The organism is Paenibacillus castaneae, from assembly GCF_002884445.1.
GTDB classification, from domain to species: domain Bacteria; phylum Bacillota; class Bacilli; order Paenibacillales; family Paenibacillaceae; genus Pristimantibacillus; species Pristimantibacillus castaneae.
In genome coordinates this window covers 3,787,137-4,017,822 of sequence record NZ_KZ614144.1, presented here as the reverse complement: position 1 = coordinate 4,017,822, position 230,686 = coordinate 3,787,137, and the positions used below count along the sequence as shown (strand labels likewise).

The 230,686-nt window shown below is 45.0% G+C and carries 207 protein-coding genes, 7 tRNA genes, 2 pseudogenes, 1 riboswitch and 1 other annotated feature (2 of these 218 only partly in view); of the genes and pseudogenes, 170 read left to right on the top strand and 46 right to left on the bottom strand.

Annotation, left to right across the window (positions count from 1 at the left end):
- The 15 genes and pseudogenes from mgtE to CEF13_RS18250 form a co-directional block, all read left to right on the top strand.
- Window positions 1-934 carry the 3' portion of a magnesium transporter gene (gene mgtE, locus CEF13_RS18315; protein ID WP_102712732.1) on the top strand. Its footprint begins 404 nt before the window's first position, so only the last 934 of its 1,338 coding nucleotides appear in the window; its start codon lies off the left edge, out of view; it ends in the stop codon at window positions 932-934.
- 97 nt (window positions 935-1,031) lie between these two features.
- Window positions 1,032-2,159, top strand: a complete 1,128-nt coding sequence (locus CEF13_RS18310) for an FtsW/RodA/SpoVE family cell cycle protein (protein ID WP_102712729.1) — start codon at window positions 1,032-1,034, stop codon at window positions 2,157-2,159.
- A gap of 270 nt (window positions 2,160-2,429) precedes the next feature.
- A complete protein-coding gene (locus CEF13_RS18305) occupies window positions 2,430-4,658 on the top strand; it encodes a DUF5060 domain-containing protein (RefSeq protein WP_166742701.1) in 2,229 nt (742 codons plus the stop codon).
- Between the two features lie 19 nt (window positions 4,659-4,677).
- Window positions 4,678-4,842, top strand: a pseudogene (locus tag CEF13_RS28855) (hypothetical protein); the annotation flags it as partial.
- A gap of 286 nt (window positions 4,843-5,128) precedes the next feature.
- Entirely contained in the window at window positions 5,129-6,163 is a 1,035-nt protein-coding gene (locus CEF13_RS18300) for an S-layer homology domain-containing protein (RefSeq protein WP_102712725.1), read from the top strand.
- Between the two features lie 25 nt (window positions 6,164-6,188).
- Entirely contained in the window at window positions 6,189-6,785 is a 597-nt protein-coding gene (locus CEF13_RS18295; RefSeq protein ID WP_166742703.1) for a TlpA family protein disulfide reductase, read from the top strand.
- A 90-nt stretch (window positions 6,786-6,875) separates the two neighbouring features.
- A complete protein-coding gene (locus CEF13_RS18290) occupies window positions 6,876-11,258 on the top strand; it encodes a beta-L-arabinofuranosidase domain-containing protein (protein ID WP_102712721.1) in 4,383 nt (1,460 codons plus the stop codon).
- Window positions 11,259-11,334: 76 nt separating this feature from the next.
- A complete protein-coding gene (locus CEF13_RS18285; RefSeq protein WP_102712719.1) occupies window positions 11,335-15,840 on the top strand; it encodes a PA14 domain-containing protein in 4,506 nt (1,501 codons plus the stop codon).
- A 192-nt stretch (window positions 15,841-16,032) separates the two neighbouring features.
- Window positions 16,033-17,568, top strand: coding sequence for a sugar ABC transporter ATP-binding protein (locus tag CEF13_RS18280; RefSeq protein WP_102712717.1), 1,536 nt, complete (start codon window positions 16,033-16,035; stop codon window positions 17,566-17,568).
- Window positions 17,540-18,550 carry an ABC transporter permease gene (locus CEF13_RS18275; RefSeq protein ID WP_102712715.1) on the top strand — a complete coding sequence of 337 codons (1,011 nt, stop codon included), beginning with the start codon at window positions 17,540-17,542 and terminating at the stop codon, window positions 18,548-18,550. Before CEF13_RS18280 ends, CEF13_RS18275 begins: the two co-directional genes overlap by 29 nt.
- Window positions 18,547-19,575 carry a galactofuranose ABC transporter, permease protein YjfF gene (gene yjfF / locus CEF13_RS18270; RefSeq protein ID WP_102712713.1) on the top strand — a complete coding sequence of 343 codons (1,029 nt, stop codon included), beginning with the start codon at window positions 18,547-18,549 and terminating at the stop codon, window positions 19,573-19,575. The genes CEF13_RS18275 and yjfF overlap by 4 nt, the downstream gene beginning before the upstream one ends.
- A gap of 70 nt (window positions 19,576-19,645) precedes the next feature.
- Window positions 19,646-20,695, top strand: a complete 1,050-nt coding sequence (locus CEF13_RS18265) for an ABC transporter substrate-binding protein (RefSeq protein ID WP_102712711.1) — start codon at window positions 19,646-19,648, stop codon at window positions 20,693-20,695.
- Between the two features lie 114 nt (window positions 20,696-20,809).
- Window positions 20,810-22,600 carry a cache domain-containing sensor histidine kinase gene (locus tag CEF13_RS18260; RefSeq protein WP_102712709.1) on the top strand — a complete coding sequence of 597 codons (1,791 nt, stop codon included), beginning with the start codon at window positions 20,810-20,812 and terminating at the stop codon, window positions 22,598-22,600.
- 7 nt (window positions 22,601-22,607) lie between these two features.
- Window positions 22,608-23,819, top strand: coding sequence for a response regulator (locus CEF13_RS18255; protein WP_102712707.1), 1,212 nt, complete (start codon window positions 22,608-22,610; stop codon window positions 23,817-23,819).
- On the top strand, window positions 23,816-25,693 hold the full coding sequence (locus CEF13_RS18250) for a substrate-binding domain-containing protein (RefSeq protein ID WP_102712705.1): 1,878 nt from the start codon (window positions 23,816-23,818) through the stop codon (window positions 25,691-25,693). The genes CEF13_RS18255 and CEF13_RS18250 overlap by 4 nt, the downstream gene beginning before the upstream one ends.
- A gap of 29 nt (window positions 25,694-25,722) precedes the next feature.
- Here the strand turns inward: CEF13_RS18250 and CEF13_RS18245 are convergent, their stop codons facing one another.
- Complete coding sequence (locus tag CEF13_RS18245) at window positions 25,723-26,577, bottom strand: helix-turn-helix transcriptional regulator (protein ID WP_102712703.1); 855 nt, start codon at window positions 26,575-26,577, stop codon at window positions 25,723-25,725.
- A 203-nt stretch (window positions 26,578-26,780) separates the two neighbouring features.
- On the opposite strand from CEF13_RS18245, the gene CEF13_RS18240 reads away from it, so the two are divergent.
- Window positions 26,781-28,673, top strand: a complete 1,893-nt coding sequence (locus tag CEF13_RS18240) for a beta-L-arabinofuranosidase domain-containing protein (RefSeq protein WP_102712701.1) — start codon at window positions 26,781-26,783, stop codon at window positions 28,671-28,673.
- 93 nt (window positions 28,674-28,766) lie between these two features.
- Here the strand turns inward: CEF13_RS18240 and CEF13_RS18235 are convergent, their stop codons facing one another.
- The 6 genes from CEF13_RS18235 to CEF13_RS18210 all read right to left on the bottom strand — a co-directional run bounded on the left by CEF13_RS18235 (window position 28,767) and on the right by CEF13_RS18210 (window position 36,259).
- The gene (locus tag CEF13_RS18235; protein WP_102712698.1) at window positions 28,767-29,906 is read right to left on the bottom strand and encodes an acyltransferase family protein; all 1,140 of its coding nucleotides are present in this window, start codon (window positions 29,904-29,906) and stop codon (window positions 28,767-28,769) included.
- Between the two features lie 201 nt (window positions 29,907-30,107).
- Complete coding sequence (locus CEF13_RS18230) at window positions 30,108-30,962, bottom strand: SDR family oxidoreductase (protein WP_102712696.1); 855 nt, start codon at window positions 30,960-30,962, stop codon at window positions 30,108-30,110.
- 70 nt (window positions 30,963-31,032) lie between these two features.
- Window positions 31,033-31,986, bottom strand: coding sequence for an alpha/beta hydrolase (locus tag CEF13_RS18225; RefSeq protein ID WP_102712694.1), 954 nt, complete (start codon window positions 31,984-31,986; stop codon window positions 31,033-31,035).
- Window positions 31,987-32,172: 186 nt separating this feature from the next.
- Entirely contained in the window at window positions 32,173-34,446 is a 2,274-nt protein-coding gene (locus tag CEF13_RS18220) for an outer membrane protein assembly factor BamB family protein (protein ID WP_102712692.1), read from the bottom strand.
- A 4-nt stretch (window positions 34,447-34,450) separates the two neighbouring features.
- The gene (locus CEF13_RS18215) at window positions 34,451-35,878 is read right to left on the bottom strand and encodes a stalk domain-containing protein (RefSeq protein ID WP_102712690.1); all 1,428 of its coding nucleotides are present in this window, start codon (window positions 35,876-35,878) and stop codon (window positions 34,451-34,453) included.
- A gap of 171 nt (window positions 35,879-36,049) precedes the next feature.
- Window positions 36,050-36,259 (bottom strand): YrzA family protein, encoded by a 210-nt coding sequence (locus CEF13_RS18210; protein ID WP_102712688.1) that lies wholly within the window; start codon window positions 36,257-36,259, stop codon window positions 36,050-36,052.
- Between the two features lie 175 nt (window positions 36,260-36,434).
- Between CEF13_RS18210 and CEF13_RS18205 the strand changes: the two genes are divergently transcribed.
- The 3 genes from CEF13_RS18205 to CEF13_RS18195 all read left to right on the top strand — a co-directional run bounded on the left by CEF13_RS18205 (window position 36,435) and on the right by CEF13_RS18195 (window position 39,467).
- Window positions 36,435-38,144 carry a hypothetical protein gene (locus tag CEF13_RS18205; protein ID WP_102712686.1) on the top strand — a complete coding sequence of 570 codons (1,710 nt, stop codon included), beginning with the start codon at window positions 36,435-36,437 and terminating at the stop codon, window positions 38,142-38,144.
- An 83-nt stretch (window positions 38,145-38,227) separates the two neighbouring features.
- Complete coding sequence (locus tag CEF13_RS18200) at window positions 38,228-38,566, top strand: transposase (RefSeq protein WP_102712684.1); 339 nt, start codon at window positions 38,228-38,230, stop codon at window positions 38,564-38,566.
- Window positions 38,553-39,467, top strand: coding sequence for an IS3 family transposase (locus tag CEF13_RS18195; protein ID WP_102712682.1), 915 nt, complete (start codon window positions 38,553-38,555; stop codon window positions 39,465-39,467). Before CEF13_RS18200 ends, CEF13_RS18195 begins: the two co-directional genes overlap by 14 nt.
- 342 nt (window positions 39,468-39,809) lie before the next feature.
- Here CEF13_RS18195 and CEF13_RS18190 read toward each other — a convergent pair whose 3' ends face one another.
- Window positions 39,810-40,229 carry a GNAT family N-acetyltransferase gene (locus CEF13_RS18190; RefSeq protein ID WP_102712680.1) on the bottom strand — a complete coding sequence of 140 codons (420 nt, stop codon included), beginning with the start codon at window positions 40,227-40,229 and terminating at the stop codon, window positions 39,810-39,812.
- Between the two features lie 232 nt (window positions 40,230-40,461).
- Between CEF13_RS18190 and CEF13_RS18185 the strand changes: the two genes are divergently transcribed.
- The gene (locus tag CEF13_RS18185; RefSeq protein WP_102712678.1) at window positions 40,462-41,859 is read left to right on the top strand and encodes a M48 family metallopeptidase; all 1,398 of its coding nucleotides are present in this window, start codon (window positions 40,462-40,464) and stop codon (window positions 41,857-41,859) included.
- A gap of 48 nt (window positions 41,860-41,907) precedes the next feature.
- On the opposite strand, the gene CEF13_RS18180 is transcribed toward CEF13_RS18185, so the two are convergent.
- The 3 genes from CEF13_RS18180 to pdxR all read right to left on the bottom strand — a co-directional run bounded on the left by CEF13_RS18180 (window position 41,908) and on the right by pdxR (window position 43,625).
- Window positions 41,908-41,984 (bottom strand) — tRNA-Pro (locus CEF13_RS18180).
- Between the two features lie 10 nt (window positions 41,985-41,994).
- Window positions 41,995-42,070 (bottom strand) — tRNA-Thr (locus CEF13_RS18175).
- A gap of 94 nt (window positions 42,071-42,164) precedes the next feature.
- The gene (gene pdxR, locus CEF13_RS18170) at window positions 42,165-43,625 is read right to left on the bottom strand and encodes a MocR-like pyridoxine biosynthesis transcription factor PdxR (RefSeq protein WP_102712676.1); all 1,461 of its coding nucleotides are present in this window, start codon (window positions 43,623-43,625) and stop codon (window positions 42,165-42,167) included.
- Between the two features lie 118 nt (window positions 43,626-43,743).
- Here pdxR and CEF13_RS18165 point away from each other — a divergent pair, with 118 nt between their 5' ends.
- Both CEF13_RS18165 and CEF13_RS18160 read left to right on the top strand, forming a co-directional pair.
- Entirely contained in the window at window positions 43,744-44,274 is a 531-nt protein-coding gene (locus CEF13_RS18165; protein WP_102712674.1) for a pyridoxamine 5'-phosphate oxidase family protein, read from the top strand.
- A gap of 22 nt (window positions 44,275-44,296) precedes the next feature.
- The gene (locus CEF13_RS18160; RefSeq protein ID WP_244917093.1) at window positions 44,297-44,722 is read left to right on the top strand and encodes a GNAT family N-acetyltransferase; all 426 of its coding nucleotides are present in this window, start codon (window positions 44,297-44,299) and stop codon (window positions 44,720-44,722) included.
- A 67-nt stretch (window positions 44,723-44,789) separates the two neighbouring features.
- Here CEF13_RS18160 and CEF13_RS18155 read toward each other — a convergent pair whose 3' ends face one another.
- Entirely contained in the window at window positions 44,790-46,109 is a 1,320-nt protein-coding gene (locus CEF13_RS18155; RefSeq protein WP_102712672.1) for a hemolysin family protein, read from the bottom strand.
- A gap of 262 nt (window positions 46,110-46,371) precedes the next feature.
- Here CEF13_RS18155 and CEF13_RS18150 point away from each other — a divergent pair, with 262 nt between their 5' ends.
- The 22 genes from CEF13_RS18150 to CEF13_RS18045 all read left to right on the top strand — a co-directional run bounded on the left by CEF13_RS18150 (window position 46,372) and on the right by CEF13_RS18045 (window position 70,007).
- A complete protein-coding gene (locus tag CEF13_RS18150) occupies window positions 46,372-47,142 on the top strand; it encodes a DUF1836 domain-containing protein (RefSeq protein ID WP_102712670.1) in 771 nt (256 codons plus the stop codon).
- Between the two features lie 74 nt (window positions 47,143-47,216).
- A riboswitch (cyclic di-GMP riboswitch) is annotated at window positions 47,217-47,297 on the top strand.
- 82 nt (window positions 47,298-47,379) lie between these two features.
- Complete coding sequence (locus CEF13_RS18145) at window positions 47,380-49,131, top strand: methyl-accepting chemotaxis protein (protein ID WP_146022733.1); 1,752 nt, start codon at window positions 47,380-47,382, stop codon at window positions 49,129-49,131.
- Between the two features lie 131 nt (window positions 49,132-49,262).
- Window positions 49,263-49,925 carry an SGNH/GDSL hydrolase family protein gene (locus CEF13_RS18140; protein ID WP_102716434.1) on the top strand — a complete coding sequence of 221 codons (663 nt, stop codon included), beginning with the start codon at window positions 49,263-49,265 and terminating at the stop codon, window positions 49,923-49,925.
- A gap of 62 nt (window positions 49,926-49,987) precedes the next feature.
- Window positions 49,988-50,134, top strand: coding sequence for a family 1 glycosylhydrolase (locus tag CEF13_RS18135; protein ID WP_146022775.1), 147 nt, complete (start codon window positions 49,988-49,990; stop codon window positions 50,132-50,134).
- A gap of 157 nt (window positions 50,135-50,291) precedes the next feature.
- Window positions 50,292-51,203 (top strand): prenyltransferase, encoded by a 912-nt coding sequence (locus CEF13_RS18130; protein ID WP_102716433.1) that lies wholly within the window; start codon window positions 50,292-50,294, stop codon window positions 51,201-51,203.
- A 30-nt stretch (window positions 51,204-51,233) separates the two neighbouring features.
- Window positions 51,234-51,962 (top strand): DUF6081 family protein, encoded by a 729-nt coding sequence (locus CEF13_RS18125; protein WP_102712666.1) that lies wholly within the window; start codon window positions 51,234-51,236, stop codon window positions 51,960-51,962.
- 22 nt (window positions 51,963-51,984) lie between these two features.
- A complete protein-coding gene (locus CEF13_RS18120) occupies window positions 51,985-53,388 on the top strand; it encodes a sensor histidine kinase (protein WP_102712664.1) in 1,404 nt (467 codons plus the stop codon).
- Window positions 53,381-54,073, top strand: a complete 693-nt coding sequence (locus CEF13_RS18115; RefSeq protein ID WP_102712662.1) for a response regulator transcription factor — start codon at window positions 53,381-53,383, stop codon at window positions 54,071-54,073. The genes CEF13_RS18120 and CEF13_RS18115 overlap by 8 nt, the downstream gene beginning before the upstream one ends.
- A 59-nt stretch (window positions 54,074-54,132) precedes the next feature.
- Window positions 54,133-54,840, top strand: coding sequence for a YwaF family protein (locus CEF13_RS18110; protein ID WP_146022732.1), 708 nt, complete (start codon window positions 54,133-54,135; stop codon window positions 54,838-54,840).
- Between the two features lie 175 nt (window positions 54,841-55,015).
- Complete coding sequence (locus tag CEF13_RS18105) at window positions 55,016-55,618, top strand: nitroreductase family protein (protein ID WP_102712658.1); 603 nt, start codon at window positions 55,016-55,018, stop codon at window positions 55,616-55,618.
- Between the two features lie 254 nt (window positions 55,619-55,872).
- Complete coding sequence (locus CEF13_RS18100) at window positions 55,873-56,547, top strand: lytic transglycosylase domain-containing protein (RefSeq protein ID WP_102712656.1); 675 nt, start codon at window positions 55,873-55,875, stop codon at window positions 56,545-56,547.
- 89 nt (window positions 56,548-56,636) lie between these two features.
- The gene (locus tag CEF13_RS18095; RefSeq protein ID WP_102712654.1) at window positions 56,637-57,785 is read left to right on the top strand and encodes a cysteine desulfurase family protein; all 1,149 of its coding nucleotides are present in this window, start codon (window positions 56,637-56,639) and stop codon (window positions 57,783-57,785) included.
- A gap of 2 nt (window positions 57,786-57,787) precedes the next feature.
- A complete protein-coding gene (thiI, locus tag CEF13_RS18090) occupies window positions 57,788-59,008 on the top strand; it encodes a tRNA uracil 4-sulfurtransferase ThiI (RefSeq protein ID WP_102712652.1) in 1,221 nt (406 codons plus the stop codon).
- Window positions 59,009-59,333: 325 nt separating this feature from the next.
- Complete coding sequence (locus CEF13_RS18085) at window positions 59,334-60,257, top strand: ABC transporter permease (protein ID WP_102712650.1); 924 nt, start codon at window positions 59,334-59,336, stop codon at window positions 60,255-60,257.
- Window positions 60,258-60,274: 17 nt separating this feature from the next.
- Window positions 60,275-61,165, top strand: coding sequence for a carbohydrate ABC transporter permease (locus CEF13_RS18080; protein ID WP_102712648.1), 891 nt, complete (start codon window positions 60,275-60,277; stop codon window positions 61,163-61,165).
- A gap of 18 nt (window positions 61,166-61,183) precedes the next feature.
- Window positions 61,184-62,845, top strand: coding sequence for an extracellular solute-binding protein (locus CEF13_RS18075; RefSeq protein ID WP_102712646.1), 1,662 nt, complete (start codon window positions 61,184-61,186; stop codon window positions 62,843-62,845).
- 113 nt (window positions 62,846-62,958) lie between these two features.
- Window positions 62,959-64,662: a sensor histidine kinase gene (locus tag CEF13_RS18070; RefSeq protein WP_102712644.1), complete on the top strand. Its 1,704-nt coding sequence runs from the start codon at window positions 62,959-62,961 to the stop codon at window positions 64,660-64,662.
- Window positions 64,663-64,679: 17 nt separating this feature from the next.
- Window positions 64,680-66,278, top strand: coding sequence for a response regulator transcription factor (locus CEF13_RS18065; RefSeq protein ID WP_166742731.1), 1,599 nt, complete (start codon window positions 64,680-64,682; stop codon window positions 66,276-66,278).
- Window positions 66,279-66,290: 12 nt separating this feature from the next.
- Entirely contained in the window at window positions 66,291-67,349 is a 1,059-nt protein-coding gene (locus CEF13_RS18060; protein WP_102712640.1) for a sialidase family protein, read from the top strand.
- 48 nt (window positions 67,350-67,397) lie between these two features.
- Window positions 67,398-68,315, top strand: a complete 918-nt coding sequence (locus CEF13_RS18055) for a dihydrodipicolinate synthase family protein (RefSeq protein WP_102712638.1) — start codon at window positions 67,398-67,400, stop codon at window positions 68,313-68,315.
- A gap of 26 nt (window positions 68,316-68,341) precedes the next feature.
- Window positions 68,342-69,040, top strand: a complete 699-nt coding sequence (locus CEF13_RS18050; RefSeq protein WP_102712636.1) for an N-acetylmannosamine-6-phosphate 2-epimerase — start codon at window positions 68,342-68,344, stop codon at window positions 69,038-69,040.
- A complete protein-coding gene (locus CEF13_RS18045) occupies window positions 69,033-70,007 on the top strand; it encodes an ROK family protein (RefSeq protein ID WP_102712634.1) in 975 nt (324 codons plus the stop codon). The genes CEF13_RS18050 and CEF13_RS18045 overlap by 8 nt, the downstream gene beginning before the upstream one ends.
- Window positions 70,008-70,166: 159 nt before the next feature.
- On the opposite strand, the gene CEF13_RS18035 is transcribed toward CEF13_RS18045, so the two are convergent.
- The gene (locus CEF13_RS18035) at window positions 70,167-70,862 is read right to left on the bottom strand and encodes a TerC family protein (RefSeq protein ID WP_102712632.1); all 696 of its coding nucleotides are present in this window, start codon (window positions 70,860-70,862) and stop codon (window positions 70,167-70,169) included.
- A 139-nt stretch (window positions 70,863-71,001) separates the two neighbouring features.
- Between CEF13_RS18035 and CEF13_RS18030 the strand changes: the two genes are divergently transcribed.
- The 7 genes from CEF13_RS18030 (at window position 71,002) to CEF13_RS18000 (ending at window position 76,384) form a co-directional block, all read left to right on the top strand.
- Complete coding sequence (locus CEF13_RS18030) at window positions 71,002-71,661, top strand: TerC family protein (RefSeq protein ID WP_102712630.1); 660 nt, start codon at window positions 71,002-71,004, stop codon at window positions 71,659-71,661.
- Between the two features lie 171 nt (window positions 71,662-71,832).
- Window positions 71,833-72,315, top strand: a complete 483-nt coding sequence (locus CEF13_RS18025; protein WP_102712628.1) for a hypothetical protein — start codon at window positions 71,833-71,835, stop codon at window positions 72,313-72,315.
- Window positions 72,316-72,382: 67 nt separating this feature from the next.
- Entirely contained in the window at window positions 72,383-74,230 is a 1,848-nt protein-coding gene (typA, locus tag CEF13_RS18020; RefSeq protein WP_102712626.1) for a translational GTPase TypA, read from the top strand.
- A 180-nt stretch (window positions 74,231-74,410) separates the two neighbouring features.
- The gene (locus CEF13_RS18015; protein ID WP_102712624.1) at window positions 74,411-74,722 is read left to right on the top strand and encodes a YlaH-like family protein; all 312 of its coding nucleotides are present in this window, start codon (window positions 74,411-74,413) and stop codon (window positions 74,720-74,722) included.
- Window positions 74,719-74,991 (top strand): hypothetical protein, encoded by a 273-nt coding sequence (locus CEF13_RS18010; protein WP_102712622.1) that lies wholly within the window; start codon window positions 74,719-74,721, stop codon window positions 74,989-74,991. The genes CEF13_RS18015 and CEF13_RS18010 overlap by 4 nt, the downstream gene beginning before the upstream one ends.
- A 17-nt stretch (window positions 74,992-75,008) precedes the next feature.
- A complete protein-coding gene (locus CEF13_RS18005) occupies window positions 75,009-76,061 on the top strand; it encodes an LCP family protein (RefSeq protein WP_102712620.1) in 1,053 nt (350 codons plus the stop codon).
- Window positions 76,062-76,141: 80 nt separating this feature from the next.
- Window positions 76,142-76,384 (top strand): hypothetical protein, encoded by a 243-nt coding sequence (locus CEF13_RS18000; protein ID WP_102712618.1) that lies wholly within the window; start codon window positions 76,142-76,144, stop codon window positions 76,382-76,384.
- A gap of 55 nt (window positions 76,385-76,439) precedes the next feature.
- Here the strand turns inward: CEF13_RS18000 and CEF13_RS17995 are convergent, their stop codons facing one another.
- The gene (locus CEF13_RS17995; protein ID WP_102712616.1) at window positions 76,440-76,967 is read right to left on the bottom strand and encodes a YhcN/YlaJ family sporulation lipoprotein; all 528 of its coding nucleotides are present in this window, start codon (window positions 76,965-76,967) and stop codon (window positions 76,440-76,442) included.
- Between the two features lie 119 nt (window positions 76,968-77,086).
- On the opposite strand from CEF13_RS17995, the gene CEF13_RS17990 reads away from it, so the two are divergent.
- Together CEF13_RS17990 and CEF13_RS17985 are read left to right on the top strand one after the other, a co-directional pair.
- Window positions 77,087-78,418, top strand: coding sequence for a PhoH family protein (locus tag CEF13_RS17990; RefSeq protein WP_102712614.1), 1,332 nt, complete (start codon window positions 77,087-77,089; stop codon window positions 78,416-78,418).
- Between the two features lie 165 nt (window positions 78,419-78,583).
- Entirely contained in the window at window positions 78,584-79,873 is a 1,290-nt protein-coding gene (locus CEF13_RS17985) for an ABC transporter substrate-binding protein (protein ID WP_166742730.1), read from the top strand.
- Window positions 79,874-79,928: 55 nt separating this feature from the next.
- Here the strand turns inward: CEF13_RS17985 and CEF13_RS17980 are convergent, their stop codons facing one another.
- Entirely contained in the window at window positions 79,929-81,035 is a 1,107-nt protein-coding gene (locus tag CEF13_RS17980) for a coiled-coil domain-containing protein (RefSeq protein WP_102712610.1), read from the bottom strand.
- Between the two features lie 80 nt (window positions 81,036-81,115).
- Here CEF13_RS17980 and CEF13_RS17975 point away from each other — a divergent pair, with 80 nt between their 5' ends.
- Window positions 81,116-82,297, top strand: a complete 1,182-nt coding sequence (locus CEF13_RS17975) for a class I SAM-dependent methyltransferase (RefSeq protein ID WP_166742729.1) — start codon at window positions 81,116-81,118, stop codon at window positions 82,295-82,297.
- 41 nt (window positions 82,298-82,338) lie between these two features.
- Here the strand turns inward: CEF13_RS17975 and CEF13_RS17970 are convergent, their stop codons facing one another.
- Window positions 82,339-82,575, bottom strand: coding sequence for a DUF2626 domain-containing protein (locus CEF13_RS17970; RefSeq protein ID WP_053375484.1), 237 nt, complete (start codon window positions 82,573-82,575; stop codon window positions 82,339-82,341).
- A gap of 276 nt (window positions 82,576-82,851) precedes the next feature.
- Between CEF13_RS17970 and CEF13_RS17965 the strand changes: the two genes are divergently transcribed.
- The 24 genes from CEF13_RS17965 to sigG all read left to right on the top strand — a co-directional run bounded on the left by CEF13_RS17965 (window position 82,852) and on the right by sigG (window position 111,587).
- Window positions 82,852-83,502, top strand: a complete 651-nt coding sequence (locus CEF13_RS17965) for an RsfA family transcriptional regulator (RefSeq protein WP_102712606.1) — start codon at window positions 82,852-82,854, stop codon at window positions 83,500-83,502.
- Between the two features lie 168 nt (window positions 83,503-83,670).
- Window positions 83,671-84,663 (top strand): ketopantoate reductase family protein, encoded by a 993-nt coding sequence (locus CEF13_RS17960; RefSeq protein WP_166742728.1) that lies wholly within the window; start codon window positions 83,671-83,673, stop codon window positions 84,661-84,663.
- A 15-nt stretch (window positions 84,664-84,678) separates the two neighbouring features.
- On the top strand, window positions 84,679-85,074 hold the full coding sequence (locus CEF13_RS17955; RefSeq protein WP_102712602.1) for a DUF3397 domain-containing protein: 396 nt from the start codon (window positions 84,679-84,681) through the stop codon (window positions 85,072-85,074).
- A gap of 148 nt (window positions 85,075-85,222) precedes the next feature.
- The gene (gene bshC, locus CEF13_RS17950; RefSeq protein WP_102712600.1) at window positions 85,223-86,863 is read left to right on the top strand and encodes a bacillithiol biosynthesis cysteine-adding enzyme BshC; all 1,641 of its coding nucleotides are present in this window, start codon (window positions 85,223-85,225) and stop codon (window positions 86,861-86,863) included.
- Between the two features lie 23 nt (window positions 86,864-86,886).
- Window positions 86,887-88,152: an adenosylhomocysteinase gene (locus CEF13_RS17945; protein WP_102712598.1), complete on the top strand. Its 1,266-nt coding sequence runs from the start codon at window positions 86,887-86,889 to the stop codon at window positions 88,150-88,152.
- Window positions 88,153-88,324: 172 nt separating this feature from the next.
- Window positions 88,325-89,329: a DUF4349 domain-containing protein gene (locus tag CEF13_RS17940; protein ID WP_102712596.1), complete on the top strand. Its 1,005-nt coding sequence runs from the start codon at window positions 88,325-88,327 to the stop codon at window positions 89,327-89,329.
- Between the two features lie 135 nt (window positions 89,330-89,464).
- Window positions 89,465-89,902: a division/cell wall cluster transcriptional repressor MraZ gene (gene mraZ / locus CEF13_RS17935; protein ID WP_102712594.1), complete on the top strand. Its 438-nt coding sequence runs from the start codon at window positions 89,465-89,467 to the stop codon at window positions 89,900-89,902.
- A 29-nt stretch (window positions 89,903-89,931) separates the two neighbouring features.
- Window positions 89,932-90,882, top strand: coding sequence for a 16S rRNA (cytosine(1402)-N(4))-methyltransferase RsmH (rsmH, locus tag CEF13_RS17930; RefSeq protein ID WP_102712593.1), 951 nt, complete (start codon window positions 89,932-89,934; stop codon window positions 90,880-90,882).
- A gap of 40 nt (window positions 90,883-90,922) precedes the next feature.
- Window positions 90,923-91,324, top strand: coding sequence for a cell division protein FtsL (gene ftsL, locus CEF13_RS17925; RefSeq protein ID WP_102712591.1), 402 nt, complete (start codon window positions 90,923-90,925; stop codon window positions 91,322-91,324).
- A gap of 11 nt (window positions 91,325-91,335) precedes the next feature.
- Window positions 91,336-93,603, top strand: coding sequence for a penicillin-binding transpeptidase domain-containing protein (locus CEF13_RS17920; protein WP_102712589.1), 2,268 nt, complete (start codon window positions 91,336-91,338; stop codon window positions 93,601-93,603).
- Between the two features lie 144 nt (window positions 93,604-93,747).
- Window positions 93,748-95,688 (top strand): stage V sporulation protein D, encoded by a 1,941-nt coding sequence (locus tag CEF13_RS17915; protein WP_102712587.1) that lies wholly within the window; start codon window positions 93,748-93,750, stop codon window positions 95,686-95,688.
- 77 nt (window positions 95,689-95,765) lie between these two features.
- Window positions 95,766-97,253, top strand: coding sequence for a UDP-N-acetylmuramoyl-L-alanyl-D-glutamate--2,6-diaminopimelate ligase (locus CEF13_RS17910; RefSeq protein ID WP_102712585.1), 1,488 nt, complete (start codon window positions 95,766-95,768; stop codon window positions 97,251-97,253).
- Window positions 97,250-98,665 (top strand): UDP-N-acetylmuramoyl-tripeptide--D-alanyl-D-alanine ligase, encoded by a 1,416-nt coding sequence (locus tag CEF13_RS17905; RefSeq protein ID WP_102712583.1) that lies wholly within the window; start codon window positions 97,250-97,252, stop codon window positions 98,663-98,665. The genes CEF13_RS17910 and CEF13_RS17905 overlap by 4 nt, the downstream gene beginning before the upstream one ends.
- Window positions 98,666-98,669: 4 nt before the next feature.
- Entirely contained in the window at window positions 98,670-99,626 is a 957-nt protein-coding gene (mraY, locus tag CEF13_RS17900; RefSeq protein ID WP_102712581.1) for a phospho-N-acetylmuramoyl-pentapeptide-transferase, read from the top strand.
- A 65-nt stretch (window positions 99,627-99,691) separates the two neighbouring features.
- On the top strand, window positions 99,692-101,140 hold the full coding sequence (gene murD / locus CEF13_RS17895; RefSeq protein ID WP_102712579.1) for a UDP-N-acetylmuramoyl-L-alanine--D-glutamate ligase: 1,449 nt from the start codon (window positions 99,692-99,694) through the stop codon (window positions 101,138-101,140).
- A 46-nt stretch (window positions 101,141-101,186) separates the two neighbouring features.
- The gene (gene spoVE / locus CEF13_RS17890) at window positions 101,187-102,284 is read left to right on the top strand and encodes a stage V sporulation protein E (RefSeq protein WP_102712577.1); all 1,098 of its coding nucleotides are present in this window, start codon (window positions 101,187-101,189) and stop codon (window positions 102,282-102,284) included.
- A gap of 543 nt (window positions 102,285-102,827) precedes the next feature.
- The gene (murB, locus tag CEF13_RS17885; protein WP_102712575.1) at window positions 102,828-103,733 is read left to right on the top strand and encodes a UDP-N-acetylmuramate dehydrogenase; all 906 of its coding nucleotides are present in this window, start codon (window positions 102,828-102,830) and stop codon (window positions 103,731-103,733) included.
- A 15-nt stretch (window positions 103,734-103,748) separates the two neighbouring features.
- On the top strand, window positions 103,749-105,017 hold the full coding sequence (gene murA, locus CEF13_RS17880; protein ID WP_102712573.1) for a UDP-N-acetylglucosamine 1-carboxyvinyltransferase: 1,269 nt from the start codon (window positions 103,749-103,751) through the stop codon (window positions 105,015-105,017).
- 111 nt (window positions 105,018-105,128) lie between these two features.
- Window positions 105,129-105,899, top strand: coding sequence for a cell division protein FtsQ/DivIB (locus tag CEF13_RS17875; protein WP_102712571.1), 771 nt, complete (start codon window positions 105,129-105,131; stop codon window positions 105,897-105,899).
- A gap of 221 nt (window positions 105,900-106,120) precedes the next feature.
- Complete coding sequence (ftsA, locus tag CEF13_RS17870) at window positions 106,121-107,362, top strand: cell division protein FtsA (protein ID WP_102712569.1); 1,242 nt, start codon at window positions 106,121-106,123, stop codon at window positions 107,360-107,362.
- A 119-nt stretch (window positions 107,363-107,481) separates the two neighbouring features.
- Window positions 107,482-108,597, top strand: coding sequence for a cell division protein FtsZ (gene ftsZ / locus CEF13_RS17865; protein WP_102712567.1), 1,116 nt, complete (start codon window positions 107,482-107,484; stop codon window positions 108,595-108,597).
- 425 nt (window positions 108,598-109,022) lie between these two features.
- The gene (spoIIGA, locus tag CEF13_RS17860) at window positions 109,023-109,940 is read left to right on the top strand and encodes a sigma-E processing peptidase SpoIIGA (RefSeq protein ID WP_102712565.1); all 918 of its coding nucleotides are present in this window, start codon (window positions 109,023-109,025) and stop codon (window positions 109,938-109,940) included.
- Window positions 109,941-109,978: 38 nt separating this feature from the next.
- A complete protein-coding gene (sigE, locus tag CEF13_RS17855; protein WP_053375506.1) occupies window positions 109,979-110,701 on the top strand; it encodes an RNA polymerase sporulation sigma factor SigE in 723 nt (240 codons plus the stop codon).
- Between the two features lie 103 nt (window positions 110,702-110,804).
- Window positions 110,805-111,587, top strand: a complete 783-nt coding sequence (sigG, locus tag CEF13_RS17850) for an RNA polymerase sporulation sigma factor SigG (protein WP_102712563.1) — start codon at window positions 110,805-110,807, stop codon at window positions 111,585-111,587.
- Window positions 111,588-111,709: 122 nt separating this feature from the next.
- Here the strand turns inward: sigG and CEF13_RS17845 are convergent, their stop codons facing one another.
- The gene (locus CEF13_RS17845) at window positions 111,710-112,564 is read right to left on the bottom strand and encodes a pentapeptide repeat-containing protein (protein WP_102712561.1); all 855 of its coding nucleotides are present in this window, start codon (window positions 112,562-112,564) and stop codon (window positions 111,710-111,712) included.
- Between the two features lie 223 nt (window positions 112,565-112,787).
- Here CEF13_RS17845 and CEF13_RS17840 point away from each other — a divergent pair, with 223 nt between their 5' ends.
- The 9 genes from CEF13_RS17840 (at window position 112,788) to CEF13_RS17800 (ending at window position 120,945) form a co-directional block, all read left to right on the top strand.
- Window positions 112,788-113,069, top strand: a complete 282-nt coding sequence (locus tag CEF13_RS17840; protein WP_102712559.1) for a PRC-barrel domain-containing protein — start codon at window positions 112,788-112,790, stop codon at window positions 113,067-113,069.
- A 145-nt stretch (window positions 113,070-113,214) separates the two neighbouring features.
- Complete coding sequence (pgeF, locus tag CEF13_RS17835) at window positions 113,215-114,066, top strand: peptidoglycan editing factor PgeF (protein ID WP_102712557.1); 852 nt, start codon at window positions 113,215-113,217, stop codon at window positions 114,064-114,066.
- 3 nt (window positions 114,067-114,069) lie between these two features.
- Window positions 114,070-114,792: a YggS family pyridoxal phosphate-dependent enzyme gene (locus CEF13_RS17830; protein ID WP_102712555.1), complete on the top strand. Its 723-nt coding sequence runs from the start codon at window positions 114,070-114,072 to the stop codon at window positions 114,790-114,792.
- Between the two features lie 3 nt (window positions 114,793-114,795).
- Window positions 114,796-115,245 carry a cell division protein SepF gene (locus tag CEF13_RS17825; RefSeq protein ID WP_102712553.1) on the top strand — a complete coding sequence of 150 codons (450 nt, stop codon included), beginning with the start codon at window positions 114,796-114,798 and terminating at the stop codon, window positions 115,243-115,245.
- 8 nt (window positions 115,246-115,253) lie between these two features.
- A complete protein-coding gene (locus CEF13_RS17820; RefSeq protein ID WP_102712551.1) occupies window positions 115,254-115,520 on the top strand; it encodes a YggT family protein in 267 nt (88 codons plus the stop codon).
- A 14-nt stretch (window positions 115,521-115,534) separates the two neighbouring features.
- A complete protein-coding gene (locus CEF13_RS17815; RefSeq protein ID WP_102712549.1) occupies window positions 115,535-116,317 on the top strand; it encodes a YlmH family RNA-binding protein in 783 nt (260 codons plus the stop codon).
- A gap of 96 nt (window positions 116,318-116,413) precedes the next feature.
- Window positions 116,414-116,938, top strand: a complete 525-nt coding sequence (locus CEF13_RS17810; RefSeq protein ID WP_243864348.1) for a DivIVA domain-containing protein — start codon at window positions 116,414-116,416, stop codon at window positions 116,936-116,938.
- Window positions 116,939-117,016: 78 nt separating this feature from the next.
- Window positions 117,017-117,320 (top strand) — a binding site (T-box leader).
- 46 nt (window positions 117,321-117,366) lie between these two features.
- Window positions 117,367-120,465, top strand: coding sequence for an isoleucine--tRNA ligase (gene ileS, locus CEF13_RS17805; protein WP_102712547.1), 3,099 nt, complete (start codon window positions 117,367-117,369; stop codon window positions 120,463-120,465).
- Window positions 120,466-120,606: 141 nt separating this feature from the next.
- Entirely contained in the window at window positions 120,607-120,945 is a 339-nt protein-coding gene (locus CEF13_RS17800) for a DUF5665 domain-containing protein (RefSeq protein ID WP_243864347.1), read from the top strand.
- Here CEF13_RS17800 and CEF13_RS17795 read toward each other — a convergent pair.
- The gene (locus CEF13_RS17795) at window positions 120,942-121,673 is read right to left on the bottom strand and encodes a TraR/DksA C4-type zinc finger protein (RefSeq protein WP_102712543.1); all 732 of its coding nucleotides are present in this window, start codon (window positions 121,671-121,673) and stop codon (window positions 120,942-120,944) included. The genes CEF13_RS17800 and CEF13_RS17795 overlap by 4 nt on opposite strands.
- A gap of 197 nt (window positions 121,674-121,870) precedes the next feature.
- Between CEF13_RS17795 and lspA the strand changes: the two genes are divergently transcribed.
- The 10 genes from lspA to pyrE all read left to right on the top strand — a co-directional run bounded on the left by lspA (window position 121,871) and on the right by pyrE (window position 133,741).
- The gene (gene lspA / locus CEF13_RS17790; protein ID WP_102712541.1) at window positions 121,871-122,392 is read left to right on the top strand and encodes a signal peptidase II; all 522 of its coding nucleotides are present in this window, start codon (window positions 121,871-121,873) and stop codon (window positions 122,390-122,392) included.
- A complete protein-coding gene (locus CEF13_RS17785; protein WP_102712539.1) occupies window positions 122,373-123,311 on the top strand; it encodes an RluA family pseudouridine synthase in 939 nt (312 codons plus the stop codon). Before lspA ends, CEF13_RS17785 begins: the two co-directional genes overlap by 20 nt.
- A 121-nt stretch (window positions 123,312-123,432) precedes the next feature.
- Window positions 123,433-124,668, top strand: coding sequence for an LL-diaminopimelate aminotransferase (locus CEF13_RS17780; RefSeq protein ID WP_102712537.1), 1,236 nt, complete (start codon window positions 123,433-123,435; stop codon window positions 124,666-124,668).
- 337 nt (window positions 124,669-125,005) lie between these two features.
- A complete protein-coding gene (gene pyrR / locus CEF13_RS17775; RefSeq protein WP_102712535.1) occupies window positions 125,006-125,581 on the top strand; it encodes a bifunctional pyr operon transcriptional regulator/uracil phosphoribosyltransferase PyrR in 576 nt (191 codons plus the stop codon).
- Window positions 125,578-126,477, top strand: coding sequence for an aspartate carbamoyltransferase catalytic subunit (locus CEF13_RS17770; RefSeq protein WP_102712533.1), 900 nt, complete (start codon window positions 125,578-125,580; stop codon window positions 126,475-126,477). The genes pyrR and CEF13_RS17770 overlap by 4 nt, the downstream gene beginning before the upstream one ends.
- 44 nt (window positions 126,478-126,521) lie before the next feature.
- The gene (locus tag CEF13_RS17765; RefSeq protein ID WP_102712531.1) at window positions 126,522-127,808 is read left to right on the top strand and encodes a dihydroorotase; all 1,287 of its coding nucleotides are present in this window, start codon (window positions 126,522-126,524) and stop codon (window positions 127,806-127,808) included.
- A 62-nt stretch (window positions 127,809-127,870) separates the two neighbouring features.
- Window positions 127,871-129,016 (top strand): carbamoyl phosphate synthase small subunit, encoded by a 1,146-nt coding sequence (locus tag CEF13_RS17760; protein WP_102712529.1) that lies wholly within the window; start codon window positions 127,871-127,873, stop codon window positions 129,014-129,016.
- Window positions 129,003-132,224: a carbamoyl-phosphate synthase large subunit gene (gene carB / locus CEF13_RS17755; RefSeq protein ID WP_102712526.1), complete on the top strand. Its 3,222-nt coding sequence runs from the start codon at window positions 129,003-129,005 to the stop codon at window positions 132,222-132,224. Before CEF13_RS17760 ends, carB begins: the two co-directional genes overlap by 14 nt.
- 139 nt (window positions 132,225-132,363) lie before the next feature.
- A complete protein-coding gene (gene pyrF, locus CEF13_RS17750; protein ID WP_102712524.1) occupies window positions 132,364-133,101 on the top strand; it encodes an orotidine-5'-phosphate decarboxylase in 738 nt (245 codons plus the stop codon).
- Window positions 133,094-133,741, top strand: a complete 648-nt coding sequence (gene pyrE / locus CEF13_RS17745; RefSeq protein WP_102712522.1) for an orotate phosphoribosyltransferase — start codon at window positions 133,094-133,096, stop codon at window positions 133,739-133,741. The genes pyrF and pyrE overlap by 8 nt, the downstream gene beginning before the upstream one ends.
- Before the next feature lie 690 nt (window positions 133,742-134,431).
- Here pyrE and CEF13_RS17740 read toward each other — a convergent pair.
- Window positions 134,432-135,010 (bottom strand): GNAT family N-acetyltransferase, encoded by a 579-nt coding sequence (locus CEF13_RS17740; RefSeq protein ID WP_102712520.1) that lies wholly within the window; start codon window positions 135,008-135,010, stop codon window positions 134,432-134,434.
- 210 nt (window positions 135,011-135,220) lie between these two features.
- Here CEF13_RS17740 and CEF13_RS17735 point away from each other — a divergent pair, with 210 nt between their 5' ends.
- The 13 genes from CEF13_RS17735 (at window position 135,221) to CEF13_RS17680 (ending at window position 145,387) form a co-directional block, all read left to right on the top strand.
- Window positions 135,221-135,952, top strand: a complete 732-nt coding sequence (locus CEF13_RS17735) for an ABC transporter ATP-binding protein (protein ID WP_102712518.1) — start codon at window positions 135,221-135,223, stop codon at window positions 135,950-135,952.
- Window positions 135,918-136,988: an efflux RND transporter periplasmic adaptor subunit gene (locus CEF13_RS17730; RefSeq protein ID WP_102712516.1), complete on the top strand. Its 1,071-nt coding sequence runs from the start codon at window positions 135,918-135,920 to the stop codon at window positions 136,986-136,988. Before CEF13_RS17735 ends, CEF13_RS17730 begins: the two co-directional genes overlap by 35 nt.
- A 3-nt stretch (window positions 136,989-136,991) precedes the next feature.
- Window positions 136,992-139,898 (top strand): ABC transporter permease, encoded by a 2,907-nt coding sequence (locus CEF13_RS17725; protein WP_102712514.1) that lies wholly within the window; start codon window positions 136,992-136,994, stop codon window positions 139,896-139,898.
- A gap of 8 nt (window positions 139,899-139,906) precedes the next feature.
- Window positions 139,907-140,791 (top strand): ABC transporter ATP-binding protein, encoded by an 885-nt coding sequence (locus tag CEF13_RS17720; protein WP_102716432.1) that lies wholly within the window; start codon window positions 139,907-139,909, stop codon window positions 140,789-140,791.
- A 5-nt stretch (window positions 140,792-140,796) separates the two neighbouring features.
- On the top strand, window positions 140,797-142,311 hold the full coding sequence (locus tag CEF13_RS17715; protein WP_102712512.1) for an ABC transporter substrate-binding protein: 1,515 nt from the start codon (window positions 140,797-140,799) through the stop codon (window positions 142,309-142,311).
- Window positions 142,312-142,607: 296 nt separating this feature from the next.
- A complete protein-coding gene (locus CEF13_RS28850; RefSeq protein WP_166742727.1) occupies window positions 142,608-142,772 on the top strand; it encodes a hypothetical protein in 165 nt (54 codons plus the stop codon).
- 109 nt (window positions 142,773-142,881) lie between these two features.
- Window positions 142,882-142,958, top strand: a tRNA-Met gene (locus tag CEF13_RS17710).
- 37 nt (window positions 142,959-142,995) lie between these two features.
- Window positions 142,996-143,072 (top strand) — tRNA-Ile (locus tag CEF13_RS17705).
- 19 nt (window positions 143,073-143,091) lie between these two features.
- Window positions 143,092-143,180: transfer RNA gene (locus tag CEF13_RS17700), tRNA-Leu, on the top strand.
- A gap of 282 nt (window positions 143,181-143,462) precedes the next feature.
- Window positions 143,463-143,548, top strand: a tRNA-Leu gene (locus CEF13_RS17695).
- Between the two features lie 144 nt (window positions 143,549-143,692).
- Window positions 143,693-143,950, top strand: a complete 258-nt coding sequence (locus tag CEF13_RS17690; protein ID WP_166742726.1) for a DUF2164 domain-containing protein — start codon at window positions 143,693-143,695, stop codon at window positions 143,948-143,950.
- A 211-nt stretch (window positions 143,951-144,161) separates the two neighbouring features.
- A complete protein-coding gene (locus tag CEF13_RS17685; protein ID WP_102712508.1) occupies window positions 144,162-144,704 on the top strand; it encodes an MORN repeat-containing protein in 543 nt (180 codons plus the stop codon).
- A 194-nt stretch (window positions 144,705-144,898) separates the two neighbouring features.
- Window positions 144,899-145,387: a hypothetical protein gene (locus tag CEF13_RS17680; protein ID WP_102712506.1), complete on the top strand. Its 489-nt coding sequence runs from the start codon at window positions 144,899-144,901 to the stop codon at window positions 145,385-145,387.
- A 76-nt stretch (window positions 145,388-145,463) separates the two neighbouring features.
- Here CEF13_RS17680 and CEF13_RS17675 read toward each other — a convergent pair whose 3' ends face one another.
- The gene (locus CEF13_RS17675) at window positions 145,464-146,420 is read right to left on the bottom strand and encodes an S-layer homology domain-containing protein (RefSeq protein ID WP_102712504.1); all 957 of its coding nucleotides are present in this window, start codon (window positions 146,418-146,420) and stop codon (window positions 145,464-145,466) included.
- Window positions 146,421-146,610: 190 nt separating this feature from the next.
- On the opposite strand from CEF13_RS17675, the gene CEF13_RS17670 reads away from it, so the two are divergent.
- Window positions 146,611-146,686: transfer RNA gene (locus CEF13_RS17670), tRNA-Val, on the top strand.
- Window positions 146,687-146,824: 138 nt separating this feature from the next.
- Here CEF13_RS17670 and CEF13_RS17665 read toward each other — a convergent pair.
- Window positions 146,825-147,787: a tyrosine-type recombinase/integrase gene (locus CEF13_RS17665; RefSeq protein WP_102712502.1), complete on the bottom strand. Its 963-nt coding sequence runs from the start codon at window positions 147,785-147,787 to the stop codon at window positions 146,825-146,827.
- Window positions 147,788-148,194: 407 nt separating this feature from the next.
- Here CEF13_RS17665 and CEF13_RS17660 point away from each other — a divergent pair.
- A pseudogene (locus CEF13_RS17660) lies at window positions 148,195-148,743 on the top strand (site-specific integrase).
- Between the two features lie 359 nt (window positions 148,744-149,102).
- Here CEF13_RS17660 and yjcZ (CEF13_RS29700) read toward each other — a convergent pair.
- Together yjcZ (CEF13_RS29700) and yjcZ (CEF13_RS28560) are read right to left on the bottom strand one after the other, a co-directional pair.
- Window positions 149,103-149,192, bottom strand: coding sequence for a sporulation protein YjcZ (gene yjcZ / locus CEF13_RS29700; protein WP_146022730.1), 90 nt, complete (start codon window positions 149,190-149,192; stop codon window positions 149,103-149,105).
- A gap of 67 nt (window positions 149,193-149,259) precedes the next feature.
- Entirely contained in the window at window positions 149,260-149,349 is a 90-nt protein-coding gene (gene yjcZ / locus CEF13_RS28560) for a sporulation protein YjcZ (protein WP_146022729.1), read from the bottom strand.
- A 437-nt stretch (window positions 149,350-149,786) separates the two neighbouring features.
- On the opposite strand from yjcZ (CEF13_RS28560), the gene CEF13_RS28555 reads away from it, so the two are divergent.
- Window positions 149,787-149,999: a hypothetical protein gene (locus CEF13_RS28555; RefSeq protein ID WP_146022728.1), complete on the top strand. Its 213-nt coding sequence runs from the start codon at window positions 149,787-149,789 to the stop codon at window positions 149,997-149,999.
- A gap of 374 nt (window positions 150,000-150,373) precedes the next feature.
- Here the strand turns inward: CEF13_RS28555 and CEF13_RS17650 are convergent, their stop codons facing one another.
- On the bottom strand, window positions 150,374-150,682 hold the full coding sequence (locus CEF13_RS17650) for a hypothetical protein (protein WP_102712498.1): 309 nt from the start codon (window positions 150,680-150,682) through the stop codon (window positions 150,374-150,376).
- A 243-nt stretch (window positions 150,683-150,925) separates the two neighbouring features.
- On the opposite strand from CEF13_RS17650, the gene CEF13_RS29300 reads away from it, so the two are divergent.
- The 5 genes from CEF13_RS29300 to CEF13_RS17625 all read left to right on the top strand — a co-directional run bounded on the left by CEF13_RS29300 (window position 150,926) and on the right by CEF13_RS17625 (window position 156,299).
- Window positions 150,926-151,687 carry a CAP domain-containing protein gene (locus CEF13_RS29300; RefSeq protein WP_243864346.1) on the top strand — a complete coding sequence of 254 codons (762 nt, stop codon included), beginning with the start codon at window positions 150,926-150,928 and terminating at the stop codon, window positions 151,685-151,687.
- Window positions 151,688-151,844: 157 nt separating this feature from the next.
- Complete coding sequence (locus tag CEF13_RS17640; RefSeq protein WP_102712496.1) at window positions 151,845-152,501, top strand: SurA N-terminal domain-containing protein; 657 nt, start codon at window positions 151,845-151,847, stop codon at window positions 152,499-152,501.
- 146 nt (window positions 152,502-152,647) lie between these two features.
- Window positions 152,648-153,745: a GerAB/ArcD/ProY family transporter gene (locus CEF13_RS17635; protein ID WP_102712494.1), complete on the top strand. Its 1,098-nt coding sequence runs from the start codon at window positions 152,648-152,650 to the stop codon at window positions 153,743-153,745.
- Window positions 153,742-155,151 carry a spore germination protein gene (locus tag CEF13_RS17630; RefSeq protein ID WP_102712492.1) on the top strand — a complete coding sequence of 470 codons (1,410 nt, stop codon included), beginning with the start codon at window positions 153,742-153,744 and terminating at the stop codon, window positions 155,149-155,151. Before CEF13_RS17635 ends, CEF13_RS17630 begins: the two co-directional genes overlap by 4 nt.
- Window positions 155,148-156,299 carry a Ger(x)C family spore germination protein gene (locus CEF13_RS17625; RefSeq protein ID WP_244917092.1) on the top strand — a complete coding sequence of 384 codons (1,152 nt, stop codon included), beginning with the start codon at window positions 155,148-155,150 and terminating at the stop codon, window positions 156,297-156,299. Before CEF13_RS17630 ends, CEF13_RS17625 begins: the two co-directional genes overlap by 4 nt.
- Window positions 156,300-156,374: 75 nt before the next feature.
- On the opposite strand, the gene CEF13_RS17620 is transcribed toward CEF13_RS17625, so the two are convergent.
- Window positions 156,375-156,629, bottom strand: a complete 255-nt coding sequence (locus tag CEF13_RS17620) for a GlsB/YeaQ/YmgE family stress response membrane protein (protein ID WP_102712490.1) — start codon at window positions 156,627-156,629, stop codon at window positions 156,375-156,377.
- Window positions 156,630-156,851: 222 nt separating this feature from the next.
- Between CEF13_RS17620 and CEF13_RS17615 the strand changes: the two genes are divergently transcribed.
- From CEF13_RS17615 to CEF13_RS17550, 14 genes are all read left to right on the top strand, one after another.
- The gene (locus CEF13_RS17615) at window positions 156,852-157,283 is read left to right on the top strand and encodes an SRPBCC family protein (protein ID WP_102712488.1); all 432 of its coding nucleotides are present in this window, start codon (window positions 156,852-156,854) and stop codon (window positions 157,281-157,283) included.
- Window positions 157,267-157,668 carry an ArsR/SmtB family transcription factor gene (locus tag CEF13_RS17610; RefSeq protein WP_102712486.1) on the top strand — a complete coding sequence of 134 codons (402 nt, stop codon included), beginning with the start codon at window positions 157,267-157,269 and terminating at the stop codon, window positions 157,666-157,668. Before CEF13_RS17615 ends, CEF13_RS17610 begins: the two co-directional genes overlap by 17 nt.
- Window positions 157,669-157,834: 166 nt before the next feature.
- Window positions 157,835-159,445 carry a glycosyl hydrolase family 18 protein gene (locus CEF13_RS17605; protein ID WP_166742724.1) on the top strand — a complete coding sequence of 537 codons (1,611 nt, stop codon included), beginning with the start codon at window positions 157,835-157,837 and terminating at the stop codon, window positions 159,443-159,445.
- A 120-nt stretch (window positions 159,446-159,565) separates the two neighbouring features.
- Entirely contained in the window at window positions 159,566-159,760 is a 195-nt protein-coding gene (locus tag CEF13_RS17600; protein ID WP_102712482.1) for a hypothetical protein, read from the top strand.
- A gap of 428 nt (window positions 159,761-160,188) precedes the next feature.
- On the top strand, window positions 160,189-161,052 hold the full coding sequence (locus tag CEF13_RS17595) for a MurR/RpiR family transcriptional regulator (protein WP_102712480.1): 864 nt from the start codon (window positions 160,189-160,191) through the stop codon (window positions 161,050-161,052).
- Between the two features lie 221 nt (window positions 161,053-161,273).
- Window positions 161,274-162,188 (top strand): N-acetylmuramic acid 6-phosphate etherase, encoded by a 915-nt coding sequence (gene murQ, locus CEF13_RS17590; protein ID WP_102712478.1) that lies wholly within the window; start codon window positions 161,274-161,276, stop codon window positions 162,186-162,188.
- A gap of 56 nt (window positions 162,189-162,244) precedes the next feature.
- Entirely contained in the window at window positions 162,245-163,720 is a 1,476-nt protein-coding gene (locus tag CEF13_RS17585) for an ABC transporter substrate-binding protein (protein ID WP_102712476.1), read from the top strand.
- A gap of 83 nt (window positions 163,721-163,803) precedes the next feature.
- A complete protein-coding gene (locus tag CEF13_RS17580) occupies window positions 163,804-164,706 on the top strand; it encodes a carbohydrate ABC transporter permease (RefSeq protein ID WP_102712474.1) in 903 nt (300 codons plus the stop codon).
- Window positions 164,707-164,727: 21 nt separating this feature from the next.
- Entirely contained in the window at window positions 164,728-165,585 is an 858-nt protein-coding gene (locus tag CEF13_RS17575; RefSeq protein WP_102712472.1) for a carbohydrate ABC transporter permease, read from the top strand.
- Window positions 165,586-166,776, top strand: coding sequence for an anhydro-N-acetylmuramic acid kinase (locus tag CEF13_RS17570; RefSeq protein ID WP_102712470.1), 1,191 nt, complete (start codon window positions 165,586-165,588; stop codon window positions 166,774-166,776).
- Between the two features lie 27 nt (window positions 166,777-166,803).
- A complete protein-coding gene (locus tag CEF13_RS17565) occupies window positions 166,804-167,769 on the top strand; it encodes a GNAT family N-acetyltransferase (protein WP_102712468.1) in 966 nt (321 codons plus the stop codon).
- Between the two features lie 2 nt (window positions 167,770-167,771).
- The gene (locus tag CEF13_RS17560; RefSeq protein ID WP_102712466.1) at window positions 167,772-168,476 is read left to right on the top strand and encodes a PIG-L deacetylase family protein; all 705 of its coding nucleotides are present in this window, start codon (window positions 167,772-167,774) and stop codon (window positions 168,474-168,476) included.
- Window positions 168,477-168,539: 63 nt separating this feature from the next.
- Entirely contained in the window at window positions 168,540-169,679 is a 1,140-nt protein-coding gene (locus CEF13_RS17555) for an exo-beta-N-acetylmuramidase NamZ family protein (protein WP_102712464.1), read from the top strand.
- Between the two features lie 168 nt (window positions 169,680-169,847).
- Complete coding sequence (locus CEF13_RS17550; RefSeq protein WP_102712462.1) at window positions 169,848-170,771, top strand: N-acetylglucosamine kinase; 924 nt, start codon at window positions 169,848-169,850, stop codon at window positions 170,769-170,771.
- A gap of 106 nt (window positions 170,772-170,877) precedes the next feature.
- Here the strand turns inward: CEF13_RS17550 and CEF13_RS17545 are convergent, their stop codons facing one another.
- Window positions 170,878-171,795, bottom strand: coding sequence for an ArsR/SmtB family transcription factor (locus CEF13_RS17545; protein ID WP_102712460.1), 918 nt, complete (start codon window positions 171,793-171,795; stop codon window positions 170,878-170,880).
- Between the two features lie 301 nt (window positions 171,796-172,096).
- Here CEF13_RS17545 and CEF13_RS17540 point away from each other — a divergent pair, with 301 nt between their 5' ends.
- The 7 genes from CEF13_RS17540 to CEF13_RS17510 all read left to right on the top strand — a co-directional run bounded on the left by CEF13_RS17540 (window position 172,097) and on the right by CEF13_RS17510 (window position 180,258).
- Window positions 172,097-173,404 carry an ABC transporter substrate-binding protein gene (locus CEF13_RS17540; RefSeq protein WP_244917091.1) on the top strand — a complete coding sequence of 436 codons (1,308 nt, stop codon included), beginning with the start codon at window positions 172,097-172,099 and terminating at the stop codon, window positions 173,402-173,404.
- A 70-nt stretch (window positions 173,405-173,474) separates the two neighbouring features.
- Window positions 173,475-174,416: a carbohydrate ABC transporter permease gene (locus CEF13_RS17535; protein WP_102712458.1), complete on the top strand. Its 942-nt coding sequence runs from the start codon at window positions 173,475-173,477 to the stop codon at window positions 174,414-174,416.
- 3 nt (window positions 174,417-174,419) lie between these two features.
- Window positions 174,420-175,268, top strand: a complete 849-nt coding sequence (locus tag CEF13_RS17530; RefSeq protein WP_102712456.1) for a carbohydrate ABC transporter permease — start codon at window positions 174,420-174,422, stop codon at window positions 175,266-175,268.
- A 45-nt stretch (window positions 175,269-175,313) separates the two neighbouring features.
- Complete coding sequence (gene arfA / locus CEF13_RS17525) at window positions 175,314-176,822, top strand: arabinosylfuranosidase ArfA (RefSeq protein WP_102712454.1); 1,509 nt, start codon at window positions 175,314-175,316, stop codon at window positions 176,820-176,822.
- 159 nt (window positions 176,823-176,981) lie between these two features.
- Window positions 176,982-177,674: a uracil-DNA glycosylase gene (locus CEF13_RS17520; RefSeq protein ID WP_280531310.1), complete on the top strand. Its 693-nt coding sequence runs from the start codon at window positions 176,982-176,984 to the stop codon at window positions 177,672-177,674.
- 215 nt (window positions 177,675-177,889) lie between these two features.
- A complete protein-coding gene (locus CEF13_RS17515) occupies window positions 177,890-179,764 on the top strand; it encodes a cellulase family glycosylhydrolase (protein ID WP_102716428.1) in 1,875 nt (624 codons plus the stop codon).
- 140 nt (window positions 179,765-179,904) lie between these two features.
- Window positions 179,905-180,258 carry a hypothetical protein gene (locus CEF13_RS17510; RefSeq protein WP_102712450.1) on the top strand — a complete coding sequence of 118 codons (354 nt, stop codon included), beginning with the start codon at window positions 179,905-179,907 and terminating at the stop codon, window positions 180,256-180,258.
- On the opposite strand, the gene CEF13_RS17505 is transcribed toward CEF13_RS17510, so the two are convergent.
- Window positions 180,253-180,435 (bottom strand): aspartyl-phosphate phosphatase Spo0E family protein, encoded by a 183-nt coding sequence (locus CEF13_RS17505; protein WP_102712448.1) that lies wholly within the window; start codon window positions 180,433-180,435, stop codon window positions 180,253-180,255. The two genes, CEF13_RS17510 and CEF13_RS17505, sit on opposite strands and share 6 nt — an antisense overlap.
- Before the next feature lie 287 nt (window positions 180,436-180,722).
- On the opposite strand from CEF13_RS17505, the gene CEF13_RS29505 reads away from it, so the two are divergent.
- Both CEF13_RS29505 and CEF13_RS17500 read left to right on the top strand, forming a co-directional pair.
- Complete coding sequence (locus CEF13_RS29505) at window positions 180,723-180,848, top strand: hypothetical protein (RefSeq protein WP_279588835.1); 126 nt, start codon at window positions 180,723-180,725, stop codon at window positions 180,846-180,848.
- An 82-nt stretch (window positions 180,849-180,930) separates the two neighbouring features.
- Entirely contained in the window at window positions 180,931-181,182 is a 252-nt protein-coding gene (locus CEF13_RS17500; RefSeq protein WP_102712446.1) for a DUF3892 domain-containing protein, read from the top strand.
- Window positions 181,183-181,285: 103 nt separating this feature from the next.
- Here CEF13_RS17500 and CEF13_RS17495 read toward each other — a convergent pair whose 3' ends face one another.
- On the bottom strand, window positions 181,286-182,017 hold the full coding sequence (locus CEF13_RS17495; RefSeq protein WP_102712444.1) for an MBL fold metallo-hydrolase: 732 nt from the start codon (window positions 182,015-182,017) through the stop codon (window positions 181,286-181,288).
- A gap of 122 nt (window positions 182,018-182,139) precedes the next feature.
- Between CEF13_RS17495 and CEF13_RS17490 the strand changes: the two genes are divergently transcribed.
- From CEF13_RS17490 to CEF13_RS17480, 3 genes are all read left to right on the top strand, one after another.
- Complete coding sequence (locus CEF13_RS17490; protein WP_102712442.1) at window positions 182,140-182,343, top strand: hypothetical protein; 204 nt, start codon at window positions 182,140-182,142, stop codon at window positions 182,341-182,343.
- 163 nt (window positions 182,344-182,506) lie between these two features.
- Window positions 182,507-183,070, top strand: coding sequence for a stalk domain-containing protein (locus CEF13_RS17485; RefSeq protein WP_102712440.1), 564 nt, complete (start codon window positions 182,507-182,509; stop codon window positions 183,068-183,070).
- Window positions 183,071-183,182: 112 nt separating this feature from the next.
- Complete coding sequence (locus CEF13_RS17480; protein ID WP_102712438.1) at window positions 183,183-183,491, top strand: DUF1292 domain-containing protein; 309 nt, start codon at window positions 183,183-183,185, stop codon at window positions 183,489-183,491.
- 67 nt (window positions 183,492-183,558) lie between these two features.
- On the opposite strand, the gene CEF13_RS17475 is transcribed toward CEF13_RS17480, so the two are convergent.
- Together CEF13_RS17475 and CEF13_RS17470 are read right to left on the bottom strand one after the other, a co-directional pair.
- Window positions 183,559-183,975, bottom strand: a complete 417-nt coding sequence (locus tag CEF13_RS17475) for a DUF1885 family protein (RefSeq protein ID WP_102712436.1) — start codon at window positions 183,973-183,975, stop codon at window positions 183,559-183,561.
- A gap of 135 nt (window positions 183,976-184,110) precedes the next feature.
- Window positions 184,111-185,580: an aminotransferase class I/II-fold pyridoxal phosphate-dependent enzyme gene (locus CEF13_RS17470; protein WP_102712434.1), complete on the bottom strand. Its 1,470-nt coding sequence runs from the start codon at window positions 185,578-185,580 to the stop codon at window positions 184,111-184,113.
- A gap of 184 nt (window positions 185,581-185,764) precedes the next feature.
- Here CEF13_RS17470 and CEF13_RS17465 point away from each other — a divergent pair, with 184 nt between their 5' ends.
- The gene (locus CEF13_RS17465; protein WP_102712432.1) at window positions 185,765-186,958 is read left to right on the top strand and encodes an MFS transporter; all 1,194 of its coding nucleotides are present in this window, start codon (window positions 185,765-185,767) and stop codon (window positions 186,956-186,958) included.
- A 328-nt stretch (window positions 186,959-187,286) separates the two neighbouring features.
- Here CEF13_RS17465 and CEF13_RS17460 read toward each other — a convergent pair whose 3' ends face one another.
- The 5 genes from CEF13_RS17460 to CEF13_RS17440 form a co-directional block, all read right to left on the bottom strand.
- Complete coding sequence (locus CEF13_RS17460) at window positions 187,287-188,306, bottom strand: ABC transporter permease (protein ID WP_102712430.1); 1,020 nt, start codon at window positions 188,304-188,306, stop codon at window positions 187,287-187,289.
- Entirely contained in the window at window positions 188,303-189,064 is a 762-nt protein-coding gene (locus tag CEF13_RS17455; protein ID WP_102712428.1) for an ABC transporter ATP-binding protein, read from the bottom strand. The genes CEF13_RS17460 and CEF13_RS17455 overlap by 4 nt, the downstream gene beginning before the upstream one ends.
- Before the next feature lie 111 nt (window positions 189,065-189,175).
- A complete protein-coding gene (locus CEF13_RS17450; RefSeq protein ID WP_102712426.1) occupies window positions 189,176-189,820 on the bottom strand; it encodes a DUF1054 domain-containing protein in 645 nt (214 codons plus the stop codon).
- A gap of 26 nt (window positions 189,821-189,846) precedes the next feature.
- The gene (locus CEF13_RS17445; RefSeq protein ID WP_102712424.1) at window positions 189,847-190,494 is read right to left on the bottom strand and encodes a response regulator transcription factor; all 648 of its coding nucleotides are present in this window, start codon (window positions 190,492-190,494) and stop codon (window positions 189,847-189,849) included.
- Window positions 190,495-190,531: 37 nt separating this feature from the next.
- Entirely contained in the window at window positions 190,532-191,668 is a 1,137-nt protein-coding gene (locus tag CEF13_RS17440; protein ID WP_166742723.1) for a sensor histidine kinase, read from the bottom strand.
- 198 nt (window positions 191,669-191,866) lie between these two features.
- On the opposite strand from CEF13_RS17440, the gene CEF13_RS17435 reads away from it, so the two are divergent.
- The 3 genes from CEF13_RS17435 to CEF13_RS17425 are packed head-to-tail and all read left to right on the top strand — an operon-like array spanning window position 191,867 to window position 195,139.
- On the top strand, window positions 191,867-192,811 hold the full coding sequence (locus CEF13_RS17435) for an ABC transporter ATP-binding protein (RefSeq protein ID WP_102712420.1): 945 nt from the start codon (window positions 191,867-191,869) through the stop codon (window positions 192,809-192,811).
- Window positions 192,812-192,822: 11 nt separating this feature from the next.
- Window positions 192,823-193,992 carry an ABC transporter permease gene (locus CEF13_RS17430; RefSeq protein WP_102712418.1) on the top strand — a complete coding sequence of 390 codons (1,170 nt, stop codon included), beginning with the start codon at window positions 192,823-192,825 and terminating at the stop codon, window positions 193,990-193,992.
- On the top strand, window positions 193,985-195,139 hold the full coding sequence (locus tag CEF13_RS17425) for an ABC transporter permease (RefSeq protein ID WP_102712416.1): 1,155 nt from the start codon (window positions 193,985-193,987) through the stop codon (window positions 195,137-195,139). Before CEF13_RS17430 ends, CEF13_RS17425 begins: the two co-directional genes overlap by 8 nt.
- Before the next feature lie 107 nt (window positions 195,140-195,246).
- Here the strand turns inward: CEF13_RS17425 and CEF13_RS29045 are convergent, their stop codons facing one another.
- Window positions 195,247-195,426: a hypothetical protein gene (locus CEF13_RS29045; protein WP_146022727.1), complete on the bottom strand. Its 180-nt coding sequence runs from the start codon at window positions 195,424-195,426 to the stop codon at window positions 195,247-195,249.
- A gap of 74 nt (window positions 195,427-195,500) precedes the next feature.
- Here CEF13_RS29045 and CEF13_RS17420 point away from each other — a divergent pair, with 74 nt between their 5' ends.
- From CEF13_RS17420 to gndA, 3 genes are all read left to right on the top strand, one after another.
- On the top strand, window positions 195,501-197,204 hold the full coding sequence (locus tag CEF13_RS17420; RefSeq protein WP_102712414.1) for a proline--tRNA ligase: 1,704 nt from the start codon (window positions 195,501-195,503) through the stop codon (window positions 197,202-197,204).
- 254 nt (window positions 197,205-197,458) lie between these two features.
- Complete coding sequence (locus tag CEF13_RS17415) at window positions 197,459-198,055, top strand: hypothetical protein (protein ID WP_102712412.1); 597 nt, start codon at window positions 197,459-197,461, stop codon at window positions 198,053-198,055.
- A gap of 293 nt (window positions 198,056-198,348) precedes the next feature.
- Complete coding sequence (gndA, locus tag CEF13_RS17410) at window positions 198,349-199,761, top strand: NADP-dependent phosphogluconate dehydrogenase (RefSeq protein WP_102712410.1); 1,413 nt, start codon at window positions 198,349-198,351, stop codon at window positions 199,759-199,761.
- An 8-nt stretch (window positions 199,762-199,769) separates the two neighbouring features.
- Here the strand turns inward: gndA and CEF13_RS17405 are convergent, their stop codons facing one another.
- On the bottom strand, window positions 199,770-200,141 hold the full coding sequence (locus tag CEF13_RS17405; RefSeq protein ID WP_424991948.1) for a hypothetical protein: 372 nt from the start codon (window positions 200,139-200,141) through the stop codon (window positions 199,770-199,772).
- Window positions 200,142-200,240: 99 nt separating this feature from the next.
- Between CEF13_RS17405 and CEF13_RS17400 the strand changes: the two genes are divergently transcribed.
- The 6 genes from CEF13_RS17400 to ptsP all read left to right on the top strand — a co-directional run bounded on the left by CEF13_RS17400 (window position 200,241) and on the right by ptsP (window position 207,202).
- On the top strand, window positions 200,241-200,765 hold the full coding sequence (locus CEF13_RS17400) for a shikimate kinase (protein WP_102716427.1): 525 nt from the start codon (window positions 200,241-200,243) through the stop codon (window positions 200,763-200,765).
- Between the two features lie 68 nt (window positions 200,766-200,833).
- A complete protein-coding gene (gene aroA, locus CEF13_RS17395; protein WP_102712406.1) occupies window positions 200,834-202,129 on the top strand; it encodes a 3-phosphoshikimate 1-carboxyvinyltransferase in 1,296 nt (431 codons plus the stop codon).
- Window positions 202,130-202,183: 54 nt separating this feature from the next.
- Entirely contained in the window at window positions 202,184-202,618 is a 435-nt protein-coding gene (locus CEF13_RS17390; protein WP_102712404.1) for a CoA-binding protein, read from the top strand.
- A gap of 144 nt (window positions 202,619-202,762) precedes the next feature.
- Window positions 202,763-203,449: a hypothetical protein gene (locus CEF13_RS17385; RefSeq protein ID WP_102712402.1), complete on the top strand. Its 687-nt coding sequence runs from the start codon at window positions 202,763-202,765 to the stop codon at window positions 203,447-203,449.
- A 127-nt stretch (window positions 203,450-203,576) separates the two neighbouring features.
- Entirely contained in the window at window positions 203,577-205,463 is a 1,887-nt protein-coding gene (locus tag CEF13_RS17380; protein WP_102712400.1) for a glucose PTS transporter subunit IIA, read from the top strand.
- Complete coding sequence (ptsP, locus tag CEF13_RS17375) at window positions 205,460-207,202, top strand: phosphoenolpyruvate--protein phosphotransferase (protein WP_102712398.1); 1,743 nt, start codon at window positions 205,460-205,462, stop codon at window positions 207,200-207,202. The genes CEF13_RS17380 and ptsP overlap by 4 nt, the downstream gene beginning before the upstream one ends.
- Here the strand turns inward: ptsP and CEF13_RS17370 are convergent.
- Window positions 207,199-207,729 carry a type 1 glutamine amidotransferase domain-containing protein gene (locus tag CEF13_RS17370; RefSeq protein ID WP_244917090.1) on the bottom strand — a complete coding sequence of 177 codons (531 nt, stop codon included), beginning with the start codon at window positions 207,727-207,729 and terminating at the stop codon, window positions 207,199-207,201. The genes ptsP and CEF13_RS17370 overlap by 4 nt on opposite strands.
- A gap of 387 nt (window positions 207,730-208,116) precedes the next feature.
- Here CEF13_RS17370 and CEF13_RS17365 point away from each other — a divergent pair, with 387 nt between their 5' ends.
- The 3 genes from CEF13_RS17365 (at window position 208,117) to CEF13_RS17355 (ending at window position 210,523) form a co-directional block, all read left to right on the top strand.
- Window positions 208,117-208,500, top strand: a complete 384-nt coding sequence (locus CEF13_RS17365; RefSeq protein WP_341806247.1) for a hypothetical protein — start codon at window positions 208,117-208,119, stop codon at window positions 208,498-208,500.
- Window positions 208,501-208,814: 314 nt separating this feature from the next.
- Window positions 208,815-209,819 carry a catabolite control protein A gene (gene ccpA / locus CEF13_RS17360; protein WP_102712394.1) on the top strand — a complete coding sequence of 335 codons (1,005 nt, stop codon included), beginning with the start codon at window positions 208,815-208,817 and terminating at the stop codon, window positions 209,817-209,819.
- Window positions 209,820-209,824: 5 nt separating this feature from the next.
- On the top strand, window positions 209,825-210,523 hold the full coding sequence (locus tag CEF13_RS17355) for a 5'-methylthioadenosine/adenosylhomocysteine nucleosidase (RefSeq protein ID WP_102712392.1): 699 nt from the start codon (window positions 209,825-209,827) through the stop codon (window positions 210,521-210,523).
- A 91-nt stretch (window positions 210,524-210,614) separates the two neighbouring features.
- Here CEF13_RS17355 and CEF13_RS17350 read toward each other — a convergent pair whose 3' ends face one another.
- Both CEF13_RS17350 and CEF13_RS17345 read right to left on the bottom strand, forming a co-directional pair.
- Window positions 210,615-211,793 carry an acetoin utilization protein AcuC gene (locus tag CEF13_RS17350; RefSeq protein WP_102712390.1) on the bottom strand — a complete coding sequence of 393 codons (1,179 nt, stop codon included), beginning with the start codon at window positions 211,791-211,793 and terminating at the stop codon, window positions 210,615-210,617.
- A 90-nt stretch (window positions 211,794-211,883) separates the two neighbouring features.
- Window positions 211,884-212,519 (bottom strand): GNAT family N-acetyltransferase, encoded by a 636-nt coding sequence (locus tag CEF13_RS17345; protein ID WP_243864344.1) that lies wholly within the window; start codon window positions 212,517-212,519, stop codon window positions 211,884-211,886.
- Window positions 212,520-212,760: 241 nt separating this feature from the next.
- On the opposite strand from CEF13_RS17345, the gene acsA reads away from it, so the two are divergent.
- Entirely contained in the window at window positions 212,761-214,485 is a 1,725-nt protein-coding gene (gene acsA / locus CEF13_RS17340; protein WP_102712388.1) for an acetate--CoA ligase, read from the top strand.
- A gap of 126 nt (window positions 214,486-214,611) precedes the next feature.
- Here acsA and CEF13_RS17335 read toward each other — a convergent pair whose 3' ends face one another.
- Entirely contained in the window at window positions 214,612-214,995 is a 384-nt protein-coding gene (locus tag CEF13_RS17335; RefSeq protein WP_102712386.1) for a VOC family protein, read from the bottom strand.
- Between the two features lie 166 nt (window positions 214,996-215,161).
- On the opposite strand from CEF13_RS17335, the gene CEF13_RS17330 reads away from it, so the two are divergent.
- Window positions 215,162-216,121 carry an aldo/keto reductase gene (locus CEF13_RS17330; RefSeq protein WP_102712383.1) on the top strand — a complete coding sequence of 320 codons (960 nt, stop codon included), beginning with the start codon at window positions 215,162-215,164 and terminating at the stop codon, window positions 216,119-216,121.
- 49 nt (window positions 216,122-216,170) lie between these two features.
- Here CEF13_RS17330 and CEF13_RS17325 read toward each other — a convergent pair whose 3' ends face one another.
- Complete coding sequence (locus CEF13_RS17325) at window positions 216,171-219,230, bottom strand: transglycosylase domain-containing protein (protein ID WP_102712381.1); 3,060 nt, start codon at window positions 219,228-219,230, stop codon at window positions 216,171-216,173.
- A gap of 533 nt (window positions 219,231-219,763) precedes the next feature.
- On the opposite strand from CEF13_RS17325, the gene CEF13_RS17320 reads away from it, so the two are divergent.
- Both CEF13_RS17320 and CEF13_RS17315 read left to right on the top strand, forming a co-directional pair.
- On the top strand, window positions 219,764-220,291 hold the full coding sequence (locus CEF13_RS17320; protein WP_102712379.1) for an NfeD family membrane protein: 528 nt from the start codon (window positions 219,764-219,766) through the stop codon (window positions 220,289-220,291).
- A gap of 31 nt (window positions 220,292-220,322) precedes the next feature.
- Complete coding sequence (locus CEF13_RS17315) at window positions 220,323-221,849, top strand: flotillin lipid rafts scaffold protein FloT (RefSeq protein WP_102712376.1); 1,527 nt, start codon at window positions 220,323-220,325, stop codon at window positions 221,847-221,849.
- A 49-nt stretch (window positions 221,850-221,898) separates the two neighbouring features.
- Here the strand turns inward: CEF13_RS17315 and rpsD are convergent, their stop codons facing one another.
- A complete protein-coding gene (gene rpsD, locus CEF13_RS17310) occupies window positions 221,899-222,501 on the bottom strand; it encodes a 30S ribosomal protein S4 (protein WP_102712374.1) in 603 nt (200 codons plus the stop codon).
- Between the two features lie 362 nt (window positions 222,502-222,863).
- Between rpsD and CEF13_RS17305 the strand changes: the two genes are divergently transcribed.
- The 5 genes from CEF13_RS17305 to CEF13_RS17285 all read left to right on the top strand — a co-directional run bounded on the left by CEF13_RS17305 (window position 222,864) and on the right by CEF13_RS17285 (window position 227,642).
- Window positions 222,864-224,807, top strand: a complete 1,944-nt coding sequence (locus CEF13_RS17305) for a sensor domain-containing diguanylate cyclase (RefSeq protein ID WP_102712372.1) — start codon at window positions 222,864-222,866, stop codon at window positions 224,805-224,807.
- A gap of 147 nt (window positions 224,808-224,954) precedes the next feature.
- Complete coding sequence (locus tag CEF13_RS17300; protein ID WP_102712370.1) at window positions 224,955-225,662, top strand: hypothetical protein; 708 nt, start codon at window positions 224,955-224,957, stop codon at window positions 225,660-225,662.
- A 63-nt stretch (window positions 225,663-225,725) separates the two neighbouring features.
- Window positions 225,726-226,841, top strand: coding sequence for an aminopeptidase (locus CEF13_RS17295; RefSeq protein ID WP_102712368.1), 1,116 nt, complete (start codon window positions 225,726-225,728; stop codon window positions 226,839-226,841).
- 135 nt (window positions 226,842-226,976) lie between these two features.
- Window positions 226,977-227,219: an HPr family phosphocarrier protein gene (locus CEF13_RS17290; RefSeq protein WP_053375608.1), complete on the top strand. Its 243-nt coding sequence runs from the start codon at window positions 226,977-226,979 to the stop codon at window positions 227,217-227,219.
- 135 nt (window positions 227,220-227,354) lie between these two features.
- Complete coding sequence (locus CEF13_RS17285) at window positions 227,355-227,642, top strand: Fpa/YlaN family protein (protein WP_102712366.1); 288 nt, start codon at window positions 227,355-227,357, stop codon at window positions 227,640-227,642.
- Window positions 227,643-227,704: 62 nt separating this feature from the next.
- Here the strand turns inward: CEF13_RS17285 and cax are convergent, their stop codons facing one another.
- Complete coding sequence (gene cax, locus CEF13_RS17280) at window positions 227,705-228,763, bottom strand: calcium/proton exchanger (RefSeq protein WP_102712364.1); 1,059 nt, start codon at window positions 228,761-228,763, stop codon at window positions 227,705-227,707.
- Between the two features lie 216 nt (window positions 228,764-228,979).
- Here cax and CEF13_RS17275 point away from each other — a divergent pair, with 216 nt between their 5' ends.
- Window positions 228,980-229,369 (top strand): Asp23/Gls24 family envelope stress response protein, encoded by a 390-nt coding sequence (locus CEF13_RS17275; RefSeq protein ID WP_102712362.1) that lies wholly within the window; start codon window positions 228,980-228,982, stop codon window positions 229,367-229,369.
- A 65-nt stretch (window positions 229,370-229,434) separates the two neighbouring features.
- Here the strand turns inward: CEF13_RS17275 and ftsW are convergent, their stop codons facing one another.
- On the bottom strand, window positions 229,435-230,592 hold the full coding sequence (gene ftsW, locus CEF13_RS17270) for a putative lipid II flippase FtsW (protein ID WP_102712360.1): 1,158 nt from the start codon (window positions 230,590-230,592) through the stop codon (window positions 229,435-229,437).
- A 10-nt stretch (window positions 230,593-230,602) separates the two neighbouring features.
- A protein-coding gene (locus CEF13_RS17265) for a YugN family protein (RefSeq protein WP_102712358.1) crosses the window boundary here: on the bottom strand, window positions 230,603-230,686 show its 3' portion. The gene runs 261 nt beyond the window's last position; only the last 84 of its 345 coding nucleotides appear in the window; its start codon lies beyond the right edge, outside the window; the stop codon is at window positions 230,603-230,605.

Sequence of the window (230,686 nt, the reverse complement as noted above, 5' to 3'; positions counted from 1 at the left end):
TGATTATATTGCCGCCCGCAGCTCGTGGACAATCGAGAGAACGCTTCAGCATATCCGAAAAATTGGCCATGGAGCAGAAATCACCTCTTATATTTATGTTACGGGAAATAAAGGGGAGCTGCATGGCGTTGTCTCATTAAAACAAATGATATTAGCGGAGCCGAAGACACATTTATCGGAATTGGTTATGAGCGATGCGATCTCTGTTCCAGCTACTATGGAGCAAGAGGAGGCAGCAGAGCTTCTGTCCCGATACAATTTGGTTGCTCTTCCAGTCATTGATGCGGAAAAACGTTTAATTGGCGTCATTACGGTTGATGATGTCATTGACGTTATTCATGAAGAAGCGACGGAGGATATTCAGAAGCTGGGCGGAAGCCAGCCGCTAACGGATACTTATTTCAAGTCTTCTGTATTTCAGCTGTACAGAAAAAGAATCGTATGGCTATTGATTTTATTTGCAGCAGAGGCTTATACTGGGACTGTCCTTAGACATTACGAGGAAACGTTATCTGAGGTTATTGCGCTCGCATTCTTTATACCGTTGCTGGTAGGGACCGGTGGCAACACTGGAACACAGACCGTATCGACGCTCGTGCGGGCTCTCGCAGTTGGAGAAGTACAATTTCGTGATATGTTTAAAGTGATAAGAAAAGAAGTAACCACCGGCCTTATGTCCGGTGCGACTATATCGTTGATTGCGTATCTTCGATCTTGGATGCTCGGCGTTGATTCAAATATCGGGCTTGTTGTTGGTATTACGGCCATGACCATAGTGCTTTGGGCATCATTTGTAGCTGCCGTTTTACCATTGATTTTATACAAGCTGAAGGCGGATCCAGCTGTCATCTCCGGCCCCCTTATAACGACTTTAGTGGATGGCACAGGACTGATCATTTACTTCACGATTGCTAGAATAATACTTCATCTCTAATCATATTTTTGACGCTGGCAATGGGGAAATTCTCGAACAGTTTGATCAGTAGGGGCAGAATTTATTCTGCCCCTTATTAAAAGCGGAGTTGAATGGAATGCTTCACAAGATAAGGCAGCTTGATGTACCCATACTATTTATTTTAACTATTTTTTTATTTCTGAGTACCGCTGTTATTTATAGTTCTACTCATGGAACAAGATATGATGGCATGCACATAAACAATATTATTATTTTTGGTGTATTATTTATTCCAATGCTAGCCATAAGCTTGGTAGATTATCGCGTACTTATTAAACATTTTTCTTATATTTTCTATGGGATAGGCATTTTGCTTCTGGTTTATGTTTACTTCAAAGGAGAGAACATAAATGGCTCTCAGCGGTGGATGAGTATTGGCTCCATGGTCCTCCAGCCGTCCGAGATTATGAAAATTTTTGTTATTATGGTTTTTGCCAAATGGCTGAAATCTCGGGATGGGGAATCGCTTCGATTTTTTCATGATTTGCTGCCTCTCTCTGCTCTTGTAGGTATCCCTTTCTTCATCGTGCTGCAGCAGCCTGATCTGGGAACCTCCATTGTTTTCATATGTATTTTCATAGGCATGCTCTGGATCGGAAATATTCAATGGAAGCATATGCTTGGCAGCATTATATTGGCCGTTCCTCTCATTTCAGGCATTGTGTTTCTGTATTTTTATAATTTTGAGATTTTCTCCAAAATAGTGAAGCCTCATCAATGGGCTCGCATTCAATCCTTTATTGATCCAATGGCAGATCCAAATAAAAGCTACCATGTCGATAATTCTATTCATGCTATTGCGAGCGGACAATTGATGGGAGAGGGGTTCCTTAATGGCAGGTTGATAAGGGGTGGCTTTATTCCTTATAGCTATGCGGATTCCATTTTTGTTGTCATTGGGGAGGAATTTGGCTTTATCGGCTCCTCCGTACTGCTTTTATTATACTTTTTATTAATTTATCGAATGATTCTAATTGCGGTACAAACGGAAGATTTGGAAGGAAGATACTTGGTTGTTGGCGTTATTTCCATGCTGACGCTGCAAATATTCCAAAATATTGCTATGCATATTGGGCTTATGCCTTTAACAGGAATTGCACTTCCTTTTGTCAGCTATGGAGGCAGCTCACTGATGACGAATATGTTAGGGATAGGCTTGGTATTGAGTGTTAAGCTTCATAAGACTTTGAATCCTACGTATTAACAGATGATCTAATATCAATAGAAGGAGCCTTATGCTTAAGCAGCATGAGGCTCTGTTTTTATTTGCATTTGATCGATCCATTTGTCTCATTTGGTTAATAAAATGAAGACTTCATGACTACTTTGGTTATTTCAATCGTCTGTCGGTGAGATATATACTAAAGATTGTATGTTATGTGAAGTGCAGGCGCTGCAAATTGAAATGTATGCGCTTACGCGCGAGATGACAGAGAAGAATGCATATGAACATATGAATAATGGAGGTTGGCAGGTGTCGAAAATAAGTTGGCAAATCGGGCTGGCTGGAGTAGCCACATTCATGATTATCGGAGCGCTGATGCTCGTCTTATTTCCCGGCAAGAAGGAGTTGATTACGTTGAAGGATCTTGATGGCACGGCTGGACCGAAAATCATTGCGGTAAAGCAAAATGCATCAGAAATAGGGGCATATGAGAAGTTTGAGCTGTCGCTTGAGCTTCAGGCAGCATACGAAAACCCATATGACCCGGAAGAACTGGATCTGAGTGCTGTGTTTCTGTCTCCTGGCGGTAAACAGTGGGAAATTAATGGGTTCTTTGATGGCGCAGGATGGCTGGTTCGATTCGCACCGAATGAAATCGGGAACTGGAAGTATAGATTGTCAGTGAAGGATAAGACAGGGACGACGATTAGTGCCGAAGCTGGATTCAACACAGTGGAATCCAGCAGCCATGGCTGGATACAGCTATCATCTTCAAATAAGCGTTATCTAGAATACAGCGACGGTTCAACCTTCTATGGCGTCGGGGCGGCTTATCCTTGGGGAATAACGGAGTCTGGCCTTGATGATCTAGCTGGCAATGGGGCGAACCTAATTACATACTGGAACGGCAATTATGACAATGCCGGCAATGGCGGCGGTGATGATCAGATTGAATCGGTCGGATCGGGCATCGGCAAATATGATGTGCAGAAGGGCTTTCGGGTGGATGAGCTGCTTGAGTGGTTTAAAGCGCGTGACTTGTATATGAATTTCGTGATCTGGCCTCATGACTCGCTTGCTGACCAGATTAACGGCTGGCCGACGGCATGGAAACGAAGCGCTTATTCCACTATTGGAGAAGCGAAGGATTTCTACAGCAGCGAAGAAATGTGGAAGTTTCAAGAGAAGCTGTATCGCTACATCATTGCCAGATGGGGATACAGCCAGCACATTGCCGCCTGGAATCTCGTGACGGAGGTAAACGGTACTGACGGCTGGTCATCCGGCAACTCCGAACAAGCGAATGAATGGATTACGAAGATGCAGCAATATTTCAAGTCGAATGACCCCTATGGTCATCCTACAGTAGGATCGATGGCCGGAGGAGCAGAAGATTATTGGGATCATGGGTACAAGACGCTCGACATTGCCGACCGTGAGAATTATTACGATTTCACCTATAAAGCGATCGCCAAAGATGTGCAGACGAGATGGAAGAAGTATGAGAAGCCGTTATTTATCGGGGAAATCGGTAATGTGACCAATCCCCAGCTTTACCATAATGCCCTATGGGCAGCCCTTTCGAACGGACTTGCTTCTGCTCCAATTTGGTGGGCGCAGGATAAGATCAATGCGGAGATGTTTGATCAGATGAAGGTGTTTTCTGATTTTGTGAAAAACATCGATTTCCGGGAGCCGCGTACGCACATGGAGCTCGCGACGAAGACGATCCAGAAGCAGCTTGATGCAGAGATATTGCTGGAGGATGGCAAGAATGCCGAGGATTGGAACATGCCGGACTGGCCGGATGCGAATATGGATGCGGCAGGCACGCTCTATAAACCTATTGCCGAGGATGGTGCAGTCAGCGTATTGATGTCTTTCCGGAGCGGCGGTTACTCGCAGGGTTTTCTGCATCAATCAGGATTTCCGTCCGATTGGTCCAGCTATAAGGAACTGCAGTTCGACATTTATGTCGAGCACGATGGCAAGGGCGAGCTTCAAGCCAAGCCGGTATTGCTGCCAGACGGGAATTGGACTGAAGGAAATGATCGTTATGATATCAAGCTGACATCAGGCAGCTGGACGACGATAAGCGTACCGCTGGCAGATGTTCCTCGCAATTATTGGAAGGATAGCAAGAAGATCGAAACCGAGCAATTGCATAATATCAGCAGTTGGGGAGTGAAGCTGTATACAAAGGTTTCGGACAAAGAAGCGAAGCCGACAGTTGTGAAGCTGCGCAATGCGCGGCTCTTATCTGATAAGCCGCCGTCTGTTGAGGTGAAGGAAGCACAGGGCTGGGTAATGGCCGGGCAGAAGCTGTCATTCGGCTGGCTGGTCACCGATGAAGGCGCAATCGGTGGAAAGACCGCTGAGCTGAAGTGCTTTGGCGAAGGTGAAGCAACCGTCTCCTGGTATAATCCATGGAACGGCGAGGCGCTGGGCAATGAAAAGATCTTGCCTGCAGAAGGTGTGCTGAAGCTAACTGCACCAACTTCGGATAAGGGCGATATTGCATTCCTAATTAAACGATAAAAAATGTGAAGCGTTCTATCCTTCTGATAATGGTGATTCTATTATATTGACACCCTCATTCCTCAGCCAATCGAAGGATGGCAAGATGGAGCTCCGTATGCATTTCTGGAGCGGCAGCAAGGTTGAATACGTACTGATCAAGGAAGGCGAACACTTGAATGGCGTTCCTGTAGGAACAGCCTGATTAGCAATCATACAAGCTTGGACAATCAATAAAATAAGCAGTTAAACAAAACCCTTCGTCACGCATACATACGTCGAAGGGTTTGTTTTTTTCTACAGCATGAACTTCACGGAACTGCGGAAATTCATAACTTTTAACCTGATATTGCAAATACATTCCTCATCCCTATTTGTACAATGAAGCTAAACGAGCGGAAAGCTTGTTGAGCCTATGTCTTGAGTGACCGATTTCACCAGTAAGGCTCCTTCATCAATACTACTTTAAGAACGTGGAAAGGACGATTTCAATGATCAATTGTAAGCGTTTTAGTATGGTTGGATGGTTTGTATTGGTATTCATTCTAGCAGTGCCCAGCTTTGCGATGGCTGCTGCCGATACGCCTGTTTTCACGCTCTCTCAGCATCAAGCAGACAAAAAGATCAGAATTGACATTACAGGGGACAAATTAAAAGACGTTTACGCTTTTGAAGTCAAACTTGAATTTGATACGAAGAAGCTCCGTTTTGATGGGGCAAGCAGCAGTATGACAGGCTTTTCAATAACGCCAATCGTCGAGGGTGCTCAAATTGTATACGCTACGACCAAAATTGGCAAAAAAGCAGGCGATAGCGGCAAGATTGCATTGACTAGCTTGCTTTTTGAATCCATTGGCAAGGGGAAAGCGGAAGTGAAGCTAACCGATGTGAAGCTTGTAAACAGCGCGCTTGAATCTATTACTTTAAAGCCGAATGTCAAAATGTCTGCCGTGCTTGATATAACTGTATTCAAGGATATAGCGGGTCACTGGGCAAAAAGCGCAATCGAACGAGCTGTTAACCTTGGCTTCATTAATGGTTATACCGATGGTACTTTCCGCCCTAATGCGCAGGTTACCCGTGCGGAGTATGCGGCTATGCTCGTTCGCGCTCTTGATTTGCCAATCAAGGATGGCGAGAAATTATCATTTAAGGATGCGGGCAGTGTTCCAAGCTGGGCTTCTGACTACGTAGCTGCTGCGGTTGAGGCTGGTATCATAACGGGCTATGAGGATCATACCTTCCGTGCAAGCAAACCGATTAAACGCAGTGAAATAGCTGTTATGATTGCTCGTGCGCTGTCGTGGCAGGTGGATCCAGCCCAAAAATCTTCGTTTGCTGATCGTAATGATATTCCTGTTTGGGCGCATCCATCCGTAGCGATGGCTGCAGAAGCAGGCATTATCAAGGGAAGAGATGCTAATCGCTTCGTGCCTAACGCCAATGCAACCCGTGCAGAAGCGGTGACCCTGCTCCTGTCAATGATTGATTACAAACAGTCGCATGAATCGCCGAGCAACAGCTAGCAATTTATGCATGAGGAGTAAAAAAATGAGCAAATCATTTCGAATTGTTAGCATATTCGTGCTTGCTACTGCCGTTGGTTTAATTCTAATGCTTCAATCGAATCCATCCAATGGCAAGGAGGGAAATAAGCTTAATGCTGCAGCGCTTGAGAAAGTATTAAGTGTGAAGCAAGAAGATGCTTTGCATCGTAATGCATCTTCTTCTGTGCGGGCACCTTCCTTTACGTTGAAAGCATTGAACGGAGAAACGTACACAATCGGTGAGACGAATAATAAACCTCTCGTTCTGCAATTTTGGGCGAGCTGGTGCGAGGCTTGCAGCATAGAAGCACCTACACTGAAAACACTTCATGAGTCGTATCAAGACAAAATTGATTTTTATGGAATCAATTTATCCTCGGAGGAGAAGCAGGGGGAAGATATCAAGGCGTTCATTCAACAAAATGGATGGACGTTCCCAATCCTATTGGATGACAATAAACGCGCCTCCTACTTATATGAGCTGCACGCATTGCCAACCACGTTTATTATCGATGCCGACGGTACAGTACTTGACACCTTTCACTTGGTTGATCCTATGGAATTTCGTTTGAAGCTGGAACAGCTTGCTTCAGGGAGGTGAGCGCCGCGATAAGGGCTTAAGGGGGAGGAATAGAAATCTGCTCAACCAGCGCTAGCGAAAGTTTGATACGAGTCTGAAGGAGGAAGCAAGATGAGATTCAGCGCTTTGCTGAAGTCAATGATAACCATGCTGCTTATCATCACCATGTATATAGGCGCATTTCTGCCCGCTGTCCATGTAGAGGCTTCCGCGGCGGCGGAGCCTGGGTTTTTCGAGGATCATTTCAATCGTTCGATTATTAATGAAAATTGGAATGTCATCGACGGAATATGGTGGAATGCAAATGGCAAGCTTGCCGTAAAGAGCGGCTCTGGCTCCAAAGCATTAGTCAAGGATACGGAGCTGCAGGACGGGAGTATCGAGGCTGACATTAGCTTTGCTAATCGTAACGGAGATGCGGGATTATTGATCCGAACCGTTAGTGCAACACCGGGTGGAGATAACGTAAAGGGATATTATGCAGGCATTTCTGCACAAGGAACCGGCAGTGTATTTCTAGGGCGGATGGATAACAAATGGACGGAGCTGAAACGTACACAGGTTGCAGTTAATCCAAACGTCGCTTATCGGTTTAAAGTTAGTGCAGTAGGCTCGCAAATCAAATTTTATCTCAATGATAAGCTTGTTTTGGAGCAATCGGATACGACATACACCAATGGACAGGTGGGGGTAAGGATTTATCAATCAGAGCCTACTTACGATAATTTCATTGTATCTGATCAACAGAATACCGTTCAGTTCTCTGATTCGTTTGATCAGTCATCAGAAGCAGTTGCTTTGCCCAATTGGCAAGTCAACAAAGGCGATTGGAATTTGCAAGAAGGCGGAATTACGGTTAATGCTGGTTCTAATCATTCGCTGCTTGTGAAAAATACCGTTTTTAAAGATTTTACAGCAGAGACGGATGTAAAGCTTCCGACTGCGGCGGGATCTGCTGGAATATTGTTCCGAAGTCAGGACGGTGAGCAAGGAAAGCCTATTCAAGGCTACTATGCGGGACTCGCAGGGGACGGCAGTCTTATTCTCCGTCGATTAAGCAAGGAATGGACGGATTTAAAAACGGTTAAAGCTTTGGATTCAGTTGCAGCAGGACAATATTATCAATTGAAGGTTGTTACCTATGGCAACGGAATTCAGGTATACCTGGACGATATGCATAAGCCGGCTCTACAATACAACGACGAAAGCGCGGGTAAATTCACAACGGGCGGCGTTGGCTTATGGGCGGATGAGACACAAGCCACTTTCGATCATTTTATTGCCAGTGATTATGCCGTCCCGATTGAAAAGTTTAAAGAGCCGGCAAAGAACAAAGATCCGCTTCTGCAAACGCCATTCGTGCCGCTGCCGTTAGGCTCCGTCAAGGCGGAAGGCTGGCTGCTGAAGCAGCTGGAGCTCATGAAGGAAGGAGCAACCGGGTATGCGGAGGATTTATACAGCGAATTAAGTACGAATTCGGAATGGCTGGGAGGTACAGCACCAGACTCCAACTGGGAACGGCCGATTTATTATGTGAAGGGCTTAGTTGCGCTTGCTTATACGCTCGAAGATCCGGACCTCATTGCCAAATCACAGAAATGGGTCAATTGGATGCTGAAGAGCCAGCGGGATGATGGTTTCTTCGGCCCTGCCAGCGATAATGACTGGTGGCCGCGGATGGTAGCTATTTATGTATTAAAAGACTATTACGAGGCGACAGATGACGAACGAGTCATTCCTTTCTTAACGAACTATTTCAAATACCAGTTAAACAACTTGGATCAGCGTCCTTTAATGAATTGGGGACAAATTCGCAGCGGTGACAATTTGAATGTCGTCCTATGGCTTTACAATCGAACAGGAGATGACTTCCTTCTGCAATTGGCAGAGAAGCTGCATGCACAAGGCACCGATGCGACGGATGTTTTTACGAATAATCATTTTCTCACAGCCGCTAAGAGCAATGCTGCTGATTTCTACACGCAGCATACGGTCAATGTCAATCAATCAATTAAAACACCAGCTATTTATTATCAATTATCAAAAAATGAAGTTGATAAAAATGCTTTCCAAGCTGGAGTTCAACATTTGGATGAGACGCATAACCAAATTACGGGCATTAATTCAGGTACGGAAATGCTGGCCGGACTTGCATCGACGCAAGGGGTCGAGCTTTGCGCCATCGTGGAGCGGGTACATAGCGATGCAGTTGCTGCCATGATTACCGGTGATCCGAGGATCGGAGATGCTCTTGAGAAGCTTACATTCAATTCCCTTCCCGGGGCGATGAGCAAGGACCTTAAGACGCACCAGTACTATTCTTTGCCAAATCAAGTGCAGAGCGGGCTAACTGATAATGGGTTTAAGCAAAATTATGACAATGGCACCGTACAGTCGCCTTTCTCTGGATTCCCTTGCTGTCGCTTCAATCTGCATATGGGCTGGCCATATTTTGTGAAGGATATGTGGGCAGGTACGGCAGACGGAGGGCTGGGTGTCATTGCATATGGACCTAGCCGCGTTTCGTCCAGAATCAAAGGCGCTGACATTACGGTGAAGGAAACGACGAATTATCCGTTTGAGGATGAAATCCGCTTCACTATTGAAGAGGCGTCAGAGAGTGTGTCATTTCCGCTTAAGCTGCGCATTCCTGAGTGGGCGAACAATGCCGCTGTAACTGTTAATGGGCAGCAGCAAGCAGCAGTGAAATCCGGACAATATTACACTGTCGATCGCAAATGGCAACAAGGAGATACGGTCATATTGACTGTGCCGATGGAAATCAAAGCATCTACATGGGTCAATAATTCGATTGGCATTGAACGCGGACCACTCGTATTTTCTTTGAAAATCGATGAAAACTGGGTAGAGCAATCTAACCCCGCACCGCAGGTGAAGGTACAAGGCTTCAAGCAATATAGCATTGGTGCAGCATCACCGTGGAATTACGGATTAATGTTGGATCGTGACAATCCTGCTGCATCGATTAAGGTTGTTACGTCCCCAATGCCGGAAAACCCATTCTTGCAGGAGACTACCCCGATTAAGCTTATTGCTAAGGGGAAACGGATACCGTCATGGGGCAAAGCTCCTAACGGCGTCTCAGCTGCAGAGCCGCCCGTCGGTCCTGTATATTCAGCTGAAGCAACGGAGGATCTAACTCTAGTGCCATTCGGTGCAGAAAATTTGCGGGTAACCTATTTCCCAGAGGCATCGGGTGATGCAGCACTTCAACCGGCTAAGTATGAAGCCGAGAAGGCTCAGCTATTTAAAGCGGAAGTCCGCAGCAATAATGCGTATGCGTCAGGAAGGAGCTACGTAGGGGGAATGGATTACGCGGACAGCTATATCACATTTAATCAAGTGGAGGTTCCAACGGCTGGGACATACAAGATGTTTTTCTGGTACGCGCAAAACACGAATAATTATCAGCCTGCTGCCGCGAAAATTATTGTGAATGACGGTGAATCGCAGTCCGCACAGCTCGCAGGAACGATCAACTGGGGCAGATTTATGGCAACCAGCTTAGACATTGAGCTGAAGGCGGGTGTTAATTCCATTACATTCATGCGGGGTTCGGAACCAAATGCCGGCTTCTATGAGCTCGACTATATCGCTTTATCAGCTGTAAGCAAGCCAGAAGTTGAACCTTCCAAGCAGCCAAGCGCTGCACTGACTGGCGCGGCAAGCGTGCGAAGCGGTCAAGCGTTTGACCTTGCTTTCGGCGTGAGCAATGTTACGGACAACGAATTTCAAAGCATCTATGCCCAAGACATAACCGTAACCTTCGATCCGAGCAAGCTCAGCTTCCGTGGCGCAGCCTCCCTTAGGGAAGGACTGAGCGTGCTGGAGCCGAAAGAGCTGGAGCCGGGTAAATACCGTATTCTCGCTTTCGGCGAAGGCAAGGGGTTATCGCCGAACGATGATTGGCTGAAGCTGTCATTCCAGTCCGGAATGCTAGATGAAGCAGGAGAGACATTCATAACGATAACCGACAGTACACTCGCGAGCGGCCAAGGGAAAGAACTTTCGATAAACGATGCTAAGCATAGTCTGCTGATAACGATTGCACCTGCAGATAAGACCGCACTAAACGCAGCCATTGCTTCAGCGCAGAAGCTTCATGATGAAGCGGTGACCGGTACGCAGCCAGGACAATATCCTTTAGCGATCAAGCAAGCGCTGAAAGCGGCTATCGTCAAAGCTCAGCTGGTAGCTGAAGATGAGAATGCTTCTAAAGCACAAATTGAGTCGGCCCTTATTGCACTAAATGAAGCGGTTAATACATTCCGCTCAAGCGTCATTAAGGACATTGATGGGGATTTGAATCATGATAATAAAGTCACTATAGGCGATCTAGCAATTGTTGCAGCGGCCTATGGCATGACGAGCGAAGATTCCAATTGGGCTCAGTATATGAGGGCAGATCTCAATCATGACGGCAAAGTAGATATTGAGGATTTAGCGATGCTTGCTAGGTGGATTATCGGCTAAATGAACGTGGAGGAAGAGACATCTCTTCCTCCAATAGATTTAGGTTTGATATAAAGAGTTATTGGAGGTTCAATACATGTTGAAAAGAAGCAAAGCAATAAGCGCGTTAATGGCATTGTCAATGCTGTTCAGTCTAGCCGCATCAGCCCTCTCGTTCGCCCCTCGGGCTGCAGCCGCGGAAGGCGCAGATGTAACCCAATACCATGGTTTGAAAGCCGATTACTACATTGCGGGCGGACCGCCCAATTTCACCTATGGAGCATTTAAAGGTACGGGATATGATCCGAACTTAGATATTTCCGATCTTGAGCCGGCAATCAAAATGTTCACGGGCCAGGAAGATCGCGTCGGTATTAGATGGACGGGATATATCCAACCGGAATTTACGGAAAATTATACGTTCTACATTACTGGTGACAATGGCTTCCGCTTATGGATTGATAATAAGCTTACGATTGATCACTGGGTAGCCGACTGGGATAAGGAACAAACCTCACTGCCAGTCGCATTAACTGCAGGCCAGAAGTACAGCATCAAGCTTGAGTATTTCGAGGATACGGGCGGCTCCAATATACATATGCGCTGGTCCAGCCCAAGTCTATCGAAAAAAGCGGTTCCGACCGAAGCTTTTTATTTGCCGGAAGGATTTGCTCCCGCGGGTGCAGTTCTGGAGGATGGCCTGCATGCAGAGCTTCGATTCCAGCAATCTTTGAAGCCGGTTACCGCTGAGTTCATCAATCATTTTAAAGTGAGCATTGCAACAGGCAGCTTGTCGCTTGTTTCTGCAGCTCTGAAAGAAGACGATGATAAGGTCGTTGTAGTTAAGCTTCAAGAGCCGCTTTATTCCAGAGATATAGGCAATGTCAAAACGATTTATGACGGCAAGGGCGGTCTGGAAACGTTAGCGGGAGATGTCGTAGCGAGCTTCGATAAGCCGCTTATCAACGGATCGAAATACCAAATCATGTCCCCTTGGGCCGATGACGTAGACAGAGAGAATGTGCTGCCCGAATACCCAAGACCTCAATTTGCACGTGAGAATTGGATGAATTTGAACGGGGAGTGGGAATTTCAGGCGGCTAAGAAAGGGGAGGCAGTTCCTGTCGGCAAAGTGCTGAAGGAGAAAATACTCGTTCCCTTTGCAGCAGAAGCGAAGCTCTCGGGCATTAATCGCGTGGAGGATTTGATGTGGTATAAGCGATCCTTCACAGTTCCTGACAATTGGAACGGACAGCGCGTAAAGCTTAATTTCGGCGCTGTTGATTATATAGCCACGGTATATGTAAATGGACATTCGGTCGGAAACCATAAAGGTGGTTACACCTCGTTCAGCTTTGATATTACAGACTATCTTGTTCCGGGTGACAATGAGCTTATTGTGCATGTGCTCGATGAAACCGATCTGGGAGCAGATCAGCCTCTTGGCAAGCAAACGGTTAAAAAGCTTGGCGGCATCTGGTATACTTCCGTTTCTGGCATATGGCAGACGGTGTGGCTGGAGCCGGTAGCTGCAGCGCATATCGATAAACTGGATATGGTGACGGATATTCAGAACGGTTTGTTGAAATTGAATGTTGCCGGCACGGGCATTCAGGGGCAGAAGGTTGAAGCTGTCGCATTCGCAAATGGAAAAGCGGTAGGAACAGCAGAAGGAGCTGTAGGCTCGGAGTTAGCGGTTCCTGTTCCGAATGCGAGGCTTTGGTCTCCGGATGATCCGTTCTTGTATGATCTTAAGGTTTATTTGAAGGATGGAGTACAAACGGTTGATGAAGTTTCCAGCTACTTCGGTATGAGAGAAATTAAGCTGGGCAAAGTGGATGGAATAACGCGTCCGCTGTTAAACGGCAAATTTGTATTCCAGATGGGCCCGCTTGATCAAGGGTTTTGGCCTGACGGTATTTATACAGCACCTACCGATGAAGCCTTGAGATTCGATATCGAAGCGGTTAAGCGCGTCGGGATGAATACGATTCGCAAGCATATTAAAGTGGAGCCTGCCCGTTGGTATTATTGGGCGGATAAGCTCGGCGTGCTTGTATGGCAGGATATGCCGAGCCTTGAGGATCGGCAAGGAAATAAAGGTGCAGATATTACACAAGCTGCGAAGACGCAGTGGCTGAAAGAATACAAGGAAATGGTTGATCAGCTGCGCAGCGTTACGTCGATCATCGTATGGACGGTATTTAATGAAGGCTGGGGCCAATTCGACCAAGGCGGACAGCAGACGAGAGATGCTACGAGCTATGTGAAGGGGCTTGACTCGACTCGTCTTGTCAACAGTACGAGCGGCTGGTGGGATGCAGGTGCTGGAGATTTGCTCGATATACATCGTTATCCAGATCCTGGCGCTCCGAGTCCAAGTGATACGAGGGCAGCAGTTCTTGGTGAATACGGCGGTCTTGGCTTGCATGTGCCTGGGCATGAATGGAGCCCGCAAGTGTTCTCGTATCAATTAATGAAGAGCAAAGAGCAGCTTACCTCCACATACATTACGTATATAAACAGACTGAAGCAATTGAAGGATGCAGGCCTTAGCGCGGCTATTTATACGCAAATTACAGATGTGGAATATGAGATTAATGGGCTTCTCTCCTATGACCGCAAGGTGGAGAAGATGGATTTTGATCGAATTGCTGCGGCACATCGCGAGCTGATCGGCACCACGACGAAAGCGGATTTGCTGGTTGAAATTGCGAAAGCAGAAGCTTTCCTAAGCGCTGCGACGGCCGGAATTGGCGCTGGCGAATATAAGCAGCAAGTCATAGATGCTTTCAGGACTGTGCTTGAAACGGCTAATGCAGCAGCTCACGATGCGAATGCAGTATCTGCTGAAATACAAGCTGCGCTGCAATCCCTTAGAAATGCACGCGAGCAATTTTTCACGAGCGTCAATGATCCGATTCCTGCTGGCTCGCTTGTCGATCCATTCGACTCTAACCAATTAGATAAAGCATGGTCCATTTTTAAAGCGGATAACAGCAAATGGTCATTAACGCGTAAACCAGGCTTTTTGAGCTTGGATACATCAGTCGGCGATACATTTGAATCCAGTAATAATTTACCGAATATATTTCTAAAGGACGCGCCGTCTGGAGACTTCGTCTTTACGATTAAAGTAGAAGCGCCTGTACGTAAAAACTATCAACAGGCTGGTCTTTTCCTATGGCAAAATGAAGACAATTACGTTAAATTAGGCCATGTGTGGGATACGGACGGCTCGACAGGCAAAAGTCTGGAAACCGCATATGAGAAAAATGCTGTTTATGTAAAAGCGGCAAACATGGCAGTGCATCCCGGCTATGATACCTCTTATTTACAGATCAAAAAGGTTGGCAATGTCGTTTCGACTTACTATTGGGATGGAACAGCATGGAAGCCTGCGGCAGATCCCATGACTGTAAGCTTAAGCAATTTGAAGATCGGCTTCTATGGACTATCCTCTGGGGACCGAACTTCGATTCAAGCCAACTTCGATTACTTCTCAGTTGGGCCAGTAGAAATCGTCGATAAAGCTGCGCTTCAGGGTGCGGTTAAGGCTGCCGAAGGAAAGCTTGGCGCAGCGATTGCGGGAACTGAGCCGGGGCAATATCCGCAAGCGGCAATGGATGCATTCGCAGGAGCAATTGCGTCTGCCCAAGGCGTGCTCGCTAATGCAGCAGCGGATCAAGTAGCAGTAAATGCTGCAGCCGCAGCCTTGAACCAAGCGGTAACCGTCTTCGATGCCACGGTTATACCGACTTCTCCGGACGAACCGGCAGCAGTCATCAATGGCACGGATCAGGTGAAAGCAGGGCAATCCTTTGATCTAACGGTTGGACTTTCAGGCATAACAGCAGAGAAGTATCAAACGTTATATGCGGAAATGCTGATAATCAGCTTCGATCCTAACAAATTGGCTTTGACGAGCGCGACATCCTTGAAGGCGGGCTTCGGCATTATTGAACAGCAAACCATTGAGCCGGGCAAGATCCGCATTATTGCAGCTGGTCAAGGCAGCGCCGCAGCTGCTAATGAGCAGTGGCTCAAGCTGAGCTTCCTGGCTGTGGCGGCTGATGCGGCTGGTGCTTCCAGCACCGCAAATATAGCTGTAAGCGGTGTTGAAGTGGCGAATAGTGCTGGAGATGAACTGCAAGTAAAAGGAGCATCCCACACGGTTCAGATCATTACTCATGTAGATGTAACAGCATTGAATGAAGCGATTGCTGCAGCCGAAGCCATTTATAACGGAGCGGTTGTAGGCACGCAGCCTGGTCAATATCCGGCAGCTGCTAAAGCAGCGCTCGGTGCGGCCATTGTCAAAGCCAAAGAGGTTGCTGTTAATCCGAATGCTAGCACAGCTCAAGTAAGTGCGGCTATCGTACATTTGAACGCAGCAGTGGCTGCATTCCAAGCATCGGTATTATCAGGAGACCTAAATAATGATCAGCGGATAAGCATTGGCGATCTTGGCATCATAGCTGCGGCATACGGTAAAACAAGCGCAGATCCGAATTGGTCGCAATACAAGAGAGCGGATCTCAATGGCGACGGTAAAGTTGATATTGAAGATATTGCAATGCTTGCGAGATGGATTCTGGAGTAACGGCAAATTGCAAATAAGTCCCTCATAAAAAAAGAAGCAGACAGCCCCGCATGACGGGGTTGTTTGCCGTTTCATTAAAAGCTGCTCCCTCTTAAATGTCCGAATTGTTTAAAAAAAGACTTATATTTCTAAATACGTATGGATGCCGATTTTCCTACAATTGAAAGTGAACATGGAAAGAGGTGAGGATCAATGAGCACGGATTATGTGCTGCATATGAAAGGGATAAGCAAATCGTTTCCTGGTGTCAAAGCGCTGTCAAATGTTGATTTTGGCCTCAGGAAGGGCGAAATCCATGCCTTAATGGGGGAAAACGGAGCAGGAAAATCAACGCTGATTAAGACAGCTACCGGCGTATATGATTGGGATTCAGGAGAAGTAAGGCTGGCAGGGAGACCGATTGCCCCCAAATCCCCGTTAGAGGCGCAGCAGCTCGGCATCAGCACGGTGTATCAGGAGGTCAATTTATGCCCGAATCTGACCGTTGCAGAAAACATTTTTATTGGCCGTCATCCAAGGAAAAGAGGATTCATCCATTGGGATAAAATGTACGCGGACAGCGAGCGGCTGCTTGAGCGTCTTGATCTCTATATCGACGTGAAGCAGCCGTTGTCGCATTATTCGGTAGCTATTCAGCAGATGGTGGCAATAGCAAGAGCTGTCGATATTTCGAACGGAATTCTTATTTTGGATGAGCCGACCTCAAGCTTGGATGCCAATGAAGTAAAGCAGCTGTTCAAGGTGATGCGAAAGCTGAAGCAGGAAGGCATGGGTATCGTATTCGTTACTCATTTTCTTGATCAGGTATATGAAGTAACAGACCGCATTACGGTGCTGCGCAACGGGACGCTCGTTGGAGAATATGTAACCAGCGCTCTTTCGAAGACAGAGCTCGTGTCGCATATGATCGGGCGCGAATGGAGCACAGAGGAAACTGCTGGCATGAAAGCAGTAGAGCAAATTTCCAGAGACCTATTTCTGCAGGCGAGCACGCTTGGCAAGAGGGGCAGTATTTATCCGATTGATCTCCAAATTGGGAAAGGAGAGGTGCTGGGACTCGCGGGTCTTCTAGGCTCAGGCAGGACGGAAATCGCCAAGCTCATCTTCGGCATTGACAAGGCGGATGAGGGCATATTGACGATTGACGGCGAGCAAATATCGTCCATGTACCCGCAGAAAGCGATTCAGAAGGGCCTTGGCTTCACACCGGAGGATCGCAAGGTAGCGGGCATTGTGGGAGAGCTGACTATTCGTGAAAATATAGTGCTTGCGCTGCAAGCCCGCAAAGGCTTGTTCTCCTTCATTCCGCTGCGCAAGCAGAAGGAAATAGCGAATAAATATATCGAGCTGTTAAAAATCAAAACGCCCAGCGCAGAGCAAAAAATTGAAAACCTAAGCGGCGGCAATCAGCAAAAGGTTATTTTGGCCAGATGGCTTGCTACACAGCCAAAGCTGCTCATTCTGGACGAGCCGACGCGCGGCATCGATGTCGGGTCCAAGATGGAAATACGCAAGCTCATTCTAGAGCTGGCAGCTTCAGGTATTTCCATATTAATCATTTCCGCAGAGCTTGACGAAATTGTGCAATGCTGCAATCGGATTATCGTGCTGCGCGATCGCATCAAGATTGGTGAAGTGAGCGGTGCCAGCATGCGTGAGAACGTTATTATGGAAATGATTGCGAAGGGAGCGGAATTGTATGGCAAGCCTGGCGGGATTGGCGCGTAATTTAAGCAAACAGAAGATTATTTGGCCGATCCTCGCGATCGTTGTTTTATTTTTATTCAATTTGATTGTAATTCCAGATTTTTTCCGTATGGAGTGGAAGGACGGCCATTTATTCGGAAATTTAATCGATATTTTGAAAAACGGCTCCCCGCTTATCATTATCGCTATTGGCATGACTCTAGTCATTGCCAAAGAGGGCATCGATATTTCGGTCGGATCGGTGCTGGCCATCTCGGGAGCGCTAGCGGTATTTATGCTGAATGGCTATCCGCTTTGGGTTGTTGTTCTGGCAGGTATCGGAGCTGGCTTGTTATGCGGATTATGGAACGGTATGCTGGTCGCCATATTAGGTATTCAGCCAATGGTCGCCACATTAATTTTGCTTACAATCGGCCGCGGCATTGCTCAGCTTATTACGGGCGGGCAGGTGCTGACGACAAGCAATAAAGCGTTTCAGTTCATCGGAAAAGGACATTTGCTCGGTCTTCCATTCCCGTTGTTTCTAGCGATGGGTGTGTTTCTAATTGTGTATCTCTTCAAAACGCGCACCGCCTTCGGATTATTTCTTGAAGCAGCAGGCGGCAACAAGACGGCGAGCAGCTACGCGGGCATTCGTCCCAAGGTTATTTTCATGACGGCCTACACCATCACCGGCATCTGCGCAGGTATTGCGGGCATTATTATTAGCTCCAATATAGCAAGCGCTGATGCAAACAACGCAGGTCTCTGGATTGAGCTTGATGCCATACTAGCCGTAGTAATCGGGGGCACATCGATGCGTGGCGGGCGCTTTTACCTTGGCGGAACGATATTTGGCGCCTTATTCATCCAAAGTCTAACGACGACTATATATTCGTTAGGCGTAGAGCCTTCCAGTATTTTGCTCGTTAAAGCAGTAGTCGTCATTATCGTATGTTTGATTCAATCCGATTTGTTCCGCCAGTCATTCAAATTGGCCAAAAAGAAGGTGGCAGCATCATGAAAAAGGTATCGCTCAAAATTAGCCATAACAATATTATTGTTCTGGCGACGCTGCTGCTTTTATTTATTTTGTATGGATCAGGGGCTGCGCTTTATAAAGGTTTTTTCTCCATGCAGGTTTTCTTGAATCTATTTATTGACAACGCCTATCTCATTATTGTGGCAACGGGAATGGCATTTGTCATCATTAAGGGCGGTATCGATCTGTCTGTAGCTTCGGTCGTGGCCCTTATCAGCATGGTGTCCGCTGCATTGTTTCAGCAGGGGGCTAACGCTTTCGTAGTTATATTCGCTGCCCTGTTGATCGGCACGCTGTTTGGAGCGGGCCAAGGCTATTTAATTCAACGCTTTCAATTGCATCCTTGGATTGTAACGCTTGCGGGAATGTTCTTGGCCAGAGGGATCAGCTTTCTTATCAGTACGGAAAGCATCGTCATAAGCAACCCGACCTTCGTGCTGCTGTCCCAGCACAAAATTTATGTATGGGAAAAAAACTTTATCACAATAAGCGTACTCATTGCGTTAGCAGTAGTTATAGCTGCGATATTGATTGGCCGCTATTCGTCATTTGGCAGAGCGGTTTATGCCATAGGTGGCAGTGAGAAATCTGCGATATTAATGGGCTTGCCTGTTGCGAGAACGACCATTACGGTATACACGCTAAGCGGTTTATTTTCTGCTATTGGCGGCATCGTATTTACGTTTTATATGCTTTCGGGCTACTCGCTGCATTTGATGGGCATGGAGATGGATGCGATCGCGTCTTGTGTAATAGGCGGTATCTTGTTGACCGGCGGATTTGGCTATTTGATTGGACCGACGCTCGGTGTGCTGTGCACCGGTATTATCCAAACAATCATTATGTTCCAAGGTACGCTCAGCTCCTGGTGGACGAAAATTACAATTGGATTTTTATTGTTTCTGTTCATGGCATTTCAGCGAATTATTGTGATGAGAAAAGAAAAAAGCGCGCTTCCGGCATCCAAGAATAAACCGAATTTTGAAAATAAAGTCGTTAATTTGTAAATACAGAGCAATTGTAAAATTTGTATATTGAGTGTGTAGCTATTACAAGTAAGAAAGGGAGGAAGTTTGAATGAACAGAAAGAAGCCAGTTATCGTTACCATGCTAGCTGCGATTATGCTAATAAGCTTGATCGCTGGCTGCAGCAGCAACAAAAATAATGGGGGAAGTACTCCTGATGCTTCGAAAGCAACCAATAAGCCAAAGACAGAAAATACGGCAACGGAAGCACCTCCGGCCAATAAGAAGCTTGTTGTAGGCTTCGCGCAGATTGGTGCGGAAAGCGGCTGGCGTGATGCAGAAACGAATTCCGTTAAAGCAACGTTTGGCGATGATGCTAATTTTGAACTGAAGTTTTCCGATGCTCAGCAAAAGCAAGAAAATCAAATTAAGGCCATCCGTACTTTTATTGCACAAAAGGTTGATGCAATCGGTCTTGCGCCAGTCGTAGAATCAGGCTGGGAAACCGTATTGAAAGAAGCAAAGGATGCTAACATTCCGGTGTTCCTGCTAGATCGCGGCATTACAAAGGGCAATGAGGATCTGTATGTATCCTTCATCGGTTCCGACTTTATTCTTGAAGGCCAAAATGCGGCAAAATGGATGATCGAAGAATTCGGTGCAGGCGCTGAGGTCAATATTGTCCAATTGGAAGGAACAGTTGGTGCAAGTGCGGCGAATGATCGCAAGAAAGGCTTTGAAGATGCGATTGCTGGCGAGTCAGGCTATAAGATCGTATATTCACAAACAGGTGATTTCACTCGTGCCAAAGGAAAAGAGGTTATGGAGGCGTACTTGAAAAAGGACAAAAACATTCAAGTCGTTTACGCTCATAACGATGACATGGCACTAGGCGCCATTCAAGCGATCGAAGAAGCAGGCTTGAAGCCAGGCACAGATATTAAAATTATCGGTGTAGATGGAATAAAAGCAGCATTCGAAGCGATTGCAGAAGGTAAAATGAACGTCACTGTAGAATGTAATCCATTACTCGGGCCACAGCTAAAGCAAGCCATTCTGGATTACAAAGCAGGAACTGCTTTGGACAAATGGATTAAATCCGATGAGGATGTGTATGCCGGACAAAAAGCGATCGATGCGCTGCCTAATCGTCAATATTAATTGAATTTATGGAAGCAAGGAATATACGAAACTGCAAAAGAGATGTTCTTCTTTTGTAGTTTCGTTTTTCGCATTGAACTGAAATGAATACACTATTTCATGAGAACGGATTGGATGTCTATGCTTAGCGGTTTATTTGCGAATAGAAGTATCCGTTTCAAGCTTTTATTTTATTTTGTCATCATCACTTTATTTTCCATATTGGCGCTTAGCTTTCTGGGCAGCACGCTGTACAAAAATGCAATTGAAGAGGAAACGAATGCACACACGGTGCAAATGATGGAGCAGGTCAAAAATCATATTGAAGTGTACATAGAGGAAATGGATAACATTATTTATTACCTGTCGCAGGATTCGTCAGTTATTCAGTTTCTGGACTGGGAGAATACCGATTCATCCCCATTCTATTTATTGGATTATAAAGTGAGACAGCTGCAGGGGGTCTATATTGAGAAGCATGTAGAAATTGCGGGCGCCATGATTGTTAGCGAAAAGAAGCAGTTCGCCAGCAAAGGGCTGGAGCCAATAACAAGAGATGCTATGACGGATGAGCAGTGGTATAAGAAGGCCGTTCAAGAGCCGGATCATATCCATTTGTTTAGCCATCCGATCGGGAGAAATATTCGCGCAGAGCAAAATTTAAGCGCCGATCAGGTGCTATCGTTCGTGAGGGCCGTTAAGGATCCATTGACGGGTCGCGTCCTCGGGGTTATTCTGATCGACATGAAATTAGACATCATCCAAGATATTGTTGAATCAGCCTCGCTTGGCAAGAGCGGCTTTATATTCATTATGGACGAGAATGGGTTTGTTGTTTATTCGCCTGTCAATCCAATTGTATACCGCATATCGGGGGACTGGATGGAGGGCCGCTCGGGCAAAGTATTCCGCTACATCAATGAACTGGAATATCAGATGGTGTTTAATACTTTTCCTGAATTTGATTGGCGAATCGTTGGTGTATTTCCGCTTAAGGAATCGCTGCAGGTCGTCGCCGACATTCAATTTTATACGGTCATTATTGCGCTTGTCACGCTTCTTCTTGCTTTTATGGCATCCTGGTATTTCACCAATTCGATCGTTCGTCCCGTCGGCAAGCTGCGCAGTTTAATGAAAAAAGTCGAAGAAGGCGAGCTGCATCTGCGCTTTCCCAGCAAAACAAAAGACGAGATCGGACAGCTTGGCAACAGCTTTAATCATATGGTGCAGGAAATCGACAACTTGATTCACCTTGTGTATTTGGAGCAAAAAGAGAAGCGTGAGGCGGAGCTGAAAATATTGCAGGCGCAAATAAAGCCTCACTTTCTCTACAATACGCTCGATACGATTCAGTGGATGGCACAGGATCGAGACGCGGACGATATCGTCGACATCGTTGTTGCGTTGACCCATCTGTTCCGCATCAGTCTCAGCAAGGGGCGTGAAGTTATCCCGCTTAGCGAAGAAATCCAGCATGTGGAGAGCTACTTGATTATTCAAATGGCGAGATATGAAGATAAGCTGTCTTACGAAATCGATATTTCGCCTGAGATTGAGACGCAAAGTGTGCTCAAAATCATTTTGCAGCCGCTCGTTGAGAATGCGATCTATCATGGCATCAAGGAGAAGCTGACGAAAGGAAAAATTCGTATTTATGGATATCAGGAAGATAACAAGCTGGTGCTCGTTGTCGAGGATAATGGCATCGGCTTTGAGCCTGATCGATTAATGCAAATGAATGAATCCTTTCATGCCGTCAGGCAAAGCAGCGAAGATAGAGGTTATGGGTTATATAACGTGAACGAACGAATAAAGCTGTCTCATGGCTCAGGCTATGGTCTTAAAATTGAGAGCGAAAGAGGACGAGGCTCAAGAATCGTAGTCCGACTTCCGCTAATGCTCGGATCGCTTCGAATGGAAGGGTGAGAATCATATGTGGAGACTACTTATTGCGGATGATGAACCGAAGATTCGTAGAGGATTATCGAAGGTGCTGCCTTGGCAGGAGCTCGGGATCGAGCTGGTAGGAGAAGCTGAGAATGGCTTGCAGGCGCTGGAGCTCGCAGCGGAAAGAAAGCCCCATATTCTATTTGTTGATATTTGCATGCCGTTCGTAGACGGTCTGGAATTCATTGAACGGCTGCAGCAAACGCTGGAGAATAGTATCGTTATCGTCATATCCGGTCATGATGAATTTCGTTACGCCCAGCAGGCGGTGAAGCTGCATGTATTTGAATATATGCTTAAGCCTGTTGTGAAGAGCAAGCTGGAGAGCGTCGTTAGGAAAGCGATCGGAGAGCTTGAACTAGCTCGCGATAAGGAGCAAAAGATGGAGTGGATGGATCAGCAGCTCAAAACGAATTCCGTTTCCATTCGCGATGCCTTTCTATTGAAATGGCTTGAAGGCATTGCAGCCGTTGAAGAGATTCATAGCCAAACCGCATTTCTACAGCTGGGCTGGGAGGGCGACGTTGGAATGATTGCGTTCAAAGTCATTCAAAACGTAGAATCCGGCAAATCAATGCGCGTATGGGACCGTGACCTGCTGGAATTCGCCTTAAAAAATATTACAGAAGATTTGCTTGCAGCCGATCGAGCCGTTGGCCGTGTTGTTCTCAACAATAAGAAAGGCCACATCATTGTAATGGGATGTATCAACAACTATACGGATTGGCTGATGCTAGGCCAGAAGATTCAGGACAAGATGGAAACGCTGCTTGAGAAAACGATTATTGTAGAGCAGCAATCGGCAGAATCAATTGAAGAGCTTCCGACGCTTTACCGCTCCCTGATGAAGGAGCTTGGCAGCAAAGGGAGTCTTTCTCCCATAGTGATTTTGACCAAAAAATTTATTGACCGCAATTATTATATGCCAACGCTCACCCTTGGCGATGTGGCCTCCGGTGTGCAAGTCAGCCCTACTTATTTGAGCAAGCAGTTAAAACGCGAGCTTGGTCTTTCATTTATTGATTATTTGACGGAGGTACGCATTCGTAAAGCGATACAGCTGATGTGTGATCCGATGTTCAAGGTTTATGAGATTGCAGAGAAGGTAGGCTACAGCAGCCAGCATTATTTCAGCAGCGCCTTTAAGAAAGTGACTGGAACCTCTCCAATCGTTTATAAGAAAGGGATACGTTCATGACGGGAAGCAAGATTGCAAAACTTGCTGTCATTATGATGCTGTTTGTACTGCTTGCGGTGCTGGCACGTTCCTGTATCAGCCGTCTGACGGATACAGATGTTGATAGCGGATACAAGTATTTGATCGGTGTATCCCAGCCGAATTTGAGCGAGCCTTGGCGTGTTGCCATGAATGAGGAGATCCAGCAGGAGGTAAGCAAGCATAACGATATGCGCGTCATCTTCACGGATGCCGCGCAGAGCAGTGAACAGCAAGCGCAGGATGTGAAGAAGCTGGTCGGTTATGGCATTGATCTGCTTATTATTTCCCTTGACGATCCGGTTGCGCTAACGCAAACGGTAACCGCTGTCTACAAAGATATTCCGGTTATCGTGCTGGGCAGAGGCGTTACAGGCTATGATTACACGCTTTATGTAGGGACAGATGATGAAATGATCGGCAGAAAAGCGGGTGAATTCGCAATGGAAACGCTTGGAGATTCAGGCGGAGCCATCGTTGAAATACAAGGGCTGGCTGGCTCGCCGACCGTTGATGACCGGAGCAAGGGATTCCGTGAAGCGATACAAAATTCGAAGCTGCATATCGTGAAGACGATGAATGCGGATTGGCAGCGCGATCGTGCGGAGGATTTGTTATACGAGTGGCTGAAGGAGAACAATGATGTCAATCTCGTATTCGCTCATAATGAGGCTATGGCGTTAGGTGCTTATCGAGCCGTGCAGAAGCTGGATCGGAATCATATTAACATTATCGGAATTGATGGGGTCAACTCTGAGAATGGCAGCCTACAGCTAGTATCCGAGAATAAGCTGACAGGCACTTTTACAAGTCCCCCAGGAGGCAAGGAGGCCATCCGTTACGCGATTGATATTTTGAATAAGGAAAAGGGCATTCCCAAAAAGGTTATATTGCGCAGTCAGAAGATAACCGATCAATGGGAAGATACGACCTCGCGCATCACACCATCGCCTGATCCATCGCCAGAGCAAGGGGACGCCCCGATTGTTGTTGGTTTTGCTCAGGTAGGCATGGAGAGCGGCTGGCGCATTGCCCATACGAAATCGGTAATTGATGCGGCGAAGGAAGCTGGTGTACAGCTGCTCTATGAGAATGCTGAGCAATCACAGGATAAGCAAATCGAGATCATTCGCCAGTTTATTAAGGAGAAGGTTCAAGTCATAGCGTTCTCGCCGAAGACAGAAACGGGGTGGGATGAGGTGCTGCAGGAGGCTAAGCAAGCCGGCATCCCCGTTATATTGTCGGATCGGGAAGTAAATGTTGGGGATGATACGCTGTGGACTGCTTATATCGGCTCCGATTTCCGTGAAGAGGGCAGACGTGCAGCCAGATGGCTGATGCAGCAGGCTGAAGCAGGGCAAAGCTATCAAATTGTCGAGCTTCAGGGAACCGCTTACTCCGCGCCGGCTGTCGGTCGAAGGCAGGGCTTCAATGAGGTCATTCAGACGGATCACAACTTTACTATTGTCGAATCGCTGCAGGGGGATTTCACGAAGAAGCAGGGCAAGGAGCTGATGGCTGCGGCGCTGAAGCGGCAGGGCGCGAAGATCAATGTCGTTTATTCGCATAACGATGATATGGCGTTGGGGGCGGTAGAGGCGATTGAAAATTTCGGATTGCGGCCGGGAAAGGACATTATTATCATTTCTGTTGACGCGACCAAATCAGCGCTTAAAGCGCTCAGTATAGGCAAGCTTAACTTCGCGGTGGAATGCAATGCGCTGCTCGGTCCTCAGCTTATGAAAGCTGTCAAAGATTTATCGGAGGGCAAGGAGCTTCCGATGAAGATCATTACGGCGGAAGGCGTATTTACTCAAGAATCTGCCAAAATGGCACTGGCAAGCAGAGAATATTGAATCTAGGGAGCAGACGGCAGCAAATCGCGTTATGAACGATATTGCTGCCGAAAGCTTTTGGGCGTGCTGCCGGTATATCGATTGAAGCATCGAACGAAATAAGGGAATGAGCCGAATCCCGATTCCTCTGCAATATTTCCAATGGGCTCATTCGTATGAATCAGCATTTGTTTAGCTTGTTCCACACGATGGCGATTTAAAAACTCCAGCGGCGTACAGCCGAACGTCTTCTTCATGCATAGCGAAATATAATTTTCATGAAAATGAAGTGCTTCTGATAATCGTTTATAGCTAATAGGCTCCTTGTAATATTTGCGAAGCAGGAAAGCTGCTTCTTCAGCGACAATTAAATGTGGACTCTTATGCTGTTCTCCCTCCTCGTCCTGCAGCAGGAGCATCAGATCCTGGAATATTATTTGTCGTCTCCATAATGCCGAAGTAGTTTGTTCATGTTGTAATTGAATCAGTTTTTCTAGCTGCTCACTTATTAGTCCCAATGAACGAAGCTCTCCAAATCTCGAAATATAGAAGGAGAAGGTTTCTATTTGCGGATATGCGTGGTCTGTTTGCGGCAAGGAAAGCGAGAGCGTCTCTGTAGTCTCTTTCCAGCGGCTAAGAGATTGGAAATGAAGCCAATAAAAATGGGTTTCAGCTTGGCAAGGCGCGGCCGTCCGGTGCGCCAAATCAGGACGTAGAATGATGTAATTTCCTTCGGAAACGCTGTACAAATGATTGTCTTCCTCCAAATGCAAGGTTCCCCGCGTGACAACAATCAAATCAAATACTCCGATATGCGACCGATCGGGATGTTTGCCGTCTACGGGGTAGGTGTCTTCTCCGCTAACAATGTAGTGCGGCATAGGCGGAGCAATGAATTGGATCATATTCAAATCATCCTCTCAAACAGCTTTTATATATTCTATCATAAGGATTTTCTCCAGCTTCGTAAATTCTGATCTAGCTTCCTGAAATGTTGTAATTGGACAAAAACAGGTTGTTTCCGGGTATGTAGTCCGATGTGGTCCAAATGTTATATTCAAATAGGATCAGAATTAAACTGACAGGATAAGAGGAGTGAGCGACCCTAATGAAATTACATGCAACTGCATTTGAGGCTCTGCCGTTAGGAGACATTAAACCGTCTGGCTGGCTAAGAAATCAGCTTCGGATTCAGGCGGATGGATTTACCGGCCATTTAGAGGAGCACTGGGCAGATGTTGGTCCTGAGAACGGCTGGATTGGCGGTAAAGGCGAAAGCTGGGAACGCGGACCCTATTATTTGGATGGATTGCTTCCGCTTGCTTATTTGTTGGAGGATCAGAAATTGATTGCGAAGGCGAACCGCTGGGTGGAATGGTCGCTTGCGAACCAACAGGAAAATGGGCTTTTCGGTCCTAATCGCATTGAAACAGTCAACCAAGATGTGAACAAGAACCATGATTGGTGGCATTACATGATCATGCTGAAAGTAATGATGCAGCATGAAGAGTCCACTGACGATGAACGAGTTATTCCTTTTCTTACGAAATTTTTTAAATATACGCATGCCACGATTGAAACACAACCGTTGGACGGTTGGGCGAAGTCGCGGGGATCGGAGATGCTGCTCTGCATTATATGGTTGTACAAACGGACAGGAGATTCCTTTCTGATGGAGCTGGCAGAAATCGTAGCCAAGCAAACAACGGACTGGAGTGATATTTTTCATGACTTCCCGTTCTGGCGCAAAGTTTATGAATGGGACTGGACTTCACATGTCGTGAATGTAGCAATGGGAATCAAAACTCCGGGCTTATTATTTGAATTAACCGGCGATATGACGGAGCGGGAAGTGGTTCACCGCGGCATTGATTCCCTGATGACTTATCACGGACAAGCGCATGGTATGTTCTCGGGAGATGAATGGCTCTCTGGCACTCATCCAAGTCAAGGGGTGGAGCTCTGCGCCGTCGTTGAATATATGTTCTCAATGGAGCAGCTTACTCGTATTTTCGGTGAAGGACGCTATGGGGACATTTTGGAGAAGGTGGCCTTTAATGCGCTGCCAGCAGCGATTTCTTCCGATTGGACATCACATCAATATGACCAGCAGGTGAACCAAATTATATGCAATGTCGCTCCGCGCGCATGGAGCAACGGACCAGACGCAAATCTGTTCGGCCTTGAGCCTAATTTTGGCTGCTGTACGGCCAACATGCATCAAGGCTGGCCGAAGCTAGCCTCGCATCTATGGATGAATGATCGAAACGGCGGTCTTGCTGCGGTTTCCTATGCTCCATGTACCGTGAAAACTAAGGTAGGATCGGGTGCTTCCGCAATGATGGAAGTGAGCGGGGAATATCCATTTCGAGATCGGATCCTTATGGCACTCACGCTTGACCGTTCGGATCGGTTTGCCATTTCGCTGCGCATTCCTGCTTGGTGCCAAAATCCGCGGATTACGTTGAATGGAGAAGCGGTTGAACTGCCTATCGAAGCTGGTTATGCGAGGCTTGAACGGGAGTGGATGAATGGAGATCAGCTGGAGCTGCATCTGCCAATGGTTGTACAGACCACATCGCGCCATTTACACGCAATCAGCGTGGAGCGGGGGCCGCTTGTGTTCGCTCTTCCTATTCAGGAGAACTGGCAGATGATTAAGGAACGCGCCATGTTCCATGACTGGGAAGTATATCCTGCCTCAGCATGGAAATATGGGCTGCTCGCAGAAACGGAATATGAAGTCAGTGAATATGAAGTGCCTACACAGCCATTTTTAGCTGCCTCGGCGCCGGTTAAGCTTAAAGTCAGCGGACAGCTGGTGCGGGATTGGAAGATGGAAGGCAATAATGCGGGGACCGCTCCTATATTTCCTAACACCGAAGGACAGCCGGTAACCGAATTGGAGCTTGTTCCATATGGCAGTGCGAAGCTGCGAATTGGTGAATTTCCGCTGATCGGTGCGCGTAAATCGAGTAAACAGAATTTGAAGCAATCCTAATAATGCGTTCATCCTATTAAATGAAAATCGCTTCAAGCCTATGAACATAATTCAAGGCTTGAAGCGATTTTGTTTTTTGCGAATCTGTTACACCTAATCGATACGGGTTGGAAGGACGTGCAAAGAACTTTCTGATGCAAGGATAGGAGCGGCTTGCTTCTCGCGTTGAACGGCATTCAAATTATTGCGTACGGGACCTACAATATATTTGCCGAATGAAAGCTTGTTTAAATACTTCGTTGTTAACCATGCTGCACAGAAACAAGTGATATAAATAATTGGAATGGTGATGAACGGATGAATATGCTTCGTTAATGGCATGTAAAAAATAACAAACACTCTCATAAACACACTATGGGTTAAATAGATGCCGAAGGAATGATCCGAAATGGAAACCATGAAATTGGGAACGGATTTCATATGGTTCGAAATATAAAAAATGAGAAAAATGATGGAAGGAGCAAATAACAAATAGCTGACTCCTTTGGAACTAATGACCGGCGATAGATCTAGATATTTGAAGGCGAGCACGGGAATAGCCGTTATAATCGGCAAACTCCATACCCATCTTTTTTTTCTGTTTAATAGATGAAGGAATGAATCGTAATGCTTCCCGCAATAGTAGCCTAATGCGAAATAAAATGACCATCCGATGAATGGCAGCCAGCTCGTGTAATACCAAATATATTCCGCGGTGCTTGGGTTCGAGAAACCAAATGGCGGCACGAAATTAAAAAAAGAAAGATAGAGAAAATTGATAATGAACGATATAGGAAGAACCGTTTTGGCAGACCAATGTTTCAGCTTGTTATGTAATAGGTAATGAATAAGAATGAATTGGATAATAATTAAAATAAAATACCCATTGTAGTCTGCCATAAAAATGTTTCTGAATATGGCGGTTAGTATCGTTTGTACCGTGTAGGGCTCTTGGTTTTCATAAACCTTATAGATGGAGCCTATTATACCCATCGCAATAAAAGGAGGTATGAGAACTTTCATTCGCTTTGATATAAAATGCTTTGGCAGGTTTTCTTTATAATTTTTGGCAATAAGAAATTCTGTAATGAAAATAAAGATCGGAGTACCAACGTTAAAAATAAGTCTCGCTGCATTCAATACAGCGCTTTGCTCATATAATCGGCCTGTAAATATAAGCGAATGAACCATTACGACAAATAAACAGCCGACACAGCGTAATAACAATATTTCATAAGATATTTTTTTCGTCATTTAGAAGCCACCTTTAAGATAAAGTTATTCATATTGAATAACATGATACATTAAAATATTCTTTTTGACGATGATTTGAGCGCAATTAAGCCCTAATTGACTAGTTGATAGCTCTGCATTAAACGCTATAAGGCTAAAGACCCCCAACGGTTCGAAAAACAAAAAAAGCCTTCTCCCCCGTGAGAGGAAGAAGACGATTGTTCATTTGCCTTTGCGAGTCAATTCAGCGAGGTTATCCCATTGCTCATCCGTAACCTCTAAAAGGCTGTTAAATTGGCCAGCGCCCTGCAGCCATTCACCTCCGTCAATAGTCACGACTTCACCGTTCATATAGCTGGCATAATCAGATATGAGGTAAGCAGCTAAATTAGCAAGCTCAGCTTTATCACCGACGCGGCGCAGGGGAATTCGGCGAACCATCTGCTCCTCCAGCTCCGGTGTAGGAGAGAGACGCGACCAAGCGCCTTCCGTTGGGAAGGGACCAGGCGCGATCGCGACCTGCCGGATACCGTATGGAGCCCATTCAACCGCCAGGGATCGCGTTAATGCCAGCACCCCGGCTTTCGCCGCTGCAGAGGGTACAACATAACCTGATCCATTGGAAGCATAGGTCGTTACAATGTTCAGCATCGTTCCGTTTCTTCCTTGCTCAATCCATCTTTTGCCTAGCTCTAAGGTCGTATAGAAGGTGCCATGCAGTACGATATTCAAGATAGCATCCACTGCTTTTGGCGATAGCCGCTCGGTCGGGCTGATGAAGTTTCCGGCTGCGTTATTAACGAGCACATCGATATGTCCGAAGTGGGCCTCGGTCGCTTCGATTAGCTCTTGAACCTGTACGGGATCTCGAATATCGCAGCTTTTGTAAAAAACTTGATTGCCATTAAAGCTCATTTCCTTGGCTGCCATTGCAAGCACTTCCTCGCGGCGGCTGGCAATGGCTAGGCAGGCACCCAGCTCAAGAAACTTTTCTCCCATGGCACGACCGAGACCAGTCGCTCCGCCCGTAATGAGAACCACCTTATCCTTCAACAGGTCTTTCGCAAAGGGACTCATCACTTTAATCTCCTTTGACGCTTTTACCCTTATATTATTTGGAAAGCTGCCCGATCATGACTTGTTTATTTTAATGAATATAGCGTTTGATAAAATGTGATACTTTCTGCTCGTAAGCAGCCTCATCTGTTCGATAAGCCATCCCATGGCTGGCTCCTTCAACGATGAATATGTCTTTCTCGGTCCTGCACGTATCAAATAATCTCATAGCCATTTCGGTCGGTACAAATGTATCATCGCCTCCATGTATGAAGAGCATCGGAAGTTTATTGTTTTCCAATTGCTTCAATGATGAAGCCTCAGCAAAGCTATAGCCTGCTTTAATGCTTGTTAACCAGCTTGTTGTATGCAATATCGGAAAGGGAGGAAGCTTGTACAAGCGCCTAAGCTGATAAGCGAGCTGGTCATAAACAGATGTATAGCCGCAATCCTCGACGATGGCTTTCACTTGCTTGGGCAAAGCCTCGCCGCTTACCATCATGACAGTAGCGCCGCCCATCGAAATGCCATGCAGGACAATTTGAGCTGCCTCACCAAGCTTGTCCACTGCTTTCTGAATCCACAGCAAATAATCCTTCCGATCAGGCCAGCCGAACCCAATATAATCTCCTTCGCTTGCGCCATGTCCGCGATCATCCGGCATAAGCACATTATAGCCCAGCTTTTCATAATAAAATTTTGCAAAGCTGCCCATATCCTTTCCGCTTCCGGAATAGCCATGAGCCAAAATGGCCATTTTGTTTGTCGGGGTTGCTGCGGCCTTATAATAGCCTACCAGCTTTAAACCGTCATTAGAGCTGATATGCCAAGTTTCATAGGTCTGGTTCTCTATCCATTTGTCGCCGTTTTGTTCAACGGGTGTTGGTTCATCGGGTACCAAATCTTTATTATCGCTTAGAAATTCTTTGGAATTTCGTTTAATGGCCATGTTGTAAAAATAATAGCTAACGCCGATTAAAGCGCCTGCTACAATGATTGCTGCAATGATTATTCCAAATAGGACCGGGTGCTTCGTAATTGCCATATTTGCTCACGCATCCTCTCTTTTTCTCCATATAGAACATGTCCATCTGCTGTTTTTGAGGGGATTGCACCTTGTTATTAATAACCTAAAGTGGGCTTTTCTTTATTATGCGATATTGTACTTGGTTTTCATTCCATAAAGAAACAGCTGCTCTAGACTATAGCCTTTGAGACAGCTGTTTCTTCCTTATTCCAGCTCTACAGGCAATTGAAACTTAGAGAAATAACCGTTGGAGGAACCAACATAAAGGTCGTTGCCGTCTATATTCATATAGCCATTCCACGTATCCGCATCTCCCAGCTCAGGATAGCCGAACATGACATCTTGAATACGATTCATAATTTGCCCATTATCTTTACGAATGACTAAGAGGTCCCCTTCATAGGGCAAAAGTAAGTACTTTTCTTTAATAGTGAAGGAACCAACCTCAGAGTTTGTTAGCATTTTGCTAAAACCGTTCGTTTGCAGCTGCCAGAGAATGCGACCGTCCATTTTATTGATAGCAGAAGGAATGCCATCAACGATAACATACAATACTTCATCCTCAATTACAGCCTTGGTGGCTTTGCCAGGCAGGCTCCAAAGCATTTTTCCAGATTGTGTATCGAAAAATTCGGTTTCAAATATACTGTCATCCGTACGTATGGAACCATGTTCAGTTTTTTGAATCAATAAGAACCTTTTGTCTACAGGGGAGACCAATTCGTTACTCCTAACCTGATATCGGCTAATGACATGGCTCGTTTTCACATTGAGCAAAATCTGCTCTGAGCCTAGCAGCAGCCAACGCTCGCTAAGATCGGCGTTAAAGGGTTTTTTGCGTTCCGTGAACAGCCCGGCAGAGTATTGAATCGGTCCATCCCATACGCCGTTTACGTTTATGCTCCACTGAACCTTGCCTGTATTGGGTTGAAGAGCCTGCAGCGTGTTCTCATATTGGAGCAGTATATAAGGATCATTCTCGCTTTGATTATGGATCTGAAACGCGCCCTCAAAGCTTCTACTCCATTTCTGCTTGCCTGTCTTTACATCCCAGACCAACAATTCTCCTTTCTCAAGCTGGTCACTCGGTCGATTATAGAGAAGAACAGCGTCTTTAGCTCGAGCCAGCATCATAAAGCTATGGTCTTCAGGAAACTCGCGTTTCCAAATAACTTTGCCGTCAGAGAGCCTAATATGCTGTACGAGCTGCACATATTTTTTGATATCCGGGTTGTAAGGTGTGGAGACCGTGATCTGATTTCTGCTGCTGTCAAGGAAAGCCGCGAATCCGCTGTGACCCGCTTTAACTTGCCAAAGCATCTTTCCGGTAAGCCGATCTAGCGCATACAGATCAGAGTTGTCATGCATCCCGCTGAAATAACCATCGTCGCCTTTTATAAGAAGTATATGATCCAAGGCCCCGTATAAGTAATTGTAACTGAGCCAGTGCTGGTTTCTCCATGTCCAATTAGGCTTTATAGTAGGAGCTAGCGGAAATACACGAAAATCAAAAGCTTGATATTCTGGATATTGATACCTGCTGATCTGTGTATGGCCGCTGTCCGTAACAGGAAGAATCAATTTCCATTCCGTTAGTTTTCCATCCTCTGTGAAGGTTATCAAGGCCTGACCGTCTTTATGCTCATAACGCCAGGTGATGCCGAGCCGTATCGGTCCGCTGCCTTGATCCAGGTTTTTGGATGCTTCAATGAAATGGGGTTTTCCTAGCAGCTGCTCAACAATTGATTGATCGATCCCTTTATAGAAAACAGCTTCAATGATTTGATTCATTTCAACAAGTGGTACGGTGGAGCCTTCCTGAAGGATTCCCGTCTTAATCTCTTCCAGCTTGCTAATATCTCTTTCGTTTACCCAAAGCAGAAGGGGGCGAAGAACTTTGTTGTCTTCGTACCCAGGCTGGGGAGGCAGCAGCACGCCATACCAGTCTTCCCATTGCAGTACAGCATAGAAAGCAGTCTGTTCATTCAAATCTTTTTTTCGATTGATGCTATCTGGGAACAAAGACAATTCTGCATTTGGGTTTAATGTCAGGCGTGCAGGAGATGTTATCTGTATATTCTGCGCGGCATCTGTGCCATACCAAACGGGTATCCATATGGTTCCTATCTCTTGTGAGTCAATTTGTACAAACTCTCCTTTGATTTTCTGAACATTGAGCTTCGTATTCGCTTCACCGTAATACATGATCTTCGAAGTAGTATCCATATCTTCCGGCTCATTGAGGAAATAGGGCGTGAATGAAGCCGTTGTGAATTGATTCTGTGGATAGGGCAGGGCTAGCGGTTCAGGAGTTTCCGTGATTAGATCAGCTTGAGTCGTTTCAATGGCAATGACGGGGGAAGGGAGAGCTGAGCTCTCAGCTCCATTCTCAGCTTCACAGCTAGCTATAACAAGAACAAGTGTGGCAACCATCACGAGAAGAGCAGCAGTTCTAGCATATAAGTGTAGTTTTGGCATGCGGTCATACCTCGTTATTCGGCAATTTTATAATGATCGTGTCATTAGCTGCATTCCACTTCACGCTTGCGCCAAGTGCGTCTGTTATAAAGCGAAGCGGCACAACTGTTTTGCCTTTATCATAATGCGGCGCTTCAGGCATTTGTTTCTTGACACCGTTTATTACAGCTTCGTGTTTATAGACCTCTATCGAGAGGTTGGTTTTGTTCTTGCTAATTGAAATTTTTCCTGCATCGTAGGACACCTTTGCACCGATCGCTTCGAATATATCACGCAGCGGCACGAAGGTCGTACCATTCATTATGAAGGGATCGGAGCTTAGCGAGATATAGGAATCATTTAATTGGATGGAATAGCTTTTGATTACAGCGGACGGCTTAATGGCTATAATCGGTTGAATGCCATCAAGGTGATAAAAATCCATTTTTCCTGCTCCCCATGACCAAACGGTCCCATTTTTGTCTAATGCAAGACCGCTGTTAATCGTTACGGATTCGATATCAACGATAGCAGTCAAGCCTTTGAGCTGTTTAAGCAAACCGTTATCTTCGAAGTTCCATACGGTTCCGTTTTGGTGCAGGGCCAAATTATATAATGAGGTGTACCTTGCTGCCGATACTTTGATGAAACCGCCTTTTGTTGAAGTAGCTTCTCTATTGTCAAAGTTTAGAAATCCGCCCTTTTTGAGCAGTAACATGGCACCGTAATAATCATTGCCCATTTCTGAAATAGAAATTACATCCTTTATCGCAGAAGTCGTATCCTTCCCATTACGAATGTGGTTCCAATATCCCCATCTATCCACTTCGCCGTTCCCTTTGACAAAAGATATATTGTTGGAAGAAGCTGCAATCGCAATCACATCGCTTGAATCTACTTTGCCAGGTGTGCTGGCCTTTTCTGTTTCTGACTGGTCATGATCTGAAGTACAGTAGGATTCATCATAAGCAAACTCTTTTCGTGACAATGCGGACATGCATACATTACCCCATATCCATGCGACACGCTCCTCCGTAAGGGCAACATGAAAATGTCCTCCGCTCGCAATGGCAGTAACATGATTCAAGCCTTTTATTTGTGTAGGCTCATAGACTTTCTCATCCGTTTTGCCGTTTCCGATTTGTCCGTATCGATTGGAGCCCCAAGTCCATACCGTACCGTCCGCTTTCAAAGCAATGTTGCCGACTTCAGCAGCGATGGCTCCCGGAATATTCGGTCCGCGCTTCGCTTGTTCATTGCCTGACCAAGTCCAAATCGTACCGTCCTTCTGTAGCGCCATATGCTCATCCTCGAATGAATCAATATCAATAATATCCGTAAGTGCAGACCCTCTGTTTATTACGTTTTGTTTGCCAAAAACCAAGCTTGTTTGTATTAGGTTTAGAGCTAAGAACAGTATCAGCAATGTGGGAACTTTTTTGAACAGCTTCATCCTTATGCCTCCTTATTAAGAAAAAAATGGTTCAGCATTATAGACGCAAGCTGGGTTTGAAAAGTTGTTCATCAACCATCGTGTATGAACATAATTTAGTAGGAATTAGCTGTGGAAAAGCGATTAAATGAAACAATCCTCCCCAAGTGGAGGGAGGATTGTTCTTATTGCCTATTTCTTTGCTTTGAAATGGACAACTGCGCTGTAGAGCATTTTTTCTATTTTCGGATTAAACACCGCATGATGGCTAACGTGAAACACTTCTAGCAGCAGCCCTTTATTATTTTCGATTTGTTGATCGATTTTGAGTTCAAGCGTTTTAAGGTCATAGGCTTCAAAAAATTCAACTTTGTTTTCAATTAAATCTAATCGGAAATCCATTGGCTTTGTCTCCTAAATATCGATTCATAATATAATTATATTATATTATATCGTGCAGTTTGGATTGTTACAAAGAAATGCTAGAGGACGCTCTGGAAAAATTGGTTTTTGTATGCAGATGGAATGATAAACGATATAATTTAGAAAAAAATAGGTGAAGAAGTGAGGTGCAACAATGAATAATCAAGAGGGCGACCTCCTGCGGCATCCCAGTATTCTACAACAGATTTGGAAGTATAAACTGCATTATGTTATTGTCATTCCTGCATTATTTTTCATTTTAACTTTTAAAGTATGGCCATTCCTATATGGATTCATATTATCGATGAAAAATTACCAACCCATGCACGGGATTTCGGACAGTGAATGGGTCGGGTTTCAAAATTACATTAGCTTGCTTAAAAATCTAGATTACCGGAATGTGCTTTCAAACACTTTGGCTATCAAAATAAGTTATATTGTTATAAGCGGAATTACGGCTTTTGTTATCGCTTTGGCTCTAAGCGGCGTTCGATCGAATAGGCTGAGACAAATATTCTCAACCTTATTCCTTATTCCTTTTTTTATACCGTCTGTTGTTTTTGCAAGCCTTGCCATGCTGGCAGTCTCGCCTTCAAAGTCTCCGTTCGTTCTAGGGGAACTATTTGTGCTTGCTGATCCTGAGCTGTTCAGTCCGTTTATCGTATTTATTGAAATTGTGAAAACGAGCGGCATACCTGTATTAATTGCGCTCGCTGCTATCGCATACAAGCATGGAGCCGTGTCGCAGCAAACGGGCGGTTTAAGTTTAAGACAAAGCAATTATGCCAGCATGAATATTATTCCTGCCCTCAGAGCCGTATGCGCTTATATGCTGCTTCAAACATCTACTCTATTAAGTTCAGATTTAGAGCTTATTACGAGCTTGCTTAATCCGCTCGTTTATCAGACCGGAGACATAGTAGATACCTATAACTTTAGGATGGGCTTCCACCAAATGAATTATAGCGCTGCTGCAGCTTCTGATATGATTCGATTTTGTATTCAGTTTGTGTTTACGATAGCTGCATATTTTGCCGTTAAGAGCTTATTTTCACGAGATTTGTTCAGCCGCAGTAGCCCGGAATCGAAGCTTCATACACCAGCGAAGACCAGCAGCATTATCGGTATCGTTGTCGCTGCTTTTTTTGCCATAATCGTATTAATTCCGGTCTACTTATTATTTATATATCCGTTAACAATTGCTAACCCAGAACCAATAGCTTGGTTGGATACACAAGTTATTTGGAATACTATCCTTCAAATTTTTATTAGCTTCGTTTCGGTTATTATATTTCTACTGATGACCGTTACGCTTGCCTATCCTCTCACGGTTGAAAATTTGCCTGGCCGAGGCCTCTATAAGCTGTTTTTGCTGTTTGCGCTTGTTCTCGGTGTGAACGGGATAGGAGAATATATGCTATTTCGCAATATGGAGATGATTAATACCGTTTTTCCACAACTGGTTTTTGGTTTTTTTAACTTGGTTAGTGTGTTTGTGTTAAAAAGTATTTTTAACAGCAAGTACAGTAATCTGAAAGCAGAGGCGGAGAGGGGAGGAAGGGGGGAACTGCATACGATGTTCACTCTCTTTATTCCAAAGGTATGGAAGCCGCTTCTGGCACTCGGCGTGCTGCAATTCGTGGCCATATGGAATTCTTATTTCATCTCGTTATTATATATCAATAATCCCGAGCAGTTTTCGGCATTAATGAGGTTTATGCAAATATCCGCATCTGCAGAGGGTGGAAGCCCATCTCATCTGCAAATGGGTGCCTTAATAGCATTACCTCCTTTACTGCTCTTCCTGATCTTCCGCAAATGGTTAACAGCTGAGGTGTTAATCAGTCAAATTAGAAAGCTGTAACGGACACCACCTATATAGCCCCCTAAACCACTTGGACACTTTCTACCACTTCAGCTACACTAAACGAAGTGAGGGATAGATCGATGAAAAGAAGGTTTAGGTGCCCTGTTGAAGCAAAGAAGGAGTTCGTCGTAGAGGTGCTAGCCGGCTACCGTACAGAGGTGGTGGCGAGAAAGCATGGTATGTCTCCTAAAACGCTAAGCAACTGGGTTCGTCAATATCAGGACGAGGTGGGCGAGCTAATGGTCAAGAGACAAGATGATGCAGAGAAGCTAAAAAAGGACGCAGCTAAACTTGAAGAGCTTCAAATGAAATACAACGAAGCGATGAAGCTGCTGGGGGAAAAAGAATTGGAGAATAACATTCTTAAAGATCTGGTTAAAAAAAGTACCCCGACTGGAAATAGCGATGTATTGGATTAGCCTAGGTTTTCCCATCCGTACGGTTCTACGCATCTGCCAGGTGCCACGCTCTTCGTACTATTATCGCATGAAGCATTCTGAACCTCAGAAGCCAATCGGTAAAGGGCGCCCCATTCCTGGTTTCTCTTATGACATCAACGGTAAAAAAGTGGCAGACACGCGGATTAAAAGCTACTTAAGGCAACTGATCGCCGGCCCTAACGAAGCGTTTGGATACCGTAAGTTGACGGTTCTTCTACGTCGGAAATATGGACTCGTGATTAACAAGAAAAAGGTCTACCGCCTCTGTAAAGCGTTATGTATCCTAGCGCCGCAAAGGGAACGTACAAATAAAGTACCTAGACGTGTAGCGAATAACCGAGTGGTAACGGGACCTAACCAATTGTGGCAAATGGACATTAAGTACGGTTATATAGCAGGTAAACGGCGTCATTTCTATTTAGCTAGTATTATTGATGTATTTGACCGAGCCATCGTCGCCTATTACAAAGGGAAGGCCTGTAATACGCAGGCTGTGCTGCACACCTTACAGAAAGCGCTGCTGAAACGAAATGTGAATGTACAAGACCATGCTTTGGTTATTCGCACAGATAATGGACCGCAGTTCATTAACAAGGCTTTCTATGCCTTTTGTGAACAGGCTGGCATTGAACATGAACGTACGCCAAACCGAACCCCTAACAAAAATGCTTATATTGAGTCCTTTCACAGCATTTTGGAAAGGGAATGCTACCAACGTAATTGTTTTGAGACTTACGAAGAAGCATTTACCGAGGTGGATCGTTTTTTGAAGTACTACAACAACCATCGTATTCATGGCAGCCTCAAGGACTGGCCACCTAGGGAATATCTTTCTCTAGTCAAACAAGGATTGATAAAACCTAAAGATATTGCGTTATGATGCGAACTCATTAGAATGAACGTGGTAGTGTCCAGAATTAGGGGGTTAACCCGCCACAGACCTTATATGCTGAATAATCTCTATTATTTGATTCTAACGGACATCAGAGCCGTTAAGGACCCAAAAAACATCGAATATGCCACTTGAAAAGGAAAATAGCGGCTTTCATGTCCGTTAAACTCTGTATTATTCAAAAAAAGCGAGAATAACGGAACCAATGTCCGTAAGGCGATGCTCCTCCACGCGTCTCAAAATCGACAAAGGCATCTGCTGCACAATGGATTTGTGCAGCAAATGCCTTTTTTCTGAAAGCAATCAATGTTCTTGCTAAATGTGAGTCTTTTATTTAGCTACAACCTTGAACATGCCAGTCATGTTCGGCGCATGATTAGCAAAGCCGTACTGTTCATAGAAGGCTTCCTTGCCATGCGAGGCGAATAGTCCGACAAATGCTGGCCCAACGGAGCGGGAGTCTATATATTGCATAAGTTTTTCGATAATTAGCTTGCCAAGGCCCCTGCCCTGGTACAGAGGCGATACAGCGACATCTTGTACATAATGATACATCGCACCATCGCCTACAACTCTGCCCATGCCAATAACCTCATCGTCATACTCGACCACGACTCCATATATGGAGCTCGCCAAGGAAAGGCTGGTCATTTCGGTATGAACGTCGCCCCAACCAACAGCTTCCCATAATGCTTTATGCTCGGAAACCGAAGGAAGACGCTCGATAAGTACAAATGATTGTTTTGTCATATTTAAAACCACCTATCATTGAGTATCGGTGGTTGCTTCATTCTGAACAACCGCCGTTTTATACGTTGGTTTCGTTCGCTTCTAACTTCATGTCGATCAGCCTCCTAACATTAAATCCTATTATAATATATAAGTTATTACTTTGTTAAGAAGAATCTATCCAAAAAATGGGATGATTCTAATCGTGAATTGTGTATAATATAGCTAGTGTTTTTTAAAGGAGAGGGAATGATTGAATCAAAACTATTTAGATCCATCACTAATTCATGAGAAGGAGAATCGGTATTTCGTAATTGCGCTTATTTTTAGTATATTCGTTTATTTTTGTTTGTTTATATCCGTTATTTTTATTGTTATCATTCCAGTGCTTATGCTTCTGCCTCTATTTGCTCAGGCGATTATGATGGCGAGTATTCGAACCAATGGCGTTAGAATAACGCCGGGACAATTTCCAGAGGTGTTCGCTATTTTTCAGGAGCAGTGTACGAGAATGGGTTTTACGACCGTACCAGATATTTATGTGATGGAATCTAGCGGCATTTTGAATGCATTCGCTTCGCGTTTTTTTGGCCGTAATATGGTTGTGCTTTATTCGGACTTATTCGATTTGATTCAATCAGGGGGAAGCAGGGAGCTGACCTTTGTAATTGCTCATGAGCTTGCTCATATTAAACGGAATCATCTGACGAAGCAGCTTTTGATTGTTCCTGCCCTTTGGTTCCCATTCATTGGCGAGGCATACTCAAGAGCTTGTGAGTACACATGTGATCGAATGGCTGCCTATTTCACCGATGATGCGGAAGCGGCTATGGACGGTTTAACGATACTTGCGATAGGAAAGAAGCTGTACAAGCAAGTTGATCGTGATGAATATTTAATGCAAAGCAGTTATGAAAAAGGTTTATTCGTTTGGCTGGCTGAGAAGCTCTCCACGCATCCGCCTTTGCCGAAACGCATTCATGCCATACAACGCTTTGCAGGCATACCGACTCATATTGTTTTCAAATCAACCAAAACAGGATTAATTATTGTTGTTACAGCGGCGGTGATCGTAGTAGGCTCAATCATTATCGGCAGAGCCTTTTCGTCCACCATAATGAATTTGACCGAGACAGTAATGGAAACGGTGTCTGATGAAGAACTGCTAACCGCTGCATCGGAAAGAGATTTGACGCGTGTGCAGGTGCTTCTTGATTCCGGCAAAAACCCCAATGTAACGGATGAGGAAGGATGGACGCCCCTCATGTGGGCAGCTCAATTCAATGAAACGGAGATTGCTTCCGCGCTGCTAACAGCAGGAGCTGATCCTAACCTGGTTGAGCTTACCTATGAAGAGACTGCTTTAACAGTTGCCTTATATAATGGAAGCACAGAAATGGTGAAGCTATTGTTGGAGCGAAGCGCTGATCCTAATTTACAAGACAGCTTAGGCTGGACGCCTTTAATGACTGCAGCATCAAACGGAGATTTAGAAGCTATTAACCTGTTGCTGAATGCAGGCGCAGACCCGACGATTGTCGATGAATCGGATTACACAGCAGCGGAATATGCGTACGAGAACGGCTATGATGAAATTGCGAATATGCTAGATGAAATAGAGGGGAATAAATACATAAAAAAAGAAGCTTGAGTGAATCAAGCTTCTTTTTATGTATAATTTCGTTAATAATATGCTTGGTGGTCGGGACGACACGATTTGAACATGCGACCCCCTGGTCCCAAACCAGGTGCTCTACCAAGCTGAGCTACGTCCCGAGAAAAGAAGTGGTGCCGTCGAGAGGACTTGAACCCCCAACCTACTGATTACAAGTCAGTTGCTCTACCAGTTGAGCTACAACGGCACGTGTTTCGTATAAGCACAAGATGTATTATTGCATAGATTCCAAAGTAATTGCAAGTGTTTTTTTTATTTTTTTAAATATTTTTTTTAGTTGATTATTGTACTATGTTTTTGGCTTGTGAAATGTTTCCGGACTCCGCTCCAAACCATGCCAAGCTGAGCAGCCGAATGCCTGTTTCAAGCTCGCTCTCCTCAATTCCTCCGAAGCCAAGCATGACAAATGAAGCGGGACATTGCAGCGGATCATTCCAGTGAGCCTGCGATGTATAGACCCGGCAGTTCCCTTGTTCCGCCAGTTGAATTAATTCGCTGCTATTTCTACCTTTCACGTCTAGCAAAATATGAAGTCCAGACCGGTCGCCGATTACTTCAACGCGATCACCCATCCAATAAGAAATCGCATTTAATAGCTTTTTATGTTTGGACTGATACAAACGCCTCATCCGTCTAACATGCCTTGCGAAATGTCCTCTTCTCATAAATAGCAAGACGGCCTGCTGAATAATAGGTGATACAGGCTGGCTGTAGCTCATAAGCTTGCTGCGAATGGAACCCAATACGGCCTGTGGAAGCACAATATAGCTAAGGCGAGCTGCAGGAAGGAAGGACTTGGAGAGCGTGCCCATGTAAATAACTTGGTCAGAGCTATCCAATGCTTTAAGTGAAGGAATGGGCTGACCGGAATAGCGGAATTCACTATCATAATCGTCTTCAATAATGAGTGCTTTCCGCTCCTTGGCCCATTGGAGCAGCTTCATTCTCTTCTGTATAGGCAAAACCATGCCCATAGGGAATTGATGAGAAGGCGTAACATAAACGGCTTTCGCTGCTGACCCTTGCAGAAGCTCTACATGCAGACCATCCTGCTGAAGAGGGATAGGGATAAGCTTGCAGTTATGGTGATGAAAAATCGTTTTGACACCGTCATAACCAGGATCCTCCATGCCAATAGGAACGTTATTAAGAGCAAGCAATTGACAAAGCATGCTAATCGCCTGCTGCGTACCCGCGCATAAAATAATTTGGTCAGCATGACAATTAACACCCCGTGATTCAAAAATGTAGCTAGCGATTTCTGCGCGTAAATGTGGATTTCCTTGACGGTCGCCATAACCAAGCACCTCGTTCGTTCGCTCAGAAAGAGCGTCGATGAGACAAGCCTTCCATACATCATGCGGGAATCGGGATAAATCCATATCCCCGTACCGGAAATCGAAACGGATCTCAGGCACGTCATTCTTATCGCTTATATTCGAAGAAGAAGAAGCTTCAGGTTTAGTTCTGAGCAGAGCAGGGCGAGGCAGCTCTTCGAGCTGCTGGACAATGAAGCCGTTGCGTGCCTTGCTCTCGACATAGCCTTCAGCCAATAGCTGCTGATATGCGGCTTCGATTGTGTTTTTACTAATATTCAGATGGCTTGCCAGCTGGCGTATGGAGGGAAGACAGCTGCCTTGAAGAAGCATGCCGCCTTCAATTTGCTCGCGAATATACTTGTAAAGCTGCATGTAGAGCGGTGTGTTGTTTTCTTTGTCCAATAATGGAGTAATAGCTAACATATCCGATTTCTGACCCCTTCCTACTATGTATTTCTGTCACTTTTCGCAGTGACAATATGTTCGTATGATGACAGTATCACAATACGATTATAGGATTCAATAGGGAAGGAATGATGTCATGTTTTCCATTAGACTGAAGGACCGCGAATGTAAGGACCGTCACAAGATCGAACAATTTCTTAAAGGGGCTCAGACAGGATTTCTTGGGCTCTCCGATGAATACAAGCCTTACGTTATTCCGCTAAATTATGTTTGGCTGGATGGAGCTTTTTATTTTCACGGGGCAGGCTCAGGACGGAAGGTTTCAATTATTGAGAGAAATAACGAAGCATGCTTTACTGTCAGCGAGCATTACGGGACCATTACAGATCCAGTTCCAGCCAAAACAGATTCTGCATATATGAGCGTTATGGTGTTCGGACAAATAGAAGCTATCACTGATTTGGATGAAGCGGTATTGATTATGCAAAGTATGCTCGATAAATACGTGCCTGGCTATTATGACAAGCCATTACCCAAAGCGCATCTCGATAAATACCGCTCATCTCTCGGCAGTGCGACTGCAGTATACAAGCTGAGCTGTACTTCCTTAACAGCGAAGGAAAACGAACAGGTGCCGGGCAGCATGTACGATAAGATTCACTTATAATTAGAAAAGGAGAATCATTATAGTGGCTGAAGTGAAAATAATGAGGACAGATTGTGAGATATTGGACACATTTTCATTAATGAACCAATTGCGTCCGCATCTTTTGATCGACGAATATGTAGAGAAAATTAAACAGCTCCAGAACAAATACGACTATACGTTGGCAGCTGTTATTGAAAACGGGGAGGTGAAATGTGTAATAGGCTATAGGATGATGGAGTCCTTAGCGTGGAACAAATGTTTTTATGTGGACGATCTTATTACGGATCCAAACAGTCGTTCAAGCGGATATGCTAAACTTCTGTTTGATTGGTTGGAGAGGGAGGCTGTATTGGCGGGATGCCAGCAAATCCATTTGGATTCCGGTGTCCACCGATTTGACGCCCACCGATTTTATCTTAATCGGAAAATGAATATAACCTGTCACCATTTTCAGAGAAACTTATAAATAGAAGTATCAAAAAAGAAGCAGCCGCTGCTTATGCAGAGGGCTGCTTCTTCTGTTCACATCACGATTATGCCGTTTCGCTTTCGATGACAGCATCTTCTTGCTGAATAAGCATCTCGACCTTGCGAATCCGGTTTTTGCTCGTTTCTCGAATAATAAATTTATAATTCTCGTAGAAGTGCTCTTTGCCGGGCTTAGCATCCAGCACCTGGCTGTACAACCATCCGCCCACTGTGTCGACATCTTCCGCTTCAAAGTTCATGCCGGTAAGATCGCTCAGCTCGCTTAATGATACTTTGCCGTCAAGAAGGTAGCAGTTTTCGGCCAGCTGTTCGATTTCTTTGCGTTCATCCGCATCGAACTCATCTCGTATTTCACCAACGATTTCTTCCAATATATCCTCGATTGTAATAATACCGGATGTTCCGCCGTACTCATCGACCAAAATAGCCATGTGAACGCGTTCAAGCTGCATCCGTTTTAATAGCATTTTGATTGGAGTAACCTCGGATATGCTAAGAATCGGATGGATGAGCTTTTTGAAATCCATATCCCGATCCGAATCATATTCCAAGAAAAGCTGCTTTGTATTAATCATTCCGACAATGTTATCTTTGCTTTCATGAGCAACAGGAAAGCGTGTATATTGTTCTTTACGAATAATTTCCATATTTTCAGCTAATGATTTGTTTGTAAACAAACAAATCATATCCGTGCGGGGCACCATTATTTCTTTCGCCAGCAATTCATCGAATGCGAAAATGCGGCTCACGTAGCCATATTCTGTATTGTTAATCTTACCGCTTTGATAGCTCTCGTTAAGAATAATTTGAATTTCTTCCTCTGAGTGCGCTTCTTCATGCTCTGTAGCAGGCTTTAGTCCGAAAATTCGAACAAGTCCATTCGCAGATCCATTCAACAACCAAATGAACGGGTAGAGAACTTTGTGAAAAAGAATAATTGGTTTTGCTGTATGAAAACTGATGAATTCTGCTTTTTGTATCGCCCATGTTTTTGGAGCAAGCTCACCAATGACGACATGCAGAAAGGTCACGGAAACAAATGCGATAAAGAAGGATAAAACATGACTAACATTATCGTTTAACTGCAATTGGTTAAACAAGGGTAAAAGTATTTCTTCAACTGTCGGTTCTCCCAGCCAGCCAAGCCCCAGTGCTGTAATTGTTATACCTAATTGGCAGGCTGACAAGTAGGCATCCAGATTACTCGTAACCCGTTGAACGGCGAGTGCGTTCTTCCGGCCCTCAAGCACTAACTGATCAATCCGACTGGAGCGAAGTCTAATGATGGCAAACTCCGTTGCGACGAAAAAAGCAGTTAATACAATAAGAAGAGCAATCATGAATAGACTGAATCCTATACCCATTTTCGTTTCTCACTACCCTTTTATAGTTATATTTTGTATTGATATGATCTACTATAACGAATTCTAATAGCTTATGACAAATGCCATTTGTAACGTTAACAGCCTTTTACAAGCTTTTAAAGCGAATTAAGGGGATGGAAAAGCTTATTCTCATTGATTCTCTTGTCTTTACAACTGTCTTTCGCAGGCATATGATGAGTTCATATGAACTTGTAATTAAAGTTCGACAACCATGTATGACGAAACACGAGGAGGAAAGGATATGGAATCCTTTACGCTTACTCGAAATGATATGGCTTGCTTACTGCTTGCTCTGGACGGAAAGTACAATCAGAAGCCGCTTCAGGTGCTGCAAACAGCATGGATCAGAACTCATCAATATGATATGGCGAAGGGAACCGGTTTACCCGCGTTTCTATCCACTATGCTGCCTCCTATTATTGAGAAGCTAATTAAAGGAAATGAGTTAAAAGGCTTTTCATTGCAAGAGATAGCTGCGCTCGGTCATTTAATTGAGCATTCAAATCTGTCGATCACCTCCATGCAAAATTGGGTGAAGCGTGATTTTAAGCCTTATTTCAATTGTTCGAGAGCTGGTAAAAAATATTCACTTAATCAAGCGGCTTTATTGTTCATTATTGATGATTTAAAGTCAAATCTCGATTTTGAATCCATTCGCAAGTTATTTGATCTTATATTTAAAAAACCTGATAATAAATCAGTCGATTTAGTCGGTCCAATTGAATTATATGCAACCTATACGAGTATGTTTGAAGAGCTTGATGCTAATAATGATCAGCTGCTTGATATTTCAAGTCCTTTAAAGGAAAGCCCGCATCAGAATTCCGTGACGGAAAATGTCATTCGAGCTGCGGCTAATCAATTTGCCAGCAGATTGCCTAATCTTTCGGGTAATCAACAGGAAGCCGTGCGCAATATATTACTTGTAGCCGTCATTTCGATACAAACGTCCTATTTCCATTCTTTGTCGAGACGCTATTGCAATGCAACCTTGTTTCTGAATCTTGAATAAAATAGTGCTTTAGGTATGTACAATTTGTGTAATAACGCCTATACTGGTTTATGTTGTCAAAAAATCATAATATGAACTGAAAAAGGCAAACTTATCGAAAGATAAGGACGCAAAGTTATGGGCCTAAAGTTTACTATGGCTGCCAGACCGCCGGAAGGATATGAAAGCTATCTAAGCTATCCGCCTCCTTGGCTGGGTAGCTTTTTTCTTTTTCAGGAGACAGAGGAGAGAGCAAGTGTGATTAAGGCTTTTAGAGAAATATTAGTTAAGAAGTCAAAAAGGCTAAGCATGAAGAAAATAACGTCGAGATTGTTACTGATTACAGCTGTTATTACATTTTTTAATGTAGGTTCGGGTGTGTTGATTTATTTCCAGAATGCATCGGTAGCAACCGCTGTCAAGGATTCGGAAGAAATGAGCCGGATTGAGCGAAAGTATCAAGGTATTTCGAACGATCTCTTGAATGCGATGCTCCGTATGGTCGATGCGATTGAAAATGGAAATGTAGAAGCGGATGCCATTTTGGCTAATCTTAAGAATCTGCCTTCGAGTGTTGATGAACTTGAGAAAGATTTAATGCAGTTGGATATAAAGTATCCGGTTAAGGAAGAACAAAAGCCCTATACGAATCAGATTAATGTTATTCGGTACGCTTACGATCAACTGAAAACTATAGATTTGGACGTAATGAACCTGACACCTATTGAAAAATCGTATAAAATCAGTAGTTTGATTACAATTTATACGGTCGTTCTGAGCTATTCAAATGATGTTATGAATGAACGCTTTACAATTGACTCCAGTACAACACAAGATAATTTGAATAGAAGCATGAGGACTGCGAATACGATCATTCTCATCAATGCCATATTATTGGCAGTTCTTCCGGCGCTGATGATTTTTGGTATTTCTCAGTCGATCAAGACGGGGCTGATCGGCATTTCCAAGCGGATACAAGCTTATGGCAACAATGATTTCACAGGACAAGAGAAGCTCGTTCGTTCTGATGAATTTGGTCAAATTGACCAATCGTTGGCTGAAATGGGAAATCATCTGCGTAATACAATAAAATCCACCTTAGACGTAAGTGAAACGGTTCTGAATGTATCGAAGGATATGGATACGAAGATTGTAAGTAATCGTCAAGCTTCTGAGAATGTGAAGGGGCAGGTTGATCTTGGCAGACAGGTTTTGCTTTCTCAGTATGACGATGCTTCTTCGATTTCTGCGGTAACCGAAGAAATTTCAGCAAGCGCGCAAGAGATTGCGGCCTCAAGTGAATATATTAATAATGATATGCTGCAAATGAGAAATTCTTCACAGAATGGTTCACAGCAAATGGCTGGCGTTGTGGTTATGGTTAATGAAACAGTGGAGCAATTCGCTAAGCTTACAGAAGCATTCGAAGCGATGAATAATCGTTATGGGAATGTATCTAAATTTTTATCAGGCATTCAGGATCTTAATACGCAAACTAATCTCTTGTCTCTTAATGCTTCGATTGAATCGGCAAGAGCAGGCGAGCATGGCAGAGGATTCGCTGTCGTAGCTGAAGAGATTCGCAAGCTGTCGAGTCAGACTGATAGTATTTCCAAGCAAATTACGAAGGAATTATCGCTTATTCAGGCTGATGTCGCGGCAAGCAGCCGGACAATTGGAAGCTTCGCGAATGTAATCAATTCAACAAGACAGGCTTCTGAGACCGCGAGTGAAACGTTCCAGACACTGGAATCGCAAAGCGGAGTGCTTGCTGATCAAATAAACGAAATTTCAACAGCTATTAGTGAAATTACAACAGGAATGACTCATATCGTATCTGCCGTGGATAAGCTGCTGCATACGTCTTCTGATGTTAACGGGAAAATGGATCATATGAGCGAGCTGTCCGTAAAGCAAAACGATATTTCAGACGATTTGCGCACGCTGTCTCAGCAGCTGACGAATTCCTCCCAAGATTTGAAGGAACGCGCATCCGTATTCAAGGTGTAACTGTCTAGACCCTATTAAACCGTTCAGCCTATGGGCTGAACGGTTTTTTATTTATATAACAGATGCTGGAAGTATGATATGCTCACTATAAATGGGTAATATTTCATATTATTATTTGGAGGATGTTCATGATGAAATTGGAAAAAGGACAGAAGCTATTATTTATTGGGGATTCCATTACGGATTGCGATCGTCACCGTCCGGCGGGTGAAGGATTATTTGGAGCGCTTGGGAAAGGGTATGTCGGCTATGTCGATGCGCTTCTGCAAGCTGTATATCCTGAGCTTGGCATTCGTGTTATCAATATGGGCTGCAGCGGACATACCGTGCGTGATTTGAAACAGCGATGGAATGAGGATGTCATTGATCGCAAGCCGGACTGGCTCGTTGTTATGATCGGTACAAATGATGTATGGCGTCAATTTGATACGCCTTTCATTCCTGAAGGGCATGTATATAAGGATGAATACGAGCAGACGCTCCAATCGTTAGTAGCTCAGACGAGGCCTCTCGTAAAGGGATTAGTACTGATGACTCCTTTCTATATCGAGAGCAACGCTCAGGATGCCATGCGTGCTGCAATGGATGAATACGGCGCAATAGTGAAGAAAACGGCTAATAAGAATGACTGCTTATTTATTGATACACAAGCAGCCTTTAATACTGTGCTCAAAGAGCTGTATGCGGCGACGCTTGCATGGGATCGCGTTCATCCAACCGCGGCTGGGCATATGGTGCTAGCTAAAGCTTTTCTAAAGTCCGTTGGCTTCGAATGGGATAGAGACGACAAATAGGAGGCAATGGAGAATGACTACTGTAAAATTTCCAGAGGATTTCAAATGGGGAACGGTAACAGCTGCTTAAAGAGCTTGGAGTATCCGTTTATCGCTTCTCCACCGCTTGGCCTCGTATTATCCAGCAGGGCAGAGGGGATATTAATGCGAAAGAACGCCAAAAGAGAGCTATTATTGGTACTAGCAGCTTGCTCAGAGCAATGATTTAGAAATTTAGTTGAAGCAGTTATAAACGAACAAGCATCCTCCTCTTATCGGGGAAGATGTTTGTTTTATTTATAAGGAGGCTTTCAACCATCTGTTGACGGAAAGCAAGCAGAAGTGGTTCAATTGAACTATCGACAACAGAGAGGCAGTGGCACAGTTATGTTTAAACAATTTATGAAAGCTTCGAGGATTCAAGTTCTTCCGGTTATGCTTATTCCGGTAGCGCTTGGCGGCTTAGGCGCATACGTCTGGAATGGAACATTCCACCCGCTGCTGTTTATCCTTACGCTGATTGGAGCAGGCACAGCTCATTTATTTTCCAATATGATTAATGATTTATGGGATTATTATAACGGTACGGATGCTGCGGCTCAGGCTACTGAAGGAGCCATTTCAACCAATTCCGGCTATTTGACTAAGGGTACATGGAGCTTGCGAACATTTGCCGCTGTGACGTGGGGCCTATTTGCAATAGCTGCGATATGCGGTGTTATTCTTAGTATTTATAGCGGCTGGCTCGTACTTGTAATTGGTATTCTAGGCGCATTAATTGCTTATTTTTATGTTGCTCCGCCTATTCAATTCGGCTATCGGGGCAAGGGCTACAGTGAGGTTGCCATATTACTATCTTTCGGCGTTTTTCCAGTTGTAGGCGCCTATTTCGTTCAGACCTCTATAATTGATTATCGCGCCATCTTATTATCGCTCCCCATTGGGTTATTGACGACACTTATATTGTTTAACCATCATTTTCTTCATTGGCAGGCTGATCGTCAGGCAGGCAAACGGACATTGGTTGTTGTCTGGGGAGAGCGTCGTGCATTAGTGTTTTCAAGATTACTGCTCGCTTTAGCTTATTTAACGCTTGTGCTTTGTGTACTGACTGCTGCGCTGCCCATTTATGCATTGCTCGCGCTGCCGACTGCAATCCCTTTATATTCCGTATACGGAAGGCTTAACGCGCATAACGAGTCGCCTGCTTACTTGCCGCTTATGGGAGCATCACTTAAAGCAACCATACGCTGCGGCATTATATTAATTCTTTGCTTATTCCTTCAAGGCATAATCTAATACATTCAACTTAGAAAGAGGTAACAGACAATGGCAAACCAATGGACATTAGGCGATTTTCATACGATTCTTAACGAGGGCGAGGTTTGGAAGATCGGCGGTTTTCCGCTGCCGGACGGTTCCTATTGGGAGTATCGCGAGCCGAATGCGGTCGTTATTGTACGCAATGGAATACTATATGTTCGAGCGCCATTAAGCCGCTCTAACGATCAGATTCAAATATTGGATAACGCTAAGCATATGTATTATTCAGCCGAACCGGTGCAGGTTCCAGAGGCTGGGGAAATCAGCTTTGAATTGCAAATTAGAGCTCGCTCGCAAAATACGGAACCAAATGATTTGTATGATGGCTACGTCTCATTGAACTTATTGGATTTCACAACGGGCGGAGCTCTTGATTTTTTTGCTGGCAATGACAAATATGCGAGTGTATATGCCGTTCTTCCATTTCCAGGCGTACAAGTTCCCGAAACAGACAAAACACGCTATTTCTGCGTATTTAAAGAAGACACAGATTTCGAGGCAAGAGAATTTAATACGTATAAAATCACGTATAACCGTGCATCCGATGAGATCGTATTTTATGTGAACGGACGCGAGGTACGCAGAGAATGCAATGCGCCGGTCAAATTCAATCAGTTCACAGTTGCGCTTGGCATCATGACGGAGAAGGATTTGGGCCCTGAGGGGAGTACATCTCTTCACGGACAGGTTGTGATTGGCGAATGGTCGCCGGTTAAAATCGAAATAAAAGAGTAATTGTCGTAAAGGAGTTTGTCGTATGTTGTTCGTTCTTATCGCTTTGTGGTCTATAGCGGCTATAGTATGGCTTTCGGATCGACGAACAGCTATAAATCGGTGGCTGGGAGCTGTCGCGTTTAGCGGCGGAGCGGGAGCTCTCGCTGCTGTTCTGGATATGCAGTGGCTGCCGGCTGCGGCAAATGCGGGCATGAACGAGGTGGCGCAGCAGCTTCTTTATCGGCTGCAGGCCGCTTCCTCGCTTCTTTCCTATTATGGGCTGCCCTATGCTTTCCTCATGTTTGCTTTAGCTTATCGCCCTGTCCGCATGCCGAGGCAGCTTCAGCATATAATGCCTTTTTTGCTGTTTATTCCTATTTTGGGCTGCCTCATGTTTACACCCTATTACACAGAAGTGTATCCCATTACGTTTAAAGTAGTTGTCTGGTGGGCTGCTCCATATATCCTATATGGAACGGTACAGGTTCTGCTTAAGCAGCAAATGCACGCCGCTTTTTCCCGCACGCATTGGATCGTTTGTTCGGCTGTATTGCCGCCTGTCCTATTCTGTATGATCATGAACTATGTGCTGCCAAGCTTTGGTATGCTGCGAATGTGGATATATAATACATGGATTGTCAGCTTTGGTGTTGTCATATTTTTTGTAGGATTGTTTACTTACGGCTTTATGGGCGTACGCGTAATGGTAGATCGGCGCCGATTCGACTCTACCTTGAAGGCGGTCACATCAGGTACAGCTATTCTGAATCATGCGATTAAGAATGATGCAGGGAAAATTCGTTTATTTTCGGAAAAAATGAAAGCCTATGCTATTGAATCCGATCAACAGGAGCTGCTCGCTGATGTAGAAACGGTGCTGCAGGCTTCACGTCATTTACAGGATATGCTGCAGCGAGTGCATCGGCGTACCGAGGATTTGGAGCTGCGTCTTGAAGCTGCTAATCCTGCTCTGCTGATTGAGCAATCGCTCAAGCCATATATTCCGGTCTTAGGAAATATTAAGCTTCATACCTCGTTAAGCGAGGGGTGGATCTGTCGTATCGATTCCGCACAGGTTAGCGAGGCACTCGGTAATATCGTAGCAAATGCGCTGGAAGCGATGAAGGGCAATGGAGAACTGCATGTACGCTTCACGGAAACGAAGAGGGAGCTAGTCATTGAGGTTCGCGACACGGGTCCAGGCATGGATAAGCGGCTGGCCAAGAAGGTGCTGGAGCCCTTCTATACGACCAAAAGCGGAAGCGATACGAATTTTGGCCTTGGCCTTCCGTATGTGTATCATGTCATGCGCAAGCATAAAGGGATGCTTCAATTGCGAAGTAAACTAGGAGGAGGCACCTCTGTCTTTATGACGTTTCCGAAACGAAACGTGAAAGCAGAGAAAACCAGCGCTATTAGTCCTAGAGGGAGTGAAGTTCATGGATAGGATTCGAGTATGGATTGTAGAGGATGACCCGGATTGGCTGCGCGGCCTCATTGCATACTTAAATAAGGAACGTGATATTGAGGTTGTATGGACGGCAAGCCAAGCGGACATGGTGAGACAGGCGCTGAATGGAGATAAGCTGCAATCTGAGCCTGCTGATGTAGTACTGATGGACATCATGCTGGATGGTCGGCCGGACGGTGTTCTCCTAGCCGAAGAGGCAGCCTCAGCGGGGGCACGCGTTATAATGCTTACATCCATGGAAGAGAAGGAACTCATATTTCGATCCTTCCAAGCAGGAGCTATCGATTATCAAATTAAATCCGAATTTGAAGCTTTGCCTGATGCCATAAGGTCTGCATTTCGAAGCCAGTCTCCGATCAACGCTGCGGTAGCAGAACGAATGAGAGAGGAATTCCGCAGATTGAAACAGCTTGAGCGGGAATTCGAAGCGAAGAAGCTAGGCGATCTTATTACACCTTCGGAGCTTCAGCTGCTGGATCTGATCGATCAAGGCTATACACAGCCGCAAATAGCTGATAAGCTGGTCGTTTCGATCCGCACAGTCAAAAATCATGTAAACCATATTTTGAAGAAGCTGAATTTGCCGGGCTCGCGTGAAGCAGCAAGCAAAGCGAAGGAAATGGGTTTATTAAATAAGAAGGATGGAGATAGTACCATGTGAAATTGGTACTATTTTTTTATGCCATTTGTTAGCAAAATGAACGATAGAAGGAATTGGAGGTGTCTAAGTTGGGATTCGTCATGTACTCTGCAGCCCATATTGCTGGCTTGCTGGCTGCTTTGGCTGTGTTTACACTCATCATTGTTTTTCGGAGGCCTCTTAGACAGCCGAAACTAAACCGGGCATTCAGGTACGGGCTCGCGATCATTTTGTTCTGCTGCGAAGCATCGCTGCAGCTCTCATACGTGCTGGAGCATAATTGGGATATTGGTTCGATGCCATTCCAGCTATGCAGTCTTATGCTGCTGCTGTCTGTTGTCATGCTTATTTCCAATCATAAAGGGCTGTACAGTATTCTCTTTTTCTTAGGCAGCATGGGGGCTTTACAAGCGCTGTTAACGCCTAATTTAGATGAAACCTTTCCTCAATTCCGTTATTTTAACTTTTTTATCGCCCATATTTGCATAATTGGAGCTGCATTATTTATTACTGTGGTCGAGCGCTTTCGTCCAACCTTTCGTTCCGTTCTGGTGGCTTGGATTTGGCTGCATTTACTTGCCATTCCGGCTGCCGTGACGAACCTCGTTACAGGTACAACTAATTTTATGTTTCTTGCAGGCAAGCCCGAAACAGCTTCCTTGCTTGATTTACTAGCACCATGGCCGTGGTATTTGCTGCAGCTTGAGTTCATTGTAATTTTTATTTGCATGCTGTTATTTGGTTTCACTAAGCTGGTTGACCGCTTGTATCGCTCGAAAAGAACATAAATATATGAGGGCGGGGAATAATGAACCTGTTCAGCTTGACAATCAACTTTACTTATATTAAAGTTACTTACGAAAAGTGATCAAATTACAACACGTATGTAATTGATAATGGAAGCATGCAATAGCGCCGTTATCCAAATTACGCCACAACACAACATGAGAGGCAGGAGAAACAATGACATCACAAGCATTTTTTGATGCAGTAAAGAAAAGACGCTCTTATTATGGCATTAGTAAGGAAACGGTCATTTCTGATGACAAAATCGTTGAATTGGTGCAGGAAGCAGTTAAGCACACGCCATCATCCTTTAACTCCCAAAGCGCTAGAGTAGTCGTATTATTAGGTGAAAACCACGATAAGCTCTGGGATATTACGACGAATACGCTTCGTGCGATCGTCCCAGCAGATCAATTTGAACCAACGGAGCAAAAAATGGGCGCATTCAAAAACGGCTACGGTACTGTGCTGTTTTTCGAAGATAAAAACGTGATTGACGGCCTAATGGAAAAGTTCCCAAGCTATGCGCAAAATTTCCCGATCTGGTCACAGCAATCCTCAGGGATGCATCAATTTGTCGTATGGACAGCGCTTGAGAATGAAGGCTTCGGTGCTTCACTTCAGCATTACAATCCACTAATTGATGAAGAAGTAAAGTCGACATGGTCGCTTCCTGATTCCTGGCAGTTGGTCGCTCAAATGCCTTTCGGCAAACCAACAGCACAGCCTGGCGAAAAGCAATTCCAACCTATTGATGAGCGTGTGAAAGTATTTAAATAATCGAACCAGCAAATAAGCAGCGGATCGAGCCAGATATTGGCCGATCCGCTTTTTTTCGTTTAATGGATAAATCAAACACAATTTACTGGTTAAACGGCAATGTTAGCTCTATAATGAATGTTTGAAGCTTTCAAAGGATGAACGGTATCGCAAAGTGAGGCAACTGCTAGCTGTTTGCTCTAAAAAAATGTACAATAATACCGATATACTTTATAGAGAAGTCTAATTCGATTGTTAACAGCTGGGAGGACAAAATGAGTATTGATCCTAGAATTATTAAGACACTATTACAGATGCAGCTTACACCTAAGCTCGATCTTCAATCATCAAACCCTTTAAATGCTGCAACTGGCGATAGTTCTGCTTCCTTATTTGATACGTTATTATCTCAATATATGTCTGATAGTTCCTTGAATGGAGAAGCTATGCCAATTATGCCTGCTGATGCATTGGCTCAGTTATCCGCTTTGAATAGCGTGATGAATATTTCTTATGATAAAGCGGATTCGTCTGCTGGGGCTACTAGCGAATACGATTCCCTTATTCAGCAAGCTTCCGCCAAATATGGCGTTGACGCCTCCTTGATTCAAGCCGTCATTCAAACAGAATCCGGATTTCAAGCAAATGCTGAATCAGGAGCAGGTGCGAAGGGCCTTATGCAATTGATGGACGGTACGGCTAGAGGACTGGGTGTGACCAACTCCTTTGATCCTGCGCAAAATATTGACGGAGGAACCAAATATTTATCCATGCTGCTTCAAAAATATAAAGGCAATGAGCAGGTTGCTTTGGCAGCCTACAATGCTGGACCGGGACGTGTCGACCGAGCGGGCATCAAGACGAATGAACAGCTGATCGGAAATCTTGAAGCGCTGCCTGAGGAAACGCAGCGGTATGTTGCTAAAGTGCTTCAAGCCAAGTCATTTTAAGTAGCAATAAGATCACGATTAGGCGTTCTGCTTGACAGCGGAATGCAATCGTTGATCTTTTTCTTTTTATGGAAAGGGGAATATGCTTTATGCTTTATTTTGACCATTGCGCATCTACACCGCCTTATGATGAAGTCGTGCAGACGATGATGGAGGTGATGAGGTCGCAATATGCCAATCCTTCATCGCTTCATCGATTGGGCGCGGATGCGGATAAATTAATAGAACGATCTCGCGCGCTCGTGGCTCAGCAGCTGCAAACGACTAAAGGCGAGTGGATCTTTACTTCAGGTGGAACGGAATCCAATAATTTAGCAATAAAAGGCGTAGCAAGGCAGTATCAGGGCAGAGGGAAGCATCTCATAACGACGCAAATCGAGCATGCTTCGGTATATGAATCATTCAAGCAGCTGGAGCAGGAAGGCTTTCGTGTAACCTACTTGCCTGTCGACCGCTCGGGACATGTACGACCGGAGCATGTTATAGAAGCGATAACGGATGAGACGATATTGGTAAGCATTATGCATGTGAACAATGAGCTGGGCACGATTCAGCCCATTGAGGAGATCGGAATGCGGTTAAAGCAGTATCCCAAAATCCTTTTCCACGTTGATGCCGTGCAGAGCATAGGCAAGCTGCCGATTGCCATTGAACAATGGGGCATTGATTTGCTGAGCGGCTCTGCGCATAAGCTGAGAGGCCCGAAGGGCGTTGGTTTCCTGTATCTCCGCAGCGGCATAACGCTTTATCCGCTCTTCACTGGCGGCACTCAGGAAGGCAAGCAGCGGGCCGGCACCCAGAATGTGCCCGGTATTGTAGCCTCCGCTAAAGCGCTTCGTATGTCGTTAGAATCGCAAACGCAGCGCAATCAGAAGCATGCATCGTTGAAATCGCAGCTGAATAGCATAATTGATGATATTCCTGAGCTTAAGCGAAATGGAGGCGAGCCATCCTCTTCGCATATTGTTCACTTCTCATATCCCGGTATGAAGCCGGAAGTTATCATTCATATGCTGGAGCAGCATGGTATAATGGCATCAACGAAATCGGCTTGCTCGTCAAAGGACGATAAGCCTAGCCGTGTGCTGCTCGCAATTGGCGCAAGCCATGAGCAAGCAACTGGAGGCATTCGGATCAGCTTCGGGGATGAGCATGCAGAGCGGGATATTGCCGCCTTAGGTACAGCGCTGCGCCTTGTCGTCGAGCATTTAAAGCCGCTTGAGAGGAGATTGACTTAACATTGCTTTATGATCAAATTGTGCTCCGATATGGAGATTTAATGGTAAAGGGAAGAAACCGGAATAAATTTGAGAAGCGCATGCTTGAGCAGGTGAAGCAAGCCTTGGTCGCTTATGAGAATATTGCTTATTTCAAATCTTTTGGGCGTTTGTATGTCAAGTTGAACGGGCACCCGTACGAGCCTGTTGCGGATCGATTAAAGGATTTATTCGGCATCGTCTCTTTAAGTCCTGTCCGCAGCACGGAGCTGGATCTTGAGAAAATAAGAGAAGCCGCGCTGACGCTAATGCAGGCTCTGCCGGAGAAGCCCGCAACTTTTAAAGTAAGTGCTAAGCGCGCCTGGAAGAAGTTTCCACACAACTCACAGGAAATGAATCATTTGGTGGGAGGGCATGTGCTTCGTGCAATGCCTGATTTGAAAGTAAATGTAAGCAAGCCCGATGTCGAGCTGCGCGTAGATATTCAAGAGGAAGCGACATATGTGTACCATGAGGTCATTGCTGGCGCAGGTGGGTTTCCTTTCGCGTCGAACGGCAAAGCCATGCTGCTGCTCTCTGGCGGCATAGATAGTCCCGTAGCGGGCTGGCTGGCTCTGCGCAAAGGACTGGAAGTAGAAGCGGTGCACTTCCACAGCTACCCGTTCACTAGCGAGCAGGCAAAGGACAAAGTGATTGAGCTCACGAAGCGGTTGTCCTATTTCAGCGGGGAACCCATTAAGCTGCATCTTGTGCCCTTCACTGATATTCAAACAACGCTGGTTCAAGCGAAGAGCGATAACCTTATCATTACTCTAATGAGAAGAGCCATGCTGCGTATAACGGAGCAGCTTGCTCTGCGCAATGGAGCGAATGGAATCGTTACAGGTGAAAGCTTAGGCCAGGTCGCAAGTCAGACGCTGCCAAGCATGAATGTGATCGGACGCGCAACGCAGCTGCCGCAGTTGAAGCCATTGATTATGATGGACAAGCATGAAATTATTAGACTCGCAGAACGGATTGGAACGTATGAAACATCCATATTGCCCTACGAGGACTGCTGCACCTTATTTTTACCGAAATCGCCAAGCACGAATCCGAATTTAAGAATTACAGAGAAGATTGAGTCGCTTATCCCGAGCTATAATCAATTGATTGCCGCCGCTGTTGAAGGCACGGAGGAGCTCTTGTTAACGCCTGAGCTCCAAACAGCTGTGCAATCAGCAGGTGAGGACAGCTGGTTCTAATTTGAATATCGTACCTTCGATTATTTATTACACATGGAAAACCAAACGAAACAGGCCGTCAACCGGTAATGCTTAACCGGTTAACGGCCTGTTTCGTATTCTTATAAGTTGTGACAAAACACCATACCGCTTTCATGACGCGGCGTGATTAAGCAGTGGCTAGCTATTAATGCTGATATAAAAACTAAATTTACTCATGTCACATTATAAAAGAAGACAGGTTGTTGACGATCCTATTCTATTGGAAAATAAGAGAAAGAGCTATGGCTTCTTTCAATACCATTAAAAAGCTTCATACTACTAGTTGAAAGGAGGGGGAAATACGATGCCAGTGGGCTCCAAAAAATGGTGGAAGACATTAGGAAAGCAATATCAGCTGCTTATCATGTCGATCCCGTTTGTCTGTTTACTCGTATTATTTAGCTATGGTCCATTATGGGGATGGATTGTTGCCTTCCAGAAATATTACCCGGGCAGAGGGATTTTCGGAAGTGAGTTCATCGGTTTTGATAACTTTACGAGGTTGTTTAAAGATGAACGATTCTATCTTACTTTGCGTAATACGCTTGTAATGAGCATTATGAGTTTGATTACCGGTTTCGTAGGGGCAATCGGCTTAGCTTTATTGTTAAACGAAGTGCGAACTCGATTATTTAAACGGACGATTCAAACGGTTACCTACATTCCTCACTTTGTATCCATGGTCGTTATTGCAAACATCGTTCTGACATTTTTGTCACCCGATGAAGGGGCTGTAAACCAATTTTTATTGTGGCTCGGCATAACAGACAAGCCGATCTACTTTATGGGTGAGGGCAGTTTATACTGGATCATTAACACCTTGGTTGGATTGTGGAAAGAGCTTGGCTGGAGCACGATTATCTATCTTGCAGTATTAGCAGGCTTGAACCAGGAAACCTATGAGGCTGCAGATGTCGATGGTGCTGGCAGGTTTCAAAAAATGCTTCACATTTCTTTGCCAGGACTACTGCCGACAGCTTTGATGCTGTTTATGCTCAGCTTAGGATCTTTGATCAACACAGGCTATGAGATGCAGATGCTGCTAGGAAATCCGTTAAATATGGATCATTCAGAAGTACTCGACTTATACGCTTTGAATAGGACGCTCGGGGCAGGCCAATATGGTTTAGGCGTCGCATTAAGCATTTTTAAAAGTTTCGTTAGCTTAATTCTTGTATTTACAGCAAATTACTTTGTAAGAAAGGGCGGCCATGCACGCTTATTCTAAGACTGAGGGGGAGAGCCATGACTAGAAACAGAAATATTGGCGATATGGCCTTCACAGTACTTAACACAACGTTTTTAGTGCTGCTTGGCGCCGTCACGCTATATCCGTTTCTGAACTTGTTAGCGATTTCGTTTAATGATCCTTTAGATTCAATCAAGGGTCAAATTACATTATGGCCGAATATTTTTACAATCAACAATTACAAGATCGTATTTCAAAATGATGCCTTGTACAGTGCGGTGGTCATGTCGGTTTTAAGGACCGTTGTAGGCACATCATTGTCTGTCATTTGTACGTCGATGCTAGCTTACACCTTATCGCGTAAGGAGTTTCTGCTCCGTAAACCGGTCAATCTGATACTTGTTATCAGTATGTATGTGAACGGCGGTCTTATTCCAGGATATTTGCTTATTAAATCACTTGGACTTACGAATAGTTTCTGGGTTTATATCATTCCTGGTTTAGTGGGCGTGTTCAACGTCATTATTGTACGCTCGTATTTCGATTCCTTGCCGGAAGGCTTAATGGAATCAGCGCGAATCGATGGCGCGAATGATTTTCAAATTTTATTCAGGATCGTCTTGCCTGTAAGTATGCCGGTGATTGCTACAATTACACTTTTCATTGCTGTCGGCCATTGGAATTCGTGGTTTGATAACTATTTGTTTAATACGAGAGAAAATTTAAATGTATTACAATATGAGTTGATGAAAATATTGACGCAATCAACAGCGCAAGTAACAGCCGATGCTTCTGGATATGTGGACCCTGATGCTCTTAGAGTGACAACGCCACAATCCATAAGGGCAACGATGACCATTATCGCTACAGTGCCAATTTTATTGGTTTATCCTTTTTTACAGAAATATTTCATTAAAGGCATGACTGTAGGTTCAATGAAAGAATAATATAAGGGGTGTTCTAAAGTGAAAAAAAGATTAACTTGGCTCATGATTCTTACATTAATTATGGTATCGATTATTAGTGCTTGCGGATCAGAAAAAGAAAGTAAAACAAATAACGCCAGCGAGGAGCCAACCGCAGAAGTAGATACGAAGAAACCTGTAACGTATTCCATTAACGTCGTTGATCCTAAGTTCAAATGGACAGGTACTCCGGTCGGGGATGCTTTTACAGAAGCGACTGGCGTTACGATGAATTATACTCCTGTTATTGGCGATGTGAATCAAAAGTACGAAATATGGGCGGCGTCCGGTGACTACACAGATATTTTGATGCTGACTCCCTATCACTTGCAACGTTTTAAAAATAATGGAAATATTATACCTCTCGAAGATTTAATTGATCAGTATGGACCAAATATAAAGAAAAAATTAGGTAAATATTATGATCTGTTAAAGGATGAGGATGGACATATTTATTCCATCTATGGCATTCGTCAAGCGAATGAATCGCCAGCTGGAACTCAAGCTTCTTTTGCCGTGCAATATAAGGTATTAGAGGAAGCTGGATATCCCGAGATCAAAACATTGGATCAATTGTTCGAAGTAATCAAAGCTTACTACGAGAAGCATCCGACTGTTGATGGAAGCAAAACGATTCCTTGGTCCGGACTTGGCCTGCAAATGATCGCGAATAACTCGGCGATTTCGGCTGCTGGCAAACCCGATCATGGCGCCTATTTTATGGACGAAAACAACAATGTAAAATTAGCATATACTTCTGAATTTACGAAAGAATATCTTAAATTTTTGAATCGTTTCCACCAAGAAGGCATGCTTGATCCTGAATTATTCAGCTTGAATCAAGAAACAGGTTCCGCGAAAATTGCTCAAGGACGTGTCCTGGGTGGTTATTTCCCACAGTGGCTGTTGAGCAACCCGGAATCAACGTTGACTGCTACTGGAAAAACGGACAGTTTGTATGCGAAGTTCCCTGTATTGCTTAACGATGGTGTAGAAGACAAAGCCAATGCTATGGTGCTGCCAAGCTCCAGCAACTATTGGTCCATTACGGACAAGGCTAAGAAACCAGAACGAATCATCCAATTTATTGACTATTTGTTCACAGATGAAGGCCAAAAGCTGATCAACTGGGGCGTTGAAGGCGCACACTATGATGTTGTTGATGGGAAACGCGTTCGTAAGCAAGAAGTAATCGATGGTCCTAATGAAAATCCTGATTATGGTTACAATCAAGGCTTTGGCGGTCCGGTAGTCGTATTCTCTTATGGAGATGGCGCGAAATTGGATGATGGTGACTATGCAACATCGAGCACTCGTGAATCGATTAAAAGTCTATTAGATCCAAAAACAAAAGAAGTTCTATCCAAATACAACAAAGAGCTATGGTCTGATTTCTTGTCAGAACCGGCACTAATTCCTGCATTTTTGTGGCAAGTTCCTAGACCTGAGTATGTACAAGATATACAATACATATTTGATGACCTTCAGCCGATCGTCAACAAAGAAGTTCCGCGTATCATTATGTCGAAATCAGATGCAGACTTCGAACAAGCGTGGACGAGCTTTGTACAAGCTGTAGAGAAAAAGGGTTCCAAAACACTGGAAGAAGCTTACACAAAAATGTGGCAAGAGTATACGGCTAAGTTCAATGAACTCAACTAGACCTCTGCCAATAGGTGGTGGCATAGCTGGAAATAAGAACGAAAATTTTCATCGCTAATTTAATTTTATTTACGATTGTACTTCTAGTACTGGCGACGCATCAAGAAAGATTTTTGCGGGAATATACGATTGAAACGATGGAGAAGGAAGATAGCTATGCGGCCGTCCAACTGCTGCAAAATGTAAATAATATGCTTTCTTCTTACGAAATGACAGCGGATACCGCATTTTCGAGCAGCAGCTTTATTCAAAGGCTGCCGGTAAACAACGATTCTTTCTTTGAAGCGTATGATTGGTATTTGGATGAGTTTCGTCCGTATATTGATTGGATCGTATCTGCCAGAGATATATCTAAAATCACGGTTTACACCAGCTTATCTGAATATCCCTTCGCTGATATACGGCCTATTGATGAGGCTGTTAAACAGGAGAAGTGGTATAAAGAAAGCGTCAAAGGAACCAATAAACTAAGCAAGACATGGACAGTGGGGGAGAGCAATCTCTCCCATATACGCTATTTTAGGTTAACTTACCGTTTTTTTGAGCGAAAAACAAATGCAGAAACCATTATTACTTTCGATTTGGATGAACGATTGCTATTGAACCTGATTTCTGAACGGGATGAAGGACATCGCTATATTATTACGCTTCCTAATCAAGATGTTTTGTTAGATACTTTCGAACCAAATCGCCGAGGAAGCAGTATTAGCTCCTATGGCGCAGAGATGAAGGGAATGTTAAAAGCGGTTGATGCCGGCTCAAGTCCTAGCTCCTCTATCGTAGGCAACAATGAACATTATTTGCTTACTTCTGCCTCATTAACGGACCGGAAGAGTGTAAGCGGCTTGACGCTTTATTCATTCTCACCATTAGACGAATTAACTAGGAAATTGAATAAAATACGCTTGCAAACGATCGGATTATTTTTCACTGTGCTTTTGCTTTCAGCTTTGGTCATCTATGGCTTCTCGTCAGGAATAACGAAACGTTTCTATCTTTTAACGAAGAGGATGCGCAGTTTCGACATGAACAACTTGAATCAATCTGTGGAATTAAAGGGCAATGATGAGTTAGCTCAGCTTGGCAGAGTATTTAATGACATGACAGCGCGGATGAAATATTTGATCACTGAAGTCATCGAAACGAAGCTGGCCAGCAAAGAGCTTGAGATTAAAGCGAAGGAGTCAGAGCTTTACGCTCTACAAACGCAAATTAATCCTCATTATTTATTCAATACACTTAATGCAATATGCGGAAACGCTCTGGAAAATGGTGATCGGGAGACGGCGCGTATCGTCCAGCTCCTGGCAAGCTCTTTCCGAAATGTATTGCAAAAGGGCGGCAACGAAATTTCTGTGAGAGATGAACTAGATATCGTGCGCACGTATTTAGATATTCAAGTTTTCCGCTTTGAGGATAGATTGCATTATGAGATCGATGTATCAGAGCGCTACCAGCAGTGCGAGGTGCCTCGTCTATCCTTGCAAACTTTAGTAGAGAATGCAATCATCCACGGTGTGGAAAAGACAGATAAGCGTATTCGTATTTATATATGGTGTGAGCCTATTGATGATGATCGATATGCTCTTCATGTGACGAATGATGGTCCTGGAATGACAGAAGAGCGACGAGCGGAAGTATCAGCTTGGTTAATAAGTGAAACATTTTTGCAAAAGAATTCACGAATCGGGCTTTTGAATATTCATCAGCGGCTTCGGTATATGTACGGAGTGGACTATGGTATAAGGTTCAGCGCTGCAACTAACACGGAGACAACCGTATCGATGATTCTCCCCTATACATCTATGAGAGATTAATGAAAAGGAGCATCTATGTGTACAAGGTGTTATTGGTTGATGACGAACCTAGAGCCATAAAAACGATGTCCTATATTGTGGATTGGAAGCAAATTGGTTTTGTTATTGTCGGTCATGCTGCCAACGGCAAGCAAGCGATGGAAATGGTTGCGGAATATAAGGATATCTCTTTGCTTATTACGGATATTAAAATGCCGATTATGGATGGGATTGAACTCATACAAGAGGTACGCAAAAAATCTGATATGCCCATTATTATTATGAGCGGCTACGATGATTTTGAGTATGCGAAAAAATGCTTTCAATATGGCGTTAAAGATTATTTTCTCAAGCCGGTAAGCGAGACTGAGGTTCTGCAAGTTTTGCAGACGGTCAAGAACGAGCTGGATAGCCGCGATCAGCTCAAGCGTCAGCTCCGAATCGGGCTTTCCGCACTGCAGGATAACTTGATGAGAAAATGGTCGCATAGCTATTTGAAGCGAGAAGAGCTGGAGCCCTTTCTTGAACAGAAGGGAAAGAAAATGGAAGAGCAGCAAGCTTGTGTCCTCTTGGTAGAAATGGACTTCATGGAGGAATATGATACCAGTCGGACAAAATCCGAGATTGATCTAAAGCGTTTTGCCGTTCGAAATGTGATGGAGGAAGTACTGGCAGGGCATGGGCTTGTTTATGAAGAAACGGTCGAGCGCTACGGAGCAGTCCTTTTTAATGAATGGAATGACGATTTAGAAGCTCAGATTTACCATCAAGCGCAAGAGCTGCAACATAAGATTACACGGTATACGAAGGTTCAAGTGACCGTCGGGATAGGTGTCTGTGTAACAGAGTGGGACAGGCTGGCTGTTTCTTTTCAAACCGCTTGCCACGCTTTAGAGAAGAAATATTTTATGGGGATGCATACGGTCATACCAGCTTCCTCTTATAGGAAGCAAGTTTCCAACGAAGAGCTGTTCATGCTGCAGGATGTTGCTGCCATATTAAATGAAATCAAACAAGGAAATGAGAAAGGCTTTAAGGCGTTGTTGGAACGGCAGTGCGCTCAGATGATTCAAATGGAAACTCCGAAAGAAATTGTTCAGTCTCTGGTGCTAAGCTTATGCGTGCAAGGCTATGAGCTGCTCCTTCAATATTCGGGATCGAATGTGGATCAATTCCTCCCTAATCATAAGGACTATGAGGAAATTACGAATGCGAAGACGATTGTTCAATTATTTGAATTTGCAGTGCGAAAATGCTCGGAGACGATGGAGCAGCTAAAACAAAACAGCCATTCTCAGTCCCTTCAAACGATCATCCAAGTGAAACAATGGGTACAAGCGCAATATACATCGAATATTAGCTTAAAAAGCATAGCAGAATTTTTATTTGTTAATGCAACTTACTTGGGACAACAGTTTAAGTCAGTGGAGGGAATTACCTTTAATGACTACCTGCTTAAGGTTCGTATGGAGAAAGCCAAAGATTTGCTTCAGCATACAAACCTACGGATATATGAAATTGCAGTGCAAGTCGGATATCAAGAACTGGATTGGTTCTATAGGCGATTCAAAGAGTATACCGGTATGAGCACAACCAAATATCGGATGGCGGTAAGAAATGAAGTTGAACCAAATTGAAGAGGTGTCGATATGCTGAATAAATATATTGTAAGCAGAGATGATCGAGTCTATGAAGCTTTCCCCGCACTTGAAATGACAGTCAAAGAGCATCTTATTTGTGTGTTCTTGGAATGTGTAACCCATGGAGACCGTTCGAGAACGCGTATTGTTTATATGAAAAGTACAGATAGAGGACGCACATGGGGGGAGAAGCGCTGCTTAACGGAAAGTTTCCCTGATTCAGCTGAGTTTGACGATTGCCCAAGCATCAAGCGGCTGCATGATGGACGCCTCGTTATTATTGTGAACAAAAGCCCTCGATATGAGCCGGTAGGCTCTGGAACTCATCATAATTCGCCCAATTTAATCTATATCGGAGACTCGGATGGCGAACAATGGAGCGAGCCGATTGAGACACCTATCAAGGGAATCGTTCCAGATACGTTAGTGGAATTAGAAAACGGGCGTTGGCTTGTAACTGTACATAGAAAAAACCTGGAGCACGGTTTTTTAGAACAGCTATTATGGTATTCCGATGACGAAGGACAAAGCTGGAGCGGACCAATTACTGTCGCTAGCCAGGAAGGGCTCCAATTGTGCGAAGGCTCCATCCTGCCGCTGCCGGATGGAACGCTTGTCACTTACCTCCGTGAGAACTCGGATCTTGGCTACGGTGCGTACAAAGCCATTTCCCGGGATCAAGGGATGACCTGGGAAGGGCCATTCGAAGCACCAATCCCAGCATGCCATCGACCTGTCGCTCGTATGCTGCAAAGTGGACGTGTATTGATCACTTACCGTCTCGCACAAGCAGGGAAGGGTTGGCTCGGCAATTGGACACAAAACGTGTTTGTATGCATGACAGATGTAGAATCCGCTCTCGCAGGAAAGAGAAACGATCAATGGTCCCGCCTATTCCCGTTTGATTTCGACCGCAGTCCAGTGTCTGATTTGGGTTATACGGGCTGGGTACAATTCAGCGATGGCGAAATTTATATTGTTAACTATATTGTAGATGATGCGCCGAATGCTCATATCCGCGGATATTCGCTTCGGGAAGAGGATTTGATTCTTCCGGCGAGTTCATAAACAAAAAGCCGATTTGTTCATTAAAGCATTTAAGGGGGAATGGAATATATGACAAAGTACGATTTGAATGCTTTCAAAGGGATTATTCCAGCAATGAATGCGGTTTATGATGAGAATGGCATAATTAATTCAACTGTGATCAAACAGCTGGCACGCCATTATGCAGAGGTAGGAGTACAAGGCCTATATTTGGCAGGCAGTACAGGTGAAGGTCCTCTCCAAAGCGTTGAGGAGCGCAAGCAAGTATTAGAAGCAGTAGTTGAGGAAGTCGGCAATGAGATAACGATTATTGCTCATATTGGCGCACCATCGACACAGGATAGCGTGGAACTTGCTCGTCATGCGGCAGAAACTGGAGCTCATGCTATATCTGCAGTTCCTTGCATTTACTATCGATTAAACGATAATACTGTAGAACGCCATTGGCAAGCGATTATAGACAGCACAGATCTGCCGTTTATTGCTTACCATATTCCGGCGACTACCGGCTACCATCTTTCGAAGCAGCTTCTTCGCAAGCTTGCAGCTCAGGATAAAGTCATTGGTGTCAAAATTACGACAGAAAGCGCGTATGAATTACAGCAATTTAAACAAATTGGCGGCGAAAATTTCATTTTATTCAACGGTCCAGACGAGCAGTTTCTGGCAGGACGGACAATGGGCGCGGAAGCGGGCATTGGCGGTACGTATGGCATCATGCCTGAATTGTTCCTCAAGATTGACCAATGCTTTAACGCGGGTAATATGAAGGAAGCTCAGAAATGGCAATTTATCGTAAATGATATTATTACAGAGCTGCTAAGTACATCTTCCTTATATGGTGCCTGCAAAGAAATGCTGCGTTTGCGCGGATTTGAGACAGGCCTGCCCAGAATGCCGCTGCCGCAACTGCGTACAGACGAGCTGCCTAAGGTAAGTCAACTGAACGACAAGATTATTGAATATATTAAGCAATCCCACAGTTAGATCTAAGATATCGAGGTGATTGAAAGATGAGAAGCAATCCCATATTAAAAAGAGGCTTGATCGTATCCTGCCAGGCCTTGTCCCATGAGCCTCTTCACGGGGGGGATGCCATGCAGAAGATGGCGATCGCTACTGTAGCTGCGGGTGCTATTGCTATTCGAACGAATGGAGCAGATGACATTCGTAATATTAAACGTGCAGTTGATGTTCCCGTTATCGGACTCATAAAAAGAGATATTGAAGGATCCAGCGTTTTCATTACTCCGACGCTGGATGAAGTGAAGGCCATTATTGCTGCTGGAGCTGATTTCGTTGCAATGGATGTCACGGATCGCGAGAATCGGATCGAAGAAGCCTCGCGTCTAACGGAATATGCGCATGAGCAGGGCGTGCTGGTTATGGCGGATGTCTCTACTTTTGAAGAAGGCGTTCTAGCGGAGAAAATCGGGGTCGATTTAATCGGAACGACTTTATCCGGCTATACGCCTTATAGTTCGCAGCAGGATGAGCCTGATTTCGAGCTCGTTAAGCGATTAAGTCAAGAGTTGAATACGCCAATTATAGCTGAAGGGCGAATATGGCAATTCAGTGATGCACGTAAAGCTTTGGAGAATGGTGCTTACGCTGTCGTAGTAGGCAGTGCTATCACACGTCCACAATTAATAGCTGCGCGATTTGTTGAAGAGGTAAATAAAGCCGGTATTCGTATGAGCAGCGATGGCTAACATTCAGTATGATGCGAACGCATGCTACGGTATTGGGATTGATATCGGCGGAACCAAAATCAATTGCGGTCTCATTCGGGATGACGGAACTATAGTTGCCAATGTGAGCGTTCTCACGTTAGCGAAGCAAGAGAAGGCCATCTTGCAAGCAGCCTTGGCAGTTGAACAATTAATGCTGCAGCTGGAGCATTTAGGTATTGAGCCAAAGGTAAGAGGAATCGGCATTGGGACAGCAGGCCAAGTTCATTTCTCGGATGGAAGCATTCGCTGGGCATCTGATCTAATGCCGGGGTACAAGGGAACGAATCTTCGTACTCAAATGGAGCAGTTATTTCATGTCCCGGTCACCGTTGACAATGATGTCAATGTGCTTGCTGTAGCCGAATATTTATTTGGCTCGGGCCAAGGTGCAGCTAATCTACTATGCATTGCTTTAGGAACTGGTGTCGGCGGCGCTTTGATGATAAATGGCAACATCGTACACGGAGCATGGGGTGCTGCTGGTGAGATCGGCCACATGTCTGTCGATTATCGGGGGAGATCGTGCATTTGCGGCGGTATAGGTTGTCTGGAGCAATATGCATCGGGCAACAGCATTGCCGCTATTATGAACGAGAAATTGAGCTGTGTGAATAGCGAAGAGCTAGTCGATGCGAAGGAAGTTATTACCCGATGGTTAGCTGGTGATTCATTAGCTGTAGAGACGATGCAAGAAGTCATTGCAGCTCTTGCAGCTGCCATTGCTTCAGCGATTCATATGTTTAACCCCGATGTCATTACAATCGGCGGAGGAGTAGCGGAAGCCGGCGATGCATTGTTAATTCCGCTGCGCAACGCGGTAAGACAGCGGACGATGCCGTCATTCTACGAATCTGTTCAGATAGAATTAGCATTTATGGGAAATAAGAGCGCGATGATAGGCGCGGCTATGCAGCTCTGGACTTATTCTTCCGTTTCCTCTCAATGAAGGCGCCATGCGCTTATTGGGCAGCCGATTGCGTACATCCTAGTCCTGCTGGGCACGGTTTAATTGTGAGAGCCTGGCTGGAGACGGTTGGGGCGCTTCAACGAGTATAAACGGGTATGCTTGAACAAACATGATCAATAAACTAAAAGCAGAAATTCCTTAATGGGATTCTCTGCTTTTTTTGATTGCGCCATTTTTTTTGTACGAATTGGTCAACAATCCAGCAAAAATGGTTATTGTAATCGCCAGCGCGACGAATAACCAGAAGATAAGCGTATCATCGAAGAAGGCGTGAAATGATTTCTCGTGCGTAATCATTTTGGCTGCCGTATAAGCAAGCACGGCGGACCCTACATAAACAATCCATTCAAAGCGGTTAACAAGCATGATAAACAGGGTGCTGCCCCATACGACAACCGGTACGCTGATGATCAATCCCAGAATAACGAGCAAAGTATCGCCATGCGCAGCCCCTGCAACGGCGATGACGTTGTCGAGGCCCATTGCCGCATCGGCAATAATGATCGTTCGAATTGATTGCCATAGCGTATTTCCAGACTTGATATTGTCATGCCCGTCTTCCTGCACAAGCAATTTGTAAGCAATCCATAGCAGCAGCAAGCCGCCTACAAGATTTAACCAAGGAACATTTAACAGCTTTACGACTAATAATGTTGCGATGATACGAATGCTAACTGCTCCAACTGTACCCCAGACAACCGCTTTTTTCTGCTGCTGTTTGGGCAGATTTCGAGCGGCCAGTCCAATAACGATAGCATTGTCGCCAGCTAATATGAGGTCGATGAAAACGATGGTCAACAGGGCAGAGAAAAATTCGACCGATAATAGTTCCATTCGTTTTTCCATCCTTTCCGTTAACGCGCTGATTTAGCCCTTCTATAAATATGACCCGTCCTTCATTTTGATTCGATAATATTTGGGGACATATTCCCTACGGCTTGTTCATACAGCTGAAGTAGAGGGGGAATGCTCGGTGGACAGCCTATTTATTTTTTTGCAAATCGTCTTAATTAATATTCTGCTAAGCGGTGACAATGCTATCGTTATAGCGATGGCGAGTGCTCAGCTTCCATATGAGCAGCGCAAGCGTGCAGTATGGTGGGGTGCGATGGCTGCAGTAGGCCTGCGCTGTGTATTGACGCTAGTCGCTATTCAATTGCTCCAGGTCCCTTATCTGCAGGCCATAGGAGCGCTGCTGCTGTTCTATATCGCAGTTAAGCTGCTTGTGGAGGCGGGAAGCCAGTATGATTCACATGAAATCAGAAAAGCAAAAACAATCGGTCAAGCGATATGGACCATTGTCGTTGCTGATTTCATTATGAGCCTGGATAACGTTCTTGCGATTGCAGCCATTGCTGACGGCGATTCGGTGCTCATACTGCTTGGAATTGCGCTCAGCATACCGATGATTATTTGGGGAAGTCAAATACTGGGCAAGCTCCTTCATAAATTTCCAGTGCTTTCCTATATTGGTGCAGCTTTACTTGCCTATGCGGCAGGAGGGATGCTGATGCATGATCCGGGACTTAATAATTTGCTCTTCCATGGGTCGGAAACGTTGGCTGAAGCCATTCCGCTGCTATGCGTACCTCTTGTTATCGTGCTTGCGATTTTGAGGAAAAAGCCCATATAATGCGGTTTTTTTAATAATTCCGTTCTCCTTAAATATGGCGGAACGGTTTTTTTTTTTTCATAGGCACGCTACGTACTGGTATTTTTGCTTTAATTCCTATAAACTAATATAGATAAAAACTGTCGTCTTTCGTCATTACTTGCGATCGGCGTAGTAAGGAGCGGATCGCGAATGCCTAATAACAAATATTCCGCTGGAATTATTTTGCTGTTAGCCGGTATCGTTATTTTATTGGGCAAGTTAGGTGTATTCAGCTTTTTGGGAGCAATCTTCTGGCCGCTGCTCGTCCTAATCCCTGGACTATTGCTGCATGTGCTGTATTTCGGCCGATTAGTACCGGCAGTTGTGCTTGTCCCAGGCGGAATGCTCGTCGTATATGCCCTGCTGTTTATCATCTGCAACCTATTTGGGTGGGATAGCTTGAAATATTTGTGGCCGCTGTTTATTTTTGGAGCTGCGGCAGGACTTTACGAATATTATTTGTTCGGTTCATCCATTCCGCGTGTCGTACTAACGGCAGCGATCGCGCTTGCCGCCGCTTCGGCTGTGTTCGTCATCTTAGTGCTATTGTGGAGCTGGGGAATTTATGCGATTGCTGTAGCGTTTATTGCAGCGGGTATTTGGATGATGCTAAGCAGACGCAGACGCTGGTAAGTGAAGTTAAGCAAGTGATTTGAAGAAAGAGATTTAAATAAAAAACAAATGGAGTGGATTACAAGTTATGCAAGCAAGAGAGAAATTACGGAATATCGCCATTATTGCCCACGTTGACCACGGTAAAACGACATTGGTTGACAAATTGCTTCAACAATCAGGAACGTTTCGTGATCACGAAGCTGTTCAAGAACGCGCAATGGATTCCGGTGATATCGAGCGTGAGCGCGGAATTACGATTTTGGCTAAGAACACAGCTATTAACTACAAGGACTACCTGATTAATATTGTGGATACGCCTGGACATGCTGACTTCGGCGGCGAGGTTGAGCGTATTATGAAAATGGTTGACGGCGTTATATTGGTTGTTGACTCCTTCGAAGGCTGCATGCCGCAAACTAAATTCGTACTTCGCAAAGCGCTTGAATCGAATCAAACGCCTATCGTTGTAGTGAACAAGATCGACCGTCCGAATGCAAGGCCTTCTGAAGTTATAGATGAAGTGCTTGATCTATTTATCGAGCTTGGCGCATCGGATGAACAGCTTGAATTCCCTGTTGTCTATGCATCAGCGCTTAATGGTACATCCAGTCTTGATCCAGATCCAGAGAAACAAGATAATAACATGGAAGCCTTGTATGAAACCATTGTAAGCAATATCCCATCACCAACTGAGGACACGGAGAAGCCATTGCAATTCCTTGTTACTTTGCTTGACTACAACGAGTACATGGGCCGTATTGCGATTGGCCGTGTCAACCGCGGTATAATCAAACAAGGTCAATCGGTTGCTGTAATGACTCGTGAGGGCGGAACAAAGCAAGCAAGAATTGAGAAGCTGTTCGGCTTCCAAGGCTTGAAGCGTATTGAAATTCCAGAAGCGGGAGCGGGCGATATCGTTGCAATAGCAGGTATCCGTGAAATTAATATCGGTGAAACAATCGCTGATCCACAAAATCCGGAAGCTTTGCCTGTACTAAAAATTGACGAGCCTACTTTGCAAATGACATTCCTTGTAAACAACAGCCCATTTGCCGGCCGTGAAGGAAAATGGGTTACATCCCGTAAGCTTCGCGAGCGTCTGTTCAAAGAGCTTGAAACGGATGTTGCGCTTCGTGTTGACGAAACAGACAGCCCAGATGCATTCGTAGTATCCGGACGCGGTGAGCTTCACCTAGGTATTCTAATTGAGAATATGCGTCGTGAAGGGTTCGAATTGCAAGTATCCAAGCCTGAGGTTATCGTTAAAGAAATTGACGGCCAGAAGAAAGAGCCTTACGAGCGCCTTCTAATCGATACGCCTGAGGAAAGCATGGGCGCGGTTATGGAGAGCCTAGGAACGCGCAAAGCCGAAATGGTCAATATGATCAATAACGGAAACGGCCAAGTTCGTCTGGAGTTCATTATTCCGGCACGCGGCTTGATTGGATATCGTACGCAGTTCCTAACATTGACTCGCGGCTACGGCATTATGAACAACGCATTTGACAGCTATGGTCCACTTGCTGGTTCAGGTGTTGGCGGTCGTCGTCAGGGCGTTCTTGTAGCCAGTGAGAACGGTACAACTACCTTCTACGGCATGATGGGCGTAGAAGACCGCGGTATTCAATTCTTGGAGCCGGGTACTGAAATTTATGAGGGCATGATTGTCGGCGAGCACACGCGCGAGAACGACATCATCGTCAACATTTGTAAAGTTAAACAATTGAATAACATTCGTTCCGCTGGTAAGGATGATACCGTTACGCTGAAAAGCCCGCGTCTATTCTCCCTTGAGCAAGCGCTGGAATATTTGAACGATGATGAGTTCTGTGAAATTACGCCGAAGTCGATTCGTTTGCGTAAAAAAATCTTGAATAAGAGCGAGCGTGAGCGTGCGGACAAAAACCGTAAAAATGCTCAAGCAAGCGTTTAAGGTCATCTAATAATTAACGTAAGGTTTTGCATATGCGAAGCCTTACGTTTTCTTTAAAGTAGGAGTGGGATTATAAGTTTAAACACTTATAATCCCACTTATATTTCACAGCAAAGCAGCTTTGCTGTGCAACTAAATTATGGCATAAGCCGTTTATGTATTGAAGGAGGTTGACACGGTATGCAAGCGTGGCTAAGTGATCATAAGTTAGTGTCCTATTTGCTCATATTGGGCTTCACGATATACATATTTAATAAAGTGTTTCGTGCTCAACAGAAGCTGCCGTTATTGAAAGAAATTCTTGTTTATGCATTAATTTTATTCGGATCATTTGTTTTAATGATCCTGCAGGTGGATAAGCTGCCAATCATTCAATGTATGGGAGTAGCGGTCATTATGATGATGATGCTTCGCGGCCGTCAGTTGTATGACAAATGGAAGGGGAATAAGTCGAATGATGCGACTCCTCCAGAAGCTGAGCCTCGTAAATGAAGCTTGAGGATGCTCTATTCAATTGGCTGCAAATAAAGCTTGTTGCGAATGCCCGTCCCGATGATGGAGCAGCGCAGGATACGGTTCTTTTCTTTGCGCAAATATTGACAGAGGATCACGGGCTGACTGAATTTGCGATTGCAAAAACGGATAATACGATGATTCATGTAACGTATGAGAAGGATGGCCGTACTAAGCTGCAGCTTTATCCCAGGGAACGCTGCGAGCAGCTACTGACGGACATTGAAGCAAATCCAAAATATAACTGAGCTTGAAGGTGGAGCATATGAGCAAAGGTTCAACGGAATTACCTACTAGAATGGCTGCCCGCCAATCTGCAAAGTCTAAAAAGAAGAAAAAACCGCAAAAAAAACGTTCTGTTTTTAAAACGCTATTTATTATATTTTTTTCCATACTCCTTATTATAGCTGCTGTGCTTGCTTATCTTGTGTTTAAAGCGGACAAAGCGGTTGATCAAATTTCAGAAGTGGAAGACTCAGAGGTTGTCATTCCCGTTGGCGAGTCGGTGAAAGAGAAGTCAGTGGCCGTGCTGCTGCTGGGACTTGATGCGCGAGCAAACGGCGGCGGATTGAATACGGACGTTATGATGGTTGCTGCCTTTAATCCAACGACCAAATCAACGACTATCGTTACGATCCCTCGAGATTCAAGAATCGACATTAAGGGATACAGCGCACGCAAAGCGAACAGCTTCTACGCTGACTTTTATATGAATGCGCTCAACAAAAAGAAGCTTCCGAAAGAAAAAGCGTTTGCCGACGCGAAAGAAGAAGTGCGCACCGTGATGAGCGAGCTGTTTAACATTGATATTAAATATTCAGCCGTTATTAACTTCCAAGGCTTTGCTGATGTTGTAGATGCGCTTGGCGGAGTGAAAGTCGATGTAGACATGCGCATGAAATATAAGGATAATGCGGATGGCACGAATATCGATCTTGAGAAGGGTATCCAAACATTGAACGGTGATAAAGCGCTTGATTTCGTCCGTTACCGCAAATCGAACGACGGTAGAAATATGTCGAGCGACTTTGATCGGAACAAGCGGCAAAGCCAAGTTATAAGCGCTCTTACTGACAAAATGAAATCATTCAGCGGAGCAACGAAAATAGGAGATGTAATCGATAGCGTTGGAAAAAATTTAACGATTGATATGCCTCCTAAAGAAATTAAAAATATGCTGACAACCTATTTTGGCATTAGTAACAGTGATATTACATTTATACCGCTTGAAGGGGACTGGAGAAGTCCTTATGTATATCTGAACGATGCCAGTCTTAACGCAGCCCGGACGGCGCTGCAAGCAAAAATGGCTGAATAACCATAGACGGTCTCTAATAAGCTAGATATAATAAAGCTACGGAGGCCGTTTTGTATTCTGTTCAGAGGGAGGTCATGTCCATGACCAAAGCCGTATCCGCACAATTGCAGCTAATGATTGGAGCTAAGCATAAGCAATTCCCTATTCCAATGCATGCCGTTTTTACGGATTCTGACAGAAAAGCCTTAGATGCTTTAGCTTGGAACAAGGTATTGCGTTGCAGCAAACGCATGCCCTTGGCAAGAAATTGTGACAAATTGAATAAACAGCGTGCAGCGAATGGCTTGGATGTACAAGTGTTCACTGCCATGATGAAAGCCTAGTGGAATGATCACTAGGCTTTTTGTGTCTTCTGCAAGGCATTTACAATTTCTTATTTTATTTTTGGGTTTGTTGCTGGTTTACCGGCTCCTTCGGAATTGTATCGCGCGGCATTTGTGGAATGATACGTCCCATAATATCGGCCATTTCTTCAGCGAAGCCTGCTATCGGTCTCCCGCGCTTGATATCTGTGCCGATTTCGTTAATGCGTTGGGATAGATCCATATCTGCGGTTACAAGCGCATCTATTCCATAAGGGTCCTTGCGTAAAGCTTCAGCAACGGAATATTTAATCGTACCCACTCTGGATCGGTCTAATTTGCCATCTACGTCAAGCCCGACGACTGCGGTATTGCCGACCACGATGCAATGCGCATTATTCACGCCGTCGATTCCTTTGGCCAACTGCTCCAGATGTGCCGCAACCTGTTTGGAATTTTTAATTTCTTTTTTCTGAGGCTCCGTTTGCTGCGTTCTAACCTTGCCATTATTTTGTGGAGAGGGTGATGTTTTGTTACGTGCGACTGTGCTGCAGCCTGTCGCAACAATCGCAATAATGATCGCAGACGCTATCCATTTCAACATGTTTGCCACCTCATTTTTTCGTTGAAAAATCAGAAATTCACTTGTCCGCCATAGTTTACCCGCGGATGAGCAAGGCTATGTATGGCTTTTGATGAATATCCAACGCCGGGAGGGTTCTCATGAAAAAAATATTCGTGCTCGATACTAATGTGCTGCTTCATGATCCGCAAGCGATCTTTGCTTTCGATGATAATGAGGTCATTATTCCCGCTGTTGTGTTGGAGGAGATTGATTCAAAAAAAAGATTGGCTGATGAATTAGGACGCAATGCGCGATCTATCTCGCGCTTGCTAGACAAAATGAGGGAAAAAGGACATTTGCACGAAGGAATTGAGCTTCCAAGCGGCGGACTGCTCAAGGTGGAGCTTAATCACCGAAGCTTTATGCGGGTGCAGGAAATGTTCGGAGAAATGTCCAATGATAATCGAATTTTGGCGGTCGCGCTGAATTACCACATAGAGCAAGAAAACGAAGACGAGAAGCAAAGCATTGTACTAGTTAGCAAGGATGTGCTTGTCCGTATTAAGGCGGATGTGCTTGGCTTGCAAGCACAGGATTATTTATCAGATCGAGTCGTCGTATCGTCAGAATTTTATACAGGCTATATGACGCTATATGTGCATCCTGCGGTCATTGATGAATTTTATACGTACCGTTTTCTCACCGTTAACAACTTACAGCTAAATATTCGCTTAAACCCTAATGAGTTTGTTATATTGCGCGATGAGATGGGCACTTCCAAATCGGCTCTTCTGAAGGTTAGTCAAGACGGTGCCAGATTGGAGCCCTTATACCTGAGTAATGATCCTGTATGGGGTATTACAGCTAGAAATGCTCAGCAGCGCATGGCGCTTGAACTGCTTTTGAATGATGATATTCCACTCGTTACACTTACGGGCAAGGCTGGTACGGGCAAGACGCTGTTGGCGCTCGCAGCAGGCCTTCTGAAGACAGAGGATGAGCATAAATATAAGAAGCTGCTTATAGCTAGGCCAGTCGTTCCAATGGGCAAGGATATCGGTTATTTGCCCGGCGAGAAGGAGGAGAAGCTTCGACCGTGGATGCAGCCGATTTATGATAATCTGGAATATTTATTTGATACGAAGAAAGCCGGGGATATCGACAAAATATTAATGGGAATGGGCAGTATACAAGTCGAAGCGCTCACCTATATTCGCGGGAGATCGATACCGGGTCAGTTCATTATTATTGATGAAGCGCAAAATTTAACGAAGCATGAAGTGAAAACGATCGTGTCGCGTGTCGGTGAAGGCAGTAAAATTGTATTGATGGGAGATCCGGAGCAAATTGATCATCCCTATTTGGATTCCATTAGCAATGGATTGACGCATATCGTAGACCGATTCAAAAATGAAGGTACCAGCGGTCATATGACGCTGGAGAAAGGTGAACGCTCGAAGCTTGCCCAGCTGGCTGCTGATTTGCTTTAATACAATTCAAGGGACTGCTCCAACAGGATCATTATAGATCTGTTGGGCAGTCCCTTTTGTTGTAATTATTATGTCCTAGGTATAAAGAAGTACTTTCATTTGGACAAAGCTTGAAATAATTGTTATCCTATTTTTAGTAGAACTATGGATGAAAGGAAGAAAGCTGTGACTCCCAGAAAATATGCGCCGCTCATTATCGGCGCGTTACTGTTAGCAGCACTATTATTAGTTCCCTTCTCAAGAAACGCGAATCCAGCCAGCATAGGCAAGCCTGACGGGAAATCAACGATACCAACTGTGCCCGGCGTGCTTGAAGTTCATCGCCAGTCGAATATTCATGTAACCGTTTCCTTGCCGCATGATCAATATAAACAGCTGTCAGCATTAAACCAGGAATTTATGATGAAATATCCTTATATTCAGGTAAAGCTGACGAATGAAATATCGCAAGACAGCGCATATGAGCGCTGGACGCTCCAGAGCCAGCAGCGGCAAGCGGCAGATGTGATGCTGCTCGATAGCGGCTGGGTTAAGCCATTCGCCGTACGCGGCTTCCTGCAGTCCTTAGACAGCATGCTGACAGGCGATACGCTGTCTGATCAAATGACAGGCCTCCTAGACCCACTGAAATGGAATGGGTACTTATGGGGGGTGCCGAAAGATGTAAACCCTTATATTATAGCTTGGAGCAGTACTTTGCTGGAACAGCTTGGGCTTAAGGCCCCGCCAGCTGATTTCCAAGCCTATCAGGAGGCTGCTGCCGGATTAAATGAATTAGATGCAGAAATAAGTATTTTGAATTGGAGTGCGGGCGATTTAAAACAGCAGTTGGTTTGGCTTGCAGCATTTCAATCTGAAATTACAAATATGATTAATGCTCGTCCATTTACAGCGGATCAAACGGCAGAGCTAGAGTGGCTGCACACGATGAAAAACCAAATTAGCACGATCAAAATAGAAGACATCGGTGAATTAAACGAAGCGTTTCGCAGCAATAAGCTGCTTGTCGCGATTATGCCTTGGAATGCTTATGAGAAATTGAATGAGACCATTCGAGATGACCTGATCGTGGATCGCAATCGGATTGATTTTCCGTGGCTTAACGGCCGCAGCTATGTCATTTCCTCCAACAGCCAAGCAGATGAAGAAGCTATGCTGTGGATTCAAGAGATGACCAATATTAGCAATCAGCAGCAATCGTATACGGCTTCAGGACTATTGCCGGCCAAAGCGTCCCTGTATGCGATTAACAGTTCATTAGAAAGTAATCAGGCTAAAATTCCTCCAGCGTGGTGGAAGAAGGTGCTCAGTGAGAAGCAGCCGGAAGATGAGATAGCTGCGCCAGATCCGCTTTGGCCGGAGAGATGGCGAAAGCTTGAACGGAAATGGCAATTGTACACACAGGAATCCTTGCAGATTGATGAGTATATCGAAAGTCTAAATAGCGGCAAATAAAATGAAACAAACAGTCGAACAGGCGTGACTTACGCCTGCTCGACTGTTTGGTTTGCTATAGCTTCAAATTAAGCTTTATGACCAGCTCGCCATCTTTCATTTCAACCTCTTTGGCTTTAAGAAAGGATACGATCAGATCAGGATAAAAACCTAAATCAAATTCTTTTTCAAGTGATTTGCGGGTAGTGTCCGGCAAAGAGAAGCCGTTGAAATAGAGCTCGTCAACATGAAATAAAATGGCATTTTTCGGATCATTCTCAATTGTATAATGGCCTGTAATTTTAATTTCCATATTGTCTCGTTTGCCTTGGGCAGTGACCTTGCCATCGGCAAATTGGAATGAAAAATGTTTAAATATATCATTTTGCTCGCGTAAAAAGCTGTTTAAATCACCTTCAGGCACTGTTATTGTATAATTAAAACCTTTAATATCGAGCAGCTGCTTATTGTCCTGCACCCAGCTAGGAAGCTTCTGCATAGCCTTCGACAGCGCTCTGAAATATTGCTTTACCTCATCCATTCCGGCAGATTCCCAGAAGGATGTGAGCTCATTAATAAGAATTCGAATACGTTCAGCATCTGAGCGTCCTGCAAGCTGTTCGTCCAAATTTTTCTCTAATGCCAGAACACGCAGCTTCTGCGTTTGCAGCTGATCCTCCAGTGCAGTTAACTCACTGCGCCTAACTGCAAGCTCATTATAGCCGTCTTTTACCTTCCGATATTGCTCCATATATGTATTCAAGGTATTCTTGTCATGGGTTAGTATAATTTCAGCATAATCGATCATTTGAAACAATTCGGATAAGGAATCAAAGGATAGAAGAGCGGCGAACAAAAAATCTCGGTCCCCCATATAATAAGCGCGCAGGATGCTTCCTGCTTCGTCCTGCTTCTCTGATATTTGCTGCTCCTGCTGCAATAATTGCTGCTCGGCATCCGACATCGTCAAGGCGAGCTGCTTCTTCTGCTCTTGTATGCGGCTAATTTCCTTGTCAATTTCTACAACGGACAAGCTCTTCTCAAGCAGCGTATGCATATCTTCTTCGGCAGCTGGCTGGGGCTCGGCCCAAACGGGAAGCCGAATCAGGAGCGTCGCCATAAGAAGGACGGCTATTGCTGCGGCTGATATTCGATTTCGATTCGCTGACAGTATCAACGGCATCCTCCCTCCTCGGCATTCATTCATTTTATGCGGCAATTCATTCTATTATATCTTACATTTAGAAAAGGATGAACCTAACTATGAAGGAACAGAAGCTTGTTTTGACAATTGCGAAGCAAATTGCTGAATCGCCCTTAAAAGGCTGGTTTATTCATTCTAGTGAAGCCAGCTGCTCCGTAAATTGTATATCTTTCCTACAATATATGAGCGCCTGTTTATACGATTCCGAACACGGCTATTACCGTGGTGGGCCGATTCGTGTAGGTAAGAAAGGTGATTTTTATACAAGTTCGTCTATAGGAAGGGTTCTTGGCGAGATTCTTGGCGGTTATTTCGCAGCGTACGCAAAGGCGGCAGGAAAACCGTTGAAGCTCATTGAATGGGGGGCCGGCATTGGGCGATTATCGGCGCAAATTACCGCTTCTGGTCGAAGCCGTTACAAAGCTTGGGATTCGATAATGAGTACTATACTAGTCGAGGACCATCCGCTTCATGTCAGAGCCGCTTTGGAGGCATTCGAGGAAGTGGGGGGCAACGAGTCCGCTCCATTGCTGTCAACCTCTAATGAGGCATGGGGATCAGATTGGCTTAAACAGCCGGCGATCGTGCTTGCTAACGAGCTGCTTGACGCTTTTCCCGTGCACCGTGTTCAAATGGCTAACGGTAAGCTGGTAGAGCTTGGTGTCGCATGGGATGCCGTTCAGGGCTTCTACGAGGTGTTTATGCCACTAACCGATGTGCGAATAAGCGGATGGCTGGAGCGGGATTGCGTTCAATTGCGGGAAGGCCAGCGGACGGAAGTGCATGCTGGAGCTGTTGACTTTCTGAAGCGGCTCGGAAGCGCCATGACCGAAGGGATGCTTGTCATCATCGATTATGGACATGAGTCAGAGGAATACACAGCGGAACATCGCATGCTCGGTACGCTGATGTGCTATTGGCAGCATCAAGCAAGCGATAGTCCATATGTTCGCGTTGGCGAGCAGGATATAACATCACATCTTCCTTTTACATTTATCCGCCGCTCTGCTGAGGAACATGGCTGGCGAACGGTCAGCTATTGTACCCAAAAGCAATTTTTAATGGAAAACGGCGTGCTGGAACTGCTTCAGAATCATCAGAGCACAGATCCGTTCAGTGAGACTGCCCGCATGAATCGCGCGGTAAGACAGCTGCTGCTTAGCGATGAGATGAGTGAGACCTTTAAAGTGCTGGTGCTTGAGAAAAAAAATCCGGATACAGAAAAAGGTGTCAGCCTCTAGGGCTGACACCTTTTTCTGTTAGCTGTAGTATGTAGCTCGCCTTAGAAAGGCAAGTCCATCTTGAAGACCGACCAATACGTGAAACCCACGAATGAAATGATCATATATCCCCAGAACATTACAATGTAAGTTCTCTCAGAGAAATTCAAGTAGCCAAGAAATACGAAAGCAACGGCTTGCGCGAAAAACAATAACGCAAATTCCGTCATATGGCCTGCGAAAGCCATAAGTCCGATTACCAAAGTCCAAAAACCAAGTACCCGATACATACGTGCCATGATAACATCCCCCTTTCGCTGCGACCCGATTTTCTAATGATCATTATAACGTTTTGTCAAATAAGTGTAAACCAGAATCAGTGACGAAATCGCAAACTTTTTGTTTAATGCCATATTATTAGAAGCAGTCTGCAAATAGTTTGCCCACTTATAAGCAATAAGATGTATGAGCCGGCAGAAATTTGGTTATACAAATTAGTATCCAATAGATTCTATGAACTCTACCAAGAGCATAGAGATAAAGTAAGCGCCTTTACGTTAGGAGGTTTTTGTTGCATGACAGCAGTTAGACAAGATGCGTGGAGTCCAGACGATGATCTTATACTCGCCGAGGTTACACTACGCCATATTCGCGAAGGTAGTACACAGCTTGCAGCATTTGAAGAAGTGGGCGAAAGAATCGGGCGTACATCAGCGGCATGCGGTTTCCGCTGGAATAGCTGTGTTCGCAAACGTTATGAGGATGCGATTCAAATCGCAAAGCAGCAAAGACAGAAGCGTAATTATTTGAAAAAACAAACGATTGTTGCAACGCCTCACGTTTCATCTCTAGCCGTTTTTGAAACAGATGAACGTGTGTTTAAACAAGATACGGGTTCAATCGAGGAAGGCTTATCGGTTGATGCAGTTATTCGTTTTCTTCGTGGATGGAAGACGACTTATCAAGATTTATCGCGCCAAATCAAGTGGTTTGAGAAAGAATTGAAAGAAAAAGATGATGAGCTATACCGTCTGCGTGATCAGAATGAGAGATTGTCCAAAGAGGTTAACAATGTACAAACGGATTATCGCGCTGTGAACGACGATTACAAAACGTTGATTCAAATTATGGATCGTGCCAGAAGATTGACCGTATTAACGAATGATGACGAGTCAAAGCCTAGATTCAAAATGGATGCAAATGGCAATTTGGAACGTATTGAATAGGTTTCAAGCACAATAAGAGAGGCTCGCCTATAGGGTGGGCCTCTCTTGCATGTCTATTGCTTTATTTTCTACAGATTTGATACGATGAAAATTAAAACAATAGTGAAGCGATATGGAAACATGCTAGTAAATAAGACTAGCTGTTCATTCTGGAAGAGGGGGATGAGGTTGCAATTTGATATTGTGGGCGGAGGATCGATTGGTCTGCTGTATGGAGCAAGACTCGCAGAAGCGGGGGCCAAGGTAACGATATGGACGCGTAGCCAGGAGCAGGCAGCGGTACTGCAGGAACAAGGGATACGTTTGCGGGATATGGACAGCGCCAATGAGCGCTTGATTAAAGTAAATAGCTTGTGGAGCGGGCTTGCTGTTGAAGAACCTGTCCATCCATCCAGCATAGAGGGAGAGACAACGCGCTGGGTCTTATTAACCGTGAAACAAACGGACTTAACCGATGAGCTTATGCGCCAACTGGAATGGATTTCAAAGGGCTCGACGAGCGAGGCTGCAGCAGCCATTATATGCTTGCAGAATGGAATCGGCCATCTGGAACGAATACAAAGCTGGCTGCCCAATATGCTCTTGCTTGCTGCTGTTACGACTGAAGGCGCAAAGCGGATTGACTTATGCTCCGTACAGCACACAGGAAATGGAGAGCTTTGGCTTGGCGAATGGGCCGAAAACGAGCGTAATCCAGACGATTCTTTCGATATCGCGCAAAAAATGTTGATTAGCATCCTGCAATCGGCAGGATTTACCACATTCCTGTCGAATAACATGAAGAATCGCATTTTCAATAAATTACTAATAAATGCTGTAATTAATCCTTTAACCGCAATTTTTGATGTGACGAATGGACAATTGCCGAATCATCCCTCTCGCGAGCGACTCATGCGAGAGCTCTATGTGGAGACCGAGCGTGTGCTGCTTAAAGCGGGACTGACGCTGGAGAAGGACGGTTGGCAGCAAATAATTGAGGTATGCAAGCATACATGTGCAAATGTTTCGTCCATGTTAAGCGATATTAGAGCAGGAAGGAGCACCGAAATATCCGCCATTAACGGTGGAGTAGTTGGACTAGCAGCCAAATACAAACTGCAAGCGCCATTCAATCAAGCCATAATCGAACTAGTACAAGCACTACATCCGAAGCCGTGTTAGAAGGAGTGATGGACGATGGACCTGGTTTGGCAAGGCATCAAATATATATACGCATATTTGGCAGTCATTCCTATCATACCTTTCGCCGTTATTATGTTCGGTTATGGTGCTTTTATTAAAGATCGGAAGAAAGCGTTTCGATTAGCAATGGATGTTACAACCGCATTTCTTATTGGGATTGTTGCTGTTTTGTTCGAACTCATATTCGGCAGCAAATTCGGCATCTATGGCATTTTATTATTTATGATTCTTGGCGGCGGCCTGCTGGGCAATGCTCAGTTCCGCAAACGGGGCAGTGTCGATGCGAAGAAAATTTTTCGCACGATATGGCGCCTAAGCTTCTTTACAATGAGCGTGCTGTACATCGTCTTTACGTTTGTCTATATTGGCCAATTAGTGCTAAGTACATAAGCTTCCCCCTAGATGCAGTACGCCTCTTTTTTGGAGAGGCGTTTTTATTTTGACGTGCGGCTTCACCATTGTGTACAATTACGATGATAAGGCTATTCAAATATAAGTCGCTATGGCGACTGGCAAGCGGGAGGTTACAGGCAGCGCTATGAGAAAAGAAACCTATTCATTACGGAGCGCTCAGCCTTTGACAGAGGCTTATATACATCGGACAGATGAGCGTATCGAAGCGTTATATGGCTATCATGCCGGAGCGGAGCAAGATTGGGATAAACGAATGAATCGGCTCCAGACGAGCGGCAGCATGAGGGCAGAAGCTGGAGCAGTCGCATCCGTGCTGCGTGCATACAATGACAAGATTGGCGCAGCTTCGCAAGTATTTGCTGCTATAGCAGACATTGCCGAAGGGGCACCGGTTGTCGTCGGCGGCCAGCAAGCAGGCTTATGGACTGGTCCGCTCCTTGTCATACATAAGGCGGTTTCTATTATTCGTGCTGCTAGGTCAGCGAGTGAGCAGCTTGGACAAAAGGTTGTGCCTTTATTCTGGATAGCGGGCGAGGATCACGATTGGGACGAAGCCAATCATGCTTACGTCATTACGGCGGAGCAGGAGCTTCGCAAGCTTACGACAGCGCGTCCGGAAGGGGCTCGTACATCCGTCAGCCGTACGGCTGTCTTGGCTGAGGAATGGGAACATCAGCTGGCTGAGCTGGAGCAAGCGCTGCCGTCTTCGGAGTTCAAACCCGTGCTTCTTGAAGAGCTTCGCCATATGTCCCAGAAAGCCCATTCATTATCCGATATGTTTGCTATGATCATGAGTCATTTGTTTGGTGAGCATGGCTTGGTTCTGCTTGATGCAGATGATCCTGCTATCCGCCAGCTGGAAGCGCCGATGTTCCGGAAGATGATTGAACGGAATGATGATTTGGAACAGGCCTATACGGCATCAGCTGAGCAGGTGAAGGAGCTTGGCTATTCCTTGCAAGCAGATGTAACGCCTGGGAGCGCTAATTTGTTTCTCTTTCATAGAGAGAACGGAGATGAACGAACTCTCCTGCATAAGAAGAACGGCTTGTTCCAGGATCGCAAAGGCCAACTAAGCTTATCGACAGAAGAGCTGCTTCGCATCGCAGATCTTCAACCAGAGCAGCTAAGCAATAATGTGCTTACTCGGCCAATTATGCAGGATTATTTATTCCCTGTTCTTGCTACGGTATTAGGCCCCGGTGAAATTGCTTACTGGGCGTTGACAGGAGAAGCGTTCCGCACGCTCGGCATGGAAATGCCGATCATTGTTCCGCGTATGTCCTATACTTTGATCGAAGGAACAATCGCCAAAAACATGGATAAGTATGAGCTGACTTTCGAGGATATAATGGAACGCTTCGACGAACGCAAGGAGCAATGGCTGAAGGAGCAAGACGGGTTGCATATTGAACAGCAATTCGCCGAGGCTCGGGATACATTCGAGCAGCTCTATAAGCCGCTTCTAGAGCTTGCAACGTCCGTACAGCCTTCACTCTCGAAGCTCGGTGATACGAACCTGCAAAAAATTGTCGAGCAGATTAATTATATGGGCTCGAAAACAGTCGATGCCTTTAATAAGCAGTTTGAGGCAACGACACGCCAGCTTGATCGCATTCACCTATCCGTCAAGCCGCAAGGAAAACCGCAGGAACGCGTCTTGAACATGTCGGCTTATTGGAACCGCTATAGCTTGACGTGGCTTGAGAAGCTTATTGATGCGCCATACAGCCGCACAGGCGGGCATGAAATCGTATATTTATAATACAAATAGGAGGTATGAACACGATGAGCACAGCAGATAAAAGTATTATTACGGATCTTGCTTTAGCGCCGGAAGGCCATTTGAAGATTGATTGGGTACGCTCGCATATGCCTGTTTTAAACACGATTCGTGAGCAGTTTGAGAAGGAACAGCCTTTCAAGGGCTTGAAGGTTACAATCGCGCTTCATTTGGAAGCCAAAACAGCCTACTTGGCAAAGGTCGTCAAAGCCGGAGGAGCAGAAGTAACCATTACAGGCAGCAACCCGCTCTCTACGCAGGATGATGTGTGCGCGGCTCTCGTAGAAGACGGCATTACCGTATTTGCGAAATATAATCCAAGTCCGAAAGAATTCAAAGAGCTTAACATCAAGGCGTTGGAGTGGAAGCCTGATCTTATTATTGATGATGGCGGCGACCTCGCGACAATCCTGCATGCAGAGCGTCCAGAGCTGGGCGAAAATTTGCGTGGCGGTGCGGAAGAGACAACAACGGGCATCATTAGGCTTAAAGCGATGGAGAAGGATGGTTCTCTGAAATTTCCGATGGTAGCAGTGAATGATGCTTATTGCAAGCATCTGTTTGATAATCGTTATGGAACAGGCCAATCTGTCTGGGACGGCATTAATCGGACAACAAACCTAATGGTCGCAGGAAAAACCGTTGTCGTTGTCGGCTATGGCTGGTGCGGCAAAGGCGTTGCCATGCGTGCGAAGGGTCTTGGCGCTAACGTCGTCGTGACTGAAATCGATGCGATTAAAGCTGTAGAGGCCTATATGGACGGTTTTAGAGTTATGCCAATGGCTGAAGCAGCCCAAATAGGAGAATTTTTCGTAACTGTTACAGGCAATCGTGACGTTATTCGCGGCGAACACTATGCTGTAATGAAAGATGGAGCCATTATTTCCAATGCAGGCCACTTCGATGTGGAAGCGAATAAGCCGGAGCTTGAAGCAATGTCTGCAAGTGTTCGTACGGTTCGCCGCAACATTGAACAATATAAGCTGCAAGACGGACGCAGCATCTATTTGCTTGCAGAAGGGCGTCTAGTCAACTTGGCTGCGGGCGATGGACATCCTGCAGAGATTATGGATATGACATTCGCACTGCAAGCGGTAGCTTTGAAATATGTAAATGAGCAGTATAAAGAAATCGGCAAACAAGTTGTTAATGTGCCTTATGATCTTGATGAGCAGGTAGCGCGCTTAAAGCTGCAATCGCTAGGCTTCGGTATCGATAAGCTAACTGAAGAGCAAATCGCCTATTTGGATAGCTGGAAAGAAGCAGAATAACCAAACAATGATCTGTGTATCCAAGCCGCGAGCAATCGCGGCTTTTTTTGATGTGGGCTCCTAAGCAACGAAGTGAACTGCAGCTTATCGTTACCCGAGAAACTCCGCTCCTTGCTGTAACCTTTTATTGCCAGCAATCGTCTGGATATAAAAATAGCAAGGGGGAAATGACTTGAATAATCATACAAAAAAAAGAATTCGATTATGGATTGTAATTATGATTGTGGTGGGTCTGCTCGGGGGATGCTCCTCGGGAAACCGCGCTTCCTCGTCTAGTCCTAATAGCAGCTTGAATGACAAAACTTCTGAGATCGCAACCCTCGATAGCATCAGCTACGAAGCAATGACTAAAGCTGACTCAGAAGGAAACAGAGGTGCCGAAACTGGAACAAAGGCAGGAGGAGGCTTCACTCCCGAACTGGCATCAAGCGTTGAAGGCTTCAATCAAAAAATCATTTATACCGCATTGTTAAATATGCAAGTGGATGAGCTGACCGCTGCTGCAACCTTACTGCGCAATGCCATTTCGCAAAGCGGAGGATATATTTTGCAATTTCAAGATATCAAGCATGATGGCGAGATTGGGTCTAGCTATACGATTAAAGTGCCTGCAGCTGGGTTTATGTCATTTATTGATCGTATAGAAGCTATCGAGCATAAGCGTTTTGAGCGAAATATTAGCGGCAAAGACGTTTCCGAGGAATATGTTGATCTAGAATCGAGGCTGAAAGCAAGACAGCTCGTCGAACAAAGGCTGCTTGCCATGATGGACAAAGCAGTAAAGGCTGACGATCTGCTAAAGTTCTCGCAGCAGCTATCTGAGGTGCAGGAGGATATTGAAAGCATCAAAGGAAGAATTCGTTATTTGGATAAGAACGTATCTTACTCTACTGTCGAGCTTCGATTATACCAAACGGATCAAACGCTTAAACGAGTTATTTCAGACAATCCGAAGCTGGGCGGCAGGATGTCCGATGCTTTAGTTGGCAGTACGAAGGTTGTTTGGGACGGACTAAAGCTGCTGCTTGTTATTCTGGCAGGCGCGCTTCCTGTCTTGGTCGTGCTTGCTATTATTGCTGTACCTGTATTCTGGATCGCTCGCCTTAAGCGGAGATATGCGTCAGAGCGACAACCAACTGTTAGTGACAAGGAAGAGCAGCAGCCTCCCGACCTTTAATTATTAATAATATTAAATATTTTAAAAAATCCTGCTCCTTGAGCAGGATTTTTATTTTAGGTGGCGAACTACTGTATCTTAGTGGGGAATAGTGGGGCAAAGTGGTGGGATGAGGGGAAGGGGTGGGGCGATAACATGTTTATGGGTGAATATCAACATAGCATTGATGAGAAAGGCCGCATCATCATACCTTCGAAATTCCGCGAATCCCTTGGTGCCTCTTTTATTGCGACCCGCGGTTTAGATAATTGTTTATTTGTATATCCCATGAGCGAGTGGAGCGTTATGGAGCAGAAGCTCAAAACGCTGCCTCTAATGAAATCAGACGCACGCGCCTTTACCAGATTTTTCTTTTCCGGCGCCACTGAATGTGAGCTGGACAAACAGGGAAGGGTAAATATACCCAGCCATCTGAGAGAGTATGCGAAGCTGGATAAAGAATGCATGGTGCTCGGAGTATCGGGCCGAGTAGAAATTTGGAGCAAGCAAACTTGGGATGGCTATTATGAGCAATCCGAACAAGCGTTTAACGAAATTGCCGAGAAGCTCGTTGATTTTGATTTCAACTTCTAGAATGACAACAGGAATGGGAGGGCTGAAGCGTGTTTCAGCATATTACAGTGCTTTTGAAGGAAGCGGTTGACGGTTTGGCAATAAAGCCAGATGGAATATACGTCGATTGTACGCTTGGAGGAGCGGGGCATAGCGAGCTGATTGCGTCCCGTCTGGGCGAAGGAGGGCGTTTAATCGCATTCGATCAGGACGACTGGGCGCTGGATAATGCTCGTGTTAGGCTTGCTCGTTATATGGATAAGGTAACGCTGGTAAGAAGCAACTTTCGTGATTTGGAGCAGGAGCTCCGAGGCTGCAGCGTACCGATGCTGGATGGCGTTCCTCAAGTGGACGGCATTTTGTTTGATCTTGGCGTATCCAGTCCACAGCTTGATGAAGCGGAGCGTGGGTTCAGCTATAACCATGATGCGCCGCTGGATATGCGAATGGACCGCGAAGGTGATCTAACAGCCCATGAGATCGTCAATACATGGGATGAGCGAGACATTTCACGCATACTGGACCGTTACGGCGAAGAGAAATTCGCGCGTTCAATAGCCAGAAACATCGTGAAAGCCCGCGAGAAAGCGACAATTGAAAAAACCGGAGAGCTGGCAGAGCTAATCAAAATGTCGATACCGGCAGCAACAAGACGCACTGGCGGGCATCCAGCCAAGCGCTCCTTTCAAGCGCTTCGCATTGCTGTTAATGATGAGCTTGGCGCAGAGGAAGAAGCGCTCGAGCAAACCATCCGGTGCTTAAAGCCCGGCGGCCGAGCGTCGGTCATTACTTTTCATTCACTTGAGGATCGGATTTGCAAGCAAATATTTGCAAAGTTTGTAGAGAAGTGCACATGTCCCCCTGATTTTCCGCTTTGCGTATGCGGAAATACTGGCAAAGTGAAACTGGTTAACCGTAAGCCGATCGTCCCTAGTGAGGAAGAGCTGGAGCTCAACCCGCGCGCTAGATCAGCAAAGCTGAGAGTAGCGGAGAAATTGTAAGTCAAATGATTAAGCATTTATGGTAAGAGGGGGATTTGAATTGGCGTACGTAAATGGTAATTTGGCGCTGCAGCCAAAGCGAAAGCAAGATCAGCAAACCGTTATTAAAGAGACGAAGCGAGTAGTAGTCACTCGGAAGCCGCTGCCGGGCCCAGAAAAGCTGTTATACATATTTACTGTATTGATGCTGGTTATCGTTTCGGGCGTCATTATATTTCGATTCTCTCAGGATTATCATATGAACTTAGAGATCAAGCAGCTAACGAATGAATACCGGACAATGAATGTTGAAATGGAAGACTTGAAAAAGCAGGTTGAAATGCTCAGCGATCCTGAACGTATACGCAAGATGGCTGAGTCGCAAGGGATGGTGAGTTCGCTTGAAGGCGGCATTACGGTAAATACCGGTGCCAGCGACATTAAATCAGCTATGAGCGAATAGGGTGATTAATGATGAAAAAACGAATTAGATTGCGCACGTTGCTGTTTGGAGGGGTAATGACCCTCCTTTTTCTCGTTTTAATAAGCAGAATCTACTATGTTCAGGTAGTAAATGGAGCATTCTGGTATGAAAAGGCGAAGTCTCGTTGGTCGGCTAATGAAGTGCTGGTAGGGAAGCGCGGTACAATTACAGATAGGGATGGCAACGTATTTGCTATGGATACGATGGCTTATAATGTTGCGGTTAATCCGCAAGCTATCCATGATGCTGATTTGGTAGAAGAGGTTGTCGATGGACTTCATGAGCTGCTAGGCAAGTCAAAAGAAGAGCTTCGGAAGCTGGTAACCGCCAAAAAAGAATCAGATGGCAAATTCTATTTAGTAAGGGAGATACGGCCTGAAGGACTGAAGATTGATAAGAGCTTGGCTGACAAGCTCAAACAATTTCGCGATGAGCTTTCGAAGGAAAAGGAAGTGTATGATGTCGGAATTATACTAACTGAGGATTTGAAACGCTATTACCCTCGGAATGCGCTGGCTTCTCAGCTAGTCGGCTATTTAGATAGAGAAGGCGTGGCAATGACAGGGGTTGAAGCTTTTTTTGACGAACAATTAAAAGGCGAAAACGGGTTTGTGAATTATGAGAAAGACGGCAAGCGCGTGCAGCTCTCCGAAGGTGATTTCGAATATAAGCCAGCCCAGGATGGCCAAAATATTAAGCTGACCATCGACAGTGATATTCAGCACTATGTGGAGGAAGCGTTGAACGAGATCGTTAAGAAGTATGCGCCTAAGAGCGCTACTGCGATCGCAGCTGATCCGCAGACGATGGAAATATTAGCAATGGCGAATACACCTACTTATAATCCAAATACGTATTGGCAAAATAATTTGAACTCTTATAATCATGCCATTAAATCGTTGTACGAGCCTGGCTCCACATTCAAAATCGTCACGCTGGCAGCCGCTGTAGAAGAAGGTGTGTTCGATCCCAATGAAATGTATAAATCGGGGCAAATAACGCTTAAAGGTGTACCGAAGCCTATACGAGATATTAAGCGCGAAGGCTGGGGAACGATCTCCTTCCTGGACGGATTAAAGCACTCCAGCAACGTAGCGTTTGTTAAACTAGGCTATGAACGGCTCGGAGCAGATAAGCTTCGTGAGTATATTACAAATTTCGGCTTTGGACAAAAGACAAATATTCAGCTTAGCAATGAGCTGACGGGCTCCATTCGCTTTCAATATCCGAGTGAGGTAGCGAATGCGACCTTTGGTCAAGGGGTAACCGTTACGCCTATTCAACAGGTTGCTGCTGTGGCGGCAGTTGCGAATGGCGGCAGGCTGCTGCAGCCGCAAATTGTGAAGAGCATTACCGATCCGACAACCAAGACGACTACAGAGATTGAGCCGAAAGTCGTTCGCCAGGTCATATCCAAAGAAACGTCCAAACTGGTTGGTGAGTATTTGGAGCAGGTTGTATCTGACCAAGTGAATGGCTCCGGCAAAAATGCCTACATTGAAGGCTATCGAGTGGCAGGCAAAACAGGAACGGCTCAAAAGGTTATCGGTAAAGATTACTCTTCGACGAAATTCGTTGTATCGTTTATCGGCTATGCGCCTGTTGATGATCCGAAAATAGTCGTTTATGTCGTTGTAGACGAACCAAATGATCCTTTGGTCGGCGGCGGTAAGGTAGCTGCTCCGGCATTTAAACAAATTGTACTCAAGAGCCTTCGCAAAATGGGCGTAGCTCCAAATTACAAAACGGATTCAAATACCGAGAAAAAGGAAGTATCCGTAGTCATTCCTGATTTGTCAGAGCTTAAGGTGGCGCAAGCGAAAGCGGAATTAGCAGCGAAGGCCATCAATTATGAGTTAATCGGCAATGGTGCTACTGTCTTGCAGCAAATACCAGCCGGCGGCTCTATTGTTCACCCGACTCAGCGCGTCTACCTGATTACGGAGCAGCGGGATAAGCTGGCCGTACCGGATATGACAGGGGTTTCGCTTAGAGATGCGCTAGAAATCACATCCTTGCTTGGTGTTCGTGTCATTACAGAGGGACAGGGCTATGTTGTGTCTCAGAAGGTTGAAGAGCAAAATGGCAAACGAATTGTACGGATTGTGCTACAGCCTCCCGCAGGCGGACCGGGCGGAGCAGCCGCCGGCACGGGCTCCGAGGGTGATGCCATAGATACTGAAGATGCAGAGCAAAGTGGAGCCGAGCAAGGACAGGGTACTGAGGATACGGAAAAAGAAGGAAATACTCCGGAATAGGCTTGCGCAAGTGTAAGATTTATACAATTAAACATCAATATCTTCAAACAAAGCTTGTTCTATCGCTCGCTTGTCCCGAATAGGCTGGGAATGAGCGTGAGCGAACGCTCCGTACGAATTGGTCTCGCGGAGGGGGAACGGGTAATGAAGGTTTCTAATGTAACTGTAAGGCGCCGCTTATTTATAGTGTTGATATTAGCAGGTGTTGCATTTATCGCCTTGTGCTTTCGGCTTAGCTATGTTCAGCTGTGGCAAGGCGAAGAGCTCGCAAACAAGGCAGAAGACTCGTGGAGACGCAACATTCCATACGTGGCTAAGCGAGGAGAAATTATTGATCGGAATGGTGTTGAGCTAGCGTATAATGTCAGCTCGCCAACCGTATGGGCTATTCCTGTGCAAGTCAAGGAGCAGCAGGCTACAGCTGCTGCGCTTGCTCCGCTTTTGGACATGTCGGAGGAGAAGATATTAACAAAAATAAAGACAAAAAAAATGATCGTGCAGCTTGGACCAGGCGGCCGCAAAATAACACTGGATAAAGCGGAAAAAATTCGTGAGCTGGCTCTCCCAGGCATTGTCGTCGCTGAAGATAATAAGCGGTTCTACCCGTATGGCAATCTTGCAGCCCATGTGCTTGGCTTCACGGGCATAGACAATCAGGGCCTTACCGGCGTGGAGGCTAAATACAATACTGAGCTCAGTGGAATAGGCGGAAACGTATCGTTTCTGTCGGATGCCGCGGGACGGCAAATGCCCAATTCATCAGATACTTATGTAGAGCCTAAAGAAGGGCTTACGATGCAGCTAACACTGGATAAGCGAATTCAGACGGTGATGGAGCGCGAGCTCGATCAAGCGATGACGAAGCTGCAGCCGGATGGCCTCATCGCGATAGCTATGAATCCTAAAAACGGTGAAATACTGGGTATGGCAAGCCGTCCTACTTATGAGCCGGACAAGTTCCGGGAAGTAACTCCTGAGGTTTACAATCGGAATCTTCCGATTTGGATGACATACGAACCGGGCTCAACCTTCAAGATTATTACGCTGGCGGCAGCGCTGGAGGAGAAGAAGGTCGATTTGCAAAATGAGCGATTCTTCGATCCAGGTGCGATTGAAGTTGGCGGAGCGAGGCTTCGCTGCTGGAAAAAGGGCGGACATGGCAGTCAAACCTTTCTGGAGGTCGTCGAGAATTCATGCAATCCAGGTTTTGTTACACTTGGTCAACGGCTTGGGAAAGAGAAGTTATTCGAGTATATAAAGAACTTTGGCTTCGGGACGAAAACGGGAATCGATATTGGCGGCGAGGAGAATGGGATTCTCTTTAAGCTCAGCCAGGTTGGCCCAGTCGAGCTGGCTACGACAGCTTTCGGGCAAGGTGTATCCGTTACGCCGATTCAGCAAATTACAGCTGTTTCAGCCGCGATTAATGGCGGTACATTATATAAGCCTCATGTTGCGAAAGCATGGATTAACCCGGAAACGGGAGCAGTAGTGGAAACGGTTGAGCCTGAAGCAGTGCGGAAGGTTATATCGGAGGAAACATCGAAGAAGGTGCGTGATGCGCTGGAGAGCGTCGTTGCCAAAGGGACCGGCCGGAATGCGTTTATCGATGGATATCGAGTCGGCGGCAAGACGGGTACAGCGCAAAAGGTTATTAACGGGCGCTATTCGCCTAATGAGCATATTGTTTCATTTATCGGCTTTGCTCCAGCAGATGATCCACAAATCGTAATCTATGTAGCTGTAGATAATCCGCAGGGCATTCAATTTGGAGGTGTCGTAGCAGCGCCGATCGTCCGCAATATGATGGAGGATGCGCTGACGATATTGGAAGTTCCGTCTCGTGAGAAGCAAATTGATCGTATATACAAGTACGGAGAAACACCGATTGTAACTGTGCCGAATTTGGTTGGAAAAACCGTGTCTGACCTTTATGAAGATATGAATATGAACTTCAACCTATCGTCCGCAGGCTCCGGCAAAGTCGTCATTCGACAAGCACCCGCAGCGGGAGCGCGAGTAGAACGCGGATCGACGATCCGTATCTATTTAGGAAATGATGATAATATATCCCACTCCCATTGACTATAATGATAGTTAACGGGGATACCGCGGATTGCATACCTTAATTCCGTTGGTATTTAAGGGAGGGGCTGGGGCAGATGCGATTAAAGGAAATTGCGGAACTGCTTATCACATCGCGGCTTATAGGCGACGGGGAGTTGGAATGGACCGGCATTGAAACGGATTCGCGCAGCATAAGCATCGGCTGCTTGTTTATCTGCTTGAGGGGCCATACAGTAGATGGCCATCTGTATGCGCCTCAGGCGATGGAGGCTGGAGCGGCGGCGCTTATTGTAGAGAGAGAGCTTGATCTTCCTATTCCTCAATTAGTTGTTAAGAATTGCCGGCTCGCGATGGCTGTCATTGCTAATCATTTCTATTCGTATCCTAGCGAACAGCTCAAGTTGATTGGCATTACGGGGACGAATGGAAAAACGACTACTACCTATTTAATTGAGCAAATATTGAATGAGCAGGGCAAGCCTGCCGGTGTCATAGGAACGATAGAGCTTCGCTTCGCAGGGCGTTCTTTTCCGATGTCGAACACGACTCCGCAAACGCTCCAGCTGCAGAAATATTTACATGATATGCGCGAGGCCGGCACTCAGTATTGTGCAATCGAGGTTTCTTCGCACGCGCTGGAACAGGGACGTGTGAAGGGCTGCCGCTTTCGGACCGCTGTGTTTACGAATCTGACTCAGGACCATCTTGACTATCATGAAACTATGAGCCGCTATGCTGCTGCAAAGGGATTGTTTTTCTCAAGGTTAGGAAATGAGTACAAAGCCGATGAGAATGAACGATCCTATGCTGTGCTGAATGCAGATGACGCCATCTCGGCAGAGTATGCGGAGCTAACTGCGGCTGAGGTCGTAACCTACGGCATTGATAACGAAGCCGATGTCAGAGCATCGAATATTCGCATAACCGCTCAAGGAACTTCATTCCATGTAAAAACATTCCGGGGTGATGCGGATATAACGCTGCAAATGGCTGGCAAGTTTAATGTATATAATGCGCTGGCAGCAATAAGCGCCGTTCTAATTGAAGGGGTAGCGCTAAATGCAATAACCGCAAGCTTGGGCGCAATACCGGGTGTCCCGGGCCGCGTCGAGGCGGTCAACGCCGGCCAGAGCTTCGCTGTTATTGTCGACTATGCACACACGCCTGATGGACTGGAAAATGTGCTCCGTGCAGTACAGCAATTCGCAGATAAGCGAATTATATGCGTATTCGGCTGCGGAGGCGATCGTGATCGGAAGAAGCGGCCTCTTATGGGATTAATTGCTGCACGATTTGCCGATCATGTCATTATAACATCTGACAATCCGCGTACGGAGCCGCCCGAGCTTATACTAAAAGATATTGAAGAAGGACTTATAAATAGCGGCATTGAAACTACGAAATACCAATTAATTACAGATCGAAGGTTGGCTATTCAAAAAGCGGTTGAAATGGCAAGCCCCGGCGATGTAGTATTGATTGCGGGGAAAGGTCATGAGACCTACCAGGATATAAACGGCATAAAGCATCCGTTCGATGATCGAACAGTTGCGAAAGAAGCGATAAGGGGAATCATACATTGATTAAACGTACGATTAAGCAAATAGCCGAGATGAGCGGCGCTAAATGGAATGGCAATCATGCTGAGCTTCAAGTTACGGGCGTGACAACGGATTCGCGGAAAGCTGGCGCGGGTCAATTGTTCATTCCACTTGTTGGTGAGCAATTCGACGGACATGAATACTTGGAGCAAGCTGTTAATAATGGAGTTGCAGCCGCCCTTTGGCAAAAGGGCCGCGAGGTGCCTGAGGCATTGGCTGATTTCCCGCTGCTTATAGTTGGGGATACGCTTGTTGCTTTGCAGCGTCTTGCGACTGCTTATCGCAGTGAGCTTGTCGTCCGCGTAGTTGGAATTACTGGAAGCAACGGCAAGACAACGACTAAGGATATGACAGCTGCGATACTAAGCACGACATATAAAGTTCATAAAACGGAGGGCAACCTCAATAATCAAATAGGGCTGCCGCTTACGGTGCTTCAGCTTGAAGAAGATACGGAGGTAGCCGTGCTTGAAATGGGCATGAGCGGCTTCGGCGAAATCGAGCTGCTGACAAAGATCGCTCAACCAGACGCAGCTATTATTACTAATATTGGTGAAGCCCATCTGCTTCACCTTGGCTCCAAGGCTGGAATTGCAAAGGCCAAGCTGGAAATCGCTTTAGGATTAAGCGAAGAAGGCTTGCTGCTTTATAACGGCGATGAGCCGCTCCTGGAAGCGGAGCTGAAGCAGGCTATACTTCCAAGTGGAATTATTCAACGCACCTTTGGGCTGTCGGAGCGGAATGAATGGTCGGCAGTGGATATTGTGCTTTCTTCCGAAGCGACAGTATTTACTGCTGTGTACAATGGGATGCCAAGTGCTCTTGGCTCGGTAAGCATACCTGTTCCAGGACAGCACAATGTGAGCAATGCGCTTGCTGCTATCGCAGTCAGCCGTTTCTTCGGCGTTCCGGCATCGAAGGTTGCAGAAGGCCTAAGCAGCCTTAAGTTAACCGGCATGCGGATTCAGCCTGTTCGAGCATATAATGGAGCGATGATCTTGAATGATGCTTATAATGCGAATCCTACAGCCGTAAGAGCAGCCATCGATCTTGTAGAACATTTGAAAGGCTATAGCCGGAAATGGATCGTGTTAGCAGATATGCTGGAGCTGGGGTCGGAGGAGCAGGAGCTGCACTTCCAAGTTGGCGCTTATATTTCACCAAGCAAGGCGGATGCCGTGCTTACGTTTGGTCCTTTGTCACAGCAGACGTTTGAGGGCGCGAGGTCGCGCTTCATTGGCTCGGCTGCAGAGGAAATGATTCAGCATTTCGAAGATAAAGAAAAGCTTGCCGCATGGCTAAGAAGCAAGCTGGAGCCATCAGACATTGTACTGATCAAAGGTTCCCGCGGCATGCGGATGGAACAGATTGTCCAAGCTTTAGAGGTGGGGTGAGGATATGGACATGATGGTCATATTATTATCAATCGGCGCTTCCTTCTTGCTAGCGGTTCTGCTCGGACCATTGTTCATACCGCTGCTTAGACGTCTGAAGTTTGGTCAGCAAATTCGCACAGAAGGCCCACAAAGCCATTTGAAAAAAAGCGGTACACCGACCATGGGCGGCATCATTATTATGATTGCGGTCATGATCGCTTTCTTGAAGTTTTCGGATAAATCCGCAGAATTCTGGGTGCTGATAACCGCATCGCTTGGGTTTGGTTTAGTAGGGTTTCTGGATGATTATATTAAAATTGTATTCAAAAGATCGCTTGGTCTTACAGCTGGTCAGAAGCTGTTCGGGCAATTGTTATTTTCCATCATCGTATGTGCTATGCTGTACAATATGCATCATAGTACGGAGATCACGGTTCCAGGCACAGGCTGGGGTTTTGATCTAGGCTGGTTTTATTATCCATTAGTTGTTATTATTATGTTTGCTGCAAGCAATTCCGTTAACTTTACTGACGGAGTAGATGGCTTGTTAGCAGGCACAAGCGCGATAGCCTTCGGAGCATTCACTGTTGTAGCGCTACAAACCTCTGCCCATGAGTCAGCCGTTTTCTCTGCGGCTATGGTTGGAGCAGTGCTTGGTTTTCTAGTATTCAATGCTCATCCTGCTAAAGTATTTATGGGGGATATGGGCTCGCTCGGAATCGGCGGCGGAATTGCAGCAGTGGCGATTCTGACGAAGACGGAACTGCTGCTTATCGTTATTGGCGGGGTTTTTGTTCTGGAGATGCTGTCGGTTATTTTGCAAGTTGGATCTTTTAAGCTGAGGGGCAAGCGGATTTTCAAAATGAGTCCGATCCATCATCACTTTGAGCTTGGTGGCTGGTCGGAATGGAAGGTTGTTACCGTATTCTGGCTTGTGGGTCTTATTCTTGCTGCTATCGGCTTGCTATTTGTTATTTAAATGTTCAGGGACGGCTTCTGCTCAAGCGGAGCCGTTTCATGTATCCATAGAAGGGACTGTCCATCATGAATCATCCGGCATCTTATCAAGGCCGCCGTGTAGTTGTACTAGGATTGGCTCGAAGCGGAGTTAGCGTTGCGAAGGTATTTCATCAATTTGGCGCTGAGGTCGTCGTGAACGACAAAAAGGATCGAGAATTATGTCCCGAAGCGGATGAACTAACTGCTTTGGGCATTTCTGTGCTATGCGGCTCCCATCCGCCTGATTTGATTACAGAAGATACTGCGCTGTTGATCAAAAATCCCGGCATTCCTTATTCGTCTCCGCCTGTGCAGCAGGCTGCCGAGCTCGGAGTCGAAATTATTACGGAAGTGGAGGCGGCCTACTGGCTGTCCCCGGCTCCTATTATTGGCATTACCGGCTCAAATGGAAAAACGACCACGACATCGTGGCTAGGCGAACTGCTTAGTGCAGCAGGCTTGAAGCCGATCGTAGCAGGCAATATTGGCCGCCCGCTATGCGAAGCAGCTATGGAATCTACCGAGGATCAATGGATCGTGGCGGAGCTTAGCAGCTTCCAGTTAAAAGGGACAAACTCTTTCCGGCCGCATATTGCATTGCTGCTCAATATTGCAGAAACGCATCTAGATTATCATGGAGATATGGATGACTATGTGAATTCCAAAGTGAAGCTGTTTGATAATCAGACCGAGGATGATATCGCTATTATCAACTGGGATGATCCGGAATGCCGGGCGATCTCCGAGTGGCTGATCGCACAGCAGCTGCCGTTTTCACTCTATGAGACGCTTGAAACGGGAGTGTTTATCGATCCACCCTACGAGAGGGACAATTATAGCTTGGAATCCAGCGAAGATGACGGTACAGCTGTGGCTAGACAAATCGTTTATCGACAAGCGGACGGCGTTCAAATCACGATTCTGCCTGTAAATGAACTAGGTATTCCAGGGCGCCACAACGCCGCTAATGCGCTCGCTGCTATCGCGGCAAGTTTAGCTGCTGGCGCAGCGCCAGAGCGGCTTATAAAGCCTCTGAGAGAGTTTGAGGCGGTAGAACATCGCCTTGAGTTCGTTCGGGAGGTCAATGGCGTTAAATACTATAATGATTCGAAAGCGACGAATCCGGTTGCAACGATCATGTCTATCCATTCATTGGCCGCGCCGATTGTATTAGTAGCAGGCGGGTTGGATAGAGGTTCCGATTATATGGAGCTGGCTCCCATTTTCCGTGAGCGGTTAAAGGGCTTAGTCACATTAGGGGAAACACGCGAGAAGCTGGCTCATGTCGCAGAGCTTGCAGGTTTAGCTAAGGTGGAAATCGTCGAACCTAGTGAAGACGCCGAATCCGTTCTGCAGCAAGCTGTTAAGCAAGCCTCAGCCCTCGCAGAGCCGGGTGATATCGTACTGTTGTCGCCAGCTTGTGCCAGCTGGGACATGTTTGCTTCTTATGAGCAAAGAGGACGCATTTTTAAAGATTCGGCGCATACCTTGTAAGTAGGGGGCATGTCCCTACTTTCACATGCTAAGAGGTGTGTTCGCTATGGTCAAAGCGCGTTCTGCCCCGGATATCTGGATGCTTGCTGCTATTGGGCTCATTCTTTCAATCGGGTTGATTATGGTCTACAGCGCTAGCGCCGTACTTGCTTTCCATGAGTTTGGCGATCGATTCTATTTCGTGAAGCGTCAGGTTATATTTGCTGGACTAGGTGTAGGTGCGTTAATATTTACTATGAACACCCACTATACCGTCTGGAAAAAGTGGGCTCCCATGACGCTGCTCATTTGCTTTGGGCTGCTGATCCTCGTTCTGATTCCTGGTATCGGCGTTGTTCGCGGCGGGGCGCGCAGTTGGCTAGGCATCAGCTCATTCGGTATTCAGCCGTCGGAGTTTATGAAGCTGGCTATGGTTTTATTTCTATCGAAGTGGCTCTCGGAGAAGCAGCAAACGATCACGCTGTTTACGAAGGGGCTATTGCCGCCGCTCGGTTTGGTTGGACTAGCTTTTGGACTTATTATGCTGCAGCCCGATCTTGGTACGGGTGCGGTCATGCTGGTCGCTTCCATCCTGTTGATTTTTACGGCTGGCGCTAGAATTGCTCATTTGGGCAGCTTAGCTCTTATCGGGGTTGCTGGCTTCGTCGGTCTTATTATTGCGGCGCCTTATCGTCTGCAGCGTATTACTTCATTCCTTGATCCTTGGGCCGATCCGCTAGGCGGAGGCTATCAAATTATCCAATCGCTGTTCGCTATTGGACCTGGCGGCTTAGTAGGGCTTGGGCTCGGTATGAGCAGACAGAAATATAGTTATTTGCCGGAACCGCAAACAGATTTTATATTTTCAATACTGGCGGAAGAACTCGGATTTATTGGCGGAGTAACGCTTATCTTATTGTTTCTGGTCGTTGTGTGGCGCGGCGTGCGTGCGGCTATCGGGGCACCTGACACCTTCGGCAGCCTGCTGGCTGTTGGAATTACCGGAATTGTCGGCGTGCAAGTGCTTATTAATATCGGTGTAGTAATCGGCATGATGCCTGTAACGGGTATTACATTGCCGCTTGTTAGTTACGGGGGATCCTCGCTTACACTGCTTTTAACCGGCTTAGGAATTTTACTGAATATATCGCGTTATTCCCGATAAAGCGTTTGACGCGGCTATCAAAATTTCCTTGCCTAAAACCATGAGAATAACGTTATACCGGATTAATCAATCCGGTATTAGCTATGTATAGAAGCATGTTTGGGCTAAGATTTGCGCTGTTACAGACCTATTTTGAGAATAAGTTTCGAATGGTATACATACAGCATTGGTTGAATCAGCAGCATTAAAGGATGAAGCTTTCTTGCAAGGACTGCTCCGGCATAGGCGATTGTCACACAAGAACCTGCATAGGCATAGGATACACTATATTCGTGACCGTCGCCCGAAAGGAGCGTTTATAACAATGATCGCGTTCAATCTGGATGCCGCTGCGCTTTGCTGTTAGAGAGGGCGAATTGCTCTCGATTAAGCCTTTGCTTACGAAGGTGGTTTTGCTTCGCAAAACCTAGGTTTATGCTTACGAAGTGGTTTTGCCTTGCAAACCTAAGCGTATGCTTACGAAGTTGGTTTTGCTGCACAAAACCTAAGCGTATGCTTACGAAATTGGTTTTGCTACACAAAACCTATAGGAGGTTCGACATAATGGAAGCATTTAAAGCGGAATTGGAACAAGCTGATCTCGGCGAAGTTTTGTATAATGAACCGCTCACTAACTATACGACATGGAAAATCGGCGGTCCCGCCGACATATTAATCCTCCCACGAAGCAAGGAAGATTTAGTGAACGCTGTACGCTTGATTCATAAGCATCAGGTAGCGTGGACTAATCTTGGCCGAGGCTCTAACATGCTGGTGAGTGACAAAGGAATTCGCGGTGTTGTAATTAAACCGCATAAAGGGTTAGATTACGTGCGTTTTGAAGGAACGCAGGCAATTGCTGGCGCTTCTTATTCGTTTATTAAGCTATCAGTCATGGCGGGCAAGGAAGGGCTTACGGGTCTTGAATTCGCGGGGGGAATCCCGGGCTCGGTAGGCGGTGCCGTCTATATGAATGCTGGCGCGCATGGATCGGATGTGTCACGTATTTTCAAATTTGCTGACATTGTGCTGGAGACAGGAGAGTTGGTCCGCTACTATCCGGACGATATGCGCTTCTCCTACCGCCACTCTATTCTGCATGAGCAAAAAGGAGTGGTCATTGAGGCTGCTTTCGAATTAGCAGAGGGTGATCGGAAGGAAATTACATCATTGTTTGCCTCTTATAAAGAAAGAAGATTGCGAACACAACCGCTGCAGCTTGCAGTCGCTGGCAGTGTATTCCGCAATCCGCCCAATGATTTCGCTGCAAGGCTGATAGAGGAAGCGGGATTGAAGGGTGTAAGCATAGGAGGCGCGCTAGTATCCGAGCAGCATGCCAATTTTATTGTTAATACCGGGCAATCTACAGCTGAAGACGTTCTCGCCCTCATGACACACATACAAAGCACCGTCCAGGACCGCTTCGGCATCCTGCTGGTGCCGGAAGTATTGGTGGTGGGTGAGCGGTAATTCGGAGGTGATACATTGGACAAATTGGTGATTGAAGGTGGGAAACCTCTCTCAGGAACCATAGTTATCCAAGGAGCGAAAAATGCCGCTTTGCCGATATTAGCTGCCAGTCTGCTGGCCGAAGGCACAACAACGTTAGACCATGTGCCCGATTTACTAGATATCGACGTCATGCTGAACATTTTGCGCGAATTAGGATGCCGCGCCGAGCATTCGGGAGGAACGGTTGTGCTGGATACAGATACTGCACATACATCCCACGTGCCGGAATCGTTAATGAGACAGATGCGCTCTTCTATTTTTCTAATGGGTCCGTTGCTCGCAAGGTTTGGTGAAACTCAAGTTTACCTGCCTGGCGGATGCGCAATCGGTGAACGGAAGATCGACCTTCACTTGGAAGGTTTGCAGGCACTTGGAGCAGAGATAGAAGAAATCGGAAACCGAATTATATGCCGTGCAGACAAACTGCGGGGTGCAGATATTCACTTAAGCTTCCCAAGCGTTGGAGCAACGGAAAATATTATGATGGCCGCTGCTTTGGCTGAAGGAAAAACAACGATCAGCAATGCTGCACGAGAGCCGGAAATACAAGATTTGCAACGTTTCTTAAATGCGATGGGCGCGAAGATTATGGGAGCTGGATCTGATACAATAACGATAGATGGGGTACAGTCATTAACGCCGTGTCGTTATAAGGTTATTCCAGACCGCATAGTTGCAGGGACTATTATGGTAGCTGCCGCGGCAACCCGCGGTCAGGTTACACTCTTAAATACACAACCCGCGCACTTATCTTCCTTGATTCATGTTCTGCGCCGTGCTGGTGTTCAAATCGTCATCGACGGTGATATAATTAAGGTTGGCAACGCATCCAGGCCTAAAGCTGTTGAAAGAATCGTAACTTCTCCATACCCTGCATTTCCTACAGACCTGCAGTCTCAAGTTATGGTGCTGCTTACGCTTGCAGATGGTGTAAGTGTAATGAAAGAAACGATTTTTGAAGGCCGATTGAAGCATGTGGATGAATTATCCCGTATGGGAGCCGATATCCGTGTAGATATGAATGCCGCATTTATTCGCGGCGTGCCAAGGCTATATGGAGCTACTGTAGAGGCTACTGACCTGCGAGCGGGGGCCGCTCTAGTAATTGCCGGTTTGGCAGCGCAGGGCAGGACGGTTGTTGAGCAAATTCATCACATTGACCGAGGCTATGAGAAAATCGAGACGATGTTATCAAGGCTGGGCGCGCGTATCTCACGCTACTCGCCCGTGCCTAATAACTAATTCTATGCATAAGAGCAGCAAGATAGAAACAGCCGGTACGCTTCTTTAGCAAAGCTTTGGCTTGCTAAGCTAGGCAGCCCGGATGTTTTTTGGAAAAGGAAGGGACGAGTTATGAACACTCAGATGCCTGTACTGAAGGAACCTAAACGAAAACGAATGGGCAGCCGCAGATTATTAACCATTCTCATTCTAATGTTTATTGCTCTGCTTGCCGTGTTGTTTTTTAATTCCTCTATCAGTAAAATATCTGATATACAAATAGAGGGAATGAGATTTGCTACTCAGGAGGAAATCGGACAAGCTGCTGCTATTGTTGTCGGCGATGCTTTTTTCAAAACTTCATCCTCTACGATAGAAGATAGAGTCCGTACACTCCCGCAGATTAATAACGCTGTCGTTACAAAAACATTTCCGGGAGTTGTGAAGATTGTTGTGGAAGAGTATCAAGCTGTAGCCTTCGAGCTTTCAGAGCAAGGAGAGATGACGGCGCTCTTGTCTAATGGGACAAGCATCGATGCCAGCAATGATGAGATGCTGCTCGTAGATAAACCGGTTCTGTCCGGATGGGCCAAGGATGATCCGCACAAGGCAGAGCTTACGAAAGCGCTGGGGCTCATTCCTAAGAAGCAGCTTTCTGATTTATCCGAGATTACACCTAATCCGTCTCCGGCTTATCCTGACCGAATTATTATATATACGCGGACGAAATTTGAAGTAGTGACTGCCATATCCGTGCTCCAAGATAAAATTGAAGCGCTCAATGCTGTAATCGAGACGCAGGAGCCTGGCAAGATTACGATGCTGTTAGCAGACACTTACGTACCCTTCAATAATGAAAGTCTAGAAAATATGTCTGATGATCAAAAAGAGACTACTCAATAGGCTGAAAGAATGGTAGAATTTTATTTATCGCATTTATACTCGATGAGGCTGGATAACATTAGGTAATAGAGGTTGTCGCAAGGGGCGGCGACCGACATGAAAATGAGAAATTAATGAAAAATTTGTTGAAAAAAGAGGGAAAATATCAAAGGCGTTGAATATGTAAAAAGACTTTTTACAATTGAAAAATAAATTTTTATTTGAAACGGAGGTGCCGCAAGTTGAGCAGCAACGACATCATCGTCAGTTTGGACATCGGTACATCCAAAGTTCGTGCTATTATTGGTGAAGTAAACAATGGAGCCATTAATATTATTGGAGTTGGATCTGCCGACTCAGAGGGTATTCGCAAAGGAGCAATTGTAGATATTGACCAAACCGTGCAATCGATTCGCAATGCAATTGAGCATGCGGAGCGCATGGTCGGCATTCAAATATCAGACGTATATGTAGGCATTCAGGGCAATCATATTGCACTGCAAACCAATCGTGGCGTCGTTGCAGTATCCAATGAGGATCGTGAAATTGGTGAAGAAGATATCGAACGCGTTCTACAGGCAGCGAAAGTAGTGGCGCTCCCGCCAGAGCGGGAGATTATTAATTTAGTGCCCAAGCAGTATTTAGTAGACGGATTAGAAGGCATTTCAGATCCGCGAGGTATGATTGGCGTTCGTCTCGAGGTTGAAGCAACAATCGTAACTGGCACGAAGACGGCTATACATAACCTAATGCGCTGTGTGGAGAAAGCTGGACTTCGGATATCAGGGGTCATTTTATTGTCATTAGCTTCGGGCGTTATGTCGCTGACGAAGGATGAGAAGATGATCGGAACGGTATTAACCGACATTGGAGCAGGCTCTTGCACATTAGCCATTTATGATCAAGGCGGATTGGCAGCTACTTCTACTTTGCCAATAGGCGGCGAATATGTTACCAATGATATTGCTTATGGATTGCGTACACAAAGCGACCAAGCGGAGAAAATTAAACTGAAGTATGGATGCGCGAATGTGAACGATGCGGCTGAAGACGTGAAGTTTAAGGTTACACGCATGGGAAGCAATGCGGAGAAGGAATTCTCTCAATATGATCTTGCTAGCATAATAGAGCCTCGTATGCAAGAAATCTTCCATATGGTAAGACAGGAAGTTCGCAGACTTGGCTATGGTGATAAGGTGAACGGCTACGTTCTCACCGGCGGATCGGTTTCTATGCCAGGAACGCTTGCTCTGGCCCAGACAGAGCTGGAGGCTTCCGTTAGAATCGCCCTGCCGGATTACATCGGAGTTAGAGATCCGGCGTTTAGCAGCGGTGTTGGCATGATTCAGTACGTGTCGAAGTATATGGGAGCTCGTGGAACTGGAGCAGTGAAGAAAACGGCAAGCCGCAAAGCAAGTCCAGCACCTTCATCTAAACCTGGTATGTTCGAGCGGTTAAAAAGTATGTTTAATGAATTTATTTGAAAATATAAGATAATATAAGTTTCACCGTTATACGACGCTTATATTTTACCGCGAAACGTTGCTATTTCCGTCTGATAGACGGTGCGGGCAGTTTACGCTTGACTGGGGGACAATGAAAGATGTTGGAATTCGACTTTGAGCTAGAGCAGCTTGCTCAAATAAAAGTTATAGGTGTAGGCGGGGGCGGCAGTAATGCAGTCAACCGGATGATAGAAAACGGCGTAAAGGGCGTAGAGTTTATTACGGTAAATACCGATGCTCAGGCGCTTAATTTGGCCAAATCAGAGCATAAGCTGCAAATCGGCGATAAGCTGACGCGCGGACTAGGCGCTGGCGCTAATCCTGATGTTGGAAGCAAGGCTGCTGAGGAATCTCGTGAAATCATTATGAACCAGCTAAAGGGCTCGGACATGGTGTTTGTTACAGCAGGCATGGGTGGAGGTACAGGAACAGGCGCGGCACCAGTCATCGCTGAAATTGCACGTGAATGCGGTGCTTTGACGGTTGGCGTGGTAACGCGCCCATTTACCTTCGAAGGACGCAAACGTTCTGGACAAGCAGAGCTCGGTATTGAAGCGCTTAAGGAAAAAGTTGATACACTGATTGTAATACCGAATGATCGATTGCTAGAAATTGTTGATAAGAAAACACCAATGCTCGAAGCTTTCCGCGAAGCGGATAACGTACTTCGCCAAGCTGTACAAGGCATATCTGATCTAATCCAAGTTCCTGGACTTATCAACCTTGACTTTGCAGACGTGAAGACGATCATGACGGAGCGCGGCTCTGCATTGATGGGTATCGGGATTGCTACAGGTGAGAATCGCGCTGCTGAAGCAGCAAGAAAAGCCATTATGAGTCCATTGCTAGAAACATCCATTGACGGCGCTCGCGGCGTTATCATGAACATTACTGGCGGAAGCAATCTTTCACTTTATGAGGTGAATGAAGCAGCTGAAATCGTTATTTCAGCTTCTGACCCAGATGTGAACATGATTTTCGGTGCGATTATTGACGAGGATCTGAAGGATGAAATTAAAGTAACCGTTATTGCAACGGGCTTTGAGCATAAAGCACCTACTGCCCGCCGTATGCCTCAGCAGCAGCCTGAAGCTGCTGACCAAAGACAAACAGGCGGCCATGCACCTGTAAAGCCTTTTGGTGCAAACAATACGTCAAGCGATCAGCTGGAAATTCCAGCATTCCTGCGCAATCGACCGCGCGGCGATCGCTAGCCATCATCATTCTTCTGCCTTTCCGGCTAGTCCGGGAAGGCTTTTTTTTTTGCTTTTCAGCCTGAGCTTATCCCCTTGATGGCCATATTCATGTTAATTACTCCAAACGACAAATTAATCACCTGCTCCTCTCAATTAATAGCCGCAAAATGACGCTTGGAAAGCCCCCTAGAGTATGTGATAGGCCAATAAGATATAGTAAATTGTGTTCATTCTTGCTCTGAATGCCAATCCAATACATACACATAACAGAATTATCCGACTTTGGACATGGCGGTTTTATACCCTTACTCGACAAAAAAAGATGTGTCATGCTGTCATGAATAGACAGACTTTGAAATAGGATTTTAATATACTAGTCTCAATCGTTCTCCGGGGTACCGACTGCAGGCCCGAATTCCTATAGTCGCAGGAAGGTGGCCGAAATGGCTATTTATGTAGATGTTATGTTTTTGCGAGAGCTGCTCGTTGATGGCGCTATTCTATTAACCTCTGCGTGGGCGCGTCATTTGAGGCCCAAGCCTTGGCGGGTGTTATCGGCTTCTGCTGTCGGAGCATGTTATGTTGCCTTGATGCTGCTGCCTCAATTGTCCTGTCTATTTACGCTAGCGGTAAAAATAGCGATTTCATTATTAATCGTTTGGATCGCTTTTGGCTTCTCGTCCATGCAGCATTTTCTACGAAATGTAGCAGCCTTTTACGCGGTTAATTTTGTTGCTGCCGGTGCGGTGCTAGGGCTCTATTATTTGTTTATGCAAGGCTCCGGCGAAGTATGGAGAACGATTACGTTCGTAAATGGCAGCATGCACGTAGAGCTGAAGATGGGATTGTTTTATCTGATTGCTGCGTTTTGTATCGGGCTGTATATATACCGTACCGTATTAACGCAAAAAAGAGAAAGGGAGCTGGTGCACACTCATTTGGCAGAAGTGAAAATAACTATTGGAGAGCGCATTCAGACCTGCGTTGGTCTTATTGACACCGGAAATCAGCTGTATGATCCGTTGACTCGGACACCGGTTATGGTGATGGAGGCTGCTTTATGGCAGGAAGATTTGCCCGAATCGTGGTTGAATAGCATACGTGATGCACAAGTGGATCGTCTTGTGGCGGGAATGGATGAACAGCCTTTTGAATGGCAGGATCGGCTCCGCCTTGTTCCTTTCAGAGGAGTCAACCGAGGATCACAATTCATGCTCGCGATTAAACCTGATACGGTTGAGATTACTAGGGAAGGACAAGTTTTTGAGACGCGAAAGGTGCTTATCGGGCTTGACGGCGGCAAGCTAACGTCTGATGGGGCATATCGTGCAATTATCCATCCGTCAATGGTACAAAAGTAAAGAACGTATGCTCATACAATCGAGGAGGGATGGGCCAGATGCTCGTCAAATATAAATTGATTCTGCAGTTATATTATTATCGCATTATGTTTTTATTCGGATTAAAAAGTGAAGAGATCTACTATATAGGCGGCAGTGAAGCGCTCCCGCCTCCATTAACCCGTGAAGAAGAAGAATATTTGCTGGAAAAGCTGCCTACAGGGGATACAGCCATTCGCGCCATGCTGATTGAACGGAATTTAAGGCTGGTGGTCTATATCGCCCGTAAGTTTGAAAATACCGGCATTCATATTGAAGATCTCGTATCGATTGGCGCAATTGGGCTCATTAAAGCGGTCAATACTTTTGATCCTGAGAAGAAGATCAAGTTAGCGACCTATGCCTCGCGTTGTATCGAAAATGAAATATTGATGTATTTACGCCGCAATAGCAAGACGCGTACGGAGGTTTCGTTTGACGAACCGCTTAATATTGATTGGGATGGCAATGAGCTCCTTTTGTCTGATGTGCTCGGAACCGAGAATGATACGATTTACCGCAATATCGAAGAACAGGTTGACCGCAAGCTTCTGCATAAAGCATTAGATAAGCTGTCTGAGCGTGAACGCATTATTATGGAGCTGCGCTTTGGACTAGCTGACGGCGAGGAGAAAACACAAAAGGATGTTGCAGATCTGCTCGGCATTTCACAATCCTATATTTCCCGTTTAGAAAAGAGAATTATTAAAAGGCTTCGCAAGGAATTTAATAAAATGGTTTAACGCCATGCGCCGCTTGATGTTGTCGATTGATGTCGGTTTAGGAATAAAAAGGCCTCTCAGGGAGATAATGTACAGTAATGTTTCTCCTTGGGAGGTAATCACGTTGACCCGAAATAAAGTCGAGATCTGTGGAGTGGATACCGCGAAACTGCCTGTCCTAACCAATGTCGAAATGCGAGAATTGTTTACGGCATTGCAAACCCGTAACGAGTGGGCAGCAAGAGAGAAATTAGTTAACGGCAATCTAAGGCTTGTTCTTAGCGTTATACAACGGTTTAATAATAGGGGAGAATTTGTGGACGACTTATTTCAAGTCGGCTGCATCGGACTTATGAAGGCGATAGATAATTTCGACCTTAGTCAAAATGTCAAATTTTCCACCTATGCCGTACCGATGATTATCGGAGAAATACGCCGTTACTTGCGAGACAACAACCCCATACGCGTATCGAGAAGTTTAAGGGACATTGCGTATAAGGCGCTTCAAGTAAGAGACAGCTTAACGAACAAAAATTCTCGCGAACCGACTATTTTTGAAATATCGGAAGCGCTGAATGTGCCGAAGGAAGACGTTGTTTTTGCGCTTGATGCTATTCAAGATCCAGTTTCCTTGTTTGAACCGATCTATCATGATGGAGGCGATCCGATTTATGTGATGGATCAAATCAGCGATGAGCGGAATAAGGACGTTTCATGGATTGAGGAAATCGCGCTTCGAGAAGCGATGACCAAGCTGAACGCTCGGGAAAAAATGATTTTGTCGATGCGTTTCTTTGAAGGTAAAACCCAAATGGAGGTTGCCGATGAGATCGGCATCTCACAAGCGCAAGTTTCCAGGCTGGAGAAATCAGCCATTCAGCAAATGCAGAAACATGTTAAAACATAAACAAGGACAGTACCGCGAGGCAAACCACTGAAAAAGTCTACAAAATGGAACAGGCTTCTATCACACAATTTATTTGTGCGATAGAAGCCTGTTTTTTTTTATTCACTAGCGGAAATGTGTATTTAATCAGTGGTGATGAACCAATGTGCTGGGTGGATGAGCAGCGGCGGCAGCTTGGTGCAGGCATCCCCCTTCGCTGCGTTAAGCTGAGCTTGGGTGAGAAAAATACTTTGTGTAAGATCGGCTCCCCGTAAGTCGGCATCTCTGAAATCAGCCCCGATGAAATCAGCCAGTCTCAAGTCAGCCTTCCTGAGGTCAGCCGCAATAAGATATGCCCCTCTTAGGTTGGCCCCACGAAGATCGGCTCCTCGGAGATTGGCTCCGATGAGGTCGGCGCCTCGACCGTAGGTCTTCTTTCGCTTAGAGACATTATGCTGCTGTACATCAGACCGCACAAGCTCACTGGTTCGCTTCAGCAGAGCATTGACAGCTGCTCGGTGTGCCGCAACGTCCTGCACCAGCAGAGAGTCGGCACTGAGCTCAGATAGCCGCTCTGTTTCAATTAGTGCGATTTGCAGCTCATTATGAATCGAGCGGGCTGGCAGCAGTGTAAGCGCTTCGGTCAAATACCAGAGAAGCTCATGGAGCTGGCGCATGACCGGGAATACTTCGAACATCTGCTTCGCGGATTCCGGAGCTTTAAGCCAATCTCTTCCGCCGAAAGTGATCTGGGCAACCTTCTGCCCTGCCCCGAAGCAGTCGTAAACGGTGCAGCCTCTAAAGCCCCGCTGCCTGAGGCTGTTGTGAACGCCGCAGCGGAAGTCCGATTGCAAATGAATGCAGGGCTGGCCTGCATTTTTGTCGATTGCAAAATCTGACGAAGCGGCAAAGGGCAGTGCTGTACAGCATAAGCCGAAGCAATTCTCACAGTCAGCTTGCAGATTGAGGCGGCTGGCTGTAAGTCTTTCGTTTCCCATTAATAAACTCACTCCTATAAATGGAATAAAAAGTATATGTGTTATTGTAGCATACAATTTGTCCGCCAATAGGAGCGATTTTTCTGAACCTAACATTCAGAAAATCATGTATAAAACAAGCCGCAACGTTTTTTGACGAGGTAGGACATTTTGGGCGAAACGCTCATATAGTTATAGGAGAGTCAAAAGGACGATCACTCTACTTGAAAAGTGGTGAATGTGAATGAAAATTTCAGATTTTCAAACGAAGGATGTTATTAATATTGTGGATGGCAAAAAGCTGGGTCAAATTAGCGATTTAGAGCTTGATTTAAGGCAAGGACGAATAGATTCTATTGTGGTTCCTCAATACACTAAATTTCTTGGCATGTTCGGAAGCGGAGGTACGGAGGTCGTTATTCCATGGCGCAACATTGTCAAGATTGGAACTGATGTTGTATTAGTCAGAATGGACGATACGAAGACGCTTCGTGCTGAGGAAGAGGATTTGCACGCCCGCTCGTAACACGTTAAACTGTGTCTATGCATGTGAAGCAGGTTTGCTTCACAAACCAAAGCTTATGCTTACGAAGCAGGTTTGCTTCACAAACCAAAGCTTATGCTTACGAAGCAGGTTTGCTTCACAAACCTTTAGACAGAGGTGTTAACGAATGGACGTGTTTGAGCTTAAGCAATCATCAATGGGGCCTTCCCTTTTTTTATTGTCTCCGTGGGAGAAGCGGTATAATCGATTGTCGGCCGGTTTCACAGGCAGAGATGGCGGTGTGAGTACGACGCCTTGGGCGTCTTTAAATATGGGGCTGCATGTAGGGGATGCTGATAGAGCAGTCGTCGCGAACCGTCAGGCTGTAACAACGGCGATAGATTGGCCTTTTGATGCGTGGACATGTGCTGAGCAGGTGCATGGCAATCGCGTATATCAGGTTGAAGAGGCTGACAGGGGCAAGGGGAAGAATTCGTTAACCGATGTCATCAAAGATTGCGATGCGATCATGACCGATAAGCCGAATGTGCTGCTGACGTCTTTTTATGCGGATTGTGTTCCACTTTATTTCTATGATCCGGAGCATCAAGCGGTTGCTCTTGCACATGCTGGCTGGAAAGGAACGGTACAGCAGATTGCCTCTGAAACGATTCAAGCGATGACCAGGGCTTACGGATCGGAACCCGAGAAGCTTGTTGCTGCAATTGGCCCTTCTATCGGGGGGTGCTGCTATGAGGTGGACGGCTCTGTTATAGACGGGGTACAGCAGCTTTTGAAATCACTAGGAGTAAGCAGCGCTGAAGCTGAGATGATGATGAGCTTATCCTCGAATGGCAAGGCAAACTTGAACTTGAAAGAAATAAACCGACAGATTATGATAAAAGCAGGAATTTTGCCGATCCATATCGAATTGACAGAGTGGTGCACTGGATGCAGAACGGATTTATTCTACTCTCATCGCAAAGAAGGTGGACCTACCGGCCGGATGGCCAGCTGGATCGGCATTCGGGAGAGGTGAAACATGTCGACTACATTAGGAAATAGAATGCTGTTGGTTGAAGAACGGATTAAGCAGGCATGCGAGCGTTCGGGGCGCAGCAGGGAAGACGTTCAAATTATTGCGGTAACGAAATACGTTTCGTTAGATACGACAAGGGATGCACTAGCGCACGGTTTGCGTCATCTTGGGGAAAATCGTTGGCAAGATGCACAGGCCAAATGGGAAGCGATTAGCGGAAATGAAGATCAATCCGCCGTTGATCATCAGCCTATCTGGCATTTTATCGGGTCACTGCAAACGAATAAAGTGAAGGACGTCATCGGGAAATTTACATACATGCATTCGCTGGACAGGCTGTCGCTAGCTGATGCGATTGACAAACGTGCCTCTCAGCTAGGCATCATTGTTCCTTGCTTTATTCAAGTAAACGTATCCGGAGAAGATTCGAAGCATGGAATTGAGCCTGACAAGCTGTTCGCCTTCGTAGCGCAGCTGGGACAATTCCAATCCTTAAAGCCGATTGGATTAATGACGATGGCTCCTTATGAATCTGAACCAGAGGAGACTAGGACGGTGTTTAGGGCTCTGCGCGAGCTGCGTGACGAATTGCAGTTGCGGTGCCCGCAAGCACAATCCATCACTCAATTATCTATGGGCATGTCGAATGATTTCGAGGTAGCAATCGAAGAGGGGGCTACATGGATTCGCCTTGGTACGATACTAGTTGGGAAAGAGGAGGAATAATGTATGAGTGTCATGAACCGATTTATGAACTTTCTTGGCTTGCAAGAGGAAGAAGAAGTCGTGGAACGTGAAAGAGTTACGCAGCAGGATGAACAAGAAGCTGAAACCTCTCCGTTTGAAGCACGTAAAAACACAAAGAGCAATAATGTCGTTAGCATTCATTCGCAGAAAAATGTCCGGGTTGTTCTAAGCGAGCCCCGATCTTATGATGAAGCGCAGGAAATTGCCGATCACTTGCGTTCACGTCGTGCAGTTATTGTGAATTTACAACGCGTTCGAACTGATCTGGCCGTTCGAATTGTTGATTTCCTTAGCGGTACAGTGTACGCTTTAAGCGGTAGCATATCTAAGCTTGGTCCTAATATTTTTCTATGTACGCCTGATTCAGTGGAAATTCAAGGTGCTATAACGGAAATGCTAGCGGAGGAGAACGACTACAACAAAATGAGGTGACCTTGAATATGGAGCAAGTTTCTTACATCGTTATGACATTACAAAGTATTTACACATTTATGATTATTGGGTATGTGCTGCTATCTTGGCTGCCTAATGCCCGTGAGAGCTTCATCGGGGTATTTCTAGGCAAGTTCGTTGAGCCATACTTAGGCATTTTCAGAAAATTCATACCGCCAATCGGGGGAATGCTTGACCTTTCGCCGATACTAGCCGTATTCGCTTTGCGCTTTATTGCATTCGGTTTGATTGCGGTTATCGACTTTTTTATCTAAAGGAATGAGATCGTATGAAACAAGGCATATATGACCATTTCCACCCTGACGAGAAGCCGTTTGTCGATCGGGCAATGGAATGGATTGAACGGTCCGCACAGCAGCATGAGCTGAAGCGGACCGATTTTTTGGACCCTAGGCAAGCTCAGGTCTTGACGATGCTGTCCAATCGCAATCCTGACGTTACGATCCGTATGGATGGCGGCTATGAAGGAGCGGAAAGGCAGAGGGCCATAATCGGTCCTGATTATCGCATACTCGATGATGAGCCTATCGGCATATCTGTGCTAGCAGTCAACGGGCCTGGACAGGCGCAGCTTGAGCTTGATCATGGTGATTTCTTGGGTGCATTGCTTGGTCTTGGCATTAAACGTGATCGTATTGGTGACATTCATGTGCATGAACATTTCTGCCATATTGTGATTATGGATGAGATTGCTGATTATTTGAATGTACATCTGAGACAGGTGCACCGCATAAGCGTGTTGACTGACATTATTCCAATTGCGGATCTGGAGACGGTCATTCCAAAGCTGGAAGAGATGAGTTTATCAGTAGCGTCTATGCGCCTGGATGGAATTGCGAGCGATGTATACCGGATCAGCCGTTCCAAAATAGTGGACCCGATTCGTGCTGGCAGATGCAGAGTGAACTGGAAAGCGGAAGAGGATCCTTCCAAGCCGCTCTCTGCTGGAGATGTTGTATCTTTTAAGGGATTAGGTCGATTTAAAGTGCAAGAAGTTGATGGCGTGACAAAAAAAGGCAGAATTCGTGTGAGGATCGGCAAATTTATTTGATACTTTGCAGGATTTTACCTGCGCTTGTCGAATGTGTTCTCATCAAATAATGTGATCCGGTTGCCAGATTCACAAATACCTTGAGGAGGTGTCCCAATGCCGTTATCGCCATTGGACATACATAACAAAGAGTTTGGCCGGAGATTACGCGGCTATGACGAGGACGAAGTGAATGAATTTCTAGATCAAGTCATTAAAGACTATGAATCGCTCATTCGTGAAAATAAAGAGCTGCAAAATCAAGTGCTGGGCTTACAGGAAAGATTGAATCATTTTACAAATATCGAGGATTCTCTTAGTAAGACCATTATTGTCGCGCAGGAAGCTGCCGACGAGGTAAGAAACAATGCGAAGAAGGAAGCTCAGCTTATCATTAAGGAATCAGAGAAGAACGCTGACCGTATTATTAATGATTCGCTTTCGAAGTCGCGCAAGGTTTCGCTTGAGGTAGAAGAGCTTAAGAAACAAGCTTCTGTATACCGCGCTCGTTTCCGTACTCTCGTCGAAGCACAGCTGGAGCTGCTCGCCGTTGATGGCTGGGATACGTTGGAGCCTCAAACGTCAAGGCAAACGGAAAGACAATCAGAGAGACAAACGGAGCATGAACTGCTGCGAGGATAATCTTTCTTTCACTAGGCGGTTGCCATTTGACATTTGGACCGAATTTAAGCTATAACTAATAGTAATTAATTTATGATCTAAACTTCGTTGATGAGAACAAGTACGTCTTACGTTCATTCCATAGAGAGCCGGAGGCAGCTGAAAATCCGGTGTGTGAGCGATTGCGGAATATCCTCTCTGAGAAGCTGCGCCGAACCTGCATGAGCAGCAGTAAGCGCTGACGGCTGTCCCCCGTTACAGGGAACGCGAACGAATGGTTCGCGACTAAGGTGCCGCATAATACTCAGCTAATTGTAGCTGCTCGTATGTATAGGCTTGCTAGCTGTTTGTCAGCTGCAGGTGCGGAACAAGGGTGGTAACGCGACTAAGCCTCGTCCCTTCTCATAGGGATGAGGCTTTATTTTTGTTTAAACTAGGAGGCTGAAATGATGCAACGTGTAGACGTAAAGGAACGTGCCCGCACCCGCGAGCTGCGTGTACTGGAACAATGGAAACAGAATGATACGTTCAAACAATCAATCACAAATCGAGAAGGCAAGCCGAATTTTGTATTTTATGAAGGTCCTCCGACAGCGAATGGAGCGCCGCATATCGGGCATGTGCTCGGACGTGTAATCAAAGACTTTATTTGCCGCTACAAAACGATGGACGGATATCGCGTTATTCGTAAAGCAGGCTGGGATACACATGGTCTTCCCGTAGAGCTGGGCGTTGAGAAGCAGCTTGGCATTTCCGGCAAGCAAGAGATTGAAGAGTACGGCGTTGAGAAATTTGTCAATAAATGCAAAAACAGTGTATTTGAATATGAAAAGCAATGGCGTGAGCTGACCGAGGCCATCGCTTACTGGACGGATTTGGATAACCCGTATATAACGCTGAAGAATGAGTATATCGAGAGCGTGTGGCATATTCTGTCAACCATTCACGGCAAAGGCTTGCTGTACCGCGGCCATCGTGTAAGTCCTTACTGTCCTGATTGCCAAACGACGCTCAGCTCGCATGAGGTTGCGCAGGGATATGAGGATGTAAAGGACTTAAGCGCGACAGCGAAATTCAAACTTACGGAGTCCGGTGAATTCATTCTAGCATGGACGACTACGCCTTGGACGTTGCCTGCTAACGTAGCGCTTGCTGTTAATCCGGAGATCGATTATATTCGTGCCTCCAAAAATGGTGAAATCTATATCGTTGCACAAAACCTAGCGGAGAGTGTGCTTAAGGATGACTATGAAATCTTGTCTACTGTAAAGGGCGCCGAGCTTGTTGGACTTAGCTATGAGCCGCCATTCCGCTATGTTCCGGTAGAGAAAGGACATATCGTCATTGCAGGCGATTTCGTCAGTGATTCAAGCGGTACAGGGATCGTGCATATCGCACCGGCACACGGTGAGGATGATTACCGCGTTTCCCGTGAGAATGGAATCAGCATGCTAAGCGTTGTTGATTTGGCAGGACGTTATATTTCTGAGGTTACTGACTTTGCCGGAAGATTCGTCAAGGATAGCGAACTAGACATCGACATTGTAAAAAATCTTAGCGAACGCGGCTTGCTCTACTCCAAGGAACGCTACGAGCACAGCTATCCATTCTGCTGGCGCTGCAAAACGCCTTTGATCTACTATGCAATGGAAAGCTGGTTTATTAAAACGACTGCGGTTAAAGATCAGTTAATCGCAAACAATAATAGTGTGGACTGGTATCCTGGACACATTCGTGAAGGTCGCTTCGGCAAATTCCTAGAGGATTTGGTGGATTGGAACATTAGCCGGAACCGTTATTGGGGAACTCCGCTTAACGTGTGGGTATGCGATGTTACCGGAAAAGAATATTCACCAAGCAGCATTGCCGATTTGCGCGCTATGGCAATCGGAGATGTGCCGGAGGATATCGAGCTTCATAAGCCTTATGTAGATGAGATTAAGCTGAAATCTCCTTTCGCTGAAGGCGCGGAAATGACTCGTACGCCGGAGGTTATCGATGTTTGGTTTGACAGTGGCTCCATGCCATTTGCTCAGCACCATCATCCGTTTGAGAACGAGAAGGAGTTCGCAGATCAATATCCTGCTGATATCATCTGCGAAGGAATTGATCAAACGCGCGGCTGGTTCTACAGCTTGCTTGCTGTCTCGACCTTGTATAATGGCAAAGCGCCTTACAAGGCTGTTATTTCAACAGGCCATATACTGGACGAGAACGGCCAGAAAATGTCCAAGTCGAAAGGCAATGTTATCGATCCTTGGGAAATCATTAATGAGTATGGTACGGATGCATTCCGTTGGGCTTTGCTTTCTGATAGCGCGCCGTGGAACAGCAAACGGTTCTCACGCGGTATTGTAGGTGAAGCGAAATCGAAGGTCATTGATACCATTGTAAATACGCATGCTTTCTTTGCGCTTTATGCTTCTATCGATGGTTATGATTATAATGCGCATGCCGAGGTCAAATCCGACAACAAGCTTGATCGCTGGATTATCTCCCGTCTGAACAGCTTGATCAAAACGGTAAATAAAGGGCTCGAGGTTAATGATTTCCTTAATCCGGCTAAATCGATTGAGACTTTTGTTGATGAGCTCAGCAACTGGTATATCCGACGTTCACGCGATCGTTTCTGGGGAAGCGGGCTAACGGAAGACAAACTGGCTGCTTACCAAACCTTGCGCAGCGTTCTGTTGACACTGTCTCGTCTTATTGCTCCTTACGCACCTCTGCTTGCTGAAGATGTATTCGGCAACTTGGGCGGAGAAGGCAGTGTGCATTTGACAGATTATCCGAAGGCGGATGAAGCAGCGATTGACGAGAAGCTGGAGCGCGATATGGACAGCGCGAAGCAAATCGTCGAGCTGGCTCGCAACGTTCGTAATGAAACCGGCATTAAAACACGCCAGCCGCTATCCGAGCTTATCGTATCGCTTGACCGTGATTTCGATGTTGCAGGCTATGAGGATATTGTGAAGGATGAAATTAATGTGAAGGCCATTAAAGTACAAACGTCCGACAGCGGCTTTGTTGATTTCACATTAAAGCTGAACTTGAAAATTGCCGGTAAAAAATACGGAAAGCATGTTGGGCCGATTCAAGCACAGCTTAAGGGCTTGAGCGCAGAACAGACTAGCCGCATTGTTAACGGAGGAAGCTTTGATTTCACTACCGCCGAAGGTGAGCAGCTTGCCATTGCGGTCGATGAGCTATTAGTTGAGAAGCAGGCTAAATCAGGCTTCGCATCTGCTTCTGGCAACGGCGTAACGGTTGCACTCAATACCGACATTACAGCAGAGCTCGAGCAAGAGGGCTGGGTTCGTGAAGTCATTCGTGCTGTTCAGGATACAAGGAAAAAGCTTGATCTTCCTATTGAGAAACGAATTGATCTCGTTCTTGATGTGGATAGCGAGCTGAAAGCAGCGCTTGAGGCATTCTCTGAAGTTCTGCAGGATAATGTACTTATTCAGACGGTTACTTATGAAGCGGTTGCCGAAATGGAACGAGTTGCACTTGGAGATAAGGAAATTGGAATCTTCATTCGCGGATAAGGATATAGTATAAAGGAATAAAACAAGCGAAAAACGAGGCCGAATCCTTCCGGCTGCTGCAAGAAGCGAGCGACAGCCGCTTGATGCAATAGCCGTTAAGGAATGGCCTCGTTTTATGGTTTGACAAAGGGGATGCCTCGTATGAAATCAATTAATCCGGAACAATCAAAGGATTTGATCGAGTTACAAACTTCGTTAAGCAAGCTTGATAAACGACTGCAAAGTATAGCAGCGGATATGGAGCGGACGCAAATAGCCGATTATGTGAATTTATTAAATAAACCTAGAACGCTAATCTGGAAAAACCTACTCGCTGGAACAGCCAGAGGCGTAGGCATCGCAATCGGCTTTACTTTTTTTGCTGCGACCATTCTTTATGTGCTGCAAATACTAGGTGCGTTAAACCTGCCTATTATTGGCGACTATATCGCAGACATTGTCCGTATCGTTCAAATTCAGCTCGAAGGCAAGACGTATTAATTCAATTCATCGTCTTCCATATTCTCAAGATTATGGTCGCCTTCTGTGCTCTGCATGTACTGCTCATATTCATGGTTTCGAACAAGGAACACATAACGCCCGGTGATGTCGGTTGCGAGAAAGCTTTCAATGGGCTCAACGTAACCGTCATTTTCATCTGCTTCAATGCCTACGTGCGCGTAATCTGTTACATTGCGGTTTTCCGACATGGCAGGAGAATCGGAGTTGCCCCATTGTTCAACTGCTTGCCAAGCATCCTCTCCGTCAAATCCGTGAAAGAAATCATGCTCATCCATGCTTGTTCGGCCGAATGGAGGATAGAGTACGAACTCTTCCGCAGGCCGGCGCAAAGAAACCTGCTGGCGCGGAGCATGCTCTATACAATATAGACAATCTGGAACCGCATCAAGTCGTTCAAGCGGTATTGGCTCATTGCATGTGATACAAATACCATAAGATCCATCCTTCATGGCAGCTAGTGCAGCATCAATACGTCTTAAATGAAGCTCCTCTTGCTCCAGCAATGCGATATCCTTCTCGCGTTCATAAAGCTCTGTTGCAGTGTCGCCGGGATGATTGTCGACTGCTGAAAGCTCGCCAGTATCATCACGGAGTGAATGGCTTAGGCCGAAATTATCATTTTCAAAAAGCCGCTTCTCGATTTCTTCCTTCTCATCGAGCAGCCTGCTGCGCAGCAGCTTGAATTGATCATTTGTTGGGGTTGTCATATGAAGCACCGTCCTTTGCAGAGAACATAATTGCTTGATTAGTTTTTGCCGGAAGGCGGATTTTCAGTATGGACTTCAATGGAAGAAGAAGCGTCATTTGCTGGCACTTCTTCAGCTTAGTATGCTACAATTAATTGCGGTTGGTTAGCCGTTTTTCGGATACTAGCGTTGCTTCACAAAAACATAGGAGTGATCGAATGCGTTATTATTATTACTGGGTAGCCCTGCTTGTATTTGTTCTTGATTTTGTAACCAAAAAAATTATTGCTACTCAATTAGAACTCCATGAGCAAATCAGCGTTATCGGCAATTTTTTTGTTATTACATCGCATCGCAATCGAGGTGCTGCATTTGGCATTTTGCAGGAGCAACGCTTGTTTTTTATCATTATTACGATCGTGATTGTATCCGGCGTTGTTTGGTACATACAAGCGATGCGCAAAACAGCAAAGCCGTGGCTTCTTGTTGGCTTAGGCTTGGTGCTGGGCGGAGCAATTGGCAATTTTCTTGACCGTGCGCGTCACGGAGAGGTTGTCGATTTCTTATCCTTCACTTTCGGAAGCTACCCGTTCCCCATTTTCAACATTGCTGATTCCGCAATCGTCTGCGGTGTCATACTAATCTTAATCGACACCTTGTTATCCGCTAAGGATGAGAAGAAACGTACGCCAAATGGAGAGGACAAGGAAACTAACAATCATGAGCAGCAACCTATATAATGAAGAACCGTTGGAATGGATCGTAGAGCCGGATCAAGCCGGTGAACGAGTGGATAAGTTTGTAACAGACAGTATCGAAGATGCAGGGGTATCGAGAACGCAGGTACAGGAATGGATCAAAGCAGGCGCCGTTCAAGTTGATGGGAAGGTAGCCAAAGCAAATGTTAAAGTGCTCGAGGACAATAAAGTAAGCTTACTAATACCGGAGCCTGAGGATGCAGCTATCGTGCCTGAGGCTATCCCGCTTGAGGTAATATATGAAGATTCGGATGTAATCGTAATAAACAAGCCGCGCGGAATGGTTGTTCATCCGGCTCCCGGACATTCGTCGGGTACGCTTGTGAATGCATTGATGTATCATTGTAAGGATTTATCGGGTATTAACGGAATGATTCGTCCGGGCATCGTGCATCGGATCGATAAGGATACGACGGGCTTGCTTATGGCAGCGAAGAATGATCTCGCCCATGTTTCACTTGCAGAGCAGTTGAAGGAACATACCGTAACCCGTAAATATATTGCTCTTGTTCACGGTAATCTCCCGCATGATCAGGGAACCATAGACGCTCCTATCGGACGTGATCAGAATGATCGTAAGCTGTTCACCGTAACGGAACGCAACAGCCGACATGCTGTAACCCATTTTGTAGTACTGGAGCGGCTGGGCGATTATACAATTGTAGAGCTTCAGCTTGAGACAGGACGGACGCATCAAATTCGTGTTCATATGAAATACATTGGCCATCCGCTTGCGGGTGATCCTGTGTATGGCAGAAATAAAAATATCGCTTTGAAAGGACAAGCTCTGCATGCAGCCATTATCGGCTTTACGCATCCGCGCAGCGGGGAAAGGCTTCAATTCGAAGTGCCATTGCCTGCGGATTTCGAGCATGTTCTAAACAGCCTGCGATTAAGATAATGGGAAGCGTCCAATAGTGCAAACTTTTCACCACATTATTCATTATTTATAGTCATAAAGTGAGTTATTCTAGACAATAACAACTGACCATAAATGATGAAATAAGGATTGGTGACACGAGATGACATCCATTAATCAGAACTATTTGGAGCTGCAGGGCAGCTATTTATTTTCTGAAATCGCAAAACGACGTACGAAATTTATGCAAGACAATCCAGATGCAGAAATTATTAGCCTTGGCATAGGAGACGTTACACGGGGCTTGCCTGACGCAGTACTGAAGGCAATGCACAGTGCCGTAGACGAGCTTGCTGCTCCAACATCATTCCGCGGATACGGTCCAGAACAAGGCTATGATTTTCTAATTGACGCAATCATTGAGAATGATTATAAAGCTCGCGGAATGGAAATCGCGTCGAATGAAGTATTTGTCAGCGACGGTTCCAAATGCGATGTAGGAAATATTCAAGAGATTTTCAGCGAAAACAGCATTGTTGCCGTTCAGGACCCCGTGTACCCTGTTTATGTGGATACGAATGTAATGGCTGGCCGTTCAGGCAAATATAATCAAGAAACGAAACGGTATGACAATATCGCGTATCTGGCGTGCACCGCCGAAAATGATTTCAAGCCAAGCTTGCCGGACCGTAAAGTCGATATTATCTACTTGTGCTATCCGAATAATCCGACCGGCATGACGCTGACGAAAGAAGAGCTCAAGGTGTGGGTTGATTATGCGAAAGCGAATAAATGCATTATTTTGTATGATTCCGCCTATGAGGCGTTCATTCAAGAAGAGGATGTACCGCACAGCATATATGAGATCGAGGGTGCGCGTGAGGTTGCGATTGAATTCCGCAGTTTCTCCAAAACAGCGGGTTTCACAGGCGTACGCTGCGCTTACACGGTTGTTCCACGCGATTTGAAGGGATTTGATGCTTTCGGAAACGAAGTATTGATCAATGATATGTGGAATCGCCGTCACACGACTAAATTCAATGGCGTGTCGTATGTGACGCAGCGCGGTGCTGCCGCTATTTATTCCGCTGAAGGCAAAGAGCAGATCAAATCAGTGGTTGACTATTATATGACGAATGCCGCGATTATACGTGACGGTCTTGCATCAATTGGACTAGAAGTGTTTGGCGGCGTTAATGCTCCTTACATTTGGCTGAAAACACCGAACGGCATGGATTCTTGGTCATTTTTCGACAAGCTGCTCACCGAGGCAAATATCGTTGGCACTCCGGGTGTGGGATTCGGTCAAAGCGGTCAAGGCTATTTCCGTCTTACTGCATTCGGCAGCCGTGAGAACACGGAGAAGGCAGTTGAAAGAATCCGTAACCTGAGCTTATAAATACTTGAATTGTACATGCACCGCTGCTTGATCTTATTCCACAATTCGTACTAGCGGAAATATTCGTTTTTACTTGACTTCTTTTGTCGAACGTGGGATAATTTCTTTGATAAACAGCAGTACCTTTAACTCAGTCCAGAGAGGCTGGCAAGGTAGCGTGAATAACAGGTCAATAGAAGAGAATAATAGGACATCCTAACTAACAGCTTTCTGTGACGAAAGCTGTACAGGTGTGCAGCCTATCTTTTAGACGCCTAATCACAAAGCTCCTTGCGAACTACGCAAGGAGCTTTTTTTGTAGCTGCCAAGCAATTGGAAGAAGGAGGAGTCAGCGGAAATGGCGGAGGAAGAGCATTTAGTCATAATGGATGAAACGGCAATTCGCCGGGCATTAACGCGAATTGCTCATGAAATTGTAGAGAAGAACAAAGGTATTGATGATTGCGTAATCGTGGGCATTCGGACGCGGGGTATATTCTTAGCGCGTCGAATCGCTGAGCGTATCCGAGAAATTGAAGGCAAGCCGGTGCTTGTGAGCGAGCTGGATATTACTCATTACCGCGATGACCGCAATGCAGCGAATGCTGCCGAGGCAAAGGTATCAGCCGCAATTTGTAATACGGACGGTACGCCTTTTACGGTGCAGGACAAGAGAATTATACTATTCGATGATGTTTTGTATACCGGGCGGACGATTCGTGCGGCGATGGATGCCTTAATGGACTGTGGAAGACCGCAGAGCATTCAGCTAGCCGTTCTTGTAGACCGCGGACATAGAGAACTGCCCATTCGGCCCGATTTTGTCGGAAAGAACGTACCAACCTCGAAGCAGGAGCAAATTGATGTAGCTTTGGTCGAATTCGATCATATTGATCAGGTTACGATTATTAACCAAAGGGGGCAGACTGGATGACATTAACAAAGCTAAGGCAACGGAGTCTGCTTGGATTAAAGGATTTAAGCGTGGAAGAAATGGAATCGATTCTTGACCGTGCTGCTTACTGGGAGAGCCATCCGGCGAAAGCACACAGCGTGATGCAAGGTAAATTCGCAGCTAATATGTTTTTTGAGAACAGTACACGGACGAGGTTCTCCTTCGAAGTAGCCGAGAAACGTCTTGGAGCCGAGGCTTTGAACTTCTCAGCTGCGGTCTCAAGCGTGCAAAAGGGTGAATCGATTTACGATACAGTAAGAACATTGGAATCTATGGGCATTGACGTCGGAATTATCCGCTTGAAGCCAATCGGCATGCTTGCTGAGCTAGCTGAGAAGATCAAGGTTCCTCTTATCAATGCTGGTGACGGCAACAATGAGCACCCGACGCAAGCCCTTCTTGATATGTATACAATGCGCAAGCACTTTGGACACTTAAAAGGCCTATCCGTAACGATTATCGGAGATGTCCTGCACAGCCGGGTAGCGCGTTCGAATTTGTGGGCGCTGCGGAAATTCGGAGTCAACGTTAATTTCTGCTCTCCGCCGAACATGCAGGCGCCGGAGCTTGATGTGAATTATATCTCTATGGAAGAAGCGTTGAAATCCGATGTGGTCATGATGCTTCGTGTACAGCTGGAGCGTCATGAGAGCGGTATGCTGAGCTCAGCTGAGAGCTATCGTGAGCATTACGGCCTGACAGTGGAAAGAGCAGGCAGGCTAGCAAAGCACGCGATCATCATGCATCCCGCACCAATCAATCGCAATGTGGAAATTGACGATGAGCTGGTCGAGCACTCGCAATCAAAAATATTCACACAAATGGAAAACGGAGTTCCAATCCGAATGGCCGTCATAGAACGAGCACTGAGCTAGCCTGAAATAACATACACTGAATAAGTTCGGAGGGTGAACAAACAATGTCACTATGGATTATTAACGGAAACGTATGGAATGAAGCGGCTGGAAGCTTGGAGAGCAAGCATATTCAACTCGAAAACGGGAAAATCGCAGCCATCGTTGACGGCGGAACAACGCCAGATACAGGCAGCGCCGAAGTCATTGACGCTAAAGGCAAGCTGGTTTCGCCTGGATTTATCGACATGCACGTTCATTTGCGCGATCCAGGGTTTGAATATAAAGAAGATATCGAGACGGGAACTCGTTCAGCGGCCAAAGGCGGCTTTACGACAATCGCTTGCATGCCGAACACTCGTCCGGTAACAGATACGGCAGAGACGGTAAGCTATATTAAAAATAAAGCAGAGCAGGTTGGTATCGTTAAAGTTCTGCCGTATGCTGCAATTACTAAAAATGAGCTTGGACGCGAGTTGACGGACTTTGCCGCATTGAAGGAAGCTGGTGCGATAGGCTTTACGGATGATGGAGTCGGCGTACAAAACGCTCAAATGATGAAGGATGCCATGGCGCTTGCACAGTCTATGGACATGCCGATCATCGCTCATTGTGAAGATGATTCGCTCGTTGTTGGAGCTTGGGCTTCTGAGGGTGAATTCTCGCGTAAGCACGGGCTGAAAGGCATTCCGAATGAGTCGGAGGCCATTCATGTAGGCAGAGATGTATTGCTTGCAGAAGCAACTGGCGTGCACTACCATGTATGCCATGTTAGCACGGAGCAGTCGGTAAGGCTCATCCGTCTTGCTAAGCAAATCGGAGTACGCGTAACAGCGGAAGTTTGTCCTCACCATCTGCTTTTGTCAGATGAAGACATTCCTGGTCTTGAGGATGCGAATTGGAAGATGAATCCTCCGCTTCGTACGCCTAGAGATGTTAAAGCAGTAATTGAAGGGCTTGAAGACGGTACAATTGATATGATCGTAACCGACCATGCGCCTCATAGTGCGGAAGAGAAGGCTCGGGGCGTTCAACTGGCACCATTCGGCATCGTTGGCTTCGAAACGGCTTTCCCGCTGTTGTACACCAAATTCGTACAAACGGGTATTTGGACTTTAGGATTCCTTCTGCAGCGCATGACAACAGACCCAGCTAAGGTTTTCCGTCTTCCGACGGGACGGCTGGAGCAAGGGGCGCCGGCCGATCTTACAATCGTCGATCTGAACAACGAGCGTGCGGTAGATCCAAGCACCTTCGCATCAAAAAGCAATAACACGCCATTCGGCGGCTGGAAGCTGAGCGGCTGGCCTGTAACGACAATCGTTGACGGCGCTGTTGTCTGGTCTGAATAATAGATTTTATAACCTGCTAAATTCATTATATGGGAACAATCAACACCTGAGGAGTGAGACGGATGCAAGCTAGATTATTGTTGGAAGATGGTACGTTGTTTACGGGCCTTTCATTCGGTGCAGAAGCACAAATGATGGGTGAGGTTGTATTTAATACAGGAATTACCGGTTACCAAGAGGTTCTTTCAGACCCGTCCTACTGCGGACAAATCGTTACGATGACTTACCCGCTAATCGGCAACTATGGAATTACTCGCGATGATTTCGAAACGCACCTGCCATTCATTCACGGTTTTGTTGTTCGCCGCCATGAGGAAGTGCCAAGCAACTGGCGTGCTCAATATTCGCTAGGCCAACTGCTGAAGGAGCATGGCATCCCGGGAATCAGCGACATTGATACGCGTATGCTCACTCGTAAGCTGCGCCATTACGGCACAATGAAGGGCCTTATTACAACAGGAAATGAGCGTGTGGAGGAGCTGGCAGAACGCCTTAACATCTCCAAGCTCATGACAGATCAAGTAGCGCGTACATCAACACCGCATCTATTTACAAGTCCTGGCCAAGGCGAGCGAATCGTGCTTGTTGATTTCGGCGCTAAGAGCGGCATACTTCGTGAGCTTACGAAGCGCGGCTGTGATGTAGTTGTCGTACCTCATGATACGTCAGCTGATAAAATTCGTCGACTGAACCCAGATGGAATTCAATTGTCTAACGGTCCTGGGGATCCGAAGGATGTTCCATACGCTGTCAAAATGATCTCCGAATTGCTTGGAGAATATCCAATATTCGGTATTTGCTTAGGTCATCAGTTAATGGCGCTTGCTTGCGGAGCAGATTCAACGAAGCTTAAATTCGGCCACCGCGGCGGAAATCACCCGGTGAAAGAATTGGCCACTAATCGCTGCTATATCACATCTCAAAACCATGGGTACACCGTACTTGAAGAATCGCTGGGCGGCACAGATTTGACTGTCACGCACATTAACAACAATGACCGTACGATTGAAGGGCTGAAACATAATAAGTTCCCGGCATTCTCGGTGCAATATCACCCGGAAGCGGCGCCTGGCCCATATGATTCCAGCTACCTGTTTGATGAATTCCTTCAAATGATCCGTACGCATAAATTAAATAACCCACAAAAACCCCGTCAAGCGGTGTTATCGGAGACGTTGAAAGGAGAACTTCAGTATGCCCAAAAATAATGAACTCAAAAAAATTCTCGTGATCGGATCCGGTCCGATCGTCATCGGACAAGCGGCTGAGTTTGACTATGCCGGCACACAAGCTTGCCAAGCCTTGAAAGAAGAGGGCTATGAGGTTGTTCTTATAAACAGTAACCCTGCTACGATTATGACTGACACGAATATGGCAGATAAAGTTTATATCGAGCCGATTACACTTGATTTCGTTTCACAAATCATTCGTCAGGAGCGTCCGGACGGCTTGCTGCCGACGCTTGGCGGACAAACCGGTCTTAACATGGCGGTTGAGTTGGCGCGTGCAGGCGTTCTTGAACAAGAGAACGTAAAGCTTCTAGGAACGCAGCTAACAGCCATTGAGAAAGCGGAGGATCGCGATTTGTTCCGTGATTTGATGCGCGAGCTGGAGCAGCCTGTTCCAGACAGCGATATCGTAACGACTGTAGAAGCAGCTGTGGATTTCGCTAATTCGATCGGCTATCCGATTATTGTTCGTCCTGCGTATACGCTAGGTGGAACAGGCGGAGGTATTTGCGCGAACGAGGAAGAGCTTCGTGAAACGGTTACTTCCGGTATTCGGTACAGCCCGATTAGCCAGTGCTTGATCGAGAAATCGATCGCAGGCATGAAGGAAGTTGAATATGAAGTTATGCGGGACGCGAATGACAACTGTATCGTCGTCTGTAATATGGAGAACTTTGACCCGGTAGGCGTACATACTGGCGACAGTATCGTTGTAGCGCCAAGTCAAACCCTTTCTGATCGCGAGTATCAAATGCTTCGTTCAGCATCGCTCAAAATTATCCGTGCACTTAATATTGAGGGCGGCTGTAACGTTCAGTTCGCATTAGATCCGCACAGCTACCAGTACTATGTTATTGAAGTTAATCCGCGCGTAAGCCGTTCTTCTGCCCTTGCATCGAAAGCAACAGGCTATCCGATTGCAAAAATGGCAGCAAAAATCGCAATCGGCTATACGCTTGATGAGCTTGTTAACCCGGTTACGGGCCAAACCTATGCTTGCTTCGAGCCGACGCTGGATTACATCGTATCGAAAATTCCGCGCTGGCCTTTCGATAAATTTGTTAATGCTAATCGCAAGCTTGGCACACAAATGAAAGCGACTGGTGAGGTTATGGCAATCGGCCGTACCTTTGAAGAATCGATTCACAAAGCAGTTCGCTCTCTTGAAATAGGCACTCATCGCATTCATTTGAAAGAAGCTTCATCTTTGGAGGATGCTGTTCTTCGCACTCGTCTGGAGAAACCGGATGATGAGCGTATGTTCCTTGTAGCAGAAGCTTTCCGCCGCGGCTATAAGCTTCAGGATATTCAAGATTTAACGAAAATTGATTGGTGGTTCCTTGATAAAATCCAATCGATCGTCGCTTTCGAGGATCGTATGCGCAGTGAGGCAACCTTGTCTCAACAAACGCTTTATGAAGCAAAGCGCAAAGGCTTCTCTGACCGCTCAATCGCTGAAGTTCGTCATGAAGGCTTCCCGAACGGCAGCCACACGACAGAAGCAGACGTCCGTGAGCTTCGTGTTCAGCTTAACTTGAAGCCCGTATACAAAATGGTTGATACATGTGCCGCTGAATTTGAAGCGTCCACACCGTACTACTATTCCACATATGAAGTAGAGAACGAAGTCATTCAGACCGATAAGCAGAAAGTACTCGTGCTTGGCTCTGGCCCGATTCGGATTGGCCAAGGCATAGAGTTCGATTACTCAACAGTGCATGCGGTTTGGGCCATTCAAAATGCCGGCTACGAAGCGGTTATTATTAACAATAACCCAGAAACCGTATCAACAGACTTCAGCACATCGGATCGACTATACTTTGAGCCATTATTTTTCGAAGATGTTATGAACGTTATTGAGCAGGAGAATCCGATTGGCGTTATCGTACAGTTCGGCGGTCAAACGGCAATCAACCTAGCAGCGCCGCTCTCTAAAGCAGGTGTTCGAATTCTTGGCTCCAGCCTTGAAAGCATTGATGCAGCAGAGGATCGCAAGAAATTTGAAGCTTTGCTTCGCAGCCTAAATGTACCGCAGCCTGATGGAAGCACAGTAACTTCGGTAGATGAAGCTGTCGCAACTGCACAAGGCCTTGGTTATCCTGTACTTGTTCGTCCTTCGTACGTACTCGGCGGCCGTGCAATGGAAATCGTCTATTCGGATGAAGAACTGCTTAGCTACATGGAAGTGGCTGTCAAAATCAATCCGGAACATCCGGTATTGATCGACCGTTATATGATGGGCAAAGAAGCGGAAGTTGATGCGATTTGCGACGGCGATACCGTTCTTATCCCAGGTATTATGGAGCATGTTGAACGCGCAGGAGTACACTCCGGCGACTCGATTGCGGTATACCCTCCACAATCGCTATCCGACGATATTAAGCAGCAAATTATCAACATTACGATCAACATTACCAAAGCATTAAATGTTATCGGACTTGTTAATATCCAGTTCGTTATTCATCAAGATAAAGTATACGTAATAGAGGTTAATCCTCGTTCATCGCGTACCGTTCCATTCTTAAGCAAAGTAACAAACATTCCAATGGCTAACCTGGCTACGCAAGCTATTCTTGGTACAAAGCTTGCTGATCTTGGCTATACGGAAGGCTTGTGGCCGGAAGATGAGTATGTATCGGTTAAGGTTCCTGTATTCTCCTTCGCGAAGCTGCGCCGCGTTGACCCTACGCTTACGCCGGAAATGAAATCGACAGGCGAAGTCATGGGCCGTGATGTGCAATATGCAAAAGCGCTATACAAAGGCCTAATCGGTGCAGGAATGAAAATTCCGACTTCGGGCGCCATTATTGCTACTGTAGCGGATAAAGATAAAGAAGAAGCAACAGAATTGCTGCGCGGATTCTTTAATCTAGGCTACAAAATCATTGCAACAGGCGGAACAGCAAAAACGCTTGAAGAAGCAGGCTTGATTGTAACTACGGTTAACAAGCTAAGTGAAGGTTCGCCTAACATTCTTGATCTGGTACGTGAGGGCCAAGCGCAATTTGTTGTCAATACATTGACAAAAGGTAAAGCTCCTGAACGCGACGGCTTCCGAATTCGTCGTGAAGCAGTTGAGAATGGTGTAGTTTGTATGACATCATTGGATACCGTACGCGCTTTGCTAGTTATGCTTGAAACACTTAACTTCTCGTCGCGCTCAATGCCGGTGCATCTGAAGAAGTAAGACATATTCGTAAAACATATGTACGGCCAACGTCCATTGCTTGCTCTCTGTAATAAAGTTTCTACTTTATTACGGATAGCGAGAGGGGGCGTATGGCCGTTTATTATGCAAATGAACAGAGAAAAAGGAGTGAATTCGGATGAAGCTGACTTCCGAACAGGCGGCAGGACGGATTATGGTTGCATTGGATTATCCCAGTGCGGATGCTGCGGAGCATTTGATAGCTGAGCTGCAGGGTATTCCCTGTTATATGAAAGTGGGGATGCAGCTGTTCTATGCAGCTGGGCCTTCATTTGTCCAAAGCTTGAAAGAGCGCGGCTACTTTGTATTTCTTGACGTCAAAATGCATGATATTCCGAATACAGTCAAGGGCGGCGCAAACAGCGTTACGAAGCTGGGCGTTGATATGTTTAACGTTCATGCAGCGGGCGGGAGCGCCATGCTGGAGGCTGCACTGGAAGGCGTTGATATCGCTCTTACGGGGAGCGGGATTATCAAGCCTACCATAATAGCTGTTACACACTTAACGAGCACAAATCAATTGATGCTTAACGAACAAATTGGAATAGGCGGAACGGTTGAGACAGCCGTCCTTCGTTATGCGGAGCTGGCTAAGTCAGCGGGTCTTGATGGTGTTGTTGCATCGCCTTCTGAGGTCAAAGCGATTAAAGCAGCATGCGGACCAACATTTAAAACGGTAACGCCTGGTATTCGTCCTAAAGGCGCAGATGTGAATGACCAATCTAGAATTATGACGCCAAGCGAAGCATTGAGCCAAGGAACCGATTATATGGTTATTGGCCGTCCTATTACTGCTGCGAATAAGCCAAGAGCCGCATTGGAATCTATTATTGAGGAGCTGACAACTTATGAGTAATTTAATTTTAAAAGACCTGCCGAATGAAATAGCTAAGAGCTTGCTGGAGATTGAAGCTGTCGCGCTTCGTCCCAATGAGCCGTTCACATGGACTTCAGGCATCAAATCACCTATTTACTGCGATAATCGGTTAACTATGACATACCCAGCTATCCGTGACAGAGTGGCAGAAGGATTTGCTGCAATTATCAGTGAGCGTTATCCAGATGCGGAGGTTATCGCAGGAACATCTACTGCTGGTATTCCCCATGCAGCTTGGGTAGCGCAGAAGCTGAATCTGCCGATGGCTTATATTCGTGATAAAGCGAAAGGCCACGGCAAGCAGAATCAAATTGAGGGACGAGTCCTTCCAGGTCAGAAGGTCGTTGTTATTGAGGATCTTATCTCGACAGGGGGCAGCTCACTTAAAGCGGCGCTTGCTGTTCGCGAAGCTGGCGCTGAGGTTGCTGCAGTGCTCGCCATCTTTACTTATGAATTCGATTCCGCTATTCAAGCATTTGCAGCGGAAAATATGCCGCTCGAAACCTTATCCAATTATAGCGCACTTATTCAAACGGCAGTTCAGCTCGGTAAAGTGGCAGCAGAGGATGTAGCTACGCTGCAAGCGTGGAGAGAAGATCCGCAATCGTTCGGAAAATAACCATATAGCAGTGTAATGGGAGTTGTTCCCGTAATAAAAAATGGTAGAGCAAGATTTATTTTTGCCCTGCCATTTTTTTATAGGGGATCATTCTTGGATCAAGTAACTGGAGATTCTGTATCAATTACCTTTATAGGCATCAGTTATTTGATAGCGAATGAGATGCAAAAGTGCATCTAATTGAGCTCAAAGCGGCGGGCGATAGCGAATGAGATGCAAAAGTGCATCTAATTGAGCTCGAAGCGGCGGACGACAGCAAATGAGATGCAAAAGTGCATCTAATTGAGCTCAAAGCAGCGGGCGATAGCGAATGAGATGCAGAAGTGCAGTTAATTGAGCTCGAAGCGGCGGACGACAGCAAATGAGATGCAGAATTGCATCTAATTGAGCTCGAAGCAGCGGATGATAGCGAATGAGATGCAAAAGTGCATCTAATTGAGCTCGAAGCGGCGGACGATAGCGAATGAGATGCAGAAGTGTCTACTTTCTATACAGAAGTCCATTATTCCAGCTAATTTGGGTTTTTCTATATGAAGTGTGGGTTTTTAAAAGAATTAACTTGAGCATATACAGCTAAATAGTCTCTAATAGTATCTTGCGATCAAAATTAGCTGCTGCTTTTCCAGCTAGTCGTTCCATTTTTAGTTGTATCACACAGTATGGTCATTCGGACTCCAATAAGGTTTGAAACTAATGATATTCATAACCTCTAGCCTTCGAGTAGATTCTCGTGTCGGACAGATTGCCTAATTTATCTTTTCTGGCACATCTTAAAACACCTTCCAATGTGAAACCTGCTCGTTCAGCAAGCCGACTGCTGGATAAATTAAGACTGCTGCAGCGAATTTCAATCCGATTGGCATCCAAGTGATCAATTGCAAATCTAGTGATGCCGTTCACTGCTTCTGTCATTAATCCTTGACCAGCACGTGAGGTTCTAATCCAATATCCAATTTCAAAAGCTCGAACATCCCAATTGATACGATGAAGCCCGCTGCTTCCTACAAGCTGGCTCGTGCTCTTATCCCATACATGCATAACGAAGTCAGTTCGTTCCAAAAAGCTAAGTCTAGCTTTCCGTACATAAGCTTCTGATTCATCAACGCTTGGAATTACACTAGCAAACGGCAGCCAAGGACGCAGCTCATTGACACTTTCACGTACCGCTTCATTAATAAGAACACCGTCACCCCATTGCGGGGCGCGAATGATTAAATTTTCTGTTTCAAAGCTTTCAGGGAATGAAAATAAAATAGGGTTGTCGTCCATTTAGTACCTCCTCCTGATTTACAAATACTTGCTTTATACTAGCATGTTGAAGATTAGATTCTCAAGATCGGGATAAGCCGATTAATGTCGAAAAAATAATTGCAAAGATGTAAAATTATACGTAACTTTTTGAGCATGTCCTTCGTCTATCTTATCAGATGAGAATTATGAAGACAGTAATACATACTTAAGGAGGGATCGGGAGCGCTCATGGCTACATCTCAGGAAGCCGAACAAATAACAGAGTCGCAGCTTGAACCCACAGAAGACCAGCGTATTCTACTTACGGTTAATGATGTAGAACGTACTTTTCAAGTTGGTGGTTCACCGCTGCACGTACTAAAAGGGATTAATATGGAGCTTAAGGAAAGGCAGCTTGTTATGCTTAGAGGCCGTTCAGGCTCTGGCAAGACGACGCTGCTGAATTGCTTGGGAGGTCTCGACACGCCAAGCAAAGGAGAAATTTTGTTTAACGGCTTAACATTTCATAAGATGAGTGATGATAAGCGGACGCTGGTCCGGCGCAAGCATATGGGTTTTATTTTCCAAGCCTTCGCGCTAATGCCGCTGTTATCGGCTTGGGAGAACGTAGAGCTCTCTCTTCGCATGGCCGGTATTCCTCGCGCGCAATGGAAAGAGCGAGTGGCGCAATGCTTAGAGCTAGTAGGATTAGAGAGAAGGATGCATCATCGCCCCTTTGAGCTTTCTGGAGGCGAGCAGCAGCGCGTTGCAATTGCCAAAGCAATCGCCCATAAACCAATTTTGCTGCTGGCTGATGAGCCGACAGCTGAGCTTGATACGAATATGTCCGCTCAAATTATGGCTGTATTTCAAAATATTATTCGTACTGAACACGTTACAATTTGCATGACTACACATGATCCTACTATTTTGGAGGTTGCCGACAATGTTTATGAAATGGTGGACGGGAGATTTATTTAAACGTTCAATTGTGGTTGCTATGAGTGTCTCATTAGTGTTTGCAGGAGGGTGCTCTTTGCTTCCTAAGGAACAAGAAGAAGAAGTATTGCCTGAAATTAATCCACCCCAAATTTCCAAAAAACCAGAGTACGAGGTGACGACAGCGAATTTGGAAACTAAGGTTCCAGTCATTGGAAAAGTTATTTCTTTAGAAGAAGAAACGCTGTTTTTTACGTTAGACGGAAAAAACCTGAAAGAGTTATATGTCAAAGCAGGGCAAACCGTGAAAGCCGGCCAAGTAATTGGCGAGCTTGATGTGGATACTTTAGTTAAATCACTGCGTTCGGAAAGACTGTCCTTCAAAAAAGAAGAAATAGCAATGAAAGATACTTTGCGTCAACGCGATGAGATGGATCCAATCGAATTCGAGGAGAGATCGATTGCTTTCGAAGAGCGCAGGCAGAAGCTTGTAGATATGGAAGAGGAAATTGCGAAAGCAAGCTTGACCGCGCCGTTTAGCGGAACCATTGTAACGTTGAATGTTCAGAAGGGCGATTTAATTAAAGCGTATGCTCCGATTGCCATTGTTGCCGACACGAGCAAAATGGTGCCTGCTGCGAAGCTGTCCAAATCCGAGCTGGAGAAAGTTGCGGTCGGTATGGAGGTCGTGGCGAACATAAGTAATGTAGGAACATTCAAAGGAAAAGTGAAGCAGCTGCCGATTAAAGCGGAAGATCAGAATAATAATAACGGCGGCATGGGCGGCGGTGATTCGAAGCTGGAACGCCCTGAGGATTTCATGATTGTTGAAATAAAAGATTTGCCAAGCACAGTAAATCGCGGAGCACCACTATCGCTTAATATTATTACGAAACGCACCGAAAACGCTATTGTTATTCCTCCTTCTGCGCTTCGTTCGATCGGTTCACGCACTTATGTGCAGGTTGTTGAGGCTGATGGTAAGCGGGAAGTGGATGTTGAGGTTGGACAGCAGACTCCAACTCAGATCGAGATCCTGCAGGGGCTTAAACCAGGGCAGAAAGTCGTAGGTCGATAGCCGATGGGTATTCCGCTGTTTCGATTTTTGTTCCGCAAAATGTGGAACACGCGCTGGCTTACCTTAAGCACGCTCGCTGGGCTTACCTTAGCGGTTGCTTTCGCGACCAGTATACCGATGTACGCGGACGGAGCGCTCAAGAGGGTTGTAGCCGAATCTTTGCAGCAGAAGAGCGCTGGCTTGCCCGCTGGCTCGCTGCTAATGCGTTATCAGTCGCCTGCTGGCGGGAAAACGGATATATCGGCATTATCGGAGCTTAAGCGTTACATTGCCGATGACGTGCCTAAAGAAATCGGATTTCCTTTTGATACATTTGTAAACAGCAATTCCATTCGCAGCGCAGAGGTCGTTCCGGAGGATTCTACGAAAGTAGATGCGGGACGAAATCGTCAATTAACGATTATGAGCATGTCTGGAATGGATACGAGTACGGAGCTGGTTCAAGGCAGATGGTTTATTAACGCCGAAGGAGACAGTGAACTAATCGAAGCTGTTATGTTCGAGGAAGCGATGTACAGAAATGATATACATATCGGCGATGTGTTTGAATATCCGATATACGGCGGACTTGATCTTACTCTTAAGGTCAAAGTCGTCGGGGCGGTAAAGCCGCTTAATGAAACGAGCTCATATTGGTACCAAGGAATGGAGGGATTGCTGAATACATTCCAAATTAGCGAGACAGCATTCAATAAGGTGCTGCTCGAGAAGAAGAAGATTCCTCTTCATAATGCAAGTTGGTATTATGCGTTTAATTTATCGGAAATTCAAACGAGTCAGCTGTCTCCGCTTGGGCGGACGCTAGAACGGCTCAACATCGAATTGTATCAGCGTCTGAAAGATACACGGGTGGAGATATCCTTTGCATCCACATTGACGGAATTTAAGAAGCAAAGCTTGCAATTGCAAACGCTGCTGTTCACGCTGGCGGCTCCTATGCTCGCAATGGTGTTTTTCTTTATCGCGATGAACGCTCGTCAATCACTGGATAAACAGCGAAGTGATATTGCAGTGCTTCGAAGCCGTGGATCCAGTACGAGGCAGATCATATGGATTTATTTGATTGAGGGACTGCTGCTAGGCGGCATATCATTAGCGATTGGTCCGTTTATCGGATGGTTTATGGCAAAGAGCATCGGTTCAGCCAATGGCTTTCTATCCTTCGTCAGTCGCAAATCAATCCCGGTTGGATTCTCGACGGATGCTATGATAGCAGGTGGTGCGGCCGTATTGCTTGCTCTACTTGCAACGATCATTCCTGCTATTATTTATGCGAAATCGTCTATTGTTAACTACAAGCAGGAGCTTGCTAGGTCCGATCGGAAGCCTGGCTGGCAGCGCTGGTATCTCGATGTTCTGTTAGTAGCAGCTGCAGGCTATGGCTGGTATATGTTTAATGAAAGACAAATGCTTACGTTCCAGACGGGAATGACAACAGATCAGCTGAATGTCCAACCGTTTCTGTTCTTCGTCCCGGCACTTGCTATTTTTGCACTTGGGTTATTTTTCTTGCGACTTTTCCCATGGTTGTTAAAGCTATTTAATTGGCTGGGGAGAAAGTTCCTGCCAGTGCCGATTTATTTAACTTTGACGCAGCTGTCACGTTCGTCCAAGGGCTATTATCCGCTTATGATTTTATTGGTATTGACGCTTGGTCTAGGCGTGTATAACGCTTCGGCAGCCCGTACGATAGAATTGAACTCCACAGAGCGAACATTATATAAGTTCGGTACGGATGTAACCATTCAGACGGTATGGACCGGATCTCCAGAAGTTACCATTCCAACTGGAGGAGGATCAGGCGGCGGTGCTGGTGGAGGCAACGGTGGCGGTGGAGCTGGAGGAGGTGCTGGCGGCGGTAACGGAGGCGGTGCTGGTGGAGGCGGTGGCGGCCAATCGGTGCCGACGCGTATATTGTACACAGAACCGCCATTTGAACTATTCCGTTCTCTTGAGGGTGTAGAAGCAGCCGCACGCGTGCTGCAAACAAAAGGCAACGTCGTTATCTCAGGGAAATCGATTGGGCAAGGTACCGTGATGGGTATTGATAACGTCGATTTTGCCAAGGTAGCTTGGTTCCGAGACGATTTGTCTCCGGTGCATCCGAATTATTATTTAAATAATTTAGGTTTATATGAGCACGCTGCACTTATTCCTACTAAAGTAGCCGAGAAAAACCAATTAAAGCTCGGCGATTTAATTTCAGTTGGCTTTCCAGACGGAATGATTGAATTTACGGTAGTAGGCATTTTGCCGTATTGGCCTACGCAATATCCAGATAAATCACCATTCATCATTGCGAACTTGGACTATATTTATGATCAAATGCCTATTACTCCTTATGAGGTTTGGCTAAAAATGAAGCCTGAAGCGAAGCTCGCTCCCATTGTCGAGAAGCTTCAACAAGCTGGTATTGAGATGGCTTCTGTAAAGGATGTAAGAGCAGAACTCCTTACGCAATCGAAGCATCCAACAAGAGGCGGCGTATTCGGCATATTGAGCTTAGGCTTCCTTGTATCTGTCGTCATTACGTTGGCGGGCTATGTTCTGTACTGGTTCTTCAACTTGTCAGGCCGTGTCGTGCAGTTCGGCGTACTTCGTGCGATGGGACTCTCGCGCAGGCAGCTTACGGGCATGCTTCTGCTGGAGCAGCTCTTTACAGCGGGACTTGCGATAGGGCTCGGCGTATTAATTGGAAAGGCAGTCAGCTTGCTATTCCTGCCGTTCCTGCAAACGACCGAGAATGTGGCTGAAACGGTGCCGCCATTCCGAGTTATATTCGACTCGAACGATACCAATCAGTTATTCTATGTGGTCGGATTTATGATGCTGATCGGTGCGCTTCTGCTCTTCCTGCATATTCGTAGGCTGAGAGTGCACCAAGCGGTCAAGATGGGAGAAGAACGATGACGACAGCTATGATCGATTGCGAAGGATTAGTCAAAATTTACAAAACAGACGATCTAGAGGTCGTTGCCCTGCAAGGCTTGAATTTGAAAGTCAATGAAGGCGAGCTTATGGCTATTATCGGCAATAGCGGAAGCGGGAAGTCAACGCTTCTGAATACGCTGGGCGGTCTCGATCGCCCTTCTGCCGGTCAAGTTAAAGTAGGTCCCTGGGATTTGCTCAAAATTTCAGAAGAGGATCTTGTGAGCTACAAGCGCGAAACAGTAGGCTTCATATGGCAAAATAATGCCCGCAACCTGCTGCCGTATTTGTCAGCGCTGGAGAACGTGGAAATGCCGATGATGCTATCCGGTAAAGTAGATCGCCCTTATGCGAAGCAGTTGCTGGAATGGGTTGGGCTTAAGGAGCGCATGCATAATAAGCTCCATCAACTCTCAGGCGGCGAGCAGCAGCGGGTCGCTATTGCCATATCGTTGTCAAACAGGCCGAAGCTGCTGCTCGCTGATGAACCTACAGGCTCCGTCGATACGACAACCTCTGATTTAATTATGGGCATTTTCCGTAAGCTTAACCGAGAAATCGGTATCACCATTGTAATTGTTACGCATGATCTTACACTCGCAAGCAAGGTGGACCGTGTTGTTGCAATTCGCGATGGATTGACGAGCACGGAGTTTATCAAACGAAATCCGAATATTAATGCCGACGGAGAGGCAGAGCTTCAGATAGCAAGCAACTTGCAATCTGTACACGAGGCTTATGTAGTAGTAGACCGAGTCGGGCGTCTGCAGGTGCCGAAGGAATATCTTACAGCTTTAAATATTAAAGATAAAGCGACAATGGAATTTGACGGTGAGCGGATTATTATTACTCCGCCTAAATCATTGGGGGGTTAAATCGAATGAATGACAAACGGGTGTTGAAACCGAGTTTACGCAGATTTACAATGCTCAGTTTAACGCTTGCGCTGCTGATCAGCCTGCTGGCTGCCTGCAGCGGAGGCAATGAACAATCCGCAGAGAAACGTGTTCTACGGATAGGGGTACTTTACGGTGGATCGGATAATGAGCCTTATTTCCGTCAGCAATACACCGATATGTTTGAAATGTCGCATCCTAATATTGAATTTGAAATCGTTGGCGCAATTAATTATGATGATCAGCGCTTTGAGAAGCCTGACCCAAACAAACCAAATACTCAGCCTGATCCTTATGAGAAAATGAAAGAAATGCTGAATGGTCAGAATCCAGTCGATGTCGTTGTACTTGATTACAATATGCTGCTTCGCCTAACGCAAGATAACTTGCTGAAGCAGCTTGACCCTCTTATTACACAGGACAAATTTGATGTAAGCGATTATGTTCCAACTGTCATTAACGGCATTAAAGCTGCAGGCGATGGCAATATATACGCGCTTACACCAACATTCAGCTCTTCTGCGCTTTATTACAACAAAAAATTGTTTGCAGATAAAGGCATCTCTCCTCCAACTGACAAGATGGAATGGAAGGAAGTATTGAACCTTGCTCGTCAAGTCGCTGATGGAGAAGGTCAGGACCGTACCTTCGGTTTCTCATTTAACCGTTGGACGAACGATGGCTATGGTCAGGTTCAGAATTATAGTTCAGCGCTGCAATTGAAAACTTGGGATGATAAAGGCGAAAAAATGCTCGTAAACACCGATCAATGGGAGGATGTTTGGACGACTATAGCCTCTCTCTATAATGATCAAGTACTTCCAACCCAGGAATTTATAAACAAAATGTACGAAACTCAAAATGAAAAAGGCACTTATGATCCTTTCTACGGTGATTTATTCATGAAAGGAAAAGTAGCAATGACTATCGGGGAATACGGATATATTAATGAACTCAAAAAAGTTCAAGATAATGCATCCAAAATCAAAGATTTCGATATCGTGGATTGGGATGTTGTAACTGTTCCTGTCAGCCCGTCAGACCCTGAAGTCGGCGGAAGCATCTATCTCAGCCAATTGATGGGCATTAATGCCAAAGCGCAAAATGATAAAGACGCTTGGGAGTTCATCAAATTTACGAATGGCAGAGATTGGGCTAAGCTTAAATCTAGAAGCCTTTATGAAATGGTCGCACGTAAAGAATTTTTGAAACCGATTGGCGGTCTTCAATACAATATGGATGCATTCACATCGCTTAAGCCGCTGCCTCCGACTAGCACGGATGCTGACAAGGTATATCGTGAAAATCCAAACATCTGGGAAGCTCAGCAGCCAGCTTATGAGTTGTTCCAGGAAGTGCTGAAGGGTACAAAGTCCGCTCGTGATGCATTAGCGGAATGGGAAACAAAAGGCAATGCCGTATTAGAGCGTCCTAAGACAAATCCTTCTGGTGAAGGTGACGGGACGATTGATATTATGCCAATGCCAAAAGCAGATTAATGATAGAATAGAAGGCCCACAATGAAAGCCCACAATCGATGCTGAATCGATTTGGGCTTTTTTGTTTGGGCTTAGCTGATTTTCCTGTAAAAAGGTCCTATAATCGATTATCGAGCCTTTAATGAGTGATTATGGATGCCGCAGCAGTTACTAATATGTATTTTTGCCGGAATAACTGGATTGTCATGCTCTTATGCTTGTTAAATCCTAATTTAGGGTATTCTAATGATTAACAGCAGCACCTTGATCAGATACATAGAGGAATGGATTTGCACAGACACCAGGAGGGAATTGAGATGAGATGGGTATACTGGATCCGATTGTACGAAACAAAATTTCAAGCCGGGTGCCTTGTAAGACGAATGGAGAATGATTCATGGATTTATGGTTATGAATCGCCGGATGAGGTAGAGGTGTTCCGGTCCCGCAAAGGCCGTTACGGCGTGCGATTTATTCCATAAAAAAAACAAAAAAAATAATTAGAAGATTTTGCTTGACTTAAAACCTACTCATATAGTATATTATTTTATGTCGCCATTTCAAGAAGCTTTAATTCAAATGGACAAACGTCGCGGGGTGGAGCAGCCCGGTAGCTCGTCGGGCTCATAACCCGAAGGCCGCAGGTTCAAATCCTGCCCCCGCAACCAACCTATCGATAACCACGTTGAAATATACGTTTTTCGAGGGCCCTTAGCTCAGTTGGTTAGAGCGGTCGGCTCATAACCGATTGGTCGGGGGTTCGAGTCCCTCAGGGCCCACCATTTGCAAAGCTTTACACATGCCGGGGTGGCGGAACTGGCAGACGCACAGGACTTAAAATCCTGCGGTGGGTGACCACCGTACGGGTTCGATTCCCGTCCTCGGCACCATCTTTACAGCCCAGTAAAGTCTAGTACTTTACTATAGCGCTTAAATTAAGGAATGCCTACATAATTGTGAAAGAGATCCTCCGTTTGCATCATCTGTACTCAAGTACGGGTAATGACAAAGGAGGATCTTTTTTCGTTTCAGGTGTGACGATAATTGACCCCAGATCCGTTATTTCATCAAAATCACCTTGATTTGCAATCTTATGGACATAAAATAAAAAAAGATTGCCATCCGAGGTAAAACATGATATATTATTTTCTGTTGCCACTTTCATTAAACGCGCCGGGGTGGCGGAACTGGCAGACGCACAGGACTTAAAATCCTGCGGTGGGTGACCACCGTACGGGTTCGATTCCCGTCCTCGGCATACTTAGAAAATGTTCATATGATATTGGAAAGCCTCCTTTGCCGTACTGGAAATTTCAGTGCAAGCGATGGAGGTTTTTTAATAATGATGTACTTAATAAACGAAGAAGAAAACACTCAATGCAAACCGAGGAGGCAAAACACCATGGTACCGTTAAAATTACCGAAAGAGCATAAGCTTCAAATCGCATCCGGTATACAAGATTATTTTCAAATTGAATTTGATCAAGAAATTGGACAATTAGCAGCTGAGAATGTGCTTGATTTCATGCTGAAGGAGCTTTCGCCATACGTATATAATCAGGCATTAGCAGATGCAAGAAAAGCGATTGAGCAGAAGATGGTTGCCTTAGATGAAGAAATATATGCGCTTGAGAAGCCCATAAAGCTGGCAAAGAGATGATTTTCGCTTCGGCACGGCGAATGGTCGTGTTTTATGTCTGAAAATAAATGTGAATCGACAACACCGTGTGACAGATTGTTTGAAATCATTCGCCTATACTTATTTATTACTGGCTGCTATTGCGTGCAATACTGCATTTTTTATACTTGAGCGTATGTGCAGATTCCCAGAAAGATTTAGCACTCAGAAATCTAAATAAGGATGGTGTCTAATGACAGAAGGTTTCTATCAAGCAGTTAAGATCATATGGGATGTATTCGAGAGTATGGAAAAATCGAGCGGTTATGTATATACAGGTGAGCAGGAAGCTGGAAAACCACATGGCTACGGGGTCGTTATTTTTAATAACGGCTTGCAGTATGTTGGGAAGTGGGCGGATGGATTACCGCACGGCACGGGAAGGTTAACCGATAAATTCAAACGTTACAGCTATAGCGGGAAATGGCTAAATGGCATCTTTCATGGAGAAGGGAGCTTTGAACTGGCAGGCGGTGATTGTTACGAGGGCTCTTGGGTGTGTGGCTTGCGTCATGGTAAAGGATATTACCGAAGATCTGTGGGCGGCTGGGAGTATAGGGGCGACTGGCGGCGCGACCACATGCACGGACATGGCTTTATGAATGATTTCGCTGCTGGTACAGCTTATGATGGCTTTTGGATAAACGGCAGGAGAAGCAGCTCTGGAAAATTCCGTATATCAAAAGAGAATGATTATCATGGTAATCGGGCAGATGGTCAAATTTTTGGTACATAGGCTTCGTCATATCTATGAATGCAATAGCTCAGAGCTATCTATTCATATACAAACCAAATGAAGAAGGATTGTTTTCCTTCTTCTTTTTTTGTCATGCATGAGCGTGTCCTTTTTTATGTGTATTCCAACCTGTGATATAATGATCTCACCTAATTGGGAATGAGAGACTATAGATAGGAAAGGAGATATATACGATGTTCTCAAATAATAAAGAGGAAATATCATTCAAGGAAAGATCCAGATTGCTGTTTGCACAAGTCGATTTATTAAAAGAGAACTTATATATGGATCTCTTAGAAAGATTCAAGCAAGATCCCACAGTAGGAGAGCATGAAAGAAAATGGAAGCTGAGCATACTCGTCGCCTCTATTTCAACTGCACTGTTTAGCAAATCTCTTATAAGGAATAAAGAATACCCGACTTTATATACTTATTTCATAATAAAAATAAACGAATTCGACTCCGAAGGCGAAGCAGCGATTGAGGATTGCATGGGTTTGATCGCAGATTTAATGAACAGAACAGAATATGATCCTATTCAATTTACGGATACGATCGCGTTATGGCTTTATTTTCAGATTAGAGGCAAGGAAGAACTAAATTTGGAAGAAACGGCGCCGTATATGCTAGTGGCACAGTTCATCAACAATAATTTCTTTAATTGGTTTGACGAGTCAGAATAAGCTTAATGGGACTTGAGAAGAAAAAGGCTTCTCTGCTGTCTGATCTAAATCAGATAGGCAGAGAAGCCTTATTGTGTTACTTAGCAATGATTCCTGTACTGGATGAGGAACTGCTTAATTGAGAGCCTACAGGAAGCACAGGTTTGAATGTGGCGTCTACATAGGTTGTCACTTGAACATCCGTAATGACTTGCGGATACATTTTGTCTGGATCAGGCATTACGATTTCAATGTGTATGACAGCCTCTTTGCCTTCAAAGCTGATTGAAGAAATGCGAATGCCGTAGCCTGGGTGCGGTACTTGTGTACTGACTGTAACTTTATTAACTTCAGTATTGACTGGAGTGACAATTAACTTATACTCGAGATTTGGTTGAACGGGCTGCTCAGGAATTGGTTTAGTCTCCTTTACAAAGGTAATAGCGTCATAAAGCCAGCCTGCAGCTGTACTGCGCGTAATGGCCTGCTTAGGATAAAACTTGTTGGAGCTGTCCAGCGTTGCAATCTTTGCAATTAGGAGCTTCTGAATGCTGTTCTTATATGCATTGTTAATGTCTGCTTCGTCCTTGATCATTGCGTACATTTCCACAAAGGCATAATCGCCTTTTTTAACGATAGCCTTGAACAAGTGGTGGGCAAATTGCTCGCGAGTCATATTATCATTTGCCTTCACTGTTTTTGGAATATCAAGTCCATTATAGTTTGCGATGACGAAAGCCTCTGAATACCATGCTTTATCCTTGAGGTTAGGATAGGAATCCGAAGCCAGCGGTTCTTTAATAAAACGAATGTTGTCGATATTGAGCCCCATGCCTTTAACGATTAATGAAATGCCTTCTGCATAACTGAGCTTGCCTTTCGGATTGAACTTATCTTCTTTATTTCCGCCTTTTATTATACCGTGTTTTTTAAGCTCATTGATTTTGTGTTCGTTGGCGTCATTTTTGATATCTTTAAAAGCAAACACGGTTTGTCCGACTGAGAAGAGCATCATTGCAATCAGGGCCATAATTAGTAATGAACGTTTTCGCATAAAATCACCTCTTTACTTAGTTTGCTGCAGCACTTACATTGACGCAATGGAAAGCCAAATTGTTGCAATGCTGTTAAAATCACTTCATCCAATTTTTATTATTATGACCATATGTGCGAGTTGTAAAAATACCAATAAAGTTATTGACTTCATGTCTAAATCCTGATATATTATTAATTGTCGCCAATACGATCTGTTAGCTCAGCTGGGAGAGCACTATCTTGACAGGGTAGGGGTCAGTGGTTCGAGCCCACTACAGATCACCATAACTTAAGCGCCGAAAGCCTTGTGTATCAAGGCTTTTTTTGTTTTTATGGGACCACAGTTATTCGTCTGAATGGTGCCAATTGGTGCCGTGATACGAATTTGATACGAATTGGGTTTTGATACGAATAGTTTCATTTCTAATTGCTACCGTAAAATGCCTTACCAAATGAGTCGGCTACATCTTCCTGGATGTCTGGTCTAATATGGGCATAGTTATCAATCATGCGAGTATCAGACCATCCGAGTCGTTCTGCAATTGCTTGAGGAGTTTCTCTATTTTTGATCAGCATTGTAACATGAGTATGCCTGAGGTCGTGGAAGCGAATTTTTTTCAAATCATCCTCGACAACCTCTCCAGCTTTTCTCCGTTCCTCTAAACGTTCATTAATTCCTATTACGATTCTTTCGAATGTCCGATTGACGTTTCTTGGCGAAACTGGACCGCCGAACCTAGTACTTATAACGAGTCCGTGATCTTGATAAACGTCAGCGTATTTCATTCGTTCCTCTCTCGATTTCTTTTGGTGCTTAGCCAACGCATCCATAGTTTCTTTATCTACTCTAATCGGCCTTTGACCTGACAATGTTTTCGCTCCTACGTCAAATCCTTTACCATCGTGATTTAATATTTGTGTGATGCTCACAATGCGGTTTTGAAAATCAACATCTTTCCAGCGAAGACCAAGGATCTCGCCTTGTCTCATTCCTGTAGTTAGAGCTAACAAGAAAACAATATGAAGTCGATCTCTAACTGTTGCATCTAAGAACTGTTTGGCTTCTTCAAGTGACCAAACTTGCATCTCTTTTTTTCTCGCTTTTGGGCGATCAATGAGAGCTGCGGGATTTTTGTTTATCATGTCCCAAGTTAAAGCCTTTTTCATCGACTCATTAATAATAGTGTGACACTTCTGTATGTTCTCATCAGACAACCGCCCTGATTCATGAACTGAATTATACAAGTTTTGAATATCCCTCGGTGTCATTTTGGCTAAGTCAATAGATCCAAGAACAGGGAGGATATGATTATTGACCAAACTTTCATAGTTCTTAAGCGTCTGAGGCTTGACGTTCATTTTTTTGTCATTCAAAAAGGTCTGCATAAACTCACCGTAATTATCTACAGACGGTTTGAAATACGTCCCCTTGTTAACTGCATCTTGCGAGGGCTGGTTACGGATATGAAACGATTGCCGTAGCGTTAGGGCCGGATAAGAGCGCTTTGGGTGTTCGCGGGAAGCTTGAAAGGATGAATTTTGATTTCAAAAGAAGAAAGTTCAGGGAAGTGGATTCCGGCCGCAGCGTCACGGTGGGAAAGTAATTTAATGAATGACGGAAATTGCGTAGTAGACCCATTATGCGAAGGAAGGAGCGATTGAACATGAAAAAATACGAGGGAAGAAGGATTCGACTGGGATTACTGGGCGAAATGGCAAGAGGTTACTGCATAGTTCGACGAAGCTACGAAACATATTGAATAGACCTTACAACACGGAACGTGGTGATAGACATGCAATTCGTGCAGCCTATACGTGATCCTCAGAAGATCGAGGAGATGAAACAAGCGTTGCTTAAGCGTTCAAAAAGAGATTGGTTCATATTCGTCTTCGGGATCAATACAGGCCTACGGATCGGCGACATATTAAAGCTAAAGGTTAATGACGTTCAAAATCGGACGCATATTAGCCTGATCGAAGGGAAGACGAAGAAAAAGAAGCGGGTGCCTATTAACGCAGATTTGAAGCGCATCATTGACGATTACACGAAAGTCATGGATCCAGAAGCAACGCTGTTCCCTTCATATCGGACAAGGGGTGAGACGGCTATATGCAGGGTGCAAGTGTAACGGGTGTTAAATTATGCGGCTGCTGAATGCGGTTTGGAAGAGATCGGCACGCATACGCTTCGTAAAACGTTCGGCTACCACTTCTATCAGAAAACGAAAGACGTGGCAATGTTGCAAAACATATTCAATCACGCCTACCCATCATTAACACTGCGCTATATCGGCATCAACCAGGACATGATTGATGATGCGGTCAGCAAATTTACATTATGAGAAGCTCTGAATATTAAGTTTCATTGGAAAAAGAAAGCCCATAATATGGGCCTTCTCATTAATGTTATCTTAGAAATTAACGAACTAAGGTTACGCAATTAGATAATAAAGGGTAGTACTTCAAAGGGTAGTACCTCTTCGAATCTCTCGTCGCGTCTCACATCGAGACTCCCATCGCGTCTCTCGTTGCGTCTCTCGTTGCGGCCGAAGGCGCCACAACTACAAGCGATAATTATTAATAAAATGAAAAGAACAAGAATCGTACCAGTGTTATTGAATATTATTCAATTCGTCTCCTCACATCTTTTGAGTACTCTGAAAATTATAAAAGTTGTCGTACACAGTTTACGTCTATGAGGTTAGTAATTTTCATGACGGCGGTTGCAACTACAAGCAATAATCACTAATAGAATGAAAAGCACCAAAATCGTACCAAGGTTATTGTTCATTATTCAATATACCTCCTTAAGTCTTAGTGAATTAAAAAGTTGTCGTACACAGTTTACGTCTATGAGGTTAGTAATTTTCATGACGGCGGTTGCAACTACAAGCAATAATCACTAATAGAATGAAAAGCACCAGAATCGTACCAAGGTTATTGTGCATTATTCAATTCACCTCCCTGTGTTTTGACTACCATGTAGAGTATGTATTGATAGAATTTAATGATTGGATGTTTGTTCCGGTATGATACTAGCCTTATATAAAAGGATAGGACAATAAGTGTGTACGACTTACTGAGACAATGTTGAATGAATACAAAATTACATGAGGAGGGATTAAGTGAACGCAAAACTAGTTGTTGATGCACTTCGTAAACGACACGGAGCAGTAGGTAGGGAATGGGCGTTTTTCGATGAGTTACGAGCTGGTACCGGATACAAGAATATACGCAAGGGAATGAATCCCGAACAACGTTTTGATGCATGGGCGATTAATCTATACCCATCAAAGGGGCATATGACTATTGCGTATGAGGTAAAGGTTTCGCGAAGTGATTTCCTGCATACGAAATTGCGAATCCTACGAAACGGGAACAAGCATTGCAGCACTCCAATGAATTTTACTTTGCAGTTCCAACCGGCCTTGTCCGTCCAGATGAAATTCCGGAAGAATGTGGATTGCTTTACGTCAATGAAGACTTGACCATTAAGGTCATAAAGAAAGCATCATACCGTAATGAAGTATTGCTGACTTGGGGGCTGCTGGCGTCTATCGCTCGAAGGGCTGTCAAGCAAGACATGAACGCAGGCTGAATATTGAGATCTATCGCAATAAATAAAACCAACAAAATAAAGCCTGTCCATTACTGCTTATTTCTGAAAGGTATCGAACAGCAAAACATCTAGACAGGGTAGGGGTCAGTGGTTCGAGCCCACTACAGATCATACAATTAAAAAACCCGCAATCCCTTATCATATATGGGATTGCGGGTTTTTCCTTTATCGATTACAAAATATAATATTTATAAATTTTGTTTAAGTGGTGCCATTTCTGATACAAAACCAAAAAACACGGACTTCGAACTGGTGACCTAAAACAAAAGAGAAACCTTGCCTGTTAAAAAACGTGGGGTTTCTTTACAATCGGAGAGAAAGGATAATAATCCTTACTCCCAAGCGCCTATAATTTAACGCTTTTTACCACGCAATCCATATTCTCGGCCGCCAAATTGAAAACCAACTTGACCGCCATGACCGGCAAGATGGCCGCCGAAATTAGCGCCAACGCCTTGACCGCCGAGATATCCTCCAGCATGAACACCGGATCCAAATCCGCTTAGGTGACCGCCTGCTTGAAAACCCAAGCCTTGCTGGCCTGATCCTTGAGGATAAAACCAAGGATATATATTCATTGGCTGCTGTTGTGGATACTGATCATCTGGATATGCTGGCAGTGGATATTGACCGTAAGGGTACATGTAAGGATTAATTGCCATACAGAAATCCTCCCTTCAGGTTGATATGACATACCCTATTCACAATTGGTTGGCAATGATGCTTGGCTCATTTTAATTGGGCATTGTATTTAACGAAATAGCGAATCTATCAGAAAATCGGTAAACGAGCCTTTCCAGATCAAGGAACTCAAACGAGCGGCAAGACAGGAATAAATGAATGCCCTTAAGTGAACCTTATACTCGATAAAACGTCATTCTTAGACTATCGAGGAGGTTTGGATATTGTATAAATTTATTGTATTAGCGGGATTATTACTGTTAACGGCTTGTGGGGCTAATAACAACTTGACACAAAAGCAAGTAACACCAAAACAAGCACGTATTGAAACAAAAGTTCATACCCATTCTGCTGCTCGGTCACATACACCTACCATTACGCAAGCATCTTCAATTGCTACACCAGAGCTGCCGGGCGCAGGGAAATCATCTTTAAGGGCGAAACAAGCACCGAATGCGGGTTCGAATTGGTTGGATTTGCTTAATCCAGCGAGAACACCAATACAAAATCCAGTGAAAACACCAATGCAAAATCCAGTTCAATCCCCAACGCAAAAACCAGTTACTCAGGAGCCGGCAACTAAAACACCGGATCAAGGATCCAATACATCCCAAAACAATTCTCAATTCGAGCAGCAAGTATTGGATCTGGTTAATCAAGAAAGATCCAAAGCGGGTTTGAAATCCCTTAGTATGAATGGCGAGTTATCGAAAATGGCGATGGTCAAAGCACAGGATATGTACGACAACAATTATTTCGATCATAATTCACCGACACACGGTTCACCTTTCGACATGATGAAGGAGTACGGCATTACTTACAGCTCAGCAGGCGAAAATATCGCAAAAGGCCAAAACAGCCCGACACAAGTGATGAACGATTGGATGAACAGTCCGGGCCATAGAGCCAATATATTGAAAGACAGCTTTACCCAAATCGGAATAGCGTACTATAACGGAGAATGGGTTCAAGAATTTATTGGCTAGCAGACTTAAAATCATATGACATAAGAGCCGCTTAGCGATATTTCATTTCGCAAGCGGCTTTTATGTGCATTTATTAGCCTAGTCTAACTGGCGTTTCATGCAAAGGTTGATTATACTACCAGTAAAGGTAATGATAGCAAGATGATTAAGAGAAGGGGTGAGTGAAATTTTTAATAAAAAAGCTATCCTTCTAGTTATGATTGGAATAGTACTTATTATTGGAATCAGTATTCAAGAAAAAATAATTGTTTCCAATAAAAATGCCATTCATATGAATGATGAGTATGTTGTAGTAGGACCACATTTTAATATAACAAAAGAGCGTTACGATCTTTATAAAGCTAATATGGAATTATCGTTTCAGTTGAGCAAAAGAACCTCAATTAATGTGACTTATATTGATGATGCCTCTCCACGCACAATGCCGAGTGATTCAGAATTGTTGGATGTTCTAATTACGAAAGAGCTAGCAATAGCAGATGCAAAGAGCAAAGGTATTATGGTATTGGATTCAGAGGTCAGCGAGGTTATTGATAATGAACGGGAAATTTTTGCAAGTATCGAAAAAGATGGTGGGAATAACGATGTAATAATGGATTTGATGCATAAAAGAATTCAAAGCAGCGGAATGAGTGAAGACGAATTTTGGTCGAGTGATTCGATGAAAAAATCTTATGCAGATTCCATGTATATCAATAAGCTTTTTAAGTATTTAGTGGAAAATAATCAATTTGAAAATAATGACAAAGATTTTGAAGCTTATCAGAAGGAGTTATTAATTAAAAATAAGAAAAAGCTGATAATTAACTTATAATACATTTTTATCAGCTATTGTTCGATTAGGACATGGAAAGCCACTCGATGAAGTGGCTTTTTTGCATGCCAGATAGGAGCTGGTTGTGTATATTTTACCACCCCAACGCGAAGGATAACGCTAGTAACGGATGAGGGGGAATCCATATGTCTAGCGGGCGCGGAATTACGGTGTCTCAAGGCTTTATGCTGATGATGCTGACAGCGGGTCTTACCAATCATGTCATGATTATACCCGTTTTGCTGGATAAATCCGGAAGAGATGCTTGGATTACTGTTATAGTCGGTGCGATTTTGTTCATTCCCTGGGTACTGCTTGTTTATGGAACTATGAAAAAGCTGGGAAATCGATCATTGAAGGCTGCCCTTGATGAAAGCAGAGGCAAATGGGCAAGATGGCTTGTTCTAGGCTTAATAAGCTTATATTTATTCTCCTTCGCTTGCTATACCCTGAAGGAAGTCATTGACTGGACCAAGTCCACCTATCTGCTGCAAACACCAGTAGCCATTACGTCGATTGTATTGCTCCTATTATGTGTCGTTACGGCTCACAAAGGGGCAAGGACGATTGGTACAACCGGTGGCATTCTGCTTCCTGTAGTAGTCATTCTAGGCATCTTCGTATCCTTTGCCAATATGAAATATAAGCATTATAGTTTTTTGCAGCCCGTTCTTGAGAATGGATTTACGCCGGTGCTGCATGGTCTGCCGGCAATCTTCGGAGGATTGACGCAATTCATACTCGCCATCTTTCTTCGCCCACATCTACCCAAAAGCCCCAAGCTGATTACGATCGCCATATTTCATATTGTTCTAGTTTTCCTGACACTAGGCCCAACGATGGCGGGCATTTCCGAATTCGGTCCGGAAGAGATGAAGCTGCAGCGTTATCCTGCTTATGAACAGTGGAGATTGGTCAAACTCGGCAAATTTATTGAGCATGTAGACTTTTTATCCATTTTTCAATGGCTAAGCGGTGCCTACATCTCTATTTCGCTTTGCATGTTTTTGGCGGCGGAGCATATTCTTTCACCTGCCAGGCGTTTAGTTGGGATACTTGTTTTTTCTGTCCTTATTGGAGTGGTTTGTATCTCACCGCTCAGCAATTTGCGGTTTTACTACCTCATGGAAGATTATTTCTTAGCGGCTTCTGCCATTTTTACAACTGTGCTGATCATACTGATGTTTTTTCTGATCCGCAAACCCGATTGTTCCCGTTCTGGAAAAGGAGAGAACTTGCCGTGAAATTGACCTTAGAAAGCCTAAAGCAGAGGTTTGTAGAATGTGAGGACATCCAATTTAAAATATATCCGGGGTTTACAGAAGATAAGCCTTGGGGAATCGTCATTTTTGACAGCGCGATGTGTGATTCTTTGCTCCTATCCAAGACATTCTATCCTGCCCTTTATAAAGAGTGGAAGAAGTCGCAAACGGATCAGCAGGCTCCGAATCCTTCCGAGCTGGAAGCGCAGCTGTTTCTGAGAAAAATTCCGGCTATTGAAAACAAGCTTGTTCAAATGGTGTTTTCCGGTTATGCGGTTCTTCTTCTGCCGAATGAACAATTCTGTTACGCCTTTGAAGCTGCCGGCGATCTGAACCGCAAGCCTGAGGATGCGAAGACCGAAGCCTCGGTAAAAGGGGCCCGAGATGGTTTTGTAGAAAACTTAGACACAAACATTGCTCTCATTCGCAAAAGACTGAAAACAACGGATTTGGTTTATCAATCGTTTAGCCTAGGAGAAATTACACCCGTTAATGTCGCTATGCTGTATTTGAAAGAAAGGGTTATTCCAGAAACGGTTACTGAAATTCAGAATAAGCTGAATAGCTACAAAGGAGATTCGCCTACAGGCATTGGAGAGCTAATCGAGCATATTTCACCTTATAAGTTTTCCGTACTTCCTATATTTGATTATAGCGGCAGGCCGGATTTCGTGAACGATTCTTTAATGAGGGGCCGTCTTATTCTCATTCTGGATGGCAGTCCTGTTGCGCTCATTGCGCCTGCCAGTTTTATGCAGCTGCTATTCTCGGCAGAGGACCCGCATCTTCCCTTTTATTTCGCATTTCCTTGGCGAGTACTTAGAATGATCGGGGTTTTTCTGTCTGTGTTTCTGCCTGGATTTTATATTGCAATAATGTCTTACCACCAGGAGCAAATTCCATTTCCGTTGCTTGCTACAGTAGCTAGTACGCGGTTAGGCCTGCCTTTTCCCATTGCTGTAGAAATGGTAACTATTCTCTTTATACTATCCTTGCTCCGTGAAGCCGGAAATCGGATGCCTACCCCAGTTGGAGGAACTATTACTGTTGTTTCGGGTATCATCATCGGGGATGCGGCTATACGCGGGGGGATTTTCTCCCCGACATTAACGGTAGTTGCAGCAATGTCGTTCGTAGCTGGCTCTGCGCTTTCCAATCAGGATTTTGTGATCACTCAAACCATCATGCGATTTTTCACACTGATTCTGTCCTCCGTAATCGGACTGTTTGGTTTTTTTATTGCCTTGTTCTGCATCGTCATGTATATGTCCAATCACCAGCCATTCGGGCAGCCGTTTCTGGCTCCATTTTCCCCATTTTCTCTCCAGAAGCTTCTTCGTAACTTTATGCGGCTTCCGGGATTGCGGAAAAAAGGTGGTTCCTTGTGACTCGGCTGTTGAGGCGCTCTGTCATCCTACTGACCGGGTTTTCTCTCCTTCTATCCGGCTGCTGGGATATTCGCGAAATTCAAGATATTGAATATATAACCGCAATCGGTATAGATTATCGTGATGGAAAATATATCATTTACGCTCAGATGCTTGATTTCTCAAGTGTAGCCAAGCAGGAAAGCGGTAAAAGTTCACAGCCTACACCCGTCTGGGTTGGACAGGGGAGAGGCGCTACTTTGGCAGACGCCTTGATCAATATTTATAAAACGAACCAGCAGCAAATGTCTTGGGGGCAAGTGACAGCGCTCGTATTAACGAAACCTATGCTGGAGCCTGACCGAATGGAGCAGTTGTTCGATATGACCAATCGCTCGCAGGAGATTAGGTATACGAAGTGGATTTATGGCACGAATGGAGAAATAGAGGATTTATTTGTGACTACTCCATTTTTCATGCTGTCACCGCTTCATTCGCTGCTGCATGAACCGCTTGTCAGCTATAAACAGATTTCATTCATTCAGCCCACTCAATTTAATGATTTCATTATCCATTACAGGGAAAAGGCGGCAACGGTTATTCTTCCGTCTCTTGCTATATCCAGCGCCAACTGGAGTGAAGATATGAGACAGCATCCGATATTGGAAATTGATGGCGCTTATCTTCTCAAAGATAAAATAAATAAAGGCTGGTTAAAGCGTGAGGATCTTCTTGGCATTCGCTGGATTGCCAACTCGAAAGCGAACGCGCCTCTTGTCATTGGGCCCAAAGATGATCCGATTGGAAGCGTAAAGCTGCAGAAGCCCCATTCTTCCATCAAACTTCTATCAAGCAAGGATGGAATGTCATACCGGATTCGTCTGAAAATATTGGCTACCGTACAAGGTGTATATAAGGAGAATATAACGATTACGGAACTGCAGAGAATGACTGAAGAAACATTAAGGAAAGAACTGCTTGCTACTTTTCAAAAAAGCGCCGCCCTTCATGCTGATCCCTATCAGCTTTCACTAAAGCTATACCAGCGTAATCCGAAGCTATGGAGGAAGCTCAATAAGGATGAAGAAACCATTACTCAAAAATCACTTGATATTGATGTGAAGGTTGATCTGCGGTTTTGGGGACAGCGTAAACGCGTGAAGAGGTAATGGTTCAGAAGCTGAATCGTTTAGCTTAAAAGTAAAAAAAGCCGCCTATCATAAGGCGGCCTCTTACGGCAAAGGTCAATATCTGTGCCTGCTGTTTCTGGCTACTAAACTAAATATGGCAGCAAGAATGACAGCGCCGATTAATGCAGGAACGAAATAAAAACCGCCAATAACCGGTCCCCAGCTTCCGAATAGCTGGGAGCCTATCCATCCTCCAATAAAACCGAAAATGACATTGCCAATAATGCCGCCGGGTATATCCCTACCAATCAGCAAACCCGCGAGCCAGCCAATGACGCCGCCAATAATTAATGACCACAACCATCCCATTGTCAGTACCTCCTTCGCATCATTAACATGTATTCCAATATCATATGAGATATGATGATGAATTGACGATATATCATTGTTGAAAATAAGAGTAGGACTGCTATTGACATGAAACCATTTGGTTTCCTATAATGAATAGAAACCAAATGGTTTCACGTTAAGCTGGCTTGACGAATTAGAGCACACATCAAAAATGCGCTTTAGCGCCATGGAGGAATAGAAATGGATAATAGCAATGCAAGAAATGAACTTACGGATATTCGCCAAACACTCGTGCTCAATGCACCAATCAATAAGGTTTGGGATGCGGTGGCTACGTCTGAGGGAATAACGGCTTGGTTTATGCCAAATGATTTTGTGCCGGAGCTTGGATATGAATTTCATTTAGAGGCGGGACCTTTCGGGAAATCTCCTTGCAAGGTTACGGTGCTTGATCCGCCAAATCGTCTTACTTTTAATTGGGGGAAGGATTGGTCACTGACTTTTGAATTGAAGGGGCTGGATGACAAAACGGAATTCACGCTCATTCATGGCGGCTGGGATGCTGATAAAGTTACGGAGTTCGGACAAGCCCATACGCTCGTTCATGGCATTATGTCCGAGGGCTGGATCAAAATGAAATCCTCGCTTCGTGCTTATGTCGAAGGCGAATAATACGGCTATTGAGCCCAAGCATGACGTTTTCCAAGCGATTGCTGACCCAACGCGCCGCAGTCTGTTAAATTTGCTGGTGGATCAGGAGCTGCCTGTCAAGGCTATAAGCGGCCATTTCCCAATAAGCCGAACGGCTGTTTCCAAGCATTTGCGTGTGCTTGCAGAAGCGGGGCTCGTTAAGGATCGTAAAGTTGGCCGAGAAACAAGATATAGATTGGAGCCTGAGCCGCTTTTAGAGCTAAAACGATGGCTTTCCTATTATGAGCGATTCTGGGAAAACAAACTCAGTGCACTTAAGCGTTTCGTAGAGTCAGACAACTCTGAAGGAGAAATGTTCATTTCTCCCCTAGGTGCAGTACCGCCGAAGGGTAATAAGCTAGATTAACAAGAAGCTGTTTCATGAGAGGAGTTATTGGCTCATGGAACAGCTTTTTTTTTGTCGATTTTATCAACTCGTCGCTATTATATCCATTATTTTTGCAATGAATGATAGATCAAAATTTGATATGCTCAGTAGATTCATAATCTTTTTAGCAGAGGTAGGATCTATTTTGAAATCTATCATAATTAGAGTAGCAGCGGCATCTATTGCAGGAATGTGTATGATCAGTCAATTGGCGCAGCCAGTATCAGCACAGATTAGTTCCCCGTTCCAGGATATATCCAGCAGCTATGCGAAGGATGACATTCTAGCTTTATACGAAAAAAACATATTAACCGGTACTTCCAACACTATTTTCTCTCCAATAAAATCAATGACTCGAGCGGAATTCGTAACCGTGCTCGATCGATTGCTAGGACTAGAGCCAGTTGCAAGCCCGGTAACATCATTTAAAGATATCGCTCCAAAGGATTGGTATTACGGCTGGATTCAGGCAGCGGTGCAGCTTGGGCTCGTTGGAGGCACAAGTGCCAGCACATTTGCTCCGTCTTCTGTTATTACGAGACAAGAAGCTGCAGTTCTATTAACTCGGGCAATGAAGCAAATGAATGAAGGAAACGGGATAAAGTTATCTTTTAACGACAAAAGTTTAATTTCAGATTGGGCAGTTTCTTCAGTTGCGGCTATGCAGAAGATCGGATTGATGAAGGGTGATGAAACAGGACGCTTCCGCCCCCGAGATCCGATACAAAGACAAGAAATTGCTGTTCTGATCAATCGAGTGCTGCATAAAGAAAGCTGGGCAGCAGAGCTTGAGAGGAAGGCTGAGAATCGCATTCAACTAGGCTGGCAATACGGCCAGACAACAGATGAATATCGGAAATCTATCGTAAATTCGAATGTAAACACCTTATCTCCAAGATGGTATTTCCTGGACGAAGCGGGTGCGGTGTCAAATGGTACGGTTCCTTCGCTTGTGACGTGGGCGCATACGTATAACAGAAAAGTTTGGGCGATGGTCGGCAATCGAAGCAATCAGGAAGAAACGCATCGAGTCTTATCCAGCGCGGACTCTAGAAACAAGCTTATTAATACCCTTACATCATACGTGAAACAATACGGATTGGATGGACTAGATATTGACTTTGAGAACATGGCTCCGAAAGACCGTTCCGTATTTACGACGTTTATAACGGACTTAAGAGCCAAGCTGCATGCTATTAATGCGGTGCTGGTTGTTAATGTGTCTGCTGATGAGGGAACCGATTGGACCGATGTATTCGATTATGCCGCATTAGGGAAGCAGGCAGATTATGTACTGATGATGGGCTATGATGAGCATTGGAGTGGAGACACGGTAGCAGGATCGGTGGCGTCTTTGCCTTTCGTAAAGGATGCGATGGATAACCTTCTAAAAGTAGTTCCCAATAAGAAAATCATTTTAGCACTGCCCTTATATAATCGAGATTGGTCCATGAACAAAAACGGAAGTTCCTCTTCTTCGGTAAATATTACTTTGGCCGAGCAAAACAGACTGATCGCTGCGAACTCCATCAAGCCAGTATGGAACAGCGTTTTGGGACAGTACACGGCAAGCTATACGAAAAGTGGCGTTCAGCACCGTTTATGGCTTGAAGAAGGCCGTTCGCTGAGTGCTAAATATGAATTAGCTTTGAACGATCGTATCGCTGGTCTAGCTTATTGGCATATTGGCGGTGAAAGCTCCGATACATGGACAAGCCTGCGTAATGCCGATAAGTATGCTGGTTACTCCTTCTAACAGTTGATATGACTATTGGCTTCTAACACCTTTATAGGCATTCATGTTAATTGCCCAATCAAATAAGTGGATTCTGCATAGGCTAATACATACGATGTTTAATATAAGGGGTAGTCGCCTATGTCACGTAAGGATGAACAAGGGCTTGGATTATCGGCGGACGATATCGCTCTTATAGCTGGGATTCTTCTTGTAATTGCTGATGCGGTTGCATTATTGGCCATATTGAAGGCGAGAGAAGAAAAGTCAACCACTGGTTCTGAGCTGTCAACAATAGCGGAAATTAGCCGTAAAAAAACGCGCGGCAAACGATAAGTCCTATTAATAAATAGAGGCTATTCCGAATATAGGGATAACCTTATTATACGAATTGGTATCAGATAAGCTTGAAGTTAAGTGTTAGAACAAACAATCGGCCGCAAATCTCAATTGGAGGAGCGGTCGATTGTTTTATTTCAGGGAAGATTTATTGAGCACATTCTCAACCTTAATCAAATAAGCTTCGATTTGTGTGGCGGCTCTTATTTTGTCCGCTTCAGCAATCGGTCTGACTAATATTATGGCTGATAGGCATCGAAATAAAATAAAATTTCATAATGATATATTAAATTTGATATAAATCATCTTTATTCTTTTTTAGATTACCGTAATATTCTTATATCTATCTTGTGTTTAAGTATAAATGCCCTTATTATAAGGTTGTTGAGTCAATTAAAAGAATCTAAAGTGAGTAGGTAATTTAGATGGCCATCAATGATAATATTTTAATTAAGATTCGGGATATGAAGGATAGTTTGACGCCTGTCGAAAAAATGATAGCTGAGTATACATTAAATAATATAGATGAGATTCCTCATCTTTCGATTAAAAGTCTTGCTCAATTAAGTAAAACAAGCGATGCATCCGTTCTTCGTTTCTGCAAAACAATGGGTTATAACGGATACCGCAGTTTTATAGTGAGCATATCAGCTTCGCTTGGGTCTATGGATGATGAGCATAAAGATCAGTACACCGATATACAGCCAGGTGATGATTTGTCGATTATTGTCTCGAATATATCACGCAACAATTGCAAATCAATCGAAGACACGCTTAGCGTGATCGACCGGAACGAGATTGCTAATGCAGTAAAAGTACTCCGTACCAGCAACCGCATTGTTTTTTTTGGTATTGGCGCTTCGGGCTTGGTGTGTAAAGATGCGGAACAAAAGTTTTCGAGGATTAACAAGATTTGCCACACTTATACCGACGGGCACAGCCAACTTACAGCTGCCACGCTCCTAGGGGAGAATGATGTAGCTATCTTTATTTCGAATTCTGGTGATACGGTGGAGATTCTTGAGTCGTTGGAAATTGCTAAAAAGAATGGCGCCAACATCATTGCTATTACGAAGTATAACAAAAGCGAATTGGCAGATAAGGCGAATATTGTGCTAAGCATCTCTACTCCTGAGGTAACCATTAGAAGCGGCGCGATGGGTTCGCGTATTGCCATGCTAACCGTGATTGATATTTTGTTCGCGGGTGTTGCCAGTGCGGAATATCAGAATGTGAAAAAATATTTGACCAAAACACATAATATATTATCGAGCAAGCATCGAAACTAGCTCATAAAGACACGGACTTATCATTGAGTCAGTGTCATTTTTTTTGGCCTGTACAAAATAAAAATCCAATAAAACTTTTTATTCTGAAATTTTATTTCAAAAACTATTGACGAGGTCATGCATGAACAGTTAATATTAAATTAATAAGCAGGCATGTTAGATAACTTAACGTGAGTAGGCTTAGATTCATGCAAATAGAGTTTTGAAAAAGGAGGATGGAGATGGATCAGTATCTTGCGGGATTGACTACTGAGGAAATAAACCCAGATACGCTGATGATAGATGAATGTACAACGGAAGAGATGCTGCGGCTCATGAATCAGCAAGATTCTAAAGTTCCGGCTGCGGTAGCGGCAGAGATTCCTCTGATTACCAAGGCAGTTGATATTTTACATCATGTGCTTAAAAATGGTGGAAAAATGTTTTACATAGGGGCTGGTACTTCGGGGAGGATCGGTGTGCTCGACGCATCTGAATGTCCACCTACCTTCGGCATTGATCCTCTACGTGTGCAAGGACACATTGCTGGCGGTGACTCGGCATTGAGAGTAGCTGTTGAGGGGTTTGAAGACAATGCAGAGGAGGGGGTCGCTTTAATCGAAAGATGCGGTGTAACAGACAAAGATGCCGTAATTGGTATTTCTTCCAGCGGCAGTGCTAAATTTGTCATTGCAAGCTTGGAGAAAGCCCGATCTATAGGTGCCGCAACAATCGGTTTAGTGAATAACAAAAACTCGAAATTAGAAGATGTATGCGATGTATGCATTGCACCAGTGGTTGGGCCGGAAGTTATTATGGGCTCAACAAGATTGAAAGCGGGTACAGCGCAGAAATTGGTTCTAAACATGCTAACAACCTGCACAATGGTGAAGATCGGCAAAACGTATAACAATCTTATGGTAGATCTAAAGGCCAGCAATATCAAGCTGTATGACCGGTCCGTACGCATTATTAAGACGGCTGCAAACGTTGATTCAGAAACAGCCATTTCGTATTTAGAAAGCGCTTCAATGAACTGCAAGCTTGCCATTATGATGATAAAGACGGGGTTGGATGCAGAGGATGCAAAGGATGGTCTGGACCAATGCGAGGGCAATCTGAAGGCTGCCATTCGTAAATTCAGTCATGTTAGTTAATTTGAGTTGAAATAAATTGTTTTGCAATCATTATGATAACCTTGAGGAGGATTAGAATGAGTACAAAAAAACATGTTTTTGCTTCAATATTGGCTATAACGATGGCCTTGACGACAATGACAGCATGTGGAAACTCATCAAATAATGGCGGTACAAATCAAGGAAATAATTCAAAACCGACTAACACGACTAACACGACTAACACGACTAACACAACTACAACGGCGGCAAAAGATACCATCACAGCGCTGCTCCCTCCAGTTTCAGGAAATTTCCAAGATAATTTCGCGCAAATGGAAAAAGAATTTAATGAACAATACCCTAACTTGACTTTGAAAATAGAGCCTGCCAGCTGGGAAGATATGACACAAAAGCTCGATACTCAGGTTAATGCAGGCAGTCCGCCGGACATTGCATTCATCGGTTCTGAAGGCATTTCCAAGTATGTACAGCAAGGTATGCTTATGGACATTACAGATACTGTAACACCAGAGATGCTTCAGGATTATGATGATGCGCCAATCAAGTATATGAAAAATGGCGATGGTCTATATGGGTTTCCAGGGTATATGGAAGTTCATGCTCTAGGCGGTAATAAAGCGTTTCTGGAAGAAGCGGGCATTGATTGGAAAAATGTTCAGAAGAACGGCTGGACTTATGAAGAATTCCGTGAAGCCATCAAAAAAGGTGTAGTAAAAGACGGAAATAATACTTCCCGCTACGGCTTTGTATTCGCAACCGCTGGTGTTGCATCTAAAGACTACTTGGGCATATTGATCAAAAGCGCAGGTATGCCAGCTGCGTTTGATAAAGATTTGAAATTCGCTTACACTAGCCAAAAATATTTGGGTGTTTTGAAAGCGGTTAGAGAGCTTATTGATGACGGTTCAATGCCGAAAGAGCTTAGCTCTGTAGATGCGGGCAAGCGTTGGAATATGTTCCTTACCGGCCAAACGATGATTACAGGTAAAGGCCTTGCTACTTTTGAAAATTCAGCTAATAAAAACAATGAAAAAATTAAAGCCAATGATGGCAGCGCGGTGCAAGGAAGTATTGAAGCGGAATATATTGTGCTTCCTGTTCCTAGCTTCCTCGGAGAACAACCGGTTTCCAGCACGGTTGTAGATGGATATGTCACTTTCCGCGGTAAAAAAGAACCAACTGCAGAGCATAAAGAAAATGTAGTAAAAGCAGCTTACTTCTTAGCAAGCGGCAATGTAGCAGCAACGACCAACAATGATCTCTTCGCTGCACACATTACGAAGAGCGGAAGAAAAGCGGCTGAAAGCATGACGGTTAACAGAAACCCGGATAACGTAGCGGCTGTTGAAGTGCTGCTTTCTCATGCGGCTCCAGCACGTCCTGATATTCCTGTTGAATTAGGAGCGAAAGCGATCAAGCTGCAGGATGAAGTGATTATCCCTAAATTACAAGCGCTTCTTGCAAACGAAATTACACCTGAAGCTATGTTTGATGCTGTGAAAGCAGCTGCAATCAAAACATTCGGTGAAGATGGAATTGTAAAAGATTAATCGTAGTCAGTCGGATAGCCGTATGAATTTCATACGGCTATCTGAATATTGTGAAACTGATAGTTGAAAAGAGGTGCGGCAATATGATTCAGTCAGTCAGACCAATGAAAAAGCGCAAAATTAAAGGAGACGGCGCTTGGGGATACGCATTTATAGCAGTTGCATTGGTTGTTTTTGCAGTGTTCACAGCCTACCCGGTTGCCAGTGCCTTCATCATCAGCTTTCAAGAATACAAACCGTTAGGCTCCACGTTCATAGGCTTTGATAATTATACAAATACGTTCAGTGACGCTTTGTTTTGGAAATCCGTAGTCAATACGATTGTCTATACGGTTCTTACTGTGCCTGTAGCTTTGTTCCTTTCCTTCGCTGTTGCTATTCTGATATTACCTTTGAAAAAATGGCTGCAGACGACTTTTAAGGCCGTTTATTATTTGCCGGCGGTTGCGTCCGGTGTTGCTTTATCGGTGGTTTGGCTTTGGATTTTTGATCCGATGTCTTCTGGTATTTTCAATAAACTAATTGGATTCTTTGGTATCAGCAATCAGAACTGGCTCGGTTCCAGTGCTACTGCAATGTTTTCTTTGGTATTTATGTCGTGGCTGTCAAGCCATGGCACAAGCATTATTATTTATTTAGCTGCATTGCTAGGTATCGATGGGAGCTATTACGAAGCTGCAGAGCTGGACGGCGCGTCTTTCTTGCAGAAGATGTGGTATATCGTAATTCCTTGCCTCAAACCAACGACCTTATTTCTTTTGGTGACCGGTGTCATTGGCTCTTTCCAGGTGTTCCAGAACGCTTATTTGATGACTGGCGGAGGACCGGATAATGCGACAACGATGGTTGGATTGCTTATATTTAATAATGCGTTTAAGTATTTTGAATTCGGAAAAGCAGCTGCACAATCATTGATTTTGGCAGTTATTATAGCTGGAATTGCAATGGTCCAATTCAAATTCCTTGGCAACGATGTGGAATATTAAGGGGAGGAGGGGGATCAGCACATGCTGTTTAATAATCATTTAGTAAATATCAAAATGAAATATGTTCGAAACACAATCATCATTATCCTGCTTTCATTGTTTGCTTTAGCAACCATATTTCCAATTTATTTTATGCTTATTTCTTCCTTTGGAGATCCCGTTGAGGCAGGTGCAATGAGTTACTCGCTGATACCTACGAAGATCTCTCTCGATTCCTACAAGTTTTTCTTTGATTACAGCATATATTCGTTTAGATGGCTTACAAACTCGCTCATAGTGGCGACAAGTATTATGATTTCCAATGTTTTTTTTGCTAGCCTTGCAGGTTATGCATTCTCGAAAATTCAGTTTAAAGGAAAAACATTTCTCTTTGGTTTATTGCTTTGTGCGATGATGATTCCTTATCAGGTAACTCAAGTGCCTTTATACATTCTCATTGTAAATGTTTTCAATATGCAGAACACCTATAGCGCTTTGATCTTACCTGGTTTAGTTACCGTCTATAATATTTTTCTCGCCAAGCAATTTATGACGACCATTCCGAAGGAAATTATTGAAAGTGCTAAAATTGAAGGCTGCAATCAGTTTCAAATTTATATCAGAATGATCCTGCCGCTATCTAAGACCGTTATGGCGGTTATGGCCATACTTACGTTCATGGATAGCTGGAATACCTTCTTCTGGCCATTTCTAGTTACGAATACAATGGATATGCAAACCATTCAGGTTGGCTTGAAAAACTTCCGATTTGCTAATACAACTTATTTCGCTCCCATGATGGCAGGCGCTACAATCTCTGCTTTGCCCATGTTTATTCTCTTTTTCAGCTTGCAAAGATACTTCCTTGAGGGAGTTACTGTAGGAGCGGTGAAAGGCTAAATGTCAACTGTCTCTGTGAACAATTGTCGCTATGTCGTAGGTTTGATGTCTGGTACATCAGTGGATGGTATAGATGCAGCAGTAGTTCAAATTAGTGGTTCGCTTGGTGATCGGCCCGAGGTTAAACTCATTGCATTTGAGAATACGCCGTATCCGAAATCTGTCAGAGAAAAATTGTTTTCGTTATTTGACCCTAGTAAGGCAACAGTTGATAGAGTCGGACGCATGAACGTATGGCTTGGTGAGCTATATGCAAAGTCAGCATTGTCTGTTATTGCGAAAGCCGGACTCCAAGCTTCAGATATTGCGGTCATTGGTTCCCATGGACAAACCATATATCATGCCCCAGAAAATGAGTATATAGACGGTTATGATTTGCATTACACGGTACAAATTGGAGAAGGAGCAATTATATCCGCCAGAACAGGAGTTCCTTGTGTATCTGATTTCCGCGTAGCGGATATGGCCGTTGGCGGACAAGGCGCGCCGCTCGTTCCGTTTACGGAATACTTGTTATATCGGGAGGATAACCGATCCTTGCTGCTGCAAAATATCGGCGGTATCGGTAATATTACTGTCATTCCTGCTGGGGCAGCACCTGAACAGGTTTTTGCTTTCGATACGGGTCCAGGCAATATGTTGATTGACGGTGTGGTAGCGAGTCTGTACGCCGGAGAAAAAACGATGGATGCCGGAGGCGCTATTGCTCAAAAAGGGCAAGTGAATATTGCTCTCTTTCATTTGCTTCAGCAAGAGGCTTACTATAAGCTGCCTTTGCCGAAATCAACCGGCAGAGAGCGGTTCGGTGCTTCTTACGTAGATTGGCTGCTTAGCTATCAACGAGAGAATAACCTTCCTCCCAATGATCTCATAGCCACTGTAACTAAGCTTACTGCGTGGTCGATTGGAGAAGCTTATCGCCGCTTTATAAGGGAGAGTAGTCCTTCGAATGTGATGATAGTGGGGGGCGGAGGATGCTATAATCCCGTACTCATAAGATTTCTTCAGGAAGAAATGGAGCCTATGGGCGTACAGGTGCTTACACAAGAGGAAGTTGGCGGGAATAGCGATGCCAAAGAGGCGGTTGCATTCGCTTTGCTTGCTGACTATACCTTATCCCGAATGCCAAATAATCTCCCGAATGTCACAGGAGCACAGCGCAGCGTGATCATGGGGAAAATATCTTACTAGATTATACTAGGACGGAGGCTGCCTATCATGATCAAGGCTTGGGATAATCAATACATTCACGACGTTATTTCTTTATGGAACAAGGAAGCATTGAAAGATGGATATAAGGAGCTTACTGAAGCTGACTTCAGGCACATATTTTTGTCCAGCTCTTATTTTAAAAAGGAAACGACATTTGTTTGGCTGGAATCGGATGAAGTGAAGGGCTTCGCCTGCGGATGTACAGGAGATGACTTGCCACTGGGAGACATAGCGGGTTATATCACCTGTATCGTAGTATCCAGTGATAATAAGAAAGATGAGAACAGCAGACTCATGCTGCAGGCATTAGAGTTTAGCTTTCAACAATTAGGCAAGAAACAGGCAGATATCCTTTTTTTTAATCCGATGTTATTACCTTGGTATATTCCGGATACCCCAAAGCATGAGCATAATAATGCTCCCGGCGTGCCGTTAGATAGCGAGCTGTATTCTTTCCTGCTTAGTTGCGGGTATAAAGTTCGTTCAATACAATGTGCAATGTACTTAAATCTTTCCTTTTTCTCAATTCCAGACGATATAAAAGCCAAAGAAAACAAAGCAGCTGCAGAAGGCTATCGTGTAGAGATGTTTGATCCTGCAAAGCACAGCGGTGTGAAAGAAATGGTGGCAATATTTAATAATCCCTTGTGGAAGAAACAAATTCCGGATTATACGGCGAGCGGTGTGCCTATGGTAATTGCGGCGTATAAAGGCAAAGCAGTCGGGTTTGCCGGTCCTGTCATCCGTCAGGACAATGGACGCGCCTATTTTGCGGGCATCGGCGTACATCCGGAGCACGAGGGACATGGACTCGGCAGTATTCTGTTCTTTCGACTCTGTGAAGCCTTTCGGAGCATAGATGCTGTATATATGTCTTTATTTACAGGAAGCACGAACCCTGCTATTCGTATCTACGAGAAGGCTGGTTTTCAACCTGCGAAACAATTTGCCGTAATGAGAAGGGAGTTTTAAAGATGAGTGAACCGAAATTGACTATTTTGGCCATTGGCGGTCATGTAGGTGATATGGAGCTTACTGCCGGGGGAGTATTGGCAAGCCATTCTCTTAAAGGGGATCGGATCGTCACACTAGCGCTCACTGCGGGTGAACGCGGGGTTCCGGCAGGCCAGGATGTCAGTGAATATCGTGAACAGAAGGTTCGGGAAGCTAATGCTTTTGCAGAGATGCTAGGCGGTGAGGCCATTGTCTTCGATATTCCGGACGGGGAATTGCAGGATAATGAAGAAATGCGCCTGCGGGTATGTGATATCATTCGCGATGTGCGTCCGAATGTCATTATTACTCACTTTAAAAACAGTATGCACAAGGATCATACGACTACCCATCTCATCGTCAATGATGCACGATTCTTTGCAGGGCTGGCTCCAATGAAGCGCGAGAAGCCTTCCTTCTTTGCTTCAAGGCTGTATTATGCCGAGAACTGGGAGGATGCGGTCGAATATAAACCTTATATTTATGTGGACTTCTCCAAGGAAGCCTATGATTTATGGATCAAGGCGGTGTCCCTCCATTGGTTTGTAACAGGAAGCAAATCCTTTCCTTATTTAGAATACTATAAGCACTTGTCTAGAGTACGCGGAATTGAAGCAAGGAAGGAATATGCGGAGACGTTCATGATTCCAGAGGAAACGATGCGCGTACTTAGAACTGAATTATAATAAAAGGGTAACAGGGCAATCGGTTGAGATGGTTACGACTAACAATAAACTTAGGAGGCCGTTATGATCCTTAACGGAATTGACTGCATTGCTCAATATGCTCATTTATTCAGGGGAAAACGGCTGGGATTGATTACAGCTCCGACGGGGCTAAATAACGACTTTAAATCAACGATTCAAATTCTGCATGAAAATTTCAATCTTGTCGCCTTATTTTCGCCAGAGCATGGTGTGAGGGGGGATCAAGATGCAGGAGCGTTTGTTGATACCTATCTGGATCCTGGTACGGGTGTACCGGTACATAGCTTGTATCGTCAGGATTCAAAACGATTGACTGAGGCGATGCTCCAAGAGGTGGATATGGTTGTTTACGATATACAGGATGTGGGAGTACGATATTATACCTTTATTTACACCATGCTCTATGCTTTGGAGGACTGCGCTAAAGCAGGGAAAGCATTTGTTGTGCTCGACCGAATTAACCCGCTAGACGGCTTGACTGTAGAAGGGAATATTTTGAAGCAGGGCTATCAATCCTTTGTTGGCAATTATCCTCTCGCTGTACGCTACGGTCTAACTGCCGGCGAGGTTGCTGCAATGGCTAACGAACAAATGAATTGGAATTGCGAACTGAATGTGGTGCTCTGTGAAGGTTGGGAGCGCCGTATGCAATTCCCGGATACCGGCCGCATTTGGGTACATCCCTCCATGGGCATACCGCGTTTCGATTCAGCCTTGCTCTATAGCGGCACTTGCTTATTTGAGGGTACAAATTTATCTGAAGGAAGAGGGACCGCCTTTCCTTTCGAAATGATCGGCGCGCCATTTATCGATCCTCAGAGGCTAGCGGATGAAATGAACGGAAAGAAGCTGCCGGGGGTGTTATTCCGTCCGGTTTATTTCAAGCCTACCTTCTCTAAACATAAAGGAGAGCTTTGCGGCGGTGTCCAGCTTTACGTAAGGGATTCACGCGCGGTAAATACAGTGGAAACAGGTGTTTCTCTTCTGTTCACTATCAAGGAAAACTATGAGCAATTTTCGTTTCTGCCGCCTGTGAAGGAAAACGGCACACCTTTTATAGATTTATTATGCGGAGATAAGGTGTATCGTGACGAATTCATAGATGTGCCAAGCGTAATGGAGCAATTCCGCGAGGAAAGCCGAGAATTTGCCCATTTAAAGCAGCAGTTTCATCTATATTGAGGAGAAGAGAAGGCTATGAATAATCTTTCGCTTAGAAAGAAATTGGCCAGTTAATGGTTACATTTGGATCTTTGATACAAATTTTGAACGGCACCGTTCTGCCTAAAGGTCAGATGAGCGTTTCAATCTAAGAAATTAGTCTAAGAGAATAAGGACGTGAGCATAGGGATGAGATTTGTCGCGGGATTGGACGGCGGCGGCACCAAAACCTCTGTGACAGTAGCTGATGAGAATGGTCTAGTCATACAAACTTTTATTTCTGGTGCGATTAACTACAATGGACAAGACGAGACTAGCATTCGTTGGAGCTTCCAAGAAATATTTGAGAAAATTGCGAAGATTTGCGGAGGACTGACACATTGTGCCCAGATCTGTATCGGCGCAGCGGGAGTTAGCAATCCGACTGTTATTGCTCGGCTGGAAGCTAACGTTAGGGAGTGCGGGTATCAAGGAGGCCTGAATATTACTGGCGATCATGAAACGGCACTTTACGGCGCGCAGGATTCCATGCATGGGATCATTCTAATTGCCGGTACTGGGTCTATCTGTTATGGGAAAAATAAACTCGGTATTTCTCATCGAACGGGTGGATTCGGCCACCTTATAGATGATGAGGGAAGCGGCTACAGCATTGGGCGTGATTTACTTTCTGCTGTCGTGCAGGCAAGTGATGGTCGTTTATCTCAAACGGCAATTACTAACATGGTGTATGATCAGCTTCAAGTGGAAACGGTTCAGCAAATAATCGGTTTTGTATATGACAAAGGTACGAATAAAAAAGATATTGCGGCTCTAGCCCCTATCTTATCAGCTGCCTGCTCGGCAGGTGATATAGCGGCACTATCCATCGCGAAGAAAAACGCCAGCTCCTTGCTTGATCTGGCAGTACCTGTTGTGGAAAGGCTATCGCAGCAGGAGGGCATATTGGCAATGGCGGGAAGTGTGCTGCTTAACGCTGATTATGTACGGACTGCATTTGTTGAGATGCTGAAGCAGCGATATCCTAGAATGGATGCTATTGCTGCCAAAAAAGATGCGTCTTACGGTGCGGTGCTTATGGCGCTGGGGCGTCTACATTCCTCTTGCTGCTAATCATTTAGATGATAAACAAAAAATATGTCTTTAGTGAATGTTCCGTATGGGCATAACCCATAACTCACTTAGACATATTTTTTTGGTTTACTTGAGGGGGTACAAGCTAAGCTTTATCTTCAATCTCATAAATAACCCTTGCGATCAGATCCTGTTTAAAATTGCCGAAATGCTGTCCGTAGATCGTTAAACCACCGACATTTTTCGTTTGTGCGACACCGATCTTGAATTTAATATCCGCATTCGGATTTAGTTGAATATCGGCTATTGTGACATTTGAGATGAGGCAGCCATCAATAAAAGAACCATTCTCGTTAATGCGTACAAGTTTCATCATCCCGTATTGATTCAGGTGAGGCGGCCACCATTCGGGATTATTTTTCCCGCGTACTTGGCCAAAGTCGCCGGGGGACGTCCACACGCCAATCTCCACGCCGTTTACGCTGAACACAATATCGGATGGGTAGTTGTCATTGAAGCTGGGCGCTTCGGAGCTGATCTCCAACATAAATTGAAGCTCGCTGAAACGCTGATTAGGCTTGAGATAGTTTGGGATTCGATATTCTAGAAAACCTTTGGCAAGCCAGACGATACCTGCATTGATATGCTGAGGATCGGCGAAATAGCGAGGGTTGTCGAATTCGCCGATGATACTGTCCTTCGTAGCCAACCCACAGGTTGGCTCTGCGTCATAATCACAGTAGTGGCCGACCTTAATTTCCACTTCATATACATTCTCTGGGCTTTTGCTTCTCAGTTCAACGGATAGCATATCTTCGTTCAGATAACATATTTTTTGAATCCCATGCCGTCCGACAGCTGTTGTAATGTCAATAAGGCCACTTTCCTCCAGCTTCTTAATATGCATAGTGATAGCGCCGTTTGTAAGTCCAAGCTTCTCGGCGATCTCGTTTAAATTCAAGCTGTCGTATTTCGTCAGCAATTCTAATATTTCGATTCGGATTTCCGAGCTAAGCGCTTTAAAAATATTTAAACCCGAACGGAGCTCTTTGATATGAATCAAGGTGGTTGGTCGCCCCTCTCTGGAAGAAAATTCTTTTGATTCATTATAAATCAAATGATAGCGAGTTGAAAAGAGGGGAATCGTGGTTTACTTTAAATAAATTTAAAATAAATAAAATTAAGTAAACGCATACATTTCTTATTGACAAATAAAACCGTCCTTATTATGATGAATTCATTGACTGATTTAGACTTATCTAAACTAAAATCACAAAAGTCTAAAACGAATTCGCTTTACCCTGAATTGGCTTCGATCCCTAAGGGATTAAGCATAGAATTTTATTTTATAAGGGGGAAATGAAGTGAAGAAGCAATTATTAGTCATGCTTTCTCTTCTGGTTATGCTAACTATGGCACTTTCAGCCTGCTCGAGCGACAATAAGACAGAAAAAGATGGAGGATCGGGCTCGAAAAAGACCAAGTTGGAGCTCTGGACATTCAACGAGCTTCATCAAACGTTCTACGAGGATATGGCGAAACGTTGGAACACAGCTAATCCAGATAAACAAATTGAGTTGGTCGCTAACACATTCCCTTACGATGATATGCATAACAAACTGTTGGTAGCGCTCCAATCTGGTAAAGGCGCACCTGATCTTGCAGACATTGAACTGAATAAATTTCCGAACTTCCTCAAAGGCGACCCGCAGCTTCTTCCTCTAAATGATGTGATCGATCCTGAAATTAATAATTTGGTGAAATCAAGACTTGATATTTATGCAAAAGACGGCAATTATTACGGCATAGATTTCCATGTTGGAGCAGCCGTCATCTACTATAACAAAGAAATTCTCGACAAAGCAGGCGTCAATGCTGACGATATTAAAACATGGGCCGATTTCGAAACGGCAGGCAAGAAGGTACATGAAAAAACCGGTGTACCGATGACTACAATTGAATCAGCCGATTTGTGGTCGCTATGGCCGCAGGTAGCACAGGCGCCAGGAAATGACGACCTCCAAACCGCTGATGGTAAAATTAATATTACAAGCCCAATTGTTGCCAATCCGCTTAAATGGCAGCAAGGCTTGATCAAACAAGGCATTGCCATAGCGACACCGGGCGGCAATCATCACAGTGAGGAATATTATGGCTTAATGAACAGCGGCGGCTCAGCTTCCGTATGGATGCCGATGTGGTACATGGGCCGGTTCACTGATTATATGCCGGATTTGAAAGGCAAAATTATTATTAAGCCAATGCCAGCTTGGAAAGTAGGGGATCCGCGCTCTGCAGGAATGGGCGGTACGGGAACGGCTGTCACGAAAACATCTAAAAATCCAGATTTGGCCAAGGCATTCCTAGCTTTCGCGAAGATCAGCAAAGAAGGCAACATCGCGATTTGGAAGCAGCTTGGCTTTGATCCGCTCCGTTCTGACGTTTGGACAGATCCTGCTTTGAAAGAGTCCAACAAATTTACGGAGTATTTCGGAGAAAACATTTTCGATGTATTGACTGAAGTCAAATCCGAAATTGAAGGTGTAATTATTAACGAGAATACGCCGAACATTTCTGATTCCTTCCGTACGTCCATTCTCGTTCGCACCTTGCTGGATAATGAAGATGTTGATAAGGTGCTGAAGGAAGCAGCTGCTCAATTGTCTAAATAAAGCCTCAAAGGTATCACTAGCCTCAGTGGGGCTAGTGATACTGTTATTCGAATAGGGAGGGAAGAGCTGTATGGCAAACCATTCGCCTGAGGCGGCAAAGACTGTTGAACCGCTTAAGGTTGCAAAAAAGTCTAGTATTTTGTATTCACAGAAGGTTGCTCCTTACTTTTTCGTGCTGCCCTTCATACTATCTTTTTTAATCTTTTTTGCTTATCCGGTCTTATCAGCTATTAATATGAGCTTTCAGGAAGTTCTTCCCGGCCAAGTCAAATATATCGGATTGTCTAACTATCGGGGACTATGGAATCCAACATTTTTGAAAGCGATTACGAACAGCAGTAAATATACTTTATTTTCCTTACTGATCCTCATTCCGATTCCACTCCTCTTAGCGGTCTTCCTAAACTCGAAAATGATGGTGGCCAAAAACTTTTTCCGTTCAACGCTGTTTATACCGGCTCTGACATCAGTCGTCGTTGCAGGTACGATATTCCGCCTCACTTTCGGTGAATTGGAAGGCTCCTTAATGAATACGATTATTACCTCGTTTGGCTTTGAGAAGCAGCGCTGGCTGGGCAAGGAACACTTAGCCATGTTTACGTTAGTGACGCTAGCAGCCTGGCGCTGGATCGGTATCAATCTGCTCTACTTCATGGCAGGGCTTCAGAACATTCCGAAGGAATTGTATGAGTCAGCTGAGATTGACGGCGCCTCGAAATGGCATAAGTTTTCATGGATTACGATACCGCTGCTTAAACCAATAACGATCTATGTATTCACGATCAGCATTTACGGCGGTTATTCAATGTTCACCGAAAGCTATATGCTGTGGAACGGCAATCGTTCACCAAATGATATTGGGCTTACAATTGTAGGTTATTTATACCGAAACGGGCTCGAGCAGAACAATCTGGGTCTCGGCTCTGCGGTTGGAATCGCCTTGCTTGTGCTCACATTTATCATCACAATAGGGCAGCTTAAATTATTCGGTATGTTCAAGAAGGAGGAGTAGGGTATGAAAACGACAGAGAAACATAAATGGTCGATGAATACGGTACTGCTTCTTCTCCTGTTCATCGTATTCGCTGTATTTGCGCTGTTCCCGCTGGTCACGTTGTTGATCGCTTCGTTCAAACCGGCACAGGAGCTTATGCGATTTGGTTTGAACTTGAGGATCAGCCCGGACATTTTTTCTTTCAAAAATTATACGTATCTGTTTACAGGCAATTCCCTTTATTTGACATGGTACAAGAACAGCTTGGTCATTACAGCCATCTTCACTGTATTATGCTTGTTTTTCTCCTCCATGGTTGGGTACGGCTTGGCAGTTTATCAATTCAGATTCCGCAACTTCATCTTCGCACTCGTATTGATTACGATGATGGTGCCGATTGAAATTATTATACTTCCTCTGTACAAGCTCTCCATAAACTTGAATCTTATCAACAGCATTTGGGGTGTCATCCTTCCTTTTGCAGCTGCGCCGCTGCCGATCTTCTTCTTCCGACAATACGCCAGCTGTCTGCCCAAAGACTTCTTAGACGCTGCACGTGTTGACGGTACGACAGAGTTTGGTACCTTCTTCCGAATAATGATGCCGCTCATGGCGCCGGCATTCTCGTCCATGGCTATTCTGCAAGCGTTATTCGCATGGAATAACTTCCTGTGGCCGTTAATCGTTCTGCGTACGACTGAGCAGCTGACGATTCCGATCGGCTTAGCGACATTGTTAACGCCCTACGGCAATAATTTCGATATGCTGATCTCGGGCGCGGTAGTAGCAATTGTACCTATTCTGCTTGTATTCTTGTTTTTCCAGAAATACTTTATTGAAGGAATGACCGCAGGCGGTGTGAAAGGGTAAGTACGCTGACACACAAACATGATTTCAATTAGGAAAGGTGAGCCTATGCCACTCAAAGCAAAAATGACGCTAGAAAATGATTTTGCCATATCTGAAATTGATTCTCGTATATATGGATCCTTTATTGAGCATCTTGGACGTGCGGTCTATGGCGGCATCTATGAGCCAGATCATCCAGAAGCGGATGAGAATGGCTTCCGCAAGGACGTCAGCAGGTTGATTACTGATCTTCAGGTACCGATTGTTCGTTATCCCGGCGGCAATTTTGTATCCGGCTATAACTGGGAAGATGGGGTTGGACCGAGAGAGAATAGACCGAGAAGGCTGGAGCTTGCTTGGCGGACGATTGAAACGAATCAATTTGGAACGAATGAGTTCGTAGATTGGGCCCGAAGCGTTGGCACAAAGGTGATGATGGCGGTTAATTTGGGAACGCGAGGCATTGATGAGGCTCGGAATTTGCTTGAATACTGCAACCATCCTGGTGGAACGTATTGGAGTGATCTGCGTAAGCAGCACGGCTATGCGCAGCCCCATGCTATCAAGACCTGGTGTTTAGGGAATGAAATGGATGGACCTTGGCAAATCGGGCATAAAACGGCTGACGAATACGGCCGTCTCGCTCTAGAGACCGCTAAGGTGATGAAGTGGGTAGATCCGACAATCGAGCTGGTCTCTTGCGGAAGCTCCAATACAGCAATGGCTACCTTTCCGCAATACGAAGCGACCTCGCTTGAGCATACCTATGATGCAGTCGATTATGTCTCGCTTCATCAATATTATGGAAACCGCAGCGGTGATACGGCAAATTACTTAGCTTATTCAATGGATCTTGATCATTTCATCAAAACGATCAAATCTACCTGTGACTATATTAAAGCAAAGAAACGCAGCAAGAAAACGATCAACTTGAGCTTTGATGAATGGAATGTATGGTTTCATTCCAATGAATCAGATAAACAAATTGAGCCTTGGTCTATAGCGCCGCCTCAATTGGAGGATATATACACTTTTGAGGATGCTTTGCTCGTCGGAAGCATGCTGATTACACTGCTGAAGCATGCGGATCGTGTCAAAATAGCTTGTTTAGCACAGCTGGTCAATGTGATTGCTCCGATTATGACAGTAAATGGGGGAGGCTCATGGAAACAGTGCATCTATTATCCGTATTTGCATGCTTCGATATATGGCCGAGGAATTGCCCTGCAGCCGGTCATAATATCTGATAAATACGATTCGAAAGATTTCTCCGATGTACCCTATTTGGATAGCGTCGCTGTTTATAACAATGAAAAAGAAGTTGTTACAGTATTCGCCATAAATCGGAGCCTGGAGGAATCATTATTATTGGAATGCGATATTCGCAGCTTCCCGGGCTATAGCGTAATCGAACATATCGTGCTGGAGAATGAAAATTTGAAAGCTGTGAATTCGATAGATGGAGAGAACGTGAAGCCGCATAACAATGGGCAGTCCGCTGTAAAGGACGGAGTATTGGAGGCAATTCTGCCAAAGCACTCTTGGCATGTGATTAGGTTGGGAAAGCAGCTCTAGATCTCTATCAGAATGATTGAACACGAGTTCTTCCTATGCTAGAATGAATAGAAAAGCGCTGGATAATACGCGTACTTGATCCTCCTTCGCCATGGCCTGAGCGTTCAGGTAATGGCGGGGGAGGTTTTTTTCTTATCCAAACAGAAGGAGTTGGAATTCGTGATTATACCATTAAATAATGATTGGTCCGAGCGGCTAGAGAAAGAGCTCACGGCACCATATATGTCTGAGCTGCTGGCATGGCTAGAGCAAAAATATAAAACAGCAACGGTTTACCCGAAGAGAGAGCATATTTTCAATGCGCTGCTTTATACCTCATTTGAACAGACAAAGGTAGTGATTTTGGGGCAAGATCCTTATCATGGTCCTCACCAAGCGCAAGGACTCAGCTTTTCAGTCCAAAAAGAGATGAAACTGCCGCCTTCCCTAAGAAATATTTATAAAGAGCTGGAAGCGGATATAGGCTGCAGCATCCCGGATCATGGCAGTTTAGTTTCGTGGGCAAAGCAAGGCGTGCTGCTTCTTAATACGGTATTGACTGTGGAGGAGGGAAATCCGAATTCGCATCAAGGAATCGGTTGGGAACGCTTTACTGATTCTATCATTGCAGCCTTAAATGATAGAGAAAAACCAGTTGTATTTATTTTATGGGGCAAGTATGCGCAGTCGAAAGCATCACATATTGCTGCGGACAAGCATTATATTATTGAATCTCCTCACCCGAGCCCATTTGCAGCACGAAAAGGCTTCTTCGGAAGCAAGCCTTTCTCACGGACCAATATGTTTCTAGAAAGGATCGGGAGCGAGCCTATCGATTGGTGTTTGCCGATGCTGTCTGAGCTGGATGAATAATAAAAAAATCTGAACGCTGTTTAAATGTCTCAATATGTTCATACGACGCGCTTATTTAACGTCTATACTTTTAATGTAAAAAAAGATACAGTTTGTATAAGGAGGCGATTAATGCCGTTAAATAAGAAAGCGCATACATAATGGTAGGGGAAATTTAATTTGAAAAGGAGTTTAACGTGAAACATAAATTATTGCTGTTATCCATCGTATTTACAATGGTATTTGCTTTGTTTACTCTACCTATTCAAGTAAAGGCGGAATCAAAAGAGAAACAGAATGCTATGCAAACCTATGTTGAAGCTATGCAGCCTGGGTGGAACCTTGGCAATACGTTTGATGCAACAGGCGCTGAGACATCGTGGGGCAACCCTTCAACTACGAAGGAATTTATTGCTCAAATCGCTGCTGCCGGCTATAAAAGCATACGAATTCCTATTACATGGAAACATCGAATGGGTGTCGAGCCTGACTACATCATTGACAAAGTATTTATGGACCGCATTCAAGAGGTGGTTGATTGGTCGCTGGAAGCAGGGCTTTATGTCATGATCAATCTTCATCATGATTCAAGCTGGGTTTTTAATATGGCATCCGAGCATGATGAGGTGATGGCTAGATTCAACGCCGCCTGGTCACAAATTTCTAAACATTTCAAAGGCTATTCGCATAAGCTCATGTTCGAGAGCATAAATGAACCTCGGTTTTCTGAGGATTGGGGCAAGGATGCGCCTGAATATTTTCAAATGCTGGATGAGCTGAATACATCCTTCTTCCATATTGTTCGGAAGTCGGGGGGGAATAATGCGGAACGTCCGCTTGTATTGTCAACCGTTACGGCTTCTCCTTCTCAAGCAAGATTAGATGAATTGTACAAAACGATCTCCACATTAAAGGACAAGCATATCATTGCAACTTTTCATTATTATGGATTTTATCCGTTTAGTGTAAATCTTGCTGGCAAAACAACTTTTGATGAAGACGCTAAGCGCGATCTAATAGAAGCCTTTGATCGAACGTATGATACATTCAGCGCTAAAGGCATTCCTGTAGTTGTTGGCGAGATTGGATTGCTAGGTTTTGATAAATCATATGATACGATTGAGCGCGGTGAGATTTTGAAGTATTTTGATTTCATCAACTATTATGCCAAAGAAAAAAAATTCACACTCATGCTTTGGGACAATGGACAGCATTTCAATAGGCGTACGCTTCAATGGAATGATCCTACCCTTTATGAAGTTATGATGGCAGATAAATACGGCCGATCTTCGATAGCGGACAAGGATTATATTTTTATTAAAAAAGACGAGCCGATCATAGATGCGGATATAGCGCTGCAATTGAATGGTAATACATTGCAAGACATCAAAATAGGAGACAAAATATTAGCTAGTGGTACGGATTATGAGCTGAATGAGGAGAAACTAGTCATAAAATCAAGTCTACTAGAGACTCTTATAACCAAAGAGTATGGTGTGATCGCAAATTTGGTCTGTACGTTCTCAGCAGGCGCCAAATGGGAGATTAACGTTATTAATTATGATACGCCAATCTTGAAAAACGCAGACGGTCTGGATTCGTTATTTGCCATTCCAACTCTATTTCATGGAGATCGCTTAGCTACAATGGAAGCCGTATATACTTCCGGCGGAAACGCAGGCCCAAGTGATTGGACTTCATTTAAGGAATTTAATCAGTCATTTTCGCCTGCGTATGACGCTAGCGAGATCAAACTGACAAAGGCTTTTTTTGAACAAGTCAAAGACGGGGAAATAAAGCTGAATATGCATTTCTGGAGCGGTGAAATTATTCCATACACTATAACGAAGACAGGTTCGAACGTAATTGGTTTATCGTCTACAGAAGAGCAGAAGGATGCTGCAAAGAAAGAAGAAACGGTTGATGAGCCTAGCATTCAAACAGCAGCAAACGCAGAATCAGATAGGGAGGAATCCTTAACGCCATTAACTAATTCCCAATCACCAGCTGGAAATAACGTCATGCTGTATATAATCATAGCAATAATTGCGGCTGCTTTTGTATTAATCGGTATATATCGTATGCGTAAAGCTAACAGTAAACATAAATAGTATGAGTAAGGGGCTGCTTGGGATGTGTAAGATCAATTCCTGCCAGCCTCAATATCTCATTGCAATTTGAAACGTTGTCAGTAATAATGGCTTATGTAGAGATAGAAAGTGGATTGAACGACATACATAGGAGCTGGAACATGTTATATAACAATGAAATGCACAATCAATTTGCTGCGGTAATGAATAAATTAATCGGACAGAAGGGGCTTATTCGCTTACAGAATGATGTGGATTACAAAATAGCGGTAAAGCAGTTTACTGGGTTCGAAGTATCGGAATTTTATGATGATGAAACCGATCCAATGATTTTTAAATTAAGTTTTATTAATGGGTCTGGGCAGGAAGATGCTATAGAAATTTGGGACAGTGCGATTGTTGATCTGGATTTCACACAGCCAGAAGTAGCCGAAGAGTGGGCGGAAGATGGCTTGAAGCTTGTAATGGCAGCTGTGAAAGATGAAAGCAACGCAATTGAATTTTATACGCTATAAATCGATTCGTCTATTGGCAGAGCTCGCTGTACAATAGGCATGCTCGATAAGGAGCGCATCCAGCTGTTGGCTGATTTTGACGACTGCTCCATCTGTGAAATTATTGCATGCTTCAAACACACGTATCATTTCGGCTCTGACTTCTTCAATATGTCGGTAGCAATAGCAGTTATTCATAATAATTCCCTCCTATATTTGTTAATACAAACATAATGAATAGTTGTTAGGACGGTTCCAAATGAAGATTAGGTTTTAGTTAGATTTCTAAATATTTGATGGTTATTCATGTCCATGCATGAGCTTTCTTTAACATAATTAAACGAATATAACGAATCTGAAACATTTCCTGAGGCTAAACAGCACTCGGGAATTTGTTATGCCTAGGCGATGCCCAAACGAGAAGGTATACTAAAATATCTGCTATACACATACCTTAATAGAAAGCGCTCAGGAGGCGGTTTCTGTTGGCGGAACAGTATGGATATTTGATCATTTGGTTATTGGGGTTGTTCGGCATTATTGGTATAGTCATTTATGCAGTTGCCAGATTCGCATTCAATGATTCTCTATCCAAGGATGATACGGATTAGGCTAAGCGTATGATTAGCCTTGAAGAGGGTAACATATAGATTCGCTGTATATTCTGTAATTGCGAAAGGAGCTAACGAAAAAATGAGTAATACGATTGGCGGACAAGATTCGAGAGAGCGCATTGTTGCAGTTAAAAAGGATGGAGACGGAGATTTGACTGCATTCAAAACATCAAGCGGACGCGAGCTTGACTATGCAACGGCATTTCAAGAAGTGCAAGCCGGTCAAATTGCTGGCGTTAACACCTTCAAAGGCAAAGATGGAGAATTCTATATCCGTGGAGATGCGGACGGTGACCCTACCAATAATTTGGATCAGCTTCCCCTATTCTAAAATAAGTGATTTTAATGCAAAGAGAAAGGCGCTAAGCATAACGATGCTGGCGCCTTTCTTCTGAGTTTATTGGTTCACCGTATCCATGAGGCGCCAACAGCTGTTATATCTCATAACTCTTATGCGGTTCTACTATTCGCATATGCCCCGTATGACCCTCATACTCCTCTATAGCGTCTCCATAGTGCATGAGCCAAGTTTTCCTCTGGATGGATTCGGGAAGCGTTAGAAGCTCATCCAGGCACGCATGGACGACTCCTGGCGCCACCAGCTGACAATCGTGGAAAATGGTGCTTACTCCTTCATCCACAAGCTGCTGAAGCAGCTCGCCATCGAAACGCATATCGGCAGAGTAAAAGAAACGTTGATTAAACAAGAAAGAGTAGCTTTGCTTATTAGCAATATGCTTCGTTTCCAGCAGCTTCACACTAAGGCCGGGATGAAGCTGAATGTCTTGGTTGATTGCGAGTGGGCGAACTTCGAAGAAATCCTCAAGCTTCGTTAACGATTCTTGTGTTAATCCTCCGCGAAGCGTGTGCTCCCACAAGGGATCGATTAGTGTTTCAGCGATATAAAGAATAGGCTTGCGGTTAAATTTGAACATCATTTGGAAAGCATATTCTTCTAATCCGCCCACATGGTCCCCGTGAATATGGCTGATTAATACGGCATCCAGATCAGTGAAGGAATGCCCAATTTGATGCAATGCTTTCGGCAGCGTGATCCCGCAGTCGATAAGCAAGCGAAAGCCTTCTATTTCTAATAAGGCGTTGTTATTATCATATTTTTTTGCAAAAGCGCTGCCTGTCCCAACCATTCGAATGTGCATGTTCATATCTCCTTCATCTTCCATATATAAATGTATCAAAAATTGCAATCGCTTGACAATTGCAGATGCACAATCGCTCGTTCCTACATACAATGCTAAAGCAATATGCTTAGTGGAGGGAACAAAGGATGAGCAAAGGAAAAGGAAAAATAGCTAAGAAAAAACAGACTTCAAGCGAACGGAAGCAGTACTCGTACAAACTTGTGCTTTCTGATACTTGTGCAGTGTGCAAAACGCCCTGTGCTAGAGGAATGAGCTATCTCGCAAGAATGAAATTGCCAGGCGCTTTAGGTAAAGGTGTTCCGTGCGTGCTGACGAGAAGACTTGGGTAATAAACCGGCATTATTATTTCCCAGGCAAGCGCAGCTTTCAACACCAAATGACAGCGCAGGTCGAATGTCGCCGGATGCAAAAATAGTTTATCTATTGGCGCAACTTTGCTTGAAAAGACGAGTATAAACTTACATCCAGGCAATCGGATGGAGGTTTACAACTATGAGGTTCAGAAAAGTTGCGATTCTGCTAATTGTATTATCCCTTTGGGGAGGTACGATGCTTTTTGCAGATTCTGCATCACAGAAGGTTCGTGTCTTTATTAACGGGATTGAGCAGGATGATGGTGGTTTAGTCGCTGACGGCAAAACCTACTTGCCGCTACGCCAATTAGCATCTTCTATGCAAGCCATCGTTGAGTGGGACAATCAGAACAAACGTGCAACATTGTATAAGCCTAATGTACACATGTTTCTCTTCCGAAACAATACCGTTTTTGGAAATGTAAACAAAGGCTATCAAGGAAGCTTTAAGGTATTCGCTCAAATTGATAATTTGAAGACGGATATTACTGCTGTTAAGATATCGATTTTCGATCCTAACGGCAAAGAGAAAGTGATCCAAACAGGCAATGTTAATCCTACAAGCGACAATTTCTGGTATGCAACGGAGGATATCGAATATAAATTCGAATCCAGCGGGAAATATCCAATTCGTTTCTTTGTGAAAACAAAGGGCTCGGATGAATGGACGGTTATCTCAGAAAAGATCATTTCGTCGCTTTAATTTAGCATTCAAATAAACGTCCCTACGTTAAGGAGGGGCGTTTATTTGACCGACTATATAGAATCTGCTAGGATAAACTAGTCTGTATACATCATTGAAATGGGGTAATATCATGAGCGAGCACCAACATGGAGCTGATTGCGGTTGTGGAGAAGACCACGAGCATGAAGAGCAAGTCTTAATCGTGACTGATGACGAGGGCCAAGAACGCGAAATGGTCATGGTTTATACGTTTGAATCCGACAATAATGTTTATGCTGTTCTGCTGGATCGTAATGATCCTGAAGCGGATGGCGTTATTTTCCGTATTCAAGAAGAGAACGACGAATCCTTCCTAGTCGGAATCGAAGACGATGCAGAGTGGGATCGCGTAACGGCTATCTACGAAGAGATCGCCCGTACCGAGAACGAAGAGAACTAAGTCGTATTGATCCATCAAACGCATAATAAGAGAGATCCGCGAGAACTTTTCGCGGATCTTTTTTGTGTTATTTGCGAGGGTAATAATAAATCGTTCGTCCATTAAACATCGTCAGCTCCGCTTTCAACTGCTTGGCTATATATTTGCATAGCTCATTAGCTTTAGCTTTATCGCCGTGCGTCGCTTCGTCAGGAAGGACAACCTGAACGCAAGGAACCATATGCCCTGCCGCGCTGTTTGCTTCACCTGTACCGAACAGAATGTACTTATAAAGAGGGTTAATACCTTTCAAAAAAAACCAACGATCATCTTGTTTCGATTCGAAAGTATAAGGGAATGCAGCTTCTGCGTAGTTCCAGTCTAGCTGTTGGCCGGTTAGGGCGGTTTGCTCTTTATACTGCGAGAGCACGCCCTTCGCTTCTTCTAAGCTTAGTCTTTCAACGGATGATCCTTGCACAAATTTAATGTAAGCGCTTTGACTCATCGCATCTCACCTCTGCCAACATCATAGCATGCAAAAATTGGGTTGACAATAAGTGGATATACACTTAAAAGGATAACATAAATAACCGATTATGAAGCCTTATGGGGGCTCACATAATCGGTTATTGTGGATTGATTATGAAATAGCTGTTTCTTCAACAATAACTTTAACAAATTGAATACTGCGATCCTCTGGCCCTTTGACAGGTAAGCCAACCTCGACGTGATCTACGATGTAATCGATGTTTTTTTGCGTTACGACTTCACCAGGCAGCAGAATTGGAATACCCGGCGGGTAAACGTATATAAATTCTGCGATAATACGACCAGCAGATTCCTTGAATGGTATGACCTCGGTTTCGCCGTAGAAAGCATCACGAGGTGTTAAGGACAACTGCGGGATATCCGGTATTTTGACAATTAATTCTCTCGCTTCAGCGCCCTCATGGAAGTGCTCGGACAAGCCTCGCAGCGAAATTAACAATTTTGATATGGAATCGGAGGTATCTCCCGGCGTAACTAAGCAAAGAATGTTATACATATCGCTCATTTCAATTTCCACATTATAATTGTCGCGCAGCCAGTTTTCCGTTTCATATCCAGTGATGCCGAGATGCCGCACGTGAATGGAAACCTTGGTCGGATCATAGTCGTAAGTCGCTTCGCCGCCAAGAATTTCTTCTCCAAAGCAATGCAGTCCCGGAATTTCATTGATTTGCTGACGAGCATATTGAGCAAGCTCAATGGTGCGCTCAGCAAGAGCGTGCCCATTCAAGGCAAGATTGCGTCTTGACGTATCAAGCGAAGCAAGCAAAATATACGATGTTGACGTAGTTGTAAGCATGCTGATTACGGTTTGAATGCGATGCGGATTGACACGTCCCTTGCGAACGTTAAGCACAGAGCTTTGGGTCATTGAGCCGCCTAGCTTATGCACGCTTGTAGCAGCCATATCTGCGCCGGCTTGCATCGCTGACATGGGTAGCTTCTCGTGGAAATGAATGAGAACGCCATGCGCCTCGTCCACAAGCACAGGGATGTCGAAGCTGTGAACGAGTTCGACTATTTCTTTTAAATTAGCACATATGCCAAAGTAAGTCGGATTGATAACTAGAACGGCTTTGGCATCTGGATGGCGCTCCAATGCCTTGCGTACGGAACGGGTTGTAATGCCGTGGTCTATTCCAAGATTATTATCACGCGCTGGTGAGATAAATACAGGTCTAGCTCCTGCGAAAATAATAGCAGACATAATGGATTTGTGTACATTACGCGGAACAATGATTTTGTCTCCTGGTGCACATACGGTTAATATCATCGTCATTATGGCGCCGCTTGTTCCTTGTACAGAGAAATAAGTGTAGTCCGAGCCGAAAGCATCGGCAGCAAGCTTCTGCGCTTCTTCGATAACTCCGACTGGCTGATGCAAGTCATCGAGCGGCGCTATATTGATTAAATCGATCGACAATGCGTTATCGCCGATAAATTCGCGAAATTCCGAATCACTGCCCAAGCCTTTTTTATGTCCAGGTATATGAAACTGAACGGGATCTTGCTCCGCATGACGGCGAAGTGCGGTGAAGAGCGGGGTTTTATTATGATCCATCGCTATCCCTGCCTTTCCATTGAGGTAACAAACAAAATTGAGTATAGCAAATACAGGGGGGATTGCAAGCTTCAATTTTAATACGAGAGCTGTACAGAAGCACGTAATCTCTATATGTTCGTCAATTGTTCATACATGATAGATATTGGAATGTGGTAACATAGGTTGGTGGAGGGATTCAAACATGAAGGATAAACGCATGCTTATTGTAATGGCTATTTTAATGACAACATTTATTGGTTTCGGCATTATTATCCCGGTTATGCCCGAGATTATTCAAGCCGCAGATCCTAGTAAAGCGGAATTACATACAGGCCGCATGTTGGCCATTTATTCCGCCGTCTCACTCTTCTTATCTCCGTTCTGGGGAAGTCTGTCTGATCGAATAGGCAGAAGACCTATTATATTGATTGGCGTATTAGGCTTCGCTGCAAGCTTTCTATTATTTGGATTATCGTCCGGCAGCTTGACGCTTATGTATTTGTCACGAGTTCTTGGTGGATTATTCTCCGGTGCAGTCGCATCGGTTATTGTCGCTTATGTAGCAGACATCACGCCCCCGGAGCATCGTACAAAGGGAATGGGACTCGTCGGCATGTCCATTGGACTTGGCTTCACAATAGGGCCAGGCTTTGGAGGATTACTTAGTGTGATCTCACTGGAAACCCCTTTTTATGCAGCTTCGGTTTTGGCACTTGTCACATTCGTGCTTGCTGCTGTGAAGCTGAAGGAATCGCTTGCTCCCCATGAGCGGCAGAAATCATCGGAGAAGAGGGTTTCGCGCTGGGCTGCTTTTACAGGACCACTCAAATATTTGTATGTATTAGCCTTTTTTGTAACCTTTACGTTGGCTGGCTTAGAAGCAACCTTGCAGTTCTTCGGCATGCGCCGCTTTGACGTTACTCCGCTGCAGGTCGGCATTTTGTTTTTTGTATGCGGATTTGTTGGCGCTCTTGTGCAGGGCGGTATTGTGCGCCGGAGAATCAAGGATGGCGAGGAACCGAAATATATTGCAATTGGCCTAGTCATCTCGGCACTTGGATTTTTCCTCTTGTTAGGTGCACACTCGCTATGGTGGGCAACGATGTCGCTTGCTGTATTCGGTATCGGGAACGCACTAATCCGTCCTTGCGTCACCTCGCTCATTACGCAGAAGACGACGGTAGGCAAGGGGGTAGCTTCAGGACTAAGCTCATCAATGGACAGTTTAGGGCGCATAGCCGGCCCGCTGCTAGGTTCCTTCATCTTCACGATTGAGATGGGACTTCCTTATTTGCTCGGCGGTATTCTGTGCTTGGCGGCGCTTCTGCTGCTTATGCGATTCCGTCAACTGGACAAAATAAATGTACCAACTGTGTCAATGGATAGTACGAAATAGAGTAAACAGGAAAAGGGGCCATCCTAAAGGTTATAGACCTTAAAGGATGGCCTCCTTTTAAAGGCTGAGCAGAATAGAGCTAGAAACTAGCTCTATTCCACAAAATTGGGTTACTTCGGACGAAATAGAGCTAGAAACTAGCTCTATTCCTAGGGGAAATGGTGAAAATGAGCTCATACGCCTGATGTTGAGCAGAATAGAGCTAGAAACTAGCTCTAATCCACAAAATTGGGTTACATCGGACGAAATAGAGCTAGAAATTAGCTCTATTTCGAAAAGGCAAAAATAAGCAGCCTGTTTCTTTTGGCTCAGCCTATAGAACGCATGGTTACATACTCCGATGCTTCTTGAGCGCAAGGACATTCAAAATCGCAAACACGAGTGAAAAGCCGACCAATACATAAACATCTAATTGGTAATCATTCCAGCCCTCGCCCCTTATCATGATCCCCTTCATCGCATCAGCCCCATATTTGAGCGGCATTATATAGCTCAGCTTCTGCAACCATGGATTCATAGCATCTAAATTAAATAAGCCGGAAAAAAACGCTTGCGGTACAATTACGATTGGAATGAATTGTATGATCTGAAATTCACTGCTCGCAAACGAGGAGAGCAGGGTGCCGAGTGTTAATGCCGTTAAGGATAGGAGCAAATTAATAAGCAAAATGCTGCCTATGTTACCAACCATATATAGTCCCAGCACATCTACTGAGAACCATGCGATTAAAGTAGCTTGCAGAAGCGTGAATATGCCAAATCCGGTGAGGTAGCCAAGTACAACCTCAGAACGGCGAATCGGAGTAGTGAGCAAACGTTCAAGAGTACCGCTAGTTCTCTCCCGCAGAAAGGAAACGCCGGCAAGAATGAATACAAAGAAGAAAGAAAAGAATCCAATCAGCACGGGACCAAATGAATCGAAGGGCGCCATATCAGGACCGCCATGCAAATAATGGATGCTTAATGCTATACCACTGTTTCCTGTTTGCAAAGAGCTTTGCAGGAACAGCAGAACAGCTTTGTTGATCGAAGGATCGCTGCCTTCCAGAAGCAGCTCAGGAGTATCTCCTGTAAATTGCAGGATGGCGTCCAGCTTGCCTTCTTCCAGCGCCGAATAAGCGCTTTCATTTGTTTTATAATCAGTTATCGTGGCATTTGTGCCTTCGAATTTACTTGCAAGAGAGGGAGGAATATCGATTATTCCAATTGCAGGAGAAACCGATTGTCCGGCAAATACGAGCTTCATCAAGCTTAAAATAAGCAGCGGTGCTAGAAATAATAAGGCAAGCGTTCGTTTGTCCCGTAGGAATTGCCTAATGATTCGGATTGCCAGCGCACGTATTCTCATTGTTCCGCACCTCCTTTTTGTCCTAAAGCGATAAAGGCATCTTCAAGAGTGCTGCAGCCGGCTGACTCGATTATTGCCTGCGGTGTGTTGACCGCAATAAGCTTGCCATCACGGATCAGTCCTAATCGATCACATTTCATCGCTTCGTCCATCGCATGTGTAGTGACGATAATCGTCACGCCTTGTTTACTTAATGCGGTTAATTCCATCCAAATGGATTTGCGCAGAACGGGATCAATCCCGATGGTAGGCTCGTCTAAAATAAGCAGCTTAGGCTCGTGAAGCAACGCTATCGCGAGAGACAAACGTCGTTTCATGCCTCCTGAGTAAGTAGAAACTCCTCTGTGTAAATGCTGGGAAAGATCAACTAAGTCAGTTGCCATTTGAATGCGCTCTTTGAGCAGGGCTCCTTTTAAACCGAACATCGCTCCAAAAAAAGATAAATTTTGTTTGCCAGTTAATTCGTTATACAAAGCATCCGATTGGGCCATGTACCCAAAGCTCTGAAGCATACTAAGCTGGGGCATGGGGACACCCAGCATATGAACGGAACCCGCATCTGAACGATCGATACCTGTCATTATTTTAATTAGGGTCGTTTTGCCGGAACCGGATGGACCCAGAAGACCAAATAACTCACCCCGTGGGATGGAAAGCGATATATTGCTCAGCACCGTTCGAGAATGAAAGGTACGCGAAATATCTTTTAAATCTACAGCTGCTATTTCAGGATTCGAATTATGTACGTTTGTGGACATCGATTCTCACACTCCTTAGTTATTAGCATATGGCTGCGCTGCCGCAATCATTTCTAAGAAAAGGCTGTGATCAAAAGAATGAAAAGCCCCTTGAGCACAGCCTCAGAAATGTTATAAATTTGCCATTCGATAGAGCGGCATTAATGTTTCATATGTGCTGGATGCGAATGTCAGAAGTTTATTGCCGTCACGCAGGAGCGCGTCGTCAGCTTTGATATGTCGGCCAATCAGCAGCTCTGCTTTCTGGACATCGCGGAAGCGGACAAGCACGTCGTTCCAATCCTGCTTCGACATATCGCCGACAACGGTGGATTCTTTCTTCATATGATCCAATGAGAGCACATAATCTTTCGGTACTGTTGCGATAACTTGTTCCATTTGGTTTAAGAAGGCTCTAGCAATATTCGATTTATTAGGAACTTCGTAAATAAGCGCCAGCCAAAGAAATAAATGATCATCAAATAAGCCGAGCTGGAAATGGGGATGAGCTTTGTAGCCGCGTTTATTGCTGCAAATCGCCAACCATGTGTCTTTCGGCGGATTTACTTTGCGGCGGGCATGTCTGGCAACATGCAAATACATTTCATTGCCTGCATGGACGGCGACATCTACGCTCAGCTGTTCCCCGATTGCACGAAATTTAGGTTGAATTTGATTTTGTATGGCTGCCATTCTTTCCTCTAGCCCTTGCAGCTGGAAAACATCAAAGTCTGTTTGTGTAAAGCCTTGCAAATCTGTAGTAGTCTGTAAAGTCATTGCTGTTGTCGCTCCCTGTTTAACAATTATTGATGCAATAATTTCAAATAAAAAATAGCGATTTGCGTTCGATCACGGAGCTCCAGCTTATGCAGTATTTCCGTAATATAGTTTTTGATCGTTCCCTCGCTTAAAAATAATGAGGCTGCAATTTCTTTGTTGGATTTACCATCAGCGATATGACGAACAATTTGGCTTTCAGCTTGTGTAAGCCCGGCCATTGTTATTGTCTTGTTTAAATCTTTATCCCCGCGAGAAGGTTCAAGCATATCGGCCAGCTTGCGGGCAATATCAGGATGAATGAGCATCGAACCCTCGTGTACGGTCTTGATACCGCTTATGATTCGGCTAGGGGGAACATTCTTGAGCAAATAGCCGTTCGCTCCGTTACGAATTGCCTGCGCAATATATTCGTCATCGTCAAAGGTCGTTAAGATCAATACGGATGGCGGAGCATCAAGCGCTCGCAGCAGCTTCGTGCCCTCCACGCCGTCACAAACAGGCATCCGGATGTCCATAACCACAACGTCGACAGACTGCTGTCGAACAAATTCAGCTGCTTCTAGGCCATTCCCGCAAACACCGGCTACATGCAAATCACTGTCCAGCTCCAAGATTACGTGCATGCTTTCACGAATAAATGGATCATCGTCCACGATCAATACGTTAATCATAACGTGATTCCTCCAATTAAATGTACCAAGTTAGAAGCTATTCGCCAAGGAGCGGCAAAATCGTAGTAATGGAAAATTGCTCAGACTGCTGCCATTCAAGGCGACCGCCTATTAGTGCTATTCTTTCTTTCATGCCTCGCAAGCCTAGACCGGCTTCAATAGGCTCGGTCGGCAGGCTGCCATTATTGGACACCGTTAATGCAACGAAATTAGACTGAAATTGCAGCCTGACGGATACGGCAGTAGCGTTTCCATGGCGGACAGCATTGGTGATAGCTTCTTGGGCATTTTTGAACAAACTGAGTTCCATGCTTGGATACATAGGGCGGGGAAAGCCGCCAACCTCAAAGCTTACAGCTATTCCTAAAGCATCCACTGACTCTTCTACCAGACGGTCTAATGCGTAACGTCTCACATCACTGACATCTTCCGCAGTAAGCTTGCGAACGGTGCGGCGCATTCGCTCCATGCTATCCTGCAGCTGATCGCGTATTTGAGCAACCATTGCGCGAGAGCGCATCGTATCCGACTCGAATAGGTGCAGAGCAGCCTCTGACATCATCTTCACACGAATGAGTCGATGGCCGAGATCGTCATGAATATCTTTGGCTATCCGATTTCGTTCCTCGACTTGCGCGTAATGCTCAACCTGAGATGCATATTCAAGCATTCGAAGTCTTGCGGAATCTAATTGCTCATGACTTAGTGCCAGTGCTTCATATAAATCTTCTACTTTGTGCCGCTTATCCTCAAATTCATTGGCTGTATAGAGGATTGCCGCTATCGCAGCCCACAGCAGGAGCACAGCAATAATCAATTCATAATTTCTACCGCTGCTGCTCAGGACGATATAAAGCACAGCCAATCCGGCAATAGTCCAGCCTGCGCATACGTATGGTGCAGGTTTGCTGCGGAATGCCGCAATTAATGTGGAGAAAATCAGTAAAAATAAGACGCCTCCATATAGATAAGAAAGCGCTCCAAATCCGATGAGTTCGGCTAATAAGAACAGATTAGCCAGCTGCGGAAGCAGTCTGCCTGCTTTAATAAGAAGAAGAGCGAGCAATACAAGGGCTGTATAAGTAGCGTATGATCCTGCATCGATGTTGTTCATGCTTATGACGGCCGGTACGGCTACTAGCAGAATTCGAATGCGGTATAGCAATTTATTCATGCAGGAACATAGCTCCCTCATTAGAATTTGTTTCATTATAGCATAGCAGTGTGAATTGGATGAGCTAAATTATAATCATTCTAAATAACAATGATATGACTTATGTCACCGTTCAAAGGTGACTTTGTAGACCTGATGAGCTGCTGATTTTTTATTACAATTAAATAAACAATAACAAGCCGAAAGGATGTCCAACCAATGAGTCTCGTAGCATTCCGAGAAGTTGTCAAAAAATACGATACGGCGCTTACTGTCAATCATCTTACCTTCAATATCGAGGCGGGCGAAGTGTTCGGATTGCTCGGCCCGAACGGTGCCGGCAAGAGCACAACCATTCATATGCTTTCAGGCTTGCTTGAGCCCAGCGGCGGGGATATATTAGTGGACGGCTTCTCGATCCGCAAACAGCCGCTGGAAGTGAAGAAGAGAATCGGTCTTGTTCCTCAGGAGTTAGCTATTTACGAAGCCTTGACAGCACGAGAGAACGTTACCTTTTTTGCTAAGCTTTATGGTCTTAGAGGACAGCTGCTGCGTGATCGGGTGGATGAAGCGCTGCGATTTGTTGGTCTGCTGGATCGGGCGAAGGATAAGCCGCTCACATTCTCAGGCGGAATGAAGCGCCGGCTTAACATTGCATGCGCCATTATGCATCGGCCGAAGCTGATCATCATGGATGAGCCTACAGTGGGCATAGACCCGCAGTCGCGTAATCATATTTTGGAGTCAGTGAGAGAATTGAATCGATTAGGATCAACTGTTATCTATACAAGTCATTATATGGAAGAGATTGAAGCCATTTGCTCAAGAATCGGTATTTTGGATCAAGGCAAGCTTATTGCCTGCGGCACGAAAGATGAGCTGAAGCGCCAATCTGGCCAAGCGGAGAAGCTTATATTCGAAATTGATCGAGCAATAGAGCCGGCTTTACTGGAAATGCAGGAGCATCCGGGCGTAAAGCATGTGGATGTGGATAAGAACGGAACGGTTTTGGAAATTACAGTGAAGGAATCATCATCTATATTGCAGGATTTATTATTTATTGTTCAGAAGCACGGAATTAATCTTCGCAAGCTGACTCGGGTGGAGCCCAATTTAGAGTCGCTGTTTTTACAAATGACCGGACGCACATTGCGTGATGAATAGGAGGGCTGACGATGCGTTTATGGTGGACGACAGCTTGTTATGAGCTGATCAAATATAGTCGAATGCGTTCCGTACTCATTATTTTGATTGCTTTGCCCTTAGTGTTGATCTTACTGCTGGGCAGCGCATTCGATACGCATATTAAGCCAGCTAAGGTGGCATTGCATGTGGCGGATCGGGGTCAAATGAGAGAGAGTATAGACTTGTTCTGGAAGGATGAGGCAATAACGCCGTATATTCATGTTCTAGTGGCAGACTCCGAGAAGGAAGTCCAGGATTGGGTGAGTGAAGGAATAGCGGATTACGGTATCTACGTTCCAGAAAGCTTCTCCGAGAAGCTGCTTGCCGGTGAAATGGCGAAATGGCATACGTTCTCGGGACGTTATGGGGAGAAAAATATGGTTGCAGAAGCAGTAGTTGACAGATATATGGCCAATGTAAATTTAAATCTGGCTGCAGTCGCAACATTTGGTCCAAATTATAAGCCTGTAAACGAGAAGAGCGGTTCAGCAATGGTGTCAGGAGAGTCATTCCTTACTATTGGAACACTTGATGCTGGCGACAACCAAGTATTCGGCAAGGCTACTTCGATGCAATATTATTCAGTCGCATATTTGATTATGTTTCTTTTATATGGCGGAATGTCAGCTGCTTTGGCGCTGCTCGATCAGAAGGAGAACGGAACACTGCAGCGACTCTATGCTATACCAGTATCATTTCGGATTTCTGTTTTCGGAATAATTGTAGGGTCAGTTCTGCTGGCAGCGCTGCAGGCAATCATTATCATTGCATTTACAGCTTCCGTTTATGGCGTTGAATGGGGCAGACATTTTGGCTGGATCATGTTGATTTGCTTACTGACAGTAGCGGCTGGTGTTGGACTCGCAATCACGATTGCATCCTTTGCAGGAACTAGTAAAACGACACAAACCTTATTTTCTATACTCATATTCACGATGACCTTTCTCAGCGGAGGGATGATTGCCGGCATAGAAAGCATGATTGGGGATGTAAGTAAATGGACGATAAATTACTGGGCGAATTCCGGTCTGCGTGCGATTATGAGCGGGAATGACTCATTAGCTATATGGAATAATATCGGTATGTTAGCATTGATCTCCATTATTCTTACTATAATCGGTATTATAAGACTGCCAAAGGTGGTGAAGCAGCATGGCTAGCTTGCATATTGCCCTTCATTTGATTCGCAGGACGATGGGCTCGCGTCGCGGACTGATTATGAATGTCTTACTACCAACGATTATTTTGTCCATTATGGCTGGACTATTCTCTAATATGCAGGACAAAAGAGCTGTGATTCTAGTAAGCAATGCAGATAAAGGCGATTTAGGCTCCTATCTAGCAGCTTCAATGACCAAAGAAAGCTTATATGACGTGAGATTGGACCCTGCTTTCTCGGAGCAGGCGTTGAAGGCGGCAGTCCTTAACGGTGAAGCGGATGCAGCGGTTTATATTTCATCCGATTTCACTTCGGCACTTCTGGCAGGTGAGCAATCGAAAGCTGTACTTTACCGGAAGAATGAACAACTATGGAATGCATCGCTGGCTACCTTGCTTATGACGGAAGCGAATAAGCTGGCATCCACTGCAGAGCTTGCGCGTTCAGCTGGGAATGGCGGTGAAATGGATGTAAGGAAGCTTCATGCATTGCTTGATGCACAAGCGATTCCGAAAGCAACTGCCGAGAATGTCGGCATGAAGCTCGGGAAAATCGTTTCTAATCCGATGATGATTGGACTTATTCTTATGTTTGTTATGCTGCTGGTCAGTCAGTCTATCGGCTTTGTCATGGAGGATCGAGAGCATCGAACGATGGCAAGAATGTTTACGGCGCCGCTCCGGGCCATAGACATAGCCTTGGGCAACTTTATCGGCAGTTTGCTCGTAGGCACCCTGCAGCTCATTATCGTTTTAAGCATGACGTTTTTCGTATTTGGTTATTCACCCGGAACATCATTCGGCTCGATGCTGCTCGTACTGGAATGCTTCTTATTCGCAGCGGTAGGGCTAGCTTCGGCAGCTGCAGGTCTTGTGAGAAATAGTGCGCATTTGTCTAATCTTAATAATATTATTATTACGCCGAGCTGTTTGATAAGCGGTTGTTTCTTCCCGCTATCCATGCTGCCTGATTTCATACAAAAGCTTGCTAACTTTACTCCGCAGAAATGGGCGATTCAAGCAATCGATCGTTTAGGCGCCGATGGTACAATTAGTGATATCAAGCTGCAGCTTTTGATTTTATTATTATTTGCAGCCGTATTGATCGCTTTCGGTTCTGCTGTATTGAAGCCTAATCAAACGCATTAATGTAATCCGTTATTCAGTAAGCATTCGATCTTGACTTTGGGAGCATTATATTATAAGTTTGTGAAAACTTAACGACATATCAATTGCGTTGACCAAGACTATGTTATTCACAACACATTTATAACAGAGAGGAAGCCCGCAGGCTGCAAGGCTTCTATAAATGATTGAATAATTCCTATCTTGCGAGCTGCAGGGTACATTGTCCAATGAACCTCTGCCGGAATTTCTATTCCGTTATTCATTGAGAGCCGTATTGCTTCCTTGCGGCTAATTGAGGGTGGTACCACGAACGCATTCGTCCCTTACGAATGCGTTCTTTTTGTTTTTTATTCGGAAATATGACGAGCAGGGAGAATGTGAAATGAGACAAAGTCAATTATTAATGCCTACACTGCGCGAGGCGCCATCTGAAGCTGAGGCGGCCAGCCATCAGCTCATGCTGCGCGCTGGTCTAATCAGACAGCTTGCTGCTGGTATTTATACGTATTTGCCGCTTGGCCGACGCGTGCTGAGGAAGCTTGAACAAATCGTGCGTGAAGAGATGGATCATGCAGGGGCGCAAGAGGTATTGATGCCCGCTATGCAGCCTGCGGAGCTATGGCAGCAATCAGGCCGTTATGAGGTATACGGGCCTGAGCTTGTACGGTTACGTGATCGTCATCAGCGAGAGTTTGCACTCGGCCCGACGCATGAAGAGGTAATTACCGCTCTCGTACGCGGAGAGGTGAGCTCCTATCGTCAGCTGCCCTTAACGCTGTACCAAATTCAAACGAAATTCCGCGATGAGAAGCGACCAAGGTACGGACTGCTGCGCGGCAGGGAATTTCTAATGAAGGATGCCTATTCCTTCGACGAGGACTGGGAGGGACTGCACCGGAGCTATATGAATATGTATGAGGCATATAATCGGATTTTCACTCGGTGCGCCCTACGTTATCGCGCCGTTGAAGCGGATAGCGGTTCGATTGGAGGCGAGGGCGGAACACATGAGTTTATGGCGCTTGCCGAGATCGGAGAGGATACCATTGCTGCATGCAGCTGCTGTGATTATGCGGCTAATCTGGAACGCGCCGAATACCGTATGGAGCAGACTGTAACCAGCAAGCAAGAGCAGGAGAAAGAGGGTCTGCAGCGATTGCATACGCCAAATATTAAGAAAATTGAGCAGTTGGTTGAAGCTTTCAGCTTAGAAGCAGATCGGTTCATAAAAACGTTGATTTATGTCGCCGATGGCAGCCCTGTTGCCGTTATGGTTAGAGGTGACCATGAGGTGAATGAAATAAAGGTCAAAAATGCCCTGTCTGCTGTCACGCTGGAACTCGCAGATCAGGATACGACGGAGCGGGTAACCAATGCTCCAACAGGATTTGCTGGACCAATAGGACTTCCAATTCCCGTTTTGGCGGATCATGCAGTCATGGCAATGGAATCGGCTATAGCCGGCGCCAATGAGCGGGACTACCATATAGGAAATGTGAAGCCTCTTGTTCATTTGACTCATGCACATACTGGTGATTATCGCAATGCTGAAGCAGGAGATCATTGCCCGCGCTGTGAGGAAGGACGTTTAACGTTTCATAGAGGAATTGAAGTTGGACATGTGTTTAAATTAGGCACTAAATACAGCGAAGCCTTGCATGCGAAATTTCTGAATGCCGCAGGTTCAGAACAGCCCCTTATAATGGGCTGCTACGGTATCGGCGTTTCGCGCTTGCTCTCTGCCGTGCTGGAACAGCATTCGGATGAGAATGGAATCGTATGGCCGAAGTCAATTGCGCCTTATCAGGTGCATATTGTACCGGTTTCTGCCAAAGATCAGGTACAAATGGATGTAGCGGCGCATATCGAGGCGCGCCTGCAAGAGGCCGGCATTGAAGCCTTGCTGGATGATCGAGACGAGCGTCCGGGTGTGAAATTCAAGGATTCCGATCTAATCGGCATTCCGATCCGCATCGTCGTAGGGAAGCATGCGGCGGATGGCAAAGTAGAACTAAAGTATAGAAATGATGCGCAAGCACTTACAATAAGCATAGATGAAGCAGTCGCCAAAGCGTGTGAAAAATAGTACATTATATGCTATGAGGCTAGCAAAATTATAAAAGTCCATTAACGCCTATATAATAATCGATGACAATAGGGCGCATGCTGTTCCGAATGGAGACAGCAGCGCCCTTTTTTTCAATTAATCATTTGAAAGCATAAAATTAGTCAATAATCCAAGTTGCCATAACATAAGATGGAGTATAAGATAAAACTAAGAACAAATTATCAGAAGATTTCGTCAACTATCCACTATTCTGAAGCAAGGGAGGGATTGCCGTGAACAAAAGCCATGAAGTCGAATATTGCAATTTGGAGCTGCGATTTGACCGGCGGCAAATCCAAAATCTCATCCGCGATCTTATTCAGGAAGGGTACTCCTTGTATTGGAGCGAGACAGAGGGGCAGTTTCTCGTGTCCATCCGAACGGGCCGCAAACTCGTCAAGCTTCAATTCCAACGCATGAAAAACCGCTACAAAATTGTCGGCGATTATATTATCAAAGACGAGAAGCTTTCGGAATTGATTGAGAAACTGATTAATGACACACGTGGACATGCGGTTGTAAAGCGCATTAAAGATCGTCAAATCGTCATTGAGAGTATTATGTTCGGTGAGATTATACGACTCGTGGAGGTGTCCGGTATGGAACATCGGATTATTTATCAGAAGAAGCCTTTCGTTACAATTGAAGATATGATTAAAGCTTTTCAATCCAAGCGAGCGGAAGAACGGGCAATCGTCCTGCGTTATGAACTTGATTATGAGCTGTCAATGCTTTTCGACGCAATGCAAGGAAGCAATGAGGAAGCGATTGCAGAATCGAAAGAACGTCTAATGGCATTACGCACGGAAATGCTACAACTGGAGCTCTGATGATAAATGGCTGTTCGTATATTCAAACATAAAACGATCTAATGCTGTGAGGAAGCCGCAGACATTGATCGTTTTTATGTTGCGATACTATGCTTGCAGAAGCGAAATTCAGCACAACGATGCATAATAGGTTTGGCTTTTCCGTGTTATATAAGGTAAACTTTTTAAAGGGGTCAATATTTCTAATGTGGAATCACGACAATTTTCCATGCAAATAGTTTTCTTATCGGTTTAAAAAGAGTAAAATGAAACTATTGTGACCCAAAATAGATGATGAAGGATGGACGAACCAGATGTCAAAACAGCAAATTGGTGTTATCGGATTAGCAGTAATGGGCAAAAATTTGGCCCTTAATATTGAGAGCAGAGGTTTTACGGTATCGGTGTTCAACCGTTCCCGCGAGAAAACGGATGATCTAATTCAAGAAGCATCCGGTAAAAATCTAGTTCCGACATATACAATTGAACAATTTGTACAATCACTTGAAGTGCCGCGCAAAATTCTAATCATGGTTCAAGCTGGAGCTGGAACAGATGCAACGATCGATTCACTCGTTCCGCATTTGACAGAAGGCGACATCATCATTGACGGCGGAAACGCATATTTCCCTGACACAGTGCGCCGCAGCAAAGACTTGGAAGCAAAGGGCTTCCGTTTCATTGGTACTGGCGTATCAGGCGGCGAAGAAGGCGCTTTGAAAGGACCTTCCATTATGCCTGGCGGTCAGAAATCCGCTTACGAGCTGGTTGAACCGATTCTGACTGCGATTTCTGCAAAAGTTGGCGACGACGCTTGCTGTACATATATCGGACCAGACGGTGCCGGTCATTATGTGAAAATGGTACATAACGGAATTGAATATGGTGACATGCAGCTTATTTGCGAAGCATATGACCTGCTCAAAAATGTACTAGATGTAAGCGTTGAGGAGCTTCATGAAATTTTCTCCGAGTGGAACAAGGGCGAGCTGGACAGCTACTTAATCGAAATCACAAGAGATATTTTCTCGAAATATGATCCAGAAACAGGCAAGCCTATGGTGGACGTCATTCTTGATTCCGCTGGTCAGAAGGGTACTGGTAAATGGACTAGCCAAAGCTCGCTTGATCTTGGCGTACCGCTCTCCATTATTACAGAATCCGTATTTACACGCTTCTTGTCTGCAATGAAGGAAGAGCGCGTTGCTGCAAGCAAAGTGCTTAGTGGTCCTGCTAAAGTTCCTTTCCAAGGCGACAGAGCAGCATTCATTGAAGCTGTGCGCAAAGCGTTGTTCGCTAGTAAAATTTGCTCATACGCACAAGGCTTCGCTCAGATGCGTGCAGCATCCGAAGAATTTAACTGGGATCTTAACTACGGCGAGATCGCGATGATTTTCCGCGGCGGCTGCATTATCCGTGCCCGCTTCCTGCAAAACATCAAAGATGCATACGACCGTGATGCAAACCTGCGCAATCTTTTGCTTGATCCGTATTTCCAAAATATCGTGGAATCATACCAAAGCGCATGGCGTGAAGTGATTTCGATTGCCGTGACGAACGGTGTGCCGGTACCTGCTTTCTCAAGCGCGATTGCTTATTTCGACAGCTACCGTACAGAACGTTTGCCTGCGAACCTTCTTCAAGCGCAGCGTGACTATTTCGGCGCTCACACTTTCAAACGCTTGGACAAAGAAGGAAGCTTCCACTTCAACTGGATTCAGTCCTAATAAATTGTCTACTCGGCGGTCTTTCCGCTGGGTGCATGATGGTATAGACCGTAAGCAGCCTGCCGCAGCCATTCGCGTAGACGATGGGCTTCTTGATCGCTGTAATGTCTGCGATGCACCAGCGACATGGCTGCTTCGGCAAAGAAATGAAAGTTTTGCATTAAACGTGGCTGTGAAAGATCCATTAAAGCTGGATCTTCGTCAGCCACCTTTTTTTTAATATACTCAAGCATCCAGACTACATCCTCACGGCAAAGAGGATGGTCGGGATGTAGAATACGATCCATTCGCTGGCGAGATTTGTAAAGAGCGGATAACTGAGGATCACCGTTCATCGCTAATGTCACTCCTATCCTTAAATAAGCATCTTTATCATCCATACGGCATATGCAGCTTTTTTATACCCTAGACTTACAAAAAAATGATATGATGTTGATGAAAAATGGTAGGGAATGAATGAAAAGGGTGAAACGGTGACGATGGAAAGGCAATATTCTAACAAATTAGTGCTAATCGGATTTATGGGAACCGGCAAATCAACTGTGAGCAAGCTGCTCTCGGAACAGCTTGGCTGGAAGCGCGTTGACGGAGATGAGGAAATTGAAAGACTCGAGAAGAAATTGATTTCTGAAATCTTTGCAAGTGACGGTGAAGCGGGCTTTCGCCTAATTGAAACGAAAGTATTGGATATGATTTTGTCTGATGAGGAGCCTGCTGTAGTTGCAACCGGTGGCGGCGCCGTATTAAGTGAAACAAACCGGCAGCTTATGCTGAGCAAGGGTTTTGTCGTCGCGTTGAAGGCAAGCCCAGAGCAAATTCTCGCCAGAGTAAATGCCGATACGGCGCGTCCTTTGCTTCAAGGCAATGCAGAAGAAAGAGTGAACGCCTTGCTGGAGCAGCGTAAAAACGTTTATGATTTCGCCCATCTTACAGTCGATACGACTGCAATGACGGCATCCGAGGTTGTTTCATCCATTATGAAACAATGGAATACAAAGCAATAAACGACGCATGAAGACGTCTTAAGACGGATGAAGCGTATATTTTAATGTAAAAGGGGATCATTCTAACTATGGACGTTTTAGTGACACCAACGCCAAGGCTTGAAGGGGAGCTTCAAGCACTCTCTTCCAAAAATTATACGACTCGCTACTTGCTGGTCGCGGCACTAGCAGAAGGCACAAGCACCATTTATTATCCTGCACACAGTGAGGATAGCGACGCGATGCGCCGTTGTATTCGCGATTTGGGTGCTATTGTAGAAGAGGATGATGAGAAAATTGTCATTACTGGCTTTGGACGTCATCCTAAGCCCGTTGAGCAGCTTGATGTAGGCAATGCAGGCGCAGTGCTGCGCTTTCTCATGGCAATTGCTGCTTTATGCCCGGATGTTACGTTTATTAACAGCTATCCGGATTCGCTAGGCAAACGTCCTCACAGCGATTTGATCGAATCTTTAACGTCAATGGGTGTAGACATTGAACATCAGGAAGGTAAGCTGCCGATTCGAATTCGCGGCGGTGCGCCTAAGGGCGGCAAAATTCAAGTATCCGGAAATATTAGTTCGCAATTTTTGAGCGCATTATTATTTTTGACGCCATTGCTTCAGGAAGACAGTGAAATTGAAGTTCTTCATGACTTGAAATCGAAGATCGTAATTGGCCAGACGCTGGAAGTGCTGGAGCAAGCGGGGATTATTATTCACGCGGATGAGGATTATATGCGTTTCCGCGTTCCAGGCGGTCAAAGCTACGCTGCCAAGACCTATAGCGTCCAAGGCGATTATCCGGGATCAGCGGCGATACTTGCTGCTGCCGCTGTAACGGAATCGGATGTTATCGTTCATCGTTTGGAGGAAAAAAGCAAACAGGGCGAGCGTGCAATCGTTGATGTTCTCCAAATGATGGAGGTTCCGCTTACGCATGAGAATGGGATCGTTCATGTTAAAGGCAATCGAAAGCTTAAAGCGGTAGAGTTCGATGGCGACCACGCGACCGATGCGGTTCTGGCTATGGTAGCTGCTGCCGTATTTGCGGAAGGTACTTCCCGTTTCTATAATGTAGAAAACTTGCGTTATAAAGAGTGTGATCGCATAACCGATTATTTGAATGAGCTGCGCAAAGCAGGCGCAAACGTGGAAGAGCGTCAAGCGGAAATTATTGTACACGGTCGTCCAGAAGGCGTCGAGGGCGGCGTTGAAATTAATGCGCACTACGATCACCGAGTTATTATGGCTTTAACTATAGTTGGGCTTCGCTCGAAGGAGCCGATTCGCATCCGCGATGCGCATCATGTCGCAAAGTCATATCCTATTTTCTTCGATCATCTATTAGCATTAGGTGCGAAGGTTGAATGGATTGAAGGTTAAACCAGGCGCTTTCCGGCTTTTGTTGGACCCATTATAAATAATGAGGTGTTAATGATGGCATTTGAGAATCCTACACGTGAGCAAATAAAGGACATTTTGCAAAACAGTATGAATATTGCGGTTGTCGGTTTATCTGATAAGCCGGATCGGGTTTCGTATATGGTCTCAGAGGCCATGCAGGCGAAAGGCTATACTATAATTCCTGTTAACCCAAATGCCGATACCATTCTGGGACAAAAAAGCTATGCTTCGCTTAAAGACATCCCCGTTCAAGTGGATATTGTTAACGTGTTCCGTAGAAGCGAATATACGCCGCCTGTAGCGGAGGAGGCCGTCGCAATCGGAGCAAAAACATTATGGCTGCAGCTGGGGATCGCAAGCGAGGAAGCGGCAGCTATAGCTGTTAGCGGCGGTCTTCAGGTTATAATGGATCGCTGTATTAAGGTGGAGGACTCTATCCTGCTTCCTGGCGGAAAACCCAAAACATAACTGTTATAAAAAAAGCGTCACTCCAACACAATAAGAAGGCTTTGAGTTCGAGTGCCTGCCTTGCTTTTCATTTCGTAAATGAAGGCAGAGCAGGCAATCGTGACTTAAGGACACATTATGATTGTAATCCAAGGAGGATACGACGTGAATCAATTGTCGCAACAACCGGGTAACTACCAAGGACAACAGAGCTTCCTGAACCAAGGCAATCAATTCGAGCCGACTGGCTTCGTACAATCGCATTATCAAGGACAGCTCAGCCAACCGACTTTCGGCAGACAAACGAACTCCATTGTTTCGAATACGCCGGGCGGTTATCAAGCGTCAAATTCTTACAGCCAAGGCGCGCAGCACTATACCCCGTCTAGCTATAACCATTTCTCGCAACCGGTAGGAACGAACAATTCATTCAATTCGCATCAACCGGTTCAAAGCTACGCCCAGTCTCCTGCTACTGCATTTGGCAGCGTTGGTCCAGTAATCGCGCATGTTGGCTATCAAGCTGGCCCAGACAACCAGCATAACTATCATCAGCCGCAAGCATCGCATTTTGGTTACGGAACACAGTATTCACAACAAGCAGGATCTGGTTATGGCGGCCAATCCCATTCGATGGGGCAAATGGGGCAATATAGCCAATCTGCTAACCAATATGGCGGTCAATCGCAATCGTATGGCCAACAAAACTATGGCGGCATGACGCCAACGCATTCGAACACATCCATCCATCCGGTATATGAGGCGACGAATGCTTATCAACAAGCTGGGCCCGTTATTTCTCAAATAGGCTGGCAAGCAAACAGCGCAGCATACTCCGGCGGAAATCGTTAACATCGTTTTTAAACATGAAGAAAAGAATCATCAACATTGGCGGGCCTTCACGGCTCGCCTTTTTATTTTGACAAAAACTTAGCAAACGCTTAACATCGTTATATAATATTTATTAGGGAGGTGTATGATGATTTTCATAGGAAGCCTGCAGCAGCTCGGCAGAGCATTTATGCTGCCGATGATTGTATTGCCGGGGGCGGCAATTTTTTTGAGTTTAAGCAAACTCCCCTGGGATTACATAGGACTGCCAGGCATGGAGGGTTATTTAGTAACGGCTAGTGAAACGATTTTTACGTTTCTGCCATATATATTTGCCCTGGGCATATCTCTAGGATTAACTGGAAATGCTCTCGCTGCCGGCATGGCTGCGCTGCTGGGCATGATCATTTATAGCGGTATTACGGGGACAGCAGAAGTTCCGATTGAACCAACCGTTCTTATTGGATCTCTAATCGGTATTTTGGCAGGTGTAAGTCATGAACGATTAAAGAGCTTAAAACTTCCGGAGTACATACAGTTTTTTGGAGGGCCTCGGTTCGTACCATTATTTGTTAGTTTTATTTCTTTGTTTTTCTCCATAGGTATGATAAGGTTCGCACCTTACTTGCAGCAAATGCTTATTAAGCTTGGTGAAATTGCTGCATCGGGTGGCGGCTTTGGTGTTTTTTTATACGGCTTCGTACATCGGATTTTGGTTGTTTTTGGCCTTCATCATTTAGTCAGTCATGTATTTTGGTTTCAAATCGGCAGCTATGAAACACCTGCTGGTAATATGGTGTATGGCGATTTGCCGCGCTTCTTTGCAGGAGACCCAACTGCCGGTGCGTTCATGGCGGGATTATATCCCACGATGATGTTCGCTTTGCCAGCTATCGCTTTCGCGATTATTCATGAAGCTCGCGAGGATTTAAAGCCCAAAATCCGAAAAACGTTTCTATACGCGGCATTAGCATCATTTCTAACCGGTGTAACCGAGCCGGTGGAGTTTGCGTTTTTGTTCGTGGCTCCTTATCTCTATGTCGTACATGCTATTCTGTCCGGCATTATTATGTGGCTGACCTACGAGCTAGGCATAAGGCACGGCTTCTCATTCTCGGCAGGGGCGATTGATTTCGCTATTAATGAGCATCTGGCAACGCGCGGGTGGCTCATCATACCGATTGGTATTGTAGTTGGCTTCGTTTATTATTTCTTATTTCGTTGGGCCATTCGCCGCTTCCGCATTCCGACACCCGGCCGCGAAGAAGGCTCGCAGCTTGACGAATGGGCAGGGGATATCCCTTATCGCGCTCCACTCATCTTGCAAGCCATTGGCGGCAAGCAAAATATTGAGAGGATGGAGTCATGCATTACGAGATTGCGGCTTAAAGTTTCGGACGAGAAGCTGCTTGATGTAAATGCTCTTCGAAATCTCGGAGCAGCAGGCGTAATTCGACTTGGAGGGGGACATGTTCAGGTTGTCTTCGGAACGTTTTCTGAGCTTATTCGCGAGGAAATGGTCAAAACCATACATCGCGACCAAGCACAGGTACTGTTCCATTCTCCTATGCAGGGACGCATGATTCCGCTCGAAGAGGTTCCGGATCCGATTTTTGCCGGCAAGCTTGTAGGGCAAGGCGTTGCCTTTATACCGGACAAAGGTGAACTTGTATCGCCAGTGAAAGGTAAAGTTATTCATATTTATCCGACTATGCATGCCATTGGCATATTAACGCCAGAGGGGCTAGAGGTGCTTCTGCATATCGGTATCGAAACGTCCAGACTCGCGGGCAAAGCTTATTTCAAGGCAGTCGTGAAAGAAGGCGACGAGGTGACGCCAGGCATGCTCCTCATTCAGTTTGACTTGCAACGAATCCGCAAGGAAAGCAAGTCGCTGGCTACACCAATGGTCATCACGAATTCTGATCTTGTACACTCATGGCGCTTCGCACCGTTCAAAGCGGTGAAAAAAGGACAGTCCTCGGTAATGTCAGTTGTACTGAAAGAGAGAAATAGTGGAGGGGAAACACAATGATTCAAGGTATAGGAGCGTCTGCAGGCATAGCGATTGGGAGATCGTTTGTGCTTCCTAATTGGGAGTGGGAGCTGCCGGAGCAAAAGATAGATGTTGCCGATTTTGCCCGCGAGTTCGAACGTGTGTACGAAGGCATTCGTACATCCAAGTCGGAAATTGAACAGATCAAGGATGATCTGAGAGATGTTGTCGGCTCGGAGGAAACCCATATATTCGATGCTCATATAGCCATTTTGGACGATCCTGTTTTTATGAATGAAATACAAGGCATCATCCAGCGTCAGTATAAAGCTGCTGAGGTAGCTGTTAAGGAAGCTATTGATCATTTTGTAACGATGTTTGATCTGCTGGATGATGAATATATGAAAGAAAGAGCTCTTGATATTAAGGATGTAGGAAACCGATTGCTGAAGCATTTGCTTGGCGCTCCAGAAATTACGCTGCCGTCGGATACACAGCCATTTATCCTCATCGCCAAAGAGCTTTCTCCTTCACAGCTTGCTCATATTAATCCAAAGCATGTGCTTGGCATTGTAACGCTTGCTGGAAGCACGACCTCACATTCCGCCATAATGGCGCGTGCATTAGGCGTGCCGCTTGTTGTGGGCGTTGAGCCGAAGCTTCCAGAGCCGATTCAAACAGGCCAAACCATAATTATTGACGGAAGTGATGGGTCGCTGTTCATCGATCCAGCGGAGCATATTATCGATGCCTATACCGAGCTTCACATTCGGCAAGAAGAGGCGAAGAAGAAGCTGCACGACATTGCACACCATATTTCCATCACCCCTGACGGCAAGACGTTGGAGCTAGCAGCAAATATCAGCTCTTACAAGGAGCTTGAAATTGCATTGTCGAGCGGAGCTCATGGCGTCGGCCTTTTCCGAACGGAGTTTTTGTATATGGATCGGCATCGTTTTCCAATGGAAGAGGAACAATTCGAGGTTTATCGCAGTGTAGCTGAGAAGCTTGGCGGCGAGCCACTCGTTATTCGTACTTTGGATGTTGGCGGTGACAAGCAGCTCGACTATTTCGAGCTTCCGGAGGAAGATAATCCATTCTTAGGCTATAGAGCTATTCGTATTTCGCTTGATCGACAAGATTTGTTCAAAACTCAGCTTCGCGCCATATTACGGGCAAGCTGCTACGGGCAGATCAAGCTGATGTTTCCGCTAATTTCTTCTGTTGACGAGGTAAGAGCAGCAATAGCGGTACTGAATGAGGCGAAGGGCGAGCTTGAGCAAGCAGGCATTCCTTATGACAGAAGCATGAAAATCGGAATTATGATTGAAGTGCCTGCCGCGGTCATGATTGCTGATTTGCTGGCGGAAGAGGTTGATTTCTTCAGTATTGGAACCAATGATTTAGTTCAATTTACATTAGCAGTGGATCGGATGAATGAAGAAATATCGCATTTATATGAGCCGTATCATCCTGCATTAATCCGTATGCTGCAGATGACGGTTGATGCCGCTAAACGAAAAGGGATTACGGTAGGTGTATGCGGAGAGCTGGCAGGTGATTTAAGAGCGCTGCCGATTTGGCTTAGCCTTGATGTAGATGAGCTTAGCATGTCCTCGCATTCCATACTGCTTGTGAAGGAAAGATTGCTTTGCACGACGCAGGAGGACAGCCGGGCTGTATATGAGAAGTTGTTCGGGTGTCGAACCAGTACCGAAATTTTAGAACATTTGAATGGCTTTATGAAGGCAATAGACCACAAAACAGCGAATGGTTAAACCATTCGCTGTTCTAATGCATCTACGAAAGCTTTGGCATACGGAGGGAGATCTGGCGGGCGTCTAGCAGATATGAGGTTCCCGTCTACGACGACTGCCTCATCAAACCATGTGGCGCCTGCATTTTCCATATCATCACGAATACCGGGTGTAGAGGTTACTTTACGCCCTTCTAAGATTTTTGCCGAGACTAGAACCCAGCCTGCGTGACAAATTTGACCAATCGGCTTATTAGCCGCATTTAGCTCTTGTACAAGCTGCAGTACTTTCGGATAACGGCGCAGCTTATCGGGAGCCCAACCTCCAGGTACAAGCAAACCGATGACATCCTCGCTGTTCACCTCATCAAAAGACAGATCAGCCACAGCTGGCACGCCATATTTGCCAATATGTTTTTTTCCTTTTTCCGGACCTGCATAAAGCACGGTAGCACCTGCTTCGCGAACACGGTAAACGGGATACCATAGCTCTAAATCTTCAAATTCGTCGTCCAGCAAGCAGATGACCGTTTTGTTTTGCAATGACACGCTATTCCCCTCCATCTATAAAATATCTCTATCATTGTAACGAAGGTGAAACGATGAAGCAAACAAACGCTGTCTATCCTTCATTTCGTTAGGTTAGACTTATCCGCCTGATGTGCGGAATAATTGTATCTTGTATCTGGGCGGCTATCTGGAGGTCCATTGCAGCGGTGTCTCCAATCGGCTGGATTTGGAGAATTATCTCCTCTTACTGGATCATACATATTCATTATTAGCCAGTTACAAGTAGCAAAAATTACATACAGAACGAAGCAGGGATTTTCGCGAAAAAGGTCGAATCATTTATATCATATAACTCTGTTAGAGATGCTCAACTGCTATAAGAAGGAGTGGACCATTTTGCACAAGCGGTGTCATTGTGGTGACATCATGAAGATGAAACTGCGCACAGTTATTTACTCAGGGAAGGTGGAAATCGATAACGTTCCGATCTACTCCTGCACGGCCTGCAACAGGAGTGAGGTATTTCCTGAGGTAAAACCAGATTTAACGGGATTGATCTCCCAGCTTGGAGCCGAGCCAGATAAACAAACTTTCCTTTTTAATGAATGCAATGAATGGGCAAATTTGTTGGTGGAGGCGAAGGCTGGCAAGGGCATGATGGACCAGCCTGCCGTAGAGAGATTGATTGAGAAACGAATCAACAAACTGCTGGATTTGTATTTGCTAGCCCAGTCGCTTAATGATGAAGCATGGATTCAAGATTTAAAGAAAAGACTAGAGCAATTAAGTAGGCGAACGCTGCGTACATAGAGGACTTGAACACACCCTTTATATATTCTTTTGAATAACTCATTAGTTATTCTGATGAATAATAGAGGGTGTCATTTTGTGTATACCTAGTTCAACGACATAGAAGTAAATTTCTTAATTCCAGAACTTCTCGTAATAATTATGTAAAATAAGGTAAAACATGACTTGTGAATAATTCATGAAAAATCAATGAAAGCTTGGAGTATCACGGTTTTTGCCGCCTTTTGTTTTGCGTTGCCAATCCCTTTATGCTATGATTACGTTAATATGTGGCGTACGTAAATAATAAATCTGAGCTAATGGAGAGAAGCAATGTGACGGTAACTATTTATGATGTAGCAAGAGAAGCAGGAGTGTCAATGGCTACGGTTTCTAGGGTTGTGAACAGCAATCCCAATGTGAAACCAGCAACAAGGAAGAAAGTATTTGAAGCAATTGAACGGCTAGGATATCGTCCGAACGCGGTAGCACGCGGTCTCGCAAGCAAGAAGACGACAACAGTAGGCGTAGTTATTCCCGATATCTCTAACGCTATTTTTGCAGAGGTAGCTCGCGGTATTGAAGATATTGCAAATATGTACCATTACAATATAATTTTGTGTAATGCCGATAAGAAGAAGGATAAAGAAATCCGTGTTATCAACACGCTATTGGAGAAACAGGTAGACGGATTGTTATTCATGGGCGGTGCAGTTACGGAAGAGCATCTGCAAGCTTTCAAAACAGCTAATGTTCCGATCGTATTATGCGCTACGTCAGACGAAAGCGGGCAAATTCCTTCTGTCGACATTAATCATGAGGAAGCGGCGTTTGATGCTGTTAAGCTGCTGCTCGAGCAAGGCCATAAACGAATCGCAATGATCAGCGGTACGCTTCAGGACCCATCAATCGGTTATGCGAGATTCCAAGGCTATAAGAATGCGCTGGAATCAGCTGGTATTGCATATGACGATACTTTAGTGCGGATTGGCAATTACCGTTATGAATCAGGTGCAGACGCGATGAAATATTTCATTGAGCTGGACGAGCGTCCGACAGCTGTATTTTCGGCAACGGATGAAATGGCGATTGGAGCTATTCACAGCATTCAGGATGCAGGCCTAAGAGTGCCTGACGATATCTCGGTCATTAGTGTTGATAATAGCCGTATGGCATCCATGGTCCGTCCGCAGCTTTCTGCTGTAGCTCAGCCGATGTATGATATCGGTGCGGTTTCAATGCGCTTGCTGACGAAACTGATGAAGAAGGAAAATGTTGACGAGTCCAAAGTCGTGCTTCCGCATGAGATAGTTCAACGTCAATCAGTCGGAGGAATATAGAAAAAATGTCGTTTGCTAAAATTGGAATTATAGGCGCTATGGCGGAAGAAATTGAATTGCTGCATGAGCATGTGGACGTAGTGTCTGAGATTACAAAAGCAGGAATAACGTATTACGAAGGCACGCTTCATGGCAAAGCCGTTATCTACTGCAAATCTGGTGTAGGCAAAGTCAATGCAGCTGTATGTACACAAATATTGCTTGATTTGGGCGCAGATTCTGTTCTGTTTACCGGTGTGGCCGGAGCAGTGGATCCGCAGTTGAACATAGGAGATATCGTGGTATCGACAAGCTGTATTCAGCATGACATGGATTGCTCGCCGCTTGGCTTTGCCCGCGGAACCATTCCATTTCACGTTAGATCAGAATTTCCTGCAGATGAACGATTAGTCGAGCTTGCTGCCGCAGCAAGCGAACGTCTCTTTTCTGGACGCAGTCTGAAAGGAAAAGTTCTGTCAGGCGATCAATTTATTGCAAGCCGCGAGACGGTCAAGCTGCTGCATGAAACGATGCAAGGCGCATGCGCAGAGATGGAAGGCGCTTCGGTGGCGCAAGTATGCGATATGAATGAAATTCCATTCGTTATTATTCGATCGATGTCTGACAAGGCGGATGGTTCAGCCCATGTGAATTTTTCGGAATTCACTGTGACGGCTGCCAATAACTCTTATCAGATTATTGATGATATTGTTCAGCACGCTTAATAAAACACCCAATAAAGAAAGCAACAGTATGGAGAAATTGTCCAAGCTGTTGCTTTTTTTTGTTGATTGGAGGCACCAAGCCCAACAGCATTCATAAATCTTGTATGGCAATGGCTTGGATAACTCTATTCTTCTCCGTTATTTCAGCGCGTCTCGGAATAGGCTCGATGCTGTTAATATCGTCGAGCCACTGCGGAGGGAGCTCAAAGGGGCTAATGGTGCTCCAATGTTTGAGCCAGCTCTCGGGCAGCGGCAGCTCTATGCCTGCAGCAATGGCTTCAGCTATGGGATGATTAATCATCGTAAGCCAAACGAGCGACCACGCTCTTGGCACCACGCGAAAAATATCATAGCCTCCTCCTCCGAGAGCAATCCATCGACCATCTGTATGCTCGTGTGCCAGCTCATGGATAATCGCTGGAATTTCAGCATAAATGCGCATGCTGCAATGAACATGGGAGAGTGGATCGAACACATGTGCATCGCAGCCGTGCTGGCTAATAATAACATCCGGTTTAAAAGCCGCTATCACTTTGCGAATCGTGACATTAAAGCTCTCCAGCCATGAATCGTCTTCCGTATAAGGCTCAAGCGGCACATTAAAGCACGCGCCAAAGCCATGATCAATACCCTTTTCATGCACAAATCCAGTTCCAGGAAACAGAAACTTGCCTGTTTCATGAATCGAGTAGGTGCAAACGTCTGGATCATCGTAAAAAACCCATTGCACACCATCTCCATGATGAACATCAGTGTCGATATACAACACGCGTGCGCCATACGTTTGTCGGATATGCTTGATAGCGACAGCTGCGTCATTGTATACGCAAAAGCCTGATGCGCGATCAGGAAAGGCATGATGAAGCCCTCCGGCAAGATGGTAGGCATGCTTGGCTCTTCCTGTCATAACCGCGTCAGCGGCTGCTACAGAGCCGCTGACGATCGTCATTGCTGCCTTGTGGATGCCAGGGAAATAAGGTGTATCCTCTGTATGCAGGCCGAATTGCTCTGCAACCGCATTGCCTTCCTCATAGCTATGCTGCTCGCTCAATTGTTTGACAGCATTGAAATAGTCAGTACGATGAACAAGTGAAAGCAGCTCCTCTTCTGAGTAAGCAGGGGGAGTTTCAAGCTGTTCCTCTTTCAAAGCATCCACTGCTTTAAGCAAATCGATTGTAATAGTAAGACGAAGAGGATCGAATGGATGCTCCTCACCAAATTTATATCCGTTTGAATTGAAATCATGTATGAAAACAGCATCAGACGCCATCCCTATCCTCCTAAAAGGTTTGCGAAGCAAACCTATCTTCGTAAGCATAAGCCAAGGTTTGCGAAGCAAACCTATCTTCGTAAGCGGTGCTTAATACATAAATCGTTGACGAAAGCGTACGCGGTCGAAATGCTCCACGGAGCTTAGCGGAACTTCCTTGCCAATTCGGACCATCAGGCAATTGGCCGGGTGGGAGCAAATCTCGGGATCATCAGTAGCGAACCAGACCATTCCGACAGATTTCATTAATTTTTCCATCATTTTACGATAGTCCCAAACATTCAGCTTTGTGCCTTCGAGATCCCAATGCCAATAATATTCAGTCGTAAAAATAATTACATTTTCCAGCTGCTCCTCTGCAAATGCGAGCTGTATCATTTTTTTGCCTATGCCGTAACCACGATAGTCATCGGCTACTTCAATGGCCCCAAGCTCGATAAGATCGACCATACCGCCTTCGGACCAGCGCTCCAGCTCATCTGCATAGTGAAATGTCACATAGCCGACGATGGTGTTTCCTTCACGAGCCAGAATGATTCGCCCTTCATCCAATCCGGCTATTTCAACAAGCGCTTCATGCTGCTCATGGGGTCTGCGAAATGCGTCCAACGACTTATGCATATTCATCCCGGCAAGTCTCTCGGGTGGAACAGGGCCTTCTATGATTAGCTCGCGGCTTGCGTCTAGAGCGAGCTGTTCTCGCTGCAAGCGCTTTCGATGTTCCAAGGCTCTACCCCCTTTGCCTATATAGTTCGGTCTGTTTGCACATCTCTAATATTGTTTATAACAAACATTTAGAGAAATGAAAAGCATAGTCGAATAGAAAAAAGTTATGCTATAATAGGTTTGGCGGTTTAAAGCCATTGGGAGCGCAACTGTTGTCAGCTTGTCTGCCTCAAGCTTGACTTGGTTTTGTAAGCGTATTCTCTTGGGTGATGATAGACAGATTTGATGGGAGAGTGACAATATGATCAACTTGCATCAGGAACGAATTCCAGCTACAGCAGCTAATCCAAATTTAAAAAATTACGAGGAAGCCGCAGGTTCGTTTGACTGGAATCAAATCGAGAGCCAATTTAGTTGGCACAGTACGGGTAAAGTGAATATGGCTTATGAAGCAATTGACCGTCACCTCGAGCAAGGCAGAGGGGACAAGATCGCACTTTATTACAGCGATAATGAACGGGATGAATCCTATACATTTGAGCAGCTCAGTAAGCAATCCAACCGATTCGCGAATGTGCTGCGCAAGCTGGGCATCAACAAGGGCGAGAGAGTGTTTATTTTTATGCCGAGAACGCCTGAGCTTTATTTCAGCGCACTAGGAGCTTTGAAGATCGGTGCTGTTGTAGGACCGTTATTCGAGGCATTCATGGAGACGGCGGTAAAGGATAGACTAAAAGACAGCGAAGCAACAGCGATTATAACAACTCCTGCTTTATTTAAACGAATTAAACGTGATGAGCTGCCTGACCTAAAGCATATTATTGTATTTGGTGAAGGCGTGCCGAAGGAAGAGGGCATTATTGATTTTGCCGAAGAGATGGCAGCTGCTTCCGACCAAGCTGAGATAGAATGGCTTGACCGCGAGGATGGTCTAATTTTACATTATACATCTGGCTCTACCGGTAAACCAAAGGGTGTTTATCATGTTCAGAATGCTATGGTGCAGCATAAGTATACAGGACAGATTGTGCTTGATCTGAAAGAGGATGATATTTACTGGTGTACAGCCGACCCAGGCTGGGTAACCGGTACCTCGTACGGCATATTCGGGCCATGGCTTAACGGCGTCACAAACGTCATTCGGGGCGGTCGCTTCAGCCCGAGCGATTGGTATAGCGTAATACAGAAATACGGCGTAACCGTCTGGTACAGCGCTCCTACGGCATTCCGGATGCTAATGGGAGCAGGAGACGATATTTCGCAGCAGTTTGATCTTTCCAGCCTGCGTCATGTGCTTAGTGTCGGAGAACCATTGAACCCAGAAGTAGTCCGTTGGGGTATGAAGGTTTATGGCCAGCGTATTCATGATACGTGGTGGATGACGGAAACAGGTGCGCAGCTTATTTGCAACTATCCGAGCATGGATATTAAGCCAGGTTCAATGGGTAAGCCATTGCCAGGCGTTAAGGCTGCCATTATTGACGATAACGGCAATGAGGCGCCGCCTTATCGAATGGGCAATTTAGCTATCCAGGTTCCTTGGCCAGCGATGATGCGCAAGGTTTGGAATAATCCTTCGAAGTACGAGGAATATTTTTACGTGAAGGGCTGGTATATTTCGGGCGATTCCGCATACATGGATGAAGACGGTTATTTCTGGTTCCAGGGACGTATTGATGATGTTATTAACACCGCTGGAGAGCGGGTGGGCCCGTTTGAGGTTGAAAGCAAGCTTGTCGAGCATCCAGCAGTTGCAGAGGCTGGAGTTATAGGTAAGCCAGACCCTATGCGCGGAGAAATTATTAAAGCATTCATTGCGCTTCGTGAAGGATATGAACCGTCCGATGAGCTTAAACAGGAAATTTCCCAATTCGTCAAAGTGGGCTTATCTGCCCACGCAGCACCACGAGAAATCGAGTTTAAGGATAAGCTTCCTAAGACGCGCAGCGGCAAAATTATGCGCAGGGTGCTAAAAGCCTGGGAGCTCAACTTGCCAACAGGTGATTTGTCTACAATTGAGGATTAAACCATCAGCATAATGTGAAAAGGGGCTGCCGCCCAAGGTCAATGGCCTTGGGCGGCAGCCCTATTTATACTTATGGCGGAAATGAGCTCATCCAACGAAGAAGGTTAACAATAAACTCCGTAAATGTTAACGTTGAAACAGTTCAATCCGTTCTCCGTCAGGACCTTCAACAAAGAAATATCGGTAACCATTCGGAAGCGTTGTAATCTCCTCGTCAATAAATGTAACGTCCAGCCCCTTTAAACGTTCAAACTCAGCTTGTACGTCGGTAACTGTTATAGCAAAATGATGAACCTTTCCCTCAACGGGAAGACTGTCGTTATAGCCTTGGATCAACTCAAGATCGGTCTCATCGTCTAGTCCGAATCCAAGAAAAGCCAACTCAATTACCCCATTGGTATGCGGCACCCTGCCCTTTAATTCAAAGCCCAATATGTCTGTGTAAAAAGGAATAGAAGTATTCATATCCTTCACCATAACGCCAACGTGATCAAGTCGCTTCTTACTCAATGTAATCGTTCCTCTCAAGTCTATTTGTTTTGAAATATATTATCATTAAATATGGAAGATTTCTATCATAAATAATATATTGTAAAAAATGGATTGACATTTAGTCAACCATATTTATAATTACTAGTAAATAGGTGGGAATAGTAAGGTAAAGGAGGCTTCCTTCTTGAATAAAAGGAAATTAGGCAGTAGCGAGCTTTCAACGTCCGTAATTGGATTCGGAGCTTGGGCTGCGGGCGCAGCCGGCTTAGAAGATGTGAAGGAAGAGCAGATAGAAGGAGCAATACGCAAAGCTTATGATTTGGGAATTACTTTGTTTGATACAGCACCTGCCTACGGGCTCGGATTAGCGGAACGAGTGCTGGGCAAAGTATTGAAGCCGATTCGCGAGAACGTCATTATTGCTGTCAAAGGCAGTTTAGCACGGAATGAGCACGGTTCTTCCAGCATTGATGCAGCATCAATGGATATTGTGCAAGAAGTAGAAGCTAGTTTACGCCTTTTAAAAACCGATTATATTGATTTGTATCAGGTATACTGGCCGGAATTTACAGGCAAGCAATCAGTGGATGAAATATTCGGAACACTTAACAAGCTAGTAGAGGAGGGGAAAATAAGGAGTATCGGGGTATCTGATTTCAATGTTCAGCAGCTAGTTACAGCTCAGTCAGTGAGCAATATTGTATCGCTGCAATCAGCGTATAATCTTTTTCAACGTAATGTGGAGCATGCAGCGCTTCCTTATACGAACCAGCAAAATATTGGTTTTATTGCCCGCAGCCCGCTGGCTCAGGGGCTATTAACAGGAAAATTTAATTATTTGACAAGACTGCCAAAGGCGGATGTACGATTACAATTTAATCCGTTATATTCCCACAAGCAGTTCATTAAAAATATAGTTATTATTGAGGCGTTTACCGGTATGGCTAGAGAGATAGGCAAACCGCTTAACCAAGTGGCGATCAATTGGCTATTGTATCGACCTAGTATTACAAGCGTTGTTGTTGGAGCGAAGACGAGCAAGCAGATTGAAGAAAATGCTGCAGCAGCAAGCTGGAGACTGTCCAGGGAAGACTATGAGCAAATTAGCCGATTGTTTGAAACGGATTCATCCTATATGATCTGAAACGAGAAACAGGCAGCATTCTCAGTAGAGAATGCTGCCTGTCTGTTGATTAATTAACTGTTACTTTTGACGAAGCGGTTGATTGGCCTTTATCATTTTCGGATGTAATATAGAAGGTTCCCGTAATGAGAGGGGCCACATATTCATAGCTCGTTTCAGCGGTAAATGCGATTTTTGTATATTGCCCATCGTTATTGGAGCTGTAATAAATATGATACTGTGTCACCTGATCAGAAACACTGTTAGGCGTCCAGCTTAGGCGTACGCTAAGATCTGTTTTCTCTGCCTGCAAGCCTGTTGGAGCGGAAGGGAGACCTGAAACGGCTTCATTTCCACCTGGCTCTGTGCCTTCATCCGACGGATCAGGCAGGATTGGCACGTTTCCGTATTTCATGATTTGGCTTGGTGCCGATTCATTGCCAACAACATCGACTGCCGTAACATAAAATGAATAGTTTTGCGAGCTGGATGCCGTAAACTTCATTTTCTTTTCCTGACCTACAAGGATCGAGGAGCCTTGTTTCTCGAAAGCGCCTTGGTTAACCGATCTGTATACGCGGTAGCCAACAACATCATTAGCCGAGCTATCGCTAAATATGAGAACGAGCTCGCCGTCTGCTGCTTGCAGCTTAACGCTTGCCGGCGGTGGTGGAACGGCTCCGTCATCCGTTCGTGGATCGGGCTTGGATGGTGCATTCGTAGCTGCATCAGCCGGCAAATAGATAGACATAGGTCGTCTGCTGCTGGCAGGCAATTTTTCTTGTGCGGCTTCAATTTCATCCATCAATGCATCTAGCGGTTTTTTTCGTTTCACTACAATTTTTTCTTGCACCATATCGAGTGGAGTAGCAGGATTTGGTACGTAGTTAACGCCATTGAAAGAGATATAAGGCATGCTTACAAGGGCGTCATCTATTTTTGTTGGGATATATTTCTGGTTAAACCAATCGGTTACGAGCATCCCGGATTCCTTCGTTAATTGACTTGGAAGCAATCCGCTCGCTGTTGATACTGTCGCTTTAACGATGCCCTCAGGACGTTCAAAGGAATCGGTTACGAACATTTCAGGTTTTGTATCGGTTAATTTATTCATAATAAGCGCCCAAATGGAGCGAGCTCTTGCTTTACCTTTCTCACTTAAGGAGTTAATCTGCTCCTCATAACCAGCCCATACGCCTAGGGTAATGTCAGGTGTGAAGCCCATAAACCAAACATCGCCATAGCTTTGGGTTGATCCTGTTTTACCGGCAATCGGAATTTTGCCGTATTTATCGAATTGGCTAGTTAGCTTGTAGCCTGAACCGGATTTATCAGAGATAACCGTTCTAAGCATATCCGTCATTAGAAAAGCACTTTGCTCCGAGAATACGCGTTTCGGTTCTGTTTTATGCTCGTAAACAATTTTCCCGTTAGCGTCTGTAATGCGTGAAATCATATATGCATCATTGAAAACGCCTTTATTCGGAATGGAGCCGTAAGCGTTGGTGAGCTCCTCAACGGATACTCCAATGCTAAGTCCGCCGATAACGCCAGTTTGAGCATAAGCATCCTCTGGCTGCAATGTTGTAATACCAAGCTTTTTGACGAATTCCCAAGCATTCTCGATTTTGACTTCGTCGTTAAAGATTTTTAGAGCAGGCAGGTTTAACGAGCGGTTTAACGCTTCCCGAGCCGTTACGAGTCCTGCGAATTTTTTGGTAACGTTCATCGGGATATGGAATCCCTTTTGACCGTCCTTCATTACGATCGGAGCATCATCAATAATGCTGGCTGGCTGTATAATACCTTGCTCGATTGCAGGCAAATACGCAGCAATGGTCTTCATAGTGGAGCCAGGCTGGCGAGTCATTTGAGTAGCATAATTGAGCTGCTCTTCATAAAAGTCGCGCCCCTCCAGCATGCCCACAATCGCCCCGGTTTTATGGTCTAGCATGACCGCAGCGATCTGTTCCAGACCCTTCTCTTCGCTGAATGGGCTGAAATTTTCTTCATTCGTTCCAATTTCATGCATAAGCTTATATATATCCTTGTCTATTGTTGTGTAGACATGGTAACCGCCGCGAAGCAGATGATCGCGTGCTTCTTCAATTAGAGGTGCGTTTTCTTTTTTGCGCAAATCAGCAGTCGTCAAGGTCGGGTCCTGCTGCATAAGCAGAATCTCAGCGGCCTGGCGCTCCGATTCAAGCATCAAATAAGGATAGGTAGTGTAGGCTTTCACACTAGGTGCAGCCAAAGTCTTTCTAATATCGAATTTCAGCGCTTCATCATATTCCTGTTGAGTGATTCGACCTGTTTCGAACATGCGCTTCAATACGGTCTTCTGACGGCCTAGAGCCAGTTCGAAGCCTTTCTCATTGAATTGTCCTTTGCCGGTATAAGCTGTGTAGGCGGAAGGACGCTGAGGAAGCCCGGCTAAATAAGCCGACTGTGCGATATTAAGCTTATTCAAATCGGTAACATTGAAAATTCCTTTGGCAGCCGATTTAATACCAAATAAATTGTATCCGCTTGAACCGTTACCGAATGGAACCTTGTTCAAATATGCTGCTAAAATTTCTTCTTTGGTTAAGTAGCGTTCCATGCGCAATGCCAAAAATATTTCTTTGATTTTGCGGCTGTCCGTTTTGTCCAAATTGAGGAAAACACGGCGGGCAAGCTGTTGGGTTAGCGTACTTCCTCCGGTTTGTGTATCTTCATTAAGAAGCTTCTGCTTCACAGCGCGGCCGAGACCGTTAATGTCTACGCCTTTATGCTCCTTAAAATTGTTGTCCTCGATTCCGAGAACTGCATTGATAACTTGAGGCGGTAAATCATTGTATGTAATGATCATTCGGTCCTCAGAGGTTCTTAATTGTCCAACCAACGTTTCATCATTAAAGTAGACAAAACCAGTTATCGCATTTTCCCCGACCTTTTCTTCAATTAAAGTACGAGGTCTTATTTCTTCATTTTTCACGTTGGCCGCAACATAGCCGGTTACCGCTCCTCCGGCAAGCAATCCAATGAAGATTGCAAAATAAACCATCCATTTTACAGTAATAAAAGTTATAAATCCGAATGTTCGCCATTTGCTTCGTTTGGCTGGCGACGGTTGACGTTCTTCTGACATCCTAATGACTCCTCCTCCAAATTGCAGACCTATTATAACATAAATCACAAAAGTAGTAAGCAGGCTTTAACTTGATTGATTTCTTGTGAAATCCGGTGTGTGGTGAGAACATCTGATACGCTGCATGTTCTATGACTGATTTATTATCCTTTGGGGCTGGAAATGGTTTTTTTATGTCTATATAGACGCAGGCAAGGAGGAAAAAGTTCTACAATACTTACGATGATTTATTAGAACGACAGCTTGACTATATCCGAAGAGGCGAGAGGGCATACCGTAAGAAGAGCTGGATAACCGCGGTTTCCATATTGTGCCGCTATTGACAGTGCGTGGCTAACAGCATACGATCAGTGAAGCAGGAGACAGCGTTCAGCTGGGCGCTGTGCGTTTGAATATGTGGATTAAACAGTTTCAAATGATTGTTAACTAGTTAACATTCAACAAGTTTAATTTTTTGGAAACATAATCCCAATTGCTGCGTAATAAATAAGGAAGCAATAACAGGATATGGATTCCGAGAGAGGAGGAGGAAGTTGGAAACATTATTTCTGGCTTGTTTAACTGGCGGAATTCTTTATGCAATCATTAGTATTGTTTTCGGTGATTGGCTGGGCCAGGTGTTTGACGGAGCGCTTGAATTCTTGTCCCTTGACGCTCATTCCTGGCTGTCACCTACTGCACTAGTTGGAAGCATTACGGTATTCGGAGGCGCGGGGATTTTGCTCACGCGCTACAGTACGTTCGGAGCTGCTGTCATTGTTATGCTAGCGCTGTTAATCGCGATAATTGCAGCCATTGCTATGTTTTTCTTGTATATTAAGCCAATGGAGCAAAGTGAAAATTCCATTGCATTCTCAATGCAAACAATGTCTGGTATGCTTGCTGAAGTTCTGACGCCCATCCCAGCTTCCGGATATGGCGAGGTTTTGGTTAAGGTGGGGGCGGGCTTTACCAATCAAATTGCCGCAAGCTTCGAGGGGGTGGATATTGCGGGCGGAAGCCAGGTCGTTGTCGTAGAAGTGAAGGACAGCACACTTTATGTATCGGAAATCAGTTTATAGCGAATAAATCATGGAGAGGAGAGTTTTGTATATGGAAGATTATTTCGTAATCCCTGCAATCGTTATCGGTGTAATTATCGTGCTAGGCCTTGCATTCTGGGCTCGCTACAGGACTGTTAGTCCAGATGAAGCGATGCTCGTAACGGGCTCGTTTCTCGGTTCAAGAAATGCGAGCACCGACGAATCTGGCCGTAAAGTGAAAATTATAAGAGGAGGCGGCGCATTTATACTGCCGATCTTCCAGAAAGCCGAGTATCTTTCATTACTATCTCATAAGCTGGATGTATCTACTCCAGAAGTCTATACGGAGCTAGGCGTTCCGGTTATGGCTGATGGCGTAGCCATTATTAAAATTGGCGGCGCTATTGAGGATGTGGCGACAGCTGCCGAACAATTTCTAGGAAAACCGACAGAAGCTCTAAAAAGTGAGGCACAAGAGGTGCTGGAAGGCCATTTGCGTGCTATTCTCGGCTCCATGACCGTCGAAGAAGTATATCGCAACCGCGATAAATTTGCGCAAGAGGTTCAAAGTGTAGCTGCGAAGGACTTGAAGAAGATGGGGCTGCAAATCGTTTCATTCACCATTAAAGATTTGCGTGACAAGCATGGATACTTAGATGCGCTTGGTAAACCCCGCATTGCTGCAGTCAAGCGTGATGCTGAGATTGCGGAAGCGGAAGCAGTGCGTGATGCTCGAATTCAGAAAGCGCTCGCAGCAGAAGCCGGTCAAAAGGCGGAGCTTGTACGCGACACAAACATAGCAGAAGCAGAGAAAGAAAGAGAAATGAAGGTCGCTTCATTTAAAAAAGACCAAGATACGGCAAAAGCAGAAGCGGATCAAGCATACGCTATTCATGAGGCTCGTGCCAAGCAAAACGTGGTAGAGGAACAGATGAAGGTAGAGCTTGTACGCAAAGAGCGTGAGATTGATCTGGAAGGCAAGGAAATATTACGGCGCGAGAAGCAATATGACGCTGAGGTGAAGAAAAAAGCGGATGCGGACCGTTATGCTGTTGAGCAAGCTGCTGAAGCGAACAAGGCAAAGCTTCTTCGTGAAGCAGATGCATTGCAGTATCGGATTGAAGCAGAAGCGAAAGCACATGCCGCTCAGAAGCGTCTGGACGGTCTGGCCGTTGCAGAAGCAGAGAGAGCGAAAGGTACAGCAGAAGCGGATGTTATCCGTCTTCGTGGTCTTGCGGAAGCGGAAGCGAAAGAAAAGCTGGCAGAAGCATTCGCGAAGTTCGGAGAAGCGGCTGTACTCGATATTATTGTGAAAATGCTGCCTGAGCTTGCTGAGAAAGTCGCTCAGCCGATTAGCAATATTGACAAGCTTACTATTGTAGATACAGGAAATGGGGAAGGTGCAGCACGGTTAAGCAACTACGTTACTTCCTTGATGTCTACTGCTCCGGAAATGCTGAAGAGTGTTTCAGGAATTGATGTTAATGCTCTAATTAAGGGATTGACGTCAAAAGCAATAACACCGCATACGCCTGTAACCAAGCCAGCAGAGCTTGCAGTAGCGCCAACGCCTCCTAATCTACCGGATTTATCTTAAATTCATAAAAAAAACCCTTGAACCGAATGGTTCAAGGGTTTTTCCGTTATTAGCGGCTGTAGAATTCGACGATTTGTTTCTCGTCGATTTCTTGTGAAAGCTCACCACGGTCAGGAAGACGAAGGAATTTACCTTCCATAGCGTCTGCGCTGAATTCCAAGTAGTTCGGAAGGTGATGACGACCTTCCATAGCTTCTTTGATTGTTTTCAGGCCACGGCTGCGCTCGCGCAAACCGATTACATCGCCAAGAGAAACGCTGTAAGAAGCGATATCCACTTTCTTGCCGTTTACAGTTACGTGACCATGTGCTACCAACTGACGAGCTCCTGCACGTGAGTTGGAAAGGCCAAGACGGTAAACCAAGTTGTCAAGACGGCTTTCAAGGAGGCCCATGAAGTTTTCACCGGCTTTACCTTTCATTTTTGCCGCTTTGTCAAACAAGTTGCGGAATTGTTTTTCGTTCAAACCGTACATATGGCGAAGTTTTTGTTTTTCTTGCAATTGAACGCCATAGCCGCTCATTTTTCTGCGTTGGTTAGGTCCGTGTTGACCTGGTGGAAATGCGCGTTTTGCTAGTTCTTTACCTGTTCCGCTCAAAGAAATTCCAAGGCGGCGGCTTAATTTAAATTTAGGTCCTGTATAACGTGACATACGTAAGATTAACTCCTTCATCAAATAAATTTGTGAATGGGAATGTGTTTCGCCGAATACGTTCAACGTCCGAGCAAGCTCGTCCCTGTGAGGCTAGTCAGCCGCTGGCCTACAGTGAACGTATTTCATGAGGGTGACACAAAACCGTACGCCCATCTATCCATCAATAAATAATAATGAAATTTACGACGAATGTCAAGGTTCATGTATGAAAATATATCAGAAGAAATACGAGTCGTAAGACCTATATTTATTGTGGATAGTAGTGCAATATTCTCAAAAATGAAGTATGATAATTTTATTATTACGTGTTTTTGAGAAACTCATCTCCTTGATTGACAGATGGAAGGGTTGGGTGTTGCATGGATGATCAAAAGACGAGCAATTTTGCAAATCATATAACATCAACTATCGATGAATCTACTTCGGATATTCCTTCGATTTGGTTTGAGAGTGAAGATATCAACGATGCGGACGAGCCTCTCCTGCCGCCATTGCTCGAAGCAAGCTTTCGTCAGTGGGCCGAACAAGCCACAGGAATAGCTTTATTCCAATCTGGGGAGTTTGTATTGTTCAACAAGGAGGCTCGTGAACTTGCAAAGGCAGGACAAGCTGCCGCGATGAATGTTGCAGAGCGTGAAGATGTTCTGAACCGCGTTGTGGCAAGCGTTCTGAACAACGCCGAGATGCACACCTTTGAAACAGACTCCTTTTTTGCAGCAGCAGTGCCAGTTCGAAGGCGCAATGATGGTGCTGTATTTAGTGTTTTTGCCTTTATATCGACGGCTGGTTCAAATCATGCCTCAGAAGCGGTACATATGTGTGGGCTCCATTTCAATCAATGCTTTTATCGGAATTTCGAGATGCTCTATGTAAGGGATTTACTGCTTCAGCAGCAGCGTTCGGAGAAGGATGCGAGCAGGAGAAATGAATTGTTCCAGGCAGCTAAGCTGCTTTATGATCAAATCGACGTTTCATCCGTACTTTCGGAATTGCTTCGCAGCTTAGAGGAGCTCTACCCCAGCTCGGAGGTTCATTTATATTTATCCCAAGATCATTTAAACGGCGATCCGCGTGTGAAGCCGCTTGTATTCAAGAATGCGGAGCATGATCTTGTTGCTAAAGCTTTCTTAAATGGAAAATCAGTAACGGAGCATAATCGGGACGGATCGATACGGCTTGCAGTTCCGATGACAGGCAAACAGGCGGCTTATGGCGTGCTCTGCATGTCGATCGGTCCCGGCAAATGGGATGAACGGGATTTACCGGCCTTTATGCTGTTAGCAGACACTTCAGGCTCGGCCTTCGAGAATGCGAAATTGTATGAACAATCTAATTTGCTTATCAATGAGCTTCGTCTAATTAATGAGCTTACGAAGCGATTAAACCAATCACTGCGGCTGAAGGAAATTTTTCAATTTGCAACAAGCGAGCTTTTAACAATCTTTGAAGCTGACTTTTGCTGCGTGCTGCAGTTGAATAAGGAAAAAAATCAATTTGTTGTGATGTCCAGCAACTTCCCAGACTTAACTAGCGAGAAATTTTCTCCGGAATATGGCTTCTGCGGCATGGTCTACCGAACAAAAGAGCCGCTCATCATTTCAGACTATTGGCATACACGAGTCGTTACCTCCAAGCTAATGGACAATACGGGTTCGAGATCGCTTATTGCAGCGCCTATTTTGGTTGATGGAGCTGTTGTTGGTGTCATTCTCGTTACTCATAAGGCGTCGAACTTTTTCTCCTACGATAATTATAAGCTTCTACAGGTAATGAGCACACATATTGGACTTGCTGTCACGAATGCTTCTTTGCATGCTGAGGTACGCAGAATGGTCATAACCGATAATCTTACTGGCTTGCATGCACGGCATTATTTGAACGAGCAAATACAGACCAGGCAGCGCATCGACCCATTCGGTTCGCTCATTCTCGTTGATATCGATTATTTCAAACGAGTCAATGATACCTTTGGTCATCAGGTTGGCGATCAAATCTTGATTCAAGTAAGCAACATTATTCGATCTTCGATTAGACAAGGCGATATTGCGGCACGCTGGGGTGGCGAAGAGCTGGCTATTTATTTGCCGGGCATTAGAGCAGAACAAGCCTATCGCATTGCCGAGCGAATTCGATTGCACGTCGAAGAGGAGACGGCTCCCATTGTAACGGTATCTTGTGGAGTTTCGGAATGGACTTTCGAGAATGAGAAAATAAGTGTAGAGTCGCTATTTTACCGGGCGGATATGGCGCTGTATGAAGCGAAGAATAACGGAAGAAACTGTATATTCGTAGGCAAATGCTAAGTGATGAATATGCCATTATTCGAATAGAGAACTTTTACATAAGGACGCCGTTACGGCGTCTTTTTATTTTGGCAATGAATTTTGGAATAAAGAGCTGGGAGAGAAGGGGACGATACAGAAGTATATGATTGAACGGAGGGATATGTGTTGAGAATGAAGCAAGCCACTACGGCGATCCTTTTATTGGCTGGAACTTTGGTTGCATTAACGGGCTGCGGTGCTGCCTCGAAACGTTCACCTGAGGATTGGCTGTCTATGTCCTATTCAGCACTTGCGGCAACCGATCAATATGAGTTTACAGGTTCAATGAGTATCAAGACCGCAGACGGGATGGAATATAAGCCCGAAATATTCGAAGGCAAGGTTGTAGATCATGAGCAATTGACGGTGCAAACGAGCAATGACGAAGCACTGCAATGGAATCCTGTTGACGTGCTTGAAGCGTTGAACAAGAACCATGCAGAGGTGATATTGCGGAATGATACGAAAGACCCGAAAACAGTTGTTCTGCATATAACTGAGGATCATGCCGTGTCGAAAGCGCGTTGGGAACAAAGATTGCGTCAGCAGTTGGACCAGCTTGAGAGCAGTGCTCCTCTAGAGGAAAGCGCATATAAAACGGAGTGGGTGAAAGAAATGTCCCGTTCTAAGAAGCAATTAAATAATATGCTTGCTTCACTAGAAGCAGCTACGGAGTATGATTTAGTCATTGATCGAATAAAGCTGCTGCCTATAAAAATGGAGGAGAAAACGAAATTCAACTACACGCATAGGGGGCATCCTGTTTCAGAGTCCAGATATACGTCAGTCCGTTTCCAGTCTTATGATGGTTCTCCGAGCGTTACTTTTCAATAATTGCTTATTCGTGTTACGATTATTAGGTTATACAGTGAGAGTAAGAAGGAGAGGAATATTCAAATGCGTGATCCAAGATTGCAGAAGCTTGCCCGAAATTTAGTTCAATATTCCATTGATGTTCAGCCTGGAGAAAATGTATTAATCGATATGATCGGTTCTGAACGAGAGCTTGTCAAATGCCTAATAGAAGAAATTGCAAAGCGCGGAGGCAGACCTTTTGTTGAGACAAGTGATCGCACTATACTGCGGAGTCTGCTGCAGCATGCTACAAAGGAACAGATGGAGCTTTGGTCTGCGCTTGATTTGGAACGGATGAAAAACATGCAGGGCTATATCGCGATCCGTTCCGGAGAAAATGTAAATGACCTTGCGGGAATTGCGGATGTCAATATGCGCTTATATGAACAAATATATAGAAATCCGGTACATACGGAGCAGCGGGTCAAAAAAACAAAATGGGTTGTATTGCGTTATCCTAATGCTTCAATGGCGCAGTTGGCCCATATAAGTACGGAACAATTTGAAGATTTTTATTTCGATGTATGTAACCTGGATTATGCGAAAATGGACAAAGCGATGGATCCGCTTCAAGCGCTTATGAATAGAACGGATCGCGTACGCATCGTTTCACCGGGTACAGATCTGACGTTCTCCATTAAAAACATCGGTTCAAAGAAATGCTCCGGCAACCGCAACATTCCAGATGGCGAAGTGTTCTCAGCACCCGTTCGCGACTCGGTGAATGGTACGATTACGTACAACTCGCCTAGCGTTTATTCGGGTATTACATTCCAAAATATATCATTCACATTCGAGAACGGTAAAATTGTCAAAGCAGAGAGCAATGACAGCGTTCGTCTGAATGAAATTTTGGATCGTGATGAAGGCGCTCGTTATATCGGTGAATTTGCAATAGGCTTCAATCCGTACATTCTGCATCCTATGAATGATATTTTATTTGATGAGAAAATTGCGGGAAGCTTGCATTTCACACCAGGCCAAGCATACGAAGAAACGGATAATGGAAATCGTTCATCCATTCATTGGGATTTGGTGCTCATTCAAAGACCTGAATACGGCGGCGGCGAAATATACTTTGATGATGTTCTAATCCGGAAGGATGGACAATTTATTATTCCTGAGCTGAAGGGCCTAAACCCTGAGAATCTTAAATAGAAATAATGTTAATTTTGTTTTCAATATTAAATTGGAAAATAAAGCGTTTTTCATTTTGCCACTTGCTCGATATTACATTTCGGGTTATCATGGTGACAAAGGTAAGCTTTACTAATATATCTGGAGGGATCTACCATGTCCAACAATGCAGCTATTGTAGAAATTTCCCAAACGGCTAGCCAATTTACTTCTTCCATCGTTTTGCAAGCCGAAAGCAAATATATCGACGTAAAAAGCATTCTCGGACTATTCACTACATTGGTAGGCGGCCATGCTTATGAATTGCATGTACACGGTCCTGATGCTGAGGAAGCAAAAACAGCAATGGCTGATGTTTTCGCTAAGCATAACTTGAATGTAACAGTTATTACGGATTAATTGATAATCATAACCAGAACGAGCATCCCTAGATTATTGAGGGGTGCTTTTCTGTTTTGTCCTTGTATAATCGCTCTATTTCGTCTAATATAAAAGGTATAGAAGACGGCGGATACGCGCACAGGGGGGAAAACGATGTCTTCACCGGAAGTAACGGTACAATTGCATGAGAAAGCGCTTCGTCTCCTTCAGGAAGATGCGAGTAAAATAGAAAAACTAATCGAAGTGCAGATGGAAAACTTGACCACCCGTCAATGCCCTCTGTACGAAGAAGTACTAGACACGCAAATGTACGGTTTCTCGCGTGAGGTTGACTTTGCTGTTCGCGCAGGCTTAATCGCCGAAATGGCTGGCAAAGAAATAGTGAGTCGATTAGAGCGTAATTTAGCTATGCTATACGAAGCGTTAGAGAAAAGAGAGTAGCCTCCGATAGGAGATTACTCTCTTTCTTTTTTATATGGCGATTTTTTGGAGGAAAGGCTGGATTATACGAGGTAAAACGCAATGCCCAGTACGACATAGACCATGATCAGCAGCACGCCTTCATACCAATTCGTTTGCCCGTCCTGTGATACGGATTTAGCGATGAATACAGAAACTCCAATCGCAGTCAATTCAATGGGCCTAAATATGATATCCATCGTATGGCCGAACATTGCGCTGATTAGAATAAGCATGGGTGCTACGAATAAAGCGATTTGCAAGCTGCTTCCAATTGCGATTTCAACAGCCGCACCAATTTTGTTTTTCATAGCCAGAATTACAGCAGCGCTGTGCTCTGCTGCATTACCGACAATCGCGATGACGAATGCCCCTATAAACAGCTCAGATAGGCCGAATTTGGCGCTGAAGGCGCCTAGTGTATGGACAAGCCATTCGCTGACGAAAGCAACCATAACGGTAGCCAGAAGGAGATAGAGTACTGATTTTCCTTTGGACCATGCAGGCTCCTCGCCGTGATCCGCATTCATAACCTCATCTGTGAGAATATCCTTATGCGTGATCATTGAGAATACTAACCACAGGATATAAGCGACGATAAGGATGCCAGCAACTGCAAGACTAAGGAACCGATCCTTCTCAATCGTAAATTTTTCGGAAGCAACAAATACAGCTGGAACGAATAGACCGATAACAGATATAATCATAAGAGTTGAATTATGATCGGCCAATCGTTTATTGAAGCGCTGTTCTTTATATTTAAGTCCCCCAAGTAAAATGCTAAGCCCGAGTACGAGCAACAGATTACCGATTATGGCACCGGTCAAACTAGCTTTTACCATATTGAACTGCTGTTCCTTAATCAGGAATATCGCTATAATCAACTCAGCGGCATTGCCGAAGGTGGCATTAAGAAAACCGCCCAGCCGCTGTCCGGCATAGTGTGCTACGCTCTCTGTCGCTTTGCCAAGAAAGCCTGCAACAAAAATGATGGCAAGAGCGGACACAACAAATTGCACAGTATTGTCCCAATGGGCGTAATGACCAATTGCGCTTAAAACAAACATCGCAATTAATCCAGAGAAAAACAATTTTTTCTTCACAGTAGTCACCTCTTCCCAAGCTGCTAAAAACCTGATATTAATATATAGGAAAAAAACGGACAAGTAAAATGAGGGTCTGCTGGATGGAATTTGTCGATTGGTGAAGATATATGAAAACGGAAATAAAAATTTCACACAATAAAAATAGACGTATGTTGCTTCGCGCCTAACCTTCCATTACAATGAACATATATGGCAAAATGAGGAGTGAGTCACATGACAGAAGAACTTCAAACAGGTCTAATCCGAATTTCTGATGACGTAGTAGCAACGATTGCAGGACTCGCGGCGCTTGAGACACCAGGCATTGCCGCGATGTCGGGTGGTATATCTGAAGGACTCGCTAAACGATTGAGCGGTAAAAACGTACAAAAAGGTGTATCGGTAGAAGTAGGACAGACAGAAGCCGCAATTGATCTTCGTATTATTGTCCATTATGGAATTCCGATTCAAGAAGTTTGTAGACAATTGCAGCTGAATGTGCGGGAGTCTGTTGAGAATATGACTGGGCTGCACGTGGTTGAAGTAAACATTAAAGTAGAAGGTGTTGCTTTCAAGGAAGATGATCTGGAAGAGCAGCAGCCGCAGCAGAACCGTCTGAAGTAAACCAAAAAAATAAGAAAGGCACCCTCTAGAAATAGAAGGTGCCTTTCTTATTTGTTCGGTTGCGTTTAACGTTTCGGCTTCTCAATTCGGTTGGCTTCTCGAGATATGCTTAGCAGCACTCCCATCGACATGAGACAAAACAGTAAGGAGGAGCCTCCATAGCTGATGAACGGCAATGTAACACCAGTCAGTGGTATGGTCGCAGTGACCCCGCCGATATTAATAAAGGCTTGAATGGCAATCAATCCAACGATTCCAACACCAACTACAGTACCGTACTGATCAGGACAGCGCAGAGCGACGATTAACCCGCGCCATAAGAAAAATAAATAAAAGAGCAAAAAGATCGTACTGCCGATAAAACCAAATTCTTCTGCGATAATGGCAAAAATAAAATCATTATAAGGATATTGCAAATAATGCAGCTTCTGAATGCTCTCGCCAAACCCAGCTCCGGTTAATCCGCCATGGCCTAATGCTTGAAGGGAAGATACGAGATGCCAGCCTGAATCCTGAGCATCCGCAAGCGGGTCCCTAAAAGCGGTAAAACGGTCCAGACGATATTTCCATGATTTCGGGGATAAAGCCATCGAAATGCTGAAGGCTACGGTAAGGAATATAGCTACAATGCTTCCCGCTGCGAATACCTGCTTTAAATTTGCTCCTCCCGCCAGAATCATAATGGTTGCACATGAGCCAAGTATGAGGCAGGAGCCTAGATCAGGCTGCAGCATGATCAGTCCACAAACAAAACCAACGATAATCATAACGGGGAGCAGCCCTTTTTTGAAGCTGCGAAAGTTCTCACCCTTCTTGGAAATGAGTGCGCCAAGATACAAAATTATCGCTAGCTTTGCAGGTTCAGTCGGTTGAATGCCGAGTGAACCAATACCAAACCAGCTATGAGCACCGTGTATGTTTTTTCCGACGAAGGGAACAAGCAGCAGCATGATGACAACCGGTACGAAAAACAGCATGAAAAGCCGTTTAAATACTAAATATCGCAAGTTCATCATAAACAGCATAACGATAACACCTAGGCCAGCCCATATGAGCTGGCGCTTGGTAAAGTATAGAGCGTCCTCGTGATAATCCTTCGATACTACCGCTATGCCCGAGCTTGCGCTGAATACCATCACAAGCCCAAAGCCAACGAGCAGGAGCGTTAAGATGAGAAGCAGAAAGTCCGGTCTTCCACGGCTACCGTTCTGCGTAGCTTTCATGATAGACCCGTTACGCCAGCAGTTGTTTCAATTGCTGAAGTCTTTGTGTAGCCGTATTCATGATTGGTTGTGGTATCGGAGATTCATACTCAAG

Excerpts from the sequence above, each read along its gene's own strand:
- CEF13_RS18310 (WP_102712729.1), top strand. The coding sequence starts at position 1,032 with ATGCTTCACAAGATAAGGCAGCTTGATGTACCCATACTATTTATTTTA.
- CEF13_RS18300 (WP_102712725.1), top strand. The coding sequence starts at position 5,129 with ATGATCAATTGTAAGCGTTTTAGTATGGTTGGATGGTTTGTATTGGTA.
- CEF13_RS18295 (WP_166742703.1), top strand. The coding sequence starts at position 6,189 with ATGAGCAAATCATTTCGAATTGTTAGCATATTCGTGCTTGCTACTGCC.
- CEF13_RS18290 (WP_102712721.1), top strand. The coding sequence starts at position 6,876 with ATGAGATTCAGCGCTTTGCTGAAGTCAATGATAACCATGCTGCTTATC.
- CEF13_RS18285 (WP_102712719.1), top strand. The coding sequence starts at position 11,335 with ATGTTGAAAAGAAGCAAAGCAATAAGCGCGTTAATGGCATTGTCAATG.
- CEF13_RS18280 (WP_102712717.1), top strand. The coding sequence starts at position 16,033 with ATGAGCACGGATTATGTGCTGCATATGAAAGGGATAAGCAAATCGTTT.
- CEF13_RS18275 (WP_102712715.1), top strand. The coding sequence starts at position 17,540 with ATGGCAAGCCTGGCGGGATTGGCGCGTAATTTAAGCAAACAGAAGATT.
- yjfF (WP_102712713.1), top strand. The coding sequence starts at position 18,547 with ATGAAAAAGGTATCGCTCAAAATTAGCCATAACAATATTATTGTTCTG.
- CEF13_RS18265 (WP_102712711.1), top strand. The coding sequence starts at position 19,646 with ATGAACAGAAAGAAGCCAGTTATCGTTACCATGCTAGCTGCGATTATG.
- CEF13_RS18260 (WP_102712709.1), top strand. The coding sequence starts at position 20,810 with ATGTCTATGCTTAGCGGTTTATTTGCGAATAGAAGTATCCGTTTCAAG.
- CEF13_RS18255 (WP_102712707.1), top strand. The coding sequence starts at position 22,608 with ATGTGGAGACTACTTATTGCGGATGATGAACCGAAGATTCGTAGAGGA.
- CEF13_RS18250 (WP_102712705.1), top strand. The coding sequence starts at position 23,816 with ATGACGGGAAGCAAGATTGCAAAACTTGCTGTCATTATGATGCTGTTT.
- CEF13_RS18245 (WP_102712703.1), bottom strand. The coding sequence starts at position 26,577 with ATGATCCAATTCATTGCTCCGCCTATGCCGCACTACATTGTTAGCGGA.
- CEF13_RS18240 (WP_102712701.1), top strand. The coding sequence starts at position 26,781 with ATGAAATTACATGCAACTGCATTTGAGGCTCTGCCGTTAGGAGACATT.
- CEF13_RS18235 (WP_102712698.1), bottom strand. The coding sequence starts at position 29,906 with ATGACGAAAAAAATATCTTATGAAATATTGTTATTACGCTGTGTCGGC.
- CEF13_RS18230 (WP_102712696.1), bottom strand. The coding sequence starts at position 30,962 with ATGAGTCCCTTTGCGAAAGACCTGTTGAAGGATAAGGTGGTTCTCATT.
- CEF13_RS18225 (WP_102712694.1), bottom strand. The coding sequence starts at position 31,986 with ATGGCAATTACGAAGCACCCGGTCCTATTTGGAATAATCATTGCAGCA.
- CEF13_RS18220 (WP_102712692.1), bottom strand. The coding sequence starts at position 34,446 with ATGCCAAAACTACACTTATATGCTAGAACTGCTGCTCTTCTCGTGATG.
- CEF13_RS18215 (WP_102712690.1), bottom strand. The coding sequence starts at position 35,878 with ATGAAGCTGTTCAAAAAAGTTCCCACATTGCTGATACTGTTCTTAGCT.
- CEF13_RS18210 (WP_102712688.1), bottom strand. The coding sequence starts at position 36,259 with ATGGATTTCCGATTAGATTTAATTGAAAACAAAGTTGAATTTTTTGAA.
- CEF13_RS18205 (WP_102712686.1), top strand. The coding sequence starts at position 36,435 with ATGAATAATCAAGAGGGCGACCTCCTGCGGCATCCCAGTATTCTACAA.
- CEF13_RS18200 (WP_102712684.1), top strand. The coding sequence starts at position 38,228 with ATGAAAAGAAGGTTTAGGTGCCCTGTTGAAGCAAAGAAGGAGTTCGTC.
- CEF13_RS18195 (WP_102712682.1), top strand. The coding sequence starts at position 38,553 with ATGTATTGGATTAGCCTAGGTTTTCCCATCCGTACGGTTCTACGCATC.
- CEF13_RS18190 (WP_102712680.1), bottom strand. The coding sequence starts at position 40,229 with ATGACAAAACAATCATTTGTACTTATCGAGCGTCTTCCTTCGGTTTCC.
- pdxR (WP_102712676.1), bottom strand. The coding sequence starts at position 43,625 with ATGTTAGCTATTACTCCATTATTGGACAAAGAAAACAACACACCGCTC.
- CEF13_RS18165 (WP_102712674.1), top strand. The coding sequence starts at position 43,744 with ATGTTTTCCATTAGACTGAAGGACCGCGAATGTAAGGACCGTCACAAG.
- CEF13_RS18155 (WP_102712672.1), bottom strand. The coding sequence starts at position 46,109 with ATGGGTATAGGATTCAGTCTATTCATGATTGCTCTTCTTATTGTATTA.
- CEF13_RS18150 (WP_102712670.1), top strand. The coding sequence starts at position 46,372 with ATGGAATCCTTTACGCTTACTCGAAATGATATGGCTTGCTTACTGCTT.
- CEF13_RS18140 (WP_102716434.1), top strand. The coding sequence starts at position 49,263 with ATGAAATTGGAAAAAGGACAGAAGCTATTATTTATTGGGGATTCCATT.
- CEF13_RS18130 (WP_102716433.1), top strand. The coding sequence starts at position 50,292 with ATGTTTAAACAATTTATGAAAGCTTCGAGGATTCAAGTTCTTCCGGTT.
- CEF13_RS18125 (WP_102712666.1), top strand. The coding sequence starts at position 51,234 with ATGGCAAACCAATGGACATTAGGCGATTTTCATACGATTCTTAACGAG.
- CEF13_RS18120 (WP_102712664.1), top strand. The coding sequence starts at position 51,985 with ATGTTGTTCGTTCTTATCGCTTTGTGGTCTATAGCGGCTATAGTATGG.
- CEF13_RS18115 (WP_102712662.1), top strand. The coding sequence starts at position 53,381 with ATGGATAGGATTCGAGTATGGATTGTAGAGGATGACCCGGATTGGCTG.
- CEF13_RS18105 (WP_102712658.1), top strand. The coding sequence starts at position 55,016 with ATGACATCACAAGCATTTTTTGATGCAGTAAAGAAAAGACGCTCTTAT.
- CEF13_RS18100 (WP_102712656.1), top strand. The coding sequence starts at position 55,873 with ATGAGTATTGATCCTAGAATTATTAAGACACTATTACAGATGCAGCTT.
- CEF13_RS18095 (WP_102712654.1), top strand. The coding sequence starts at position 56,637 with ATGCTTTATTTTGACCATTGCGCATCTACACCGCCTTATGATGAAGTC.
- CEF13_RS18085 (WP_102712650.1), top strand. The coding sequence starts at position 59,334 with ATGCCAGTGGGCTCCAAAAAATGGTGGAAGACATTAGGAAAGCAATAT.
- CEF13_RS18080 (WP_102712648.1), top strand. The coding sequence starts at position 60,275 with ATGACTAGAAACAGAAATATTGGCGATATGGCCTTCACAGTACTTAAC.
- CEF13_RS18060 (WP_102712640.1), top strand. The coding sequence starts at position 66,291 with ATGCTGAATAAATATATTGTAAGCAGAGATGATCGAGTCTATGAAGCT.
- CEF13_RS18055 (WP_102712638.1), top strand. The coding sequence starts at position 67,398 with ATGACAAAGTACGATTTGAATGCTTTCAAAGGGATTATTCCAGCAATG.
- CEF13_RS18050 (WP_102712636.1), top strand. The coding sequence starts at position 68,342 with ATGAGAAGCAATCCCATATTAAAAAGAGGCTTGATCGTATCCTGCCAG.
- CEF13_RS18045 (WP_102712634.1), top strand. The coding sequence starts at position 69,033 with ATGGCTAACATTCAGTATGATGCGAACGCATGCTACGGTATTGGGATT.
- CEF13_RS18035 (WP_102712632.1), bottom strand. The coding sequence starts at position 70,862 with ATGGAACTATTATCGGTCGAATTTTTCTCTGCCCTGTTGACCATCGTT.
- CEF13_RS18025 (WP_102712628.1), top strand. The coding sequence starts at position 71,833 with ATGCCTAATAACAAATATTCCGCTGGAATTATTTTGCTGTTAGCCGGT.
- typA (WP_102712626.1), top strand. The coding sequence starts at position 72,383 with ATGCAAGCAAGAGAGAAATTACGGAATATCGCCATTATTGCCCACGTT.
- CEF13_RS18015 (WP_102712624.1), top strand. The coding sequence starts at position 74,411 with ATGCAAGCGTGGCTAAGTGATCATAAGTTAGTGTCCTATTTGCTCATA.
- CEF13_RS18010 (WP_102712622.1), top strand. The coding sequence starts at position 74,719 with ATGAAGCTTGAGGATGCTCTATTCAATTGGCTGCAAATAAAGCTTGTT.
- CEF13_RS18005 (WP_102712620.1), top strand. The coding sequence starts at position 75,009 with ATGAGCAAAGGTTCAACGGAATTACCTACTAGAATGGCTGCCCGCCAA.
- CEF13_RS18000 (WP_102712618.1), top strand. The coding sequence starts at position 76,142 with ATGACCAAAGCCGTATCCGCACAATTGCAGCTAATGATTGGAGCTAAG.
- CEF13_RS17995 (WP_102712616.1), bottom strand. The coding sequence starts at position 76,967 with ATGTTGAAATGGATAGCGTCTGCGATCATTATTGCGATTGTTGCGACA.
- CEF13_RS17990 (WP_102712614.1), top strand. The coding sequence starts at position 77,087 with ATGAAAAAAATATTCGTGCTCGATACTAATGTGCTGCTTCATGATCCG.
- CEF13_RS17980 (WP_102712610.1), bottom strand. The coding sequence starts at position 81,035 with ATGCCGTTGATACTGTCAGCGAATCGAAATCGAATATCAGCCGCAGCA.
- CEF13_RS17975 (WP_166742729.1), top strand. The coding sequence starts at position 81,116 with ATGAAGGAACAGAAGCTTGTTTTGACAATTGCGAAGCAAATTGCTGAA.
- CEF13_RS17970 (WP_053375484.1), bottom strand. The coding sequence starts at position 82,575 with ATGGCACGTATGTATCGGGTACTTGGTTTTTGGACTTTGGTAATCGGA.
- CEF13_RS17965 (WP_102712606.1), top strand. The coding sequence starts at position 82,852 with ATGACAGCAGTTAGACAAGATGCGTGGAGTCCAGACGATGATCTTATA.
- CEF13_RS17955 (WP_102712602.1), top strand. The coding sequence starts at position 84,679 with ATGGACCTGGTTTGGCAAGGCATCAAATATATATACGCATATTTGGCA.
- bshC (WP_102712600.1), top strand. The coding sequence starts at position 85,223 with ATGAGAAAAGAAACCTATTCATTACGGAGCGCTCAGCCTTTGACAGAG.
- CEF13_RS17945 (WP_102712598.1), top strand. The coding sequence starts at position 86,887 with ATGAGCACAGCAGATAAAAGTATTATTACGGATCTTGCTTTAGCGCCG.
- mraZ (WP_102712594.1), top strand. The coding sequence starts at position 89,465 with ATGTTTATGGGTGAATATCAACATAGCATTGATGAGAAAGGCCGCATC.
- CEF13_RS17920 (WP_102712589.1), top strand. The coding sequence starts at position 91,336 with ATGAAAAAACGAATTAGATTGCGCACGTTGCTGTTTGGAGGGGTAATG.
- CEF13_RS17915 (WP_102712587.1), top strand. The coding sequence starts at position 93,748 with ATGAAGGTTTCTAATGTAACTGTAAGGCGCCGCTTATTTATAGTGTTG.
- CEF13_RS17910 (WP_102712585.1), top strand. The coding sequence starts at position 95,766 with ATGCGATTAAAGGAAATTGCGGAACTGCTTATCACATCGCGGCTTATA.
- mraY (WP_102712581.1), top strand. The coding sequence starts at position 98,670 with ATGGACATGATGGTCATATTATTATCAATCGGCGCTTCCTTCTTGCTA.
- murD (WP_102712579.1), top strand. The coding sequence starts at position 99,692 with ATGAATCATCCGGCATCTTATCAAGGCCGCCGTGTAGTTGTACTAGGA.
- spoVE (WP_102712577.1), top strand. The coding sequence starts at position 101,187 with ATGGTCAAAGCGCGTTCTGCCCCGGATATCTGGATGCTTGCTGCTATT.
- murB (WP_102712575.1), top strand. The coding sequence starts at position 102,828 with ATGGAAGCATTTAAAGCGGAATTGGAACAAGCTGATCTCGGCGAAGTT.
- CEF13_RS17875 (WP_102712571.1), top strand. The coding sequence starts at position 105,129 with ATGAACACTCAGATGCCTGTACTGAAGGAACCTAAACGAAAACGAATG.
- ftsZ (WP_102712567.1), top strand. The coding sequence starts at position 107,482 with ATGTTGGAATTCGACTTTGAGCTAGAGCAGCTTGCTCAAATAAAAGTT.
- spoIIGA (WP_102712565.1), top strand. The coding sequence starts at position 109,023 with ATGGCTATTTATGTAGATGTTATGTTTTTGCGAGAGCTGCTCGTTGAT.
- sigE (WP_053375506.1), top strand. The coding sequence starts at position 109,979 with ATGCTCGTCAAATATAAATTGATTCTGCAGTTATATTATTATCGCATT.
- CEF13_RS17845 (WP_102712561.1), bottom strand. The coding sequence starts at position 112,564 with ATGGGAAACGAAAGACTTACAGCCAGCCGCCTCAATCTGCAAGCTGAC.
- CEF13_RS17840 (WP_102712559.1), top strand. The coding sequence starts at position 112,788 with ATGAAAATTTCAGATTTTCAAACGAAGGATGTTATTAATATTGTGGAT.
- pgeF (WP_102712557.1), top strand. The coding sequence starts at position 113,215 with ATGGACGTGTTTGAGCTTAAGCAATCATCAATGGGGCCTTCCCTTTTT.
- CEF13_RS17830 (WP_102712555.1), top strand. The coding sequence starts at position 114,070 with ATGTCGACTACATTAGGAAATAGAATGCTGTTGGTTGAAGAACGGATT.
- CEF13_RS17825 (WP_102712553.1), top strand. The coding sequence starts at position 114,796 with ATGAGTGTCATGAACCGATTTATGAACTTTCTTGGCTTGCAAGAGGAA.
- CEF13_RS17820 (WP_102712551.1), top strand. The coding sequence starts at position 115,254 with ATGGAGCAAGTTTCTTACATCGTTATGACATTACAAAGTATTTACACA.
- CEF13_RS17815 (WP_102712549.1), top strand. The coding sequence starts at position 115,535 with ATGAAACAAGGCATATATGACCATTTCCACCCTGACGAGAAGCCGTTT.
- CEF13_RS17810 (WP_243864348.1), top strand. The coding sequence starts at position 116,414 with ATGCCGTTATCGCCATTGGACATACATAACAAAGAGTTTGGCCGGAGA.
- ileS (WP_102712547.1), top strand. The coding sequence starts at position 117,367 with ATGCAACGTGTAGACGTAAAGGAACGTGCCCGCACCCGCGAGCTGCGT.
- CEF13_RS17800 (WP_243864347.1), top strand. The coding sequence starts at position 120,607 with ATGAAATCAATTAATCCGGAACAATCAAAGGATTTGATCGAGTTACAA.
- CEF13_RS17795 (WP_102712543.1), bottom strand. The coding sequence starts at position 121,673 with ATGACAACCCCAACAAATGATCAATTCAAGCTGCTGCGCAGCAGGCTG.
- lspA (WP_102712541.1), top strand. The coding sequence starts at position 121,871 with ATGCGTTATTATTATTACTGGGTAGCCCTGCTTGTATTTGTTCTTGAT.
- CEF13_RS17785 (WP_102712539.1), top strand. The coding sequence starts at position 122,373 with ATGAGCAGCAACCTATATAATGAAGAACCGTTGGAATGGATCGTAGAG.
- CEF13_RS17780 (WP_102712537.1), top strand. The coding sequence starts at position 123,433 with ATGACATCCATTAATCAGAACTATTTGGAGCTGCAGGGCAGCTATTTA.
- pyrR (WP_102712535.1), top strand. The coding sequence starts at position 125,006 with ATGGCGGAGGAAGAGCATTTAGTCATAATGGATGAAACGGCAATTCGC.
- CEF13_RS17770 (WP_102712533.1), top strand. The coding sequence starts at position 125,578 with ATGACATTAACAAAGCTAAGGCAACGGAGTCTGCTTGGATTAAAGGAT.
- CEF13_RS17765 (WP_102712531.1), top strand. The coding sequence starts at position 126,522 with ATGTCACTATGGATTATTAACGGAAACGTATGGAATGAAGCGGCTGGA.
- CEF13_RS17760 (WP_102712529.1), top strand. The coding sequence starts at position 127,871 with ATGCAAGCTAGATTATTGTTGGAAGATGGTACGTTGTTTACGGGCCTT.
- carB (WP_102712526.1), top strand. The coding sequence starts at position 129,003 with ATGCCCAAAAATAATGAACTCAAAAAAATTCTCGTGATCGGATCCGGT.
- pyrF (WP_102712524.1), top strand. The coding sequence starts at position 132,364 with ATGAAGCTGACTTCCGAACAGGCGGCAGGACGGATTATGGTTGCATTG.
- pyrE (WP_102712522.1), top strand. The coding sequence starts at position 133,094 with ATGAGTAATTTAATTTTAAAAGACCTGCCGAATGAAATAGCTAAGAGC.
- CEF13_RS17740 (WP_102712520.1), bottom strand. The coding sequence starts at position 135,010 with ATGGACGACAACCCTATTTTATTTTCATTCCCTGAAAGCTTTGAAACA.
- CEF13_RS17735 (WP_102712518.1), top strand. The coding sequence starts at position 135,221 with ATGGCTACATCTCAGGAAGCCGAACAAATAACAGAGTCGCAGCTTGAA.
- CEF13_RS17730 (WP_102712516.1), top strand. The coding sequence starts at position 135,918 with ATGTTTATGAAATGGTGGACGGGAGATTTATTTAAACGTTCAATTGTG.
- CEF13_RS17725 (WP_102712514.1), top strand. The coding sequence starts at position 136,992 with ATGGGTATTCCGCTGTTTCGATTTTTGTTCCGCAAAATGTGGAACACG.
- CEF13_RS17720 (WP_102716432.1), top strand. The coding sequence starts at position 139,907 with ATGATCGATTGCGAAGGATTAGTCAAAATTTACAAAACAGACGATCTA.
- CEF13_RS17715 (WP_102712512.1), top strand. The coding sequence starts at position 140,797 with ATGAATGACAAACGGGTGTTGAAACCGAGTTTACGCAGATTTACAATG.
- CEF13_RS28850 (WP_166742727.1), top strand. The coding sequence starts at position 142,608 with ATGAGATGGGTATACTGGATCCGATTGTACGAAACAAAATTTCAAGCC.
- CEF13_RS17690 (WP_166742726.1), top strand. The coding sequence starts at position 143,693 with ATGGTACCGTTAAAATTACCGAAAGAGCATAAGCTTCAAATCGCATCC.
- CEF13_RS17685 (WP_102712508.1), top strand. The coding sequence starts at position 144,162 with ATGACAGAAGGTTTCTATCAAGCAGTTAAGATCATATGGGATGTATTC.
- CEF13_RS17680 (WP_102712506.1), top strand. The coding sequence starts at position 144,899 with ATGTTCTCAAATAATAAAGAGGAAATATCATTCAAGGAAAGATCCAGA.
- CEF13_RS17675 (WP_102712504.1), bottom strand. The coding sequence starts at position 146,420 with ATGCGAAAACGTTCATTACTAATTATGGCCCTGATTGCAATGATGCTC.
- CEF13_RS17665 (WP_102712502.1), bottom strand. The coding sequence starts at position 147,787 with ATGCAGACCTTTTTGAATGACAAAAAAATGAACGTCAAGCCTCAGACG.
- yjcZ (WP_146022730.1), bottom strand. The coding sequence starts at position 149,192 with ATGAACAATAACCTTGGTACGATTTTGGTGCTTTTCATTCTATTAGTG.
- yjcZ (WP_146022729.1), bottom strand. The coding sequence starts at position 149,349 with ATGCACAATAACCTTGGTACGATTCTGGTGCTTTTCATTCTATTAGTG.
- CEF13_RS17650 (WP_102712498.1), bottom strand. The coding sequence starts at position 150,682 with ATGGCAATTAATCCTTACATGTACCCTTACGGTCAATATCCACTGCCA.
- CEF13_RS17635 (WP_102712494.1), top strand. The coding sequence starts at position 152,648 with ATGTCTAGCGGGCGCGGAATTACGGTGTCTCAAGGCTTTATGCTGATG.
- CEF13_RS17620 (WP_102712490.1), bottom strand. The coding sequence starts at position 156,629 with ATGGGATGGTTGTGGTCATTAATTATTGGCGGCGTCATTGGCTGGCTC.
- CEF13_RS17615 (WP_102712488.1), top strand. The coding sequence starts at position 156,852 with ATGGATAATAGCAATGCAAGAAATGAACTTACGGATATTCGCCAAACA.
- CEF13_RS17610 (WP_102712486.1), top strand. The coding sequence starts at position 157,267 with ATGTCGAAGGCGAATAATACGGCTATTGAGCCCAAGCATGACGTTTTC.
- CEF13_RS17600 (WP_102712482.1), top strand. The coding sequence starts at position 159,566 with ATGTCACGTAAGGATGAACAAGGGCTTGGATTATCGGCGGACGATATC.
- CEF13_RS17595 (WP_102712480.1), top strand. The coding sequence starts at position 160,189 with ATGGCCATCAATGATAATATTTTAATTAAGATTCGGGATATGAAGGAT.
- murQ (WP_102712478.1), top strand. The coding sequence starts at position 161,274 with ATGGATCAGTATCTTGCGGGATTGACTACTGAGGAAATAAACCCAGAT.
- CEF13_RS17585 (WP_102712476.1), top strand. The coding sequence starts at position 162,245 with ATGAGTACAAAAAAACATGTTTTTGCTTCAATATTGGCTATAACGATG.
- CEF13_RS17580 (WP_102712474.1), top strand. The coding sequence starts at position 163,804 with ATGATTCAGTCAGTCAGACCAATGAAAAAGCGCAAAATTAAAGGAGAC.
- CEF13_RS17575 (WP_102712472.1), top strand. The coding sequence starts at position 164,728 with ATGCTGTTTAATAATCATTTAGTAAATATCAAAATGAAATATGTTCGA.
- CEF13_RS17570 (WP_102712470.1), top strand. The coding sequence starts at position 165,586 with ATGTCAACTGTCTCTGTGAACAATTGTCGCTATGTCGTAGGTTTGATG.
- CEF13_RS17565 (WP_102712468.1), top strand. The coding sequence starts at position 166,804 with ATGATCAAGGCTTGGGATAATCAATACATTCACGACGTTATTTCTTTA.
- CEF13_RS17560 (WP_102712466.1), top strand. The coding sequence starts at position 167,772 with ATGAGTGAACCGAAATTGACTATTTTGGCCATTGGCGGTCATGTAGGT.
- CEF13_RS17555 (WP_102712464.1), top strand. The coding sequence starts at position 168,540 with ATGATCCTTAACGGAATTGACTGCATTGCTCAATATGCTCATTTATTC.
- CEF13_RS17550 (WP_102712462.1), top strand. The coding sequence starts at position 169,848 with ATGAGATTTGTCGCGGGATTGGACGGCGGCGGCACCAAAACCTCTGTG.
- CEF13_RS17535 (WP_102712458.1), top strand. The coding sequence starts at position 173,475 with ATGGCAAACCATTCGCCTGAGGCGGCAAAGACTGTTGAACCGCTTAAG.
- CEF13_RS17530 (WP_102712456.1), top strand. The coding sequence starts at position 174,420 with ATGAAAACGACAGAGAAACATAAATGGTCGATGAATACGGTACTGCTT.
- arfA (WP_102712454.1), top strand. The coding sequence starts at position 175,314 with ATGCCACTCAAAGCAAAAATGACGCTAGAAAATGATTTTGCCATATCT.
- CEF13_RS17515 (WP_102716428.1), top strand. The coding sequence starts at position 177,890 with ATGGTATTTGCTTTGTTTACTCTACCTATTCAAGTAAAGGCGGAATCA.
- CEF13_RS17510 (WP_102712450.1), top strand. The coding sequence starts at position 179,905 with ATGTTATATAACAATGAAATGCACAATCAATTTGCTGCGGTAATGAAT.
- CEF13_RS17505 (WP_102712448.1), bottom strand. The coding sequence starts at position 180,435 with ATGAATAACTGCTATTGCTACCGACATATTGAAGAAGTCAGAGCCGAA.
- CEF13_RS17500 (WP_102712446.1), top strand. The coding sequence starts at position 180,931 with ATGAGTAATACGATTGGCGGACAAGATTCGAGAGAGCGCATTGTTGCA.
- CEF13_RS17495 (WP_102712444.1), bottom strand. The coding sequence starts at position 182,017 with ATGAACATGCACATTCGAATGGTTGGGACAGGCAGCGCTTTTGCAAAA.
- CEF13_RS17490 (WP_102712442.1), top strand. The coding sequence starts at position 182,140 with ATGAGCAAAGGAAAAGGAAAAATAGCTAAGAAAAAACAGACTTCAAGC.
- CEF13_RS17485 (WP_102712440.1), top strand. The coding sequence starts at position 182,507 with ATGAGGTTCAGAAAAGTTGCGATTCTGCTAATTGTATTATCCCTTTGG.
- CEF13_RS17480 (WP_102712438.1), top strand. The coding sequence starts at position 183,183 with ATGAGCGAGCACCAACATGGAGCTGATTGCGGTTGTGGAGAAGACCAC.
- CEF13_RS17475 (WP_102712436.1), bottom strand. The coding sequence starts at position 183,975 with ATGAGTCAAAGCGCTTACATTAAATTTGTGCAAGGATCATCCGTTGAA.
- CEF13_RS17470 (WP_102712434.1), bottom strand. The coding sequence starts at position 185,580 with ATGGATCATAATAAAACCCCGCTCTTCACCGCACTTCGCCGTCATGCG.
- CEF13_RS17465 (WP_102712432.1), top strand. The coding sequence starts at position 185,765 with ATGAAGGATAAACGCATGCTTATTGTAATGGCTATTTTAATGACAACA.
- CEF13_RS17460 (WP_102712430.1), bottom strand. The coding sequence starts at position 188,306 with ATGAGAATACGTGCGCTGGCAATCCGAATCATTAGGCAATTCCTACGG.
- CEF13_RS17455 (WP_102712428.1), bottom strand. The coding sequence starts at position 189,064 with ATGTCCACAAACGTACATAATTCGAATCCTGAAATAGCAGCTGTAGAT.
- CEF13_RS17450 (WP_102712426.1), bottom strand. The coding sequence starts at position 189,820 with ATGACTTTACAGACTACTACAGATTTGCAAGGCTTTACACAAACAGAC.
- CEF13_RS17445 (WP_102712424.1), bottom strand. The coding sequence starts at position 190,494 with ATGATTAACGTATTGATCGTGGACGATGATCCATTTATTCGTGAAAGC.
- CEF13_RS17440 (WP_166742723.1), bottom strand. The coding sequence starts at position 191,668 with ATGAATAAATTGCTATACCGCATTCGAATTCTGCTAGTAGCCGTACCG.
- CEF13_RS17435 (WP_102712420.1), top strand. The coding sequence starts at position 191,867 with ATGAGTCTCGTAGCATTCCGAGAAGTTGTCAAAAAATACGATACGGCG.
- CEF13_RS17430 (WP_102712418.1), top strand. The coding sequence starts at position 192,823 with ATGCGTTTATGGTGGACGACAGCTTGTTATGAGCTGATCAAATATAGT.
- CEF13_RS17425 (WP_102712416.1), top strand. The coding sequence starts at position 193,985 with ATGGCTAGCTTGCATATTGCCCTTCATTTGATTCGCAGGACGATGGGC.
- CEF13_RS17420 (WP_102712414.1), top strand. The coding sequence starts at position 195,501 with ATGAGACAAAGTCAATTATTAATGCCTACACTGCGCGAGGCGCCATCT.
- gndA (WP_102712410.1), top strand. The coding sequence starts at position 198,349 with ATGTCAAAACAGCAAATTGGTGTTATCGGATTAGCAGTAATGGGCAAA.
- CEF13_RS17405 (WP_424991948.1), bottom strand. The coding sequence starts at position 200,141 with ATGGATGATAAAGATGCTTATTTAAGGATAGGAGTGACATTAGCGATG.
- CEF13_RS17400 (WP_102716427.1), top strand. The coding sequence starts at position 200,241 with ATGGAAAGGCAATATTCTAACAAATTAGTGCTAATCGGATTTATGGGA.
- aroA (WP_102712406.1), top strand. The coding sequence starts at position 200,834 with ATGGACGTTTTAGTGACACCAACGCCAAGGCTTGAAGGGGAGCTTCAA.
- CEF13_RS17390 (WP_102712404.1), top strand. The coding sequence starts at position 202,184 with ATGGCATTTGAGAATCCTACACGTGAGCAAATAAAGGACATTTTGCAA.
- CEF13_RS17380 (WP_102712400.1), top strand. The coding sequence starts at position 203,577 with ATGATTTTCATAGGAAGCCTGCAGCAGCTCGGCAGAGCATTTATGCTG.
- ptsP (WP_102712398.1), top strand. The coding sequence starts at position 205,460 with ATGATTCAAGGTATAGGAGCGTCTGCAGGCATAGCGATTGGGAGATCG.
- CEF13_RS17365 (WP_341806247.1), top strand. The coding sequence starts at position 208,117 with ATGAAGATGAAACTGCGCACAGTTATTTACTCAGGGAAGGTGGAAATC.
- CEF13_RS17355 (WP_102712392.1), top strand. The coding sequence starts at position 209,825 with ATGTCGTTTGCTAAAATTGGAATTATAGGCGCTATGGCGGAAGAAATT.
- CEF13_RS17350 (WP_102712390.1), bottom strand. The coding sequence starts at position 211,793 with ATGGCGTCTGATGCTGTTTTCATACATGATTTCAATTCAAACGGATAT.
- acsA (WP_102712388.1), top strand. The coding sequence starts at position 212,761 with ATGATCAACTTGCATCAGGAACGAATTCCAGCTACAGCAGCTAATCCA.
- CEF13_RS17325 (WP_102712381.1), bottom strand. The coding sequence starts at position 219,230 with ATGTCAGAAGAACGTCAACCGTCGCCAGCCAAACGAAGCAAATGGCGA.
- CEF13_RS17315 (WP_102712376.1), top strand. The coding sequence starts at position 220,323 with ATGGAAGATTATTTCGTAATCCCTGCAATCGTTATCGGTGTAATTATC.
- rpsD (WP_102712374.1), bottom strand. The coding sequence starts at position 222,501 with ATGTCACGTTATACAGGACCTAAATTTAAATTAAGCCGCCGCCTTGGA.
- CEF13_RS17305 (WP_102712372.1), top strand. The coding sequence starts at position 222,864 with ATGGATGATCAAAAGACGAGCAATTTTGCAAATCATATAACATCAACT.
- CEF13_RS17295 (WP_102712368.1), top strand. The coding sequence starts at position 225,726 with ATGCGTGATCCAAGATTGCAGAAGCTTGCCCGAAATTTAGTTCAATAT.
- CEF13_RS17290 (WP_053375608.1), top strand. The coding sequence starts at position 226,977 with ATGTCCAACAATGCAGCTATTGTAGAAATTTCCCAAACGGCTAGCCAA.
- CEF13_RS17285 (WP_102712366.1), top strand. The coding sequence starts at position 227,355 with ATGTCTTCACCGGAAGTAACGGTACAATTGCATGAGAAAGCGCTTCGT.
- CEF13_RS17275 (WP_102712362.1), top strand. The coding sequence starts at position 228,980 with ATGACAGAAGAACTTCAAACAGGTCTAATCCGAATTTCTGATGACGTA.
- ftsW (WP_102712360.1), bottom strand. The coding sequence starts at position 230,592 with ATGAAAGCTACGCAGAACGGTAGCCGTGGAAGACCGGACTTTCTGCTT.